Source organism: Dyella sp. A6 (genome assembly GCF_036320485.1).
Taxonomy (GTDB): domain Bacteria; phylum Pseudomonadota; class Gammaproteobacteria; order Xanthomonadales; family Rhodanobacteraceae; genus Rhodanobacter_A; species Rhodanobacter_A aluminiiresistens.
Map to the genome: position 1 here is coordinate 1772691 of NZ_CP132911.1, position 230686 is coordinate 2003376.

Sequence of the window (230686 nt, forward strand, 5' to 3'; positions counted from 1 at the left end):
CCGAGCCCGACGAGCGGGTTTTCAAGCCGGGCCAGCCGGTAGCGGGTGGCCAGCAGTGGGGCGTCGTAGCACTTGCCGTTGTAGCTGACGAGTACGGTGTCCGGCGCAAGCCATGTGGCGAAGGTGCGCAGCATGGCCGCTTCGGCACCGATCGCCGTGATCGTAAGTTGCCGGATACGAAAGCGCCCGTCAGCCAGCCAGTCTGCGGCGCCGATCATCCATGCGCGCGTGCCGGTACCGCCGGCGAGGCCGGTCGTCTCGGTATCGATGTGCAGCAGCCGGCGATGGGGCACCGGTTCGGTCCAGCGGGCGAAGGCGGTATCGATCAGTGGGGCGGGGCGTCCCCAGTCCATGAGCGCTTCGGTAAGGAACAACCCGGGTTCGATCTCGACCCCTGGCACGAACCGGTCGCATGCCGTGTTCTTCTGCGGGACCGCACCCTGCATGCGCGCACGTCGACGAATCACCTCGAGCACGTCGGGCGCGAGCGTCGGCCTGGCCGGGGTCGGCCGGGATGCCTGGCCCGACTGCGTACGCAGTTGGCGCAAGCGTGCCGCCAGATCGCTCACAGGGCCACCCATAGCGCCAGTACGCGCAAGGCCAGTGCTTTCGGTGTCGTGTCTGCCGTCTCATCCGCCGCCAGTACCGGACCCACGCAGCCCGGGCAGCCGGCGGTGCATTCGCAGCGCTCGATCAAGGTGATGGACTGCGCCACCAGGTCCTCGCGCCGGTGGAACAGCGGCTCGCTCTGGCCGATGCCGCCGGGGAAGGCATCGTAGAGGTAGACGGTCGGGGTGAAGGGCGCATCCGCGGCCAGCGTTGCCGGCTGTCCATCGGTACCGCAGAGCTGACCACGGCCGCTTGCGTCCGTGCTGACAAACCACGCGCCATCGCCACTGCCCACGGCCTTCTGGAGATCACGCGCCTCGGCCATCACGGCCACGGTCGCGACGATGTGCAGCGCATAGGCCGCACCCAGGAAGCCGTCGAGCGCCTGCTGGCGTTGTTCGAACGCGGAGTCCAGCACGGCCTGTGGCAGCTGCCACCACACCGCCGTGGTGTGCAGCTCCTGGTCGGGCAGGTTCACCGGGCCGTAGCCGATGTTTTCGTGCGAGTAGAAGCGGATCTTCTTGTAGCCCGGCACGCGCCGCACCACGTGCACCTCCCCATGGTGGGCCTGGCCGCATCCGGCCGGGGCATCGTCGAAGGCATCGAGCACCTTGAGCTTGGTGTAGTCGATCGCGTCGGTGTAGTAGTCCACGTGGGTACGCGTGACGTAGGCCTTGCGGCCCTCCCAGTCCAGCCGCTCCACCTGGTAGGGCACGGACTGGATCATGTGGATCGCACCCTCGTACAGCGTGACCGCGGCGGCGGTGTAGTCGACCTCGGCGATGATCGTCTGCCGCCCGTTCGTGCGGTCCACCACCACGAAGTTGCCGTCGGCGACCGCGCGCAGCGAGACCGCGATGGCCGGGTAGCTGTCGGCGATCCACTCCCAGCGATCGCCTTCGCGATGGAGCACGCCTTCCTCACCCAGCACCTCGAGCCACGGCGTGGCCAGCTCGGTACCGAACAGCTCGTCGCCGACAAAGGGCAATTCGAAGGCCGCACAACGGATGTGGTCCAGCAGGATCAATGGCTGGTTGGGCTGGATGCGCGCATGCTCCGGCGGCGCACCCTGGAAGAATTCCGGATGCCGCACCAGGTACTGGTCCAGCGGATCGGAACTGGCCACCAGCACGCCGAGGGCCGATTGCTGCCGCCGGCCGGCACGGCCGAAGCGCTGCCAGGTGGCGGCGACGGAGCCGGGGTAGCCGTTGAGCACCACCGCATCGAGGCTGCCGATGTCCACGCCCAGCTCCAGCGCCGAGGTGCTGACGATGCCGTCGACGGTGCCGGCGCGCATCTCGCGTTCCGCCGCACGCCGCTCTCGGGGCAGGTAGCCCCCGCGGTAGGCACGGATCCGTGCGGGCTTGCGCGGATCGCTGTCGAACACGTCCTTCAGGTACTTGGTCAGCACCTCGACCATGGTGCGTGACTGCGCGAACACCAAGGTCTTCAGGCCCGACTTGATCGCCAGTCGCGCGATGCGGTTTGTCTGCGAGCGTGCCGACGCCCGCAGGCCCAGGTCCGGATTGACCACCGGGGGATTCCACAGGAGGACGTGCTTGTCACCGGTGGGGGCGCCGCTCTCGGTGATCGCGGTCACGGCATCCTCGATCAGTGCTTCGGCGTGTTCCTTGGGATTGCCGATGGTGGCCGAGCACAGGATGAATTGCGGCGTCACCCCATAGAACGCACACACACGCTTCAGGCGGCGGATCACGTTGGCTACATGCGAGCCGAACACGCCGCGGTAGGTGTGCACCTCGTCGATCACCACGTAGCGCAGGTTCTCGAAGAACTGCGCCCACTTGGTGTGATGGGGCAGGATGGCCTGGTGCAGCATGTCCGGGTTGCTCACCACCACGTCGCCATGCAGCCGGATCGCCTGACGTGCATCGCCGGGCGTGTCGCCATCGAAGGTGAAGGCCTTCACCCCCAGCGCACCGGCCTGATTGAGCTCCAGCAGCTCGGCCACCTGGTCCTGCGCCAGCGCCTTGGTCGGGAAGAGGTACAGCGCCTTGGCGTGTGCGGTCATCGCGGCGGTGATGACTGGCAGCGTGTAGCAGAGCGACTTGCCCGAGGCCGTGGGCGTGACGATGGCCACGTGCTCGCCCGATTGCGCCGCCGCCCAGGCCTGGGCCTGATGGTTGTAGAGCTGTGCGATGCCCCTCGCGCGCAGGGCCTGCGCGAGGGCAGGCGGCAGGTCGTCGGGCAAGGGCGCAAAGATGCCGCCCTGGCCCGGTACGGTGAACGTGCCGGTGATGCAGCCGGCATAACGTCGGGTCAGCCGCTGGGCCAGGCTGAGGCCATCGCCGCCCCGGCGCAGGACCAGGTCGTCGGAGGCGTAGCGATCGGGCAGGGCGTTCATGCGGTGGTCTCGGCGGGCAGGGGGCGTCAGTGAATCGCGTCGCGATCTCACCCCGTGAGATCGCCGCGGGTGAGGCTGGAGGAGCGGCGGTGTCGACGGCCGCTCAGGACATCCCGGTAACCCCTTGATCCCGTTTGCGTGACGTTTGAGGGGCTGATTTTTCTCTTTCATTTTCACCTAAAAAGGTGAAACTGTGCGAACCATGACCCTGCAACTTACCCACCGTCAGTCCAACATCCTCAGCTTCATCCGCAGCTACCTCGCGCGGCATGGCGAGGCCCCCACGCTGGAGGACATCGGCGAGGCCCTGGCCATCGCCAGCGTCAGTGCGGTGCTCAAGCACGTGCGCTCGCTGGAGGCCAAGGGGCGTCTGGTCATCATCCCGAACCTGGCCCGTGGTATCCGTCTGGTCGAGGAAGACGATCCGCTGGACCGGGACACCCTGGAGCTGCCGCTGATCGGCAAGATCGCCGCCGGCGAGCCGATCGTGTCGACCGACGGCATCGAGCGCACGGTACGGCTCGCTCGAACGCTGTTCCGGATGCGTCCGGACTATCTGCTGCGGGTGGTCGGTCGCTCGATGATCGGCGAGGGTATCGACGATGGCGACCTGGTGGCTGTCCAGGCAACCTCCATCGCGCGGCATGGCCAGGTGGTGGTGGCGCGTGTGGCCGGCGACAGCTTCACCATCAAGAAGCTGTACCGGAAAGACGGCGTGATCCGTCTCTTGCCCAACAGTCCGGGCTACCAGCCGATCGAGGTCGATCCCACCGAGGACTTCGCGATTGAGGGCCTGTACGCCGGCCTGATCCGGGGCGCGTGATGGCGGCCGTCGTTGCCCTGTCGGAGCTTATCGACGCGCGCCGCGTCTGGCGTGCTCGCGCCGAGCCCGTACCCGCCGCTACCGAGTCCACCGGCTGGTCGTCCCTGGACGCGGCACTACCGACGCAGGGCTGGCCCGAGGCGTCGGTGACCGAGATCCTGTTGCCCGCCGATGGGGTGGGCGAGTTGCGCCTGGTGCTTCCGACGCTCGCACGACTGAGTCACGGCACCCGCCCGGTGATGCTCATCGCGCCGCCGTACCTGCCGTGTGCGATGGGTTGGCGACAGCGCGGTGTCGCGCTTGCCACCCTGCATATCGTCCACGCGGCCGAGGCCGAGGTGCTGTGGGCTGCCGAGCAGTGCCTGCGCTCGGGCAGCTGTTCGGCGGTGCTCGCCTGGCCCCGTGAGGCCAACGACCGCGCCCTGCGTCGGTTGCAGGTGGCGGCCGATACCGGCCATGCACTCGCCTTCGTGTTCCGCGACCGCCGCCACGCCGTGCAGGCGTCGCCCGCGCCGTTGCGCCTTGTGGTCGAGACCACGCCGGTCCCGGGCCTGCGGGTCCTGAAGTGCCGCGGCGGTCAGCCACCGGCGACCGTCCTGGCGTGGCCGGATACCCGGCAGTGAGGGGGACGGTCGATGTTGTGGGTTTGCCTTCTACTGCCACACCTGGCGCTGGACGGTGTGCTTCGCCAGCACGCCGACCCGGGGCCGTTGGTGCTGGTCGATGGTCCACCTCACGCGCGGGTGCTGGTCGCGGTCAACGACGCCGCGCATGCAGCGGGACTGCGTGTGGGGCAACGGCTGGCGGCAGCGGAGACGGTGCTGGCCCGTTTCGCCTGCGTGCCGGTCGATGCGCGCGACATCGATCGCCATCATGCGCTCATTGCCGCGGTCGCCTACCGCTACAGCGCCGAGGTCAGCCTGCTGCCCGAGGCGGTGGTCCTGGAGGTCAGCCGTAGCCGATCGCTGTTTGGCGAGGGCCCCGAGATTGCGCGCCGCTTGCAGGCGGAGGTCGAGGCGCTGGGCTTTCGGCACCGGATCGCCGCCGCGCCCACACCGCATGCGGCCTGGCTCCTGGCCGGCGTGAAGGATGGCGCGTGGGCTGACACGCCGAGAGAGGCCCAGTCGCAGCTGGACCGCGTACCGCTCTCCCATGCCCGCCTCGCCGAGGCGGATGCCACCATGCTGGCCAGGATGGGCATGCGCACGCTGGGCCAGGTGCGGCGGCTGCCGCGCGCCGGCCTGCAGCGCCGGTTGGGACGCGGGCTGCTCGATCACCTCGATCGCCTGTCGGGCGCCGCGCCCGCCGGTCTCTCGCTGTACCGTCCGCCCGACCGGGTGGACGGGCGCGTGGATCTGGCTTTCGAGGTGGAGAACACTGCTGCGCTGGTCTTTCCGCTGCGCCGCCTGACGGGCGATCTGGCTGCGTTTCTCGCGATTCGGGACGGTGGCGTGCAGCGCTTCGTGGTGACGCTTGAGCATCGCGAGGGGGCGACGTCGGTGCCGGTGGGGCTCCTCGCCCCGGAGCGCGAGGCCGAGGTACTGTTCGACGCGGCGCGCGGGCGCATGGCGAACGTGATCCTGCCGGCGCCGGTGGTCGCGATCGGCCTGCAGGCCGATCACCTGCCGCCGTTCGAACCGGAAGGGCGGGATCTGTTCGATGCCCGCCCGATCGGCGCGGTGCCTTTTGCCCAACTGCGCGAACGCTTGCGGGCACGGCTGGGTGAGGACGCGGTCGTGCAGCTGCGCAGCACCACCGACCCCCGGCCCGAACGCTCGCAGGATCAGGGCGCCGGTGGCGAGGGACGCATCGAGCAGCTGCCGCGTCCGACCTGGCTGCTGCCACGACCGATGCCGCTGCGTGGACCGGCGCCCGCCATCCTGGCGGGGCCCGAGCGCATCGAAACGGGTTGGTGGGACGGTGAGGTGGTGCGGCGCGACTACTACATCGTGCGCACCAGCCAGGGCCAGCGTGCCTGGGTGTTCTGTCCGCCCGGCGAACCGGGCCGCTGGATGCTGCACGGCTGGTTCGCGTGATGGACTACGCCGAGCTCCACTGCCTCTCGAACTTCTCCTTCCACCGCGGGGCCTCGTCCGCGCGAGAACTGTTCGAGCGCGCGAAGGCGTGCGGTTACCGGGCGCTGGCGATCACCGACGAGTGCACCATGGCCGGCATCGTGCGGGCGCTGGAAGCCTCCCGCGCCACGGGCGTGGCGCTCATCGTCGGCACCGAGATCCAGCTGGCCGACGGACCCAAGCTGGTCCTGCTGGCCGAGACCCAGGCCGGCTACACCGCGCTGTGCCACCTCATCACCCGCGGGCGTCGCGCCTCCGCCAAAGGCGAGTACCGCCTGACCCGGGCCGACTGTGCGGACGGCCTGCCGGGCGTGCTCGCGCTCTGGGTGCCGGACCGGGAGCCCGATGCGGACGAGGGGGCCTGGGTGCGGTCGGTCTTCGGCGATCGCGCATGGCTGGCCGTCGAACTGGTACGCGACCACGACGATGCCGCGCGCCTGGCCATGCTCACCGCCCTGGGCGCCACCCTGGACTTGCCCTGCGTCGCTGCGGGCGATGTGCACATGCATGTGCGTCGACGCCTGCCGTTGCAGCAGACCCTGACCGCGATCCGCCACGGCGTCACCCTGATGGATGCGGGGGAGGTACTTTTCCGTAACGGTGAGCGGCACCTGCGCCGGCGGGACGTGCTGGCCTCGATCTATCCGGCCGCATTGCTTGAGGAGACCGTGCGCATCGCTGCGCGCTGCACCTTCACGCTGGACGAGCTCCAGTATCGCTACCCGACCGAGCTGGTCCCGGCCGGTCACACCGCCGACACCTGGCTGCGTCACCTCACCGAGACAGGTGCACAATGGCGCTGGCCGGGCGGCATGCCCGATCCGGTCCGTCGGCAGATCGAGCACGAGCTCGCGCTGATCGAGGAACTGCAGTACGCGTCCTATTTCCTCACCGTGCACGACATCGTCCGGTTTGCCCGCGAGCGGGGCATCCTCTGCCAGGGGCGTGGCTCGGCGGCCAACAGCGCGGTGTGCTTTGCGCTGGGTGTGACCGAGGTCGATCCGGCACGGATGAACCTCCTGGTGGAACGCTTCATCAGCAAGGAGCGCAACGAACCGCCGGACATCGACATCGACTTCGAGCACGAGCGGCGCGAAGAGGTCATCCAGTACATCTACCGCAAGTACGGTCGCGAGCGCGCCGCATTGGCCGCCACGGTGATCTGCTACCGCGGCAAGAGCGCGGTGCGCGATGTGGCCAAGGCGCTGGGCCTGCCGCCCGAGTCAGTCGACCGGCTGAGTCGGGTACTGGCGTGGTGGGAGGGCGAGACCTCGCTCGATGAACGCCTCCAGGAGCAGGGCTTCGATCCGGCCAGCCCACGCATCCAGCGCGTCCTACGGCTGACCCGCGAGCTTCTGGACATGCCGCGTCACCTGTCCCAGCACGTCGGCGGTTTCGTGATCGCCGACGCGCCCCTGCATGAACTGGTACCGGTCGAGAACGCGGCGATGCCCGAGCGCACGATCATCCAGTGGGACAAGGATGACCTCGACACCCTGGGTCTGCTCAAGGTCGACTGCCTCGCGCTCGGCATGCTGACCTGCATCCGCAAGTGCCTGGCGCTTCTCGAGGCGCATGATGGCCTGGACCTCACCATGGCGACGCTGCCGGCGGAGGACCCGGCGACGTACCGGATGATCCAGCGCGCCGACACGGTCGGGGTGTTCCAGATCGAGTCGCGGGCGCAGATGGCGATGCTGCCGCGCCATCGGCCGGCGAACTTCTACGACCTGGTGATCCAGGTGGCGATCGTGCGTCCCGGCCCGATCCAGGGTGACATGGTGCATCCGTACCTGCGCCGGCGTCGCGGGGAGGAGCCCATCGATTACCCGTCCGAGGATCTCAAAAGCGTGTTCGAGCGCACCCTCGGCGTGCCGCTCTTCCAGGAGCAGGTGATGAAGCTCGCCATCGTTGCGGCGGGCTACACCGCGGGCGAAGCGGATCAGCTTCGCCGTTCCATGGCCGCGTGGAAGCGCCATGGCGGAATGGAGCCGCACCGGGTGCGCATCACCCAGGGCATGCTCGAACGCGGCTACACCGCCACTTTCGCCGCCCAGCTCTTCGAGCAGATCAAGGGCTTCGGCAGCTATGGGTTCCCCGAAAGTCATGCGGCCAGCTTCGCCGGCATCGTCTACGCCAGCTGCTGGCTGAAGTGCCACCACCCGGCGGCGTACGCCTGTGCACTCCTCAACAGCCAGCCCATGGGCTTCTATGCACCAAGCCAGATCGTGCAGGACGTGCAACGTCACCGCGTCGACGTGCGGCCGGTCGACGTGCGCTTCAGTCACTGGGACAGCACGCTGGAGGCCGACGGGACCGGGGCCTGGGCGCTGCGGCTTGGACTGCGCCAGGTGCGCGGCCTGAAGGACACTGCGGCACGTCGCCTAGTCGCGGCGCGAAGGGCAGGGGCATTCCGCGACGTGGCGGATCTGTGCGGCCGGGCCGGTCTGGATACACGCGACCGGGAGGCCCTGGCCGATGCCGGCGCCCTGAAAGGCCTGGCCGGTCATCGCCACCGTGCGCAGTGGGCGGTGACCGGGGTCGAGGCGCAGCTGCCGCTCTTCGGGCACACGAGTCCGGCCGAGGCCGCCGTGGTGCTGCCCCTGCCGAGTGTCATCGACGATACCGAGGCCGACTATGCGCGCGTGGGTGTCAGCCTCGGGCCGCATCCACTGCGCCAGCTCAGGCCGCGCCTACGTGCGATGCGCTGCCTGGACAGTCAGGCGTTGCAGCGGTTGCCCGACGGTCGCTGGGTTCGTGTCGCCGGGCTGGTCGTACTGCGGCAGCGTCCGTCCACGGCAAGCGGTGTCACCTTCGTCTCGATGGAGGACGAGCATGGCCTGGTCAACGTGATCGTCTGGCGCCAGGTCGCCGAGGCCTACCGCCAGGTGTTCCTGACCTCGAACCTCCTGGCGGTGGAGGGCGTGTGGCAGCAGGTCGACGGCAGTGCGCATGTCATTGCACGGCGGATCCATGATCTCTCGGGGCTATGGACTTCGCTGGAGACGAGGTCGCGGGATTTTCGGTAGCGCCGGGATGGGGCATGGGCAACCAGTTATGAGTTCTTGGGGGTAGGCCTGATGCAGGCTGCGGCGGCGATCCTCGATCATCCTTCTCGTAAGTGACCTTGATATCGGGGGTGAACCCGTTTCACTTGATGGCCGAAGGCGGTGAGTTGGCGGCTCAGATGGTGAGCCCCGGCGCAGGCTTCCATTACCAGCGTACAAGCCTGAAAGTTCGCCAAGAAGTCAATCATCGACTTGCGGCTAAGCTTCTTCCGGAACACCGCTTTGCCGTGACGATCCTGACCATGCAGGTGGAACGTATGCTTGCCCAGGTCAATGCCGATCAACGTGACGTTTTGCATGAGCGTGGCCTCCTTGGAAAACTTCACCCTACCGCGGAGCCCAGGATAGGGTGGGGAGGGGCCATCTCATTAATTCTGCATACGCTCTGATCAAGATCAAGGCGACCGGGCGATGACTTCGGCAGACTGTCTGCCATGGCTACTTCTCTCATCGCTCCTGAGTTCGATCCGGCGCTGGTAGCGCGCTACGACGTGGCGGGACCGCGTTACACCAGCTATCCGACGAGTCCGCATTTTCGTGCGGACTTTGATGTGATGGCGCTGCGCCGGGTGATCCGTACCTCGAATGAGGAGCCCATTCCGCGCCCGTTGTCGCTGTACGTGCATGTGCCCTTTTGCATGAGCCCATGCTTCTACTGCGGCTGCAACAGGGTGATCACCAGGGACGTTGCGCAAGCCAGCCGCTACCTTGAGCGGCTGTATCGCGAGATCGAATTGATGGCGTCGCTGTTCGACCGCGACCGTACGGTGGAGCAAATGCACTTCGGCGGTGGTACACCCAACTTCCTTGATGCCGCGCAGATGAGCGAGCTGCTTGAATCGTTGTCGAGGCACTTCAGTTTCAGTCGCGAACCCGAGCGTGAATACGGCATTGAGATCGACCCGCGCTTCGCCGATGGTGACTATGTGGCCAACTTGGGTCGGCTGGGCTTCAATCGGATCTCGGTCGGCATCCAGGATTTTGATCCGGTAGTGCAGAAGGCGGTGAACCGGATCCAGAGCATGGAGCAGACGCGCGAGATACTGGATGCGGCTCGCGACGCATCGTTCCGCTCGGCCAGCGTCGACCTAATCTACGGCCTGCCTTTCCAGAGCGTGGCGGGGTTCGGCCGAACCTTGGAGCAGATCGTGGCGCTGAACCCCGATCGGGTGGCGGTGTACGGCTATGCGCATCTTCCTGAGACGTTCAAAGCGCAGCGGCAGATCGATGAGAACACACTGCCGGACGCCGCCACCCGGCTGGCACTGTTTGGCTGCGCGCTGGAGAAGTTGTCCGAAGCAGGCTATGTCTACGTTGGCATGGATCATTTTGCGAAGGCCGACGACGAACTGGTCCAGGCGCAGCGCGCGGGGACGCTGCAGCGCAATTTCCAGGGTTACTCGACCCATGGGGATTGCGACATCGTCGGCTTGGGCGTCAGTGCGATCGGCCGCATCGGCAATACCTACAGCCAGAATGCGCGCGACCTGATCGGTTACTACGCCGCATTGGATGCAGGAAGGATGCCGGTGATGCGGGGGCTGGAGCTGGATGAGGACGACGTGATCCGGCGCGAGTTGATCGGCGAATTGATGTGCCACGGCATGATCAGCAAGCCGGGCTTCGGCATGCGTCACCGGCTGCTGTTCGACGAATACTTCGCGAACGAAAGGCAGCGCCTGCGGGTGCTGATCGACGACGGTCTGGTGAGCGAGAGCGAGCAGGAGATTCGAGTTACCTCGCGAGGGCGTCTGCTATTGCGTATCATCGCCATGTGCTTTGACGCCTATCTGGGCGACACGGCACAGTCGGCGCGCTATTCGCGCGTCATCTGACTATGTCGTTCTCCCAGGCAACACCACAATAATGCAATTCAAGCACCCGGCAGGACGCCTGCCAGAGCCGCCCAACCCCATCGCCGACGACGGCGACGAGACCAGATTTTGTGGTACGTGTGCATTCTCGAGCGCGTGTGTAGCCGCGGGCTACCAGAAGCCTGATCTGGCCGAGCTGCAATGTCTGGTCGAGCATGTCGGCCCCTTTCGTACCGGCGACCATGTGTTCCGGACGAGGGACCCGTTCCGGGCGATCTTTGCGGTTCGAAGCGGCACGGTGAAAACCCGCATATTCGATCAGGACGGCCACGAGCAGGTACTCGGTTTCTATCTGCCTGGCGAGGTGATCGGACTGAATGCGATCTACCCGGAACATTTCCCTTGCGATGCGGTGGCGTTGGACACCGCGTTTTTCTGCCGCTTCTCGTTTCCCGCGATGAGCGCGCTGGCCGCGCGCCTGCCGGCGTTGCAGCAGCACCTGTTTCGCATGCTGAGCAAGGAGCTGGGCAGTGCGAGTCTGCTGGCCGGCGACCACAGTGCGGACGAGCGCGTCAGCGCGTTCTTGGTGGATCTCGCAAACCGCTATGCAGCATGCGGTTTTTCGGGCAGCCGTTTTCACCTGAGCATGTCGCGTGGCGATATCGCCAACTATCTTCGCCTGGCCGCGGAGACGGTTAGCCGGGTGCTGAGCCGACTGCGCAACCAGCAACTGATCCGGATCCAGGGGCGTGAGATCGAGTTGCTTGATCCCGTGCGTCTGCGTCAGATTGGGCGGGCGCTGCTGGACGGTTGAGTTCGACCGTCGCGAGTCGTCGCGGCAGGGGCCGCTGGCTGGTTTTGGTCCGGGCGGGTGGTGTTAGCCGCCGCCGGCTTGATTTGGATCATGGCCGCCCAGAGGGTGGCATGCCAGCATGGCGAATCATTCTTATTCAGATCAGACATGTGACATGTCTAAGCTGCCGCCGCCCTCCCAGAAAGTAGCGACCTTCGCCGAGCTGCCACGCCTGCTCACCTCCGCGCCCCATCGCCTGTTGTTTCTCGCCGGCGCTGTCACCGTGCTGTTGAGCATATCGTGGTGGGCGGCGGAGCTGGTCTGGATGCGCTTTGGTCTGGCGGGCTGGCCGCAGCCGTCGATTCCCCCGGTCTATGCACACGGCATTCTGATCCAGTACGGCATGTTTCCCTTATTCATTTTCGGCTTTCTGCTGACGGTGTTTCCGCGCTGGCTCAATCAGCCGGCGTTGCCCCGTTCACGCTATGTGCCAGTGGCAGCGTGCGTGTTCTCCGGCTACGTGTTGTCCAACGTCGGGCTGCTTGATCTGCCTTGGCTGCTGATCCTGGGGCAGCTGCTGATGCTGTCGGGTTACCTGATCGGCTGGGGCACGCTGGCGTCGGTGCTGCACGCTTCGCCAAGCCGCGACAACCACGCGCGCTCCGCCCTGCTGTCGCTGTCGCTGGGGGTGCTCGGCCTGGGTCTGTTCCTGGCGTATCTGTTCGGGGCGCCGCCGGCATGCGCGGACCTAGCGATCCGGCTGGGTACGTTCGGCCTGTTGCTGCCGATCTTCTTCACGGTGACGCACCGAATGCTGCCCTTCTTCAGTGGAAATGTGGCGAAGGACTACGTGCTGCGACGGCCGCGCTGGAGTCTGCCGATGGTGTGGCTGTTGTTGCTGGCGCACCTGATGCTGGACTGGAGCGGGGTGATGGGTTGGTTGTGGCTGGTCGACATTCCGCTGGCGTTGATCTTTGCCTGGCACGCCCTGGCCTGGCAGCCGTGGAAGGCGATGCGGCCGGGGCTGTTGGCGGTGCTACACCTGGCATATGCCTGGTTGCCGCTGGCCTTTATCTTGTATTCGGTGCAGGACGTGATTTATGCCGAAACCGGGCACCTGATGTTTTTCCGGGCACCACTGCATGCGCTGGGCATCGGCTATTTCGGCTCGATGCTGGTGGCGATGGTGACGCGCGTGACTCAGGGACATTCGGGGCGCCCGCTGCAGATGGGCGGCGTGGCTTGGCTTTGCTTCGGGATGTTGCAGCTGGTCTGCGTCGTGCGCATTCGCGCCGAATTCGGGGGTGATGTCTACCTGTGGCTGGTGGTTGCCGCTTTCGGCTGGCTACTCGCGTTCCTACCATGGGTTCTGCGTTCGGCATGCGTCTACCTGACGCCGCGTGTTGACGGCAAACCAGGTTGACAGGGATGAGAGCTGTCAACGTGGCTGCACCGATTCGCCATCTGAACCCGTGGATGCGATTTGCGGTGGTGGCGGGGCCGGGCCTGGTGGTGATGCTCGCCGACACAGATGCGGGAAGCGTCATTACCGCGGCGCAGAGTGGTGCGCAGTCGGGTTATCGGCTTCTGCTGTTGCAGGTGGTGCTGATACCAATCCTGTTTGTCGTGCAGGAGCTTACGGTACGGCTCGGTGTGGTGACCGGCCATGGGCATGGTCATGCCATCCGCAAGTACTTTGGCGCGCGCTGGGCGTGGGTATCCGTGTTGACGCTGCTGGTGGCTTGTGTCGGTGCGCTAATTACCGAGTTGAGCGGCATCGCGGGGGTGGGGGCGCTGATCGGGATTCCGGGCTGGCTCAGCATGGTAATCGTGGTCGTCGGCCTCACCATCATGGCGGTGCGGGGTTCGTTCCTGAGCGTCGAGCGCATTGCGCTGGCGGTGGGCCTATTCGAATGCGTGTTCCTGTACGTGGCATACAAGGCCGGGCCGGACCTGCATCTGGCGATGACCCAAGCATTCGACGTTCCAGTCAGGGACTCAGCATACCTCTACTTGGTTGCTGCGAATATCGGTGCGGTGATCATGCCGTGGATGGTCTTTTATCAGCAGTCGGCGGTGGTCGAGAAAGGGCTGACCGTTGCCGACCTGCGCGCGGCGCGTTGGGACACGGCCATCGGTTCGGTGGTCACCCAGGTCATCATGGGTGCCGTGTTGGTCGCGGCAGCGGCCACCATCGGGCGCACTGCCACGGGGCAGTCGCTGGACACGGTGCAGCAGATTGCACAAGCCGTCACGCCGTTCCTTGGCGAGATAAACGGCACCCTAATGTTTGCGCTGGGCATGATTGGCGCGTCGCTGGTGGCCACCATCGTGTTGACGCTTACCGCTGCGCGCACCCTCGGTGAGCTGATGGGTTTCAATCATCAGCTTGCGCAGAGTCCGCGGCAGGCGCCTTGGTTCTACGGCGTTTACGTGTTGACCCTGGTTCTCGGTGGGTTGCTGGTGGCTTCGGGCGTCGATCTGGTCAGGTTGAGTGTGGGTGTCCAGGTGATGAATGCCTTGCTGCTCCCGATCGTTCTCGGCCTTCTGTTCATGCTGGCGCGACGTGCATTGCCTGAGCCTTATCGACTCAAGGGTGTCTATGCTGTGGTTGTCGCCATCACCATCGTGCTGACCGCCGGGCTGGGACTCTGTGCGGGAATAGCCGGCATTCTCAGCTGACCCTGCCTGACGGTACGCCGTGGCGAAGGCGCTCGAAGCGGCCCGTCTGACCTGTATCAGCAGATCGTCGGTGCGCCTTTGGCAAAGTGGCCCGCTGTCAAAGCGCGAAATCACGTGACCAGATCGCGATCCAGAGGTGGAATGTCATGACACATGTCGTTACCGAGAACTGCATCAACTGCAAGCACACCGATTGCGTGGAGGTGTGCCCGGTTGACTGCTTTCATGCCGGTCCGAATTTTCTGGTGATCGATCCGATGGAATGCATCGACTGCACGCTATGCGTACAGGAGTGCCCGGTCGATGCGATCTTCCCCGAGCTGGACGTCCCGTCGGGGCATGAGAAGTTCCTGGCCATAAATGCCGAGCTCGCGCCGCTGTGGCCGTCGCTGACCAGCAAGATCCCCGCGCTGGAGGACGCCGATCGCTGGGACGGCGTGGCGGACAAATTGCCTCTGCTCAAACGCTGAATGCAGCTAAAAGAGCCGCGCGGTCCGGACACTTTCAGCGAGATCAGCTGATCTGGGTCAGAGGTTCGAACGGGATAACAGCCTATCGTGGAGTGGTTATCCACTTTCAGGAATGATCATGATCCAGATGCAACCTGTCGCTGAACAACACATCCATGTATTTGACGCACGTGGCGTAGCGCGCCGGTTTCGCCATTCGGCCATCTTCGGCGCGATGGATGCATTGCGCTCAGGTGAAACCATGCGCTTCGTGAACGACCACGATCCGATACCGCTGATCGCGCAATTGCGGAATCGCTTCGGCGACAACCTGACCGTCACCTATCGCGAGCGTGGCCCCGAAACCGTAGTCATCGATTTCGGGATTACCGAACTGCCCCCGCAATAGGGAGTGGTCTGAATAAAATATCCGACTTTCCATGATCAAACGCCACGAATCAGCATGCGCGATACGCTGGCAGCCGTGCTCGGGGTGGTTGCGGACGGCTTGCTGGAATATAGCTATCTCGATACCAGTTCGACTGGCGGGCTACTCCTGTCCCACCATGGTCGGAGCCTACCTGCAGGTGCGCATGGTGGTGATGGCTCTGTTTCCGGATGGCACGGCGACGCGCGGCGAGATCGACATGCGCATGCCGGAGACGGAAGGGGCCAACGGCATGATCGCGCAGGTCCCGATCCTGGTTACCGGCGTCGCCGCCGCGGACGGTTTTCACGGGATTGGAGGGCATTATGTCCGCCAGCATCCGTTGCAATTCGCGGATGTCGGTGATGCCAGTGTGATCGGCTTCCGCCGCCACGGCGTAAGGCAGACCGTGTCGGTCGAGCTCGACTTGCGTTCTGTCTCCGCGCCGCCGATGCGCGCACTGCTTGCCACGGCGATCGAGCCAGAGACCACGCCGTCGTAACACGAGATGCTGGCGCAGACGTGGCAGGGGCGCGTACAAGTGTTGCTGCTGGATCATGCCGGCGATCCTGCGGCGCTGCTAGTGATCCGCATTCAGTGAGCCGGCTGACGTAGCCCGTTGTCGTGCGTCAGCGGACGATGGTGATGGTGGCAGCTGCTGTCGCCGTGACCGGCGCTGGCTTCTTGATGTTCAGGTTGACCTTAATCAATGCGCGCACGCCCGGCGCCAACGAGCATAGGCGCCCCGCAGGAGGATGCTGAAATGAGCGATCGATGGCCCGCAGTGTTCGCTGATGCGAGAAGGATTCACTCGATCCCGTCGCGTGCGATCGCCGCGCCTTGTCCAGTACCTCACGCCGTGGCTGACCGGAGGTGGCCCGTATGAGCGCGGCCACGCCGCTGTCGTGGCATGGTTCGAGGGACCACACGCTGGATGCCTGCTTTCTCGGCCCGTATGGAGAGAACGACAGCTTGCTGGAAAAGTTGCTGGTGGAGTTCCTGCGCGACCATGTCTACTGGCGCCGGAATTTTCATCCTGAGGATCCACCGGCCATCGCCACGTCGGCGGCACGGGACCCGGGTTATCTGGCCTTCGAGTCACGCATGCGTCGCGAACTGCACCAGCTTTCCGCGGCGCTGAAGAAATCGGTGCCGTTCCACAGCCCGCGTTACATCGGACACATGGCATCGGACCTGCTGCTACCGGGGCTGGCGGCACAGATCCTGACCCTGCCTTACAACCCCAACAATGTCAGCGAGGATGCCGCGCCAGTCACGGTGGACATGGAGGTGCAGGTTGGCCTGCAGCTGGCCCGCATGGTTGGCTATCCGCATGACCCGGTACAGCCGGCGTGTGCGTTCGGACATCTCACCTCAGGCGGCACGTTGGCGAATTACCAGGCGTTGCGGCTGGCGCTGGCGCTGAAGGCCTTTCCGGTCGCGTTGCGCGCCGCAGGTGTGTCGGACATCGCACTGCCTTCCGACGACTGGGAAGCTTTCAATCTTTCGCCGGCGGCCGGCGTCGCCTTGCTGGACACCTGGCAGCAATGGCTGGCGACACTACCGACGTCGCAACGCAGTCGCTGGCATGCACGAGTCGAGGCGCAGCGCATCGAGCAGCTCGGACTGGCGGGCTTCTTCGCGGCCCACCCCGACCTGCGGGTTCCGCTGGTGCTGGCACCGGTCACCGCCCACTACTCGTGGAGCAAGGGCCTCAAACTGCTGGGTCTGGGGCGCGCACAACTGGAACTGTTGCCGACGCATGGCATGCGGCTCGACACGGATGAGCTGGAAGCCACCCTGGCGCGTTGCGCCCGTGAGCGCCAGCCCATCCTGATGTGCGTGGCAGTGCTGGGCGGAACCGAGTACGGCACCATCGATCCGATTGACGGTGTGCTGGCGGCACGCACTCGCTCGCGCGTGCTGGGCCTGGACTTTTCGGTCCACGTGGACGGTGCCTGGGGCGGTTATCTGGCCACCATTTTTCGCGCGGAGGATGGCAGCTTGCGGCCACGCGAAGAGGTCGCCAACGAGTTTACCGGGTTCCCTTCGCCCGCGGTCTACGCCGCGTTTGCGGCACTCGCCGATACGGACTCGGTCACAGTGGATCCGCACAAGCTCGGCTACCTGCCCTATGGCGCGGGTGCCTTTGTCTGTCGCGACCACCGGGCGGTGGCGTTGCTGGCCGAGCGCGCCGATTACGTCTTTCATGCCAGCATACCGATGGACTATCTCGCACGCTATCGCAGCCTGGGTCAGTTCGTGCCCGAAGGGTCCAAATCAGGCGCGGCCGCGGCGGCGGTCTACGTCACCCACAAGGTATTGCCGCTGGATCACCGGCATTTCGGTCGACTGCCTGCACAGACCGTTCGTTGTGCCGAGTCCTTCTACGCCCATGCACAACGGTTTGCGCTGAACATGGCCGATCAGTTTCTTGCCATCGTGCCGGTGGCACCCGACAGCAATCTGGTGTGCCTGGCCATCAACCCGCGTGGCAACACGTCGCTGGCGAAGGCCAATACCTTCCTGCGTACGCTGCATGACACCTTGCGCTGCGATCCGGGCCAGCCGCTGCAGACCAAGGAGTATTTCGGTTCGGTTACCAGCTTACGCCCGGAGATGCTAGGCAAGGCGGAGACCCTGCGGATCTTCCACGCGCTCGGGCTGGAAGAGTCCACGCTAGGTGAGGAGGAGGACAGCGACTGCCTGATGATCCTGCGCCACACGCTAATGAATCCGTACCTGATCGACCATGAGAACGGCGTCAGCTACATCGAGGGCTATTTCGAGTTCCTGACCCGTCGCCTGCGCATGCTGGCAAGCCATGATGGAGTGGCCGCAGTCGCGTCGTCCTGATACGCTGCCCAGGTCGGTCCATGTCCGGGGCATCGCTTGGCGCGACGGATTGATCGGCGTCAGGGCATGCCGGCGCGCAACGCGCGAAAGTCGGCATACTCTCCCGATCATTCGGCCATGCCCCATCACGACCTGCGATCATTCATCAGCCAGCTGGAGCGCGAGCGACAGTTGATCCGGGTGCCCGACCCGGTCGATTGCGAGCTGGAGTCGACAGCGTTATGCCTGCGTGCGCTGCGCGAGCACGGGCCGGCACTGCTGATCGAGCACCCGCGATCGTCGCCGCACGCGATGCTAGGCAACCTGTTTGGCGAGCGCCGACGGATCGAAGCGGCGCTGGCCGGCCGCCCCCTGACCAGCCTGCGCGAACTGGGTCAGTTGCTGGCCTCGATCAAGGAGCCGCGCTGGCCATCGAGCCTGCGCGATGCACTGACCTGCTGGCCGGAGCTAGCGCAACTCGCGCATGTGGCACCGCAACGTGTACGCGAGGCGGCGTTCGAATACGAGACCCTGCGCGGTGACGAGATCGACCTGTCGCGCCTGCCGATCCAGCGTTGCTGGCCGCAGGATGCCGGCAAGCTGATCACCTTCGGCCTGGTGATCACCCGCGGCACGCGCCAATCGCGCCAGAACGTGGCGATCTACCGGCAGCAGGTGATCGGGCCGAACCGGGTGATCATGCGCTGGCTGCCGCATCGCGGTGGCGCGCTGGATTTTGCAGACTGGCAGGCGGTGCATCCGGAGACACCCTTTCCCATGCTGGTTGCGATCGGTGCCGATCCTGCCACCATGCTGGCAGCGGTAGCTCCCCTCCCGGACACGTTGTCGGAGTACGAGTTTGCCGGTCTGCTGCGCGGCCAGCGAACGCGGGTATGGCGCAGCGAGCTGACTGGGCTGGATGCGCCGGCCGGCGCGGAGATCCTGCTCGAGGGATTCATCCATCCGCGCGATACAGCGCTGGAAGGTCCGTTCGGCGATCACACCGGCTACTACAACGCACAGGACCACTTTCCGGTGCTCACCATCGAGCGGGTGCGTCTTCGCCGTGACGCGATCTACCACGGCAGCTATATGGGTCGTGCACCGCACGATGAACCCTCGGTGTTGTCGATGGCATTGAACGATGTGTTCGTGCCGATCCTGCAGAAGGTGTTTCCGGAAATCGTCGATTTCCATCTGCCGCCCGAGGCGTGCTCGTACCGCATCGCCGTGGTCAGCATTCGCAAGCAGTATCCCGGCCATGCGCGGCGGGTGATGATGGGGATCTGGTCGTACCTGCGCCAGTTTACCTACACCAAGTTCGTCATCATTACCGACGACGACATCGATGTGCGCGACTGGTCGCAGGTGATCTGGGCGCTGGCCACGCGCGTCGACCCTGCACGGGATTCGATGCTGGTCGAGAAAACGCCGATCGACTATCTGGACTTCTCCAGTCCGACGCCGAGCCTAGGCTCCAAGCTGGGTATCGATGCCACCAACAAATGGCCGGCCGAAACTTCGCGCACTTGGAGCAAACCGATTCAGCCCGATCCCGCGGTGGAGCGTCGGGTAGACGCGCTGTGGGCGACCCTGGCCGGCTCAATCGCCGTCTGAGGCGCTGTCCGCCGCGTGCTCCGGTTGCGGATTCGCGATCCACTGGCGTGCGCGTTCCTGCAGGGCTCGCCAGTTCTGCTCCCACTGGCCATGGCGTGGCTCCGACCATGCCAGTTGCAGCAATACCGCCTGCAGACCCTTCAGATGCTGCTGCGCCAGGGTCAGCTCGGCGATCGCAGCGTCGTGGTCATCCTTGCCGACCATCAGAATCTTCCTGTCACGGCATACGCCAATGCACGTCTGCGGTGCTTCGATCTTGCCGCAGCCAATGCACTGCCAGGCCTGGATATAGTCGGTCACGAGTTAGCCTCCGGTTCATGGGGCGTCCGTCGTGCGGTGGGCGCCGTTCGTGGAACGATCTAGAACATGGCTTATCGTAGGTCGCGGCATGGAGACAAGACCATGACCTTCATCAAACCGTCGTGACAGCGTGCTGCCGCTGAAACATGCGGCGCGCGCGAGTAGACCGGTTTGCATGAGCGCGGCACACCAGCGGGCATGGCCGGAGACACGCCCATCGATATTGTGGCGAAGGCGCGCCTGCGCACCAGGACTCAGTGGCCGTCCAGGGGAAACCGCTTCAACCGGAGCAGCCGCCGCAGCAGATGGTAGGCAACGACACCACCTATTCCGGTGCCACGGTTCAGTCAGCTTGCTGTAGGACGTCGATCAGGTCCGTCACCGTCACGCAGAACGATATCCGCATCGACAGGCAACTCATGTCCAGATCCTCCACGCTTTTTGGATCGATCTCGACCATTGCTTCCTGGATGACCTCGGGGCCGGGGCACGCTTCGGTGAGAACCGTATGATATTCCATCGTGCGGCCTCGTTTCATGCAAATGATGGGGAAGCTGTGCGATGACATCGTCCGCGTGCTGTGCGACGGATGCATTGAATCCCGGCCATAGGTACGAAACAATGCCGGACAGTTTTGACGCATGTCAGGGCGGGGCAACTCCTCGCCGTTCAAGCTGCGCGCCTCAATAGTCTTCCGAGGTGCTCGCCCATGCAACTGGTTTGTCCTGCCGGCAACCTGCCGGCCTTGCAGGCAGCGGTCGACGCCGGAGCAGATGCGGTTTACGCCGGTTTCCGCGACCAGACCAACGCTCGTGCTTTCCCCGGACTCAACTTCAGTGATGACGATCTGCGCAGTGGTATCGCCTACGCGCATGCACGCGGATGCAAGGTTTATCTCGCTCTCAACACCTACCCGGACAGTGCGAGGCTTGGCCAGTGGTTCGATGCCGTGGACCGGGCTGCCGAGTTTGGCTGCGACGCGATCATTGCCGCGGAGATGGCCGTGCTGGACTACGCCACGCGCAAGTATCCGGAACTGGCGCGCCATCTTTCCGTGCAGGGTTCGGCGACCACCGCGCCCGCGCTCAAGTATATGCACGAACGATTCGGTATCAGTCGCGCGGTATTGCCGCGCGTGCTGTCGATCCAGCAGGTGCAGCGACTGTGTCAGCACTCGCCGGTACCGCTGGAAGTGTTTGCCTTTGGCAGCCTGTGCATCATGGTGGAGGGGCGCTGCCAGCTCTCGTCCTATGTCACCGGCGCATCGCCCAATCGCCATGGCGTGTGTTCGCCGGCGAAGTTCGTGCGCTGGGAAGAACAGGGTGACGGCGGTCGTAGCGTTCGACTCAACAATGTCTTGATCGACCTATTCAAGCCGCAGGAGCCGGCGGGTTACCCGACCGTCTGCAAGGGGCGCTTCGATGTTGCCGGCGAGGTCTTTCACGCGCTGGAGGAGCCGACCAGCCTCAATACCCTGGAGCTGTTGCCGACGCTGGCCCGATCCGGCGTGGTCGCGTTGAAGATAGAGGGCCGTCAACGCGGTGCTGCCTATGTGAAGTCGGTGACGCGTACCTGGCGCGATGCGCTGGATCGCTACCAGGCCGCGCCACAGGATTGGCTGCTGCGGGATGACTGGCAGCGTGCGCTTTCGGCGCATGCCGAAGGCCACCAGACCACGCTTGGTCCCTACCACCGTCGTTGGCATTGAACAGATGGAGGTGAATCCGATGATCAAGCTCAGCCTAGGCGCATTGCAGTATTTCTGGCCGCGCGAGCGCACTCTGGCGTTCTATCGCGAAGCGGCCCGTTGGCCGGTCGATATCGTCTATCTGGGCGAGACGGTGTGCAGCAAGCGAAGAGAACTCGGCACGCGCGACTGGATTGATCTGGCTGCGGAGCTGGCGGGCAGCGGCAAGCAGATCGTGTTGTCATCACTGGCGCTGGTCGAGGCCGAGTCGGAACTGGGCGTGTTGCGCCGATTGATCGAGGACGGCGGATGCTGGATCGAGGCTAACGATCTTTCGGCGGTGCAGTTGTGCCGGGAACGGAGCGTGCCCTTCGTCGCCGGGCCCACCCTCAACGTCTACAACCATGTCGCGTTGTCGATGCTGATCGAGGATGGGCTGCGTCGCTGGGTGCCCGGCGTGGAGCAGGGGGAAACTCTGGTACGCGAACTGCGGGCGGCGATGATAGCCGAGGATCGAGCCATGCCGGAGCTGGAGGTGATTGCGTTTGGTCGCCTGCCGCTGTCGTTTTCAGCGCGCTGTTTCACCGCGCGTGCACTGGACGTGGCCAAGGACCAGTGTGACTTTCGCTGCATCGAATACCCCGATGGCCTGCCACTTGCCACTCGTGATGGAAGGCCGTTCCTTCGCATCAATGGCATCCAGATCCAGGGTGAGGAAATTACCGATCTCGGTCCGCAGCTTCCGGTGCTGCGTGAGCTCGGGGTGGATGTGCTGCGGCTGTACCCGCAGGTTCTCGGCATGGCCGAGGTGGTGGCGCACTTCGATCTCGCCCGGCGTTCAGCGCAGGCACCGCCTCGCATCGGCAGTCGCAACGGTTACTGGCATGGCGAGCCGGGCATGAGGCCGGGGTCTTCTTGACGGAACCGGCGCCACTGGCGTCAAGTTAGCGCTGCGGCTAACCAGCCCGATGAGGAGGCCCGGTCAGCTACGCGGTAGGAGGGCGGATGCGGTGCGTCTGCAGTCAGATGCGCGCGAATACCAGGCTCGCATTAGTTCCGCCGAAGCCAAAGCTGTTCGACATCACGGTGTCCAGCTTTGCATTGCGTGATTCGTGCAGAATGGGAGAGCCTTCTACGCGCGGATCGAGTTGGTTGATGTGGGCTGAGCCGACCATGAACCCGCTCAGCAGCATCAATAGGCTTAAGATGGCCTAATACACGCTCGCGGCACCCAGCGAGTGACCGCTGAGCACCATGGTCGAGGACAGCGGCGGTATCGCCGTGTCGAAGACTTCCCGGATCGCCTCCAGCTCCACGATGTCACACTACCGGTGTGGCGGTGCCGTGGGTGTTGAGGTAACCCACCGGTGAACGCAGTTCGCGCATCGCCATTTCCATGCAGCGCACTGCACCCTCGTTGGGCGGTGCCACCATGTCGGCACCGTCCGAGCTGACGCCATAGCCGATCAGCTCGGCATGGATACGCGCGTCACGTGCCCTGGCGTGCTCGTTTTCCTCGAGCACCAACATGCCGCCACCGCCGGCAATGACAAAGCCGGTGCGTCCGGCGTCATAAGGGCGCGGGGCCACTTGCGGGGTGTCGTTGTAGCCGCTGGACAAGGCACCCATGGCGTCGAATTCGGCAGTCATCCCCAGTGCTCTTCCTCGCCGCCACCGGCAAACATCACGTCCTGCGCGCCATGACGGATCAGGTCCGCAGCTGCACCGATGGAATGCGTGGGAGTGGCGCAGGCGGCCGAGATCGAATAGCTGGCCCCTGGATGCCAAAGGTGGTAGCCGAGTGGCAGACACCGTCGAGTAGATCGTGCGCGGCACCATGTATGGACCGACCTTGCGCGCATGTCTCTGGCAACATAGATCAGGCGGTCATCCACAAAGGTCTTTCCGTCGACGATCATTAGCGCAAGCCTGCCTCGCTTCACTCAACAGATGTCGATCTCGTAGCGCCGCAGCTTTGCTGTGGCTTGTTGTGTGCGCAAAGGCGTCAGGTAGCCTCATGATGGTGGGCGGCCCGTGCCGTACGGGCAAATCGTGCGCCCCGGTTCATCACGATGCGAAGTGCCAGTGGAATCGATTCCCACGGCAACCGATCGAGCATGTTTCGTGCGGTCAGGCCGAGTTCGGTATCACCGGTCAAACGCAGTCGTCGCTGAAAGAAGAGCGTGTCGGCATCTTCGAGACGTCCTACCAGCAGTAGCAGGTCGGTGGCGCTGCCGCAGACACTGACGTCGGCGTCGCCGGCAGAAATGGACAGTTGCCCTTCATGCACTTCAAACACCCAGCGCAGACCGAGGTCTTCTACCTCGACGGCCAGTCGCCGGTCTTGCATGAATTCCAGTTCGCCTTCGCGCAGCGGGGCAGCCAGGACGTGGGACATCCCCTTCTGGATCAGCATGCGCTGCCAGCGTATCGGCAGGGCCTGGAGCAGCGGAGCCACGCGACGCGGTTGCGGCAACAGTTGCAGCAAGCGTCTAGTGAAGCGGAAATCTGAAGCTGACGTGACCATGGTCGGGAAGCTTGCCGAAGCGGCGCTTGCTTCGCACTGATCCCGGTCAAATGACAGGCCCTGCTGACGGCAACCATCGGCAATGATGAGATCAAGCAGTGCGTGCACCGTGGTTGCGGGCAGATTCATCCGCACGGCCAGGCGCTCGGCGCGAGCACGAACGCTGCGTTCGCGCTCGGGATCGCGAGGTGGCACGCCGGCGCGTGGCTTGAGCGACGCTACCATGCGCACCAGGCGGCGGCGTGCCGCCAACAACAGCAGAAGGCCGTCATCGACGTGATCGATGGCGGCGCGAACCTGCGCAAGTGCGAGCCGTTCAGGCAGATGCGGGTTCATCGGTGAGCGCTTCGGTACCGGAGGATGGCCGGTGCAGGGCAACCGCGGCAGGAAGCACCTGGTCGGTGTAGACCTGCTGCGCGTGGTTGTTGTCGAAATCGGTATGCTGACGCTTCTTTACGCCGTAGTCCGAGAGCACGAGTTGGGTGTCGGCGGTGACGCCAGCACTGGCTAGGCAGGCGGCGACACATTTCAGGACGCAGCCATCCAGGGCCAGGATGCGGCGCCCGCTTTGTGCCGTGCGAATCAGACCGGGCACGGCACCCCCGACCCCGGCGATGCATGACATTTCGGCCATGCCAGCACGATCTAGCTGCAGTGCGAGGTGATTGGCCATCTGCGCGGCGCTGGAACAACCCGAACAGGAATAGACGAGGGGGGGCTTGTTGCTCATGGGTGTCCCTTGATGCCAAGTACAAAGCGTTCGCTGCGACGGTTCACGCCATTCAGTGCCCGCCAGACGGCGAGCCATGCCAGCAGCATCGCCAGGCCGGTCAGGCGCGACAGCCAGGAGCGCGGATACAGCACGGCCGCAGGCAGCAGCAGACTCACGGGAAGCTGCGCGAATAGAACCCGGAGCTTGTCTTTCTCCGGAAGCAGGCGCTGCACTCCCGGAAGCTGCACGCCTCGCCCGATGCGCCGGTGCAGTTCGATCCAGCCGAGGAAGGCGATGATCTCCAGCGCCATTCCGTTCAGAAGCAAGGGCAAGGCGATGGCCAGACCCAGGGCACCAGCAAGCAGACCGTTGCGAGCCCCGGACAGCAGGGCCATCGCAGCAGCCAACAGCAACATGAGCCCCAGTTGCCAGCTGCGCCGCAATGGCCCGGCGTGACCGCGTGGTCCACGCCCCAGCAGCCACAGGGCGGTGCCAGCGAAGGCCGTGATCAGAACCACCAGCGTCAGTCCAAGCCATGACACGTCATCGCGGGCGAAGGCCCGCCATGTCCCGGCACACAACCCCAGCAGCAAGGCGACGGTCCATGCCACCTGAGCAGTGCCCGGCATCTTCGCGCTACCCTGGAACATCGGCATCACCACGCGCGCCACGCCGGCAAGCAGCAGCACGATCCAGCCCAGCGTACCCCAGGCTGCGTGCACATCGACCAGCGCTAACAGGGGCATGTTCAGATGGCCGTTCAGCAGCAGTGCGAGGCAACCGCCAAGTACTCCGGTGATCACGGCCGAGAGCAGAGCCAGTCCGATGCCTGCACGCAACAGCCGCTGTCCCCGGGCGACAAGTACACCGGGCAGTGTCATGCCGCCGAGGAGAATGAAGGCGGCAGGAAGCAGTACGCCGGCGAGCGTGATGCCGGTCCGCCAGCCGGTCAGAAACCCAGTCATCAGTAGCACCGTGCCGACGTTGAGCAAGCCGTGCAAGACGTGGCCGAGTCGGTTGCCACCGTGCACTCGAACGCCTGCGGCGGCGGGCAGAAATTGCAGGAGGCTGCCGAACATCGTGTTGCCGAGCACGCCCAAGGTGAACGCATGTACCAGCGCTAGGGTGGCCGGTTGCCAGCGAGTCACCAGCAGTGATCCATCGTCGCTCAGCAACAACAGCGCAGCAAACATGCCCCAAGGCGGTGCGCTGAGCAGAAACCGGCGTGGCAGCGAACTCGCTGGCGACGCCTCAATGTTCAGCCTGGCCATCACGTCCCGGTCGATGGATCTGCACGCAGACATCGTCGTCGGGCAAGCTGAGTACCCGGCATTCCAGGCCCTGTTCAGCCAGCAACGTGAGCAGCGGGGTTGGGTATTGCGGAGTCAGCAGGCGAATCGTCTGCCAGGGTGCCAGGGCATCGGCCAGAGCCCGGGCCATCTCCAGCGGTTGAGGATACGGCAGCTTGTCAGGTACCTGCGGGCTATTCGCCGTTGGAAGTTCAGGCAGACGGGCTGGTGATGAGTCCTGCATGCTTGGATTGAAGCACGCGTGGCCAAAGTCATGCACTGATGTGGGTCAAATGCTGCGGCAGACCACTCAACCCGACCCAGGGCGAGTCGAAGCACTACAGCGGACGCACGCCGTTCCATTCGATCTGGAGCCAGATCCGCGTGTCATCGTGACCAAATCCGTCGGCGTGGTAACTGGCGACTGTCAGTAGTGCCTGAACGCCATCGGCCAGCGGCATGCCCAGTGAGGCATCTCCTTCATTACCGTATTCGCCGCCGGTGACGGCATGATAATCGTGATACCCGGTGACCCACGTGAGTTGCCTGGAGATTTCATATGGGGTGAATTTTCCCGTGATCGCGAAATAACGGTCTTGAAGACCACCGACTGGCGTGGTGGCGAACTGGTCGTCCCAGCCATTGAATGCGTGCAACGCGGCGAGCGGGGTTTGCAGCGCATGCACACCATTGCCACCCAGCTGCTCCTGCCCGGCCTTTACCGTGATGCCCTGTACCGTCCAGCGGGGTTCAATCAGCCAGTAGTTGACGTCATAGCTGTAAGGATTGTTGGCATAGCCTGACTGCCTGGCGTATTCGATAGTCCAGCCCGGCCCCGTACCCTGCTGCAGCGCGCTGCCGAACCAGCGTACACCGTAAGTCGCCGTCGATGCCGTCGGTACGTCCTTATCCTCATGAAGATAGGCGTAGCCCACCCAGGTCTGGGCACCCTGGCTGAAGGATACGTTGAGCAGATGGGTATTCAGCTTGCGCTCGCTGGCCAGGGGATTGATCGCATCCGGGCCGAAGACACGATGAACGCGATCGAGCCAGTCGTAGCGGACGACCCAGTTGTCGGATGGCCGCCACTGCAGTGCGACGGCGTCATAGGTCTGTGCGAACTGGCGCCAACTACCGTCGTCAATCCAGCGCTTGTTGTCCAGCACCAGTGCCTGACGCCCCACCGTGGCCGTGAACTGGCCGTGCTTCCAACGTAGCCACACCTGATTTAATTCGCTGCCGCGCGGGTCGGCAATGGGAGGGTAGGAGGTTTGACCGTTTGTCCCGCTGTTGTAGTGGTTGTCGGGACTCGCCACGCCAGCCCCTTCCAGCAAACCGCTCCAGCCGCCGCCGAATGTTGCCAGCATGCCCAAACGCAGGCGCAACGTCGTGGCATTGGCCTTGTTGACGAATGCCCCATCATCAATCTGCTCGTTGCGAAGGCGTGCATTCCAGGTGAGCTGGAGTGGTGCCTCGGGTGTCGCGTCGGGTTCGCTCGGAATATCAGCCCGCGCGGGCAGGGCCATGACAATGGCCAGGATTGAGGCGAGAAGTCCAGTCTCGAGCCGTACCATTTCGTTCTCCGTTGTTGATGGCTGCGCAGTTTCAGACGGCTCGCCTGTCACCGCACTGACAGGCGTCAGATCGGTCGGAAAGATTTCCCGGACGCGACAACCTGCCACGCACGACAACACATCACCGCATAACTACCGATTCGGCTCCGGAGGAAAAGAAAAGGGGCTAGCCGATGCGAGCCCCTTTCCAGTTTGCCGGGTGTTGCCGTGGAATTACCGCTGACCACTCCGGCCGGTGGAGACCGTTTTCGGCGAACTGGTTCGCTGTGCCCAAAGCTTGGCGATGAAATCCCATGCCATCAGCAGGGCGCCAGCGGCAAACACGATGTCGCCAGGCATGCGCATCCATTGCCAGAACGTCGTGGTGTTGTAGAACTGCAGGCTTCGCGCATAGGCATAGCCATGGGTGTATACCGCTTCCAGTTGCGGCCATCCGATCGGATAGAAGTTCAGCACGATCCACATCACCATGCCGATGTTGTAGAGCCAGAACGCCCACACGCCGGAGCGATCGCTCCACGGGCGGTCGCCATTGAGATAGCGCAGCACCATGTACAGCAGGCCGATCGCCAGCAGGCCGAAGGCGCCGAACATCGAGGTGTGTGCATGGTTGAGGGTGAGGAAGGTACCGTGCTCGTAGTAGTTGACCAGCGGCGCGTTCAGGGTGCCGCCACCGAATACGCCGGCACCGACGAAGTTCCAGAATGCCGCACCCAGGATGTAGAGGTAGGCGAGACTGTACGGGAAGTTCTTTTTCCCGCGGATATGCAGTTGTTGGTCGATCGCCTCCAGCACCAACAGTACCAGCGGAAGTACTTCGATGAAGGAGAACATGCTGCCCACGCCGACCCACAGGCCCGGCTCACCCGCCCAGTACAGGTGATGGCCGGTACCCAGCACGCCACCGATGAAGATCAGTATCCATTCGAAGATGACGGCTCGCTCGACCATCTGTCGCGAGACCAGACCCAGTGCCATCAGGAAGTAGCCGGTGACCGCGGCGGTGAACAGCTCGAACGCCAGCTCTACCCACAGGTGCACTACCCACCAGCGCCAGAAGTCGGTGATTGAGAAGGATGGGTTGGGCGAGGCCAGCGGAATCATGCCAAACACGTAGAACAGCGTCACCGTCAGCGTGCTGATCCACAGCAGATGTTCGATCCGGAAGAGTCCGTACAGCGAGCCGCCACCCTGTTTGAACAGCGACTTCAGAGTTGGCCAGAACGCGCGAAGCAGGACCAAGCACCACACGGCCAGGCCGATGAAGAAGGCGATCTGCCAGAAGCGACCCAGCTCCAAGTATGACAGCCCCTGATTGCCGAACCAGAACCAGTTCTTGTCGATCAGACCCATCAGGCCCAGATAGTCTCCGATCAGCGCGCCGGCCACGATTGTCACCAGCACCCAGAAGATCAGGTTGACCAGCAGCTTTTGTCCCGCCGGCTCGCGACCACCGATCAGCGGGGCCAGAAACAGGCCCGCGCCGATCCAGCTCACGCCGATCCAGATGATCGGTGCCTGCAGATGCACGTTGCGCAGAAAGGCAAACGGAAGCCATTTGCCCACATCGATGCCGTAGAAGCTGACCCGGTCGGTGTAGTAGTGCGCCATGATCGAGCCGGCGAGAATCTGTATCAGCAGCACGCCGGCGACCACCAGGAAGTATTTCCACAGCGCCTTCTGGCTCGGTGTCGGTGTCATGAACTTGTTCAGCACCGGCTCGAAAGTTTCGTTGACTGCCTTCGGTTCGATCCACAGGCGGAAGACCACCAGCACCGCACCGATCGCGAAGAACACCATGGTGAACGAAGCCCATGTCCAGACGAACGTCGCCTTGGTGGGTGCGTTGCCAACCAGCGGTTCGGACGGCCAATTGCTGGTCCACGAATAGTCCTTTCCGGGGCGATGCGCCACCGTGGTCAAGGACGAATAGATCAGGAAGTTTGCGGTCTGGGTGGCGCTGGTAGGATCCAGTGCGTGTGCGCCCGTATAGCCCTTACTGAAGTCATTGGTGAGCAGTGACGAGGCAATGCGCGGACGCAGTGTTTCAATCGCCTTGGCGACCGCGTCCGGCAGTACGACGCGAGACTGACTCAGGTCGATACCGTGCAGCTCCTTGCGCATCCTGCTTGTGATGCCGAATTGCTGATCGGCATCAAGTGCAGCGAACGGCTTGCCGTAACGTGCCTGCGCCAGATCGTTCTGTATCTCCCGGGCCAGCTGGACGAGGTACTCGGCGGTATAGTCCTCGCCGAAGGCGGAGCCCATGCCGTACAGGCTGCCGTAGTCCATCAGATCGGCTTTCTGGAAACCGGACTTTCCATCAACGATATCGGCGTAGCTCATCACGGCAGAGCCGCTGTTCGAAACCATCTGCTGGGGTAGGGGCGCTGCCTGCTGGTACGTGCTGCGGGTGGCCGCAGCCATGCCGAGCCAGCAGCCGACAACGGCGAACAGCAAGACCCAGATCAGGACCTTGCTGGTGCGATCCTGGGGACCGGCAATAAGAGTATTTTTACTCATGACATTCCTGTTTTCGGAAAGTGAACGCGCCGAATGCTAAGCAAACGCGGCGCAAACCGGCTGATCTGGATCAGCGTTTCCCGGAACAGGAGTGGGCAAATTGTCGCGGCAGGTATCGCGAGCCTGTTCGGCGGCCTCGCCGTGGCGAGATCGTCGCGGCGTCACGGGGCCGTGGATGCATCACGTGCCTTGCCGGATCAGCGTTACGGAGGGCGGATCGATGCGACCCGCCCTCGTGCCGGGCGAGATACTCCGGATGGTGACAGTCAGTAGTTCAGCAGCGCCAGCGTCTGGCCATAATCGAACCATTTCCAATCGACCTGTTCATGCGGTTTCTCATGCGTCATTTGGCATTCGGCAGACCAGCATGACCTTGCCGAAGTCATGCATGCTTGCCGGGATGCCTGCCTCCCGCGGCAAGACTGGAAAAGCGGCTAGCGGTGGCAACCACCGGCGCCGTGCACATGGTCTCGCCATCGTCCAGCGTCACCTTCGAAACATCGCGATGGTTCGCCACCCAGACAACACCGTTGCCGGTGATGCGGCACACATCGTTCATCACGGCCATCTCAGCGTAGGTGGCGCGTCGAATAGCATGATTCGGGACAAGCAATCCCAATCGGGAGCTGCCGGCCGTGTTATGCAGGAACATTGGGCACGAACGCGCGTTCGATCGACGAAGTTGATGTGGGTCAGGTCGGTGCCGATTTGCCGCTTGAGGCGAAATGGAAGGTCCGCATGTGTTCGCGAGGCTGGTCTTGCTGCGGTGAGCTCAGTTCGGCAACAAACCCTGTCCGATCCCGCGCAACCGGTTCGCGTCTAGGATAGTCAGCTCACGTCCATCGATGTCAATGAGCCCGGCGCTGCGAAAGCGGGTCAGTACGCGGCTTACGGTCTCGGAGGCGAGGCGGAGATAATTGGCAATGTCGGTGCGCGACATACTGAAATGGAAACTTTGCGAGGAACGTCCTCGCGCAGCGTATCTCTCACTGAGATCCGTGAGGAAGGCGGCCACTCGCTCGTCGGAACGGTGATCGCCGGCCAGCAGACTGACCGCGCCAATTTCCTTGCTGAGCATCTGGAACAGGTGTTTCTGCACCGCAGGCCTCTGCGATGCCAGTGCACTCATGGCAGGGAACGAGAGTCGGCAGAGTCTGGCTTCTTCCAGTGCCACCGCATTGCACGGGAAGCGATCGGCATAAATCGCGTTGAGGCCGATCACTTCGCCCGGAAGGTGGAAGCCAAGCACGTGCTCGCGTCCATCGTGGTCGACCATGAAGGTCTTCACCGTGCCGGCGCGTACTGCAAAGATCGCCCGAAACGGATGGCCGTCGCGGAACACGAACTCGCCCGCGCGAAACGGTCCCACGTGTTCGACGAGGCAATGCAGGGTGCTGAGTTCCGAGTTTCCGTATCCCACTACCCGACAGACATTGGCGAAGGCACAGGTTCGACAGAAATTGGCCACCTCATGATCATCGGCACCCAGCTGCACGTACTCGGGGAAATCCATGTTGGAATCGAATGGAGGAGTCAGCCAATGCTCGCGGGAAGGGTTTGTCGCCATTGTTCTGTGTATCCATGGTGCTCTGCGGGGCGTGCCTGCCAGCGGAGTTCAAGAAATGCCTGGTGTGAACGAAGCCGGGCGAGCCCGCAGATCATGCGAAAGCCCTCTGTCGGGCCCAACCCGGGTCTTCGTCCATCCGTTCCGGTCGTGGAGAAGACTGCGCCAGCAGGCTGGGTGCGGAGCAGCGACAAGTGATCGGGTGACGCGATGATCGCGACCTTCGATGGGTGCACGAGCGTTCGCCTGTCCCGGCTGTGATATCGAACAGCTCTCCTTGAATGCGTCACGAACGAGTCGAGCAAGCAATGCAATGTGCTGGGCGTGACGAGCGCCGGCTCCGCGGAGCGAGCTCATCTTTTCAGACCATGCACGAGTGCCCGGATGCCCTCGGCCAAACGAGTCGGTCGGCGGGACGTGAGCCCCCGCTTGCACGAATCTTTACACGCTCCGGCGCCGCCCGCCTTGATCCATGTCAGGCCATTCGTGCGAAGCGCCTGAGCGGGAAACGGCGCTGCGCCGAGACGTGGATCGATTGCCTCAGAAGGCCCGGTGTCATGGATGTCGTGCATCGGGCTGGCGTGGTTGTCAAAAGCAAAACTCAGGACCATCATTTCGAGCGATATGCGGCACAACCTTCAGCCACGGGCCATTGAATGCGTCATGAGTGATCTCCTCAGCGTTACCGACGCGGAGCAGCGTATCCGCACGCAGATGCCTTCTTTCGGCAGTGAGCGTTTACCGCTGGATGCGGTCATGGGCCGGGTGTTGCGACAGGGCGTGCGAGCTGAACGCGATCAACCGCCGTTTGATCGGGTCATGATGGATGGCATCGCCATTATCCTGGGCGATGGCGCAATCAGGTCGTTTCGACGCGAGGGCATACAGCTGGCTGGGATGTGCGGCCAGGTGTTGCGTGCTCCCGATGGCTGCATCGAGGTGACCACCGGTGCGACCTTGCCGGTGGGTTGCGATTGCGTCATTCCGGTTGAGCAGATACGGCGCGAGGGTGATCGGTTCGCTCTGGTCGAGGACTGCCTGCCGACGCGTCGCCAATTCGTTCACCCTCAGAGTTCCGATTGCCACGAGGGTGCGCAGCTGCTGGTGCCGGGCGTACGCATCCGCGCGCCGGAGATGGCCGTGCTTGCCGCTAACGGTGTGGCCGAGGTGGAAGTGGCCAAGCTGCCCTCGGTGGCGATCATTGCCACTGGCGACGAGCTGGCAAATGTCGATCAGTCGCTGGCCCCAGGCCAGGTCCGTCGTTCCAACGATCGCGCCCTGGCGACTGCGCTGGCGGCACGCGGTTTCAATGACGTGGTGTTGACCCACGTGCCCGATGATCTGGCGGCGACGAAACAGAAGCTCGCCGATCTGCTTGCGACGCGCCAGGTGCTGGTACTTTCCGGTGGCGTATCGATGGGACAGCGCGACTACGTGCCCGAGGCGCTGCGTTCGCTCGGGGTGAGGGAAGTGCTGCATCGCGTGGCGCAACGGCCGGGCAAACCGCTCTGGTTTGGCATTGGGCCGCAGCAGCAGGTAGTCTTTGCCTTGCCCGGCAACCCCTTATCTGCCTTGGTATGTGCGGTGCGCTACCTGTTGCCCGCGCTGGAACAGGCCGTCGGCCTGACTGCGTCGGAGCCGATGCGGGTTGCGCTGGCTGCGGCAGCCATCACGCATCCGAGCCTGACTTGCTTTGTGCCGGTGTATCTGCATCATGATGCCACCGGCCGTGCCTTGGCACAGCCGGTACCGTCACCCACGTCGGGCGATTTTTCCTCGCTACCGAAGACCCACGGCGTGGTCGAACTGCCACCTGCCGAGATAGCCGCCTGCGCTGGCACCGCCGTTGTTTTCCATGGTTGGTGACATGACCGAACCGACTGCTATCACCAGGAACCATGGTCTGGCCACGCCGCCGCTGGATCGGCATGGACGTCCGCTGCACGATCTGCGGATTTCGGTCATGGACCGCTGCAATTTCCGTTGTCCGTATTGCATGCCGGAATCGGTTTACGGAGAACATTTCAAATTCCTCGGCAACGAGCAGCGACTCAGCTTCGACGAGATCGAGAGGCTGTGCCGTATCGCGGCGCAGCTCGGCGTGAGCAAGTTGCGCCTGACCGGCGGGGAACCGCTGCTGCGTCCCCGTCTGCACGAGCTGGTCGCTCGCCTGCGGAAAATCGACGGCATCGACGATCTGGCCATGACCACAAATGGCGTGCTGCTGCGACGTCATGCGCGGGCATTGCGCGAGGCGGGCTTGGATCGTGTCACGGTGAGCCTAGACACGCTCGACCCGGCCCTGTTCCACCGTATGAGTGGCGGCCGTGGCGCGCTTGAGAATGTGCTTGATGGCATCGAGGCGGCGCAGGCTGCCGGCTTTCCGCAGGGCATCAAGCTCAATGCCGTGGTGCAGCGTGGGCTCAACGAACACACCGTGATCGAGCTGGTGCAACGCTTCCGCGGCACCAGCATCATTCCGCGCCTGATCGAGTACATGGATGTCGGCAACCGCAATGACTGGAATCGCGAGGCGGTGGTGCCTTCGCGCGAGTTGATTGCCGCCATCGATGCGCGCTGGCCACTGGAGGCGCTGCCGCCTCGATACGGAGGCGAGGTTGCCACGCGTTTCCGCTTCCGCGACAGGCAGGGCGAAATCGGCGTGATTTCGTCGGTCAGCGAACCGTTCTGTGGCAACTGTTCACGCGCAAGGCTGTCTTCGGAAGGCATGCTCTACACCTGCCTCTTCGCGGTTCAGGGCACCGATCTGCGCACGGTGCTGCGCGATGGCAGCGGCAATCATGCCTTGCGCGAGATATTGCGTCAGGTCTGGCTTCGCCGCGGCGATCGCTATAGCGAGGAACGCGCGCAACGTCGCCAGCAATCACGACAGAAGATCGAGATGCATTACATCGGCGGCTGATCGCCGCACAACGGAATTCCAGAACCACTCATGACGACCGTATCGAACAAACTGAGCCACCTCGACGACTCTGATCTGCCGCAGATGGTCGACGTCGGCAGCAAGGCCGCCACCCGGCGCACCGCGCAGGCGCAGGCACGGGTGACGTTTCCCGCCGACGTCGCTGCGCAACTTCATGGTGCGGGTTATGTGACGCCCAAGGGCGGAGTGTTCACGGTGGCGCATATCGCCGGCGTCATGGGCGCCAAGGCCACTTCACAGCTGATCCCGCTGTGCCATCCACTGGTGCTGGACAAGTGCGACATCGATATCAGCATGCCGGGCGACACCGCACTGATCACCTGTACCGTATCCTGCCAAGGGCGTACCGGGGTGGAGATGGAAGCGCTCACCGGTGCCAGTGTCGCCGCACTCACCATCTACGACATGTGCAAGGCGATGTCGCACGACATCGTGATCAGCGAGGTGCGGCTGCTGACCAAGACCGGCGGCAAGAGCGATCTCGACTACACCGCACAGGTGCAGGCATGAGTGCCTCGCCGATCTACGGCCTGCTGCTTTCCGGTGGTGCCAGCCGTCGCATGCGGCGCGACAAGGCGCAACTGAGTTACGCCGGTAAGCCGCAGTTGCTGCGTGCGTGGCGATTGCTGAGCGCGGTCACAGAGCGTGCCTTTGTCTCGATGCGCGAGAGCCAGCGTGATGATCCGCTGCGCGCCGGCCTGCCGCAGCTGGTGGACAGCTACGACGCGATCGGTCCCGCCGCCGGCATCCTTTCGGCACAGGACGCCTGGCCCAAGGCCGCCTGGCTGGTGATTGCCTGCGACCTGCCGCTGCTGGACGAGGCGACCCTGCGCACGCTGATCGCCGCACGCGATCCGTCGAAGGACGCCACCGCATTCACCAGCCGTTTCGATGGCTTGCCCGAGCCGCTTTGCGCGCTGTGGGAGCCCTCCAGCCATGCCATGCTCAAGCAGCGCTACCAGGCCGGGAGTTTCTGCCCGCGCAAGGCGCTAATCCAGGCGAATATCGCACTGCTACCTGCCGCGGGCGATGCTCTGGACAACATCAACACTCCCGAGGAATTCGAACAGATGCAACGTCAGTTGGAGTCGCAGTCATGACCCAGGTCACCCTGCAGTACTACGCGCAGCTGCGCGAACAGGCCGGAACTAGCTCCGAACAGTTCAGCACCAACGCATGCAACCTGCGCGAGCTGTACGACGAGCTGTGCAACCGCCATGAATTTTCGCTGCCGCTCGACGCGTTGAAGGTGGCGGTAAACGCGCAGTTCAGCGACTGGAAGCGCACGCTGGTCGAAGGCGACACGGTCGTCTTCATTCCACCGGTAGCCGGCGGATGAACCGCTTCACCATTACTGCCGACTCTGTCGATCTCGCGCAACTGCGCGGGGATCTCATGCACTCCGGCAGTGGCGGCTTCTGCTCGTTCGAGGGCTGGGTGCGCAACAACAACGAAGGGCGTGAAGTCAGTGGCCTAGAGTACGAGGCATATACCGAGCTGGCGCTCGCCGAAGGCGAGCGTATCGTGGCCGAGGCGATGGAACGCTACGGGGTGCTGGCCGCGCACTGCCTACATCGCGTGGGCGACCTGAAGATCGGCGACGTCGCGGTGTGGATCGGCGCCTCCGCCGCGCATCGCGACGAAGCCTTCCGTGCCTGCCGCTACATCATCGACGAGATCAAGCACCGCCTGCCGATCTGGAAGAAGGAGCACTATCTCGAAGGTGACACCGCTTGGGTCGCTTGCTCGCATACCGAGCGTGCGCACGAGATGGAACCACCGCACCGGCATCATCATGCAGCTCAGGTGTCGGCCCATGAGTATGAGCATGGCCATGACCACAGCGCGCCGCCGGTTTTCGCGCCCGACTACTCGCGACAGACGCGTCTGCGCGATGTCGGCGACGTCGGACAGGCGAAACTCGCCGCGGCGCGGGTGCTGGTAATCGGCGCAGGTGGACTCGGTTGTCCGGTGCTCAGCTATCTTGCCGGCTCGGGCGTTGGTACGTTGGGTATCGTCGACGGCGACGTGCTCGACGCCAGCAACCTGCATCGCCAGGTGATGTTCGACGCGCGCGACGTAGGTCAGCGCAAGGTGGATCTCGCGGCTCGCCGGATCGCCGCGCTGAACCCCACCATCACGGTGGAAACCCACGCCGAGCCGCTGCATGCCGGCAATATCGTGGACGTTTTTGCGCACTATGACCTGGTGGTCGAATGCACAGACGATCTGGCCAGCCGCTATCTCGCCAACGATGCCGCAGTACTCACTGGCACACCCCTGATCCTGGCCAGTGTCTATCAATACGAGGGCCAGCTGCAGGTTGTCAGCGCGATCCCGGGCGAACCGTGTTTGCGCTGCCTGTGGCCGGTGCAGCCCGCACCCGGGTTGGCGGGCAGTTGTGTTGAATCGGGTGTGCTCGGTCCAGTGCCGGGTGTACTGGGCACCATGCAGGCGATGGAGGCGCTGAAGCTGCTTCTGGACTTGCCGCGCGCCGATGATCACGCGCTGCAACTGATCAACCTACTTGACGGCAGCAGCCAGCGCTTGCCGATCGATGCGGCCGCTGGCTGCGCACTACATGGCGGTTGCGTGGAGGTGGCTCGTCAGGCGCTCGAGTCCGCGTTTGGCGATCAGGATGTCGAACGCCGGTTTGATCGTCTGTGTGACGCCATGGCCGCCGGCTACACGATCATCGACGTGCGCGATGCAGAGGAGGTTGCCTCGCGGCCATTGTCCGTGGATTCACGCAACGTGCCTACCGCCGTGCTGGCGGACGCTGAGCTCGGGGTCGCTGGGGAGCGGGTGCTGCTGGTGTGCGTCAGCGGCAAGCGCAGCAATCATGCAGCGCGGCTTCTGCGCAAGCGTGGCGTCGATGCGTATTCACTGGCCGGTGGACTGTCGGCCTTGGTGACGGCGGCTGAAACCTGATGGTCGCCTTGTCCACAACAGGTGCATGGCAATGATTGCCTATCATGCAGCCATTGATCGAATACTCGCATCGCTGACGGTGTTGCCATCGCACCCGTGCGCCGTGGCCGACGCATGCGGCCGTGTGCTGGCCGAGCCGGTCATCAGCCCGCTCGCACTGCCCTCGTTCGACCATGCAGCGATGGACGGTTACGCGCTGCATGCGTCCATACCCCTTGCAGAGGGTTCCGAACACCGTGTGTGCGGTTCGCAGGCGGCCGGCGATGCAGGTAGCGCCGCTGACGGTTGCGCCTGGGAGATCATGACCGGGGCGCGGATTCCCAGCGGGCTGGATACGGTTGTGCCGGTGGAGCGGACCGAATTGATCGAGGCACTGCCCGATGGCAAGCCTGGCCGCATTCGCCTGTGCGGTGAAGTAAGTGCAGGGCAGAATATCCGTTATGCCGGTACGGACATGGCGCTCGGTGCCCGCGTGCTGGCGGCTGGTGAATGCATCGGGGCGCCGCAGATCATGATGTTGTCGGCGCTCGGCGTGGCTCGTGTCGAGGTGATTCGCCGCCCGCGCGTCGCGCTCATCTGCACCGGAAAGGAGTTGCAGGCCGACCCGTCGCAGCCGCTGGGTGATGGGCAAATCTACAGTTCGAATGGACCCTATCTGGTCGCGGCGCTAGGGCGCGCCGGCGCCGACGTGTTTTCCTGCGAAACGGTGGACGACACCGCCATTACCTACGTGCAGGCACTGCAGCGCGCGGTTTCGGCCGGCGCCGACCTGGTCGTCAGCACCGGCGCGGTGTCGATGGGGCGCTACGATTTCGTGCCCGATGCGCTGCGTCGATTCGGCGCCGCATTGCTGTGCCACAAGGTAGCGATGCGTCCCGGAAAACCGCTGCTGGCAGCTCGCGTGCCCGATGGGCCGATGATTCTGGCTTTGCCGGGTACTCCCATGGCGGTGGCGGCGGGCGCCCGTTTCTTCGCTGCGCCAATGTTGCGTGCGATGACCGGGCAGGGGCGCGAGCCAGTGCTACATGCAGCGCTGGCTACGGCACAAAGTCCGAAGGCCGGATTCCGCCATTTCCTGCGCGCGAACCTGCAGATCGATGATGGCGGCCGTTTGCAGGCGTACGTGAATCAGCAGCAGCAACCCTTTCGCATCCAGCCTTTCGTGGCCGCCGATGTCTGGGTCGTGCTGGGCGAAGATGCGGGCGACTGCGCTGTCGGCAGTATGGTCGAGATTGCCAGTCTGGAATTGTCATCACCGCTTCAAATCGGCGTTCATTCGCCAGGGAGTGCTCCGTGAAATTGCAGATCGAGAAGCAGCACCTGCGGGTGCGCATCGATGAAGACGAACTTGCCCAACTGCTGGCTAGCGCGCCGGTGACCGTGCGTACGCAGTTCGCGAATGCATTTGCACTGCAGTGTGAACTTGCCCTCGGAACGTCTGACGTTGCAGCCGTGTCCGGACAGCCCGAGGCCTGGCAGATCGTGCTTCCCGGCGATGCGGTGCGCGAGCTGGCCAGCCGCCTGCCGAGCCGCGAGGGCCTGCGTTTCGAGCTTGCTGGTTCCGCTGAAGCTGTGCCCTTGACGCTGCTGTTCGATATCGACGTCCGCGACAGCGCACGCCGTCTCAAGGCCTCCCGTGAGGCCTGACGGCGTGAAGACGCAGCGGTGCAGGCAGTACTCGCCAGATTCGATCAGGTCGCGCCTGGCCACATCGAGCCGTTGCGCTGGTGTTTGAACTCAAGGGCACACTGTCGCTGCACGCCGGCCAGCGGCTTCTGGGCGGACTGGATCGCATCGAACTGCTTGCCAGCATCAGCGAGACCGGCAGCATCAGTGCCGCCGCGCGTGCCGTGGGCATGAGCTACAAGGGCGCGTGGGACGCGATTGACGCGATGAACAACCTCTCCGACGAGCCGCTGGTGATCCGCGCCGCAGGCGGCAAGCATGGCGGTGGAACGCAGCTCACGGCGCGTGGGCGGCGATTGGTGGACGTGTTCCGTGCAGTCGATGCCGAACATCAGCGCTTCCTAAGTCAGCTCGGCACCATGGGCGAGGCGTCCATGCAGGATCTTCAACTGTTGAGGCGATTCATGCTCAAGACCAGTGCGCGCAATCATCTCTCCGGTAGAGTCGTGGCGGTGCACCACGGCACCGTGAATGACACGATCGAACTCGACTTGTCAGGCGGTCAGCGCATCGTCGCCAGCATCACCTGCGAGAGCACACGCCACCTGGGGCTTGCTCCCGGGCGCGCGGCAATCGCCTTGATCAAGGCTTCATCGGTGCTAGTGGCCGCAGCGGGCACGGCGATGAAACTCTCTGCGCGTAACCAGCTCGCCGGCACGGTGATCGTCGTGCAGCACGGCGCGGTGAATGCGGAGGTGGGCATCGAGCTGGCCGGAGGCGGTGTGGTCGTCGCGATTGTCACCGAGGACAGCGCCGATACACTCGGCCTGCAAAAGGGGCAGCCGGTAGTCGCGATCATCAAGGCGTCGAGCGTCATCCTGGGCACCACCGACTGAGGCGCTCATGCTGGTGCGCAGGGTGCCGCCGAGTCTGCATGAATGCGGCCGTCGCGGATTTCCAGCACATGTTCAGCCAGTGCTTCCACATCGTCCGGATCATGCGTGATCATCAGCATCTGCAGCTCCAGTTGCGATTGAAGCGCCAGCAGCTCTTCGCGCAAGCGGGCACGCAGTGGCGGGTCCAATGCGGCGAACGGTTCGTCCAGCAGCAGCAGGCGCGGTTCCGGCGCGAGTGCCCGAGCCAGTGCCACACGCTGCTGCTGACCACCGGAAAGCTGCGCGGGGTAGCGATTAACCAAACCATCCAGCTCCAGTGCCTCGACCCAGCGTTGCGCCATCTCGGGAAGCTTCCGCCGGGATGGATTGCGGCAACCCGAGCCCAGCCCGAATGCCACGTTCTGCGCTACGGTCAGGTGCGGAAACAGCGCATAGTTCTGGAACAAATAACCTACCTTGCGAGCCTGTGGCGGCAGACAAACGTGTTGCTTAGCGTCATACCAGGTCTGCCCATGCACGACGATATGGCCTTGTTCCGGCGTGACCAGCCCGGCGATTGCGCGTAAGGTGAGGCTCTTGCCTGCACCGGACGGCCCGTAGAGAACGATTCGCGAGCGCTCGGACCGAAAGCATATGTCCAGCGAAAAGGGCCGTTGCGGGTCAGCCAGGGTACGACGAATGGCGACGTCGATCGTCATCGCTCAGGTCACTCGCAATTGCTGCTGGCCGCGGGTGAGTCGCCTGGCCAGCAGCAACACCGCAATGCAAGTCGCCGAGGCGACCATCACTAGCATGTTCGCGCCGGCGTTGTTGCCGGCTTCGATCGCTGAATAGATCGCCAAAGACAGGGTCTGTGTCCGCCCCGGCAAGTTGCCTGCGATCATCAGCGTGGCTCCGAATTCCCCTAGCGCGCGTGCAAACGCCAGCAGGGCGCCGGCGCTGATACCCTTGACCGCCAGCGGCAGAGATACGCGAAAGAACACGCCGGCGGATGACAGGCCCAGTACCCGGGCGGCGTCTTCCAGTTGGGAGTCGATTTCCTCGAACGCCGCTCGTGCAGCCTTCTGCACCAGTGGAAATGCTGCCAAGGTGGAGGCAATCACCGCACCCTGCCAGGTGAATACCGGATTGAGCCCCCAGTGTTCGAGCCTGGCACCCAGCAGCCCGCGTCGGCCCAGCAGCACCAGCAGGTAGTAACCGAGCACGGTGGGCGGCAGTACCAGTGGCAGAGTCAGCAGGGTATCCAGTAGATTGCACAGTCGCGAACGCCAACGCGACAGGCCAAAGGCAACGGCCACGCCGAGTCCAAGATTGATCCCGGTGGCCCATAGCGCGACCTTCAGAGACAACAGCAGCGGCTGCCAGATGTCCAACGACACCAATCAGGGCTCCAGGAAGCCGAAGCTGGCCAGCAGCGAGCGGCCATTGGGCGAGAGCACGAACTGCTGGAATGATTGTGCCGCGGCACGGTGGGCCGTTCCGGCCACGATCGCGATGGGGTAGGTGATCGGCAGGGGCGATGGCAGCTTCAGGGCGACCTTCACGTGGCCGTGGGCGATCGCCGTGTCGGTGGCATATACGAAGCCTGCATCGACTTCATCGCGACTCACGTAGTCCAGGCACTGGCGCACGTTGTCAGCCAGCACAGCCTTCGGTGCCAGTGCCTTGGTCAGGCCCGCGTCCGCGAGCACGCGCGCGGTATAGCGCCCTACCGGCACGGAGGCCGGGTTGCCCCAGGCGATGCGCTTGAAGGCGGGGCCGCGAAGATCCTGCAGCGTGGTAATTTTTGCATGGCTGAGCGATGGCACGATCAGCACCAGTTGGTTGCCTGCAAAGTTTGTTCGGGTACCGGCGATGATCAGGCCGTGGGCCTGCGCACGATTCATGGCGACCTGATCGGCCGACGCGAAGACATCGGCCGGCGCGCCGTTCGCGATCTGTCGCATCAGTGTGTCGGAGGAGGCGAAGTTCAGTACGACGTGAGTTTTCGGGTGGCTGGCCTCATAGCTTCGGGCTACCGCCTGGAACGCGTTGGTCAGACTGGAGGCGGCGGATACCACTAGGTCCGTGGCTGAGGCCGCCGGACTGAGCAGCAGCATGACCGAAAAACACAAGACCGATAGGTGGCGGAAATAGGAGCGTTTCATAATTGATCATGGCCTTCGTTATATAGTCGGATATATTACGCATGTGGAGAATGACTGTCATTGACGCAAGTCATTTCGGCAGTCCAGCGAGCCGAAAGAAGGAGGAGGCCATTTAAGGTACGCGATGTCGGGCGGAAATCACGGTACGAAAACAGCTGCCTCGATTGTTGCTCGCCGATGGCTCCATGCAAGGCGCATGGCTGGGCATCGCTTACAGAAACTGCAGGACATTTCCCTCGCGATCGAAGGCGACGAACTCGGATACGCGGCCGTTGTTTATTGCATTGACCATGAAGCGCAGCGGTTGTGCCGCTTCGTCCGCCGAGGGTGCGACTCCAGCGCGACCAGACATGCTGCTCACAAACACGATTTCCCATCTCAGGCCGGTAGAGTTCGATTCTTCCACCAGCGCTGAAAAGCTGGCGACTTCGTCTGGGGCCTTGTCGACGCAGAGAGTGGGAGACAGGTTGCCGCCCGTTTTCCGCGCAGCCTGCACGCGCTGCGCTTCCGTCGCGGCCTCGGGCAAATCAATGGTCACGAACACGAAAAGCAGCCGTTGCGGCTGCGGCTGTTGCAGGCTTGCGTCGAGTAGATCCTGAAAACTGGTGAGTGTCATAGTGGCGGGCGTTATCGTGATAGAGGCGAACAAGTTATCACTTGATTCTCCACATCACACATCCAAAGTTGCGAGCCGATAGCTGAGCGGCGGCATGCACGTAGCGGGGGCGATGAGTCGGGGCACCAAGGCCGCCCGATCGAAGCGGTAGCAGAACACGGACAGGTAACGTTGCAGGTGCGTTGGGCACAACGCACGGTAGGTACCAAGGAGCGCGTTCTTGACGTTGCCCAGCAGGGTGTTGACCCACCAGAATATCGGGTGACCGAGATCGGGCAGGCCGTTGCCGGTGGGAATGACTGGGCGGGTTCAATCGGCATCTGGGACACCGGGGAAGCAGTTTAGCTCGTCCGATACGGTGCCGCGCACCAAGTGGCGTTGCGCCCATGTCGCCAAGAACTTTTTGCGAAAGGCACCGACTGCATCCATCCGCATGGCGATCGAATGCCCCTCGGACGTGCACTGCACCGTTGCCACAAACGGGGTATTGCCTGGGCTGCCGCGACCCGTGACGCCGCCGCGGCGTTCACCGCCTCAGTACGCATCGTCCATTTTCACGATGCCACGGGGCGCGAAGTCGCCATCGCGCTCGATCATCGGCTGCATCAGTTTGTGTTTGAGCCTCCACACCGTGTTGTACGACACGCCCAACTGGCTTCGCGGGGAGTGCTACCGCCCGAACGAATGCGCTGTAGGAGCGTGCAATTCGTGCGACGCGTTGCCGTGAATAAAGTGATGGCGGCGTTTTCCGTCTCGTTGTCCGCATGCCGAGAGCAAGTCGCTCCGGGGGTTTCGAGCAGATCAGCATGGGCGCCGCAAAAAAAACGGGAACCCGGGCCTCAATGGTCTTGATTTGAGCGCTTGACCGATGTCAATTCGCTTCGCTCATTGTTCCCCTAGCCTATGAGCATCAGGGGGGCTAGGATGCGGCGGAGGCACGCCTTGCTTATCCTGTCTACGGAACACCCATCCGAGTGGATCTAAGTAATGAGCAAGTCATCAACCGAACAACGATTCAAGCCGGGTGCCGTCATCGGCGAATGGCATCCTGAGGACCCAGCTTTCTGGACGACAGTCGGGAGCCGGGTCGCGAATCGAAATCTGGCCATATCGATACCGTCCTTGCTGCTGGCGTTTGCGATCTGGATGATGTTTTCCGCGGTGACGGTGAGCCTTCCGCAGATTGGTTTCAAATTCACCACAAACGAGCTTTTCTGGCTGGCAGCACTTCCCGGATTTCTCGGCGCGACGCTGCGCATCTTCTATTCGTTCGTCGTTCCGCTGGTAGGCGGCCGCCGCTGGACTGCGATCTCGACCGCCTCGTTGCTGATTCCGGCGGTCTGGATCGGCTTCGCGGTGCAGGACCCGGCCACGCCCTACTGGCACTTCATTGCGATTGCTGTCCTGTGCGGTCTGGGCGGCGGCAACTTTGCTTCGTCGATGTCGAACATCTCGTTCTTCTTTCCGCGGGCCAAGCAGGGCTACGCGCTGGGCATGAATGCCGGACTCGGCAACGTCGGCGTATCCGTGACCCAGTTCGTGATACCGCTGGTGGTTTCGGTCGGTGTGTTCGGTCCGTTGCTCGGTGGGCCCCAGTTCACCGCCAGCGGCCAGCAAGTGTATCTGCAGAACGGCGGGTTCGTGTGGGTGCCTTTCATCATCCTGTGCAGCTTGGCGGCGTGGTTCGGCATGAACGACCTTACAGCCGCACGCTCGTCCTTCACCGAGCAGGCGACAATTTTCTACTGCAAGCACAATTGGCTGATGTGCTGGCTGTACACGGGGACGTTCGGTTCCTTCATCGGTTTCTCGGCCGGTTTCCCTCTATTGATCAAGACCCAGTTTCCGGGGATCGACGCGATGGCCTATGCGTTTCTCGGTCCGCTGGTCGGTGCCCTGGCGCGTTCGGCTGGCGGTTGGCTGGCGGACAAGCTGGGGGGCGCGGCGATCACTTTCTGGGTATTCGTGCTGATGGTCGTCGCGGTGTTCGGTGTACTGCATTTCCTTCCTGGACATGGCGCGTCAGGCAACTTCTACGGCTTCCTTGGCTGCTTCATGGCGCTGTTTGTGCTGACTGGCATAGGCAATGCCTCCACGTTCCGGATGATTCCGGTGATCTTTCGCACCCTGCATGAACGGCTTTCGGCCCGTCTTGATGACGCAGCCAAGGAAAGTGCGCTGCGGCGGGCGCGTGTCGAGTCGGCCGCGGTGATCGGATTCAGTTCGGCGGTTGCTGCCTACGGCGCATTCTTTGTGCCGAAAAGCTACGGCTCGTCAATTGCAATCACTGGCGGGCCCCAAGCAGCGTTGTATGGCTTCATGACTTTTTACCTTACCTGCCTGGCAATCACCTGGTGGTGGTATTCCCGGCGCGGCGCAGAGATGCCTTGCTAATCGCGCGTTACGAAGCGTTGATGGACTCAACTTACACAGGTTATTCCCATGAGTTATTTTCTCGACCGGTTGCAGTTTTTCAAACGCCATGACGAAACTTTTTCGGATGGCCATGGCATCACCAGGGGTGACAATCGTGACTGGGAAAATAGTTATCGATCGCGCTGGCAGTACGACAAGATCGTGCGCTCCACCCATGGCGTGAACTGCACTGGCTCATGCAGCTGGAAGATATACGTCAAGAACGGCCTAGTAACCTGGGAAACCCAGCAGACCGACTATCCGCGCACACGGCCGGATCTGCCCAACCATGAACCACGCGGTTGTCCACGTGGTGCCAGCTACTCCTGGTATCTGTACAGCGCCAATCGCCTGAAGTACCCGCTGGTGCGTGGTGCCTTGTTGCGCCTGTGGCGGGAGGCACGCAAAACGATGGCGCCGGTCGACGCATGGGCCAGCATCGTCAGTGACCCGGTCAAGGCGAAATCCTACAAGAGCAAGCGGGGCATGGGTGGTTTCGTACGCGTTCACTGGGATGAGGCCAACGAAATTGTCGCCGCGTCCAATCTTTACACGGCAAAGAAATTCGGACCGGACCGGGTGGTCGGCTTTTCGCCGATCCCTGCCATGTCGATGATCTCCTATGCGTCAGGCGCGCGGTATCTGTCATTGCTTGGTGGCGCAAACCTGTCGTTCTACGACTGGTACTGCGATTTGCCGCCGGCCTCACCGCAGGTATGGGGCGAGCAGACCGATGTGCCCGAATCAGCCGACTGGTACAACAGTCGATACATCATTGCGTGGGGCTCCAATGTCCCGCAGACGCGTACACCCGATGCGCACTTTTTTACCGAAGCACGCTACAACGGTACCAAGACGGTGGCGATCACGCCGGATTACGCCGAAGTCGCCAAGCTGACCGATCATTGGCTGCATCCCAAACAGGGTACGGACGCGGCGCTCGCCTTCGCCTTCGGCCACGTGATCCTGAAAGAATTCCACGTCGAACAATCGATTCCGTACTTCAATGACTACTGTCGCAAATACAGTGACATGCCCCTGCTGGTGCAGCTGGAGAAACGCGCCGATGGCCGCTTGGTACCAGGCCGCTTCCTGCGCGCAAGCGACCTGGGCGGGCTGGGCGAGGCGAATCATCCCGAGTGGAAGACCCTAGCCTGGGACGAGAACACCGGGCAGATCACGGTGCCGAATGGTTCGGTCGGTTTCCGCTGGGGCGAGAAAGGCAAGTGGAACATCGAGGAAAAGGACAGTGCCGGTCGTGCCACCCGCTTGCGTCTGAGTCTGGCGGATTTCAACGAGGGGATTGAAGCGGTCAGCTTCCCCTACTTCGGTGGCATCGAGCACGATCGATGGACTGAGTCGAAATTCGAGGACGTGCTTGAACGCAACATTCCGATCCGCAAGCTGCAGCTGGCCGATGGCAAGGAGTGGGCGGTGGCGACCGTCTACGACCTGCTTTTGGCACAGTACGGCGTGGATCGCGGCTTTGGTGGCGGCAGCGTTGCCAGCAGCTTTGATGATGACTTGCCCGGCACACCGGCATGGCAGGAGAAGATCACCGGCGTGCCGCGCGCCCAGGTGATCGAGATCGCCCGCGAATTCGCTAGGACGGCCGCCAAGACCAACGGTCGCAGCATGATCATCGTGGGTGCCGGCCTGAATCACTGGTTTCACAATGACATGAACTATCGCGGCCTGATCAACATGTTGATCATGTGCGGGTGCATCGGTCAGACCGGCGGCGGCTGGGCGCACTACGTGGGGCAGGAAAAGCTGCGACCGCAGACTGGCTGGATCCCGCTCACTTTCGCACTGGACTGGTACCGCCCCTCGCGGCAGATGAACGGCACCTCGTTCTTCTACTTCATGTCCGACCAGTGGCGTTACGAGAAGCTGGAGATGAAGGAGATCCTGTCGCCGTTGGCTGACCCCGAGAAATACAGCGGAAGCCAGGCGGACTTCAACCTACGCGCGATCCGCATGGGCTGGTTGCCGAGTGCGCCACAGCTCGATCGCAATCCATTGCAGATCGTGGCCGCCGCCGAGAAGGCCGGACAGACACCGGCCGACTACGTGGTCGAACAGTTGAAACAGCGCAAGATGGACTTTGCCTATGCCGATCCCGATGCGCCGGAAAACTTCCCGCGTGCAATGTTCATCTGGCGCTCGAACCTGCTCGGTTCGTCGGGCAAAGGGCATGAGTACATGTTGCGGCATCTGCTCGGCACGCGTCATGGCGTGCAGGGCAAGGATCTGGGCGAGCTCGGTGCGATCAGGCCGGAGGAAGTGAAGTGGCGCGACGAGGCAGCCGAGGGCAAACTCGACCTGCTGGTCACGCTGGACTTCCGCATGTGCACCACGGCGCTGTATTCCGACGTCGTGCTGCCGACGGCCACTTGGTACGAGAAAAACGATCTCAATACCTCCGACATGCATCCTTTCATCCATCCACTGTCCAAGGCTGTGGATCCAGCCTGGGAGTCACGCAGCGATTGGGACATCTTCAAGGGCATCGCTCGCACCGTGAGCGATATGGCACCAGGTGTGCTCGGGGTCGAGCAGGACGTGGTACTGGTACCGACCCTGCACGACACGCCCGGAGAGCTGGCGATGCCGCTAGGTGTGAAAGACTGGAGTAAGGGCGAGTGCGAACCGATCCCGGGCAAGACCATGCCCTCGATCACGGTGGTCGAGCGTGACTATCCGAACCTGTACAAGAAGTTCACCTCGCTAGGCCCCCTGCTCGACAAGCTCGGCAACGGTGGCAAGGGCATGAACTGGGATACACGCGACGAGATCGAATTCCTCGGCAAGCTCAACCACACCATAACGGAGGAGGGCGTCAGCCACGGCCGTCCACGGATCGACAGCGCGATCGATGCCTGCGAAGTGGTATTGCATCTGGCACCAGAGACCAACGGCCACGTGGCAGTTAAGGCATGGCAGTCGCTGGGTGAGTTCACTGGCCGCGAACACACCCATCTGGCGCGCGGCAAGGAACACGAGGCGATCCGCTTCCGTGACATCCAGGCACAACCGCGCAAGATCATTTCTTCGCCGATATGGTCAGGCCTGGAGGACGAGCACGTCAGCTACAATGCCTGCTACACCAATGTGCATGAGCTGATTCCCTGGCGCACGATCAGCGGTCGCCAGCAGTTCTATCAGGATCACGAATGGATGATCGCATTTGGCGAGGGCTTCATGAGCTACCGCCCGCCGGTGGATACGAAGACGGTGAAGCCGTTGCACAACAAGCGCAGCAACGGCAATCGCGAGATTCTGCTCAACTGGATCACGCCGCATCAGAAGTGGGGTATCCACAGCACCTACAGCGATAACCTGCTGATGCAGACGCTGTCGCGCGGCGGGCCGATCGTGTGGCTCAGCGAGGATGACGCACGCGAGGCGGGCATCGAGGACAACGACTGGATCGAACTGTTCAACGTCAACGGAGCGATCACCGCTCGCGCGGTGGTCAGCCAGCGCGTGATGCCAGGCATGGCGATGATGTATCACGCACAGGAACGCATCATCAACATTCCGGGATCGGAAATCACCGGCAGCCGCGGCGGCATTCACAACTCGGTGACCCGCGTCGTGCTCAAGCCGACCCATATGATCGGTGGCTATGCGCAATTGGCCTATGGCTTTAACTACTACGGCACCTGCGGAACCAACCGGGATGAATTCGTGATCGTTCGTAAGATGGACAAGGTCGACTGGCTGGACGGCGAAGCGGTACCTGCCATCGCCAAGGAGGTGGTTTGATGAAAGTTCGTGCCCAGATCGCCATGGTGTTGAACTTGGATAAGTGCATCGGCTGCCACACCTGTTCGGTCACCTGCAAGAATGTATGGACCTCGCGCGAAGGCGTTGAGTATGCCTGGTTCAATAACGTCGAAACCAAGCCTGGTATTGGCTATCCGAAGGAGTGGGAGAACCAGAACAAGTGGAATGGTGGCTGGGTGCGTACCCGCACCGGCAAGCTCATCCCGCGCGCGGGTGGGCGCTTGAGGTTGCTAGCGAAGATTTTCGCCAATCCCGATCTGCCGCAGATCGATGATTACTACGAACCGTTCGACTTCGATTACCAGCATCTGCACGAGGCGCCTGAAGGCCAGCACCAGCCCACCGCGCGTCCGCGTTCGCTGATCAGCGGTGAGCGCATGCAGAAGATCGAATGGGGTCCCAACTGGGAGGAGATCCTAGGTACCGAATTCGCCAAGCGCGCTATGGACCGCAACTTCGACTCGATCCAGAAGGAAATCTACGGCGCCTTCGAGAAGACCTTCATGATGTACTTGCCGCGGCTGTGCGAGCACTGCCTCAATCCGGCCTGTGTGTCGGCGTGTCCGGCAGGCGCAATCTACAAGCGCGAGGAAGACGGCATCGTGCTGATCGACCAAGACAAGTGCCGCGGCTGGCGCATGTGCGTCTCGGCCTGTCCTTATAAGAAGATCTATTACAACTGGAAGAGCGGCAAATCCGAGAAATGCATCTTCTGCTACCCGCGCATCGAGATGGGCGAGCCCACCGTGTGCTCAGAGACCTGCGTCGGGCGTATCCGCTATCTGGGCGTACTGCTGTATGACGCAGACCGCATTCAGGAGGCGGCCTCGGTGCAGGCAGAGAAAGATCTGTACCATGCACATCTGGACATCTTCCTCAATCCGTTTGATCCGAAGGTGATCGAGGCGGCGCGTGCGGAAGGCATTCCCGACAACTGGCTAGTAGCCGCGAAGAATTCGCCGACCTACAAGCTGGCCATCGAATGGAAACTGGCACTGCCACTGCATCCGGAATACCGCACGCTGCCGATGGTCTGGTACGTGCCGCCACTGTCGCCGATCCAGTCTGCCGCCGAACGGGGACGCGTCGGCATGAACGGTGAGTTGCCTGATGTGGCTTCGTTGCGTATTCCGGTGCGCTACCTCGCCAATATGCTCACCGCCGGTGACGAGGCCCCGGTGGTGCGAGCGCTGGAGCGGATGATGGCGATGCGTGCCTGGCGTCGTGCACGCAATGTCGATGGCGTTGAGGATCTGGCTGTGCTCAAGCAGGCAGGCCTCACCGTCAGTCAGGCTGAGGAGATGTATCGCTACCTTGCCATCGCCAACTACGAGGATCGTTTCGTGGTGCCCACGGCACATCGGGAATATGCCAACGATGCGTTCGGTGAACGTGGCGGCTGTGGCTTCACCTTCGGCAACGGTTGCAGCGGGAACAGTCCTGCCGATTTGTTCAGCCAGCGCAAGACGACGACCTATGCCGTGCACCCGAACCGGCAGGCAAAGAACGAGGTGAGCTCATGAGTGTGCTCAAACTGGTCAGTGTGTTGCTGGACTATCCACAGGACGAACTGTGGCAGCACCGCGGAGAACTGCTCGATGCGGCGAATGAGGCGAGCTTGCCTGCGGCATGCCGGGTAGAGCTGACGACGTTCGTGCAGGGCCTGCTGGATACCGATCCGCTTGTCGCCCAGGATGCTTGGTTGCAGACCTTCGACCGTGGGCGTTCGATGAGCCTGCTGCTGTTCGAGCATATCCATGGCGAATCGCGTGACCGTGGTCAGGCGATGGTCGATCTGATCGATGCCTATCGGAAGCAGGGTTTCGATCTCGCCGCCAAGGAGCTGCCCGACTACTTGCCGCTGTTGCTGGAATTCTTGGCACAGCGGCCGCAGAACGAGGTGCAGGACTGGCTTGGCCACATCAGCCACATTGTCGGCATGCTCGCGGCGCGCGCCGGCAAGCGGGGTAGCTCCTACCGGGTCCTGTTCGAGCTGCTGCTGGAGTTAGCCGATGGCCAGCTCGATTTGACCGCAATGCGCCAACGTGCAGGCGAGGAACCGCGCGACGACACTCCCGAAGCCATGGACAGGGTATGGCAGGAGGAGATGGTTCGATTCGGTGCCGAGGCTCCTGACGACAACTGCAAGCCGGCGACGCGCCGGGCGCCCCCTTCAACGGTTACCCCGCAGGTTCAGCCATGAATTACGTCAATCAATTTGCCTTCCAGTTCTACCCCTACATTGCCATGGCAGTGTTTTTCATCGGTAGCTGGGCTCGTTACGACCGGTCCATGTACACATGGCGTACCGGCTCCAGCCAGCTGCTGTCCAGCCGTGGCATGCGTCTGGGCAGCAATTTGTTCCACATCGGTATCCTGATCATCCTCGGTGGGCATCTGGTGGGGTTGCTGACCCCGCATGAGGTCTACACGCTGGTGATCACGGCCCAGCACAAGCAACTGCTCGCGATGGGCGTGGGCGGTGCCGCCGCCGTGCTCTGCTTCATCGGCATCAGCATCCTGCTAGTGCGCCGCCTGACCAATCCGCGTGTGCTCGCCACCGGTACGATAGGCGACACGTTTATCCTGATCCTTTTGTTCGTCCAGCTGTTGCTCGGCATGGGCACGATCTTCGTGTCGTCCCATCATCTGGATGGCGGCGAGATGATCTTACTGGGAGACTGGGCGCAGCACATCGTCACGTTTCGTCCCGGCGCTGCCGACTTCATCGCTGGCGTATCGTGGATCTACAAGGTGCACGTGTTTCTCGGCATGACACTGTTCCTGGTCGCGCCATTCACCCGGCTGGTGCACGTATGGAGTATCCCGGTCAGCTATCTGTGGCGGCCGTACCAGGTGGTACGCAAGCGTCAGGCGACCTTGCGCTACGGGCCGAGGGCATGAGCATGGCCGAGACCCATCCAGACGCGCGACGTATTCCGCTGACCATCATCGGTTCGGCCAGATCGGTGACACAGGAAGCCCGTGAACACCAGCACGACGACAAGGGCGAGGGCCTACGCTCGCTCGGTCAGCCCGCGCCGTGCTACCTGTTTGTCGGCGAGACGCCGATCAGCGAAGCGGCGATTGCGCAGGAGATGCAGTATCACCGCGCGATCACGCCGGAACGCTCGCGCGCCGATGCCGCCCGTGCCTTGGTGGTGCGCGAGCTGTTGCGACTGGAAGTGTTGCGGCTCGGCCTGAGCGATGAGGTACAGGTTGCTGGCGATGAGACGCATGAGGAGGCTAGCATCAGGCTTTTGCTGGAGCGCGAGATCGAAGATCGCGTCCCCAGCGAGGAGGATTGCCGGCGCTACTACGCGCAGAATCGGGAGCGCTTCCGCGCGCCGGATCGCATCCGCGTACGCCACATCTTGCTGGGTGCTGCTGCCGATGATGTCACCGGGCGCATCCGCGCCAGTGCCGAGGGTGAGCGACTGATTGACGAACTGAAGAGTAATCCCGTGCTATTTGCCGATTTCGCTTCTCGCTACTCCGATTGTCCGTCGAAAGAGCAGGGCGGCGACTTGGGATGGTTGCAGCGCGGTCAGACCACGCCCGAGTTTGATCGGCAGATCTTTCGTCTTCATCCGGGCATCCCGGCGTTTCCGGTGGAATCGCGTTGGGGCTACCACGTGGTTAGCATTGACGAAGTCGATCCGGGGCAGGCACTGGAGTTCGAACAGGTCTGGGGACAGATCTCCGATTATCTCGAGCTACAGGTGCGCCAGCGCGAACTGCAGCATTATCTACTCGAGTTGAAAGATAAACATGACGTGCGCGGCCTGGACGAGATCGAGGCGCTCGCAGAGGTCTGACCGACTGACCAGCGGTGCGGCTGTACGGGCTCATCTTCTCGGTCAGCACGCATGCGATATCACAGGCACTGGAGCTGGGCTTTCTCGACTGGCTAGCACCGTTCTTCCTGTGCATCACGTTCGTAACATGGGCCATGGCATTCATCAGTCCGCTTCGTCGTGTACTGAATCATCTTGCATGACGTTCGCCGCAACGGCATGCACCGGTCATCTGGAACTCTGGCGGATTTACCGTCGCCAGCGTCGTGTTCATCCTCCAATCGAGGCCAGGTGCGGGGTGATGCCGGTCAATCCCTGATGCAGACCATGGCCGGCCGCCTTCAGGCCGAGCTGAGTTGCGATGCGCGAAACCAGAGGGTCCTGGTCGGCGTCGGATTGCAGCAGCTGCCGCAGCGGGATGCCGAAATCGCCGAACAGGCACAGCCGCAGGTCACCGCGTGCAGTCACGCGCAGACGGTTGCATCCGGCGCAGAAGTCTTTCGCATACGGCGCGATGATGCCGATACGTCCGTGGTAGTCCTGGTGCGCATATTCGCACGCCGGGCCGGCGTCGGCGGCCCGTGGTAGCAGCGACCAGCCACCCTCGTGCAGCTGCTGTTCGATCAAGTTGGCGCGCAGATGATGGCGTTCGAAGTAGGCGCGATTCTCACCGGTGCGCATCAGTTCGATGAAGCGCACCGAAACCTCGCGCTCGCGCACGTATTCGAGCCATGCCGGCAGCTCGTCATCGTTCCTGTCGCGCAGCAGCACCACATTGATCTTCACGGCGTCGAATCCCAGCGTCAGGGCCTTGTCGATGCCAGCGACCACCTCGGCAAAGCGATTATGCCCGGTAATGGCTAAGAAGCGTGTTCCATTCAGACTGTCGAGACTGACGCTCAGTGCGGTCAGTCCCGATTCGCGCCAGGACTCCACCAGATGCGGCAGGCGGCAGCCGTTGGTGGTCAGGGCGATCTTCTTGATGCCCGGTACAGCGGCCACTGTCTGGATGATTCCGGGGAGATCCTTGCGCAGGCTGGGTTCGCCGCCAGTCAGGCGAATCTTGCTCATGCCGAGTGTGGAAAATGCCAGTACCAGCCGGCGGATTTCGTCCAGCGCAAGGAACTTCGGCTTGCCGTCGGCCACGTATCCATCAGGCAGGCAATAGCTGCAGCGGTAGTTGCATGCCTCCGTCAAGGAGAGGCGTAGGTAGAGAAACGACCGTCCCTGAGGGTCCGTCAGCGTCTGCATTGTCACTCCGTTCCGAGTCGGGAGACCGAGCCGTTTCCAGATCGATCCTGGTAGCCTGGTAGGCCACGGTCCGGGCGCCGTATTCCTTGCGAAACGTAGGTGGCTGGACTGGGAGCGGGTGGAGACATCACACCGCTTGTCGATCGGAAGTCTAATCCAGTCCGGGACGATGACACCTGATCGACATCAGAAAAGAAAGGGGTTCACGCAATGATGACTGCCGCTGTTTGCGCGAAGACGACTGACTGGCCGAGCGCCATCAGCGCATGCCCAATGTGACCTTCAAGGATCGTGTCGCTGAAGCTGCCGCGCTCAATCGCCTTGGCAGGCTACGCCGGTCCGGACGTCTCACTCAGCGCAGCAGTTGCGGTTGCAGTTGCAGGAAAAACACCAGCAGCACTGTATTGATACCCCAAGCGACCGTCAGCGCTCTGGCGACCGTACTGTAACGGTGATCCACTGCGTTGGGCGCCGCAAGCCACACGGCGCGGACGATCCATGCAGTGAAGATGAGCAGGAAAGCCAGCAGGATGCGGACGAGAGTGGTGTGGGACCCGGCAGACATCATTGCCAGCGTGATTGCCCACAGCAGGTTGCTGGGGATCACGCCGTAAAGCCAGAAAACCCGCCACAGCGGGGCACGTTCCGACCAGCCCATCATGCGCGTTGTCATCGTCATTCCCCGTCAGATTTCCATTGAAAGACTAGCAGTAATCTTGAATATGCGATCAGTCGGGCGAACGACCCGTCGAGCATAGGCCTGGCCCGGCTCGCCAGGTCTCGGACGTGCTCGGTGGCGAGGCGCGTGATTGCCTGGCAACTCAATGAGCATCGTGTTTATGCTGCATGGCGTCCAGCGCCAACGCAGAATGCGCATAGGCACCTCTGGCGCGCATCTCGGCGGCTACCCAGATCGCTTCCATGATCTGCTCCTCGAGGCACCGAGCTTCAGCGCCGCGCGGGTGTGTCCCTTGATGCAATATGGACATTGGCTGACATGCGCCACCGCCACGGCAATCAGCTGCTTGGTGACGACGGGCAGTGCGCCTTAGGCAAATACGGCGGCACTGAATGCCTTGAGTGGTTCAGGCGCCAGTTCACAATGCTTGCGCGCCAGCTCGGGTGTGGCATGCGAAAATATTGGATGGTCCATGACGAGGCTCACGAAAAAGGTTCAGGATCGGGCTCGGGAATGTTGTTTCACAAGCCAAGATTATTGTGCTCCAGTACGCGTTCTGCGCGATAGCTGGAGCGCACCAGCGGCCCGGCCACGACTTCCAGGAAGCCCTTGTCCAGTGCGAGTTCGCGGTAGCGGAGGAATTGCTCGGGGGTGACGAATCTCCGTATCGGCAGGTGATGCGGGGTAGGTCGCATGTACTGTCCTAGCGTGATCACGTCGACCTGGGCGTCACGCAGATCGTCCAGTGTGCGATCGATTTCTGCATCCGTCTCGCCCAAGCCCAGCATCAGGCCGCTCTTGGTCAGTGTGGCGGGTGCGTGACGCTTGGCAAATGCCAGTACTGCCAAGGTCTGTGCGTAGCCTGCGCGCGGATCGCGCACGGGATGAGTGAGCCGCTCAACCGTTTCCATGTTTTGCGCGTAGGTAACCAGACCGGCGTCCAGCACCGTCGCCACGGCATCCAGCCTGCCGGAAAAATCGGGTGTCAGTGCCTCCACCTCCGTTTGCGGCGAACGTTGATGGATTGCCCTGATGCAGGCCGCGTAATGCGCGGCTCCGCCGTCGGCAAGGTCATCGCGATCAACCGATGTCAACACCACGTACTGCAGTTTCATCAGCGCCACCGCATCGGCTACCTGCATCGGTTCCAGCGGATCGAGCCAGCCATGGGGATTACCGGTGCTGACGGCGCAGAACCTGCACGCGCGGGTGCAGACCGAACCCATCAGCATCAGTGTGGCGGTACCGCGGCCCCAGCACTCGGCGATGTTCGGGCATTTTGACTCCGCGCACACCGTGTTCAACTGGTGCGTGGCAACAATCTGACGGATCTCCTCGTACCCTGCGCCAGACGGCAGCCTGACCCTCAGCCAGGAGGGTCTGCGCGCTGCATTCGGCGTGCTGCTTGCAGCATTGGGACGGATCCCGCCCTTGATCGCCCGGGTTCCCTGTGGGCTGATAAATTTGCTGCCATCGGGGAATCGGGTGCCGGAATCGTTGTTCGACATAACCTGCATGCATTTGTCAGGAGTTCGCACATTGCGTGCTCACCTGCGGCCGTGCACTGACTTGCGTCAGGTTTCGGTGGATGACTCGCCAATGATCGGTTGATTCGCCGTGTAGGTACTCGCGCAAGCGTGACGAGATTGCTGTCACGGCCGGAAGTTATCGCGTGGTGCGTACCCGGAGTCACCGTGGTCCGCATTGCACCAGGCCGTGGCGGGCGGATAGCTCCCACCGGTTTAATGCGTCGCTGACAGGGAGCCATCGTCCCTCCGGAGCAGGGCTTGCGGATCTCATTTGCCTCACATAAGATAGTGATTAATTACTAACTTATGGTTGATTGTCACGATGAACACCCCACGCAAACATATGCCCGCCGAGGAACGCCGAGCCGTCACCGTCGAGACCGTCGTGAAGCTGGCCGCCGAACAGAATCCAACTGATATCACCACTGCCGAGATTGCCACGTCGATGAACCTGACCCAGGGCGCATTGTTCCGGCATTTCCCGAACAAGGAGGCGATCTGGCAGGCGGTGATGGAATGGGTGGCCGAGCAGCTGATGGCACGGATCGAACGCGCCGCTCGTGGTGCGGCCAGCCCGCTGGCGGCCCTCGAGGCGATGTTCATGGCGCACATTGTTTTTGTGACCGAGCACCCGGGCGTGCCACGCATGTTGTTCGGCGAGCTGCAGCGGGCCGAAGACACTGCCGCCAAACGCATGGCGCAGACCATGATCCGTCGCTACGGCGAGCGTCTGAGCGTGTTGATCGAGGAGGGCAAGCGCGTTGGCGCGCTGGATCTGCAACTGGATTCGGCGGCGGCAGTCACGCTGTTCATTGGCAGCATCCAGGGTCTGGTGATGCAGGCCCTGCTGGCCGGTGACACCGGGCGCATGCGTAAGGATGCCTCGGGCACGTTTGCAATCTATCGACGTGGTATCGGGAGTGCACGTTGATGAAACGTCTGCATGTGCAACGCCGCACACTGACCCTGCTGGCTGTAGTGCTGCCGATCGGGCTGCTGTTCGTTTATGTGATCCTGCGCTCGGGGCCGCTGGCGCCGGTAGCGGTGACTACCACCACGATCCGTGCACGTGCACTCACCCCGGCGCTATTCGGCATTGGTACGGTCGAGGCGCGTTATACCTACCGGGTCGGCCCGACCTTTGCCGGCCGCGTGCAGCAGGTCGATGTGCAGGTGGGCGAGCACGTCAAGGCCGGGCAATTGCTGGGTCTGATGGACCCGGTCGACCTGGACGCCAGGATTGACGCGCAGGACGCCGCCATCCGCCGTGCCATCGCACAGTTGCGCGATGCCGAGGCGCGCCAGCGCTACGCGCAAACCCAGTCGCAGCGATACGAGAAGCTGCTGGCGGTGCACGCAATCAGCGTCGAGATGATGGACAGCAAGCGCCAGGAGCTGCAGGTAGCAGTCGCCACGCGCAGTGCCGCGAGCGAAGCGCTGGCGCAGATGCGTGCCGATCGCGCGGCGTTGCAAGCACAGCGCGCGAACCTGCGTCTGACGGCACCAGTGAATGCACTGGTCACACGCCGCGATGCCGACCCCGGCACCACCATCGTGGCGGGCCAGCCCGTGATCGAGCTGATCGATCCGCGCAGCTTGTGGGTCAATACGCGCTTCGATCAGCTCGCTGCGCAGGGCCTGGCCGCCGGGCTGCCGGCACAGGTGACACTGCGCTCGCGCAGCGGCCAGACATGGCCGGCGCACGTGTTGTGGGTTGATCCACTGGCAGACGCGGTGACGGAGGAGACTCTGGCCAAGGTGGTGTTCAAGACCGTGCCGAAACCGCTGCCGCCACTTGGAGAATTGGCCCAAGTGACCGTGTCGCTGCCGCCGACGACGGCGTTGCCGGTCGTGCCGAATGCCGCGATCCGGCAGGTGAATGGCGTGCGCGGCGTATGGAAGCTGGTAGGTGGCGACCTGCATTTTTCCGCCGTCGAGCTGGGTGCCTCCGATCTGGAGGGCAACGTGCAGGTGCGCAAGGGCGTCAGGTCCGGTGACCGCATCGTGGTCTACAGTGAAGACGCCCTCAGCGCGCACAGTAATATCCACGTGGTTGATCACATTGTCGGGGTAGCGCCGTGATCAGCCTGGCCGGCCGCGACATCCTGCATGCCTGGGGCAAGTTCGTGTTCACCGGTGTCGGCCTGGGCCTGTTGATTGGGGTGACGCTGACCATGGCCGGCGTGTACCGCGGCATGGTCGCCGATGGCAAGGCGTTGCTCGACAATAGTGGCGCCGATCTGTGGGTGGTACAGAAAAACACGCTCGGCCCGTATGCCGAATCCTCCAGCGTGTACGACGACCTGTGGCGCGGTATCCGGGCGATGCCCGGCGTGGCACAGGCGGCAAACATCACCTACCTCACGATGCAGGTGGCTCAGGGCAATCGGGATGTACGCGCGATGATCGTGGGCATTGCCCCAGGTGAACCGGGTACGCCGGGCTGGCCGCCATATCTGGTCGCCGGACGGCAGATCACCCGCAGCCATTACGAGGCGGTGGCCGACATCGCCAGCGGCTTCAAGCTGGGCGAGGTGCTGCAGATTCGCCGCAATCGTTACACGGTAGTCGGACTGACCCGGCGCATGGTTTCCTCAAGCGGCGACCCGATGGTGTTCATCCCGCTCAAGGATGCGCAGGAGGCACAGTTCCTCAAGGACAACGACGCGATCCTGATGCAGCGCCGCCGTACCGCTGCCAATCCGGCCTTCAACCAGCCAAGCGTGTCAGGGCTACTCGACGACGTGATCGCCACGCAAAGCAGCAACAACTACGTGAACGCCATCCTGGTGCGGATCAAGCCCGGCTATACCCCGGAGGAAGTGGCTGCGCCCATCCGGCAGTGGAAACGTCTGCAGGTCTACGACCGCTCGCAGATGAAAGGGATCCTGATCGGCAAGTTGATCGCCACCTCGGCTAAGCAAATCGGCATGTTCCTGGCGATCTTGGCGGTCGTCAGTGCGGCCATCGTCGCGTTCATCATCTACACGCTGACGATGGACAAGATCCGTGAAATCGCCGTACTGAAACTGATCGGCACCAAGAACCGCACGATCGCCGCGATGATCATGCAGCAGGCGCTCGTGCTCGGCCTGAGCGGTTTCGTGGTGGGCAAGATCACTGCCACCTTCGCCGCGCCGCTGTTTCCCAAGTACGTCCTGCTGATTCCGCGCGACGCGGGCATGGGCCTGCTCGGGGTGATGGTGATCTGTGTGCTAGCCAGCCTAGTGGCCATCCGCGCTGCGCTCAAGGTCGATCCGGCCGACGCGGTGGGAGGCTGAGATGGCCAGCAACGGTATCCGAATCGAAGGCCTGAGCAAGCGCTACGGCAGTGGCAGCACCGCGGTGGATGCGCTGAAGGAGGTGACCATGCTGGTGGCGCCGGGCGAAGTGGTTGGCCTGATCGGCCCCTCCGGCTCGGGCAAAAGCACCTTGCTCAAGTGCCTTGGTGCGGTGATCGACCCCAGCGCCGGGCGCATGACCCTGGGTGACGAGGTGATCTACGACAACGGCTGGAAAATGCCGGACCTGCGCGCCTTGCGCCGGGACAAGATCGGCTTCGTGTTCCAGGCACCCTACCTGATTCCGTTTCTCGACGTCACCGACAACGTCGCCCTGCTGCCTATGCTGGCCGGCGTGGCCAATCCCGAGTCACGCCGTCGCGCACTGGAACTGCTCAAGGCGTTGGATGTTGCCCATCGCGCCAAGGCGATGCCGTCGCAGTTGTCCGGTGGTGAACAGCAGCGCGTGGCGATCGCCCGCGGCCTGGTCAACCGCCCGCCGGTGATTCTGGCTGACGAACCGACCGCGCCACTGGACAGCGAACGCGCACTGGCAGTGATCCGCATCCTCAACGAGATGGCGCAGCAATTTGAAACCGCGATCATCGTGGTCACCCATGACGAAAAGATCATTCCCACCTTCAAGCGCATCTACCACATCCGTGACGGTGTCACTCATGAGGAAGCGGGCGAAGGGCGGGGGGGCGCATGACGGTCGCAGTCTGTCTGCTCCACAGCATGCCCGCCAACAACTGGACGATCCTGGATGTATTGCCATGACCACACGCAAGCGGAGAGGAATCGTGGCATGGATGATTCCCCTGGTTGCTGTGGTTTTCGGCCTGCTGACCATCAGGGAGGGTGGAATGGTTCTGTTCGGTGAAGAGGTGGCGTGGCGCGTTGCCGGCCATCATGTGCCTTTTGTCCTCTAGAAGGCTGTTGAGAAACCTCCGCGCGCCGCCGCGATCATAGACGCTCTTAAATACTGACCGCTTGAAGCGATGTGTAGCCCTGACGCCCAGCAGCTTGGCATGTTTTCGCCGAAATTGTGACCGATGGATAGGCAATGAATAACCTACGAGTTGGCACACGGTGTGATGGTCTTACGCTTGACCTACGTCAGTGCCAGAACACGAATACTGGTGCTTCAATGCTGACATGGCTTCTAACGAACTCGACATGCGCCACCTGGAGGCTCCTGAACCGATGGTTCGTGCACTCGATGCTGCCAGCCGGTTGGCACCGAATGAAGTCGTGGTCATCGTAGCGCCGCGTTTTCCACGAACGTTACTGATTGAGCTTGCATACCTCGGTTTTGAGGCGGAGCCGGAAGCTCCGCAGGCTGATGGCAGCGTACGCGTAACCATCCGGTGCCCCGACGATGCGGAAGCTCAGGATTGAAGAATCTCCGTCGGCGGCGGTGCCATTACGTTTCCTAGTCACCACGCCATGTTGGAGCATAGTCGGCGGCCTGGAGTCCATGTCTTTGGGCTCGCGCATCGCGACGAACCGTAGCACTCGCTCTGCTCGTGCCGCACGAGAAGCGCATCACACGCACTGATTTTACTCTTCGACTATCTCCATACGTGCGCGTTGAACTGACGCGGGTCAAGGGCCTCGGCGGATCAATCACGCAAACTGTAGAACTCCACAATGGCGAGCTTTCCATGACCCAGCCTTCCTCCTTTGATTTTCAGGCCTTGCTCGCTTGCAGCCGAGGCGAGCTGTTCGGCGAAGATAACGCGCGATTGCCTGCACCACCAATGTTGATGTTCGATCGTATTACCAGGATCGCGGAGGACGGTGGCGCCTATGGCAAGGGTATGGTTCAAGCCGAGCTCGATATCACGCCGAGGCTATGGTTTTTCGATTGTCATTTTCACGGTGATCCGGTAATGCCGGGGTGCCTGGGTCTCGACGCGATGTGGCAGCTCTCTGGCTTCTTCCTGCCGTGGCTAGGTGAGCCTGGCCGTGGACGCGCGTTGGGCGTGGGTCAAGTGAAGTTCACAGGTCAAGTACTTCCGAGCGCGAAGTTAGTACGCTACGAAATCGACATCCGCCGAGTGATCCGAGGTCGGCTCGCGTTAGTTATCGCCGATGGAAGGACCCTCGTCGACGATCGACTCATCTATACCGCCAGGGACATGCGTGTGGGCCTGTTCCAGTCCACGGAGGGTTTCTGACATGCGCCGCGTAGTGGTGACAGGTATGGGCATCGTGTCGTGCTTAGGTGATATGGCGGACACGGTATCGCATGCATTGCAGGACCTGAGAAGCGGCATCCGAACGATTTCTGACTACGCCGTACGTGGGCTGCGCAGCCAAGTGGCGGGCATTCCGCAAGTAAACCTTGATGTCGTGATTGACCGCAAGCTGCGCCGTTTCATGGGGGATGCCGCGGCTTACGCCTACCTCGCGATGCGCTCCGCGATCGCCGATGCCGGCCTCGGGGGAGACATAGTGAGCCATCCGCGCACCGGCGTGGTGGCCGGTTCCGGCGGCGGCTCGGCGCAATGGCAGATCGAAACAGCTGACCTTCTGCGCGGGAGGGGAGTACGCAAGGTAGGTCCGTTCATGGTGCCTCGCACGATGTGCTCGACGGTATCGGCCACGCTTGCCACTGCGTTCGGCATACTCGGCCTAAGCTATTCGATCTCCGCAGCATGCGCCACATCAGCGCACTGTATCGGTGCAGCGGCTGATCTGATTCGGCACGGTGCGCAAGATGTGGTGTTCGCTGGTGGTGGCGAAGAGGTGCATTGGGGGATGACCGCGCAGTTCGATGCGATGGGTGCGCTGTCCAGCGCTCACAACGATACGCCGGCGATGGCTTCACGGCCATACGATATCACCCGTGATGGCTTTGTCATTGCGGGTGGTGGCGGCATGCTGGTACTGGAGGACTACGAGCATGCGAGAGCACGTGGCGCGCGCATCCATGCAGAACTAGTCGGTTACGGCGTTACCTCCGACGGTTCCGACATGGTTGTGCCCTCCGGCGAAGGCGCAGCACGCTGCATGAAGATGGCGCTGGCAAATGTTACGCATCCGGTTGACTACCTAAACACCCATGGCACTGCCACCCCACTGGGCGACATAGTGGAGCTGGCAGCTGTTCGTGAGGTTTTTAGCGACGCCGTACCGTTGCTGTCCTCGACAAAGTCGCTGACTGGCCACTCGCTCGGGGCCGCCAGTGTGCATGAGGCGATCTACAGTCTGTTGATGCTCGGTGGCGACTTCGTCGCCGGCTCCGCCAACATCGATGAACTCGACCCAAGAGCCGCGGGCTTCCCGATCCTATACGAAAGCCGTCCGGCACGATTGACGACCGTGATGTCGAACAGCTTCGGCTTTGGAGGTACCAACGCTAGCCTAGTATTTGCCCGTGTATGAAGGCCTGTTCATAGCTGTAATGCAAACGCATGTTGTCACGATGGAATAGCCATCGGATGTAGATGCTGTGCAGTGGCCATATCAATCGGAAGCATTGGCTAAGGTGCAGATACAGCAGTAGTCCGCTCGTCTCCGTCAAAGGCTAGGTTTAATGTTTGATGGATGCTAAATCGTACTGACGCCTGATTCAGATCAGGGCTCTTTTCCGTCGCGACGCGATAATCAATGGCAGGCGGACAAATAGTATGCGGATGAGCGAGAACTGACATTCCTGTCCCGAAGTGACTGCGTTCGATGGACTGGTGTCATGGGCCCAACTGTCCACTTGCGGACATGACGCCAAACTGTCCAATGCATCCGAGGCATACATCAAGATCAAATACGACCAAGGGTAATCATGATGAAAAGCGAGACACATGCTGTTTCTCTCGATGCATCCCGCAGAAGTTTTCTGGGTCATGCTGGCGCAGGACTGTTACTACTGGGCGCAAGTGGCCTGACACTTGCCGGTCAGCCATCCGCGGCTGTTTTAACTCATGCCAGCGCACCTGGTCATGATGCAATGAGTGCCCCTGCGCTGGCAGCCCATAACACGATCATGGTGGCTGCTGACCCTGCTCAAATCCCTGCTCCAATTTCGCGTAGGCATGTGGTCCATCACGACATTACCTTAGAAGCTAAGGAAGTCCGAGCTCATCTCGCCGATGGTAGTGAGTTTGACTTCATGACCTGGAACGGCCAGATACCCGGACCGATGATCCGCGTTCGCCAAGGCGATACCCTTACGTTAACCGTGCGTAGCGCCGAATCCAACTCGCGTCCGCACAGCGTGGACATGCATGCGATATTCGGAACCGGCGGTGGTTCGACCGCCACTCTTCTGGCACCGGGCGGTAGCCGTCAGGAGTTCTTCAAATGCATGTATCCGGGAGCCTTCATTTATCACTGTGCCGTACCCAACATGGACGAGCACATCAGTCGTGGCATGTTCGGCATGATTTTGGTCGAACCCGAAACTGGCTTGCCTCCTGTGGATCGCGAATTCTACCTCGGCCAACACGAGCTCTACACGCGCGAACCCTTCGGAGCCACCGGCCTACTGAACTTCGACTATACCTCCATGATCCGCGAGGATCCCAACTTCGTACTGTTTAACGGGAGCGTCGGTGCCCTTGTCGGAGCGAACGCTATGAAGGCGAAGGTTGGCGAAACGATCCGCGTGTTCATGGTCAGCGGCGGGCCAAATCTGGCTTCTAGCTTCCATCCGATCGGTAACGTGTGGAAGCGCTGCTGGCCGGAAGGCGCCCTGGCCAACGCACCACTGAAATATATCCAGACCCAGACTGTGCCACCCGGCAGTTGCTTCGTAGGGGACATGGAGCTTCCGATCCCAGAGACGATTAAGCTAGTTGACCATGCCCTCTCGCGTGTGGCGCGCAAAGGCCTGCTCGCTGAGATTGTGGTAGATGGGCCAGCCAACCCAGCGGTCTACCATCCGATAAGTTGAGGGCTACCAATAGCTGTAAAGAAATCTCCGCCGGCTCCGGCGCTGCTTTTGATGGCACATCTACCACTGGCGGTTCGAGCATGACCGTGAGGCAATGACATTGGAGGTCGAAAGTGCCATTACTCTGGACGAGCCTCATCTGCTGCGCAAAGCAGCGCTGGCTGGGCTCGGATTGGTCTACCTGAGCGAATACGACGTCGAGGCTGATCTTGCGGCGGGTCGGCTGGAGCGCGTGCTGGAAGACTGGACACCACCCTTTGATCGGCTTGCGCTCTACTATCCCGGGCGCCGCCATGTTCCAGCACCTCTCCGAGCGTTGATCGACATGATCAAACAAGTGGACCGGAAGACGTAGAGTCACTCGCCGATACATGCACGGCGATGGGATCAGCGCGGGTTGTCATGGGTGGGCTGATCTCGGGGGTGCAAATTCATATGCGCCGATCTCCAAGTTGGGTTGAAGCATTTACTTTCGATCGAGGCCAGACTGTCGCAATCGGCGTTCGTGGGCGTTGAGCAGATCGGCCTTGGTAAGAATGCCTTCCATATGGGATGGTTGATCCGAAGCCACAACGATGAGGACGTCGGCGCCTGTATCTACCATGTGATCGGCTGCCTCGCGAAGTGAGTGGCTCTCGTCAACCACGATGAGTGGTCCGTGCAGCAGATCGATCAATCGCGCATCCGCTGGCTGCAACGGATCCAGCAGTGTTCTTCGCATCAGCACACCCAACGGAGCGCCCTGATCATTAAGCACGGGGAAGCCCCCATAGCGTGCGGCAGGATCGGTGCTGATCAGCCAGCGTGCGACATCACCCACCGTCTGGCTGGCATGCAGACTTGATACGTTCCGCGTACTCACTTCACCGACCGGGATGCGATCGAGATAATCGTCGCTATATTCCGACGGTACACGCACACCGCGCCGCTCGATCTTCTCCGTCATGATCGTTCGCCGCATCAGCAGTCCGGATACCAGATAGGCTGCCGCGCAGCCCCCCAGGAGCGGCAGCAGACTATGGGGCTGCTGCGTGGTCTCGAATGCGAATACGACCGAAGTCATGAACGCTCGGGAGGCGCCTGCGAACATCGCCGCCATGCCGATGAGCGCGGCCAAACCTGGATTCACACCAAGTCCAGGCCAATGTGTCGCTATGCAGATGCCCAGCACGCCGCCCAGCGCACCACCGATGGTGAAAAGCGGCGCCAGCGTGCCTCCGGAGGTGCCACTACCCAGTGCGATCGACCACGAGGCCAACTTGAGCAGGCATAACGAAAACAGCACCCACAACCCCAGCCGGCCTCCGATGATGGCGTCGATGTTGGTGTAGCCCACACCCAATGTGGCCGGCATGACATAGCCAATGACGCCAACGGCGAGTCCACCGATCGCAGGCCACCACATCCAATGAACCGGAAGCTTCTCGAACCCGTCTTCGATGGCATAGGTCAGACGCGTGACACCAATACTGGCAAACCCGACCAGACAACCGACAAGTACATAAATGCAAAGTGCCGGCAGGGTGACCAACGCCACATTGGGCATCGGGAACACCGGGGCGGACCCCAGCAGAACGTAGCGCATGCCCGTGGCCGCCACTGCGGCCAGTGCCACCGGAATGAGCGAGCGTGCACGACGCTCGAACAGAAGAAGCTCGATCGCAAGCAGCACCGAGGAGACGGGGGCAGAGAAAATCGCCGCCATACCGCCGGCCGCGCCGGCCGCCAGCAGCACTTTGCGTTCGTCTGCGCTGACGCGAAGCACCTGGCCCATCAGCGAACCCAATGCCCCACCTGTCGCAATGATGGGCCCTTCCGCGCCAAACGGTCCGCCTGTGCCGATGGCGATGGCGGAGGAAAGCGGTTTGAGCCATGTGATGCGGGGCGGGATGCGGCTCTCGTTGAGCAGGATTTGCTCCATCGCCTCGGGTATGCCGTGACCACGGATGGCCGTTGATCCCCAACGCGCCATAATCCCAATGACCAAGCCACCCAAGACGGGCATCACGATGACCCAGTGACCGAGGTAAGTGGTGACCGGGGCCGCGAACGTCAGGCTGAAACGACCATAGAACACCAGGTTGGTGATCAGTCCGATGAGCGTCACCAGTGCCCAGGCCACGCCGCTGGCGATCACACCGAGGACCAGGGCGAGAAGCGTGATGCGAAGTACACGTCGATCCAGCGCGCGTATCCGCCGAGGCATGCGTGCAGCGCGCAGCGAGACGTCGAGCGATGGAGCGATCGAAATGACGTCTTCCGAACGAGGGTCTCGGTGGTTCATGCGCGCTGTCCCCAAAATAGCTGCGCAAGGCTACGCAAATCACTGGCCAGTAGCTTGCTGAAACCTGAATGGCATCTTGGGGCTTCCATGTCAGTCACTAGCTTTGCAGTTTCAGTGACGTGCAGGGCGCTGCTGTCTTGCTCTCGATCGAGAGACGCGTCGGCAGAAAGAATCGACCTGCCAGCTCTCGATGTATTTGGGCCGTTGTTGCCAGAACTCGAGATGCACAGGTATTGCATCTATTGCTCCTGCTTGTCCGATAACAGGCTGTCGAGAAACCTCCGCGCATCGCCGCGGTCATAGACGCTCTCAATCACTGACCGCTTGATCCGATGCGCAGCCCCGACGTCCAGCAGCTTGGCATGTTTTCGTATGTATCGGTCGAGGATCGCGTGCCGCCGGATCATCCGATCCGCAAACTGCGGGTGCTGGTGGACGCGATCCTGGGCGAGCTCGATACGTTGCTGGCTGCACGCTATGCCGCGGGCGGCCGCCCGTCGATACCACCCGAGCGCAACCTGCGTGCCTCGCTGCTGCAGGTGGTCTACAGCGTGCGCAGCGAGCGGCTGCTGATGGAGCAGCTCAACTACAACCTGCTGTTCCGCTGGTTCGTGGGCCTGAACATTGACGACTCGGTGTGGGACCACTCGACGTTCTCTTTCAACCGCCAACGGCTGTTCGACGAGGCGATCGCCCAGCACTTCTTCGAGCACACCGTGCTGTTGGCGCGGCTGCGTGATCTGGTCAGCGACGAGCACTTTTCGGTGGACGGCACGTTGCTGGAGGCGTGGGCTTCGCACAAGAGTTTCCGTCCCAAGGACGATCAGGACGGAGGCGATGGCGACAATTTTCGCGGCCAGTCGCGCAGCAACGAGACGCACGCGTCCACCACCGATCCGGATGCCCGCTTGATCCGCAAGGGCAAAGGCAAGGAGGCCAAGCTGAGCTACCTGGCCAACAGCCTGATGGAGAACCGCCACGGCCTGGTCATCGGCGTGGATGTCCGCCATGCCAGCGGCACCGGCGAACGCGACGGTGCCTTGGATCTGCTCACCGCGGCTGGCGTGTTGCGAGGGGCTACGCTCGGGGCCGACAAGGGCTATGACACGCAGGACTTCGTCGCAGCACTGATGGCACGGGGAGTCGTGCCGCACATCGCACGCAACACGGGTAACGGTCGACGCAGCGCCGTACCGAGCGCAGTGGCACGCACGGGTGACTACGCGATCAGCCAGAAGGTGCGTAAACGGATCGAACAGGGCTTTGGCTGGATCAAGACCATCGGCGGGCTGCGCAAGCTGCCGATGGTCGGCCTCGCCGCGGTGCGCGGCTGGGTGACCTGGACGTTTGCCGCCTATAACCTGATCCGCCTCGGCGGCATCGGCGAATGGTGGGAGCCTTCACCAACGTGAGCGACGACAGGAGACGTGCGCCCGCAGGGCGGAAATCGCACTCCACCGCTATCGCAGTGGCCACCATGCCATAGATCGTGTCTATCAAAAGCAGTGCGGAACCCTGCTTCTCAACAGCCTGTTAGGTGTCCTTGACTGCCGCACTTCGCGCAGGGGCACGCAAATCTGCCATGGCGTTCGCTCCTGCCAACGACCGGCGGGTGTAGTAGGTGACCATACGATCCGTCTTCCAGCCGCCCGCCTGCTGGATCTGCGTCCCAGTCGCTCCATGCTCAGCCAGATCGTTGGCCGAGCCGATCCGCGCCGAATGCCCGCTGATGGTCCCGGCGTGCTCCAGGCCCGCCGCCTTCGCCCGCCGCCGGAAGATCCGTGCCACCTCCTGCGGCAGCATCGCCTCGGCCGGACCGCCCGTCACCTTCGGCCGCCCACCGAGCGGGCGGAAGAGGGCGCCGTCGGTGATGTTGGCCGCCGCCTGCCAGGCACGGACCCGGGCAATCGTCTCCAGGCTGACGAACCGATAGTCCGGCGCCGCGCCGTCCTGGTTCGTCTTGGAGAAAGGCACGTGCAGCGACCAGGTGTTGCGCCGACGGTTGTGGTGCAGGTGTTCGACACAAATGGCCACCAGTTCCGATTCGCGGCACAGCGTGTCCGAAGCGATCGCCAGTAGGGCCGCGTCGCGCAGGTCCCGCGGACTGTCGCTGAGTGTGGCCAGGATGGTCTCGACACCGGCGCTGTCGAGTTCGCCCGCCTGCTTGCGCGCATGGCCGCCGGTGCTTTTCAGGCGCCGGATCAGCTTCTTCCATTTGACCGGCCAGTCCGGATCCTTGGACGGACTCGGCAGGCCGGCGGCGATATGAACCAGACCGACCGTGTACAGATAACGATCCACGGTGGCGCGCTTGCGGCCCTTGTCGATGGCCGCCGTCAGAAACGCCTCGAGTTGGTCGACGGAGGCGGGCAGGGGCGTCGCACCGGTGGCTTCGCACCAAGCCAGGTACTGGGTCCAGTCCGAGCGCACCGCCTTGACCGTCGACGGCGCGCTGCCGGCGGCAAAGTCCGAGGACCAGCTGGCCAGCCGCGCGAGCACCGCCTCGACCGAGGCGGCCAGCGCAGGACGCGGCGCGTGGATGTCCGGGGCTACCGGCGGTACCGCGGCGAGCTCCTGCAGCGCATCGACGACACGCAGGGGCAGGGCGCTGGGTTGGGGTTTGGGGAGCAATGGAACGGAAAACCGGAATAAGGATGATTTATCCTTATAAAACATATAGATAGTCGATCATTGACCCGGCCTTCTCAATCGCCTTCCTTGTCGTTAGGGTCTCGTAGCGGGCGCAGTTCCCCGCGAGCGACTACCTCGGGCACCGCAAAGGAATATCGGCCGTGCATGTTGATGTGGTCGTGGATGAGCGGCGAGAGCCGCGCGACATCCTCGTTATGCACGGGAAAACCTTCCTGACGTAGTTGGTCCAATGCTGCCTCCATGTAGATGGTGTTCCAGAGAACCACAATGTTGAGTACCAGGCCGAGGGCTCCCAACTGGTCCTCCTGCCCCTCCTGGTAGCGCTGTCGGAGCTCGCCGCGCTTTCCATGGAAAATGACACGGGCGACGCTATGTCGCCCCTCACCGCGGTTGAGTTGGGTCAACGTGCTACGCCGTTTCGCCTCATCGTCAATATAGGTCAGCGTGTGCAGCGTCTTTTCAATTCTTCCGAACTCAGCCAAGGCCTGGGCCAGACGGGTTGGCCGGTCACCGATCTGCAAGGTTCGCATGATGCCGTTGGCCGGGACACGCCCCAGTTTCAGCGAGCCCACCAGCCGCAGGATGTCGTCCCATTGCTCCTGGATCAATGACAGTTTCACCCGCTGCCGCGCAACGGCATTGAGGTCGCCGTAATCGGCCTCGGGATCGATGCGCCAGAATCGCGTGCCGCCGACGTCAGCCAATCGGGGGCAGAACCGGTACCCCAGCAGCCGAAACAACCCGAACACCACGTCGCTGTAGGCGCCGGTGTCGGTCATGATCTGGGTCGGCTGCAATTCGGTGGGCTGTTCGAGCACCACACCGAGCAAGATCAAGCTGTCGCGCAGTGTGCCCGGCACGGCGATGTGATTGAGGCCGCTGAACTGATCGGAGATCAGGTTGTACCACGTCACACCGCGTTCTTGACCGAAGTACTTCGGATTGGCGGCCGCATGCACGGTGCGCACGGGCACGACGAAACGCATGCCGTCGGCTGACGCCACGTCGCCTCCGCCCCACTGATGGGCCAACGCCGACCGATTCTGGGCCGCCACGAGGATGGCATTGGCCGAAACAAGGGTGTCGTTGCGGATGTAGTTTTGGTCGACCCACGACAGACGCGATCGTTTGAGGGCAGCGATGTCCGCCCGCACGAGGGGTTCGAAGCCCGTGTTGCTTGCCTCGGCCAGCAGCACGGCACAGAGACTTATCGGAAGATCAGCGGCACGAGCAGACCGCTCGGTGAGATGGGTGAATGCATCGGTGAACCCAGTACGCGCCCCAATCTCCAGCAATACTTCTTCGATGTCCACGCGCGGTAGACGCTCATTGACCGCGTTGCGCAAGGCCAGCAAGGACGCCGGTTCTTCCAGCTTGTCGAGGGAGCTGATAACCAAGTCGCTCTCGCCTTCGAAGCGTACCGCGGGATTGTCCGGGAGTCGGGACGCTACCGCGCGATAGGTTTCATCCAGTTCCTTGCCGATCGCATCGAGCGTCGACGAGGGGGCGTGCGACAAGCCGAGAGTGCGGCAGATGATTGGGCGAGCAGTCTCCCATTCGTTGCCGTCCAATAACCCTGCACGCGGATCGGCGTACTTCCAGCTGGGAGCTATGAATACGTCACGCCGGCGCAGTGATGTATGCAATTCATCGAGCACGCAAAAGGTATAGGCCCGGTGATCGATACTGTCGTCATCGCGAATCGCGTAGCGTTGCCAGCGTTTACGGATAACGTCACGCGGGACGACATCGTCGGCCTTGAATCGCCCTGGATGTGATCGAAGCCATTCATAGGCGGCGACCACCGCCTCGCCTGCCGGACTTGCCCCGAAGTGCAGGTTCTCCAGGACAAAGGGAAGAAAACGACGGATGCGCCGATAGCGTTCACTCAGCTCGCTGTAGAAGACATCGTCGGGCGGTCGCACCAGGTTGCGCACCTCTTGGAGTGCCTGAGCAAGGATGTCGCGAGGTACCTTGGCGAACAATGCTTTGCGTAGCTTCTTGTCGGGGTGCGAGGTATCCAGCACGACTTGGCAAGCCTCAGCCAGAAGCGTGGCCGCACGATCCAGATCCTTCAGCGTGCGCAAGCGTGTTTTCCGATCTTCCTTTCGTGCAGTGGCAAAGACATCTCGCAGCAGCATTTCAAGGACTTCGACGGCGTCATCATGCGCTGTGGCTTCCAAGCAGTGCACAAACGCCACGAGGGTGGCGAGGCGACGAACCTCGGGCAAGCGGCTCACCGCGCTGGCCTTGGCCGCCCCCGCAAAGCGAGCCAGCGCCGTGATCCGGCTGGCCGGAAGATGGGACACGGTGGGCAGGTCGATGCCGAGCTCCCGAACCTCCCGAAGTCGAATCAGCGTTTGAATGAGCGACGGACCGCTGACCCGAGTGGGGCCCGAGCGCAATCGATCGAGAAGCGAATAGCGGCTGCCGGTCGGCACCATCAGCAACTGCTCCAGTCGCTGATGCTGTGCAACTGAGAGCCTAGCGCCCAGTCGGCGCCAGAGACGCTCTTCGACTCGACTTTTCACACTGGCGACAAATCGTTCGAGTGTGCTCCGCCCTGGGAGCAATACTTTGTGCGTCAGGAGCCAGGCTGTGGCTCGCTCGAACAGAACGCTGGGTCGTTCCGTTCCCGTCCAGCACAGCGCGTACAGCCAGCGCCCTAATCGAAAGCCGATGGGCGTTGCGGTGATCTCGACGAATCCATACTGCCGACAGATGTCGCGCTGATGATCCCATCGCAGCTCGCCGTTTCGATAGCCGCCGAGCGCGGGGTTGGCGTCCGTGATGCCCAACTGCCTGGCGACGGTAGACAGCACCAGCGGTGGCAGATCCAGTGGATCGTCAAGGAATGTCCCCAGGTAGCGCAGCGTCGTCAGCTGCAGCGCTATGCCCAGGCGGTTTGAGTGGCCTCGCTTGCGTGCGATGTACGCACGATCAGCATCGTCGAGATGGAAGTAGCGAGCGAGTTCGTCGTTGGATGGATCACCGTTGTATCGACCGTAGCTGTCGCGCTGTTCCTCGGTGACATAGCTGACCGGCATCGGAGATTCCTTTCGCAGAAAGGTGGTTCGGATATCCTGTTATTGAATCCCATGTCCAAACAGACCGTCACATCTTCTCCGCTCTGTTCGCTCGCAATACCCCGGGGACAGGGTGCGAGATGGCCATCTCGCTGCGTGGCGGTGAGCATGTCGCCGGCCCGCATCGTTTTCAACGGGTTTCGAACAGCCCCATGAAACCGAAGTCCATGTGCGATTGCATGTGACAGTGGAATAGCGTCAGGCCCGGCTGGTTGGCGGTGAAATCGGCCTCGACAGTCTGGAATGGCGCGACCATCACCACATCCTTGAGTACCCCAGCCGTCCTGTGTCCTGCGATGCGCGTCAGCTCGAAGCTGTGGCGATGCAAGTGCAGAGGATGCAGATCGTCGCTGGCGTTCCGCATGCGCAGCCGGTAGCGGCGCCCAAGCCTAAGATGCTGCGTCACCGGCATGGTCGTCGAGTCGTAAGGCACGCCATTGACCGACCACAGATTGAAACCCTGCGCGGCGCTGTGGCGGGCCGTGAAAACCAGGTCAATGACCGCATCGGGTGTCTGCACCGGACGGCTCGCGTCGGCAAAGCGGCGGTAATCCCACAGAAACGGTGCGGGCTTTTGCCACACCGGCTTGCCGGTCGCGCCGGCATACTCCACCACGATGCCCATGCCAGCCTGACGGTCGTGATCGTTCACGTCGCCCAGCACCCACACGCCGGGCTGGTCCATTTCCACAATCGCCGAGACGCGTTCGGCATTGCCCAGCCACAGCACCGGTACCTCGGCCGGATGCGGCACCGGGTTGCCATCCAGCGCCACCACCTTGAAGACGTGCCCTGGCAGCGCAAGGCTGCGCACCTCGGTCGCGCTGCCATTGACGACGTGCAGCAGCACGCGCTCGCCGCGCTTGACGCGGATCGGTTCGGCATGCCCCAACATCCTGCCGTTGATGGCAAAGGAGTGGTAGGCCAGTTCATAGCCCGGCGGCACGCGGCCGGCATCGGGATCGGCTCCGGCGGCGATGGCGATCAGCACATCATCCATGCCCGCCGGCGCCATGAAGGGCGTGTCGGTATCGCTGCGGGTCAAATAAGGCTCGAACTCCTTGAGCGTCAGAAACACCTCGCGGTCATAGCTGCCAGGATCGTGTTTCGGCTCGATGAAGACGGGGCCGACCTGGCCCGTATACAGGCCGCGATGAAGGTCGACGCCCGCCCGAACGTGGCTATGGTAGAAGCGCAGGCCGGCGGGGCCCGGCACGAAGACTTCGCGGCGGCGACCATGCGGTGGAATGAACGGCGTGCGCTCTTCGGCGGCACCATCAACCGCATCGGGCAGGTACTGGCCATGCCAGTGCAACTGCTCCGGCGTGTCCGTGTCATTGACAATATCCACCATCACCCGCCGGCCTTCCTTCAGCCGCAACAGCGGGCCGGGGAACTGGCCGTTGTAGAGCGTGGTGGCAATGGTTCGGCCCGGTGCCAGTTCGAGCAAGCCGGTTTCGATGCGAATCGCATAGTCCGCGGGAACGGACTCGGCCGGCGTGCCGATGGCCGATGCCATGGTGGAGTCCGCCGCGCGTACCTGAGGCAACAAGCCCGTGGCCAAGGCCGACAGTCCGGCGGTTTTGAGAAAGCCACGCCGATTCATCACATGGCGCCCACAAAAAAACCCGTCATGGACGAGGTCGCAGCCTGGTTCCGCGTAAACACCCCCGTGTCTGGACACCAGGGACGGGGCGCCGCCGGGGGCCAGGTGCCACATGCGTCACCATCATCGGTAACGACAGCCGACGCGTCCGCACTTAGCGAGACATTGGACCGATGGATTCGATTCACTGGCTGAATTCCTCTCAAGCAAGCCGTTCGAAAGCGGGCGGTGGCAAACGCGCGCGCGAAAATCGCGCATGATGCCAAGGACAGTTTGCCGGGTGCTGCGGGTTCACGTAGATGTGGGGGATGCGGAGGCACCGGCTCCTGTGGCGGGGGGATTCGCGGTCAGACGCCGCGCCCAGCGTATGCCGGCCAGCAACAGCAGCAGGGTGGCCAGGTAGAACAACAACTGGATACCACTCGGGCGGGCGTCGTAGCCGACCAGCACGTGCAGCGCCTGGCCGAGCAGCGAGCCGTTGTCGAGCAGGCCGGAGCTGTTCCAAAGCTGGGCGCCCAGCGCCGGTAGCCAGTCCGCCTGCAGCAGGAAGCGCGCGGCGGTGGCGGCCAGGCCCGCGGCTAGCAGCACCAGCATGCCGTTGGTCGCGCTGAAGAAGTGCCGCATGGGGATGCGCAACAAACCGGCATAGAGGGCATAGCCCACCGCGGTGCCACCAGCCAGACCCAATGGCACGCCGGCCAGCAGGTCCTGCAGGTTCGCACCGCCGGCGACCATGCCGTACAAGAACAGCACGATCTCCGAGCCTTCGCGTAGCACAGCCAGCGCCACTACGGCCAACAGCATCGCCAGCGAGCTGGAGCCGGTTTTCACCGCATGGCCTACGGACTGCATCTGTTGTACCAGTTCGCGACCATGGCTGGACATCCAGACCACGTGCCAGCCGATCATCAACACCGCTGCCAACAGCACCCCGGCGTCGAACAGCGACTGTCCGGTGCCGTGCACCGCCTCCTCCAGTGCTCCGGCAAATCCCGCCACTATGGTCGCGCCGATCACGCCCAAGGCAATGCCGCCGCCGATGTACAGGCCGCGCCGCAGCACACCGCGGGTGGCCGCCGCGACGATGGTGACGATCAATGCGGCTTCCAGTACTTCGCGGAACACCAGCAAGGCGATAGCAAGCATGATTCGGCTCCATGGTTATTGAACGATCAGCACACCGTGACCGCTGCCGCGATGGAAATCGTCGAAGAAGGTGTAGCGCCCCTTGTCCAGCGGACCGATGTAGACCGTGGCGGTGGTGCCCGGCAGCACGATCTGCTCGCGGTTGAAGTCGTTGCTTTCGAACTCGGACGGGACCGTATCTTCGTTGCGTACGTGCAGTTTGAACTGGGTGTTGGCCGGCACCCGCAAGGTAGCGGGCAGGTAGGCGTGGTCGTGGATGACCAAGGTGTACTCGGGCAGATTGTCGGCGGCGGCACTTAAGGGGGCGAGGCCCAGTCCCAGCGCCAGGAGCAGTAGCGGTTTCATGGAAGGCTCCTCGAATCGAACGAATAAATGATAATTGTTCTTGTTTGAACGTCAACCCGTCACATGGCCCTGAGCCTATTTCCAAGCATTCCACGAGCTTTGGGTGTTCGGCTGGCTCTGGGGACGCCACATCATCTGGGGATGGAAGGCCAAGCGGCACAGACTGACGGGCGGGCTGCTGTTCGTCCTTCTTTTCATACTGGTGCTTTCGGGCTACTTCCTGTACTACCCCCCGAGCGATGGTGCCTTTCCGGTCATCGCGGTGCTGCATTGGACGTTCGGCCTCGCGCTCCTGATCCCTTTCTTTCTCCATCGCTATTGGCGGCCGTCGAAGAAACGATAAACCTCGGGTCAATCAGGTGGATCGAGGCAGTCATCATGTGGGTGATTCAAGCATCTACCCGGCGAGATGACGCCGTCTCGGTGCGGGCACTTGGCGGTGCTGGCATGCCACGCAATGTAGGTGATCGACGTGGTGACGATCAAACTGCGCCAGAATTTGTGTTGAATATGACGTATCTGTGCGGGTCTGACGACCGAACGTCGGAATATTCTGGATAGTCTGTTGGCCACCGACTTCACCCTGCGGCAATAGGCTTGCCGCAGTCCTTCACGACGCAAACTTAGGTGCAGCAGCCAGGTTCAGTCTGCGTCGAGGCTTGACCACTGACGAAATCCTTGTACGCCTTGTAAGCTTTCAGCGCCCACATTTCGCCCACGCAGCCGCCCATGGTCGAGGCCACAGCCAGCGCTTCTCCGAGCTCATCTTCAGTCGTGCCGAGGGTTACGGCCTGCTGCACATAAAACACGATGCACGGCTCGCAGCGCGCCGAAATCGACCACAGCATCGCTGCGAGTGCCTTTTGACGGGCGGGCAAGGCGCCGTCCGTAAAAATCGCGGCCTGCCGCATCTGCTGGATATGCCGGGTGACGCCGTTGGTTACCTTGGCGAAATCCCCCATAAGGTCGAGCGCGGGATCGATGCTTTTCAACGACATGAGCAGGTCCTTCAGTGCTGCACGGTGGAGGGATAGCCGGCGTCCGCCGTCGCCCGCGTCAGAGCGGTCGGTTGAGTTTTGGCGTCGTCGTAAGTGATGGTCACGGTCTTCTTCGATATGTCAGAGGTGATGGTGTCGACGCCGTTCACTTTTTCCAGGGATCTCTTGACGGTGATCGGACAGATCGGACACGTCATGCCTGGCACATCGAGCGTGACCGTGCGGGTGGCTGCCAGACCGGCGGTGGAGGTACCAGTCAGCATCAGCGCAAACACGAGCGTGTTTTTTTTCATGCGGGATTCCTCAGTAGAACCAGGGGGCGACATAGGGGAAGCCGAAGGCGATCAACACCAGCGCGGCGACGATCCAGAACAACCAGTGATAGGCACGACGGACCGAGGGGACTGCACAGACTTTGCCCGGCTCGCAGGCTGCTGCCGGATGGAAGAGCTGGCGGTACGCGACCACCAAGGCGATCGTGGAGATGGCCAGAAGCCACGGTCGGAACGGCTCCAGCCGGGTCAGTTGGCCGATCCAGGCGCCACTTAGCCCGACGCTGATCAGGATCAACGGCCCCAGGCAGCAGGCAGAGGCCAGCACGGCGGCTAGCCCGCCTATCGCTAGGGTGCTTTTTTCGCTGGTTCGGGCCACGAGAAGTCCTCTAGGGATGGATGGGCGATTCGGCGTAACCTTACTTCCGTAGTCAACTACGGAGTCAACCATCCATGAGCTACACGATCGGCCGCCTGGCCAAGGCTACCGAGGTCCATGTCGAAACGATTCGCTACTACCAGCGGCGTGGCTTGGTGCCTGAGCCGGCCAAGCCATTGGGCGGGATCCGTCGCTATGAAGAGGTTCACGCCCGCCGTCTACGCTTTATCAAGCATGCGCAGACACTTGGCTTCAGCTTGGATGAGGTGAGCGATCTACTGACGTTGGAGGACGGGCGTCATTGTCGGGAGGCCGAAGAGCTTGGCGCGAACAAGCTTGCCATGGTGCGGGAGCGCATCGTGCAACTGCAGCGCGTCGAGCAAGCGCTGGCCTCCCTGGTCGATCAATGCCACTGCAATACCGGTCAGGTGCGTTGCCCGCTGATTGCCGCGCTGGAGCAGGCCACGTAGGCCGAGTCAGTCCTTCAAGTACCCATCGCATTCGGTGATCAGGCGCTGCACTTCGGGATCATCGGCGTCCGACCGTGCCAGCAGGATGGCGCGTAACTCGGCGATCTGGGTATTGTTCGGAATCAGCTCGGACGGGCTTTCCCACATCCATTCGACCACGATCGGATACAGCACCGCGGCCGGCAGAGAGGCCACTTCGCCTCGCGTCGGGACATATATGCCCATGCGCAGCACGGGATTGTCCAGACCATGGCTTTCCCTAGCCGCCACGAACGCGCTGTCCGGCATACCAAAACGATCATCGGGGGATGGCTTCACGGTCGCTCCTTGGATGAAGTGATCACGGTGCGCGCCTGCGTCGTGCTGGCATGTCTCGCATCTTCTTCGGCGTGCAAGTAGATGGACGTGGTGGCGATCGAGCTGTGCCGGAGATTGTGCTGGATGTGATGCACCGGATTGCCGGCCTCGGCCTGATGGGTCGCGGCCGAATGCCGTAGCCAATGCGTGGAAGCCCGCCGCAATCGGGCGGCCCGCATGGGATCGGTGGGCGTCAGGACGTCGGCGACGCGCCTGAGGGCATCTTTCACCACCAAGTACACCGCCGTCGCGGTGAGGGGTGCTTCGCGTCCTGCAATGCCGAGAATCAACGGGCGCGAACTGTCGCTGGCTGGGACGACGGGCATACCGTGGAAGGCCCGGTAACGCGCAAAGTCGGCCATCAAGGCGTCGCTGATCGGCACCTCGCCCTCCACGCCGCCTTTGCCGGTCACGCGCAACCACCAGCAGCCGCGACGATGAAGTAGATCGCTCTCACGGGCATGGGCACCTTCGGAGGCCCGTAAGGCGGTTTCGTAGAGCAACCGAAGGGTCCAGCGGGCACGTTCGTAACGCTGCCGGTCCCGTCCGCTCGCCTGCGGCCAGCGTTCCACGTGAACGAGTACATCCTCCCACAGCGCGCGATCCAGGTAGCGCTCGATGGTCCGTCGCCCCTGCCGCGCACGCCGTCGACGAGGCTGCAGCGCGAACGGCGTGCCGGCGAGATACCCGGCACGGACCAGGTAATTGAATAGCCCCGACAGAATACCGAGCGCCTGGCGTTGGCTCCGCTCAGACAGGGCGCCGGCAAACAACCGACGATGATCACCGCGGCGCGCAAGGCCTTCATCGCACCAGGTTGGCAACGGGTGAGCCAGGAACGCCTCGTAGGCCAACACATCCTCGCGCGTCAGGCTGGAGACCGCTTTGCCACGGATCTGAGTCGCCCATAGCAACAGGCGCTCCGCCTCCTTGCGATAGCTACGAAAGGTGTGCGGTGAGCCGCGGTATTCGGCCAGCCACAACCCGATCGCCGCCACGTCGTCGTTGGCAGCGATTTGCCGTGAAGTGCCGGCAGGCGTCCGGTTGGTACCTGTCATCCCGGATAAGTGGGCTGGAAGCGCCGCGGGGACGACGGTGCTGAGGGCCAGATCGCTCACGGGCTTTCCGATGTCGGGAGGGGTATGGACTGCGAGCGTACACCGGAAAGACTTTTGATTATGGGAGTTATCGTAAATTTCTTGGACTTATCATTACATATATAACGTAATACTGTGATATACATACCAAGCATTCCACGAGATTGACCCACCGAGCGACGGGAGCTTCCATGAGCCGTGTCAGTGATACCCGCCAACGGACCCGCGAAGCCGCTGCTGTCTTGGTCGCGGACGGTAAACGCCCCCACGAACTCACCGTCGACCTGATCTATGCCGCCATCCAGCAAGGCAGCCGAACCACCATCAACGACGAACTGAAGCTGTGGAAGGATGAGCGGGCCAAGGCCGATGCACTCGGCGCCGATCTCCCGCCAGCGATCGCCGATGCCATGCGCTCACTTTGGGTGGCGGCCGTGGAACAAGGGGAGCACGTCTTCAACGAACATCGCCAAGCGCTGGAGTCCGATCTGGAAACGCAGAAGCGTGCGCTCGATGACATAGTTGTCGAACGAGACGCGGCGCAGGCAGCGGTTCACCAGCTGCAGCACGAGGTCAGTCAGCTTCGCGAGCAAGGCATCGAGGTGCGGCAGCAGCTCATCCAGGAAACCGAGGCCAAGCGTGATGCCCTTGGCCAGGCTCAAGCGTTGCAGCACGAGGTGGCGGCCGTTCGTACCGACATGGCTCAGCAACTAGAGGCCGCACGGCAGGCCCACGACCGATTGACCGCCGAATTCCAGGCGACCATTGCCGCCCGCGACGCGGCGTTTCAAGTGGAACGGGACAAAGCCAACGAGCGCGTGGAGGCCGCTCAAGCCCGCATGCTGCAAGAAACCGATGCCGCGCGGGAAGGACAGCGGCATGCAGAGCAGCAATTGGCCAAGCTGCGGCAACGTAGCGAAGACCAGCAGACCAGCCTCACGGAATTGCGACTGGACATGGCGCGTCTTCGCCGGGAATTCGCGGAGGGCGAAGCGCGCTTGGCGGCGGTGGTCACCATCACGGGCGAGCGCGATCAGCTTGCTTTGGAGCTGGCTGGCGCGCGGGGACAGGTCAGCGGCTTGAAGGCGGCACTTCAGTCAGCGGAAGCCCGCGCAGTGGTCGCAGAGAACCAGTTGACTGTGGCCCACAAACGCCGTCTATCCAAGCAAAAATGAGAGCGGACTCGATACGAAATACTATGATCCGTAACGACTTTTCGCTCTTATCCCGGTTTTCCGTTCCATTGCTCCCCAAACCCCGGGTTCGGGCATGGCGAGGCATCCAAGGGGCGACCCAAACGCCGCCGATGTGCCATGATAGCGAATAAGTGCCATTATTCGCTATATAATGTAGCCAAGAATCTGTATTGTTTTCAGAAACTTACTCTTTCAGCCTTGTGGATGGCGCAGATAAATAACAACACACCGCGGCTTGTCTAAGCCTGCAGCCCGATCGGAACGGGCTGTCGCGAAATATGAGATGGCTAGTCACGACAATCCCGGCGAAATTGCAGGGAGGAAGCTTCGATGTCGTATGTCTCGCGAATGTGCGCTCGGCTATTGGTGCCAAGCGTGGTGCCGCTGCTGGCTTCGCTGCTCGCCGCGGTGGTGGCCAAGACCTTGTTGGACATTCCGGTCTCCATGGGTGGTGCACCCGTGTGGCCCGAACTTCCGGGCACCCTTGTGGCGTTGGGGTTAGGTGGCAGCGCGTTGTATTACCTCGTTCAATTCGCACGGCTGCTGCTGTGGCAGCGAGGTCACGCGGACTCATGCTATGTCTGTGGTTGCCTGTTAGGCCGTGAACGTCAGGGGCGCTGGGGTGCGTATCGGCGCTGCCTGGGATGTAGCAAAAACCACTCAATCTAAGGAGCGATGTATGGCGACCAAGCTACCGCGTGGACTGGATGGGCGGACCCGCGACCAAAACCCGCCGAAGGCCGGCGAGATCCGTCAGAAGCGAGGCGATACCTTGGTATCCACCTTGCGCCGAGAGTACGGCGATGACTTTGCCGCCGGCATTCGGTCCGACGCCAAGCTCGAAACCGTGCGCGAGCGCACCGGCAAAAGTCTGCACCAGCTCGTGCGGGACATGCCCAAGAAGAAGTGACTTTTCGGAGCATGGCTCACCGCCAGCGGCCAGTCGCGCAAGGCTAGGCTGCCGCTGCAACTGAGAACCAGCGGCGCATCAGCACGTCGCAGCCTCATGGCGCCCCAAAAGCGTCGAAAAATAGCGACACGGTTAACTGGGTGACATGGTTAAGTGGTCAGCTCTCGGCGCCATCGCACGGCGCATCTCGATTCTGTCGTTTCTCAAACCAGACATCGGGCATGCCGAAGATCCCATTTGATCGCGTGACGAGTGCAATCCTGTAAGAAGGTGACACGGTTACGCGGAGTGACATGGTTAAGTGGGTAGGTGACACGGTTAACTGGGTGACGACATGACTCCAGCCTTTTTAGCCACCTTCGTAATTTTACATAATAGACATTATGCGCAGTCACGGACGGACCCCACGGGCCCGCCCTCGGCGTGTCTGGCGACTGGCCCCTGAGGGCTTCTTGGAGCTTCGGCGCAGCTGCTTCCTCAGCCGGACCGCCTGTGCCGAGTACCTCGGCGTCAGCGTCCGGACCATTCGGTACTGGGATGCTGGCCGCAGCCGCGTCCCGTGGTCCGCCGTCCGTCTGCTGCGTTTCGTGCGTATGGGCGACCTGGGCGCGCTCGATGACGCGTGGTCCGGCTGGACCCTCAACCGCAATGGCCTGTGGTCGCCTGAGGGCAAGCGCTACACGCCTGTTTGAGGACAACGAACTGCCACCGCTGCACCGAAGAAACTGCCCCCTGGCCGCCAACAAGTTGCCACCAAGTCGAACATCGACCAACAAAGAACCCCATTCTCGCCGTCGACGCTGACAAGTTGCCGCGAAATTGCTTACTCAAGCGTCCCGTGTCGATGCCGGCATGCGAACAAGGTGCCCCACATTCGGGCCAACAAGCTGCTACGTATTAGATTGAGTGGTGCAATCGGCACTTATCCTTCGTCAGCAGCGGCAGCAACGCTGTGCAACCGGTGCCCTACCCCCGAAAGCCCACACTAGTCGCCCAACCTCGACTCAACCGGGATCAAGATCGAGGAACGTCGAGGTGTTCCGTACGAAGCGCTGGGGATACTGGTACTGGGAGCCGTGATTGGCGTCGGGATAGAGGATCAGCTGCGCGTTGGGAATGTGCTTCTGCAGGATCAGCGAGTTGACGGTGTAGATGATGACGTCGTTGTCGCCATTGACGACCAGGGTGGGCTGCTTCAGTTCACGCAGGTAGTCGTAGGGGTTCTCGCGCGGGGCACCCCACTTGCCCAAGGCTTCGAGCTGGGCCGGCGCCACCTTGTCGTTGGCCTCCGGGTCACGGTCGGCCTGGCGCTGGCGGAAGCGTTCCAGGAACGCATGCCCCGCTGCCTGGCTGGCAGGCGAGTCGGTGAAGAAGACTTTCAGCCAGAGATGGTCAGCCGGTTCATAGCTGGCGCCGAAAATGCGCTGGGCCTCGGGGGTGAGCGTGGCCATGCCTTCGCCGCTGCGCGGTCCGGTGCCCACCAGGACTAGCTTGCGGACCAGAACAGGTTCGGCAATCGCCAGGGTCTGCGCGACCAGTCCGCCGAGGGAGAAACCCAGGGCATCGACCTGGCCCAGACCCAGGGCGCGGATGAACGCGGCCGAGTCGGCGGCCATGCCCTCGATGGTCGTGGGCACCTCACCGGAGCTGCCGCCGATGCCGGCATTGTCGAAGAGGATGACTTCGCGATCCTGGGCAAAGCCATCAGTGATAGCGGGGTCCCAATGGTCGAGGGTGCCGGTGAAGTGCATATGCAGGACCAGAGGAATGGTCCCGGGCTTGCCGAAGCGGCGGTAGGCGAAGCGGATGCCGTTGGCTTCGACGTACTGCGTCGGGGCCGTCTGGTGGGTTTTCATGAGGGCTTCCTTTAAGTAACGGGATGTCGAGTTGCATCGTTGAACCGCGACAGGGATCAGAGCGCCCCTTCCACGAACTGCGCACTCCCTAAGCCAAAGCTCCAGTCATCGTCGTCATTGGTCGAGATGTTCACCAGGACATCCGATGACTCCACCCCGGATGCACTGCGAAGTTCGTCGCAGACAGTGCGATAGAAGTGGAGCTTCGAACGCACGCCTCTGGGACGACTCACGATGCTGATCACGACAACGGCATCGGTTCTCGGGATGTTCAACCCGGTGTCTTCGACCACCAGAGTATGTGCGTCATGCTCGTGCACGATCTGATACCGGTCGCGAACCGGCACCAGGAACGACTGGACGACAGCCCGATGCACGGCGTCGCACAGAATCTTCAGCTCTTCCGGGGTCCGGCCACGTCGGACGTCGATGCGGACCAATGGCATATCGGGCTCCCAGGTATCGTTGGCGAGCCTGGCCGCACTCGCGGCGTGCCGGCTCGATTCGTTGGAACCCTATAGGGCAACCGGAAGGATGGCTTTGACGAAATGAGCGTTGTTGTTCGCCCTCGTCTCCCGAAGGCCAGGGCGGATGAAAAATCACACTTTTGAGTGATTCGAACAAATGCGCTCGCATGCACCATGGACCGTATGTCGCGTCGAGACCCTGAGGTCTCTCGCTTTCAGCCGGAGCCAGAACCATGCTGCAGGCCGCCATCCGAGAATGGTTCGATCGAACCTTCCATATCACCAGCCCCCCTACCCTGTCTTTCCAGTCCTTGACTGGGTGGACATTGGCCGCCGTTGAACTGAGGTGCGATACCTCACATCGAGGCTGGACCGATGCGCTTGTTGACGAGCATGCCTACCTGGTCGGCTTGCAGATGGAAACATTCGGGCGTCACGAACTCTGGATCCAGGGACAGTCCGTTTCCACGGACCCTGTTCAGAACGGCATGGCATACGTCCTCGACTTGTCACAGAGCCCGGTGCTTTACCTTGAGCCGCCCTTTCACCATCTCATGTTCTATATCCCGAAAATGGCCCTGGCAGAGGCTGGCCGGGAACTCGGTGGCATCGATACGCATGACTTGTTGATCGAGCCTGGCCGATCGGTCAACGACCATGTGATACGCGATCTGGGGCGGTTGCTTCTGCCATACGTGCAGCAACCCATGACACACCATCGGCTGCTGGCGGATTCGCTGCTGCTCGCGTTGCGCGGACACCTGGCAGCCACCTACGGCGGGTTGAGGCCGAATCCACTGTTGCGAATCACGGGGCTTGCGCCGTGGCAACAGCGCAAGGCCAGGGAACTGATGCGGGAACATCTTGCCGAAGGCATCTCGTTGCCCGAGCTCGCCATGTCGTGCCGGCTTTCGCCTAGCGCGTTCGTGAAATCGTTCAAGAAGACGTTCGGTGTCACGCCGCACCAGTGGCTGCTGCAGAAAAGAATCGATTATGCGATCAGCATGATGTCCGACAGCCGCTACTCGCTGGCCGACATCGCATTGTCATCGGGGTTTTCGGACCAGAGCCATTTCACGCGTATATTCACGCGCCGCATGGGCGCGAGCCCCGGGGTCTACCGGCGTGCGAACCGGGCCGCCATTGCTTGATCCATTGCGTGGCCACGGCTGACCCGGTCGCCACGGCCTGATCATGGATCGATAAAACCCCTGCGTATGGCGATGGCGACGGCCTGGGTGCGCTGGGATGCCCCGAGCTTGCCGACAATGTTCTTCACATGCGACTTGATAGTGTCCTCGGAAACGAAAAGCATCTCGGCGATGGCCTTGTTGGTCATGCCGTTCTTGATACGCGCCAGCACGTCGCGTTCGCGACGCGTCAGGGGTTCCGACCCCTCGTGGGTATCCATGTTCCGCTTCACCTCCGAATCGATGACACGGATGCCCCGCGACGCGGCCCGGATGGCATCGACAATCTCCTGCCGACTGGACGACTTCAGTAAGTAGGAAATGGCACCCAGTTTCAGTGCATGCGAAACACGCGCGTCACCCGGGTACATCGTGAAAATCACAATGCGCGCATCAGCGTCTATCGCCCTGATGGCCGAAACTGCCTTGAGTCCATCCATGTTGGGCATCTGCAGATCAAGCAATACGACATCCGGCGTGCGGGCCAGATACTCCGTAACGGCCTGTTCGCCGTCCAGCGCCTCACCGACCACCTCGAGGTCCTGCTCGATATCAATCGCTGCATGCAGGCCACGCCGCATGATCGGATGGTCGTCGACGATCAGTACTGAAACAGTTTTCCTTGGGTTATCCATGGGGACCTCGATATCAGACTCGGTGTGGCTATTCCACCGTTTCGCTGATGTCCTTCAGGGGGTGGGCAACCATCGATCCATCCGCGTATCGGGGTATCGTGCGGGCAGCATTCGCACCCGCCGCGGAGCTATCAGCGTCGGCTGTCCGATGCATGCCAAGTCCTACGGGGCGGATCGATACCTGCATCGGCGAACAGCTACGGTTGATGGGTAAGCGTGCCTGCACGTGCGTACCGCCGCCTTCTGCACGGGCAATGTGAAGTCGCGCACCAATCACACGTGCCCGTTCACGCATACCGATCAAACCCCAGTGCCCGGCTCTGTGACCTTGCTGCAGCACTTCGTACGGCATGCCGACACCGTTGTCGTGGATCACGATGTCCAGATACCTTCTGGTGTATGTCACGATCACCACGATGCGCGCTGCGCGAGCGTGTAGCGTGGCGTTTCTAATCGCCTCGAGGCAGATGCCGACAAGCTGTTCTGCCATGTCGGGGCGCACGCAACGGGGTCGTCCCCGCTGATGGACATAGAACTCGGTATCACCGAATGCGAGGCACTCCTCGGCCGTGCTCTTGATGCAATCAGAAATGCCCGCGTCCGTGCATATCGGAGCCCTGAGCGCCAGAATGCGGTTACGTCCCTCTATAACCATGTCACCGGCGACATCCGCAGCCCGCGACATTTCGCTTTTCAAATCCGCTGTGTCGCGTCGATCGTCAGCCCATGACCGTATCTGTAGCACCAGCCCGTGCGCACTCTGCATGAGAGTGTCATGCAGCTCACGCGCGATGCGCTCACGCTCGTTGTGAACGGCCTCCAGCTGAAGCTGGAGATGTGTCTGCGCCAGACTCAGTCGCCAGGCATAAAGCAGCCAGGCCAGAAGAAGGACAAAGAGCACGCTGGCCGCTCGAAACCACCAAGTCTGGTAAAGCGCAGGTGCGATCGAAAACGCTACCGTCGCGGGCGAAGTGCTCCAGACACCATTGGCATTCTCGGCTTCGACTTCGAATACGTAGGCGCCGGGCGCGAGGTTGGTATAAGTCGTGGCCATGCGGTCGCCGACCGTGATCCAGCCGCGGTCGAAACCGACGACGCGAAAGCGGAAGTTCAAGCTGTCGGGACGGCTCGTCGACGCGGCGGTATAGACAAAGCGCACGGCATGGGTCAACGGCGGCAACTTCAGTGGCGATTGCGGGCCATGCAGCACGCCATCAGCCGCGACAGACATCACCTCGACCACTGGCGCCATCGTGTTGCGGTGGATGCGTCTTGGATTGATCCAGGACATGCCCTGTGGCCGGACCACCCAGAGTCGCCCGCCGCTCAGCACCAATGAAGGTCCTCGGCGGTCGTCCATGGTGTGCTCTTGTTGTTGGCCTGCGCTTTCATCAAAGAAAGTGGCCTTGACCTTGTATCGTGGTTGATCCAGAAATTCGGCAAGCTGGTTCTTGTCGATCCTGAATAAACCGGCCAACGCATTGACCCATAGATTTCCGGATCGATCCAGGACGAGTCCGTCCGCATCTCGAAAAGACATGGAATTAGCCGCATGCAGTGTCGTGAAACGGCCATTCCTCAAGCATGCAACGCCCCGTGTCCCAGCGACCCATGTGCAGCGCTGTCCGAAGCTCATCGCGAGTGCCGCGCCGATATCCAGTCCCTCATGCGACGTGTAGTTTTTGATATGACCGCTTGGTCTGACGACGGACAGGCGATTGTCGGCAAACATAAGCCATGTGCTCCCATCCGGTCGTGGGAATATCCGTATGGGCGGTTCCTTCGGCAGCCCCCGCGTGAAAGTGTCCGGCAGCCAGTGATCGCCTTTCATCACAGACACGTCCCGATGCAGCATGCGCAATCCATGATGACCGTTGCTTGTCGACGGCTGTACTTCCGGCGAAATGCGGCCCTCGGCATGTAGCGGAGACACGACGAAGAGGACGCACAGCAGGCAGCTGGCTAGCATGTGCGACACCCATCGCCATACGTTGAATGTCGTCATCTCTGCTCCGTGCCATGACCTTCTACCAGCCATATGTCCGCGATGACGGTGCTCGACCGCAGGTTCGCGGAACAGGCAGCATCCATGTGTCGATGCGACCGGAGACAGTCGCGAAGCGGCGCCTTATGCTCTAGTTCGGAAAATAAATCCAAGTCCAAGCTAGCACGCGGTCCTGCGGGCGACTTGGACGAAATTGCGCTTCTGCGATGCGTTGGAGCCACTCGGACTGGAACCGGCGTGTCTTCCGGATTACCTGCTCCGATCAAGGACCAAAGATGCCTCGCTTCATGGCGATGGTGACGGCATGGGTCCGGTCTTTCGCTTCCAGCTTGGCCAGAATGCTCTTCATGTGGGCCTTGACGGTTTCCTCGGAAATGCCCAGCTGCACAGCGGCAGCTCGGTTGGAATTGCCACCGGCGATGCAGCCGAGCACGGCGACTTCGCGTGCGGTGAGCGCATCGTCCAGCGTGTGACCGGCAATCTCGATGGCCACTTCGGGCGGAATACATCGTTTTCCCGCGTGCAGCTGCCTGATGGTCTCGATCAGGTCCTTGCGCAAGGTGCTCTTGAGTAGATAACCCTGGGCGCCGGCCTTGAGCGCGCGTAGGGCCTGCGCGTCGCCCCGGTAGGTAGTCAGCACCAGAATACGCGCATCGGCAAACTCGCGACGGATGGCGACGATCGCCTCGACACCATTCATGCGCGGCATCTGAAGATCCATCAGAACAACGTCGGGCCGATGTGCCCGATACTTTTCGATGGCCTCGTATCCATCACCGGCTTCGGCCACCAGTTTCATGTCGGACTGTCCTTCGATTACCGCCGCAATACCCTCGCGCAACATCGGATGGTCGTCGGCAATCAACAGGCGGATCGAAGATTCGATGGTGCTCATGCGTATCGTCCTCCACTCACCAGTCGACGCAACCAGCTCATCCACGACGGCTTGCCGCCTCGGTAGGCGACTGCGCCAGGCACGCGCAGGTCTACTTCGGTGCCCGAATGGGGGCCGCTCCAGATATCCAGGATCGCACCGACCCGCTTGGCCCGCTCACGCATGCCAGCGAGCCCCCAATGACCGGGGCATCCGCCGGCTTCAAGCGTCACGGGATCGACACCTTTGCCGTTGTCTCGAACACGCAGTCGCAGGCCATCGGCGTTATAGTCCAGCTCGACTTCGATCTGGCTGGCATTGGCGTGCCTGACGGCGTTGACCAAGGCTTCGTGACCGATCCGGTAGAGCTCCTCGCGGACCATCGGATCAAGCGGACGACGGTCGCCCTCCACGATGACCTCGAAACCTTCGTCTTCCTCGCCCAGCAGTTCCCACCCAAGCATCGCCAGCGCATGCGGAAGATCTCGAATGCTTTTGGCCGAGACACGCAGTCCGCGCACACGATCGCGCCCTTCCACGATCACGTCATCGGCTCGATCAAGCGCCTGATCGATCATTCGGCGGGCCGGGTCATCCGGAGAGATGCGCTCGGCCACGGCCTGGAACTTGAGTATCAGTCCCTGCACAGCCTGCAGCAGCGTGTCATGCAATTCCCGCGCGATGCGTTCGCGCTCGGCATGTCGTTCCTCGAGTTGCAGGTGGACCCTGCGCGCCACTTGTCGGAGCCGAATCAGGAAAAGGCCGACGATCAGTGCCAGTCCCGCGAGGATACACGCGACCTCGAACCACCGGGTCTGGTAGAACAGCGGTGGAATCACGAAAGCGAAGCTTGCGCCCTTCCGGTTCCAGACACCATCGTTGTTGGCTGCGATGACCTGGAACTGGTAGCGACCCGGTCCAAGATTGGTATAGAACGCCTCGCGCCGATTGCCGGCATCCTGCCATCGGGAGTCCACCCCGTCGAGGCGATACCGGAAATGAACATGGCTTGGTATCGCAAGGCTTGTTGCGGTGTACCTGATGTGGACGTTGCTGGTCCGCTTGGGCAGGCGCAGACCGTCTGTTGCGGGATACGCATGCCCGTCGGCATCCAGTCCAAGCACCCACACCGGGGGGGGACGGAGTTGTGCGTGAGGTGCCCTGGATCGATGGACTCGATATTGGTACTGGTCTCAAACCACAGCCGGCCGTCAGCAGCTCGGAACGCAGTCGTGGTGTCGGGTGACTGCATTGCGACGCCTTTAAGGCCTTCCTGATAGTCGAACAAACGATATTTGGCAGTGGCATCCGCATGGTTCAATGCGTGGCGTAGATTGCTGCCGGCAAAGCGAACGATACCGGCACTGGTGTTGAGCCAGACGGTGCCTTCTGGCGTTGTCACGATTCCCGAGATGCCGCGCAGTGCGGGCACGCGGCGTGTGGTCAGCGTCGTGACACGCCCGGCCTGGATGTCCGCCATACCGGTATCGCCGCCGACCAGCGCACCACCACGAATCGGGGTGATCGCTGTGATGTCGCCAATATCCAGCCCATCAGAAGCGGCGAAGACGCGTGAACCGTCGTCCATGACATGAAGCAGCCGATTGCTCGTGTAGCCCAGCCAGACACCGCCGTCGCGCCCGGCGGCCATGATGACCGGAGTGTCATCGAAGCCTTTTCGATCGGACTTCCAGGCGCTCCATGATCCGTTCCGGTAGTGGTAGACGCCATGCTTCTGGACGGCGAGCCACAACGTTCCAGACCGATCGACCGCCAGGGTGGATACATCGTCCGGATCCACATGCGCCGGCAGTGCGACCGGGGCGGCCTGCCCGTGTGTCATGCGCATGAAGGTATGGTCTCCGACCATCCAAACTGTACCGTCATCCGTGGCGTAGGTCGTGAATATCTCGCCCAGTCCCGTGAGCACGCGCGACGGCTGGCCATGCTCGATCCGGTAGAGTGATCCGCCGTTGCTGACCCACAGCTGCCCGGATGGCGACATCGACATCGTGAAGTTCACGGTCGACAACGTATTCAAATCCGGCAAGGGCAGAACATCATCCCTACGAAAACTGTTCAGCCCAAGATTGGTGCCTACCCAGACATCGCCTTCATGGTCCTGCAGCAACGGCACGGCTCGATCCGACGTCAGCCCATTGGTCTGACGAAACCGGCAGTTCACGTCCGCGGAGACCAGCGAATGTCCGTCCTCCAGCCGGTTCGGGTGGTTGACCAGGAAGGCGCCGCCATCGACGGCATCCGTAGCCCACAGGCGCCCCTCGTGGTCGAACAACAATCGCTCGGACCAGGCGAATCGGGTTATAGGCAAACTCGTCGATTGCCTTGCCACCGGATGCGATGCATTGAGCCCGGGCAAGGCACGTGTGCCGTGCAGTCCATCAGACAGCCACAACGTGCCATCCGGAGACTGCGCAATAACGGCGAACAGGCTTACGGCGATGCCGGTATCCAGGAAGTGATGGCTCCCCTTGCGCAGGAACAGCAGTCGCTGCCCAGTGGAAACCCACAGCGCGCCGCTATGCCCCGCCAGGACCCAGTCGGCCCGGGTCGTGGGGTAATTCCAGCCCTTGCCGACAACCTGCCAGTGATGGTCGACGAACCGGGCCAGACCTCCCTGTGTAGCAACCCAGAGAACGCCTTCACCATCAACCGCAAACGTCTCCACCGGCCCCTCGGGGAATCCGCTCACGGTGCCGTAATAGTGAGCAACGCCATGCCTGACCACGCTGACGCCGCCGTGATAGAAGCCTATCCACAGGTTGCCGTCGGGCAGCAATTTGAGCGCGCTGATATCGCTGGATGCAAAGGCCGTATCACCGGTGGGCACGATGTGCTGGAAATGCATGCCGTCAAAGCGGTACAGCCCGGTTCCGGTACCGAGCCAGAGAAACCCGTCCTTGCCCTGGACCATGGACCAGATGTCGGCGGGTGCGCCGTCCTGCAGTGCCCACGATGAGCGATGCAGCGCAGAACAGCCGGCCGTTGCGGTCTTTCCACACGCCACGACGAGCACGGCGGCCAGGCCGACAAGGACGATCAATAACCTTCTCAGACGTGCACAGCTTGGCACCTTCGCCCCCTACGACAACGTTCCTTGATATCCGTATTTCAGGACGTCCGCATCCCCCAGACGAGGGATGCTACACCTCCCCCATTCCGGATTTACGCACCTAGTGCGCGGGCTCTAGCGTGTAGCCCATGCAACGACTCTATTCCATGTTTCCCGCCGCAAGCCCCGGCCTCGGGCTGGGCCTGCTTCGATGCAGCCTCGCGCTCGCACTTGCCACCACGTGGCCATCGACATCCTTGCCACTACCCATGATGTGCTGTCTCGCAGCCGTGGTCATCATCGATCTGGCGCTGCTGCTCGGTGTGCTTACCCCGGTGGTCAGCATGGCCACCGGGGCGCTTGCCGTGACCGCATTCTTCGATGGAGGCCATGGCAGGTGGCCGCAGGAACTTCTGATCCTGCTGTTGGCGGTGTCGTTGCTGCTGGTCGGTCCGGGAGCTTTCTCCCTTGACGCACTGATGTACGGACGCCGTCGACTGGTGCCACATCGGCATGACGATTGACCGGCTTGCTGCCCTACCCGATCAAGGGAGGCATGGATAGCGCGATCAGGGGTACCGGCCTTCAGGACGGACAAGCAACATCGTTTCGATACTCGACCGATCCGGAGCAATCGCATCCGGATGCTCATGCGGCATGGAGGACATTGGCAATGGCCCGACCCTGCTCGTCAACATCATCGATGCGCCAGACGTCCACCTGCAAGGTAACGGATGGAATCATGGGCATGCCCGATCAACAGCACTGCCGCCGGGGCCTCAGTCAGCAGACCCTGCACCGCATCGACGACTTCATCGAGCAGGCCCTTGCCGGAAAAATTGCTCTTGACGATCTGGCGAAGCTGGCCCGTCTGAGCCGTTTTCATTTTGTGCGGACGTTCCGGAAGACCATGGGCATCAGTCCGATGGAATACGTTCTCAGGGCACGGATCAGACGCTCCCAACCCATGCTGCTGAGTTGCCGGCATACCGTCGCGGACGTCGCCGTGAGCTTGGGGTTTTGCGACCAGAGCCACTTCACCCGGTCCTTCCGCCGCGTGACCGGATATCCCCCGAGACGATTCATTGCCGAATGCCGGTCTGCTGAATCGGCAAACGCCTGAAAACGGGACTAGTAAGCCATCCCATCGACGAGATCGGGCGAAACCCGTTTTCGCGAGGCAGAGAGCTGGTTCCAGATCGCGTCGGCCTCACCTTCGGCCAGCATTTCGTAGGCCGAAAGACCGCCAAAGGCACGCCGGTGGGCGGACATCCAGCGTGCCGCATGCGTTCGTTCCCCAAGCTGTTGAAGCACGAGCGTGGCAAGTTCCGGATTGCGCGCTTCGACTTCAGAGAAAGCATCAAGCAGGACCGCATCCCTCGCGCGCTGCAGCCGGCTTAGTTCAACCACGATACGACGGAAGCGATGATGATCGTTCATCGTGGAAAGTCCTTGTCAGGCTAGATGGTCGCGCTCGCCGCGACTGACGGATTGCAGAAACTCAATGACGACTGAGGCCCGCCCCATACTCACCAGTTGCTCGGCAGTCAAATAGCCAAGCTCGGCAATTGGTGTGTAGAGGTACCACTCCAGCACGCGTTCCGAGGAAGGCTCGATCTGGACGGCGACATAAAGCACCGCCAGGGCGGTCGGTATGATCCGCAGCAGCGTCTCATGGCTCGCGCGGTCCAGTGGTCCGATGGGCATATCGCAGGGATCAACCGCACAGGCATCGCGAATAAGCTCACGTAATGCACCGGGGTCCTTGGAACGCGGGGAATGTATGGCTGACATGGTCGCGGTCTTCCGATAGATACATGTCTACCGTACCGACCGCGCCATGTGTGTTCTTGTCCAATCCTGCTTGATTGGAACGTTCACGTCATGAGCAATAGCGACGCCTGCTCACTCCTTCCTGCTGATCACCAGCATGACGGATAGCGAGGCCGCCTCGAAAGCTGCCGCGACCCAACCGAGGTTCGCCACCTTGCCGTAGACAATCACCAGCGAGCCCACCGCGGCGCCCAGCGAAAAGCCGAGATACATGAAGGATGCATTCAACGACAGGGCAATGGGTGCAAGCCGTAGACCGGCAATACCCATAAGCCGTGCCTGCTGCCCAGGATAGAAACCCCAGTGCGTCACACCCCAGGCGATGACCGCCACCACCACGGGAATCAGCGCCAATGCCTGCGGCACATAATGCGCAGTCAGTGACAGGCTTACGAACGACAGGCCACCCACAAGCAGGCACGGAATGATGATGTGGCGAGGACCGAAGCGGTCGGCCATGCGACCGCCGAACAGCACGCCCACGCCTGCAGCGACGCCCCAGGTAAACAGTACGTAGCCGACGCGAGCGCCCTGAATGCCCGTGACCTGATGCAGGAAGAGTGCGAGGTAGGTGTACATCGTGTAGGCGCCGGTGGCCCACAGTGTCGTTACCAGTAGTGTGACCAGAATCGCTGGTTGCTTGGCGACTTTGACCCGTTCGCCAAGGCTCGCCACTGGCAGATGGGCACCGATGTTCTTCGGCAGGCCGACCAGCAGTCCACCCACCGCGATGACCGAGAGTATGGCGACGCCCACGAAGGTCATGCGCCAACTCAGGGTGGCAGCCACCCATGTACCCAGCGGAACGCCGAGTGCAATGGCCACGGTCAGGCCGACATTGATGATGGCGATAGCGAAGCCACGACGCTCTTGCGGTACCAGAGCGCCAGCGAGCGCATTCGCACCCGGTACGTACAGCCCGGCCGCAAAGGCCAGCAGGATACGCGCACCCATCAACCAGCCATAGCTGGGCGCCAGCGAAGCGATGACGTTGGCCACCGTGAAGATGGCCATCGAGCCGATCAACACCGTGCTGCGCTTCATGTGTCCGCTCAGCGCCGTGAATATGGGAGAACTCAGTGCATAGGCGAACGCGAAGACGGTCACCAGCTGACCGACCGCAGCCGGCGTGACGCCCAGGCTGCCGGCAATTTTCGGCAGGATGCCGGCGATCATGAAGCCCTCCGTACCCACAGCGAAGGTGCCGAGAGCCAACAGATATAACGACGCACTGTGACTGCTCGTTACGGGTTGGAGCGTGTTTGTCGTGGAGCCGTCCATAGGATCACCTGCTGTAGTCGTGACGTGGATTTCGACGCATGAACCCGATGTCCTGAACGAACATCCGCATGCTTCCGGGGCAGTAAAGTACGAGCCTTGTCACTCGGGGTGAAAGACTTTGTTGGCAGGGTGGGATGCCCGCAAAGCATGGCCAGATCCAGCGTGGCCATGCTTTGCGGTTGTAGTGGTGATGCCGAAGCCCTGCATTCGAGGCAGTGCGCTGTGGAGCTATCGTTGCAGGTCTCCGGCCAGTCGTCGGCTCGAGCTCAGCCGACCGACGCCAGGGCCTCGGTCATGGCCGTATTCAGCTCAGTCACGAAGGCATGTTCTTTGGGCCCCGGATTGTTGCGATAGATGCGTGCTTCTTCGACCAGCACTTCCTCGGCATCGCTTTCCAGTGCAGCCATGGTGCCCTCGACAAAACGGTCCAGCGGCATGGCGCGTTCGTCATTCGCATCGCCGACCAGCCCCGTACCCACCCAGGGCGGCGCGATTTCCTGCACACGCACCGAGGTCTGACGCAGCATGAATCGCTGCGACATCACGTAGGAATGCAGCGCAGCCTTGGTGGCCGAATACACCGCGAAAGGCGCCAGCGGCGTGAAGGCCAGCGACGAGGTGTTGTAGAGAACCGTCGCCGACGACTGCTGCTTGAGGTGCTCGATCAAGGCCGAGGTCATGCGGATCGAACCCAGCAGATTGGTGTCGATATGGGTCTGCATGACTGTGTCGTCGATGACACCGGCGGCGTTGTCCGGAATCATCACGCCGGCATTGTTGAACAACACGTTGAGCTTTGGATAGTCCGCAACGAGCTTCTGCGCGACCGACGTGATGCTGGCCGGATCGGAGACATCCAGCTCGACCGTGTCGATGCCCGGATTTGCCGCAGCCACCGCCTCCAGTTGCGCACGCCGGCGACCGGCGATGATGACCTTGTTGCCGCGTCGATGAAATGCCTCGGCGATGGCGCGCCCGATGCCCGAACCGCCGCCGGTGATGAAGATCGTATTGCCTGTCAGTTTCATGGTGAATACTCCTTTTTCATGCAGGGAAGCGGTCGCCGAACATTGGCAGTCCGCTGGCGGATTCGGATTGAGTGGCCTCGTCCTGAAGAACATCCCAGTGTTCGGCAAGCCGGCCGTTCTCGATACGCACGACATCGGCCGCGATCCAGGCCGCGGGCCGGCCGTTGCCGGAAAAGCGGCCATGCACGATGACGTAATCACCTTCCGCAAGGATCAGTCCGTGCTCGTAGCGCAAGGTGGCAGGCACGCTGCGGATAAGCTCGAACAGACCTTCGCGTCCGGGCGCTATATGCGCGCTGTGCTGGATGTATGTGTCGGACCAGTACCGGGCAGCCTTCGTGTAATCACGCTGGTTGAACAGCGTGTCGAAGGCCTCGAGGACCAGAGCCTTGTTTTGTTCGGGAGTCGTGGTAGTCATGAAATCAACCTCGTTGTCGTGAAGGGTCAAATCCCGGCAGGCGCGAGCGGGGCGTAATCGACATAGCCCCTGGCGCCCGATGCGTACACGGTGGGCCAGTCGATCTCGTTGAGTGGCGCGCCCAGGGCGAGGCGTTCGGCCAGATCGGGATTGGCGATGTACGGCCGGCCGAAGGCGACCAGGTCGACCAGGTCGCCGGCGATCAGGCGATTTGCCCGCTGCGCATCCATGTCGACATTGGCGACAAGCAGGCCCTGGTAGAGCCGGCGGAAATGACGAAACATGTTGTCGCCGGCGAGATGCTCGATGGGACTTCCATCGACATCGGTGTTGGTGCCCATCAGCAGCAGGTGCGACAAGCTGTAGTCGTTGAGGCCTCTGATCACGTATTCGGCCGTGGGCAGCGTTTCCTCGGTCGCTGCAAGGGGACCGGCCAGATGCATCGGGCCGAATTTGATCCCCACCTGGTCCTCCGCGACTTCATCGAGAATGCTGTCCAGTGCCTCGAACAGGAACCGCGAGCGGTTTTCGATGGAACCGCCGTATGCATCCGTGCGTTTGTTGGTTCCGCTGCTGAGAAACTGTGCGATCAGATAGAGATAGTTGGCTTGCAGCTGCACCCCGTCGAAGCCCGCCTCCATGGCGTTTTTCGCGGCACGGCCATAAGCACGCACGGTGTCGTGGATTTCATGCACGCTCATGGGTCGCGGTGCCACCGTCGGTACGCGTCCACTGGGTGTCACGCTGATCTGCTCGAGATCCACGTTGGATGCAGAGACAGGCAAGGCGCCATCGAAGAAATCGGGGTGCGACATGGCGCCGGTGTGCCACAACTGGGCGATGATGCGTCCGCCAGCCGCGTGGACCGCATCGGTCACCAAGCGCCAGCCTCGCACCTGCTCGTCACTCCATAGCCCCGGCGTGTCGGCCCAGCCGAATCCCTCCGGACTGATCGCGGTGCATTCACCGATGATCAGCCCGGCCGACGCGCGCTGCGCGTAATAACGGGCATGCAGTTCAGTCGGAGCATGGTCCGGATTGTCGGCACGCATGCGCGTCAGCGGAGCCATCACGATGCGATTAGGCAGCGACAATGCACCCATTTGTACGGGTGTCAGCAACGGTGTATCTACATGAATGTTCATAGCGGTAAACCTCGGCTCCAGGCCAGATAGATCAGACAGTGACGACGACCTTTCCGACCTGCCCGCCGGCTTCCACATAGCGATGGGCTGCGGCTATGTCGTCGAACTTGAAGGTTTTTGCGATCGTGGTCTTGAACAATCCGCGCGCGAATCCATCCGTGACGTAGCGAATCAGTTCGGCACGCTGTTGGTCGTTGCGGGTCATGCGGGTGAGCGACAGCCCCCTTATGGTCAAAGCGCGCCCCAGTACCGCGAATGGCGACAGCGTCGCGGGGCCTTGGCCGAGCGCACCGTACAGAACCAGCGTGCCGCCGGCCGCGGTGAGTTCAGTCAGTGCGGAAAAATCCGCACCGCCTACGGGATCAAACACCAGATCCACACCCGCACCGCCGGTAAGTTCCGACACGGTCTTATCGAGGCGTTGCTGTTCCAGCACAACCACCTCATTGGCACCGTGCTCGCGCAGGGCCCGTGCTTTGCCGGGCGACCGGGTCACCGCGATCACCCGTGCGCCCTCGTGTCTGGCGATCTGGATCGCGGCCAGGCCGACGCTGCTCGAGGCGGCGGTGATCAACACCTGCTGACCACTTGCGATCCGGCCGTGCTGGATCAAACCGGCCCAGGCCGTACCGAATGGCACCCACATGGCGGCAGCGGTAGTGAATTCGACGCTACCGGGAATAGCGACCACCGAACGCTGCGGCGCCAGCGCATAGTCGCCATAGAACCCATAGTCAGCGGCACCGTAGGTCGGCAGCACCGCAACCCGATCGCCAATGGTCAGGCCATCGACGCCCGGTCCCAATGCATCCACTTCGCCGGCGGCTTCGAAACCGATTTTCGTGGGCAGCGTCGGTTTGTTCGGGCTGCGCCCCGAACGCAACGTGATCTCGGTGCGGTTGATACCGATGGCCCGCACGCGCAGGCGTATTTCGCCCGGGCCCGGTACCTCTTTCGGCATGTCGCGCAATTGAAGAACTTCGGGTCCGCCCCATGCCTCGATTCGTACACTGCGCATCGCCCTTCTCCTCGTCTGGTTACGTCAGGCGCAAGGCGTCTGGCTGGATTCACTAGACAATGGTGATCACCATCGTAAGTTCAGCATCGCACCTGAAGTTCTGATTGTCAATGGTGATCACCATTGTTTATAGTGGCATCGAGTCGTTCCAGCACAGAGGCCGGTTCCATGGGCGTATCCAAACAACAAGCCATTGAAAACAGGCGTGCCATCGTCACGGCGGCCGAAGCACTGTTCCGTGAGCGCGGGGTCGACGCCGTGGGGCTTACCGAACTGACCAAGGCCGCCGGCTTTACCCAGGGCGGCTTCTACAACCATTTCAAGTCCAAGGCGGACCTGGTTGCGGCAGTGATCGAGCAAGCCACCGAGCGTGGTTGCAGCGAGCTCGGCGCCGCGATCGAAAACTCGAAGGCGCAGGCCGCCGAACCGATGGAACGCCAGGTGGACTGGTATCTATCGAGCGGCCATCGTGCCGATATTGCGTTGGGATGCCCGCTGGCAGTGTTCGCCGGCGATGTACGACGACTCGACGCCCAAGCGCAGAAAGCCTACGCGAAGGGCCTCGAAAACAACTTCGAGCAACTCGCCAGGATTGTTGCCAGAAGCAGTGCGCGTGCGAAGCGAAAAAAGGCCATCGCGCTGTTCAGCCAGATGGTCGGAGCGATGGTGCTGTCGCGTGCTGTCCTGGATGTCGATCCGGCCCTGGCGGACGAGATCCTGAAGGACGGGCGCGATGCCCTGCACCAGTCCATCGGGGACTGATCCCTGGCGCGTCATGCATCACGGTGCATGACGCACACGTTCCATCAGCTCGTCCAGATGCGACAGGAACATCTTTAGTACGGGCGAGTGGTTCGAGCGCTTGTGGCCGACGACAAGTGCGATGTTCGGTGCATCGCCTGCCAGCGGCCGGCTCGTCACCGACCATGGCATCAGGTTCTGCGCATACGCAGGGATCAACGTGACGCCACGCGTCGACGCCACCAGAGACATCACCATGGCCGGGTTGTCCACCACCTGCTCCGGTGCCAGCTCGACCTTGACGCGCCGAAGGTAATCGTCGATCACCGAGCGCAGCACCGTGGCCCGGTTGCCCATGCCGATAAAGGGTTCGCCGGCCAGCTCCCTCGGACGAACCTTCTCGTGCGCAGCCAGTGGGTGGTCACTGGGCATGAGCACGACCAGTGGCTCGCTTGAAACCTGGTTATAGGCCAGATCGTAATCGGGCTCGGCCCGCATGAAGGCCACATCGAGTTTGCCGCGGGCGACCGCTTCGGCGAGATCCGGTGAGTAGTCGCTGGACACGGTCACGTCCAGATTGGGCAACTCGGCCCGGAGGATATGCATGGCATGGGGAAGCCAGGTCATTTCCTGACCGGTCAGGAAGCCCATGGCGAAACGCTGCTTGCTCGGTTGCGATGCCTTGCGTGCAGCCTCGACACCCGCCTCGACCTGGTTGAGTGCGAGTCGCGCGTGATCGAAGAACACCTTGCCTGCGTCCGTCAGGGTGACGCCGCGTGCGCTGCGGATCAGCAGCTCGGTACCCACCTGATCCTCGAGGTCCTTGATCTGTCGGCTCAATGAAGGCTGCGAGGTATGCAGGCGGCGTTCGGCGGCAACCGTCAGGCTGCCGGTTTCCACGACGGCAATGAAGTAGCGCAAATGGCGAAGCTCCATACCTCTCTCCAAGCATGCCTCAAAAGCATGGCAGCCTATTTATAAAGTCTTTTCCATTCTCCATCAACGGCCATAAATTGCGCTCCAGATAAAGACTCATCACCAGGAAGTCATGCACTGAATACTTTCAAAGCATGCACTCCCTGCCCTCCCCGTGAACTTGATCCTCTGGAGTTTCGCCATGACACAGCACACCCACCAGACGGCCCCGACGCAGTACGTCGAAGCCAACGGCATCCGCTTCGCCTACCGCCGCTTCGGCAAGCCCGGGACCATTCCTCTGGTCCTGCATATGCACTTCACCGGCACCCTCGACCATTGGGACCCCGCTATCACTGATGGCTTTGCCCAGGATCGCGAAGTCATCCTCTTCGACAATGCCGGCATCGGCGGCAGCTCCGGTGAGGTGCCCACGACCATCGAGGGCATGGCCGCCGACTCGGCCGCGTTCATCCGCGCCCTGGGTCTGGGCCAGGTCGATGCCCTGGGTTTCTCCCTCGGCGGACTGGTCGCGCAGACCCTGGCGATTGCCGAACCTGTTCTGGTCCGCAAGCTAGTCCTGGTGGGCACCGGACCGCGCAGCGGCGAAGGCATGGCCACGCTCACCCCCGAGGCCCAGCGCATTTTCGGCGCCAGCTATGAACCGGCTGACCATCTCTGGCTGAAAGTCTTCTTCACCGACTCGCCTGCCAGCCAGGCAGCGGGGCATGCGTTCCTGGAACGCTTCCGCCAGCGCCAGGCCGACCGTGACCCGGAGGCCAACGACAAGGTGGCGCCGGCCCAGCTCGAAGCCTTGGGCAAGTGGGGTGCCCCGCGCGAGAACCCCTACGACTACCTGCGTGAACTGAAGCAGCCCACCCTGGTCGTCAATGGCGACAACGACGTCATCATCTACACCGTCAACTCGCTGATCCTGCAGAAGCACATTCCCAACGCGCAGCTGATCCTCTATCCCGACGCCAATCACGGCTCCCAGTACCAGTATCCCCAGCGCTTCGTACGGAACACCTCGACGTTCCTCGATAGCTGATGACACGACCGGCCTGCAATGCTTTTTTTATACAAGGCCTGCATGCCGCGGTCGGCCATGCTTTCCCCAGGAGAACACCATGACCCAGACACCCTCATCCACCAGGTCGGTCAAAGTTCCCGGACCGGACCATCCCATCTCGATCGTGAGACAGCCCAGGCGGGTGCTGGTGAAGCTCGCCGGCAAGATCATCGCCGACACACGCGATGCACTCACGCTGAGCGAAGCCAGCTACGCACCGGTCCACTACATCCCGCGCAAGGACGTCGACATGACGCTCCTGCAGCGAAGCGAACACGCGACCTACTGTCCGTACAAGGGCGAATGCGCGTACTACAGCATGCCCTCCGGTGGCGAACGCTCCACTGATGCCGCCTGGACCTACGAATCACCATTTGATGCTGTCGCGATCATCAAGGATCACATCGCGTTCTACCCCGACCGTGTCGACAGCATCGACGTACTCGACTGATCACTGCCCTCATCTTCTCACTTCAAGGAATCGCAACCATGACTACGCTAACTGGCAAGACCGCGCTTGTGACCGGCGCCTCCCGCGGCATCGGCCGTGCCATCGCCTTCGCACTCGCCAAGCAGGGCGCGCAGGTACTCGTGCACTACGGCAGTGCACAAAAAGAAGCTGACGAAGTCGTCAACGGCATCCGGTCTGCAGGCGGCCGGGCTGAAAAGGTCGGTGCCGACCTCAGTGTGCCGAACGGTGCGCATGAGCTGGCCCGGCAAGTCCGCCAGATCGTCGGCGACCGGCTGGACATTCTCGTCGCCAACGCGGGTGTTTCCAAGGCCGCTCCGATCGAGGAGATGACGACCGAGGACTTCGACAAACTGTTTGCGGTGAATGTCCGTGCGCCGTACTTCCTCGTCCAGCAGCTGCTGCCTGCGCTGACCCAGGGAAGCAGCATCATCTTTACCTCTTCGCTGGCGGCCCGGGCGGCCGTGGGAAATATCTCCGCATACGCCGCCACCAAGGGGGCCATCTCGACCCTGGTGAAGCAGTTTGCATCGCTGCTGGGGGGGCGCGGTATTCGCGTCAATGCCATCGCTCCGGGCGTGGTCGAAACGGACATGTCCAACTTCGCCAAGACCGATGCCGGTCGTGACTTCACGCTCGGCATGCAGGCGCTCAAGCGCGTGGCCCAGCCCGAGGACATCGCCGGGGCTGCGGTATTTCTTGCATCGGACAGCGCACGCTGGGTCACCGGCGACGTGCTCAGCGTCGATGGCGGTTCGAAACTTTGACCGCTCCTGTTTGAACGGTCGTGGCTGACACGCGTCAGCCACGACCCTTTCCGTGAAACGCATTGCCCCCAGGAAACGATGAAACTCTTTTCCCCATTCAAGCTGGGTCCCTACGAACTCGTGCACCGTGTCGTCCATGCGCCCATGACCCGTCTGCGGTCAGACGACGACGACAGCCCGAGCACCATGATGAGGACCTATTACGCGCAGCGTGCTTCCCGATGCGGGCTACTGATTACCGAGAGCGCGCATCCTTCCTATGATAGCCGCGGTTATGTCGGCGCCCCCGGCATCTACACGCAGCAGCACGTTGCAGCATGGCGGAGAGTGACCGACGCGGTGCACGCCAAAGGTGCGCGCATCTTCATGCAGATCGCTCACGACGGACGCCAATCGCATTCAGACCTTAGCTGGGGCAACGCCCCGGTCGCGCCATCGGTGGTGCCTTTCGATACCCAGGTATTCACCAGGGCCGGCTGGGTACCCAACTCGCCGCATCGCGAACTCGACATCACCGAGATTCCCCTGTTGGTACGCTCCTTCAAAGATGCGGCCCGTCGCGCGCGCGATGCCGGGTTCGACGGAGTCGAACTGCACAACGCGAATGGCTACCTGGCCGATACATTCCTGCAGGACGGCACCAATAAGCGCACGGACGCCTACGGCGGGACCATCGAGCGACGTGCACGTTTCTCACTGGAACTGATCGAGGCTTTTGCCTCGGTATGGGAACCGCATCAAGTCGGTGTACGCGTGTCACCCAGTGGCCAGTGGGGCAGCATTTCCGACAGCGATCCGGAGGCCACCTTCGGCTACTTCGCCGAACGGCTAAACGATTACGGTCTTGCCTACCTTCATGTGATCGAGCCGAGGGTGAAAGGAACGGAAACCCTGCAAGAGGGACAATCACCCGTCGCGTCAGGGTTCCTGCGCACAATATTCAGGGGGCCGATCATCGCGGCCGGCGGTTTCGACCGGACAGGCGCGGAGGCCATCCTACAGCGGGGCGACGCCGACTTGGTCGCGTTCGGCCGGCTGTTTTCATCGAATCCCGACCTTCCCTATCGCCTCGAACACGACCTGCCTCTCGCGCCGTATCAGCGTGAAGCATTCTGGGGCGGCGACGAACGCCACTACATAGACTTCCCGGTCCATGCACCGATCGATGCGGTCGTTGCCGATTAGATGCCGGCGTTGAACCAGGTTCCGATGACACGGACACGTCATGGACAACGCTCACGCTGCCGTCGGGTCCACCACGAAGAAGGATAACGCCATGTCCACGCCGCTTGCCCGTTCGCGGGTATCACATAACAGGACAAGCGAAAGCCCGCTTTCAGTGGTGGGAGCGAGTCCAGACACGCCGGCAGGAACCAGCATTCTCAAGCGCCTCCTGACCACCCGCATGCACACTGAAGCGCTGGTCGCACCGCTGGGCGTGGAGGACATGGTGGTGCAGTCGATGCCCGATGCCAGCCCGGCCAAATGGCATCTGGCCCACACCACATGGTTCTGGGAAACCTTCCTTCTGGCGCCACACAAGCCCGGTTATGTGGTGTTCGAGACCGCGTACGGTTACCTGTTCAACTCGTATTACAACGGCGTGGGGCCGAGGCACCCAAGGCCCAGCCGCGGGCTTCTGACCCGACCCAACAGCGAGGACGTACTTGCCTACCGGCGCTATGTGGACCACCAGATGCGTGACTGGCTTTTGCATGCGGACCTGCCGGGGCTCAAGCCACTTTTCGAGCTGGGCATCGCACACGAAGAGCAACACCAGGAGCTCCTGCTGATGGACATAAAGCATCTGTTTTCTTCGTCACCCCTGAAGCCGGCCTACGATGAATCGCTGTCTATGCCATCGTATCCACAACCGGCAAGCTACGACTTCCTGCCTATCGACGGCGGGCTGGTCCAGATAGGAGCTTCCGGCGACTCGTTTGCTTTCGACAACGAACGCCCCCTGCACAGGGTCTGGCTCGACAGCTATGAAATCGGCGAGCGGCTGGTCACCAATGCCGAATGGATGCGGTTCATCGAATCGGGTGGTTATGAGCGACCGGAATTCTGGCTCGCTGATGGCTGGGACGCAGCCCGGTCACAAGCGTGGTGTGCACCGATGTACTGGGAAATGGGCGATGACGGCTGGCTGCAGATGACCTTGGCGGGCCTGCTGCCCGTGGATCCGCATGCCCCCGTTGTCCATGTCAGCTATTACGAGGCTGATGCCTACGCCCGTTGGAAAGGTGTCCGGCTCCCGAGCGAACAGGAGTGGGAGCATGCGGCCATCAACGCCCCGATCAGGCAGCTCCATGATTCGACATGGCAATGGACCCGGAGTGCTTACCTGCCCTACCCGGGCTATGCAGCCCCCGACGGAGCCATCGGCGAATACAACGGCAAATTCATGTCGGGACAGATGGTGCTGCGTGGCGGTGCGGAGATCACGCCGGCACAGCACAGTCGTCCCACCTACCGGAATTTCTATCGTCCTGACCAGCGCTGGATGTTCTCTGGTGTCCGTCTCGCACGTGATGTCGGGCCGGTCGAGACAAGAGAAAACCAGAAGTCGGAGTTCGCACGGGATGTCATCACGGGCTTCGGCAAGCCGCAGAAAACCCTGTCGCCCAAATACTTCTACGATGCAATGGGTTCAGCTCTGTTCGAGCAGATCTGCGAAACCCCGGAGTACTACCCGACACGCACGGAACTGAAGCTGCTGGGCAATATCGCCCACACGCTCACTAAGGCATTGCCGGAAGATACCGTTCTAGTCGAGCTGGGCAGTGGTGCGAGCGAAAAAACCCGTGCCCTTCTCGACGCAACGACGCACATCAGCACCTATGTTCCCATTGACATAAGTCCCGATGCCCTGTGCCAGGCCAGGCGTCGTCTGAAGACACGCTATCCGGCATTGCGTATCGATCCACTCGTCGCCGACTTCACCACCGGCATCCATCTACCGGACGACCTGAAGCGGAAGCATCGGGTCGGCTTTTTCCCGGGCTCCACCATCGGAAATTTCGATCGTCCGCAGGCTATCTTGCTACTTCAGCTCATGCTCTGGGATCTTGGAAGGTCGTCGGAACTGATCATCGGCGTGGATCTTCTCAAAGACCGCAAGACGCTGATTGCTGCGTATAACGACGCGCAAGGCATCACCGCCAGGTTCAACAAGAATCTGCTGGTCCGCATGAACCTCGAACTCGATGGCGGTATCGATCTCGATGCCTTCGAACACCGCGCCATCTGGAACGAAGCCATGAGCCGTATCGAGATGCACCTCGTCAGTCTTCATGATCAGACATTTTCCGTCGCCGGCCACGCCTTTTTCATGCGCAAGGGCGAGTCCATTCATACCGAGAATTCGCACAAATTCACCGTCGAATCGTTCTCGAACCTGGCCGTCGAATCAGGCTGGACCGTCGCCGACGTCTGGGTCGATGAGCACCGTCCATTCGGTATTTTTCGGCTCACGGCATCGGCTGGTGAAGAGGAACGGGCCACCTGAAATGGCTGGCGACAGCAGGAGATCGCGATCCAGGCACGTCCAAGTGCTTATTCCCTACCCCCGATAACCAGCCCTAATCACCTCCGCCGACTACCATACGAGGCCATAACGCGCTAAGAATCGCTTCGCGCTTCGAACGAACGACGGCAGCGCTCGACCTCCTCTTGGTGCCGCTCAGCCCAGTGCCAGACGTCGCAGAAGGCAGCGCTAAGACTTCTGCCAAGAGCAGTCAACTCGTACTCGACCCGCGGTGGAATCACCGGATATACAGTGCGTGTCACCAGGCCGTCGCGCTCCATCTGACGTAGCGTCTTGGTGAGCATCTTTTGGCTGATGTCGCCGACCAGGGTCCCCACCTGGGTAAAGCGCACTCGACCGTGCTCTTCGAGCACCTCAAGGGTCAGCATCGTCCACTTGTCGGCCACGCGTCCGATGATCTCGTGCACCAACGTGTTGATACCAGGATCGATAGCCCTGGCATCGGTCGCCGATATGGGACCGCGACGGCTTCGCTGCGGATTGGAGCTGTCATCAATGCCCATAAGATTTTGAACTATCCAATAGTTTCCAAGAGGTTTGTATAGCACTTTCAGGTGCCTACTTTACGTTGGATCGTGCCGTTCCTACCTTTTACTCCGCATCTCGCAATCCCCACAATGCAGGAGTACCCGATGAACCCCACCGACAACACCATTCTCATCACGGGCGGCGGCTCGGGCATTGGCCGCGCACTCGCCGATGCCTTTCAGGCCCGCGGCAATACCGTCATCGTCACCGGACGTCGGCTAGACCTTCTGCAGGCGGTGGTCGCAGGCAAACCGGACATGCATGCGATGTCTCTGGACATTAGCCAAGCAGATGCCGTCGCCGTCTTTGCGCGCCGCGTCGTGATGGACTTCCCCCGCCTGAACGTCGTCATCAACAATGCCGGCATCATGCGTGCCGAGAACCTGCTCGCCGATACCGTCGACCAGACTGACGCCGAGACCACGGTGGCAACCAATCTGCTCGGCCCCATGCGCCTGAACGCGGCGCTCTTGCCGCATCTGCGCGCGCAGCCTCGCGCTGCAATCCTCAACGTCTCCTCCGGCCTAGCCTTCGTGCCGCGTGCAGACACGCCGACCTACAACGCCACGAAGGCAGCGATCCATTCCTATTCGCAATCGCTTCGGTTCCAGCTGCGTCACAGTAAGGTGCAGGTCCACGAACTGGTTCCACCGTATGTGCAGACCGAGCTGATGAGTGCCGAGCAGGCCAACGATCCGCTGGCCATGCCGCTTGCCGATTTCATCGAGGAAACCATGTCCATTCTCGACACTGCTCCGGATGTCGAGGAAGTACTTGTTGAGCGCGTCCTACCGCTGCGTCATGCCGAACGCGGCGATTACTCCACGTTCTTCCGAACCTTCAACGAGCGGCTTGCAACGCACTGAGTGCCACCGACGAAACCGCGCCGATAAAGCCCTATGATGAGGATCGATTCCATGCGCATGAGCACACTCGAATTGCATCGCCATGCCCTCCGGGATGGCGAGAGCGACCAGCAGGCGCGCATCTTCCAGCGCAATGCACTACTAGACGCACTGTATCCAGCGAATCGACGCTTGATGTACGCCGCGATGTCTGCCCAGGCTCCGTTGGCGGACGGTGTCTCTATCGAGCCGGTCCATACTCCAGAGGTCCGCGGCTGGTGGGTGCGCCCGGAAAATCCTCTGCCTAGAAAAACCATCTTCTATGTCCACGGCGGCGGCTATCACTTGGGTGACGCCCGCTCATATCTGAACTTTGTCAGTCACATCGCCGTAAAGACACGGTGCGCAGTGTTCTGTGTCGACTACGCCCTCGCACCTGAACATCGCTTTCCCGCGGCATACGACGACGTGCGGCGGGCATTGAGCTGGTTCGTCGACCAGGACGCAGCCGAATACGTAGCGATGGGAGATTCGGCAGGCGGCGGGCTGGTGCTGGCCACGATCGATCAACAGCCTGTGTCAGGCGCAGCCCTCACATCCGTGGTGGTGTACTCGCCGTGGACGGATCTCAGTAACTCTGGCGCCTCGTTCATCGATCCGGGCACTCACGACCCGGTGTTTGTGCCGGCTGTTCTGAAGGGGCTGGCTAGTTCCTACCTGGACGGTGCCAATGCGCTCGATCCCCGAGCATCACCGCTGTTCGGCATTCCCAGCCAGCTGCCACCGCTCTACATCCAAGTAGGCTCCGACGAACTACTCCTGGATGATTCTTTGCGCTATGCCGATGGCGCAGCCGCCAAGGGGCACGCGGTACGTTTGGACATCTTCGATGGCATGTACCACGTGTTCCAGCGTGATGTGGGCGTGTTGGACACCGCAAGCGTCGCCCTGGCCCAGGCCGCGGCGTTCATTACGGCATCGTGGTCAGACGGAGAGCCCCGTGATCGGTTGCCCCACTCCGATAACACCGTGTAATCGCCCTTTGCAGACGCCATTTCATGAGCAAAACCTGACGACGCCCACCGCTCCGTGGAGCGTCCAAGGCATCTTTCGTCCAAGGCATCTTTGAAGTGTCTATGGTGACAGGGTAGAACCCGTCTTTGGCCTGGATGGAGGCCTACCTGAAGCCCAGGCCATCATCGGTGACTGACAGCAACTCACCGTGATCGAAGCAACACGCCAAACAAGTTCCACTCGGGCTTGTTTGGCGTGTGTCACGACAGACCCTGCATGAAGCGCCAGCTCAGGGCACGCAGAGTCGCGTCAAAGCTGAAGCGACCTTACTCCCACTCAGTCAGGCTAAAGCCACGCTCTGAGATATCCAGACGATAGTCGAGTGCTACCTTGTCGAGGAATACAGAATCGTGGGACACAACAATCAACGCGCCTCGAAATCCCAGCAGCATCTTCTCCAGGGCATCGAGCGATTGCAGGTCGAGGTGGTTCGTCGGCTCGTCCAGCAACAACAGTTCTGCGGGTTGATCGCGGTATAAGGCAAAAGCAAGCGCTGCCTTTAAACGTTCACCACCACTAAGTTCAGCCGTGGGCTTGACGGCCAGATCGCCCGCCAGCCCGAGCAAAGCGAGCCGGGTTCGGAGGTCAGCTTGTGTCGCCGAGATGCTCTCCGCCAAGAGCTGATGGAGCACCGACTGCGAGGGATCAAGCAGGTCCAGTTGTTGGTCGATGTACGCCGCGGGCACGTGAACGCGGCAACTGCCCGCCCTTGGCGGTAGCTTGCCAGTGAGCACCCTGAGCAAGGTGGATTTTCCGCTGCCATTGGGACCCGTCACACCGATCCGCTGGCTCCCTCCGACGATCAGGTCGAGCGGATGCACGGCTCCCATGCCAAAGGGCAAAAGGAGATCTTCCAAGGTCGCAGCCTTGCGCTGCGCAGCCGGCGCGGCGATCGGGGCAAACAGGGCGACGCCGTCATCGTCCCGGATCTTCCGGGACGCCTCTTGAACTCGCCGCTCGCGTTCATCTCGGAGATCATCCTGGCCTTTCTGCAGCTTGGCCGCGGTCGTCTGCCCCTGGTCCTTCCGCCGCCCGAGAAGAATCGCGGCCTGATTGGCTTCACGTCCGGCGCGGTCACCACGTGAACGACGCCGGCTCATGTTTTCCTGGGCCTTGATTCGCTCCGCTTCCCCGCGGCGGAGCTCAGCCTTGCCGTGTTCCAGCTCAGCGCGGGCTCGACTTTGTTCTTCTGCCCTCAGTTGCAGATAGAAGTCGTAGCCTCCGCCATAGTCACGCAGACCCGATGGCGAGAGCTCGACGATGCGCTGCGCAACCTGCAGCAACTCGCGATCATGGCTCACCAAAAGTAGACCATTCGGCCACGCGTGCAGGCGATCAAACAGCGCCTGGCGTTGCAGGCGATCCATATGATTCGTTGGCTCGTCAAGCACGAGCATGTCGGGATCGGTCAGCCAGGCACCCGCCAGGGCAACCCGCGTCAACTCTCCCCCGCTGAGCTCGGAGGCAGGCTGGTCCAATCGCAGATGGCCCAGGCTCATGGCCTCGAGCCAACCCGCCAGGCGCAGACGAATGTCCCAGCGGTCAGCCACGAGCTCGAAATCTTCGGCGAGGATGCCCCCCGCCTCGATTCGGCCAAGGGCATCGAGCACCTGATCCACTCCCGCGACGGACGCCACCGTGGCGCCGGTCGGGCAAGCGATCTGCTGTGCCACGTAGACAATCCTCCCGTTGCGCCGGCAGCTCCCACTGGACGGGGCAAGCTGACCAGCAAGCAGGCGCGCGAGCACGCTCTTGCCCACGCCGTTACGACCGACCAGACCGGTCGGCTCGTGGCCGAGTTCAAGATCAAGGTTGGAAAAAAGCTGCCGGCCGTCGGGCCAGGCGAACGTCACGTCCTGCAAGAACAGGCGGAATTCCGTCATGGGATTCTCCAGGGATGCCGGATAGCGTTCCACCGCGATGGATGGAGGCGAACGGGCCGTCGAACAGACGGCGGCATCACTGGCGCATCGGACGGACTCCTCTTCAGGTGAATGGATATGGGGCGGAACTATAGCGAGGCCGGGGTTGATCGACAAACCGTCCATTCCTTCGCTAAAAGCATCTAACAGCAAATATCAGGTGACTCGGGCTTTCGGCTACGCAGACTTCTTATCGCATCCAGCGACAAATGGACGGAAGGCGCGATGGCAAACTGGACTGCCCCCGCATCTTGGAGGCTTTTCCCAAGGGAGCCAGATCGCCGGTTCAAGCGATGACAACACGCATCAACGACCACGGCGGCTGCCCCCGATACCCCGCCCTATTAGCGATGAGGCCAATCCTGGAGCGTCTTTGGCTATTGATCTGACCGTTACCCTGATCGACATCGGAAGGCACCAGTTCAAACAGATCCTTTGCCAGGCTCATCGCGACAGTCGTACATTCCGCCATTCAAGGGAACTTCGCCACAACCCAACTTCGTTGCTGCACCATACAAGGTCGCTCAACATGCCCACGTCAAGACAATTGCTCGCACCCAGGAGTTTTAAGGCACACAGTGCTCCTCGGCAGGCGTCTCTCGAAGGTCGTCGTCTTGCGTCGTTTCAGCGCCGTGCGATAGCTATGGCGGTAGATCTCATCATCTTCAATCTTGTCGCGATCGCGGTAACCAGCCTTTGGCGAATGGGTCACTCGAATTCAGCGGAAGCTGCGGGTACCGGCGTACGGGTGGTCGGTCTGGATACCTGGTGGGCGCTGGCGATCGTCGTGCTGTATTTCGGCACACTTACCTACTTTGGTCATGGTCAGACACCCGGCAAGCGCCTTCTGAGAATTCGCGTCGTGTCGCTCGTGCATGACCACATCACTCTCTGGCAAAGCATCGAACGCGCGCTTGGCTACGGCGCGTCGGCCCTCGAACTTGGTTTCGGCTTCTTGCAGTACTTCATCCATCCGAATGCGCAGACGGTTCACGACCGAATTGCTGAAACCATCGTCATTTCAGAGAACCCTTCACCTTGAGGCTGCTTGCCAGGAGCGAGCCAAGGCCGCTGCACGGGCCCCATCGCTGCAGTCCTGCTGTAAAAAGTACGAAGCGTTCGAAGGCGCGGCCGCATTGTTCGTTGACGGCAGCGCCGGTGCTGACACGCTTCTTGCACGTGATCTGGGGCACCGTGCTCGGTGCCACCTTCGGCGGCCTCAGTCGCTCCGCCACCTCGGCGTGAACGGATGGCGCCCCTTCGAAGGGGCGCCGCAGGGGCCACGATGCCTCCGCAATGATGCCGGCAGGACACCCGAAACCGGATGCCCTGCCCCGTGCCGGAACCCCCACGGTTCCGGCACCGCACGGTCAGAAGGTCGCGCGCAAGGTCAGTGCATAACGGGTGTCGTTCACGTACCAGGACGTGATGTGGTTGCCGGATGCGTTCTGATCCATGATCGTGCGCTGCACGGCGTTGTTGAGGTTGTTCATCTGCAGGCCGATCTTCAGGTGGCGATTGAGCGAGTAGAAGATCGAACCGTCCAGTTGTCCGTAGGCATCGGCGAACACCGGCAGCTTCCACGGGATGTTGTTGTCGGTGCCGTTGTAGCCGTTCGGACCGATCGACAGCAGGTATTCGCTACGCCAGTTGTAGGCCAGCCGGATCTGCCATGGACCGTGCTCGTAGTAACCGGCGATATTGTAGGAATCGCGCGACAGGCCGTCCGCCGGCAGGCTGCCGTAACCCGAGCCATCCGTGTCCAGCGGCACCGTATTGGTGCCATTCGGCACGTGGGTCCTGCTGCGGATGTAGGTGAAGTTCGCCGACATGCCGAAGCCCTTGACCGGCAGGAAATCGAAGAACTGATTCCAGCCGATTTCCGCACCATCGATGGTCGCCTTGCCGACATTCACCGGACGTGTGATCAGGTACTGATAGGTATTGCCGTCGAGTCCCTGGTACGAAACGAATCGCGACTCGTTGCGGAAGTAGTTGCTCAGCCCCTTGTGGAACACGTCGATCCAGGCCATGCCGCCGCGCTGCTGGTTGAAGTACCACTCCAGCGACAGGTCGAACTGGTTGGCCTTCATCGGCGTCAGGTACGGGTTGCTGTTCGACGTACCCGTCAAGGTCAGCTTGTCGATCGGCAGAGTGCTGGTGCCAGCCGGAGGGGTATAGCCCGACACCACGGCGGCATTGAGGATCTCGTAGGCCTGCATCTGGCTGAAGTCCGGCCGCGCAATCGCCTTGGAGAACGCAAAGCGCGTGAGCAGGTTCGGAGCGAACTCCCAACGCAGGTTGAAGCTCGGCAGGACATTGGTATACGAGTTGCGGGCATTGATCGGCGTGGTTTCGCCGTTGCCCAGGTAGGGCGCCAGGGTCTGGTTGGGGTACACCAGGAAGCCGTTGGCGGCATTGGTGGTCCGCACCGCCCGCACGCCGATGTTGCCGCTCAGGTTGATGTCGTCCACCCCGAAGTCGAGCATCGCGTATGCCGCATAGGTCTTCTCATGCTGCAGGTTGGTGTGCTGGGCATCGAGCAGCGTGGGTGTGTACGCTGCCGCGTAGCAGCAGGAGTAATACGGGTTGGCAGCGTTGTGGATGGCTGCGTAGCTACCCGGGTAGCCCAGCGCGGTCGACAGTACCGGTGCATAGAACGCACCCGGTATGCCGGCACCGCCACGATAGAAGTTCTTGAACGTGTCCAGGTGCACCAGGCTGGAATTGACCGTGCTGTTGAGATCCAGGCCGGGCAAGGCGCCACTAGGCAGCGCCCAGCCCTGCATCCAGGTCTGGAACACCGGCAGCCAGTTGTAGCCGGTGTCGATGTTGTGGGCATAGCGGTTGGTCAACCGTATGCCCCCCTTGAGCGAATGCACGAACCCGTCCAGGAAGCTGTACTTGATGTCGGCACGCCAGGCCAGTTCCTTCGCGTAGTTCTCGTCCTGGTGGTCCATGGTGAACCCCCAGTAGTAATTGGCGGGGTTCGTGGTGAAATTCGGATCGACCCCGATGGTCGGCGGGTTATGGCCATTCAGCGAGACATCGATATAGGGCACGTTGGTGCCCAGGGATACGGTGGAATCGAGCCGATGGGTCGTGGCCTGGACGAAGTGCAGCGTGCTCTTGATTTCGGTGCTGGAGTCCAGCTGCCACTTCATACCGGTGGAGAAGTCCGTGGTCCTGGAATGACTGTCCGATGCGCGGATATCGGTACCCATCGGCATGCCGCCACTCTGCGTCAGGCGACCGGACTGGAACACACCGTTGTTGATCGTGCTCGGCTGACTGGAGTCCACCATCACCTGGGTCGGATCGTTGCTCACGAAGATCGCATCTTCGTCCCAGACCTCGTGGTATCGGCTCTGGAATGCCGTGGCGAAGAAGTCGAGATTGTCCGTGGGCCGCCACTGGAAGGCGACGTAGGCACCATCGCGCTTGCGGTTGTAGATCAGGGTGCGCCAGTCGGCACCACGCGGCACCCATATGCCATCGGCGTTCTTGAAGAAGGGACGCACGAACAGGCCGTCGGTACGCGTGGCCAGGCGCGAGTCGGCCACATCGACCAGCAGGCCCATCTCGCCAATACTGGTGTTCCAGCGATTGCTGTAGAGCACCGAGGCGGACGGCTTGTACTTCTTGATGAAGTTGCCGTAGTTCTCGCTTACCGAAGCGGCGATCTTCTGACCCTTGAAGTCGAAGGGCATGAAGGTGCGCAGGTCCACGGTGCCACCCAGACCACCCTCGATCATCTCGGCGGTCTGGTTCTTGTAGACGTCGATGCCGGACATCAGCTCGGATGGCACGTCCTCGAAGCTGAGCGCGCGTCCACCGTTGGCGGAAAACGTGTCGCGGCCATTCAGCTCGGAACGCACCTGGGTGAGGCCGCGGATCTGCACGCCACTGCCTTCGGCCGAGAAGTGCTCCGGATCGCCCTGTGACAGGAAGTGATCGATGGTGACACCGGGAATACGCGACAGCGCTTCAGTCACGCTGCGGTCCGGCAAGGCACCGATATCCGTCGCGGACAGTGCATCGACGAAGGTGGGAGCGTAGAACTTGATGTCCTGCGCCTTCTCGACTGCAGCCCGGATGCCGGTCACGACGACGGCAGAGAGGTTCTTGGTCTGCTTCCTGTCGGGAGTCGCGGCTTTCTGCTTCGCCGATTTCGCGGATGATGTCGATCCGGCCTGCGTCTGGGACTGACCCTGGACAGCGCCGGCAAAAGGCTGCGCATGCAGATCCAGCGATCCGCAGAAGAACAACCCCAAGGTAATTGCCACGGACAACCGCCCCAGCGGTAATCCGGTCATCGAACGGCGACGTCCTGCGTCAGACGTAAACTTGCCATGCATAGTGAGCCCTCCCTCAAAAATTGACATGGCCGACTTGTTCGATTCCCCGTCGGCCTCACCCCTGACCAGCACAAGCGTCCAGGTCCCCCACGGCCCCGGCAATTGCTGGTATGTGCGGATGCTGTCGTGTTGCGCTTAAACCGCACAATTACGAAATCAAAAGCGACGATTAACGTTTCTCTGTGTGCGGCCGCAGCATGTACGTCGGAGAGCCTGTTCAGATAACCATGCGAGCAGGCATGCGATGCAAGATCCGCACTGCCGCCCAGTGGGAAACCGAAACGCCAGGCAAAAGTGCCATGCCAGTGCAGAACGGGCGGGATCCACCGATTGACCGCATGCAGATCGGACAACGCGCTCGAACGACATGCATGCCTGCATCCCGAGCCCGGAACGCTTGGTGCGAGCCTTCCTTTCGATGCACCGTTGCGACGTGCATCAGATCAGGCAGCTTTGCACTTCCGGTCATGACCGGCACGAGCTCACCGTCTCGACTCTCTGCCTCGCATGCGCATCGAGCTGGTCTTGTCCGGCCACACGCACGCGAAGATCGCGCATGCGTTCCGCCCCTTGAAAAACGGGCCGAGACGGCAGCCCTTGTGCACCAGCCATATATCCATCACAGCGCCATGCATTCGTCTTGCTGGCGCCTACCTCACCCAATGCGAACCAGGAGCAGCCATGACCGGCACCACCGACATCATCATCAGCGCCCAGCCACTGGATCGGCGCCTTCCCGGGATCGACCCCTTCATCTTCGGGGCCTATCACCTTGACCTTTATCCGCGTGGCAACGGCCAGCTCGGCCCCGATCCGTCCTTGCTCAAGGGGCGCGACATCGGCATGGATTTCAGCGGCAAGGACGGCTTCAGCATGTACCACGGCGACAAGGTGCCGGGTTTCCCCGCACACCCGCACCGTGGTTTCGAGACCGTGACCATCGTCCGCAAGGGGCTGGTCGATCATGCCGATTCGCTGGGTGCCACTGCGCGCTACGGAGAAGGTGACGTGCAATGGCTGACCACCGGCAGCGGCGTGCAGCATGGCGAGATGTTCCCGATGGTGCACGAGGGCAGGGACAACCCGCTCGACCTGTTCCAGATCTGGCTGAACCTGCCCGCCAGGCGGAAGATGGCGGCGCCGGACTTCACCATGTTCTGGGCGCATGACATCCCGCATGCAGTGCAGGTCGATGCGCAGGGTCGCCGCAGCGAGGTGGAAGTCATCGCCGGCGACTATGCACCGGTCGATGCGGCGGCAGCCGGCGGCCAGCCGTTGTTCAAGGCACTGATGCCGCCTCCGGCCTCGTGGGCCAGCGAGCCGGAAGCGGATCTCGCCATCTGGATCATCCGCCTGGAACCCGGCGCCAGCCTGGTGCTGCCCGCGGCCAGCCGTGAAGCACGTCGCGCGCTGTACCTGACCACGGGCAAGACCCTGACGGTGGACGGCCGCGTTTTCAACGAAAGCGTGATGGTGGAAGTGCGTGCCGATGCAACCGCACCGCTGTTCAACCACGGCACCGACGTGGTCGAGGTATTGTTGCTGCAAGGCAAGCCGATCGGCGAGCCACTCGTGACGCACGGCCCGTTCGTGGCCAATTCGCAGCAGGAGCTGATGCAGGCGATGCAGGATTACCGGCGCACCGAGTTCGGCGGCTGGCCCTGGCCGTCGCATGCACATACGCACGGCACGTCGGAACGCTTCGCCCAGCATCCGGATGGACGGGTGGAAAAACCTTCTGCCTGACGAGACAGGCCGCTTGCCGCGAGGGATCTCGAAGACGTACTTCGACATCCCTGGTTGGTACGTGTCGGCCACTCAAACCAATATCTAGACGACCGGTCTATTTTTTCTTACACTTGCCTGCCATGAGCGCAGCCGCTGCCACAGATATCCGCCAGCACATCCTGGACACGGCCCAGGTCCTGATTTCGGGACGCGGGTTCACGGCTGTGGGTTTGAGCGAGATCCTGCATGCGTCCAACGTACCCAAGGGCTCGTTCTATCACTACTTTCCGTCCAAGGAAGCGTTCGGCGAGTCGCTGCTACAGGGCTATTTCGATGGCTACCTGGCCGACCTGGAACGCGTGCTGACACGGCCGGGGCTTTCTGCCGCCGAGCGCTTGATGAACTACTGGCAGAACTGGCTGGAAACACAGACCCACTGCGACCCGAAGGGCAAGTGTCTTGCGGTGAAACTGGCCGCCGAGGTCAGTGACCTTTCCGAGGCCATGCGTGGCGTGCTCGAGCAAGGCACCGACAAGATCATCGCGCGCCTGGCGCAGGCCATCGACGATGGCTTCGGAGACGGCTCGTTGCCGGTCCATGAAGACGCGCCCGCATTGGCGACGACGCTTTACCAGTTATGGCTCGGCGCCAGTCTGCGCGCCAAGATCACCCGCGACCGCATGCCACTTGCAGCCGCTCTTGCCGCGACGCAGCGCCTGCTGGGCCTGCCTGTGCAGCCGACGCATTGACGTCCAATGCCCCTTTTTTTGCTTGACCTATAGACGACCGGTCTAATCGGAGAAACGCCATGAACAATTTCGACTTCTACAACCCGACCCGCATCGTGTTCGGTGCCGAAACCGTAGGACGCCTGGCTGACCTGGTGCCCGCCGATGCACGCGTGCTGTTGCTGTATGGCGGCGAAAGCGCGCGCAAGAACGGGACGCTGGACGAAGTGCGCGCGGCGCTAGGCACACGCGAAGTCCAGGAGTTCGGCGGCATCGAGCCCAACCCCAGCTACGAAACCCTGATGCGTGCGGTCGAGCAGATCCGCGATCAGCAACTCGACTACCTGCTCGCCGTCGGCGGCGGATCGGTAATCGATGGCACCAAGTTCGTGGCCGCGGCCGTGGGCTATGAAGGCGACCCGTGGCAGATCCTGGAAACCCGCGGCAGGCATATCAAGCAGGCGTTGCCGTTCGGCAGCGTGCTGACCCTGCCGGCCACCGGTTCGGAGATGAACGCAGCCTCGGTGGTCACGCGCCGCGCCACCAAGGCCAAGCTCGCCTTCTCCAGCCCGCATGTCTATCCGCAGTTCTCGATACTCGACCCGACCAAGACCTACACCCTGCCCCTGCGCCAGGTCGCGAACGGCGTGGTCGATGCCTTCACGCACATCATGGAACAGTATCTGACCTACCCCGCGGATGGCATGGTGCAGGATCGTTTTGCCGAAGGACTGCTGCAGACGCTGGTGGAGATCGGCCCGAAGGTACTGGCCAAGCCCGATGACTATGACCTGCGTGCGAACCTGATGTGGACGGCGACCCTGGCACTCAACGGGCTGATCGGCGCCGGTGTGCCGCAGGACTGGTCCACCCACATGATCGGCCACGAGCTGACCGCGCTGTACGGCATCGATCATGCCCGTACACTGGCCATCGTGCTGCCGGCCAATCTCGAGATTCGGCGCGAGGCCAAGCGCGGCAAGCTGCTGCAGTACGCCGAGCGCGTGTGGCACATCACCGAGGGTACGGAAGACCAGCGCATCGATGCGGCGATCGCGAAGACCCGCAGCTTTTTCGAAAGCCTGGATATCCCGACGCGGCTTCCGGGCTACAACGTGGGGGCCGATGCGATCGACGACATCGTGAAACAGCTTGAGCGCCACGCCATGACCCAGCTCGGCGAGCACCGCGACGTCACGCTAGAGGTGAGCCGCCGGATTCTCGAAGCCAGCGTCTGAAGTCCAACCGAGGCCACTCGTATGTCACCAGCCATCAACCGCCAGATCGTCCTGAACTCACGTCCCCGGGGCGAACCCACGCTGCACGACTTCCGTCTGGAAGAACAGGCGATACCGGAACCGGGTGACGGACAGGTGCTGTCGCGCACAATCTACCTGTCGCTCGACCCGTACATGCGCGGCCGCATGAACGAAGGGCCGTCGTATGTGCCGCCGATCGCCCTGGGCGGCGTGATGGGTGGCGGCACCGTCAGTCGCGTGGTGGCCTCGCGCCACCCATCCTTCAAGGTCGGCGACCTGGTATCCAGCTTCAATGGCTGGCAGGACTACGCCCTGTCCGACGGCAGCGACCTCAACCTGATCGACAGCCGCCTGGCGCAGCCATCGCTCGCCCTCAGCCTGCTGGGCATGACCGGGTTCACCGCCTATCACGGCCTTCTCAACATCGGTAAACCGCAAGCGGGCGAAACCGTGGTGGTCGCCTCGGCCACTGGCGCGGTCGGCTCGGTGGTCGGACAGATCGCCAAGCTCAAGGGCACTCGCGCCGTAGGCATTGCCGGCGGCGCCGAGAAATGCCGCTATGCGGTCGACGTGCTGGGCTTCGATGTCTGCATCGACCACCGCGCGCCCGACTTCGCCGCGCAGCTTGCGGCAGCCACACCCGATGGCATCGACGTGTATTTCGAGAACGTGGGCGGGGCAGTGTTCGAGGCCGTACTGCCCCTGCTCAACATCAACGCACGTGTTCCGGTCTGCGGCCTGATCGCCCATTACAACGCCACCGAGCTGCCCGCCGGCCCGAACCTGGTACCGCAACTGATGTCGCGGGTACTGACCCGGCGCATCCTGATCCAGGGCTTCATCATCGCGGACCATTTCGCCACCGGCTTCGCCGCATTCCAGCGCGACATGAGCCCCTGGGTCGCCGAGGGCAAGGTGCAGATGCGCGAGGCGTTCGTGGACGGGCTGGAGCAAGCACCGCAGGCGCTGATCGACCTGCTGGCCGGCCGGCACTTCGGCAAAGTAGTCGTCAACGTCAACCCGCTCTGACCCCTGCTCCGCACTGTCCCGATGCCGTACTGGCGTCCATGCACGCCGATCGACAGCATGACCTACTGAAAGGATCACCCATGAAAATTCTTGTTGTTCTTACTTCGCACGACCAGCTGGGCGACACCGGCGAAAAGACCGGCTTCTGGCTCGAGGAGCTGGCCGCGCCCTATTACGCATTCATCGATGCCGGCGCAGAGCTGACCCTGGCTTCGCCCAAGGGTGGCCAGCCGCCGCTTGACCCGCGCAGCGACGACCCGGCATTCCAGACGGACAGCACACGCCGTTTCAAGGCCGACGCCGTCGCCACCCAGGCCCTGGCCCATACCCGCAAGCTGGCTGACGTCTCGATGCAGGACTTCGACGCGGTGTTCTATCCCGGCGGCCACGGTCCGCTGTGGGATCTCGCCGAAGACAAGGTTTCCATCGCGCTCATCGAAAACGCCATGGCGGCCGGCAAGCCGGTCGGTGCCGTGTGTCATGCCCCTGGCGTGTTGCGCCACGTGAAGGCCGCGGACGGTTCACCGCTGGTCAGCGGCAAGACCGTTACCGGTTTCAGCAATACCGAGGAAGATGCAGTCGGCCTGACCAAGGTGGTGCCGTTCCTGGTCGAGGACATGCTGAAGGCCAACGGCGGCAACTACAGCAAGGCGGCCGACTGGCAGTCCTATGTGCAGACCGACGGCCTGCTGGTCACCGGACAGAACCCCTCCTCGTCCGAGGCAGCGGCCAAGGCGCTGCTGAAGCTGCTGGCCTGAGTTGATCCCAGCGCGTGGCGATAGCCGTCGGTCCCGGCCAGGCCGGTCGCTATCGCCACCATGCCAACTGCGAAACACCCTCAGATGCGATGAGCGCGTTCCAGCGCAGCCAGCAGCATCACGACCGGGTCAGGCCCAAGGTCGCCCGCAGGGCGTCGGCAGACCCACCGCTCTGATGGAATGTCATCGTCTGGGCTATACCCTGTTCGCCCGCAGCCTGATCCTGTGCTCGCCGTACGCGGGGCACGCCCTGTCCCCATGCGCCATGGAGTTATGCCCCGGCGGTGGCTCGGTTCGAAGCATTGCCGGCATCGGCCTGCACGGCTGCGCTATCCACTTCGCGCCACCAGAGGGTGGCTGCGCGCGGTGCCGACAGATCCACCCGCTCGCCCATGCGTGGTGTGGCCAGGGCGATACCCTTCGTCTGGCTCAGTGCAAGCACCCGCTCGAACGGTTCCTGCCAGGGGTGGAAGGCCAGGTCGAAGGTGCCGTTGTGCACCGGCAGCAGCCACTGCCCGCGCAGGTCCAGGTGCGCCTGCACCGTCTGTTCGGGCTGCATGTGCACGTACGGCCACTGCGCGTCGTAAGCCCCGGTTTCGATCATGGTGACGTCGAACGGTCCGAAACGCTGGCCAATCGCTTCGAAGCCGTCGAAATAGCCGCTGTCGCCACTGAAGAACAGCTTCAGTGGACGCTGGTTCTGCGCGCGTACGCCGTCGACCGGGTCAACGATGACCCAGGACGCCCACAGCGTCCTGTTGCCATCGAACATGCCGCGTCCGGAAAAATGCTGCGCCGGCGTGGCGGTGAACTCGATGCCGTCGATGCGGGTGCCCTGCCACCAGTCGAACTGCTGCACCTTGGCCGGGTCCACGCCCCAGGCGATCAGCCGGTCGCCCACGCCCAACGGCGTGAGGAACACCTCGGCTGTCCTGGCCAGCTTGAGCACAGTGGTACGGTCGAGATGGTCGTAGTGGTCGTGCGAAAGGATCACGCCACGCAGCGGCGGCAATGCGTCCAGCCCGATCGGCGGCGCGTGGAAGCGTTTGGGCCCCATCCATTGCAGTGGCGACGCGCGCTCGGCGAATACCGGGTCGGTGATCCAGAAGCCGCCGCGCAGCTTCAGCAGCATGGTCGAATGTCCAAGACGGAACAGGCTGCGATCGGGGGCGGCCTCCAGCTGCGCGCGGCTCAACACATCCACCGGGATCGAACCGGCGGGCACGCTGCTGGCCGGTTTGTTGAACATCGCGTTCCAGATGATCCGCAGGGTCTTGGAGAGGCCCTGTGCGGGCTTCGGCGCGGCATTTCGATAGCGGCCTTCGGAGGTCTGCAGCGAGGGTGGAAAAGCCACGACCGGGGCACGACGTGTGGTGGCGCTCATGATGCAGGACTCCTGGCGAGCCCGCCGTGGATCTAGCCTTGCCGGCGCGGATCCGACGCGGGTCTGCCGATGACTGGGGACAGGGAAACTACACGGAGCAGTGTAGTTTTGGCATGACGAAAAGTAAACCGTCCGGTGTAAACTTTCCCGTATGCCTGAACCCCATGCACCGGACCGACTGACCGACCGCAAGCGCGCCGCCATTCTGGAGGCCGCCGCCGCCGAATTCCGCCAATCCGGCTACGCGGCAACCAGCATGGACCGCATCGCCGCCAGCGCGGGTGTGTCCAAGCGCACCGTCTACAACCACTTTCCCAGCAAGGAAAGCCTGTTCGCGCAGATTCTGCAGGCGCTGTGGGAAAGCAGCATGGACGCCCTCGACCTGGCCTACCGCGACGATCGTCCGCTGCGCGCGCAGTTGCTGGACCTGTTGTCGCAGAAGATGCGACTACTGAACGACCCGCACTTCACCGAGCTGGCGCGTGTCGCGATCGTCGCCGGTATTCATTCGCCGCAGCTCGCGCAGGACGTCGTCGCACGCATGAGCGACCGCGAGGAAGGCCTCAGCCTGTGGGTGCGTGCCGCCGTGCGTGCCGGCCGGCTGAAGACCCGCGACCCGCAATTCGCCACCATGCAGTTGCAGGCCCTGATCAAGGGCTTCGCGTTCTGGCCACAGATCGCCCTGGGCCAGCCGCCATTGAGCGCCGCGCAGCAGAAGCAGCTCGTGGAAGCCTCGGCTGACATGTTCCTTGCCCGCTACGCCTGACGCCCACATTCTCCCCTGACCGCTACCGGACGCCTGCATGCCTGCGCCATCGACCTGTCCTGTGTGCACCTGCAAGCATCCCCGGCTGTTCATGCAGGTCGACGGGCGCAGCTACTGGCGTTGCGAGAACTGCATGGCCACTTTTCTCGACCCGTCGCAGTTGCCGGACCTGACCGCCGAACGGGCCGAGTACCAGCTGCATCGCAACGAGGTCGACGACCCCGGCTATCGCCGTTTCCTGTCACGCGTGACTGCCCCGCTGCTGGCGCGCCTGGAACCGGGACAAAGCGGTCTCGACTACGGTTGCGGTCCGGGACCGGCACTGGCGGCCATGCTGGAAGAAGCTGGGCATGGCATGACACTGTACGACCCGCTGTTCCGCAACGACCCGGCGGCGCTCGCACGCAGCTACGACTTCGTTACCTGCACCGAAGTGGCCGAGCACTTCCATCGTCCGGCCGAGGAGTTCGCGCGTCTCGATGGTCTGCTCAAGCCTGACGGCTGGCTGGCGCTGATGACGATCTTCCAGACCGACGACCAGGCTTTCGCCGGCTGGCACTATCGCCGCGACCCGACCCACGTGGTGTTCTACCGCGAACAGACCCTGCGCCATATCGCCGCACGGATGGGCTGGCACTGCGAGATTCCCTGCGCCAACGTTGCTCTGTTCCAGAAGGCAGGCTGAGCGTCCGACCCGCTGCCGGGTGGAGCGCGTGCACGCTGCGCGTCTGCGGCGCACGCATGCGCGAAATGGTGCCCCCGATACGATTCGAACGTACGACCTTCCCCTTAGGAGGGGGACGCTCTATCCAACTGAGCTACGGGGGCTGACGCGAAGATTGTTGCATGGATTGCGGCACGCTGCGAAGCGTGGACATGACCTGCCCTGCTAGAATTGCGGTTTTAAAACAGGACGCTTTCCGGCGTCCGGTCCAAGGAGTACGCATGTCCCACAGCATTCTCAGCGCGCTCGGCCTGGCCGAGACCAATTCCGGCACCTACCTCGGCAAGGGCGAGTGGTCCACGACCACCGACGCTGGCACGCTGCAGCCGGTGAACCCGGCTACCGGCGAAGTGATTGCCACTGTGCACGCCTCCAGCGCCGCCGATTACGAAACCATCGTCAAGCGCGCGCAGGCTGCCTTCAAGGTATGGCGTACCACCCCGGCGCCGCAGCGTGGCGAGGCCGTGCGGCTGTGCGGCGAAGCCCTGCGCAAGCACAAGGACGCGCTGGGCTCGCTGGTCGCGCTGGAGATGGGCAAGATCAAGCCCGAGGGTGACGGCGAAGTGCAGGAGATGATCGACATCGCCGACTTCGCGCTGGGCCAGAGCCGCATGCTCTACGGCTACACCATGCATTCGGAGCGCCCCGGTCACCGCATGTACGAGCAGTACCATCCGCTGGGCGTAGTCGGCATCATCTCGGCGTTCAACTTCCCGGTTGCCGTGTGGGCATGGAATGCCATGCTGGCCGCCATCGCAGGTGACATCTGCATCTGGAAGCCGTCGCCGAAGACTCCGCTGACCGCCATCGCCACGATGAAGATCTGCAACGAGGCGCTGAAGGACGCGGGCTACCCCGACCTGTTCTTCCTGTTCAACGACGGCGGCACCGAGCTGGCGCAGCAGTTCGTCGACGACAAGCGCGTCGCGCTGATCAGCTTCACTGGTTCGACCAAGGTGGGCCGCATGGTCGGCGAGCGCGTGGCCAAGCGCATGGGCCGCTCGCTGCTGGAGCTGGGCGGCAACAACGCGATCATCCTGGACCAGAGCGCCGACCTGAAGCTGGCGATTCCCGGCATCGTGTTCGGTTCGGTCGGCACCGCCGGTCAGCGCTGCACCACCACCCGCCGCCTGATCGTGCACCGCTCGATCCACGACGACGTGGTGCAGACCCTGGTCAAGGCCTATAAGCAGGTCGAAGGCAAGATCGGCGATCCCACCCTGCCGACCACGCTGATGGGCCCGCTGAACAGCCCCGAGGGCGTGCAGGCCTACCTCGCCGCTATCGAGAAGGCCAAGGCCGCGGGCGGCACCGTCGCCACCGGCGGCTCCGCGCTGACCGACCGCAAGGGCAACTTCGTGCTGCCGACCATCATCACCGGCTTGAAGAACACGGACGAGGTAGTGCAGTCGGAAACCTTCGCGCCGATCCTCTACGTGATGCCGTTCGACAGCATCGACGAAGCGATCGACATGCAGAACGACGTGCCGCAGGGCCTGTCCTCGGCGATCTTCACGCAGAACCTGAAGGTGGCCGAGCAGTTCCTGTCGGCGGCCGGCAGCGATTGCGGCATCGCCAACGTCAACATCGGCACCTCCGGCGCCGAGATCGGCGGCGCCTTCGGTGGCGAGAAGGAAACCGGCGGTGGCCGCGAGTCCGGCTCGGACGCGTGGAAGGTCTACATGCGTCGCCAGACCAACACCATCAACTATTCGGACGCACTGCCACTGGCCCAGGGCATCAAGTTCGACCTGTAAGCCGTTCGACGGCGGCGGCTGCCACCAGGCATCCGCCGCCCCGGTCCGTCGCCCCGGTGTTGACGGGGCAATCGACAACACCATGTCCTCGCCTCGTTCCGGAGTCCCCGATGGCAGATGCACTCCCCACTCCGTTCCGGTTGCCGGGTTACCGCGTGCTCGTCGCCGGTGGCAGCAAGGGCATCGGTCGCAGTATCGCGCTGGCCTTCGCCGAAGCGGGTGCGGCCGTGTCGGTATGCGCGCGCGGCCAGGCGGCACTGGATGAAGTCGCCCGCGAAATTTCCGGACTCGGCGCCATCGCCCATGTGCAACGTTGCGACCTGGCCGACCCGAATGCCATCCATGCCTGGGTGCAGGCCGGCGCCAAAGCACTCGGCGGTATCGACGTACTGGTCAACAATGCCAGCGGCTACGGATTCAACGACGACGATGAAGGCTGGAACGCCGGTTTCCAGGTCGACCTGATGGCCGCAGTGCGCGCCTCGCGCGAGGCGCTGCCCTATCTCGGCCAGTCGGCAAACCCGAGCATCCTGCATACCAGCTCGATCGCGGCCTTTCATCCACGGCGCAACGGCGCGCCGTATGCCGCGGTGAAAGCGGCACTCAGCCAGTACACCACCTCGCAGGCACTGGCACTCGCCGAGCAGCGCATCCGGGTCAACGCGATTGCACCCGGCTCTATCAGTTTCCCCGACGGCTTGTGGGAGCGGCGGCGTGTGGAAGAACCCGCGCTCTACGCCGCCACCCTGGCGAAAATTCCGTTCGGCCGCTTCGGCACACCCGAGGAAATCGCCCATGCTGCGCTATTCCTCGCCTCGCCGTGGGCCGGCTGGATCACCGGCCAGACCTTGTGCGTCGACGGCGGCCAGCAACTGAACGGATGAGCCGATGAACAGCCTGCACAGCACCGAGCGCTTCAGTGATCGTGTCGCCGACTACGTGCGCTACCGCCCCGATTACCCGCAAGCCCTGATCGACTGGCTGCGCAACGAACATGGCATGACGGCGGACTGGCAGGTCGCCGACGTCGGCGCCGGCACCGGTATTTCCAGCAAGTTGCTGCTCGATGCCGGCCTGACGGTGACTGCGGTGGAGCCGAATGCCGCGATGCGCGCCGCCGCCGCCGCGTGGCTGGACGACAACCCGCGCTTTGCCGCCGTCGACGGTCGTGCCGATGCCACCGGCCTGACCGATGCCAGTGTCGATCTGGTGACCGTCGCGCAGGCCTTCCACTGGTTCGATCCGGAAACCACTCGCCGCGAATTCCGCCGTATCCTGCGCCCGGGCCGTCCGGCAGCCATCTTCTGGAATTCGCGCCGGCTCGCCGGCACACCCTTCCTTGAAGGCTACGAGGCACTGCTGCAGCGCTACGGTACCGACTACACCAGCGTGGCCGAACGTTATGCCGACGACGCGACCATGCAAGCATGGTTCGGTACCGGCTGGCGCAGCACGGCGCGCTTCGAGCACAAGCAACGGCTCGACTTCGATGGCCTGCGTGGCCGCCTGATGTCATCGTCCTACGCACCGCAACCCGGACACCCGCAGCACGAGCCGATGATCACCGCCCTGCACGCCCTGTTCGAGCGTTGCCAGCAGGACGGACGGATCAGTTTCGACTACGACACCCGCATCATCGTGGGCACCTTCCACTGAGGTCACGACCATGTACGACCTGCTCCGCCCGCTGCTGTTCGCGTTCGATGCCGAAACCGCGCACCGGCTCACCCTGTACGGACTGGGCGTAGCCCACCGCAGCAACCTGGGGCGCTTCGTGGCAACGCCGCCGGAACCGCTGCCGGTGGAAGCGTTCGGCATCCGTTTTCCGAACCCGGTCGGCCTGGCCGCCGGTCTGGACAAGAACGCCGAGCATCTGGACGAACTGGGTGCGCTGGGTTTCGGTTTCGTCGAAGTCGGCACGGTGACGCCGCGCCCGCAGCAAGGTAATCCGCGCCCGCGCCTGTTCCGCCTGCCGCAGCACGAAGCCATCATCAACCGCATGGGCTTCAATAACGCCGGTGTGGATGCACTGGTCCGCAACGTGCAGAAATCCGAATATCGCGGCGTGCTCGGGATCAACATCGGCAAGAACAAGGACACACCGAACGAGCAGGCCGTCGACGACTACCTGTTCTGCCTGGAGCGCGTCCACGCGCATGCCGCCTACATCACGGTGAACATCTCGTCGCCCAACACCCAGGGCCTGCGCGACCTGCAGCAGGAAGAATCGCTGCGTCGCTTCATCGGCACCCTGCGCGAGGCACAGGAGCGGCTGGGCGCACAGGCCGGCGCACGCAAGCCGATGCTGCTGAAGATCGCCCCTGACCTCACCGAAGCCGAACTCGACGCCATCGCCGAAGTGCTGCTGGGCAGCGGTATCGACGGCGTCATCTGCACCAATACCACGACCGAGCGCAGCGCGGTCGCCAGCGATCCGCACGGCAACGAAACCGGCGGACTGTCCGGCAAACCGCTGTTCCGGCGTTCCACCGAAGTGCTGCGTGGCATGCGCCAACGCCTGGGTGAAGGTGTGCCACTGATCGGCGTGGGCGGGATCCTCGACGGCAGCGATGCCGTGGAGAAGCTGCAGGCCGGCGCCACCCTGCTGCAGATCTATTCGGGCCTGATCTACCGGGGCCCGCATCTTGTCACTGAATGCGTCGATGAAATCCGCCGCCAGACCCAAGGAACGACACATGCGGACTGAAGCCGTGGACATGGGCGGTTACACCCTCAGCGACCATGCCCCGCTGGTCCACCGGAACACCTTGCGCGTGGCCGCCAGGACACAGCTGCTGGCCGAAGTGCGTGATGCGGCCAAACTGCCGGAACTGCTCGCCTACCCGGCCGTGCGCAACGGCCAAGTGCTGGTGCTGGGTGAAGGCAGCAATGTGCTGTTCGTCAGCGACTATCCGGGCACGGTCGTCGCCATGGCCACCCAGGGCGTGCAGGTCGAGGCCGATGGCGAACAGGCCCGCATCGCCGTCGCCGCCGGTGAGCGCTGGGACGACTTCGTGCGCTGGACCCTGGGCCAGGGCTATGCCGGGCTCGAAAACCTGATCCTGATTCCCGGCACGGTCGGCGCGGCGCCGATCCAGAACATCGGCGCCTACGGCACCGAGGTGGCCGAGTTCATCGAGAGCGTGGAAGCCTGGGACACCCGTGAGCAGCGCGTTGCCGTGCTGGACAGCGCCGCCTGCGCCTTTGCCTACCGCGACTCGGTATTCAAGCGCGAACCGGGACGCTACATCGTCACGGCAGTGCGTTTCGTGCTGCCGCGCCAGCGCGAGCTGCGGCTGGACTATGCCGGCATCGGCGACGAACTGGCCCGCATGGGCGTGGCCAAGCCGGCACCGTTCCACGTCGCGGAGGCGGTGGTGCGTCTGCGCAGCCGCAAGCTACCCGACCCGGCCGTGATCGGCAATGCCGGCAGCTTCTTCAAGAACCCGGTAATCCCGGCGGCGCAGGCCGAGGCCCTCAAGCGCAAACACCCGGCGCTGCCGCTATGGCCGCAATCCGGCGATGTCGGCAAAGTGTCGGCGGCATGGTTGATCGAGACCGCCGGTTTCAAGGGACTGCGCGAAGGCGATGCCGGTATTTCCAACCGCCATGCGCTGGTACTGGTCAACCATGGCAAGGCCAGCGGCGCCGAGCTGTGGGCACTGGCGCAAAAGGTCATTGCCGGGGTGGATGCTGCCTTCGGCATCCGGCTGGAACCCGAGCCGCGCATCATCGGCGGTTGAGCATACGCGGGGCCGTTTCAGGCCCCGTGTTCCGGCCATGTTTTGATGTAGTGTCGGCTGCCGTCGGCGGGGTCGTGGTAAACCGCAACCAGGGCACCGCTTTCCGGATCGACGAAACGCTCGCCGGTATCCAGCCAGCGCGGATCCGGACGCCCGGCCTGCAGCGGCTTGTAGCGCCAGCGCTCGATGGCGAGGCCCACCAGCAACAACAGGCCGCCTATCAGCAGCTGCGGCAGCACCACCCAACCACCGGTGACGGCAGCGACCAGGCCAAGCAGCAACAGCACCCCGCCGGTCACATAGAGCGCGACCGTCAGCATGTCAGTGCGCCGCCGGCTCCAGCACCACGGCCGTGCCGTAGGCCACGATCTCGCTCATGGTCTGGCCGATCTCGGCCGAGTCGAAGCGCATCATCACTACCGCATTGGCCCCCATTGCCGTGGCGTTCTGCACCAGCCGGTCCAGCGCGTGCCGGCGGGCCTCCTCGAGCATCTGGGTGTACTCGTGGATCTCACCACCCACGATGGAACGCAGGCCCGCCATCAGGTTGCCGCCAATGCCCCGGCTGCGCACCACCACGCCGAACACCTGGCCTTTCACTTCGCGCACCTGGCGTCCGTGCACGTTTTCCGTCGTCACCACGATCATGCTGCGTCCCTCCGCATCGAAAATGCCGCGATCAGAAATTCCTCAGTCAGCGCCGGGCCTTCGACAGCAGGCGCAGGATCTCCATGTAAAGCCACACCAGCGTCACCATCAGCGCGAACGCGCCATACCACTCCATGTACTTCGGTGCACCCTGCTCGGTAGCGCGCTCGATCATGTCGAAGTCCAGCACCAGGTTCAGTGCGGCCAGCCCCACCACCAGCAGGCTGAAGCCGATACCCAGCGCACCGCTTTCGTGGATGAAGGGAATCTGGATGCTGGTGAAGGCGCGCAGGCCGATGTCCACCAGATACAACAACGCGATGCCGCCGGTAGCCGCGACCACGCCCATGCGGAAGCGGTCGGTGACCTTGATGATGCGCGAGCGGTACAGCAGCAACATGGCTGCAAGCACACCGGCGGTGAGCATTACCGCCTGCAGCACGATGCCCGGATAACGCAGGTTGATGACCACCGAGATGCCGCCGAGCACGCAACCTTCGGCCATCGCATACATCGGTGCCGTCACGCCCGACCAGCGGCTGGCGAAGGTGGTCACCATGGCCAGCACGAAGCCCACGATCAGGCCGCCCCAGAGGTACGGAGTGATGGCAGCCATGCCCGCCTGCAGCCCGCTTTCGCCGGCCACCTGGATGAAGTGCTGCCAGGTCCAGCCGCCGGTGATCAGCGCCAGCACCAGCAACAGGCCGGTGCGGGCGATGGTGCCGTTCATGGTCATCCGTTCACCGGTGACCGGCAGATCGCGGAAAGCCTTTTCCTGAAGTACGGGGTTGCGGGAACGCATGGATTTCCACTCCTAGTTTGAACGACCACGGGTTGAACGGTCAGAGGTTGAACGAGCTCGGCCGGATGGCGACCAGCCATGCATGCTACGCCGTGGGCGAAGTTACGTCACATGGCAAGTGCTACCGCGGCGTCCGCTCCAAGCAATGAAACGGGCTGCTGCGTCTTGTCGGTCGAATGATCCCGGTCAGGCCTGCAGTTGCCTGTGCACCCAGGCCACATAACGGTCCACGAACCCCTGCAGGAACTGGCGTGTGCTGTCGCTGGCAATATGGCCGTCGGTATCGATCGGGGCGTCCTGCTTGAAGTGGATGAAGACCTCGGGCTGCGGCAGCACGGCCACGTCCAGATACGACAACACGTTGCGCAGGTGCTGTTGCGCCAGTGCGCTGCCGATGACGCCGATGGATGCGCCGATCACCGCGCCCGGCTTGCCGGCGAACGAATTGGTGCCCCACGGCCGCGACCCGAGGTCCAGCGCGTTCTTCAGCACACCGGGAATCGAACGGTTGTACTCCGGCGTGACGAACAGCAGCGCGTCGGCTTTCTCGATCTGTTCTTTTAGATGGCGGGCAGCGGGCGGATAATCGCCGTCGAAATCCTGGTCGTACAGCGGAAGATTGCCGATAGACACCTGTTCGAACACGAAATGCGGGGGCGCCAGCGACTCGACCGCACACGCCAGGCGTCGATTGATCGATTCCCGGCGCAGGCTGCCGACGAACGAAGCCACTCTGATGGTGTCCATGAAATTATCCCCCACAGGATCAAAAAATGGGCATTTCTTGCCCACACACCCCATCCTGACCCCGGAATAGCGTAGCCTACGTGAAGGGGGTGGGCGGCCGGAGTGGCTTGCCGGCGTTCTGCACACCACGCGACGACACGGACGAGCACGAGGGTGACCATGACTGGGTGGCTCCGACCATCCAAACGCATGCACTGGACATTGGCCTGGCTCGGGCTGATGACGCTGCTGCTGTGTCCGCATCTGCATGCCGAGACCGCACTCAACGGCGCATGGCGCTCGGTGCATCCACAGGACACGCCGCAACTCGTGCTGCAGGAATATCGCCACGGTGAACTGCACAGCTTCGACCCGTCCGAGCTGCAGCGCTTCCAGTTGCGCGACCGGGGCGTGTGGGTGGTGCTGCAGGCGCAGCCACCGGGCACGCTTGCCGGACAGATCCTGGCGATCAACCCGCCGCCGCCGGGCCGGGTGGCGATCTACATGCCGGACGGACACTCGACTTCGCAGGCGCTGGACGACTTCAGCGCAACCAGTCACGCGCATGGCTGGCTGGCCTGGTCACTCGGTAACCACGCGAAGCAGAACGGCCTTGTGCTACTGCGCTTCGAACCCGGCGCGGCCGCTGTGGCACCGGTCAGCTTCACCCTGCTTGCCCCCGACGAATTCCTGTTGCGCGATGCGCGCTGGCTGGTTTTCGCCAGCGCGTGTCTGGCGGTCATGCTGGCCATGGCACTGATGGCGCTCTGCATCGCGCCGATGCTGCGCGACGTCACGTTCGCGTGGTACGCCGGCTTCGTGCTCTGTTACGCCTTCATCCAGGGCATGCGCAGTGGGCTGCTGTTCCACCCGCTGGGCATGGCATGGCTTGCAGCCATCTCCCCTTCCGCCACCGCAGCGGCGATAGGATTGTCGGTGTCGTTCGCCGCCCTGTTTGCCGTCCGCTTCTGCGAAATGCGGCGCTTTGCGCCGCTGCTGCGTCCGCCCGCGATTGGCCTGGCCGTGGGCATGCTGCTAGTGGTGGGCATGCGCCTCTGTCCGCTGCACCAGGTGCAGGAAGCGGGTCAGCTGCTGGTCGATCCGCTGCTTATCCTCGGCTCGATCCTGCTGGGTATCGCCGCGTTGAGTGCGGCGGTCCAGGGATCACGTCCGGCCTGGTTCTTCTTGCTGGGCTGGATGCCCCTGCTGCTGCTGACCGCCTGGTGGAATGGAGAGATCAACGGCACCGTCAGCGGCTTCCGCTGGCTGGGCGATGCCAGCCTGGCGGCGGGTGCACTCGAAGCGCTGGTGCTGTCGCTGGGACTAGCCGATCACGCATTGAACATGCGGCGGACGCACGCGTCGGTGCAGGTGCTGGCCGATCACGATGCGCTGACCAACGTGTTCAATCGCCGCGCCTGGCGTGAATCGGTCGAGGCGGCGCTGCGCGAAGGTGGCTCCCGGCCGATGGCCCTGCTCTTTCTGGACCTGGACCACTTCAAGGTACTCAATGACCAGCAGGGACACAGCGCCGGCGACCGCGCGCTGGTCGCTGTCGCCAATGCGCTGCGCCATGAATTGCGCCCGCTCGACCGGCTCGGCCGCTACGGCGGCGAAGAATTCGTGGCGCTGCTGCACAACACGCCGCAGGAACAGGCGCTGCAGGTGGCCATCCGCCTGTGCCGACGCGTGCACCGACTGGAAATTCCGCTCGACAGCAGCGGTGGACGACTCAGCGTGAGCATCGGACTGGCGATGTACCAGCCGCCCAACGACACCCTGGACGCCTGGGTCGAGCGTGCCGATCAGGCCATGTATACCGCCAAGCTGGGCGGTCGCAACCGGGTCCACGCCAGCACCGCGAAGTGTGCAGCCACCCGCACGCGACAGAATCTTAAGATCGTCGAATAGCCCGCGTGGCGGGCACCGTCGCACCCGCCACGTCGAAGCCCCAGGGGCTCAGGCCAGGCCGCGGGCCGCGGCCACCACGTCGGCATCACCGGGCAGTACCAGGAAGGCCGCACCGGCCAGCGGCGTGAAGGTGTCGGCGCCGACCACCCGCGTCAGTGGCGTGGCGCCCAGACCCGCCTCGACAATCGCGGTGATCACGCCCTCGCCCACGCCCGCGCTCTTCCGGCCTTCGTCCAGCACGATGATGCGTCTGGCATTCTTCGCCTGCGCCGCGATGAAGGCATCGTTGAGCGGCGCCAGCCAGCGCAGGTCGACCACCCGGACCTTCCAGCCCAGTTCCGCCTCGATGCTGCGCACCGCACGCAGCGCCATCGGCACGCCATTGCCGAAGGTGAACACCACCAGATCGTCGGCGTCCTGGTGGTAGACCCGTCCCTCGCCCAGGGTCATTGCCTCGCCCGGTGCCGGATAGTCGAACTGCCACTGACCATCACCGGCTTCGTACAGGTCCTTGGTCATGTACAGCGCGATCGGTTCGAGGAAGGCACAGACGCGCCCATCCACCTTGGCCAACGCGGTCAGCGTGCGCAGCATGGTCGCCGCGTCGTCGCCACGGCTGGGACAACCCACCACCAGCCCTGGAATGTCGCGCAACGCGGTGATCGAATTGTCGTTGTGGAAGTGGCCGCCGAAGCCGCGCTGGTAGCCCAGTGAGGCTACGCGCATCACCAGCGGATTGCGGTACTGGTCGTTGGAGAAAAACTGCAGGCTGGCCGCTTCGCCGCGGATCTGGTCGCCGGCGTTGTGGAAATAGGCCAGGTACTGGATCTCCGGAATCGGCAGCATGCCCATGTTGGCGTAGCCCTGAGCCAGGCCGAGGATCACCGTTTCGTCGAGCAGCGTGTTGAAGACGCGGGTGTTCCTGAATGCCTTGTGCAGGCCCTTGGTCACCGTGTACACGCCCCCCTTCTGCGCCACGTCCTCGCCGAACAGCAGCGACTCGGGGTATTTCGCCATGATGTCGTGCAAAGCCTGGCCGATCTGGATCGCCAGATGCCGCGGCGGCAGGTTCTCCGGCAACTTCGCCTCGCCGCCGAATGCCTTGAGGCGCGCGTCGGCGTAGTCGGTACGCTCGGCTTCGGCCTTCACCTTGGCCGGGCTGTACGGCGCAAGCGGCTTCATCACGTCGTCCAGGCGTTCCAGCTTGGGCCGGCGGTCAGCCTCTTCGGCCGCCGCGAAGCAGCGCTTGCGGGTGGCTTCGTACAGATTCAGCACATCGTCCTTCGAATATAGCCCGGACTCGAGCGCGATCGCCGCAGAGCGCAGCAGCGGGTCGGTGGACTCCACCGCGAACAACTCCTCGATGCTGCGCCATTCGATCTCGAAGTCGGTACCGGCATGGCCCATCACACGGGTGGTCTTCAGATGCAGAAAGGTCGGCCGGCGGGTCGTGCGGCAATGCTCCACCGCGCGCTGCACCTGGGCGTAGCCCTCGGCGAGATCCAGCCCGTCGGCGAAGAAATAGTCGAGATTCGAACGCGACTGGTAATTGCTGGCGACCCAGCCGCTGGGCGTCTTCACCGAGATGCCGATGCCGTTGTCCTCGCACACGAACAGCACCGGTGCGGGCAGCTTCTGGTAAGCGGTCCAGCCAGCCGCGTTGAACGCGGTCTGCGCCGTCGCGTGGTTGCTGGAGGCATCGCCGAACGAGCAGATCGCAATGGAGTCTTCGGGAATCGGCAGCGTGTGGCCGATGCGACGCGCATGATCGATGGCGACCGCCGTACCCAGCGCCTTGGGCAGGTGCGAAGCGATGGTCGAGGTCTGCGGCAACACCCACAACGGCTTGGAACCCCACACCTTGTGGCGTCCGCCCGAGGCCGGATCGTCCTTGCTGGCGGCAAACGACAGTGCCGAATCCATCACCGGGTCCATCCCCGGCAGCTTGCGGAAGCGCTCGGCCATGAAGCCGCCGGAGCGGTAGTGCAGGAAGGCCGGGTCGGTATACCGCGTGAGCCGCGCCACCATCGCGTTGCCTTCGTGACCGGACGAACCGATGGTGTAGAAGACCTTGTTCTGCACCCGCAGCACGCGCGCCATCAGGTCCAGGTGGCGGCTGATCAGCTGCGATTCGAACAGCTCTCGGAAGCCGCGCGCGTCGAGCGCACTGCCCGGCAGCACCGGCTTGTCGTCGCGCGGCGCGGCGCGCACGTCGCCCTGCCACAACTGCACGAACTCGGTGAAGTTCTGGTCGACGATCTCGGCGCGGTTGAAACCTTTGTGACGGGCACTGATGGCAAATGGAATGGCGGTCATGGAATGAACTTCGTGTCGATGCGGAGGGTGGCCGCCATGCGGCCGTCAGGGAGAGGGAACAATCGGCAACACGGACGGCGGACGACGCAGCCTGCGCAGGGCAGCCGCTCGTGCAAGGTCCTTGTCACGACCGAAGGATTCGAAGATGCGGATCTGGTCGTCCAGCGAGGGCACCGGCACCGCTACGCCCTGCAGGCCAACCAGCATCAGGCGCCCCGGCTGCACCGGCTGCCAGGCGTCGCCGGCATGCAGCTGCAACCCGCCCATCACGTCCACCGGCAGCCCGGCAAAGCGGAAACGTGCGTAGTTCGAGCGGAAGCGGTCACCGTCGGCCGGCACATGCGCGCTGTCGCGGCGCTCGGCCCAGTGGGTCATCAGCGTGTCGGCATCATCGCGCGAGACCAGCACGTCGATATCGGCCACGCTGACCTCGGCGCCCAGCATTCGCGCTGCCGCGCTGCCGATCAGGCACCACGGTTCGACACAGTGCACATACAGCTCGGGAACCAGTTCAGCCAGCGTGACAAACAGAGCGGGCGGTATATGGCTCACGGTCGGCGCCTCTGCCAGGCCTCACGGCTCTGGCCCCATACGTCTACGGTTTCGCCCGCGAACGGTTCGGGCATGTCGATACGGCGCAATACCGCCGCGCCCAACCGCCGCGCCACGGCCTGCGAGGCCTGGTTGTCCGGCGTGATCAGATGGATCACCTGGTCCCAGCTAAGGTGCTCGAACACCCAGTCGAGCACGGCGGTAGCAGCCTCGGTGGCATAGCCCTGCCCCCACGCGCTGCGCGCCAGGCACCAGCCGACCTCGGTACCCGGCCAGCCGACCGGATGCCATGGGCCGGTCCAGCCCAGCCATTGTCCGCTGTGCTTGTCGACCAGCGAGAATGCCGAGCCGGCTTCGATGCTCCACGCGCCGACCATCATCAGGAAGTGCCGCCAGGCCAGCGGCTCGCTGCGCGGCCCGCCCATGTGGCGGGTCGCGTCAGGGTCGGCGAAGAAGGCCGACCAGCCGGCGAAATCGTCTGCCTGCGGCGGACGCAGGATCAGACGCTCGGTTTCGATGCGGATGTCTTGCCAGCTCATGCTAGGGACACTCTGACCAGGGGAATCTGTTCATCCTCTCCGTCATTCCGGTTCGCACCGGGACGACGGTCGTGGATACGATCACCGCGGCAATCGTCAGAATGCGTTGATCCCGGTCAGTTCGCGGCCCACCACCAGCTGGTGCACGGTCTCGGTACCCTCGTAGGTGATCACCGATTCCAGGTTCAGCGCATGCCGGATCGCACTGTGTTCGGTCGTGATACCTGCGCCGCCGAGGATGTCACGGCACTCGCGCGCGATGTCGATCGCCATGCGGCAGTTGTTCCACTTGGCCAGCGACACCTGGGTCGGCTGCAGCTTGCCGGCGTCCTTCAGGCGGCCGAGCTGCAGCGACAGCAGCTGTGCCGAGGTGATGCGGCGGGCCATGTCAGCCATCTTGAGCTGCACCGCCTGATTGGCGGCCAGCGGACGGCCGAACAGCACGCGCTCGGCAGTGTAGTCCAGCACTTCCTGCAGGCACGCCTGGGCAGCGCCGATCGGGCCCCAAGTGATGCCGTAGCGGGCCTGGGTCAGGCAGCCCAGCGGCCCCTTCAGACCCTTCACGTTGGGCAGGCGGTTGGCGTCCGGCACGTGAACGTTGTCGAAGAACAGCGCGCTGGTGACCGAGGCGCGCAGGCTCATCTTCTTGTGCACTTCCTGCGCGGCGAAGCCCTTGCTGTCGGTCGGCACAATGAAGCCCTGGATGCCGTCCTCGGTCTGCGCCCAGACGATCGCGATTTGCGCCAGGTTGCCGTTGGTGATCCACATCTTGGCACCGTTGATGACCCAGTCGGCGCCGTCCTTCTTCGCATTCGTCTTCATGTTCGCCGGATCGGAGCCACCATGCGGCTCGGTCAGGCCGAAGCAGCCGATGATCTCGCCCGCCGCCATCTTCGGCAGGTACTGCATCTTCTGCTCTTCAGTGCCGTAGGCGTAGATCGGGTACATGCACAGCGAGCTCTGCACCGAAGCGAAGCTGCGCAGGCCGGAATCGCCGCGCTCCAGCTCCTGGCAGATCAGGCCGTAGCTGACGCCGTTCATGCCGGCACAGCCGTACTGTTCCGGAATGGTCGCGCCGAGCAGTCCCAGGCCAGCGATCTCGGGAATCAGTTCCTTCGGGAAGCGGCCCTGGTCGAAGCAGTCGCCGATGATCGGCAGCACTTTCTCGTCGACGAAGCGGCCCACCGTGTCCTGCACCATGCGCTCCTCATCGGTGAGCAGCGAGCGGACGTCATACAGGTCGAGGGGATTGAGGCGGGCGGCCATGCACAGGGCTCCGAAGCGTGGGGAATCCTCCCATTCTAGCCGGGCCTTCAGGCATGGTCATGACGGACCGCCGCATGGAAGCATGCCTGCCCTGCGGACAGGGATGGCGCACGCTGCGATCACCGCATGATGCGATGCAACACGAATCGTGCGAACATCGCATCTGGCGAACCGCCACACCCGCCCATCCCCGCACCATCTCCCATCGCACCCATGATCAAAGGCATTCTGCTGGGCTTCGCCTGTTTCGCCGCATATGCGATCAGCGATGCCTTCGCCAAAGCATTGCACGGCACTATCCCTCCGTACGAGTCGGTCTTCTTCGGCGGCGTGCTGGGTCTGGCGGCCCTGCCGTTCATCATGGGACCGGGCGACCGCTGGCATCAGGTGTTCTCGGCCAAGCGGCCTCACCTGTGGTGGATCCGCGCGATCACCGGCGGTGTCGGCAATATCTGTTCGGTCACCGCGTTCACCCTGCTGCCGATGGCCGAGGTGTTCTCGATGATCTTCCTGATGCCGATCTTCGTGACCATCCTGTCCGTGGTGTTCCTGAAGGAACAGGTGGGCTGGCGGCGCTGGACCGCGGTGTTCGTCGGCTTCGCCGGTGTGCTGGTGGTGTTGCGCCCCGGCTTCCGCGCGCTGGGACTGGGGCATCTTGCGGCGACCCTGTGCGGTCTCACGGCAGCCTTGTCGATGGTCGCCATGCGCATGGCCGGGGCGGACGAAAAGCGCATCAGCCTGTATGGCGCTGGCACGATCGGGCCGATCGTGTTCGGTGGCCTGGCCATGTTGCCGCACTTCGTCGTTCCCGACCTGCACCAGGTACTGCTGCTGGCGGGCTACGGTCTGCTGGCGGCGCTGGCCGGCGTACTGCTGATGTATGCCACTCTGCTCGCCCCCGCCAACCGCGTGGCACCAACCCAGTACAGCCAGATGCTGTGGGCGATCGGCTTCGGCTACTTCCTGTTCGGCAATTCGCTGGACTGGCCGATGCTGGTCGGCATCGTGATGATCCTCGGTGCCGGGCTGTTCACGCTGGTCCGCGAGGAGAAGGTCACCCGCTGGTGGAAACGCACCAAGGTGCTCTGACCATCGCGCCTTGCGGCGTAACCCGCACCACCGCACACTGCCGGCTCCACTGTCCTGGATGCCGCCGTGCCGACTCAAGCCCCACCCGATCACGCGTTCGAAATGTCGCCCGTCGTCGCCGGACTGTGGCGCATCGCGGACTGGGAGCTGGACGTGCCAGCACGTGTCCGCTGGATCGAACAGGCGCTGGAACTGGGCATCACCAGCTTCGACCATGCGGATATCTACGGCGACTACCGCGCCGAGTCGCTGTTCGGCGAAGCACTGCAGCATGCACCTGCGCTACGCCGGCGCATGCAACTGGTGACCAAGTGCGGCATTCGCCTGCGCTCGGCCCAGCGCCCCTACCGGCTCAATCATTACGACGCGTCGGCCGACTATGTCCGTGCACAGGTGGAGCAGTCGCTGCGCAACCTGCGTACCGAGCAACTGGACCTGGTGCTGATCCATCGCCCCGACTACCTGATGGATGCCACGGTTCTGGCCGACACCTTCGCCAGCCTCACCCGCGAGGGCAAGGTGGCGCGCTGGGGCGTATCCAATCACACAACCGGCCAGTTCGCCCTGCTGCACGCACATCACCCGCTGGTGACCAACCAGCTCGAACTGTCGCCGCTGCACATGCAGGCGCTGGACGACGGCACACTGGACCAGGCACAGCAACTGGGACTGCGCCCGATGATCTGGTCGCCGCTGGGTGGCGGTCGCCTGTTCGCCGGCGACGACCCGCAGGCCCTGCGGGTGCGCGGCGAAATGGAGGCGATCGCCGCACGCCTCGGCATCAGTCTCACCACCCTGGCTTTTGCCTGGATCCTGCGCCACCCCTCGCGCCCCCACCCGATCACCGGCAGTGGACGTATCGAGCGACTGCGCGAAGCCGTCGCCGCATTGGACGTGACGCTCGAGGCCGAGGACTGGTACGCGATCTGGACTGCCAGCAAGGGGCATCCGGTGCCTTGATTTCCATGTCATCGGCCGACGCTGGCCCAGCAACCGCGCCGACTATTCGTCCAGCAGCACGTAGTCGCCGGCCTTGTCGTAACGCTTCGGGTGCTTGCCGACGCGTGCGCAAAGCGCGTCACCGCAACGGGTGATCGCACCGCTGCGGGTAGCGCGCAGGATATCGTCGCTGAAATGCGCCTGGGCGACGTCCTGCATGCTCCGGTGCGCCACCCATGCGGCACCAGCGACTGCCAGCAATACGCCGACCAGCAGCGCCAGCGTTCCGCTCCATACCAGCGCGCGCCGTGCCGCACTCAAGCCCTTGCGCTGTTCGAGCATGGCCTTGGCAGCCAACTGGGCGCTGTGCGCACTCTGCTGCAACTGGCACTGCAAGCGACCCGCGGCCTGATCAACTCCCTGTGCGATCGACTGCTGCACATCGGCGCTGACGCGTTGCAGCGCCTGCTGCGCGAACTGATCGCCGCTCCGGTCCAGCCGCTCGACACCCTGTCGCATGGCGCTCACTGCGGCCTCGATGTCCTGCGCGGCTTGGCGGTTGCGGGCATCGAGCCGGTCGGCAATGGCCAGAAGCCGCACCAGTGCCTGTTGTGCCGCCTCAATCGTAATGTCGTTCATGGCCTCATCGTCCGTGAGTATCTGTGGTGAATGGTCCGTCGATGTACATGCGTTCGGTCCACCGGTAATCCGGCGAAGGTGGAGGATCCGATGGTTTGTCGCCAAAGAAACGAGTGAACTCGCCACCTTCCGGGGCATCTGATGGTGTGGACATGACCGGCTGGCATCCCGTGGTCAGCAAGAAAATGAAAACGCCTGGCAGCGCGACGCGAGAAAACGGGGTTCGATGTGGCATGGCTCCCTCCATCCCGTGGCCATTACCCCCTGGACTCTGCCCGGCTTGGCGACAGAGGCATCCATGCACTTCGACAGGCTGGCTCCAACCGGCTTACTCCGGATCAAGGGACGCGTGAAAATCCACTTCGTCCAGATCGATCACCAACATGTTGTGCATGCCCCGGCCGGGTAGCGTGCCTTTCCTCAAAACGCCGCGGAAGCGCCCGTTGAAGAGTGGCGAATCGCCCATCTGCCATCCCGCCGCCGGCTTGAAAACCGTCGCCTTGGTCAGGCGCCCGATGACCGCCTCCGATTCATCCATATCGGACGCGCTGGCGCCACATGGAAAAACCAGAATCAGATTTTTCTGGCTGGGCGCATCGCTCAAGGGGACCCCCGCGCACGCCACGACATCGATCCTGTGGCCGATGAGTCCGGGATTGCCCAGCACATCCTCGAGGCTACGGGGCCTGTGGACCGCCGCCGACGCGGACAAGGCGAACAAGGAGAAGATCGCAGCTGACAGAAGTCGTTTCATGCCGATCCCTAGCGAGTGCATTCAACCGCACATGGAAACCATCCAATGATTTCGTTCAGCCGATGCACATGCTTTGCATCGGCGGCATGACCATACACCTCGGGAAGCGGCCTTGAAAAGTTGCCGCGTCACGCCCTCGCTCAGCCGTTGCTGACCCCGTGCGGCACGTGCCCGGTGGCCACATGTCGCCGTGCGGACTCCACATTGGCCGGCGAATCGTCGAAGAAGATGTCGGCGCCGAACGCATCCAGGAACGGCCCCTTGTCGCGACCGCCGAGGAACAGGGCTTCGTCGATGCGAACGCCCCAGCGACGAAGGGTGAGGATTACGCGTTTGTGCGCGGGCGCCGACCGCGCGGTGACCAAGGCCGTGCGGATCGGCGAGTTCTCCGCGGGAAACGCCGCCTGCAGACGATGAAGGGCTGTCAGGAAGCCACGGAACGGACCGACCGACAGCGGCTCCTCGGCATGCTCGCTCTCGTTGCGATGAAAGGCTTCCAGACCCTCTTCACGCGAGACGCGCTCGCCTTCGTCGCCAAAGATCACCGCATCGCCGTCGAAGGCAATCCGCAACTGCTCGGTAGCGCGCGGCGGCGCGGTGCTCGGCAGGATGGTCGCCGCCGCCACGCCAGCCTTGAGTGCTCGCCCCACGTCCTCGGCATTCGCCGAAAGAAACAGGTCCGCCCGGAACGGTGCGATGTAGTCCGAGGTGGGCGCGCCACTGGTGAAGGCCGCCCGGCTGATCTCCAGCCCGTAATGCTGGATCGCGTTGAAGATGCGCAGGCCAGTGTCACCCGAATTGCGCGAAAGCAGGATCACTTCCACCGGCGGCACGTCACCGGCCAGCCGGTTGAGGTCGAGCAACTTCTGCACCAGCGGGAAGGCCACGCCCGGCTTGAGTATCTCGTTCTCGTGCTCGATCTGGAAGCTGCGGTAGGCGTCCAGCCCGTCGCGCTCGAACAGCGCATGACTGTCGCCCAGATCGAACAGGGCACGCGACGAAATCGCCACCACCAGGCGGTTGTCGGTGGAGGACGCGGGATCGTGAGCGGTCGGCAGGGTCATGGCACGAATCTACCGCATGCAGCCGGTTGTGGGTGAGCGGCGGGAAGGCGTCCGCAGACACGCCGTCCGATCCGGTGCATCAGGGGTGGGCTGCCAGATATGCGGCTATCGCCTGCACCTGTCGGGCGGTCAGCGCGCGCGCAATACCGTGCATCACTGCAGTCGGCCGGGTGCCGTTGGCAAAGGCACGCAATTGAGCCTGGATGTAGGCCGCATGCTGGCCGTACAACACTGGTCCGGGCGTGCCCATCATCATGCCCATTCCTCCCATCGACCCCATCCGGCCGGCACCCGGCAGGTGGCAGTCAGCACAGGCCGGAATCTCTTCATGGCTGGCACCGAGACGGAACAGCTGACGGCCTTCCGCCATCAGGTCAGCCGGGCCCGCTGCATCCCGCGCACGGCTCTGGCCCGCGAAGAACGCAGACACATCGAGTTCGTCCTGGTTGGACAGGCCATGCACTATCGAGGCCATCACCGCAGAGGGTCGCTCACCGTTCCGGAAGGAAACCAGCTGCCCGTACAGGTAGCTGGCGCGCATACCGGCCAGCCGTGGGTACATGGCGATGGAGCTGTTGCCGTCGGGGCCGTGACAAGCCGCGCAACGCGCCTTCGCCACGACTTCCCCATGAACCGCGTGGCCGGTCGCCGGAGTGCCCTGCGAAGAGCAGCCGCCGGCAAAAAAAGCAGCGACCACAATGATGGCCAGGCGCACGAAATGTCGCATCGAGCAGGTACCTTACAGTGCGATTGCCGCCGTGATCTGTCGGGCGTGCCGCGGCAAATTTCAAGGGAAGAATAAACCCTTCGACACCTTCCGTGGCTGCCTGGGCTACAGCGATCGCGTTGGCTGAACTCGATGCAACCGTGTACGACACGCAGCCCGCACCGGCCGAACTGCGGTAATCCCACGCTAGACCCAGGCGGGCGCTCCGGCATCCCGCATGGGCCCCGCCTGCGGTTTGCGATCCTGTTGTACCGATGCACCCAGATCCGCTGGCTGCGTCCGGAAGAACGCCACCAGCCGTTGCAGTTCGTCGGCGCGCTCGTGCATGGCCCGCGAGGCTGCCGTCGCCTGCTCGACCAGCGCCGCATTCTGCTGGGTCGCATCGTCGATCTGGGTGACGACCCGACTGATCTGGGCAATGCCCGACGACTGCTCGCCGCTGGCCGCCGCGATATCGGCAACCGTGTCGGTGACCCGGGCGATGCTGGTCACGATGGCGCCCAGGCTGCTCCCGCTCGCTTCGGTCAGTTCGCTGCCGACGCGAACTTTTTCGGCACTGTTCACGATCAGCGCGCGGATGTCCCTGGCCGCCGCGGCAGAGCGCTGGGCAAGCTGGCGTACCTCGGCCGCGACCACGGCAAAGCCACGCCCCTGTTCGCCAGCCCGCGCGGCCTCGACGGCGGCGTTGAGCGACAACAGGTTGGTCTGGAAGGCGATTTCGTCGATCAACCCGACGATATCCGCCATCTGGTTGCTGGCGGTATCGATATCGCGCATCGCCGCAGCGACCTGGCCGGCCACGACACGGCCCTGTTCCGCATGCTGTCGAGCCTCACGCGCCTGCTGGTCGGCCGAAGCCGCATTGAGCGCGTTCTGCTTCACCGTCGCGGTCATTTCTTCCAGCGACGCAGCGGTTTCTTCCAGGCTCGCGGCCTGGGACTGCGTACGCTGGCTGAGGTCGTCGTTGCCGCGCGAGATCTCTCCGGCACTCAGGCCGACCGCCAGGGCGCCCTCGCGCACCTGGCCGACGATGCCCTGCAGCTGTCCATCCATACGCCGGAAAGCACGCAGCAGCGCACCGATTTCGTCGCCCCGCGCGCTATCGATGTCGTTGCCGAGTCGCCCCGCGGCAATCGCCTCAGCCGTCACTACTGCTTCGCGCACGCCGCGCAGGATCGAGCGAAGCGTCAGCCAGCCGACCAGCAAGGTCATCAGCATGCCGGCCCCGATGGCAGTCACGATCAGCAGGCGTAGCCGCCGGTACGTGGCCGAAGCCTGCTGGTGCAGCGTCGTTGCCGCCGTCTCGCGCAGGCTGATGAAATGATCCAGCGCGTCGTACATCATGGTCATATTCGGCAGCAGGAAGTCGTATAGCACATCGGCGCTTCCGGTATCGCCCTTCAGCATCGATGCCGAAACATTGCCGATGATCCGGTTCACACGCTTGAACGAGGCGACGAACTGCTTCCACGTCCTGGCGGCATCGGCCGACATCGGCTGTGCCGAAATCTGCCTGATCAGCTTTTCGTTCTGGGCATCGAAATGGCGGACCACCTCGACCTGCTGGCTCACAATGGAAATGTTGCCGACCTGCCGGGCCGCCTCACCGAGGGCAATGAATTCGCCCTGCTGGTTGCGCGCGATGCGATTGGCCGCCAACAACGGCGTCAGGTCGCCCCGGTACATCGACAGCAGACTGTCGTTGGACCGGGAGATGCCAGCCAGCCCGAGATAGGCAATCGCCACGAGCAAGACGTAAAGCAGCGCGGCAACGCCGATCAGCCGCAGCTTGATGGTCGGTGCGGGGCGTTTGAACAGGCGCCTGGCGGCGGCGCGAAAACGGGTGATCATGGTCATGTCCTGCGGCGCGCGGCGACGTCCCGGCCGCTTCTCTGAAGCCGGTAGTCGTCGACGCATTTACGGTGCACTGTGCGTCATTGCCGTAACGGCAATGACGCGCCTGCGGATATGGTGCACGCCGCTGATGTCAGCTTTCTTGCAGTCCGTCCAGGCTGTGATCACGGCTTCCGGGCTGGCGCTTCGGACATGCCCCGCCGTTAGCGGTCAGGGCCAATGGCAGGGGCCGATGGCTGGTGGAGCGGATATTCGTTCAGCGCTTGCGGGGCGGCTTGGCCGAGGATGCCTCGATCAACTGCTGCAGGTAGCCGATGCCTTCCTCTTCGGGAAAGAACGCCACCACATCGGCAATGGTCAGGTCGAAGCGACGCTGCAGGTCCAGAAACTCCGTTCTGGCCACTACCAATTGCTGCTCGCGTGTCAGCGGCTTCTGTGTCTTTTCGAGGGCGGCCAATTCTTCCTGAAAGCGGCGGAACGCGTCGTTTGGGACCGGCATGGCTGTCGCTGGGCTTCTGTGAACTGCGCCTATTGTCGCATGCCTGACGGTCTGACTGCCCGTATCGCCAGTCGATGGGCCCGTGTGCTCCGGTCTGGCTGTCACGGTCCGGGCCGACACGATGTCACCCGGCCGTGGCACCATGCGCACCATGCTGGATATCCCGACAACACCGGCGCCCCAGGCCGGCGCCACTGCACTGGCGGCATTCGTCGATGCCCATCCGCGCCTGTTCGTGCTGACCGGTGCGGGCTGCAGCACCGGCTCGGGCATTCCCGACTATCGCGATGCACTTGGCCGCTGGAAGCGTCCGCAACCGGTGACCTACCAGGCCTTCACTGGCGACGTGGCCACCCGCAAGCGCTACTGGGCCCGCAGTCTGGTCGGCTGGCGCCGGTTCGGACAGGCCACGCCGAATGCCGTACACCATGCCCTGGTCCGGCTCGAACAACAGGCAAGGCTGACGCTGCTGCTTACCCAGAACGTCGATCGCCTGCACCAGGCGGCAGGCCAGCTGAACGTGATCGACCTGCATGGCCGGCTGGACCGCGTGCGCTGCCTGGACTGTGGGCTGTCCATGCCGCGCACCGACCTGCAGGACGAACTGCTGCGACTGAATCCCGACTGGGCCACCGTCGAAGCCAGCGACGCCCCCGATGGCGATGCCGACCTGGAGGCCGACTTCGCCCATTTCGAGGTACCCGCCTGCCCGCGCTGTGCCGGCATGCTCAAGCCGGACGTGGTGTTCTTCGGCGAAGGCGTGCCGCGCAAACGTGTCGACGCGGGCATGCAGGCGCTGGATGACGCCGACGCCATGCTGGTGGTGGGCTCGTCGCTGATGGTGTATTCGGGCTTCCGCTTCGCCCGGGCAGCCGCCCGCACCGGCAAGCCGCTGGCGGCCGTGAACCTGGGGCGGACCCGTGCCGATGACCTGCTTCAACTGAAGATCGAGTTGCCCTGCGACGAGGCGTTTTCGTTTCTCGCCTGAGCAAGCGTGGCGCTGACGTCCGGCTCAGGAACGGCGGGCGCGGAAGAACTCGCGCAGCATCGTCGACGCCTCGTCGGCCAGCAGTCCGCCCTGCACGGTCAGCCGATGGTTGTGGCGCGGGTCGATCAAGGTGTCGAACACGCTGCCGGCGGCACCGGTCTTGGGATCGGTGGCGGCGTATACCACGCGACCAATGCGGGCATGGATCAGCGCCATCGCGCACATCGAGCACGGCTCCAGCGTGACATACAGCGTGGCGCCCACGAGCCGGTGATTGGTCGTTTTTTCGCCGCCCGCGCGCAGCGCCATGATCTCGGCATGCGCGGTCGGGTCGTGCAGGGTGATGTTGCGGTTCCAGCCCAGACCGACAATCTCGTCGTCCATCACCAGTACCGCGCCCACCGGCACTTCGCCTTCGGCATCGCGGGCATGTGCGGCCAGCTGCAACGCGCGCTGCATGAAACGGGTATCCGCAGCCGAAAATGGCGTCGACGGCACGCTCGACATGTGTTCTCTCACCAGCAAAGTCATGATCGGCAGTCGCCAGGGACGGATGGATCGCCATGGCGATCCCGGCTGGCCGTGACCGCCATGCAGATCGGTCCCGGCTCCCCTGGACTGAGATACGCGACCGACCGAGGTGGCCACGAAGGGCCGCATTATCTCAAAATTCCCGCCGACGTTCCGCCGAATCGCTGTGCCGGTCACGGACAAGTGCAGCGCCGCCGCGCCCTGCCCCGCGCTAGCTATACGGGACAGGGGGCGGTGGCGTGAGGCCCGGCTTACAGGGTCACTGGCTCGATCTGCTCGGGGGCACCGGTCATCACGGTAGGTGCGCCAGCCGCATACGCGGCACGGTTGTAGGTCACCACCTGGCCTGCCAGCAACGCATTGAAGCGCTGGATGAAGGCGTTGGCCTGGACGTTGATCTCACGCTGCAAGGTGAGCAGTGCCGGCGGCGGCATCTGATTCTGCAGCCCTTCGTAGCCGCCCCCGATGATGCTGGAGACGCTGCCTTGCAGGTCGGTCAGCTGCTTGAGGTCATCCTCTTCCACGTTGTGCTGGACAGTCGGCGAGAATGCACTGTTCTTCAACGTGGTGAGCTGCTTGTCGAGCTGGCGCGCCTGGGTCAGTGCCGCGGCGTAGCGTGGCTCGCTGGCGGCACTGGCCTCGAACTGCTTCAGTGTCGCCTGCATCGCGGTGATCCGGTTCAGCGCGCTGTCGATGGCACTGAGCACGTTGCGCTCGGCAAGCTCGCCCTTCAGCGTGGCAAGGTTGGCCGCAGGAGCCGGCGCCTGGTTGGGGTCGGCCTTCACCAGTACGGTCTCGGTGGCGCTGTGGCCGCCCGCGCTGACGGTGAGCTGGTAGCTGCCCGGCACCACCAGCGGTCCGTTGGCGTTGTTGCCGTCCTTGTCCTTGTGGTCATGCTTGACGAAGTCGAGCTTGGTGGCGCCGTCGTAGCGCATGTTCCACACATAACGGTTCACGCCGGGCTTGGCATTGGTGTAGCGCGTGGCGATGAGGTGACCGGCCGCATCGCGCACGGTGATCTCGACCGCCCCGTGTTTGGCGCCCTTGGCCGCATGCAGCTTGTGCGGCACGGCGTAGTCGACGATCACGCCGTCAGGCGCATTGGGCACGGTGTAGAGCGGCTCGGCACCCTCGCCACGTGTCCAGCGCACGAACTCGATGCCGGCACGCGGCGTGAACAGGTGCAGCGGCTGGCTGGCGATCGCCTTGCTGTACTCGGCGATCGGCGCGAAGTGGTCGAGCACGAACAGGCCTCGGCCATGGGTGGCCAGCACCAGGTCGCCCTGCACGAACTTCACGTCGACCACCGGCACGGTCGGCAGCCCGCCCACCTTGAGCTGGCTCCAGTGCGCACCGTTGTCGCGCGACAGCCAGGCACCGATGTCGGTGCCGGCGACCAGCACGCCGGGGTGATTCGGGTCCTCGCGCACCACGTCGACCGGCGCATCCGGCAGGCCGTGGTCGATGCGCTGCCAGGCATGACCGTAGTCGCTGGTGCGGTAGACGTACGGGTGACGGTTGTCCATCTCGTGCGCATCGAAGGCCACGTAGGCCGCGCCCGGATCGGTCGCCGAAACGCCGACCTGGTAGACGCGGGCCCACTTCGGGGCACCCGAGGGTGTGACATTCGACCAGTGCGCACCGCCGTCGCGGGTCACCTGCACCAGACCGTCATCGGTACCCACCCACAGCACCTTCGAATCGCTCGGTGCGATCTGCACCGCGAGAATGGTGTCGTAGGTTTCGGCGCCGGAAAGATCGAGGTTGACCGGGCCGCCGGACAATGCCTGCTTGGCCTTGTCGTTGCGGGTCAGGTCGCCGCTGATCGGCGCCCAGTTCTGGCCACCGTCGGTGGACTTCAGCACGACGTTGGCGCCCATGTAGACAGTCTTGGGCGCATGCGGATCGACCGCGATCGGGCTGGTCCAGTTGAAGCGGTACTTCTGCTGCGTGGTAGGCAGGTCGTTGTCGAAGCCCGGACCATGCAGGTACGGCATGGTGAAGTCGGTTCGCTTGGTGTCGCGATGGAACAGCACCATCGCACCGTCCTCGGCATCGCCGTAGATAAGGTTCGGATCGCTGGGCGCCGGCACCACGTATTCGCCGTCGCCGCCGATCACGTTGAACCAGTCGTTGCCACTACCGACGGTATCGGCCAGCGAACTGGACGGACCGCACCAGCCGCTGTTGTCCTGCAGGCCCGCACACAGCGTGTACGGCGTCTTGTTGTCGGTGGCGACCATGTAGTCCTGCTCGATCGGCATGCCGTCGAGGAAACGCCAGCTCTTGCCGCCATCGAGGCTGAGGTAGGCGCCACCATCATTGCCCTGGATGATGCGCTTGGGATTGCTGGGATCGATCCACAACGCGTGATGGTCGACATGCACGCTCTTGTCGATCGGATGCGCGGTCTTGCCGCCGTTGTCCGACTCCATCAGGTAGAACGACATGAAGTACAGCTTGTCGGCGTCGTTCGGAGCGACCTCGAAGCGCGAGAAATAGAACGGCCTCACGTCCAGCGCATGGTTGTCGCTGACCTCGGTCCAGCTATCGCCGAGATTGTGCGAGACGAACAGCAGGCCCTTCCCGGGCTTGGTCTCGATCAGAGCATAGACGCGCTGCGGATCGCTGGGCGCGGTGGCTACCGCAATGCGGCCAAGCGGGCCCTTCGGCAGGCCGGCGGTGAGACGCGTCCAGGTGGCGCCGCCGTCGGTGGAACGCCACAGGCCACTGCCGGGGCCACCATCGACCAGGTTCCACGGATGACGCACAACCTGCCAGGTGGCAGCGAACAACACCTCCGGATTGCCTGGCGCCATCGCCAGATCGATCGCGCCGGTGCTGTTGTCGACGAACAGCGTCTTGTGCCAGGTCTTGCCGCCGTCGGTCGTCTCGAACACGCCACGCTGCGCGTTCGGGCCCCAGGCATGACCCAGCGCCGCGACCAGCACATGGTTGGGATTCTGCGGGTCGACGACGATCTTGCCGATCTGGCCGGCATCGGCCAGACCCATCCGCTTGAAAGTCTTGCCGGCATCGGTGGAGAGATACACGCCCGCGCCATCGACAATGTCGTTGCGGATGTTCGACTCGCCGGTACCGACCCAGACCAGGTTCGGGTTGGACTTCGAAAGCGCGATCGCACCGATCGACGCCGAGGCTTCGTGCTCGAAAATTGGCTTCCAGTGCTGGCCGCCATCGACGGTCTTCCAGACCCCGCCTGCGGCTGCGCCGACGTAGTAGACCAGCGGATTGCCCGGAATGCCCGCCACAGCGGCGACACGTCCGCCCGCAAGCGCCGGGCCCAGATCGCGGATCTTCAGCTGGGCGAAGGGCCCATGCTGCGTAGACGAAGACGGTGCCGGCGTCGGCGCGGCAAATGCGGACGACACGGCGAGAGCGGAAAGAACGGCCAACGAAAGCAGACGACGGCGACAGTACATGCGGGTGGACTCCCCTGGAAGGCTGGGACGGAAGGACAGCAATCCGCCCACCATGGAATCTTCCGAGAGCCGCGACAAGTGACGAAGGTACTGGGTGCGACCCGATGACCACATGCCCTGCCCCGGGCGCGCGGACAGCCGTCATGGCGACGACGCAAGTATCTGCGACACCGGCAGGAAAATGCGAAACCGGCACAGTCATGCCGCCGCCGGACGTGGCTCAGCGGTAATTCTGGTAGGACTTCTCTTCGATCAGCTGCGAGCCGAGCTTGAGGTTGATCTCGCGCTTCACGGCTGCCCGCTCGTCGTTGCGGAAGTACACCGACCGCGCCAGCTCGACGAACTCGGCGTCGAAGGCCTGTGCCTTTTCCTTCAGGCGGATGCGGTCCTCGATGTCCCACAGGGCCTCGTTCACCGCAAGTAGACGCGCACGCTCATTGGCGATGTCGACCTGCGAAGCCTCGTTGTGCGACCAGGTTTCATTGAGCAGTTCGAGCTCGTTGCGCACGTTCGCCAGCTTGGCGGCGTCGGCGATGTGCTTCGACTTGATCTCGAGAATGGTGATTTTGTCGATCAATTCACCGTAGGACACCGGGACCTGAATCAGGCTCATGAGAAATCTCGCAAACAGTCAAAAAGTAATGAGGAGCGGCCGGTTTAGCCGTGCCAGACGATCATGATACCCGCGATGCGCCGGTTCGCTGCGATTTCTGCTGCAGCATGCCTTCGACACGCTGGCACAACACATCCAGGAAGGATGCCGGCAACACGGCACTCACCGGCACGTTCCACCAGCCCGGGCGCGCGAAGCGGCGGCATTTCACCGCGTCCTTGGCGGTCATCAGCAGTGGCAGGTTGTCGCCGAAATCGAGATCGTCGGGAGTGAATGCGTGGTGATCGGGGAACGGGTGCTCGATGATGCGGATTCCCCGCGTACGCAGGCTGTCGAAGAAGCGACCGGGATTGCCAATACCGGCCAGCGCATGGACGTGGGTATCGCGAAACGCCGTTAGAGCCTGCTGGCCGGAACCGTCGACGGCACGGGCCAGCTCGCCTTCCAGTCGCATCGGAATCTCGCCCGCATGCGCATCGCCACCGTTGCATACGCAGAAATCCACGGCGCGCAGGCGCGACAGCGGCTCGCGCAACGGCCCCCATGGCAGCAACCGCCGGTTGCCGAAGCGGCGCGCGCCATCGATCACGCAGATCTCGATGTCCCGCGCCAGACGGTAATGCTGCAGGCCATCGTCGGCCACGACCACATTGCAGCCAGCGTCGATCAGCAGCCGCGCGGCGGCGGGCCGATCCCGGCCGACTGCTACCGGCACGCCGCTGGCCCGGATCAGGCAGGGCTCGTCGCCGACCTGCGCAGGGTCCGGCGTCTCGTCGAGCAGTACCGGTTCCTGCGTGTGCCCGCCGTGACCGCGACTGACCACGCCCGGCCGCAAACCATGCGACTGCAGGGCCTCGACCAGCGCGATAGTCAACGGAGTCTTGCCGGTGCCGCCGGCCGTAAGATTGCCCACCACCACCACAGGCACCGGCAACGATTCGCTACGCAGCACGCCATGGCGGTACAGCCCACGCCGCAGCGCACTGAGCACGCCGTAGAGTCCGGCCAGCGGACGACACCACCACGGCACCCGGCCCGACCCGTACCAGCCTGCCGCGAGCGTATCGGCCAGCGTCATCCACCGCGACTCAGTCGGCACCCGGCTGCGGTGCCTCGTTGAACTGCATGCGGTGCAGCACGGCATAGCGGCCGTCCAGCGCCAGCAGTTCGGCGTGCGTACCGCGCTCGACGATATGGCCCTGCTCCATCACCGCGATCTGGTCCGCATGCTCGATGGTGGACAGGCGATGCGCGATGACCAGGGTCGTGCGGCTTTCCATCAGCTTCTGCAAGGCCTGCTGGATCAGGCGCTCGGATTCGGTGTCCAGGGCGCTGGTCGCCTCGTCCAGAATCAGGATCGGCGCGTTCTTGAGAATCGCGCGGGCGATCGCGATGCGCTGGCGCTGGCCACCGGAAAGGCTGTTGCCGTTCTCGCCGACCTGGGCATGGATGCCCTTTGGCAGCTGACGGATGAACTCCATCGCATTCGCGGCCTCGGCGGCAGCGACGATGTCGGCCTCCGAGGCACCCGCCAGTTCGCCGTAGGCGATGTTCTCGGCAATGGTCCCGTCGAACAGCACCACGCTCTGCCCGACCCAGGCGATCTGCCGGCGCAGCGACGCGCGGGTGAAGTGCTGGTAGTCCTCGCCATCCAGCAGGATGCGTCCGGCGGAAGGGTCGTAGAACCGGGGCAGCAGCGAGACCAGGCTGGATTTGCCGCTGCCCGAGCGTCCCACCAGTGCGGTGACCTTGCCCGGCTCGCAGTGCAGGTCCACACCACGCAGGGCCACGTGATCGCCCTTCGGATAGACCAGCGACACGTCCTGGAAACGGATATCCCCGCTGGCGCGCCCCAGGGCCATCGTACCGCGGTCTTCCTCGGGCGGCATGTCGATGATGCGGAACAGATCTTCCGCTGCGGACACGCCACGCTGGATATGCGACTGCACGTTGGTCAGCCGCTTCAGCGGCGGCAGCATGGCTGCCATCGCGGTGAACACCGTGATGAATACGCCCGACGAAATGTGGTTGATGGTCGACGGCCGCGTGCCGATGTAGATCAGCAGGGCCATCGTGACCGCCGCGGCCATCTGTACGGTGGCGCTGGACATGGCCGTGGTGGCCGCCACCTTGAGGTTCAGCCGGCGCGAGCGGTTGGTGATGTTCTCGAAGCTGTTCTCGGCATCCTTCTGTCCGCCGTACACACGCACTTCGCGATACGCGCTGACCGACTCGTCCACTACGCCGACCACCGAACCCATCATGTCCTGCAGACGCCGGGTGATCTGCCGGTAGCGCCGGCTGACCACGCCGACGATCAGCACCACTGCGGGCACCATCACGAACAGCACCACGGTCAGGTAGGCGCTGTTGCGCAGCATGGTGATGAACATGCCCACCACCAGCACGCTCTGCGTGACTGTCGTTCTTATCGCCTCGGTCGACGCTGCGGCCACCTGCTCGCTGGTGTAGGTGATGCGGGAAATCTGGTGGCCCGACTGCTCGGCACCGAAGAATGCCGCTGGCAGGCGCTGGTAGGCGGCGAACACGTCGCGCTGCATCGACTGCACTACGTTGCGACCGATGTAGTCGATGCCGTAGTTGCTTACGAACACGCCAATCGCGCGGACCATGAAGATCAGCACGATCCAGATCGGCATCCAGAAGATCAGGTAGGGATCGCGCTGCGCGAACAGCTTGTCGATGATCGGACGCAGGAAGTTGGTGAACACCACCAGGCTGCCGCTGTCCGCCACCATGCCTAGGAGGGTCAGTACGCCCACCGGCCAATAGCGTTGGGTATAGCCGAGCAGGCGCCGGTAGGTGCGCCAGGTCTCAGTGCCCCAGACCGAGGCCGTACCCTCACTCATGGAGTCTCACCCGAGCGGTCCGGCGTGGTGGCGATGGCCAGATGCGTGAAGCCCAGTTGGCCCAGCGCGTCCATCGCGTTGACCACGCTCTGGTGGGTGCTCAACGCGTCGGCACGAATCGTCACCTGACGGCTGCGGTCGTCCCCGGCCACCCGTGCAATGGCCTGCTTCAGCTCGGCCACGCTGGTGCCGGCCACTTCGTCGCTGCCCACGTAGAAATGCCCTTCGCGGTCGACCATCACGGTGAGTGCGGGTGGCTGCATGTCGCGGTCGACGGCACTGGCCTGCGGCAGGTTCACCTGCAGCCGCGAGTGCTGCACGAAGGTCGTGGTCAGCACGAAGAACATCAACAGGGTCAGCAACACATCGATCAACGGAATCACGTTGATCTCGAAATCGTCGCCACGGCGGTCGCTACTGATGCGCATGGCGTCAGGCCGATGCCGGTCCGGATGCCACCGGTGCGCGGCGCGTCCGCACCGTCGCGGACGGAGCAACCGGGGTGAGGTCGTCGAGCAGTGCGATCGCCTGCTTTTCCATCTGCACGCAGTACCCGGCCACCTTGGAACGGAAGTAGCGGTGCAGCACGTAGGCCGGGATCGCCACGGTCAGGCCACTGGCCGTGCAGACCAGCGCCTCGCCGATGCCGCCGGCCATCTTGGTCGGATCGGCCATGCCGCCGCCCATGACCTCCATGAACATGCGGATAAGGCCGATCACGGTGCCGAACAGACCCAGCAGCGGACCGATCAGCGCAATCGTGCCCAGCGTGTTCAGGTAACGCTCCATGCGGTGGACGATATGCCGGCCTGTGTCTTCCAGGCGCTCCTTGATCTGATCACGTGGACGGTTGCGCACGGCCAGTGCCGAGGCCAGCAGTTCGCCCAGCGGCGAGCCGGCCGACAGCTGCTCGAGATGCGAGGCGTCGAGCTTGTCGGAGCGCGCCCATTCACGTACTTCCTGGCCCAGGCCAGGCGGCAGCACGGAGCTGCGCCGCAAGGTCCAGCAGCGCTCCAGCACGATCGCCAGTGCGATCGCCGAGCAGATCAGGATGGGCAACATGGCCCAGCCGCCCGCCATCAGGATGTCCAGCACACCAACCCCCGTCATCTCACGCGTCGGAAACGCGCATCATAGCAGTGTCGCCAGCGGTGACCGTGCGGCCGGTGGCACTTGTGAAGATCCCGCTTTGCCGCTCACTCGCGCCAGTAACGCTTTTGCCGCTGCCGCCAGCGCGTGGCCTCGCGCGGCGGCGCGTCAGCCGGAAAATCCACCTCGACCGCGCCCATCGTCGCCGTGTTCAGCACCTGCACGCCCGCTGCCGCATAGCGCCGCAGCACATCGGGACGCGGGTGGCCGAAACGGTTGCGCCAACCGGCCGAGACAATCGCCAACCGCGGATGCAGGGCGGTGATGAAGCCGGCACTGGACGAACTGCTGCTGCCATGATGCGGCACCAGCAACACCGGTGCCGCTCCTGGCCCTACCGCAGCCGCTACCCGCGGCTCGATACGTCTGCTGATATCGCCGGGCAACAGCAACCTTCCGCCTTCGCCGGTGACCAGCAGCACGCAGGAACGGTCGTTGTCGCGCCGTCCGGGACGGGTCGAACGCGGATTCAGCACGCGGAAACGGACGCCGTCCCACAACCAGGCCTGCCCGGCCTTGCACGGTGCCATCGGCAGGCGTATCCGTTCCGTCTCACCGGCATAACGACGTGCCTGCGGGAATGCCGCGGCCACGGCGGCGGCACCGCCGGCATGATCGTTGTCGGCATGACTGATCATCAGCATGTCCAGCCGATCGATGCCGAGGGCGTGCAGTGAGGGCGTGACGACGGCCTCGCCCAGGTCGAACCCCGAGGGATATCGCGCACCGGCGTCATAGACCAGTGCGTGATGCCGGGTCTGCACCACCACCGACAGCCCCTGCCCCACGTCCAGCACCCACAGCCGGAAGCCGCCTTCGGCCGGGCGCGACAACGGTGGCCACAGCAACGGCAGGAACAGCGCCAGCCCGAACCCGCGCCATGGCACACCACGCGGCATGAACAGCCAGACGGCACCGGTCATCGCCAGCAGCAAGGCCCATAGCCGCACTTCCGGCAGATACCAGTGCGCGCCCGGCCATGTCGCCATCCGCTCCAGCAGCCACCACTGCGCATGGGTCAACCATGCAGCCAGCTGCCATACCGGGGCCGCCAGCGGCGGACACAACAGCAACAGCAGCAGGCCGAACAAGGCACATGGCACGATCACGAAACTCACGAACGGCACCGCGACCAGGTTGGACAAAGCACCCACCAGCGACGCCTGGCCGAAAAACCAGAGACCCAGCGGCAGCAGCGACACGGTCATCACCATCTGCCCGCTCGACAGCTCGCGCAGGAACACGCGCCAGCCCCGGCCACGCACGTCCAGACAAAGGATGAGAAAGGCGACACCGACGAAGGAGAGCCAGAATCCCGCCGACAGCACTGCCAGCGGGTCGAACACAAGCAGCGCCAGCAGAGCCAGTGCCAGGGTATGCAGGCTGTCGGTGCGACGCCGGCTGCAACGCGCCAGCACGACCACGCCGATCATCAACAGTGTGCGCACGGTCGGCAGGCCGAACCCGGCCAGCGCGCCATAGCCCGACGCAGTGACCAGCGCGGCGACCGCCTGTGCCTGCGGTCGCGGGACACGCAGCGCCATGCGCGGCATCCATGCATACAGCAGCCACATCAGCACGACCCCGAACACCGCCGCCACACCGACATGGAAGCCCGAGATCGCGATCAGGTGCGAAACGCCATTGGCCCGCGCCACGTCCCAGTCGTGCGGGTCCAGACCGCGCGTGTCCGCCACCGTGAAGGCACGCAGCAGCGCGGCGTCATGCGCGTCCGGCACACGGGCAGCGATATCGGCAGCCAGCCGCTCACGCAGCCGGTCGACACAGAAGCCGGGCGCGCCGAATGAACGGGCCGGCGGTGCATTGCGCACATAACCGACCGCCACGATGCCGCGCTCCAGCGCCGTTCGCTCGCTGTCGGCCCCACCCGGGTCGATCATGCCGCGGGGGCGCTTGAGCCGCAGCGTCAGCTGCCAACGCGAACACGCATGCACGGCCAGCGGCTTGCCATACCAGACCAATCGCAGCAGTCCGTGCAGCGGCACCGCTCGGTCATCCAGCAGCACATGTGCGGGACGCAGCATGAAGGCGGTGGCATGCGGGCGCGCCTTGGGCAAATCGACCACCTGACCGGTCACCTTGAAGTCCCGCCCTTCCAGCTGCTGCGGCAGGCGCGCCTGCATCGCCAGGCTGCCGCGGCAGGCGGCCCAGGCCACGCCAAGCAGCACCAGCATCAGCCAGCGCAGCCGTGGCCAGCGCCAGCACCCGGCCAGCCCGACCAGCCCCAGCAACAGGATGCTCCAACGCGGAGGCAGCACCGGCAGCCACTGCACCACCACCACGCCGGCCAGCAGTGACACGCCCGCCACGACCGCTCCTGGCCACTCCGCTCGCACCATGCCTGTGCATCCCCGGACCCGATGGATCCAAGAGCCTAGCGGCATGATGCCCGCACGCCTGTAGGGTCAAGCCATCGATGCATGTAGCCCGCGCCAGCGTCCGTCGATGCCTGGCGGAGCGGCTACAAGGATGGATCGGGTCAGTGGTTGATCAGGCGCTGGCGTGCTCGCGCAGCTGGCCGTTGTGCAGCTCAAGGGTGCGGTCCATGCGCGCGGCCAGGTGCGAATCGTGCGTGACCAGGATGAAGCTGGTACCGATTTCGCGGTTGAGCTCGAGCATCAACTCGTACACCTGGGTGGCATTGCCTTCGTCGAGGTTGCCGGTGGGCTCGTCGCCCAGCACGCAGGCGGGACGCGTGACCAGGGCGCGTGCCACCGCGCAGCGCTGGCGCTCGCCGCCGGACAGTTCGGCCGGTTTGTGGTGCGTGCGCTGGCCCAATCCCACGCGCTCCAGCAAGGCCTTCGCCTGACGCTCGGCCTCGGCAATCGCCTCGCCGCGGATCAGCAGCGGCATGCAGACATTCTCCAGCGCGGTGAACTCGGGCAGCAGGTGATGGAACTGGTAGATGAAGCCCATCGAACGGTTGCGCACGCGTCCCCGCTCGGCATCGGACAGCGTCGACAGCAACCGCCCGTCCACCTCCACTTCGCCGCGGGTCAGCGTATCCAGGCCGCCGAGGATATGCAGCAACGTACTTTTGCCCGAACCGGAAGCACCAACGATCGCGAGCGTCTGGCCACGCTTCAGTTCGAAGCTCACGTCGTTCAGCACCTCGGTCCTGAGCCCGTCCTCGTCGTAGACCTTGGCGATGTGGCTGGCGCGCAGCACGACGTCGGAAGCGTTGTTCGTCATCGGCTTATTCATAGCGCAGTGCCTGTGCCGGCTGCGTGCGCGAGGCGCGCCACGCGGGATAGAGGGTCGCCAGCAGAGAGAAGGCGAAAGTGATCAGGGTGACCCACAGCACATCGGTACCCTCCAGCCGACTGGGTACCTGGCTGATGTAGTAGACGTCGGGCGACAGGAACTGCACGTGGAACACGTTCTGGATCCAGTCCACGATGTTGGGCAGCTGCCACGACAGCAGCGAACCCAGCGACACGCCGAAACCGATACCGACCAGCCCCACCAGCACGCCCTGCACCATGAAGGTGCCCATGATGCTGCGCGGGGTCAGGCCCAGGGTGCGCAGGATCGCGATGTCCGCCTGCTTGTCGGTCACCAGCATCATCAGCATCGAGATCAGGTTGATCACCGCGACCAGCACGATCAGCGACAGGATGATGCCCATCACCTTCTTCTCCATCGAGATCGCCGAGAAGAAGTTGGCGTTGTCCTGCATCCAGGTGCGCACCTGGTAGACATGACCCAGCCGGCTGGCAAGCTGGTCGGCCACCGGCCCCGCATTCCACAGGCTGTCGAGCTTGAGCCTGATGCCGGTCGGACCGGCCAGGCTCTTGAGCCTCTCGGCGTCCTGAATGTTGATCAGCGCGAGTCCGGCATCGTAGTCGTGCATGCCCAGCGAATAGATGCCGGTGACGTGGAAACTGCGCACCAGCGGTACCGAGCCGAACGGGGTCGCGCGCAGTTTCGGCACGATGGCGATGACCTTGTCGCCCACGGCGACGCCCAACTGCATGGCCAGCTCGTTGCCGAGCACGATGTTCCAGCTATCCGGCTTGAGCGAGTCGAAGCTACCCGAGACCATGTGCTTGTTGAACGTGGATACCTGCGGTTCGAGCGCCGGGTCAATACCGCGCACCAGGGTGCCTGACGAACCGCGGCCCTGCAGGAAGGTTTCCGCATCCACGTAGGGCGCCGCACCCTTCACATGCGGATTGTCGTGCGCGACCCGCAATGCGCGCTGCCAGTCCTGCATGCCGGACTGGTCGATGCTGGACACGGTGGCGTCCGACACCGCACCGAGAATGCGCGAGCGCAGCTGGAAGTCGAAGCCGTTCATGACCGACATCACCGTGATCAGTGCCATCACGCTGATCGTGATGCAGACGATCGACACGGCTGAAATGAACGAGATGAACTGGTTACGTCGTTTGGCGCGGACGTAGCGCAAACCGATGAACAGTTCGAGCGGTCGGAACATGGGCGGGTCGCCTGTGTGAAGTCGCTGGGCGGGTCGCCCGGATGTCCATTATCTGGTAATCGCTAGGACCGTGCCTGCCGGACAAAGTTGCCTCGGTTCAGACATGCCGTGGTGTTGTCTCCGGACGGACCATGGCCAGACGCATACGCAGGCGACGACGGATATCGGCATCGCTGTTGTCCGGTGCCAGCCAAAGCACGACGACAGCATCATCGGCATCGCGCAGGCGCAACAGCACCGCACTGCCGAACACGCGGAACGAGAGAAGGCGTGCAGGCAGGTCCGTGCCGTCCTGCCGATGCAGGCGCCAAGTAGCCCCGCTGCCGCCGGCCCAGCCGGCCGCCGTCACGCCGGCATCGGATGGATGTCGCAAGGTCCGGTACCAGGCCCCCAGCAGTGCAACGAACGACAAGCCCTTTACCCACACCGCAAGACCACACGACAGAACCGCAACCAGGGCCAGCAGCAATACGACCGTCAGCAGGCGCAGCGGCCAGTGCGACGGACGGTACTCAAAGCCGATGGCGGGTGCGGATGTCATCGATGATCGCCTGCCAGTCGGCACGTGGCGCCTGGGCATGCCCCATCACCCAGTCCCACAGGTCGGGATCCTGCACATCCAGCAGTTCGTCGAAGGCCTGCTGCTGCGCCTCGTCGGCGGATGCAAAGCACTGGTCGAGCCAGCCACCGAACAAGGCGTCCAGCTCGCGGGTACCACGGCGGGTGCGCCAACGCAGACGCTTGATGCGGGCTTCGTCCATGCTCATGCGGTGAGCTCCACCGTGAGACCGCGTCCCGGCTTGCCGGGACGCGGTGCCGGTCAGGAGCGGCGCTCCACGATCAGCTTCTTGATCTCCGCGATCGCCTTGGCCGGGTTGAGACCCTTCGGGCAGGTGCGGGCGCAGTTCATGATGGTGTGGCAGCGATACAGCTTGAACGGATCTTCCAGATCGTCCAGGCGGGCACCGGTGTCCTCGTCGCGGCTGTCCACGATCCAGCGGTAAGCCTGCAGCAGGATCGCCGGACCGAGGTAGCGGTCGCCGTTCCACCAGTAACTTGGGCAACTGGTCGAGCAGCAGGCGCACAGGATGCACTCGTACAGACCGTCGAGCTTCTTGCGGTCTTCAGGTGACTGCAGGCGCTCGCGATCCGGCGCCGCGCTCTGCGTGCGCATCCACGGCTTGATCGAGGCGAACTGGGCGTAGAAGTGCGTCAGGTCCGGCACCAGATCCTTTACCACCGGCATGTGCGGCAGCGGATAGATCTTCACGTCGCCCGAGCCGACCTTGTCGATCGCGCAGATGCAGGCCAGCGTGTTGGTGCCGTCGATGTTCATCGCGCACGAACCGCAGATGCCCTCGCGGCACGAACGGCGCAGGGTCAGCGTGGGATCGATCTCGTTCTTGATCTTCAGCAGTGCGTCGAGAACCATCGGACCGCAGGAGGCCAGATCGACCTCGTAGGTGTCGATGCGCGGATTCTCACCATCGTCCGGCGACCACCGGTAGATGCGGAAGGTACGCGGCTTCTTGGCATTTTTCGCCGGAAAGTGCTTGCCCGGCTGGATCTTGGAATTCTTCGGTAGCGTGAACTCGGCCACGATTGCCTCTCCAGTCGGTATCTCAGTAAACGCGCTTCTTCGGCGGAACCACCTCGACCTCGTCGGTCAGGGTGAACATGTGTACCGGGCGGTAATCGAAGCTGACCTTGCCGGCCTCGTCTACCTTGACCAGCGTGTGCTTCATCCAGTCGTGGTCGTTGCGGTCCGGGAAGTCCTCGCGAGCGTGCGCACCGCGGCTTTCCGGACGCTGCTCGGCCGAGTGCATGGTGCCCACGGCCTGGTCGAGCAGGTTGGCGAGTTCCAGCGTTTCGATCAGGTCGGAATTCCAGACCATCGAACGATCGCTGACACGCACGTGCTTGAACGATGCATGCACCGCGTCGATCTTGGTGCAGCCTTCCTTCAGCGTCTCGCCGGTGCGGAACACCGCGGCGTCGGACTGCATGGTGCGCTGCATGTCGAGGCGGATCTTCGCCGTCGGCAGCTCGCCGTCGGCATGACGCAGGCTGTCGAAACGGGCCAGCGCCTTGTCCAGCGCGCTGGCCGGAAGATCCTTGTGAGCCATGCCCGGCTTGATGATCTCGGCACAACGGTGGGAGACGGCGCGGCCGAACACCACCAGATCGAGCAGCGAGTTGGAACCCAGACGGTTGGCGCCATGCACCGAGACGCAGGCCGCTTCGCCGATGGCGAACAGGCCGGGCACCACGGCATCGACATCGTCGCCCCGCTTCTGCACCACCTCGCCATGGTAGTTGGTGGGGATGCCGCCCATGTTGTAGTGCACGGTGGGCAGCACCGGGATCGGCTCCTTGGTGACGTCCACGCCAGCGAAGATACGCGCCGACTCGGCAATACCGGGCAGCCGCTCGTGGATGACCTCGGGACCGAGGTGCATCAGGTTGAGGAACACATGGTCGTTGTGCTCGCCGACGCCGCGACCCTCGCGGATCTCGACCGTCATCGCACGGCTGACCACGTCACGCGACGCCAGGTCCTTCGCGCTGGGCGCATAACGCTCCATGAAGCGCTCACCCTTGGAGTTGGTGAGGTAACCACCCTCGCCGCGCACGCCTTCGGTGATCAGGCAACCGGCGCCGTAGATGCCGGTGGGATGGAACTGCACGAACTCCAGGTCCTGCAGCGCCAGGCCGGCACGCAGCACCATGCCGCCACCGTCGCCGGTGCAGGTATGCGCCGAGGTGGCGCTGAAGTAGGCGCGTCCGTAACCGCCCGTCGCCAGCACCACGGCCTGGCCACGGAACAGGTGCAGGGTGCCCTCGTTCAGGTCAAGCGCGAGCACGCCACGGCAGACGCCCTCTTCGTCGAAGATCAGGTCGATCGCGAAGTATTCGATGAAGAACGTGGCGTCATGTGCCAGCGCCTGCTGGTACAGCGTGTGCAGGATGGCGTGACCGGTGCGGTCCGCCGCGGCGCAGGTGCGCTGCGCGGTGCCCTTGCCATAATGCGTGGTCATGCCACCGAACGGACGCTGGTAGATGCGGCCTTCTTCGGTACGCGAGAACGGCACGCCGTAGTGTTCCAGCTCGTAGATCGAGGGAATCGCCTCGCGGCACATGTACTCGATGGCGTCTTGGTCGCCCAGCCAGTCCGACCCCTTGATGGTGTCGTAGAAGTGGAAGCGCCAGTCATCTTCGCCCATATTGCCCAGCGCGGCGGCAATGCCACCCTGCGCGGCCACGGTATGCGAGCGGGTCGGAAACACCTTGGTGATGCACGCGGCCTTGAGCCCCTTCTCGGCCAGGCCGAAGGTGGCGCGCAGACCCGCGCCGCCCGCACCCACCACGATCACGTCGAACTTGTGTTGCTGAATCTTGTAGGCTTCCATCGGCCTCAGGCTCCCAGTGCGATGCGCAGAACGGCCAGCACGCCCGCGAGCGCACCGAGCACCGCGAGGAACTTGATCGCCACCAGCAGGACGACTTCCTTCCAGCGGGTATGCACGTAATCTTCGATCACCACCTGCAGGCCGAGCACGGCATGCCAGAACATGGTGATCACGAACAGGATCAGCAGCAGCGCGTTCCAAGGCTTGGCAACGGCGGCTTTCGCCGTGGCGAAGTCGGCGTGCAGCAGCGACAGCACGGTGATCACGAACCACAGCGCCAGCACCAGCAGCGCCGCGGCGGTCACCCGCTGCGTCCACCAATGGCCTACGCCTGACTGGGCCGAACCGAGCCCGCGCGCACGCTTCAACGGATTGCGCAGATCCTTGGCGTTAGTGCTCATGCGGCACCTCCGGTGGTCATCACGTAGGCCCAGACGACGACGACCAGCACCAGGCTGACGATGACCGACAACCAGCTGGAACGCACGAACTGCGGAATGGCAAAGCCCATGCCCGAATCCTGCAGCAGATGCCGGATGCCGTTGCACAAGTGATAGAAAAGCGCCCAGCTCCAGCCAACCAGAAGAATGATGCCGAGCGGACTGCCCATGCAGATCTTGAACTGATCGAAGGCAGCTTCGCCCGAGGCCAGTGCCAGCAGCGCCCAGACCACAAGTAGGCTGCCCACGGCCAGCGCAATGCCGGTGGCGCGATGCAGGATGGAGGTCACCATCTGCACTTGCCACTTATATATCTGTAGGTGGGGTGAAAGCGGTCGTCGCGTGTCTGCCATGGCGGCTATCCTGGGGTGGAATCGCTGGATGTCCTCGCCGCTCCATCCGCTCCATCGCCGGTCGGCGCACGCGCCGGGGCGCGTGGATCAGAAGTCGATGCAGCGTCCGTTCTTTTCCCAGTCGCCATAGCGCGTGGGATCGAGTGCGGGCCGCTCGACCTCGCCCTTGCCAGACCCGTCGACGGCTGGAACGTCACGACGTTCCGGCTTGGCCGGCTGGGGCATGGTATCGGTTTGAGTGGGCGTCTTGGACATGGTTTTTTCGAGCCGGCAAAGCGTAATACTTGCGGCAATGCGGCACAACCATTGACATCTGTGAACCCTTGCGCAAAGCGCCACCCGCCCCTACATCGAACCACCTATGACATCACCGCATTCCGCCCAGACGATCTCCATTGAAGGGATCGATGCCATTGCCTTCGCGCAATCGCAATTCAGCAGCAACGTTCTCGCCCTGCGGGACGGGCAATGGCAGTTCAGTGCATGGCTCGACGCACAAGGACGCGTGCGCGCGCTGTTCCATCTGGCACGCATCCATGAGCATCGGCTGGTCGCTCTATTGCGCGGGGGCGATGCCACCCGATTCGCAACGGAATTGCAGCGCTTCGTCTTTCGATCCAGGGTGAAGCTGTTGCCATCGCAACAACTGCCATTGGGCAGCGCATCTTCGATGCCGATGTTCGATGCGCATGAAGACGAAAGCATCCTGCATGTCGGATGCGGCGATCACAGCTTGATCTGCGGCAAGCAGGCGCCCACTGACGACAGTTGGCGCGAAAAACAGTTGCGTGAAGGCTGGGCATGGCTTCCGGATACGCTTACAGGTTGTCTGCTGCCACCGGCACTTTCGCTGTACAGATTATCGGCCGTCGCGTTGGACAAGGGATGCTACCCGGGCCAGGAAATCGTCTCGCGTCTGCATTACCGCAGTGGTCACAAGCGCCATCTTCATCGCGTCAAGCTGTCGCAGGTCATGCAGGAAGGCTCGACCCTGCATGCGGCGGGACATGAAGCCGTATGGTTGCTGCAGACACTGCCTCGCGAACCGGGCAGCGAGGCACTCGCAGTGATCTCCGACGCTGTTGCTGAGCAGGTTTCCAGCGATGCAGAGCATCACCTCGACGAAAGTACGAATATCATCATCCAGGCCTCGTGGGGCGATTGAAATCAACGTGTTGAGCCCAACTCGACACTGTCACAAGCATGAAGAAAATGTGAACATTTCGACCCAGGCACTTGCGCAGGGCTCCAGCCACCACTAGGCTCCGCCCAACTTTTGGGGTGCCCCTACGCATGGGGTACTGATGTGCGCGACGAACCGGAGGGGTCCGGATCGGCGCGACCCGGCAGCAATATCGCCGGATGAGAGGACCGCCAGACGGCGGAAGCAGTTGCAGGCTACGAGGTCATGAACCTCACCAACGCCCAGGCAGCATTACCTCGATTGGCACCGGATCAGCCGATCGACCGCCACAATCCCGTGGCAAATCCATCCGGCCACAAGTTTCGGCCCGGAGCGATCAATCCAGGTGGAACGGCCTGCCCGCCCGTCCACCGCAACGGCGCGCGAGACGAGGTTAGTCGAACGCGTACAGCACGTTGGAGGCAGAATGAAACTTGCAATGCTGTTGTGGCTGGCGTCCGTGCTACCTCAACACCTCGCCGATCAGACTTGTCTGGCGACCACGGTTTACCTCGAGGCACGCAGCCAGCCGACCATCGGCCAGAAAGCTGTCGCCGAGGTTGCGATGCGTCGTCGTGACCAGGGTCGCTGGGGCAATACCGTTTGTGACGTGGTGACCGCACCGCACCAGTTCGCTACCACTACCACGTCAAAGTCCTATGACATTGCGAACCTGGCAGCATTCCAGAAGGCATGGAACATTGCCGGCGAGTCGATCCAGAACTGGAGCCTTCCGGCCGATGAACGGCACTTCGTGGTTCCTCACGCAAACCATTTCGCGACAGCCGCAGTCTCTCCGGCCTGGGAGCGCAACCACACCGGCATCACCATCGGCGCACACACGTTCTATGCCGTGAACTAAGCACGCACAGAAATTGCCGTGCAACAAAAAAGGCCCTCCAATGGAGGGCCTTTTTCATGGACGTCCATACGTCCAAACCAACAACCCATGTCAACGAGGATAGACGCGACCGCCGCTCACCTGGACATAGTCGCCACGACGCACACCAGGGTTTTCGCGCTGGGTGACGGTAGCGTAGCGACCATCATCCAGCCGCACCACGATCCGCCACGCGGTCTCGGTGCCCGCCGAACGCTTGGCCACTTGATCGCCGACCACGCCACCCGCGACAGCACCGGCAACGGTCGCAGCCTTGCGACCATCGCCCTTGCCGATGGTATTGCCGAGCAGCCCGCCGGCCACCGCACCGATCACGGCACCGAGGACACCATTGCCGTTCCGCTGGACATAGACCTGCTCGACACGCTGCACCACGCCGCAAGCCTGACAACGAGGCGCTTGGCGGTAATACCCCTGCCGCACATTGCCTCCATCGCGCATGCCGTAAGGCTGTTGCGTCACGCACCCGGCCAAACCGAGGCAAGTCGCCAGCGCGAAGATCACCACTATTTTTCCAGCACGGGTGTTCATGCATATCCTCCCTGGACGCAGGTCAAATCACACGGATCAGTGTGCGCTGGACACCGCAATGACGCCCTGTTGCACCTCTACCCGATCACCCGGATCATGATCCATGCGCGTCGTGCGGGTTACACCATCGTAGACGTACTTGACGTTGTAGCCGACCGTTGTGGTCTTGGTGTTGTTGACCGTGCTGCACTGGCGCTCGACCGTCGAAGTGACCGTGCCGTGCTGATGCGCAGCTTCGATGCGATTGCCCGCATAGCCACCAGCGGCCGCACCCGCCACCGTCGCCAGGGTCTTGCCCCTGCCGCCACCGATGAAATGGCCCAGCAGACCACCAGCCACCGCACCGATCGCCGTACCGGCGATGTGATGCTGGTCCTTCGGTGGCTGGGTATGGTTCACCACCACGTCCTTGCAAACCTGGCCCGGGGTGGTCACCGTCTTGTTGATCGGCGTCACACTGACCACCTTCGCATACTGCGGCCCACTGCTCTGGGGCGCTGCGGCAGGAGCCGCTGCCGTTGGACCAGGGGCTGCCGCCGGCGCTGCCGCGCCCGCACCTGCATCTGCGCTCGCGCTGCGGTTGCAGGCGGCCAGGCCCAGCGCCAGTGACGCGGCAATCCCTACATGAAGCGCATTGACTACCAACCTATTCATCGCGAGTCTCCTTTTGCTCTGGCTGACGGCCACACGGCGATTTCGCACGTATGCGCGTCAGCCTGTCTATATTGATAAACGTGACAGACTGAATCCGACCTTAGAGTGGATCGTCACGAGGCATTCACACCCCGAACTCCCCTGCGTGCAGGGTATCTCCAACGCTCTCAACGCGAAAGAATCCACGTCACCAAAAATGCCTATCGTCATCGACAGCCACGTACACCTGGACGACGCACGTTTCGACGACGATAGGGATACCGTTCTGGATCACGCACGCAACGCAGGCGTTTCCACCTGGATCGTCCCCGGCGTGGACGCGGCAAGCTGGCCGCGCATCCGCGCCCTCAGGAATGCCAGAGCAGGCATTCATGCCGCCTACGGCCTCCACCCCATATTCCTGTCGCGACATCGGCCGGATCATCTGGACGCCCTGGCGGAATGGCTGATAAATGAGCAACCCATCGCCGTCGGCGAAATCGGACTCGACTTCCACGCAGTGGATGCCCACCCCGGCCTGCAACGCGATTACTTCGTGCGACAGCTCGACATGGCCAGCAAACGTGGGCTGCCCGTGATCGTGCATGCACGCAAGGCACTGGACGAGGTGATTCACACCCTGCGCGGCTTTCCCGGTCTGCGCGGCGTGGTCCACAGCTTTTCCGGCAGCGAGCAACAGGCAGAGCAGCTATGGAAAATCGGATTCCATGTGGGCATCGGCGGCCCCGTCACCTACCCGCGCGCGCAACGCCTGAGACGCATCGTGGCGCAGATGCCGATCGAGTTCCTGTTGCTGGAGAGTGACGCCCCCGACCAGCCCGACGTCCTGCACCGCGGGCAGCGCAATGAGCCCGCATACGTGATCGACACCCTTCAATGTATTGCCATGCTGCGCGACATGCCGGCCGACGAACTGGCGCAGGCAACCACCCGCAATGCCCAGCAGCTATTCAGCCTGGACCGTATCTAGTTATCCGCCTGGTCACCTCATCCCACGGGACACTTGTCGGCCCGGCACATGCTTGCTAGCATTTCATTTCATCGGTGAAATATGATTTGATGAAATGAAGTGCCTCGGCAAATGCATCGACATGATGGACCTGGGGGTCGACCGCATGACTCAGGTCCTGCCCGACTTGCCGTCGCTCGACGTCAAGTTGAGCCGACTGCTGATGATGGTGGGCGCCAGCATGCAGGACGGGCTCGAAGAGAAACTGCAACCGCACAAGCTCAACCACAGCGAGTTCCTGACCCTGGTCGTGCTGCACACTCATCCCGAAGGTCAGCTGACCCCCGGCGAACTCTGCGATATGGCCAGCCAGGGTGCCACCAACATGACGCGCATCGGCAACACGCTGGTCAAGCGCGGTCTCATCAGCCGTGGGAGCAGTGCCGAGGATCGTCGTCGCGTGTTGTTCCGGATCACCCCGGCAGGCCGGCGCTTTGTCCAGCAGATCCTGCCGCCCATGTTTCCTCACGTCGATGCCATGTTCGCCGGCTTCAGTGACAGCGATAAGCGCAACCTCGGCCGCTTGCTGCGCAAGCTGTCCCATAACCTCGATCAACTGGATGCGGATGCCGCGCCATGAATATGCCTAACTCCAAGCGCGCCCTGCCCGGCCGCCTGATCCTGTCGGTCGCACTGGCCTCGCTGCTTGCCGGCTGCGCCATCGCACCGGCGAAACTCAAGCACCCGGTATTGCGCGACGACGTTCCGCTGGCCGGTCTGCAGCTTCCCACCCGGGCCGGCTGGCCCACCGCCGAGTGGTGGCGCAGCTATCACGACACGCAACTGGACAGCCTGATGGCACAGGCACTCCGACAGTCGCCCAGCCTGTCGCAGGCGCATGCCCGGGTACGTACCGCCGAACAGTCCGTCCGGCTGGCGGCGGCACAGGCGGGACTGACCGTCAACGGCAATGCCCAGGTCAGTCGCCAGCGAATCAGCGAGCACGGCCTGATGCCGCCAAAACTGCTCGGCTTCACCTGGTACAACCAGGCCGATCTCGGCGTGCAGTTCCAGTACGAGTTCGACTGGTGGGGCAAGAAACGCGACGCCATCGACGCCGCGCTGGATCAGGCACATGCCGCTGAAGCGCAGCGTAGTGCCGCGGCCCTGGCCATCGAGAATGCCGTGGCGGACACCTACTTCGGCTGGCTCGCCGACGAGGCAAGACTGGCCCTGGCGAACAAGGCCGTCGCCACCCAGCAACAACTGCTAAGGATTGCCCGGCTGCGTGTCGCTCGTGGCGTGGACCTGTCGGATACCGTACAGCAGGCCACCTCCAACCTGGCGGCCGCACGCCAACTCGCCTTGACGATCGACAGCTCGGCACGCATTCGCAAGGTGGCCCTGGCCGCCCTGCTGGGCGTGGACACCGATCACCTGCCAGCCCTGCACCCGCGCCAGCTGCCGGCCGTCAGCGGTGCACTTCCGGCCAATGCACGCATCGACCTTATCGCCCGACGTCCCGACATCGCAGCCAGTCGCTGGGAGGTGGAGGCGGCGCTGAAACAGACCGACGAGGCGCGCGCCCAGTTCTTCCCCGACATCAGCATCAGCGCCATGGCTGGCCTGTCCAGCACCGACCAGGCCACCCCGGCCCTGTTCGGCGGAGGCGGCAGCGGCAGTCTAGGCAATCTCTTCAGCGCCGGCAGCCGGGTCTTCAACCTGACCCCGGCCATCCACCTCCCGATCTTCGAGGGCGGTCGATTGAGGGCCGCCTATGGCGTCAGCCGCGCCCAGTTGGATGCCGCCGTGTCGCAATACAACGCCGTGGTGACCGACGCCGCACGTGACGTCGCCACCCAGGCACTGAGCGCCGAACAGATTGCCTCACGCCGGCGCCAACAGGCCACGCAACTGCAGGCCGACCGCGAGTTGCTGGCCGCTGCACAGGCCCGTGTACGCCAGGGCGTGCTCGATGCCAGGACCAGCCTCGCCGCCACGGCTCGACTGCTGCAGCAGCAGGACACCTCCATCAGCCTGCATGCGCAGGCGCTGAGCACGGACCTTGCCTTGATCAAGGCGCTCGGCGGTGGCTATGACATGCCCACACCTGGCCAGCAGCGACCGACAACCCATTCGACAAAGACATCCACTTCCGGAGCCCCTACCCCATGAGCGCGAACGCCTCCGCCGTATCCAGCGGCGACAACGACAGCGGCATGGCCGCGAAGGATCCCGCCAAGCGCCGACGCGCCCTGCTGATCGTCGTCAGCATCTTTCTCCTGGCGGCTCTGGCCTGGTTCCTGCTGTGGCTGTTTGTATTCTCCATCCGCGAGAGCACCGACAACGCCTATGTCGGCGGCAACCAGGTCGCCATCTCCTCGCAGGTGCCGGGCACGGTGGTGGCGATCATGGCCGACGACACCGAGCACGTGAAGGCCGGACAGGCGCTGGTGAAGCTGGACCCCACCGATGCGAACGTGCGCCTGCGCCAGGCCAGCAGCGCCCTTGCCATGGCTGTGCGGCAGGTTCGCGAACAGACCGATTCCGCCGATGCCGCAGACGCCGCCGTGGCCGCACGCAAGGTCCAGCTGGCACAGGCGCAATCCGACCTCCGACGCCACCAGCCACTGCTCGCCGCGCACGCCGAGTCGCCCGAGATCGTGCAGCACCTGCGTGATGCCGTCGCCCAGGCACAGGCCGCACTCGATACGGCGACGGCGCAGGCCCGCGCCGCGCATGCGGCCATCACCGGCACCGATATCGCCGACAACCCCGCCGTGCAGCAGGCCCGTGCGAACTTCCGCGCGGCCTGGATCGCCGCGCAGCGCGATACCATCGTGGCCCCGGTTTCCGGCTACGTGGCCCAGCGCAGCGTGCAACTGGGCAACAGCGTACAGCCCGGCCAGCAACTGATGACCGTGGTGCCGCTGCACCATCTTTGGGTGGATGCGAATTTCAAGGAAGGCCAGCTGCGCCACATACGTATCGGCCAGCCGGTGAAGATGACTACCGACCTCTACGGCAGCGACGTCGTCTATCACGGCAAGGTGATCGGTCTCGGTGCCGGTACCGGCAGCGTGTTCTCGCTGCTGCCAGCACAAAATGCCACCGGCAACTGGATCAAGGTGGTCCAGCGCGTACCGGTGCGCATTTCGCTGGAGGACAAGGAACTGGATCGGCACCCGCTGCGTATCGGCCTGTCGGCCGATGCCGTGGTCGACATCCGCAATGACAACGGCCCCGTGCTGGCACAGGGCGAAGCCCAGCCTGCCGCGGTGACCGATGTCTACGACAAGGTCGCCAGCCAGGCCGATGCGGAGGCCGACAAGATCATCCGCGCCAACCTCAACCCAAGCGCGACCCCGAGCGCGCCCTGACGACCGTCAAGCCACGGACTCCCCCAGACCATGTCCGCAACGCCAGATAACGCCGCCCCGCCCAAGCCGTTGCAAGGCCTGCCGCTGGTGCTGCTTACCATCGCAGTCGGTTTCAGCACCTTCATGGAGGTGCTGGACATGACCATCGTCAATGTGTCCGTGCCCCACATCTCAGGCAGCCTTGGCGTCAGCCCGAACGAGGGCACTTGGGCCATCAGTTCGTACGCGCTGGCCAGCGCGATCATGCAGCCCTTGACCGGCTGGCTGGCACGACGGTTCGGCGAAGTACGCACCTTCACTGTTTCGGTGCTGCTGTTTGTCACCTTCTCCATGCTGTGCGGTCTGGCCACGTCCATGCCGATGCTGGTGGTCTGCCGGCTGATGCAGGGCGCCGGCTCCGGCCCGATGGTCGCGCTGTCGCTGACCCTGCTGCTGTCGAGCTACCCCAAGGAGCGCCAGGGCATCGCACTGGCACTGTGGGCCATGACGGTGGTGGTGGCGCCGATCTTCGGCCCTATCCTGGGCGGCTGGATTACCGACAACATGTCCTGGCCATGGATCTTCTACATCAACCTGCCGGTAGGCCTGCTCGCGGCGGCCATCACCTGGACAGTCCTGCACAAGCGCGAAACACGGACCGCCAAGGTCCCGATCGATATGATCGGGCTGATGCTGCTGGTCGCGGGCGTCGGCTGTCTGCAGTTCATGCTGGACAACGGCAACGACCACGATTGGTTCGCCTCCCCGCTGATCCTCACGCTGGGCATCATCGCCGCCGTCAGCCTGACCTTTCTCGTGGTCTGGGAGATCCACGCCAAGCACCCGATCGTCGACCTGTCACTGTTCAAACAGCGCAATTTTACGGTCGGCGTGATCGCACTGACGCTCGGCATGTTCGCGTTCTTCGGCATCAATGTGGTGTTTCCGCTGTGGCTGCAGGTGGACCTGGGTTACACCGCGACCTGGGCCGGCCTTGCCTCGGCCCCGGTCGGCGTACTGGCCTTCCTGTTGTCGCCGATACTTGGGCGCAACATGCACAAGCTGGAACTGCGCGCAGTCGTGACGTTCTCGTTCGTGGTATTCGCCCTTACCTCGTACTGGTTCTCACGCTTCGACAGCTCCGCGTCGTTCGGCGCCTTGGCGTTGCCACGCTTTGTGATGGGCCTGGCGATTCCCTGCTTTTTCATCCCGCTGAACCAGATCTACCTGTCCGGCCTGCCGGTGACGGAAATCGCCAGCGCTTCCGGGCTGTCAAATTTTTGCCGCACGATGGGGTCGAGCATGTCGACCGCGATCACAGTCACGCTCTGGCAGCATCGTGGCGAACTGCACCACGCAACGCTCACCGAGTACGTCAACAAGGCCGAACCTGCGACGACCCACTTCATGGACATGTTGTCGCATACCGGACTTTCGCATGTGCAGATACTGGGCGTGATGGACCGCCTGGTGACACGGGAATCGCTGACCTTGGCCGTGAACGACGTCTTCTTCGCCTGTGCGGTCCTGTTCGTGCTGCTGATTCCGCTGCTGTGGTTCGCCAGACCCCCGTTCGGCAGCGCCGGCGCAGCGGGACATTGAGGCCATGGAGCATTGATTCGACTGGTTTTGCTGCACTCTCCAGTGCAGCAAAACCATGCCTTTCGTGACTGGTGCGGCGCAATAACTTCTGTTAGGTTGCCCGCATGGCACAAGCAACCCGCATCATCAAGAAGTATCCGAACCGTCGGCTCTACGATACGGAGATCTCCAGCTACATCACGCTGGAAGAAGTTCGTCAGCTGGTGCTGGACGGCGAAACCTTCGAAGTCCGCGACGCCAAGAGCGGCGAGGACCTGACCCGCGCCGTGCTGCTGCAGATCATCTCCGAGCACGAGGAGAAGGGGCAGCCGATGCTGTCGCCGCAGCTGTTGCGGCAGATCATCCGCTTCTACGGCGACTCGCTGCAGGGCTTCATGGGGCCTTACCTGGAGCGCAGCCTGCAGGTCTTCCTGGACCAGCAGCAGCAGTTCCGCAACCAGCTCAACAACCTGATGGGCCAGACTCCGTGGTCGATGCTCAATGACCTGACCGAGCGCAACATGGACGCATGGAAGTCGATGCAGCGCGGCCTGCTCGATGCCGCAACCCAGGTTCAATCGGCCGCCACCGGCCAGCCGCCCCGCGGCTCCAAGAAGTAATAACCGCCCCGCCGGCGTCCCCGCCCCACGCGTTGCAGCACAGCATGTGCTGCTGCGCGCCATGAGCGTGAGTGATCGACACATGAACAAACCTACCCCCGACTCCCGTCTCGCCGTCGTCACGGGAGGCCTTGGCGGACTCGGCATCGAGATATGCCGGCAACTGGCACAGGCCGGCCGCCGCGTGGTGGCACTGGACCTGACCAGCCGGGCGGAACGCATCGATGCATTCCGGCAGACACTGGCCGAGTTCGGCGATGCCGTTGCGTTCGAACCGGTCGACGTTTCCGACTACGAGGCCTGCGCGGCGACCGTCGCGCGCATTGAGTCCAGCCATGGCGGTATCGATGTACTGGTCAACGCTGCCGGCATCACCCGCGACGCCAGCCTGCGCAAGATGACGCCACAGCAATGGCAAGACCTGCTGCGGGTGAACCTGGACGGCGTGTTCAACATGAGCCGTCCGGTGGTCGAAGGCATGTGTGCCCGGGGCTTCGGCCGCATCGTCAACATCAGTTCGGTAAACGGCCAGACCGGACAGTTCGGCCAGACCAACTACTCCGCCGCGAAAGCCGGCGTACACGGTTTCAGCATGGCGCTGGCCCGGGAAACCGCGCGCAAGGGCGTCACGGTCAACACGGTATCGCCGGGCTACTGCGATACACCAATGGTGGCCGCTGTGCCTGAAGATGTCCGCGCACAGATCGTGGCTGGCATTCCGGTTGGACGGCTCGGCGCACCTGCCGACATCGCACGTGCGGTCGTCTTCCTTGCCGCCGACGATGCCGGCTATATCACCGGTGCCAATCTGCCGGTCAACGGCGGCTACTTCATGAGCTTCTGAGCTGCCGCGCAACCGGGCAGTAGCCGGCACTGATGGCCTGCGCGCCGTCATCACGGGCAACCTGGACCCGGTTCCGGTATTGCGGGAAATCACCGCTTGCGGAACAGTGGAGCACTGACCTTCACGGAACCCGACATGACGCAACAGCCTCCCATCACTCTCATCGGCGGCGGTCTGGTCGGTGCGCTGCTCGGCATGTTGCTGGCACGCCGGGGATTCCGGGTCGAGCTGTTCGAGAAACGTCCCGATCCCCGCACGGCCGGCTTCATGGGTGGCCGTTCGATCAACCTTGCGCTGGCCGAACGAGGCCTGCATGCGCTGCGCCAGGCGGAACTGGCCGACGACGTGCTCGCCCATGCGGTGATGATGCGCGGCCGCATGGTGCATGCGCGCGACGGTGGCGCCGATCTGCAGCGCTACGGCGTGGACGACAGCGAGGTGATCTGGTCGGTTTCGCGGGGTGCCCTCAACGTGCTGCTGCTGGATGCGGCCGAAGCGGCCGGGGTCAGCATGCATTTCGGCCAGGCACTTACCGATGTGGACTTCGAAGCGCGCCGCATGCGCGTGGTCGACGCCGACGGACACGCACGCGAACATGACGCCAGCATCCTTATCGGGGCCGACGGCGCCGGCTCTACCCTGCGTGCGGCCATGGAAGTACGGCAGCCGCTGGGCATCCGGGTCGAGCCGCTCGGACATGGCTACAAGGAACTGGAGATTCCGCCCGCCGCCGGCGACGGTCGTGCGCGCTTCACGCTGGAGCCGAATGCGCTGCACATCTGGCCCCGCGGCGGTTACATGTGTATCGCCCTGCCGAACACCGAGGGCAGCTTCACTGTCACCCTGTTCCTGCCCGCCCAGGGTGCCCACCCCAGCTTTGCAGGCATGCCGGACGCCGCGGCCGCCATGCCGTTCTTCCGCGATGACTTTCCCGACCTGCTGCCGTTGATACCGCGCTTTGCCGAGGACTACGACGGCCACCCCGTTGGAACGCTTTCCACGCTCTACCTCGACCACTGGCATCTCGATGGTCGCGCGCTGCTGATCGGCGATGCCGCCCATGCGATCGTTCCATTCCACGGACAGGGCATGAACTGCGGTTTCGAGGACACCGTGGTGCTGGCCGACCTGCTCGCCGGGAATGGGCGCGACAGCGCCGACGCCTTTGCCGAATTCCAGCGCATTCGCCAACCCAACGCGGATGCGATTGCCGAAATGGCGCTGGAAAACTACGTGGAAATGCGCGACTCGGTCGCGGATCCGCATTACCTCGCCCGGCGCCAGCTTGGCTCGTTGCTGGCCGCCCGCATCCCCGAGCACTACATGGCGCGCTACCGCATGGTGACCTTCACTCACCTGCCCTATGCCTACGCGCTGGAGCGAGGGCGTCAGCAGGATGCCCTGCTACGCCGACTGCTCGACGGCAGCACCGACGCGCATGCCGTCGACCTGGACGCGGCCGTCGCCGCGTTCCGCTCGGAACTGCCGACGCTGCCCCGTGGATGAAACCCTGCTCGCCGCCTACCGTGCCACCGCCTATCGGGTGCGGCTGGCTCGCGGCGGCTGTGCGACGCTACGGGTCGACTTTGTTCCGCCCACAGCGTTGCGGTCATGCATCGGCCATCGGACATGGAGTTTCATCACCGCATGCAACCCGGGTTCGCGTCCGCAGCCTGCCGCGGTCAATCGTCGCGCCCAGCGCAGCCTGCTCGATGCCGTGCGGCAATTGCCGGAAACCGTATCGGTCCATGCCGCCTGCGGCAGCGGCAACGACGGCTGGCGCGAACCCAGCCTGTTCGTCGTCGGACCGGAACGATCGACTATGGACACATTGGCCAGACGATATGGGCAGAACGCCTACCTGCATGGCCACGGCACGCTGCCGGCACAGCTTCGCCTGCTGCATGGGTGACCCGGCGGCAGTCCACCGCATGGACAAGCCCACGGCTGCTTGCTAACAATGACGGGAATGACAGCCCCCGCTTCCGTCACGCCGCTGCTCGAGGCCCGCGCCTTGCGCTTCCACCGTCAGGACGAACCTGTGTTCGGCCCGCTGGATTTCTGCCTGCACCCGGGCGAGCTGACCCTGATCGAGGGCGACAACGGCAGCGGCAAGACCACCTTGATGCGCATTCTCACCGGCCTGCTGCACGCCGAGGAAGGCGAGTTGCTGTGGCTTGGACAACCGCTGCGACGCGAGCATTGCGTGGGCGAAATCGCGTTCCTTGGCCACCAACTGGGTCTGAAGACCGAGCTGACCGTGCAGGAGAACCTGCACGTAGCGATCGGCCTCTACGGTCGGCGTGACGGCGCGGATATCGCGCAGGTGCTGGACGATGTGGGCCTGACCGGCTATGCCGACGAGCCGGTACGCCGGCTTTCAGCGGGCCAGAAGAAGCGCGCTGCACTGGCGCGGCTGCTGCTGATTCCCGCCACCCTGTGGCTACTCGACGAGCCCTACGCCAACCTCGACCGCACTGGCATCGAACTGGTCAACCGGCTGCTGGCCGAACACATCGCACGCGGAGGCTCGGCACTGGTCACCAGCCACGGCGCGGTGAGTTTCCACGGCGGCGAGCCGAAGCGCATCCGGATGCAGGCATGATCCAGGCGCCTCTTCCGCAAGCCTGTGCCGCTCTGCTGCGACGCGACCTGACCCTGGCCTGGCGGCAACGCGGCGACATGGCCCTGCCGGTGCTGTATGCGCTGATCGTGGCCACCCTGTTCCCGTTCGCCCTGGGGCCGGATCTTGTGCTGCTGCGACGCATCGCCAGCGGCGTCGTGCTGGTGACCGTACTGCTAGCCATGTTGCTGGCGCTGGATGCGATGTTCCGCGGCGACCTGGAAGACGGCTCGCTGGAGCAACTGATGCTGTCACCGCAACCGTTGGCGCTGATGCTGGGCATGAAGATCCTCGCGCACTGGCTCACCACCGCGCTGCCGTTGATCGTCATCGCACCACTGCTGGCCAGCCTGCTGCATCTGCCGTGGGCCGTGATGCCCGTACTGCTGCTGGCGCTGCTGCTGGCAACGCCGTTGATCAGTCTGCTCGGCGCCGTGCTCGTAGCGCTGACGGCCGGCAGTCGACGCTCTGGTATGCTGCTCGCGCTGATGCTTCTGCCGCTGTGCGTACCGGTGGTTATCTTCGCCGCTGGCACTCTTGCAGCTGCCCAACAGGGGCTGCCATGGATCGCCCCCATCGCCTGGCTGGGCGCTGCACTGGTGCTCGCCGTGTTGCTTGCCCCCATGGCCTGCGCCGCCGCCCTCCGTATCGCCCTGGATACCTGACGACATGGCCAAGTGGATTCCGCTCTGGTTGCACAAGCTCAGCTCGCCACCGATTTTCTACGGCGTCGCCGGCAAGATCCGGCCCTGGGCCATCGCGCTGGCCCTGCTGCTTGGCATCGTCGCGCTGTACGGCGGCCTGTGGCTGGCCCCGCCTGACTATCAGCAGGGCAACGATTACCGCATCATTTTCATCCACGTACCCAGCGCGTGGATGAGCCTGTTCATCTATGCGGTGATGGGCATCTCGGCCTTCATCGCGGTGATCTGGCGGATCAAGCTGGCCGAGGTGGTGGCGATGGAATCGGCCCCGATCGGCGCGGCCTTCACCTTCATCACCCTGGTCACTGGTTCGCTCTGGGGCGAACGCATGTGGGGCACCTGGTGGACCTGGGACGCACGGCTCACCTCCGAACTGGTGCTGCTGTTCCTCTATCTCGGCGTGATCGGCCTGTACCACGCTTTCGAGGACCGTCGACAGGGCGCACGTGCCGCCGGTTTCCTGGCCCTGGTGGGCATCATCAACGTGCCGATCGTGCATTTCTCGGTCGACTGGTGGAATACCCTGCACCAGGGCAGCACGGTGAACCTGTTCGGCAAGTCGCACATCGCCGCATCGATGCTGTGGCCGCTGCTGACCATGATGGTGGCGACCAAGTGCTATTACGTGGCCAGCCTGTGCGGCCGCGCACGCACCGACCTGCTGGCGCTGGAAAGCGGCAAGGAATGGGTCCGTCGCATCGCCACCGGAGAGCAGCACACGTGAGCTTCACTTCGTTGCACGGTTTTCTCGAAATGGGTGGCTATGCCGCCTATGTCTGGCCCGCATACGGCGTGTTCTTCGTGGTGCTGATCGCCGACTGGCTGGCCCCCGCGCTGCGACGACGACGGCTGCTGCGCGAACTTCGTGGCCGCATGGCACGTCAAAGCGCACGCGAGCGCGGCAAGGGACACGCCGCTCCGCCCTTCCCGCCCGCTTCCTGAGCAAGCCAACGCACGGTCACTCCCATGAACCCCACGCGCCAACGCAGACTCATCCTGGTCGTCTCGATCCTTGCCGCGGTGGCGGTGGCGGTGGGACTGACCGTATTCGCCCTCTCGCGCAACATGAACTACCTGTTCACCCCCAGCCAGGTCGAGGCCGGCAAGGCACACGACTACCGCACGTTCCGCCTCGGCGGCATGGTCAAAGCCGGCACGATCCGGCACGACGAGCACTCGCTGATGGTGCACTTCACAGTGGTCGACGCCGATGGTGCCATGCCAGTGGACTACGACGGAATCCTGCCCGACCTATTCCGCGCCAACCAGTCGGTCATTGCCACCGGGCACATGGACGGCAACCACTTCGTCGCCACCCAGGTTCTGGCCAAGCACGACGCCACCTATATGCCGCGTGAGCTGAAGGAAGCGATGGCGAAGGCGCATGCCGGGCGGCATATCGCCCAGGACACGACCGCGGAGAAAACCCCATGACACCGGAACTCGGTCAACTTGCGCTGATCCTCGCCCTGCTGCTGGCGCTGGCCCAGGGCATCCTGCCGATCATCGGCGCATGGCGCGACAACCGAGCCATGATGGCGATCGCGCGGCCTGCCGCCGCCGGACAGGCGGTGTTCGTAGCACTGGCCTTTCTGATCCTGGTGTGGTCGTTCCTGCACTTCGACTTCTCGGTGCGTTATGTCGCCGAGAACTCGAACCTGGAACTGCCCTGGTACTACCGCATCGCCGCGACTTGGGGCGCGCACGAAGGCTCGCTACTGCTGTGGATCCTGATCCTCAATGTCTGGACTGTGGCGCTGGCGATCTTCGGACGCAACCTGCCGGAAGCCTTTGCCGCGCGCGTACTAGCCGTGATGGGCCTGGTCTCGGTGGGCTTCCTTTCATTCACCCTGTTCACCTCCGACCCGTTCACCCGGCTGCTGCCCGCCCCGATGAACGGCGCCGACCTGAATCCGGTGCTGCAGGACCCAGGCATGACCTTCCACCCGCCGATGCTCTACATGGGCTACGTCGGGTTTTCGGTGGCGTTCGCCTTCGCCATCGCCGCGTTGCTCGGCGGTTCGATGGAACAGTCATGGGTGCGCCAGGCGCGTCCGTGGACCAATGCCGCCTGGGGCTTTCTCAGCTGCGGCATCGTGGCCGGCAGTTGGTGGGCCTATGCCGAGCTGGGCTGGGGCGGCTGGTGGTTCTGGGACCCGGTGGAGAACGCCAGCTTCATGCCGTGGCTGGTGGGCGCGGCCCTGATCCACGCACAGGCAGTCACCGAAAAGCGCGGCTCGCTGCGTGCCTGGACCATCCTGCTCTCGATCTTCGCCTTCTCGCTGTCGCTGCTGGGTACCTTCCTGGTCCGCTCGGGTCTGCTGACCAGCGTCCACGCCTTCGCTTCCGACCCGCGTCGCGGCCTATACATCCTCTGCTACCTGGCGGTGGTCGTGGGCGGCTCGCTGCTGCTTTACGCGCTGCGAGCACCCAAGGTCTTGGGTGGCAAGCCGTTTGCCGTGGTGTCGCGCGAAACCGCCCTACTGGTCGGCAACCTGATGTTCACCGTGGCCGCGGCGATGGTGATGCTGGGCACGCTGTTCCCGCTGATCGGCGACGCCCTGCACATGGGCCGCATCTCGGTGGGACCGCCCTATTTCGGGCTGCTGTTCCCGCTGCTGATGACGCCAGTCGTGCTGCTGCTGCCGCTGGGCCCCTACCTGCGCTGGGGCAAGGGCGAAGGCAAACTGCTGAAGGGCGTACTGGTCCGCTGCGGCATCGCCGCCGTGGCCTGTGCGCTGATCGCGGCGTTCTTCGTACACGGCAGGCCCAAGGCGATCATGGGCGTGGCCGCGGCGGTGTGGGTCGCCACCGGCGTGGTGCTTTACGTGGTCAAGCGCTGGCGCGAGATGCCGCGCGGACGCCGCTACCCAGCCGAGATGGCCGGCATGCTGCTGGCCCACTTCGGCGTGGCGGTGTTTCTGATTGGCGTATTGCTGTCCGAGTCGCTGAGCGTGACCCAGGACGTACGCATGTCCCCCGGCGACGTGCAGACCATCGGTGGTTACCAGTTCCGCTTCGACGGCATCAAGCAGACACTGGGGCCCAACTGGCATGCCGAGCAGGCCACGGTGGTGGTGAGCCACGACGGCAAACCGTTCACCATCATGCACCCGCAGAAGCGCACCTACCCGCATGACCAGGTGCAGACCGAGTCGGCGGTGGACCCCGGCGTTACCCGCGACCTTTACGTGGCGCTGGGCGAACCGATGGATGCCGGCAACATACACGGCGCGTGGGGTCTGCGCCTGTACTACAAGCCGTTCATCCGCTGGATATGGGGCGGCGGCCTGTTCATGATGCTGGGCGGCTTCGTCACCGCCTTCGACCGTCGCTTCCGCAGCCGTCGCGCACCTGCCACTGAGTCGGCTGCCACGGAACCGGCTGGCGATGGCGCGCCGCTGGCCCGGCCAGGCGAGGCTGGCGCATGAACCGACTGATCCCCTTTCTTGCCTTCGTGCTGCTGGCCGGACTGCTCGGCTTCGGCATCTGGTGGAACAGTTCGCACGACCCCACCGCGGTGCCCTCGCCGTTGATCAACAAACCGGCACCGGCTTTCGCCCTGCCGGAACTGGACGACCCGGCCAGGGTCGTGACCAAGGCCTCGCTGCTGGGCAAACCCTATCTGCTGAACGTGTTCGCCAGCTGGTGCTACGTCTGTGGCGAGGAACACCCGATACTGATGGCCGAAGCCAGCCACTTCGGTGTGCCGCTGATCGGCTACAACTACAAGGATGCGCCGGCCGATGCCAAGGCCTGGCTGTCCCGCCACGGCGACCCGTACACGATGGTGCTGGCCGACCGCAGCGGTCAGACCGCGATGAATTTCGGCGTCTACGGCGCGCCGGAAACCTATCTGATCGACGCCAGCGGCGTCATCCGCTACAAGCGCATCGGCCCACTGACGCCCGAGGTCATCCGCACCCAGCTGGAACCGGCCATCGCCGCATTGAAGAAGGAGGCACCATGACGCGTCGCTGGCTGCATGCGTTGCTGGTCTCACTCGCTCTGATGTTCGCAACCGGTGCGGCCGCGCAGGCGATCGACCCGCTGCCGTTCAAGGATCACGCCCAGGAAGTGCGCTTCCAGAAACTGACCGGGCAATTGCGCTGCATGGTCTGCCAGAACGAGACCCTGGCCGACTCCAACGCCAGCCTGGCGCGCGACATGCGCCACAAGGTGTTCCAGTTGATGCAGCAGGGCAAGAGCAACGCCCAGATCAAGCAATACCTGGTCGACCGCTACTCCGATTTCGTGCTGTATGACCCGCCGGTGCAACCCAATACCTGGCTGCTCTGGTTCGGTCCGTTATTGATTCTTATCGCTGGAGGCATCGCCGTTGCCATGGTGGTGCGCAAGCGCAGCCGCGTGCGCGCCGGGACCGATGCTGATCCGGCAGTGACAAGTACCGCGGAAGCGGCCGACAACGGGGATGACTGGTGAAAATCGCCTTTTTCATTGCGGCCGCACTGATGGTGGCGCTGGCGCTGGCCCTGCTCCTGCTGCCGCTGCTGCGTCACGGCCGTCGCCAGGGTCACTCGCGCCATATTTTCGTGCTTGCGCTGGTGATCGCCTTCGTACTGCCACTGTCGGCCGCCGGCCTGTACCTGCTGGTAGGTACGCCGGTAGCGCTTGATGGCGTGCCCTCGCAACAGAAGATGACCGCCGACATCGACCAGGCGATCCACAAGCTGCGTGCACACCTGACGACGCATCCCGATGACGTACAGGGCTGGATGTTGCTGGCGCAGGCCGCCACCGACATGCAGCAGCCCGACGAGGCGCATGAGGCTTACGACCGGGTACTCGCGCTCACGCCCAACAACGCCACCGCCATGGTGGGTTGGGCCGAGACCGACGCCATGGTGCGCGAGGACCACCGCATCCAGGGCCGCGCCCGCGTGCTGCTGCAACAGGCCGTGAAGCTCGAGCCCAACAATCAGCGCGGCCTGTGGCTGCTCGGCATCAGCCAGTTCCAGGCGGACCAATATGCGCAGGCCGCGGCGACCTGGCGACTGCTGCAGCCATTGCTGACACCTGGCTCGAAGGTGGCGCAGGCAGTGGCCACGCAGATTGCCATGGCCGATGCGCGCGCGGGCCATGTGCCTGCAGATGCCGCCTCGCCCTCCTCCGCGACAACAGTATCGACACCCGCATCCACAGCGGCGAGCACCGCGCTGACCGTGCAGGTATCGCTGGCACCGGCCCTGAAAAACAAACTGAAACCTGGCGATACCCTGTTCGTCTACGCGCGGGCGGAGCATGGTCCGCCGATGCCGCTGGCCGTGGCGAAACTGCCTGCCAGCCGGCTGCCGGCCACGGTCCGGCTGACCGACGCGATGGGCATGCTGCCGCAGATGAAGCTGTCGTCGGCCAGGCAGGTCTATGTCGGCGCCCGCGTCAGCCATAGCGGCCAGGCCATCGCGCAGTCCGGCGACCTCGAAGGCGATGCCGGTGTGGTGGCCGTGGACAGCAACGCCCCAGTCAAGATCGTCATCGACCATATCCATGGATAAGCCCGCTGCATGAGCCACGACGCACGCCGCTATTTCGACCTGCCCTCGCCGTTCCGCATGAAACGCGGCGGTGAGCTGCACGCTGCGCGCGTGGCCTACGAGACCTGGGGCGTACTGAACGACGCCCGCGACAACGCGGTGCTGATCCTCACCGGCCTCTCGCCCAGCGCACATGCCGCGTCCGGCACCGCCGACCCGTCGCCCGGCTGGTGGGAAGGCATGCTCGGACCGGGCAAGGCCATCGACAGCCAGCGCTGGTTCGTGATCTGCGTGAACTCGCTGGGCAGCGACAAGGGCTCGACCTGCCCAGCCTCCATCGACCCGGCCACCGGCGAACCGTACCGGCTGACGTTCCCGGAACTGTCACTGGAAGACGTGGCCGATGCCGCGCATGCCGTCGTCGCCAGCTTGGGCATCGAACGACTGGCCTGCCTGATCGGCTGTTCGATGGGTGGCATGAGCGCGCTGGCCTACATGGTGTCGCATCCCGGCAGCGCACGTGCCCACATCAGCGTGGACACCGCGCCGCAGGCGCAGCCGTTCGCCATTGCCATCCGCTCGCTGCAGCGCGAGGCGATCCGGCTCGATCCTGCTTGGGACGAAGGCCAGTACGACATTCACGCCGGCCCGGATGACCGCCGCTATCCCGACATCGGTATGAGCATCGCGCGCAAGCTGGGCGTGATCACCTACCGCTCGGCGATGGAATGGAATGGACGCTTCGCGCGCATCCGGCTCGACCCCGAACAGCGCGACGACGACCCGTTCGGGCTGGAGTTCCAGGTGGAGTCCTATCTCGAAGGACACGCCCGCCGCTTCGTCCGCACCTTCGATCCCAACAGTTACCTCTATCTGTCGCGCGCCAGCGACTGGTTCGACATCGCCGAATACGGCCACGGCAGCGTGCTCGAAGGGCTCAAGCGCATCTGTATCGAACAGGCACTGGTGATCGGCGTCAGCACCGACATCCTGTTTCCGCTGGAACAGCAGGAGCAGATTGCCGCCGGCCTGCAGGCGGCCGGGGCCCGGGTGGAGTTCGTGGCGCTGGACTCGCCGCAGGGGCACGACGCCTTTCTGGTCGACATCGAAAACTACAGTCGCGCCATCGGCGGCTTTCTCGCCCGCCTGTAACCAAAATCCGGCGCTGCTAAGATAGGCCCGTCAACGCCTTAGATCCGAGAACACCATGCTTACCACGGAATTCCCCGGCTGCCGCAAGCTGATCGACGCCATCGACACGGCAGTGGCCCAGGGCTCCACCCCGGCCATTACCGACAGCCTGCGCAACAGCTTGTGCAAGCTGATCCGCGGCAACGAAGTACAACTGCCCGACTGCGTGTTCGAGACAGCCGAAGGCCGCTATGCGCGCCGCGAGCTGTACCGCAGCGACGAACACGGCTACTGCGTCGTCGCGATGACCTGGGGGCCCGGCCAGGGCACACCCATCCATGACCACTGCGGCATGTGGTGCGTGGAAGGCGTGTGGAGCGGTGCGCTCGAGGTCGTGCAATACGAGCGCCTGAAGGACGAAGGCGAGCACTGCCGCTTCCAGCCGGTCGGCTCGATCCAGGCAGGGCCAGGCTCCGCCGGCAGCCTGATCCCCCCGCACGAGTATCACACCATCCGCAACCCCAGCGACGATGCGGTGGCTGTGAGCCTGCACATCTACTCGGGCAACATGACCCACTGCGCCATCTTCCAGCCCCCCGCCGGCGAGCACGGCGAACACGGCTACCTGCGCCATGACCGCAAGCTGGGGCTCGACCCGGTGCACTGAAGTCGGCATAATCCACCGCCTGCATGCCGGTGTGGCGGAATGGTAGACGCGGCGGACTCAAAATCCGCTTCTGGCGACAGAGTGTAGGTTCAAGTCCTATCACCGGTACCACTGATAATTCAGTTATTTGCAGACCATAAGGGCGCCACAGTGCGCCCTTTATTTTGGTCCGCAATTCATGGATTGGTCCGCAATGGCATCCATGAGATATGGCAGACGTAGCCTCGGACTCATGCCTGGGCGTATTAACTCGCTCTTGAAACCCATCACGACCATTGCGCCTCGATCACGTCGGCCGCGCGGGCCGCCCCGTCCTGCGCGCGCAGGGTCGATGCGATCGCTGCCGCACGCTCATGCACTGCTCCCGCCGACAACGCCTCGAGCAGGCTCGCCGCGCGATCCGCCCGATAGCGGGCCGCAGGTAATGTCTCGGCCACGCCCAGCCTCCGCATGCGGGCGGCGTTGTCGTGCTGGTCGAAGCCGTGCGGCACGACCAGCGAAGGTACCCCTGCATGCAGCGCCTCTGCGCTGGTGCCGACACCGCCGTGATGCACCACGACCGCCGCATGCGGGAATACGGCCGCATGCGGCGCATAGTCGACCGCGACTACGCCTGGCGGCAGCGTCGTCGGCAAGCGCTCGCGCATCGCCGGCGAACCGGTGAACAACACCGCCCGCTGGCCAAGGGCTGTGGCCGCGGCAAGACTCTCGCGCAGGAACGACGCATTGGCGTGCACCGCGGTCGAGCCCAGCGAAAAGACCAGCGGCGGTGTTCCGTCTCGCAGAAACCCGGCCAGCGACGGGTCGATCACGGTGGGCTGTGTGTAGCGGGCAAATCCGCACTGCTGGGTAAGTGGCGGCCAGTCGGACTGGGGCTTGCCGAGCAGTTCCGGGAACAGCGCCAGCACACCGGCCGGTGCGAACTGTCCTTGATGGAACGGGTCGCCACGCGGCGATTCGGGTGACAGCCCCAGCTCGCGACGAAAGCGTCGTACCGGTGCGGTCCAGCCATGGGTCATCCGGCACGATAGCCGCTGCAGCAGACGCCCGCGAGCAGGCGTAGCGCCAAAGAAGCGATCGAGCGTGGTCAGGCCGGTTGCCGGCATGTCGGTGGCCGAGAGCAGACTGGCCGGAGCCAGCACCGCCGACAACCAGTGCAGACGCCCAGCCGCCGCCAGCGTCTCGCCCAGGATCTGTCCGGCGAAGGCCAGCGTGCTGGTGAGCAGCACATCGGCATCGGCACACAGCGGCGCCAGCCTGGCATAGCTGGCGCTTACATCCGCCGCGGCGAAATCGCGCACCACGAACGCCGGCCCGCGCCATGGATGAAAGGCCTTGATCGTGAAGGCCTCGCGATCATCGGGTTCGGGCATGCCGCTGGCATCGGCGAACGCCAGACCGGCCTGCATGACCGCCTCGCGATGAACCGCATGGGTCGCGATCGTGACACGGTGTCCGCGTTCCGCCAGGCGGCAACCGATGGCCAGGAATGGAAACAGATCGCCCAGCGAACCGACTGTGGCAACAACGATATGCCGTCCCATGCGTGCACGCAGCCTTTCGTCACCAGACCGCCGGTGAGCATAACGCCTGCCGGCGTGTTGACCGCCATCGCAGCAGCCCGCATGCTCGCCGGACCTTTTCGACGTATGCGCCCTCGCCCATGAGCAGCCTGCCGCCGTTCCACCTGGCCTTTCCCGTGACCTCGCTGGACAAGGCGCGAGCCTTCTACGGAGAACTGCTTGGCTGTCCGGAGGGGCGCAGCAGCGCGGACTGGGTCGACTTCGACTTCCACGGGCATCAGATCGTGGCCCATCTGGCACCCGAGGAGACACGGCCGGCTGCCGCGCATGACGTGGACGGCGATGCGGTGCCGGTGCGTCATTTTGGCCTGGTTCTGCCGATGGATGCCTGGCACGCATTGGCCGAGCGCCTGCGCGCGGCCGGGGTCCGTTTCGTGATCGAGCCCCACGTCCGCTTCGCCGGTCAACCCGGTGAGCAGGCCACGATGTTCCTGCTCGATCCCTGCGGCAACGCGCTGGAGTTCAAGGCCTTCGCCGACCCTGCGCGGCTGTTCGCCAAATAGGCGGACGCGGGATCACACGCTCCGGGTAATGGCTGACCGGATGGCGCGCACGGGCGTGCCTACTCCGAGGCGAACTGCTCGTCCAGGATGCGCTGCTCCAGGTTGTGCTCGGGGTCGAACAGCAGTCGCACGCCCTGCGCTGCCGCCTGCTCGACGTCGACCGCACGCACGTCGCGCACCTCGAGGAAATCCGCCGTGGCACTGACCGGGCGCTTGCCCGGATCGAGCACGCGCAGGCTGACCCGCGTGCGGTGCGGCAGGATCGCCCCGCGCCAGCGTCGTGGGCGGAACGGGCTGATCGGAGTCAGGGCCAGCACATTGGCATCCAGCGGCAGAATCGGGCCGTGAGCGGACAGGTTGTAGGCCGTGGAACCGGCCGGGGTCGCCACCATCACGCCGTCGCAGATCAGGTTGGGCAGTTTCACGGCCTCGTTGAGCTTCACTTCGAGGTGAGCCGCCTGGTTGCTCTGCCGCAGCAACGAGACCTCGTTGAATGCCAGGGCCTGGTGCACTTCGCCACGCGCATCGGTCACGCGCATCTGCAACGGATACAGCACGGCCTCGTGGGCACGGCCGATACGCTCGGGGAGGCCGTCCAGCCGGTGCTTGTTCATCAGAAAGCCGACGCGCCCCAGCTTCATGCCATAGACAGGAATCTCCAGCTCGCGATGCGCATGCAGGGTGCGCAGCATGAAGCCGTCGCCGCCCAGCGCCACGATCACCTCGGCATCGGTGGCCGGGACATCGCCATAGCGTTCGACGAGCTTGCGCCGCGCCTGCTGGGCGACGCTGGTATCACTGGCGACAAAGGCGAATCGCATGGGCAGTCCGGCTCCCTGAATGACGACCGGAGCTTAACGCATGCATGTCGCGATAGCCCGCCCACGCGCCCTGCATGCGCGCCATCAACGACATGGCCCCGGCATGCCGGGGCCATGTACGTGGTGCACCCAACCGCGAAGGCCGCATGCCGCGCCCTGACGGAACGTGGCGACGGGGACGCGGATCAGTTCACCGGCACCTGCGCCAGCTGCGCCAGACGACGCACCGCCACGGAGGCGATCGGGTAGTCCGCGTTCTGGGTCAGGATCTCGGCGAGCATGTTGCGGGTGTACTGCAGGGTGGCGTCGTCTCGCTGCAGCCAGGCCTGCACTGGCGAAACGTCGGTACGGTCGCCCACAAGCGCGAGCACCTGCGATGCCAGCGCACGGTGCTGGTGGTTCAGCTCGTCCAGCAGCGAACCGCGTGCCTGCGCATGCCAGTGGCCTTCCACCGGCAGCGCCTCGATCTGGTCGCGCAGCCATTCCAGGTCCAGCGACTCGCCCAGCTCGTAGAAGACGCCGGCCACCTTCTCGAACGGCTGGCCACTCTGCTGTGCCACTTCGACCATGTCCAGCGCGGCGCGCAGTTCGGAAACCCGGGCCAGACGCACGGCCAGGTCGGCCGGCAGGCCGAGGCCCTCCCACTTCTCCTGGCTGGACTCGAAATCGCCCTTGCCGGTCGGCGTGAGTGCTTCGGGCAACGCCTTGCGCAACGCCGACACGCCGCTCTTGTAGCGCTCGACGTTGGCGGCGATGTCCAGCGTGCCACCGGGACGGTTGAGCAGCCAGCGGGTCATGTGGCGCAGCAGCGACCAGATCTGCATGACGGCGTCGATCTGCGTGTTCTCGGCCACCTTGCTGTCCAACGCCTCGATCTGCGCCCACAGTTCGCGCGCGTCCAGGATCTCGCGGGCCGCAGTATAGGCCTTGGCGATCGCCGCCGGTCCCTGTCCCGTGTCTTCCTGCATGCGCATCATGAAGGTCGCGCCCATGCGGTTGATCGTGGAATTGGTGACCGCGGTGGCGATGATCTCGCGCTTCAGGCGATGACGCTGCATGTGCTCGGCGTACTTGTCGTGCAGCGGTGCGGGGAAGTAGCGCACCAGCTCCTTCGACAGATACGGGTCTTCCGGCACATCGGAATCGAGCAGCTGCTGGAACAGGCGGATCTTGTCGTACGACAGCAGCACCGACAGCTCCGGCCGGGTCAGGCCCTGGCTCCGGGTCTTGCGCTCGGTCAGCTCGGCCTCGCTGGGCAAGTTCTCCACCTGGCGGTCGAGCGAACCTTCGGCCTCCAGCGTGCGGATGAAGTGGGCCAGCGAACCGATGCGGCGCACCGACTGGTGCTCCATCAGGGTGATCGCCTGGTTCTGGCGGTAGTTGTCCCACAGCACCAGCTGACCGACCTCGTCGGTCATCGCCGCGAGCTGGGTGTTGCGGCCGTCGAAGCTCAGCTCGCCGCGCTGCACGGCATCGTTGAGCAGGATCTTGATGTTCACCTCGTGGTCGGAAGTGTCCACACCGGCCGAGTTGTCGATGAAGTCGGTGTTCAGCAGCACGCCGTGCTGCGCCGCCTCGATGCGTCCCTTCTGGGTCAGGCCCAGGTTGCCGCCCTCGCCCACCACCTTGCAGCGCAGCTCGGCACCGTTGACGCGGATGGCGTTGTTGGCGCGGTCACCGACGTCGGCATGGGTCTCGCTGGATGCCTTCACGTAGGTACCGATGCCACCGTTCCACAGCAGGTCGACCGGGGCCTTCAGGATAGCCGTCAGCAGGTCGTTGGGCGACAGGCTTTCCACATCGGCCTTCAGGCCCAGCACCGTGCGCACTTCGGGCGACAGCGGAATCGACTTCACGCTGCGCGGCCACACGCCACCGCCGGCCGAGATCAGCGACTTGTCGTAGTCCTCCCAGGTGGAACGCGGCAGCTTGAACATGCGCTCGCGCTCGACGAAGGACTTCTCCGCATCCGGGTTCGGGTCGAGGAAGATGTGGCGGTGATCGAACGCGGCCACCAGCCGGATGTGCCTGGACAGCAGCATGCCGTTGCCGAACACGTCGCCGGACATGTCGCCGATGCCGGCGCAGCTGAAGTCCTGCGACTGGCTGTCCCGGCCCAGCGCGCGGAAGTGGCGCTTGACCGACTCCCAGGCGCCCTTGGCGGTGATGCCCATGCCCTTGTGGTCGTAGCCGTTGGAGCCGCCGGAAGCGAAGGCGTCGTCCAGCCAGAAACCATGTTCGGTGGAGATCGCGTTGGCGATATCGGAGAACGTCGCCGTGCCCTTGTCGGCCGCGACCACCAGGTACGGGTCGTCCTGATCGTGGCGCACCACTGCGTGCGGTGGCACCACCTTGCCCTCGACCAGGTTGTCGGTGATGTCGAGCAGGCCGTTGATGAACAGCTTGTAGCAGGCGATACCCTCGGCCAGCTGAGCGTCGCGGTCGCCGCCCACTGGCGGCTTCTTGACGAAGAAACCGCCCTTCGAGCCAACCGGCACGATCACGGTGTTCTTCACCATCTGGGCCTTCACCAGACCCAGCACCTCGGTGCGGAAGTCCTCGCGTCGGTCGGACCAGCGCAGGCCACCGCGCGCCACCGCGCCGAAGCGCAGATGGATGCCTTCCACCCGCGGCGAGTACACCCAGATCTCGCGGTACGGCACCGGCTTGGGTGCGTCCGGCACCATGTGCGAATCGAACTTGAAGCTGATGTACGGCCGGTGCTGGCCGTCCCACTGCTGGAAGAAGCTGGTGCGCAGGGTAGCGCGGATCACGTCCATGTAGCTCTTGATGATGCGCTCGTCGTCGAGGCTGGCGACGTTGTCGAGCAGCACCTTGAGCGTCTCCCACAGCAGCTCCACCTGCTGCTCGCGCGGCAGCGCCAGCGCGGCGACCATGTCGCCGATCAGCTCGGGCCTGGCCTTCTGCGTCGACTCGGGAATCAGCGCGGTCATCTCGCGACGCAGGGCCTCGCCGGCTTCGGCGCGCGTCGCGTCGTCGAGCTGTTCGCGCTGCGGGTCGAACTTGGCGTAGAAAAGCTCGATCAGCACGCCGGCAATCGCCGGATAGCGATTGAGCGTTTCTTCCATATAGGTCTGCGAGAAGGCGATGCCGACCTGCTGCAGGTATTTGCAATAGGACCGCAGTACCGCCACCTGGCGCCAGTCGGCCTGGGCCGAGAGCACCAGGTTGTTGAAACCGTCGCTTTCGGCAAGACCGCGCCAGAGCGCCTCGAAGCCGCGCTCGAAACGTTCACGCACATGAGCCAGCTCGAATGCCAGCTCGGCCCGCGGCTTCAGTTCGAAGTCGTGGATGGTGAGCTGCTGCCCATCGCTTTCCAGCGTGTAGACATGTTCGGCCAGCATCTGCACGCCCATGTTCTCCAGCATGGGCAGCGCGTCGGACAGCGGAATCGGCGCGCCGTGGTGGATGACCTTGAAACGCAGCCCGTCATTGCGCGCATCCTGATACAGGCGCACATGCAGGGCATCGCTGCCCGTCAGGGCGGCCAGCGCGCGCACGTCGACGGCGGCGGCTTCCGGTGAAACATCCTCGACATAACCCGCCGGCAGCACCTTGCCGAAGCGGTTGAGCAGCGCGACACCCTGCGCCTCGCCCATGTCGCGCACCAGGTTCTCGCGCAGGCCGTCGTGCCAGTTGCGCACGATGTGCTGCAGGCGATGTTCGAGGTCCGCCAGTTCATAGCTCGGGTGATTGCCCGGCTTCGGCCGCACGGTCACGTGCAGGCGGGCCAGCGCGGACTCGCCCATCAACACGCTGGAATCCACGCTCTCACCCTGGAAGGCCTCGCGCAGCATGCTTTCGATGCGCTCGCGTACCGTGGTGTTGAAGCGCTCGCGCGGCACGAATACCAGACAGGTGAAGAAGCGGCCGAAGCGGTCGCGGCGCACGAACATGCGCGAATGCGCGCGCTGACGCAGTTCGAGAATGCCGGAGGCCACCGCGAACAGCTCTTCCTCGCTGCTCTGGAACAGCTCGTCGTGCGGCAGCGTCTCAAGGATGTGCCGCAGGGATTTGCCCGAGTGCGAGTCGCGCTTGAGTCCGGAGCGGGCAAGCACCGCCTCCACTTTGTGGCGCACCAGCGGCACGTCCTGCGGCCGTGCCATATAGGCGCTGGACGTGAACAGGCCGAGGAAGCGCTGCTCGGATACCGGCAGGCCGGCATCGTCGAACTGCAGCACGCCGACGTAATCCATGTTGCCGGCACGGTGCACATGCGAGCGCGCATTGGTCTTGGTCAGGATGATCGCATCGATCGCGCCCGACTGCGGCAGTGCGGTGGCCGCCAGGCTGCTCAGCGAGCGTGGCGCCACCGAACGCTCGCGGCCACGCAGGATGCCCATGCCCGAGGCGTCGCGCGCGCGCAGCACGCGGTCGCTGCTCTCGCCCAGCACTTCGTATTCGCGATAGCCGAGGAAGGTGAAATTGTCTTCGGTCAGCCAGCGCAGGAACCCGGCGGCTTCCTGTGTCGATTCGGCATCCAGGGCCGGTTCGCGCTGCGGCAATTCGTCGGCGATCGACAGCATCTTGCTGCGCATCGCGGCCCAGTCGGCCACGGCTAGGCGCACGTCGTCGAGCGCGGCCTGCACTTCCGTACACAGTCGGGCACGGGCGTCATCGTCGGCCAGCGTGTCGATCTCGAAATGCATCACCGACTCGGCGTGACCCGCCGCATCGCCCATGGCCTTGAGCTGGCCAGAGGCATCACGAACCACCTTCACCACCGGATGGATCACCACGTGGATCGGCGAGCTGTCGGATACTGCCATGCTCACCGTGTCCACTAGGAACGGCATGTCGTCGGTCACCACCTGCAGCAGATCGGAACCACCGACCATCGAAGGCACTACCCGCACGGTACTGTGCCCGGGCTCGCGCGTGGCGACGAAATCCAGCAGGCCGGCAATCAGCGACGCCCATGCGGCTGGCTCGTGCAGCGCTTGGTCACCCGCGGACACGCGCGAGAAGAAGGCTCTGATAAAAAATTGCGCCTCATCAAGGCGCTGGGTCGGTAAGCCGCTTTTCTTCAGTTCTTCGAGCACGACGGCGGGGAGATCAACGTCGTTGGCTGCACGGATTGCATTCATGGCACTCAACTTGTCTGTGGGAACGGAACGAACGGGTGCAAAAAACCGTTAAAGGATACGCCTCGTCATTCCGCTTATCCATAAGCGAATCCATGTGCGAACGCACACAGCAGCGACTGCACAACACTGCAGCAAACCGTCATGCGCCGTATCATCGAGCCTATGAGCGAAGCATGCCGCTCGCGGGATTCATGGGCACGCACGAAGCCTGTTCATCTGCTGTTGCGGCTGCGGCCCCGAAGCATCGCGTCACACGAAACAAAATGCGCCCGGCATGGCGTCATGGCGTGAACGATCCCTTCGGAATGCTGCGCAGAATTTTTCGACCCGCCATGCGTTACTCACAGACAGCCAGACCTTGCAAGTGCCTAAAAAGAGACTGGATTCGGGTCACGCATAAATTGTAAACTGACCGGTATACCCAATTAACGACAACTCGCATTGCGCACGCGGGTGTCGCCTTGGCGACAGTCGACAGGACGAACAGCACGTGACCCATGCAGACCGCATGCGGATCATCCACAACAACAAGCTGCCCAAGCCGCGACTGACGACACACCAGCACCCTCTTCCCCTCGATCATGCACCACGCCTCAACTGGAGCTCTCATGAAGTCATCGACATTGCGCCTGCCTGCGCTGTGCCTCGGCCTGCTGACGCTGGCGGCCTGCAGCAAGGGCAAGCCCCAGGGAATGCCGCAGATGCCTCCGCCCCAGGTCGGCGTGATCACGGCCCAGCCGCAGAATGCGCCGCTGACCAAAGGCCTGGTGGGCCGGCTGTCTGCCTACCGCAGCGCGGATGTGCGCGCCCGTGTGTCCGGCGTGCTGCTGAAGCGCGTGTACAAGGAAGGCAGCGAGGTCAAGAAGGGGCAGCTGCTGTTCCAGATCGACCCGGCTCCGCTCAAGGCTGCACTGAATGCCGCATTGGCATCGCTGGCCGAGACCCGGGCGACCTATCTCAACGACAAGATCGCCGCCGACCGCGCACGGGCGCTGGCACCCAAGGGTTACATCGCCAAGTCCAGCCTCGACGACGCCGAGGCCGCAGAGCGCACTGCCGCCGCAGCGGTGAAGGCCGCTGAGGCCAATGTGCAGACCGCGCGCATCAATCTGGGCTACGCCGACGTCACCTCGCCGATCACCGGCCGTGCCGAACAGCAGCAGGTCACCGAGGGCGCCCTGGTCGGCGGCAGCTCGCAGACCCTGCTCACCACGGTCGACCAGATCGACCCGCTGTACGTCAATTTCACCCTGAGCGTCACCGACCTCGAGCAGATGCAGCGTGCCGAGGGCAACGGCGACCTCACCCTTAGCAAGCCCGATGCGGCCAGCGTCGACATCACCCTGCCCGACGGCTCGTCGTACGGCGAAGCAGGAACCCTGGACTTCTCCAGCACTGCAGTGGACCCGTCCACCGGTGCGGTGACAATGCGCGCGGTCGTTCCCAATCCCAAGCACACCTTGCTGCCGGGCATGTACGTGACGCTCAAGGCCAAGCTCGGCGAACAGCACAAGGTCTACCTGATTCCGCAGGCGGCCATCCAGCGCGACACGGTCGGCGCTTATGTGATGGTGGTCGGCGCGGGTGGCAAGGTGATCCGGCGCGACATCACCCTCGGCACCATGAGCGGCGGCGACTGGATCGTCACCACCGGCATACAGCCGGGCGACAAGGTGATCGTGTCGGGCGTGCAGAACGTCAAGGAAGGCATCGAGGCCAAGGCTTCGCCCTGGCACCCGCAGGCCACCCAGGCCAGTCATGCCGGCGCCAAGGCACCGGCCGGCCACGCCAGCGGCAAGTAACGGAGCGACGACATGCCGAGTTTTTTCATCGACCGCCCGATTTTCGCGTGGGTGGTAGCCATCCTGATCTCGCTGGGAGGCGTGCTGGCCATCCTCAACCTGGGTGTCGAGTCGTACCCGAACATCGCCCCGCCCCAGGTGACCGTGACGGCCAGCTATCCGGGTGCGAGTGCCCAGACCACCGAGAAGACCGTCACCCAGGTCATCGAACAGCAGCTCACCGGCATCGACCACCTGCTGTACTTCAGCTCAACCTCCAGTTCGACCGGCCAGGCGCAGATCACGCTGACCTTCCAGACCGGCACCGATCCGGACATCGCCCAGGTGCAGGTGCAGAACAAGGTCTCGCTGGCCACGCCTCACCTGCCCAGCGAGGTGACCGCCCAGGGCGTGGTGGTGGCCAAGGCCAATGCCGGCTTCCTGATGGTGGCGGCGCTGCGCTCCGACAACCCGAGCATCGGCCGCAACCGCCTCAACGACATCGTGGCGTCGGAAGTGCTTGACCAGATCTCGCGCATTCCCGGCGTCGGCAGCACCAACCAGTTCGGCTCCGAATACGCCATGCGCATCTGGCTGAACCCGGACAAGCTGCACGGCTACGGCCTGTCGGCGACCGACGTGCTGAATGCGGTCGAGGCGCAGAACGTGCAGTTCGCAGCCGGCTCGATCGGTGCCGACCCCGCCGTTCCCGGCCAGGGTTTCACCGCCAGCGTAAGTGCCGAGGGGCGCTTCACCACGCCGCAGCAGTTCGCCAACATCATCCTGCGCACCAATACCGACGGCACCACGGTGACGCTGGGCGACGTCGCCAGGATCGGCTTCGGGCCGCAGAACTACGGCTTCAACACCGTATACAACGGCAAGCCCATCGGTGCCTTCGGCATCCAGTTGCTGCCCGGCGCCAACGCGCTCAACGTGGCGACCGCGGTACGCGCCAAGCTGGCGCAGTTGTCCAATTCGTTCCCGCCGGGCGTCAGCTGGTTCGTTCCCTACGACAGCACCTCCTTCGTGAAGATTTCGATCCACGAAGTGGTGCAGACCTTGTTCGAGGCGATCGCGCTGGTGTTCCTGGTGATGTGGCTGTTCCTGCAGAACATCCGCGCCACCATCATTCCCACCCTGGTGATTCCGGTGGCCCTGCTGGGCACCTTCCTGGGCATGCTCGCGATCGGCTTCACCATCAACCAGCTGACCCTTTTCGGCATGGTGCTAGCCATCGGCATCGTGGTCGACGACGCGATCGTGGTGATCGAGAACGTCGAGCGCATCATGACCGAGGAAAACCTGTCGCCCAAGGAGGCCACCCGCAAGGCCATGGGGCAGATCACCGGTGCGGTGGTGGCGATCACCGTGGTGCTGGCGGCGGTGTTCGTGCCATCGGCACTGCAGCCTGGCGCCTCGGGCATCATCTACAAGCAGTTCGCGCTGACGATCGCGCTGTCGATGGGCTTTTCGGCTTTCCTGGCACTGTCGTTCACGCCGGCTCTGTGCGCCAGCTTCCTGCAGCCGGAACACCACAAGAAGAAGAATTTCATCTTCCGCAAGTTCAACGACCTATTTGCCTGGTCCACCCATCGGTATACCGGTCACGTCGGCCATGCGGTGAAGCATGCGCCGCGCTGGATGCTGGCGTTCGTGGTGATCTCGGTGCTGGCTGGCTATCTATACACCCGCCTGCCCGGCAGCTTCCTGCCCGAGGAAGACCAGGGCTACGCCTTGTCGGTGATCCAGCTGCCACCGGGCGCAACCAAGGAACGCACGACCCAGGTCATGACGCAGATGCTGGGCATCCTGCGCAAGGACCCCGCGGTCGAGGGCGTGCTGCAGGTTACCGGCTTCAGCTTCATCGGCAAGGGCGAAAATGCCGGCATGGCCTTCATCAGGCTCAAGGACTGGAGCAAGCGCAACGTCACCGCCGAACAGTTCATACAACGGGCGAACCGGGAACTGCACCAGATCAATGGCGCAAGGATCTTCGTAGCCAACATCCCCACGGTGCAGGGTCTCGGCCAGTTCGGTGGCTTCGACATGTACCTGCAGGACCGTAGCGGTGCCGGGCGAGCGGCGTTGACCAACGCGCGCAACCTGCTGCTGGCCAAGGCCGCCCAGGACAAGATGCTGACCGGGGTGCGGCCCAACTCGCTCAACGATGCCCCACAGCTGCACCTGCAGGTGGATCGTGTGCAGGCTCAGTCGATGGGTCTGTCGGTCAGCGATGTCTACAACGCCATCCGGCTGATGCTGGCACCGACCTATGTGAACGACTTCACCTACGGCGGCCGCGTCAAGAAGGTGATGCTGCAGGCCGATGCGCCGTATCGCATGGGCCCGGACGCGTTGCAGCACTTCTATACCCCGAGCACTACCGAGACGAACAGCGACGGCACGCCGGCCATGATTCCGATATCCAACGTGGTGCATACCAGTTGGACCATGGCCTCACCCTCGCTGACCCGCTACAACGGCTACCCGGCCGTGGAGATCGTTGGCTCGCCGGCACCCGGTTTTGCCTCGGGCCAGGCCATGACCGAGATGGAAAAGATCGTCAACAACGATCTACCGCACGGTTATGGCTACGACTGGACCGGTCAGTCCTACCAGGAAATCATTTCCGGCAACGCTGCCACGCTTCTGATGGTGCTGTCGGTAGTGATCGTGTTCCTGGCCCTGGCCGCGCTCTACGAGAGCTGGTCGATCCCGGTATCGGTGTTGCTGGTAGTGCCGCTGGGCCTGCTTGGTACGGTGGTGTTTACCCTGCTGCGCGGTCTGTCCGACGACATCTACTTCAAGATCGGCCTGATCACGGTGATCGGCCTGGCGGCCAAGAACGCGATCCTGATCGTGGAGTTCGCGGTCGAACAGCAGCAGCACGGACGGACCCTGCGGGAAGGCGTCATCGAGGCCGCGCGCCTGCGACTGCGTCCGATCTTGATGACCTCGCTAGCGTTCATCCTGGGCGTGTTCCCGCTGTTCATCTCCACCGGTGCCGGCGCCAATGCGCGCCATGCCATCGGCACCGGCGTGATCGGCGGCATGCTGTTCGCCACCGTGTTCGGCCTGCTGCTGATTCCGGTGTTCTACGTGGTGGTGCGCCGCCTGTTGGGCGACAAGCTGGACGGCGACGAACAGGTACCGCCGGCATCGGGCACGAACATGCAGTCGTTCGATTCCGATCCACGACACGGGCATTGAAATGCAGGCGTGAGTCGAGAGGAGTGAAAGTGGTTGCCCGCAGGTTCGTGGAGTCGGCGTGGTGACCTGGTACCCCGTGATTCAGCTGTCCATACAGAAAAGGCCCCGGCTTGTGCCGGGGCCTTTTTTTGAAATCTGCGCGCGGTGAGCGCTCGACCACTCCTCTCCGCTCACTTCCCGCGCCCAGCTCCTAGCTCACCTGAGTCCGGTTTCGTTACGCGCGATCACGATGCGCTGGATTTCGCTGGTGCCTTCGTAGATCTCGGTGATCTTGGCGTCGCGGAAGTAGCGTTCCAGCGGCATTTCCTTCGAATAGCCCATGCCGCCGTGAATCTGCACCGCCTGATGAGCAATCCACATCGCCGCTTCCGACGCGGTGAGCTTGGCCACCGATGCCTCGGTACCGAAGCGGCCGCCGTTCTTTTCTGCCTCGCCCTTGGCCCAGGCCGCGCGCAAGGTGAGCAGGGTCGCCGCATCGAGCTTGCACTTCATGTCGGCGATCTTGGCCTGGGTCATCTGGAAGGTGCCGATCGGGTGACCGAACGCCTTGCGGTCGCGTGACCACTGCAGCGTCGCCTCATAGGCGGCGCGCGCGATGCCCACGGCCTGCGAAGCGATGCCGATGCGACCGGCGTCGAGCACGCCCATCGCGATGGAGAAGCCCTTGCCCTCCTCGCCCAGCAGGTCGTCCTTCGAGCAAACATATTCGTTGAGCTCGATCTCGCAGGTAGCCGAGGCACGGATGCCCAGCTTGGGCTCGGTCTTGCCCGCATGGAAGCCCGGCTTCTGTGTGTCGATGATGAAGGCCGACACGCCTTTGGCACCGATCCCAGGCGTGGTGATCGCGAATAGCACGATGTAGCGGCACACCGGGCCGGAGGTGATCCAGCTCTTCTTGCCGTTGATCACCCAGTCACCGTTTTCGTTCCTGGCAGCGCGGGTATGCATGGCCGACGCATCCGAACCGGACTGCGGCTCGGTCAGCGCATAGGCGCCAATCGCCTCACCCTGGGCGATGGCGCGCACGTACTTCTGCTTCTGCTCTTCGGTGCCGTGCTTGAGGATGCCGTTGCAGAACAGCGAATTGTTCACCGACATCACGGTGGAGGTGGCCGCATCGGCCGCGGCAATTTCGATCATAGCCAGCACATAGGCCACCGGGTCCATGCCCGCACCGCCGTACTCGTGCGGCACCTCGATGCCCATCAGTCCGAGCTGACCCATCTCGCGGATGTTGTCCAGCGGGAACTCGCCCCTGGCGTCCAGCTCGGCCGCCACGGGCGCAATGCGTCGCTGCGCAAAATCGCGCGCAATGGCCTGGATCGACAACTGGTCTTCGGTAAAGCTGAAATCCATGGAAAGCTCCAATGGGGGTAAGAAAGCCCGCCATTTTAGCGTCCCTGCCCGTCCGACCCATGTGCGGATGCAGCAGAAAGCAGGGGCGCGCGTGGACAGAAATCCGGAGCCTCATAGGCTTACAAAGTCACCTCTCACCCATCGCGCCCACATAACTTGGCTCTTGACGTGGAGCCAACCACCGCCTAGCCTTATTGATCTCTCTATCGAGATAAAAGGATGCAATGTGGATCTGGCCACCGCCTCCAGCGTGTTGCGCCTGCTGGCCGACCCCACTCGCGTACGCCTGCTCGCCCTGCTTGAACGCGAGGAATTGACCGTGGCCGAGCTGGCCTCGGTGCTGCACCTGGCCCAACCGCGCGTGTCCACGCACCTGGCCAAGCTGAAGGAAGCGAACCTGGTGCGCGACCGTCGCGCCGGCGTGTCCGCCTATTACCGCGCGAACAACGAAGGCGACAACCACCAGCACGCTCTGCTGCACTCGCTGCGCGAGAGTATCGACGACGCCCTGCTGCGCGAGGACGCAGCCCGACTGCCCTCGGTGCTGGCCAGCCGGGCGCGCGAAGCGGGCTGGGCCGACACCGTGGCCGGCGACATGGAACGCCACTACTCACCCGGCCGCACCTGGGAAACCCTGGCCCGCTCGCTGCTGCAGCTGCTGGAAACCGGCGACGTGCTGGACATCGCCTCCGGCGACGGCATCACCGCCGAGCTGCTGGCCCCGCATGCGCGCTCCATTGTATGCGTCGACTCCAGCGAACGCGTGGTCGCCGCGGCCAGCCAGCGCCTGAAGCCGTTTTCCAACGTGAAGGTGATACAGGGCGACATGCATGCGCTGGAGCTGGGCCGCCAGCGTTTCGACCTGGTGCTGATGCTGCATGCGCTGACCTACGCCGAGCAACCGGCCCGGGCCGTCGCCGAAGCCGCAGGCGTCCTGCGCAGCGGCGGACGCCTGCTGGCCGTTACCTTGGGCAAACACGACCACCGCGCTGCCGTGGAACCATTCGACCACCGCAACCTGGGCTTTACCCAGGCCGAGCTGGAAGCTTACGCACGTGCCGCCGACCTCGACGTGTTCAGCGTCACCCGGCTCAGTCGCGAGCGCAAGGCGCCGCATTTCGAAGTCATCAGCCTGCTGGCCCAGAAGAAGTGAGAACACCACGATGAGTACCCTGCCCTGGCTGCATCCCGAACGTGTCGCCCTGCTGGAAAAGGCGCTGCGCGAACGCATCCTGGTGCTCGACGGCGGCATGGGCACCATGCTGCAGGGCCACCGGCTGGACGAGTCCGGCTACCGCGGCGAACGCTTCGAGCACGGCCGCGACGGTGAGCATGCGGCCCACCACGACCACCCGGGCTGTGACCTCAAGGGCAACAACGACCTGCTCAGCCTGACCCAGCCCGAGATCATCCGCGGCGTGCACGAGGCCTACCTGGATGCCGGCGCCGACCTGGTCGAGACCAACACCTTCAACAGCACGCGGATCAGCCAGGCCGACTACCAGCTCGAACACCTGGTGCCCGAGCTGAACCGGGAAGGCGCCCGGCTGGCCCGCGCCGCCGCCGACGCCTTCAGCGCCAGGACGCCGGACCGGCCGCGCTTCGTGATCGGCGTGCTCGGCCCGACCAGCCGCACCGCCTCGCTGTCGCCGGACGTCAACGATCCCGGCTTCCGCAATGTCAGCTTCGAGGAACTGGCCGCCAACTACACCGAGGCTGCCGCCGGACTGATCGATGGCGGTGCGGACACGATCATGGTCGAAACCATCTTCGACACGCTGAACGCCAAGGCCGCGCTGTTCGCCCTGGCCGGGCTGTTCCGCGAACGCGGCGCACGCCTGCCGGTGATGATCTCCGGCACCATCACCGACCGCTCGGGGCGCACCCTGTCCGGGCAGACCGCCGAAGCCTTCTGGTACTCGGTGAGTCATGCGCGCCCGCTGTCGGTGGGCTTCAACTGCGCACTGGGTGCGTCCGACCTGCGTCCGCACGTGCAGACCCTGGCGCAGAACGCCGAATGCCACGTCAGCACCCACCCCAACGCCGGCCTGCCGAACGCCTTCGGCGAATACGACGAGACGCCCGAGCAGATGGCCGAAGTGATCGCCGGCTTCGCCCGCGACGGCCTGCTGAACCTGGTCGGCGGCTGCTGCGGCACCACGCCCGCGCACATCCGCGCGATTGCCGAGGCGGTCCGTTCGCTGCCGCCACGCCCGCTTTCCTCCACCCAAGCCGAAGCCGCCTGAATCGATGACCACCCGCTACACCCGCCTGTCCGGCCTCGAACCGCTGGTCATCACGCCCGACCTCAACTTCGTCAATGTCGGTGAGCGCACCAACGTCACCGGTTCGGCCAAGTTCCGCAAACTGATCAAGGAAAACCGCTACGAGGAAGCCGTGGAGGTGGCGCGGCACCAGGTCGAGAACGGCGCGCAGATCATCGACGTCAACATGGACGAGGGCCTGATCGACTCCGAGGCGGCGATGACGCGCTTCCTCAACCTGATCGCCGCCGAGCCCGACATCGCCCGCGTGCCGGTCATGGTGGACTCGTCCAAGTGGAGCGTGATCGAGGCCGGCCTGCGCTGCCTGCAAGGCAAAGGCATCGTCAACTCCATTTCGCTCAAGGAAGGCGAGGAAGCCTTCCTTCAGCACGCGCGGATGGTGCGCCAGTACGGCGCCGCCGCGGTGGTGATGGCCTTCGACGAAAAGGGCCAGGCCGACACCTGCGAGCGCAAGGTGGCGATCTGCACGCGCGCCTACGAGCTGCTCACCGGCACGCTGGACTTCCCGCCCGAGGACATCGTCTTCGACCCCAACATCTTCGCCATCGCCACCGGCATCGAGGAGCACGACAACTATGCGGTGGACTTCATCGAAGCCACCCGCGAGCTGAAGCGACGCTTCCCGTACAGCCATGTCTCCGGCGGCGTGTCCAACGTGTCGTTCTCGTTCCGCGGCAACGACACCGTGCGCGAGGCGATCCATTCGGTATTCCTGTACCACGCCATCGCCGCCGGCATGGACATGGGTATCGTCAACGCCGGCGCGCTGGCGATCTACGACGACCTGGACGCCGAACTGCGCGAACGCGTTGAGGACGTGGTGCTGAACCGACGCCCCGACGCCACCGAGCGCCTGCTGGCGATCGCCGACAACTTCCGCGCGAAAAAGGGCGAGGTGACCGTCGAGACCCTGGCATGGCGCGAAAAGCCCGTGCAGGAACGGCTGGCCCACGCCCTCGTCCACGGCATCGACCAGTACGTGGAAGAAGACACCGAGGCCGCACGCCAGGCATCGACACGTCCGCTGGACGTGATCGAAGGCCCGCTGATGGCCGGCATGAATATCGTTGGCGACCTGTTCGGTGCCGGCAAGATGTTCCTGCCGCAGGTGGTGAAATCGGCCCGCGTGATGAAGAAGGCGGTGGCCTACCTGCTGCCCTACATCGAGGCCGAGAAGGCGCGCACCGGCGACAGCGGCAGGAGCAACGGCAAGATCGTCATGGCCACGGTCAAGGGTGACGTGCACGACATCGGCAAGAACATCGTCGGCGTGGTACTCCGCTGCAACAACTTCGAGGTGATCGATCTTGGCGTAATGGTGCCCGCGCAGAAGATCCTCGACACCGCCCGCGACGAAGGCGCCGACATGATCGGCCTGTCCGGCCTGATCACGCCGTCGCTGGAGGAAATGAGCCAGGTGGCGCGCGAGATGCAGCGCCAGGATTTCCGCATTCCGCTGCTGATCGGAGGTGCCACCACCTCACGCGCGCACACCGCGCTGAAGATCGAGCCGCACTACCAATCGCCCACGGTCTGGGTGAAGGACGCCTCGCGCGCCGTCGGTGTGGCGCAGTCGCTGGTCAGCAAAGACCTGGTCGATGCGTTCATGGCGAAGATCCGCAGCGACTACGCCGAGATCCGCGAACGCCATCGCCAGCGCGGTCCCGGCAAGCAGCTGGTGACGCTCGCAAAGGCCCGTGCCCAGCGCTTCAGCTGCGACTGGGCCGACTATCAGCCACCGCAGCCGGCCAGGCCGGGGCTCACCGTTTTCGACGACTACGACCTGTCCGAACTGCGCAGGTACATCGACTGGACTCCGTTCTTCCAGGCCTGGGAACTGGCCGGCCGCTACCCGGCGATCCTCGACGACGACATCGTCGGACCGCAGGCGACCGAACTGTTCGACGATGCGCAGAAGATGCTCGACCGCATCATCGCGGAACGTTGGCTGCGCGCCCGCGCGGTCATCGGCTTCTGGCCCGCCTCCGGCAACGGCGACGACGTCGAGATTTATGCCGACCCGTCACGCTCGCAGCATCTGGCCACCCTGCATCACCTGCGCCAGCAGGCCGACAAGCCGGTCGAACGGCCGGACTTCTGCCTCAGCGACTTCATCGCCCCCGGCGACAGCGGCAGGCCCGACTGGATCGGCGGTTTCGCCGTCACTGCCGGCATCGGCATCGAGGAACACGTGGCGCGCCTCGAGGCCGCCCACGACGACTATTCGGCGATCCTGCTGAAGGCACTGGCCGACCGCCTGGCCGAAGCCTTCGCCGAGCGCATGCACGAGCGCGTGCGCCGCGAATTCTGGGGCTACGCCCCGGACGAGGCACTGGACAACGACGCCCTGATCGACGAGAGCTACCGTGGCATCCGTCCCGCACCCGGCTACCCGGCCTGCCCCGACCACACCGAGAAAGCCACCCTGTTCCAGCTGCTCGACGCCACCGCGAACGCCGGCATCACGCTGACCGAAGGGTTCTCGATGTATCCCGCCGCCGCGGTTTCCGGCTGGTACTTCGCGCACCCCGGCAGCCAGTACTTCGTGGTGGGCCGGCTCAGCCGCGAGCAGGTCGAGGACTACGCGCGCCGCAAGGGCTGGAGCCGCGAACAGGCCGAGCGCTGGCTGGCATCCAACCTCGACTACGACCCGGACTGACGCCGATACCGGCGTCGCGGCCGGCCAGCATCAGCTCGACAGGTCGCCGGTGATGCTGTTCTTCTTGTGGCGCAGGTGCACGACCAGGTTGTAGACCGACACGAACACCGGGAAGAAATTGGACAGGATGCCCACCGAGTCGTTCTTGCCGAAAATGAAGTAGGTCAGCAGCAGCGCGCTGCCGATCACCGACAGCACCCAGAATGCCAGCGGCATCACCACCCGCTTGTGCTTGCGCGTGTAGTAAAGCTGCACGAACCAGCGGCTGGTGAACATCAGCGTGCCGGCAAAGCCGACCACCTTCCAGGACGTCAGCTGGAACTGCTCCAGCGATTGCAGTAGGTGTGCGAGGTCGAGGTGCATGATAAGTTTGACAGGTTCGGCCGCAGGCAAAGCGGCATTCTAGCAACCCGGCACCGGATACAGATCATCCGGCACATCTTCCTGTTGACCTGTGCCCCGCCACCCCGTATATTTGCGCGCTCTCGGCGGGCGGTTAGCTCAGCGGTAGAGCACTGCCTTCACACGGCAGGTGTCACAAGTTCGATCCTTGTACCGCCCACCACTTGTTTCAAGAAACAAGCAGTTACGGAAGAGCCCGATTCCCGCCGAGTCGGGCTTTTTTGTGCGTCAAGCGCGCGATGTGCGGCTCACCCCACAGACAAGGCAAAGCGGCAATGGCCGGCGCATCGGATCAGCACACCTGCGCCGTAACAGGCGTACTGCTTGCAGAACGCATGCGGCACGACTGTCGTGCTGTCCTGCTGTCCTGCTCCGTGATGCACCCGCATGCCATCCGCTCGCTATTTTTTGGACGACCGCAGCGTCCATCGAGGGCAAGCAATCGGTCATAGGCGACCCGTGAATGGGTCAGCTTGTGCAAGTGCGCCGCAACCCATTGCGATGGCCCCCACACCTGCTTGAGGAAGTCCCTGCCGGGCGCAAGTGCGCACTCCACCTGGGTGGTGTTACCGGTGTGACGCGGGTGGTCTATCGCGAAGCGCAGTGCAACTCACACCTTTGCGCTGAGCCAGAGTGCCGCGCCATACAACCCCAGCGCGTAGACTGAATGAGCCACGATCAGGTACGCAATCATCGCGCCCTGATTGGGCAGTCTGGCGCCCATCAGGCCTGCCCCCAGCCCCGGCATCAGGATCATCAGCCCGGCCAGTGTGCTGACCACCACACCGATGAAGACCACTGGCCACACGGTCGGCGCGCCCACGAAGCCGATGCCCCAGATCAGCAGAATCAATACCGCGTAAGCGATGCCAATGACGTAGTGAAAGGCCCAGCCCAGTGCAAGTTCACCGCCGGTCGGCGGCGAGGGGCTGCTGCCATCGAGAACCAGATGGCCGGTCGGGATGCCGCGAAGCCAGCGGCCCACCATGCCCCAATCGGTTGGTTCAATACCGGTGGCCAGGCGCGCTATGCGTACCCAGATATCCAGAACCAGGGTGGATATCACGCCCGTGAACAGGCAGAACAGGATCGCATCTTTCATGGGGAAACTCGGCGGATGGGGTCAACGGGAAGGATCAGGTGCTCGGGGCACAAGGACCCCACAGGCGCATGAGCAGCTCCGCCCCCTTGTGCAGAGTGTCGGCGGTTGCGCCATCGCGACTCTGGATCGCCACGCCCTTGAGGAAGCTATCGATGGTCAATGCCAGCGCGGCGCAATCGGTGCCCGTCGGCAGTTCGCCGGTTTCCATGCCGGCCATGACACATTCGACGATGGCTGCGCCGGTGATGCGCCGTGCCTGGGCAACTTCCTGCTCGACGCGACTGTTGTCGCCAAAGCAATTGAAGCCAGAGAGCACCGCCATGCACCCGCTTGGCGTGTCCTTGGAGGTCTGGGTGTCGATGGCCTGATGCAGCATGGCGCGCATGGCCTCGCGCGGTCCGTCGGGCCGGACATGCAGACGTTCGGCCAGCTCACCGCAGGTCCGCATGTAAAGCGCCAGACATTCGCTGAAGAGGTTTTCCTTGCAGCCGAATGCTGCGTAGAAGCTTGCTGCCGAGAGATCCCCCAAGGCTGACCGCAGCTCCGACAGCGTGGTCGCTTCGAAGCCGCGCTCCCAGAACAGCAGCATCGCCTTTTCCACCGCGGCATCGCGGTCGAATGTGCGTGGGCGTCCTGTGCGAGCCATGCGGAGATCCAGCGGAATGAACGACTTATAGAATATTTGATCCAGAAGTCATTGACAACGCGCCGATCGCAGGTAATTTATGGATCGCTCATTCCATAAATAACGTTCCCATGACCACTGCACTACCCGGGCAGGCGCCCACTCCTCGTATCCCCCTTGGCTTGTTGGCCTTGGCCATGGCTGCACTGGCCATCGGCATGGCGGAGTTCATCGTGGTGGGCATTCTTCCGGCCATTGCCACCGACATGCAGGTGTCTTTGCCCAGGGCCGGCATGATCGTGAGCGTGTATGCGGTGGCTGTCGCCGTGGCGGCACCACTGTTGACCGCGCTGACCGGACGGATGGACCGCCGCTGGCTCGCCGCGGGTCTGATGGGCGTCTTCGTGGTGGGCAACCTGGTGGCCTACTTCGCCCCCGACTTCGCAACGCTGCTGGTTTCACGCGCACTCGCCGGTGCGGTGCAAGGTGTGTTCTATTCAATGGCCACCGTGGTCGCCGCCAGCCTGGTCCCCAAGGCGCGAGCCGGTGAAGCGATCGCCATCATGTTCTCCGGCCTGACCATCGCACTGGTATCCGGCGTGCCGCTGGGCGCCTTCATCACCGAGGCGATGGGCTGGCGCGCAGCATTTCTGATGGTGTCGGTGGTCGGTGCGCTGGCCGCACTCGTGATCATGCTGTTCCTGCCCAAGAATATCGAGCGCCCGGCGCCGGCCCATATCCGTGACCAGTTCAAGGTGGTGCTGGTGCCGCGCCTGGTGCTGGTGTTCGCGATTACATGCATCGGTTATGGCGGTGCGTTCATTGCCTTCACCTTCCTCTCCGACATCCTGCAGCGCGTGACCGGCTTCAGCCAGAACCAGGTCGGCGCGGTGCTGGTGGCCTACGGCGCGGCGGTGACGGTGGGCAACATGTGGTGTGCCAAGCTGGCTGATCGCAAGGGCGCCGTGCCGACCATCTTCGGCATTCTGGCCGTGCTCACCCTGATGCTGAGCCTGCTGTCGTTGGTGGCACCGCATCCCTACGCGATGGTGCCCGTGGTGATGGTGTGGGGGGCGGTGGCCTTCGGTTCGATCCCGGTGCTTCAGCTCTATGTCGTGCAGCAGGCGAAGCGCCTGGCGCCGACCTCGCTGGATGCGTCTTCCAGCATGAACATCTCCGCCTTCAATGCCGGCATCGCCTTGGGTGCCTGGGCCGGCGGCATCGTCGTGGCGCGCTCGGGTGTCATGGCCACAGGCCCTGCGGCCGCTGCCGTGGTGGCGGTAAGCGTGTTGCTGGTCCTGGTCAGTGGCTGGCTGGACCGGCGCGACTGCGCGGCGGAACGCGCGCGCCATGGCGGCCGCTGTGCCGACGAAGTCGCCAGTGCGGCCTAACTGCCCCCTTCCCCAACAAGGACTCCGAATGACTACCTCGCTCACCGAAGACAATTTCGACACCGCCATCGCCAAGGCACCCGGTACCCACGTGATCCGCTTCTGGGCCGGCTGGTGCAGGCCATGCTCGATGATCCTGCCGATCTTCACGGACGTCGCCAATCAGTTGAAGTCGGTGGCGCACTTCGCCGAGGTCGACATCGATGCGCAACCCAGGCTGGCGGCACGGTTCGGAATCCGCTCGATCCCCACCATCGTGGTGGTCAAGGACGGTCAGGTCGTCGACAGCCACACCGGTCTGGCGGACAAGAGCCGACTCAGCCAACTGGTGATGAGGCACCTGGTCTGATGGACGCCGTCCATCATCGCCTGATCATCCTGGGCTCCGGCCCGGCCGGATGGACTGCTGCTGTCTATGCCGCGCGCGCCAACCTCAAGCCCGTGGTGATCACCGGCCTGCAACAGGGTGGCCAGCTGATGACCACCACCGAAGTGGACAACTGGCCGGGCGACGCCGATGGCTTGATGGGGCCGGACCTGATGGCGCGCATGCAAGCCCACGCCGAGCGCTTCCAGACCGAGGTCGTGTTCGACCACATCCACACCGCCGATGTCTCCCGGCGACCCTTCAAGCTGTGCGGCGACTCGAGCGAGTACACCTGCGATGCGCTGATCATCGCCACCGGCGCCACGGCCAGGTATCTGGGGCTGGCGTCGGAAGAAGCGTTCAAGGGACGGGGCGTGTCGGCCTGCGCGACCTGCGACGGCTTCTTCTACCGCGACCAGGATGTGGCCGTGGTCGGCGGCGGCAACACCGCCGTGGAAGAAGCGTTGTACCTCGCCAACATCGCCAACAAGGTCTACCTGATCCACCGCCGCGACACCCTGCACGCCGAGAAGATCATGCAGGACAAGCTGCAGGCCAGGATCGACACCGGCAAGATCGTACCGGTGTGGCACCACGTGGTGGACGACGTGCTGGGCACCGAGGCCGGCGTGACCGGCCTTCGGGTCAAGTCGGTATTGGACGGCAGTGCCCAGGATCTGAAGGTCCACGGCTTCTTCGTGGCTATCGGACACACCCCCAACACCCGCCTGTTCGAAGACCAACTGGCCATGAACAACGGCTACCTGACCATCCAGTCAGGCTTGGACGGCAATGCCACTCAGACCACGGTGCCGGGCGTGTTCGCCGCTGGCGATGTGGCCGACCAGCATTACCGCCAGGCCATCACATCAGCAGGCTTCGGCTGCATGGCCGCGCTCGACGCCGAGCGTTTCCTGAGCAAGGCCGCCTGAATCAATCGTGGAGCGGTACCCCGCTGCCCCGCCATCGACCATTTCAAACCACGTGAGGATCTCTCCATGGCAACAAGTGAATTCAATCTGGACCTGGGCTGGCAGAACGGCTTCAAGGGCCTCGGGCTGATCAAGGGCAACGGCTTTGACGTGCCGATCAGCATCCCCGCCGCGCTGGGTGGCAGCGGTACCGGAGCGGGTCCGAAGGAACTGCTGGCTTCATCAGCGGCGGCCTGCTTCATCGCCACACTGACTGCCATCCTGGAAAGCCGCAAGGTGCCCGTGGCGGACCTGGCGGTGGCCACGCATGCGGTGGAGAGTGACGACACCATCCGCCTGAAGCACACGGCCAAGGTCACGGTTACCGACAGTGCTACCGAGGAGCAGATCGCTGGAGTGGAAGCGCTGGTTGCCCGCGCAGACAAGGCCTGCGCCGTCGGGAACATCCTGCGGAAGTCCGGTGTGGAAATCGAGTCGCATCTTGGCTCGGTGAGCAAAGCCGGCTGATCATCTGAAAATCGGCAACCTGCTGAAAATGACGCGCCGGGCCAGCTTGCGAAACCAACGCTGGCGGGCAACGGATACACCCCTACCGTCGTGCAGGTTCAACCTGGCCCGGCGTGATGACACTCAATGAACAGCCGCTTCGGGTCAGCGACCTTTGCTCTGCGCCCCGCACACCGTGTCGTGCGGGGCGCGGTCAAAGCCCGTCGATATACCTCTGGGATGTGGGTAACTTGCCGGCTTTGGCGATGGCAATGCAGCGCTCGAAATCAGTCCATGCCCTCGCCATTACCACCGTGGCGCAGGGTATGGTGCGCCATATCAACGCCCCTTCCGACGCAGGGTCGAACTCGCACGGTCTGATCCACATGCAAACCCGTTGACGGCCGCCATTGGCGTGGCAATCCGCAAGGGAGTGCTCTGCGATAAGCCGGTGGCCCCGGTTCAGACACCATCGTGCATCCTCGCCTTCGCCTCTCCCGCCAGACGCGAGGCACACGGCCTACCCGTCGCACCGACAAACGTCCATATCGCATGGATGGATTTTCATACCTTCGATGAACATGACATTGCGCCACCTGATCAGACGTGTCGAAAAAGTGTGGCCTCACGGCGCCGCGGCACGAATCCCGGCCATCATCCTGCTCCTCGCCAGCTCATCGACGGCACAATCAGCGTCTCCTGCCAGCTCCCAGCCGCTGGTCGAACATGAAATCAGCGTTTCCGTCGTCGACCCCGCGGCCCACCAACCCCCCAACAAGATCACGGGCAACGTCGACAGCAACATCTCGGTCGTCACGGATGCACCCGGCCAGCGCAAGGGTCGCTTGTTTCTCTTCATCGACGGGACGGGCACCTCCCCTGAAATGACGAAAGACATCGTGCTTTTTGCTGCAGGGCGCGGATACAACGCGGTTTCGATCGCCTATCCCAATAACACGGCAATTGCACAGATCTGCAAGACGTCGCCGGATCCGGATTGCACCGGGAAGGTACGGGAGGAAATGCTGACCGGCCGGGATACCTCGCCGCTCATCTCGGTTGCCAAGGCGGATGCTATTGAGCCCAGGCTGAAAGGTTTGCTGAATTACCTGCACAGACGATATCCGACCGAAGGCTGGGGACGATTTCTCTCGGGCCCGGGCATCGACTGGTCGCTCGTGAGCGTTGCCGGGCACTCTCAAGGTGCGGGCTATGCCGCAATGATCGCCAAAAGGCACGCGGTCTATCGGCTTCTGATGATCTCGGGCGTTGCAGACGTGACCGCTGACGGCGCCCCTGCTCCATGGCTTTTCAAGCCTGGCAAGACACCCCTGGACCGTGAATACGGCCTGACAAATCTCTTCGACCCCATCGTGCGATTCCGCAGGGCCAAGGACAGTTGGCATGCCATGGGACTCGATCGTTTTGGGCAGATCCGTTCCATTGATCGTCAGCCACCGCCCTATAAAGGCTCACATGAACTCGTCACGACCATGCGTACCGGACGCGGGATGGAAATCCATCTCAGCATGGCATTTGATAGGTTCCTGCCTGTAAGGGCAGATGGCATGCCCTACTATGCTCCGGCCTGGGCCTATACAGCCCTCCCCTGAAATCGGGAAATCACGAAACCGTTCCGATCGTCGATGAGCACTGCCTCACACGGCAGATGTCACAAGTTCGATCCTTGTACCGCCCACCAACTCAATACCTGCGAAGGGCCCGACACTGTCGGGCCCTTCGTCGTTGAAGGCAGCGGTAATGCATGGGCCACGTGCCGAAAGCCTAGCGGTCGATCGGCGACGGCGTGAAGACCGCGGAGTCCGGCTGGGGCAAGGGTTCGTCGCTGGGCGAAACCTGTTTACCGGACCAGAGGCCTGCGCGTGGCTCTGTATCCGATCAGCACCTGGTGCGCGTGCCCGCTGGCGCTCACCGCGCACCTCCCCTGCTTCCCAGACTCGATGGAAGTTCAATCCTGAATGGCGTCGGCGCCTTGCCCGTGGGATGGTCCCGCTCGGACATCAGGTCGTACTGTCCCTTGACGACCAGCTTGCCTCCCGCCAGAGCGAAGTTCCCGCCACCCTCGTCGACCCATGCCGTATAGGCAGCGGCAACGCCTGGCACATCAAGATCCTTCGAAGCCACGGTGGCACCGCACTTTCTCCTCAACTGCACCGCACGGAGCACGGTCTGCGAGGTGGACTGCTCCGAGTCCGTATCCATCTGGACCAGCACGTAGAGCATGCGGCGCGACGCCACGCAATGGGTGGCCCTGCCCTGGTAATAGTCCTTCGGTATAGGCAACTGCCGGTGCCAGACGAGCCGGCTGCCGGCGCCGATCAGATAAACGACAGGCCGCTCGTCCATGCCGTCCCGATCGGACTTGGCGCCTACCAGGCACCACTCTCCATCGCCAAGCCTGGCACGCGCATAGATATCCACGTCCGCCGGTAACTTCACCCCGGCCACGGCGGGTTCCTTGCCTGCATGCGGCACCGTCGAACCGGCACGTGCCCGCAAGGGTACGACCGTCGCGAACAGGACCAGAAACGCCAGTGCGCAGCAAACCTGCAGTCTCTTCATCGCCGCACGCCTCCATGCCGCACACTCCCATGCATCACACCCCATGCATCGCGGAAAGGGCTGAACAGGTGCATGGCGAGGAAACCCAGGCACAAGCCTGTGACACCGCCCCGGCGGGCGATGAGCAAACAAGTCGACTGGCAAGGCAAGCAGCTAGCGGCATGGGAACTCCGCCCAAGTAAAGCGTTTCGTGTCATTCGCAGGCAGCCCTCGCCCATTGAAATTGCACTCAATTAATTTGTATGGGCTTCAATCGCAGAAAGAGACAATCGGCGCCCATGGAGCTCCACGAATTGCGCCTGCGTCCAATGCTCCGAATTCAAGCCGCGACACTTCACGGTGTAAGCGAGGCGGGATGCTGCTCGTGCCAGGCAGGCCAACTGCGCATGGCGGTGCTGGCCATCTCCGATCGCAACATGCCAGCCTCGTTATCGTACCTGCCGAGGGGGTAAGTATCTCCCGGCAATGCCGGGGATACTTACTTAGCGCCCGCCGCTGCCTTCCCCGAAGACGCGTGTGATGCGGACACCGCACCCAAGCGGCGCAGCAGTTGTTGCTGTTTGGCGACGGCATCGGGAATATCGCCATAGCGCAAGGAGGTGTTGCAATCGGCGAGAGCGGCTCTGAACAAGCCGAGCTGCATCTTGTTGTAGCAAAGATTGTTGTAATACGGTGCCAGGTCTTCAGAAGTGATGCCGAAATGTTGCGGAGTGAACAGGGACGCGAACCCGTTCAATGTGTCCAGGGCATCCTTGATCCTGTGCCGCTTGTCGTAGATCACTGAAATGGCGATGGCCGCGTAGGTTCTGAATTGCATGGCCGCCGACGAATCGGCCACAGCCTGATAGTCGTCGATCGCCAGCTTGTCGCGATTCAGTGCGTCATAAACCTGCGCACGGAAGAAACGGGCCTGCCAGTCCTCACTGGCATCGATGATGGCAGTACACACACGTAACGCACGGTTGTACTGCTTCAGACGGAGCTGTGCCGCGCAGACCACGCGTTCGAATGCGGGCGCGGCGCCGTAGCCACCCATAAGTCGCGCGAGCTTTTCACCATCGGCAGCCACTTCGGCGTAGTTTCTCGACCGGTTCATGATCGAGAGCATGTCACGGTAAATCGAAGCCTTGGCCGCTCGGGCCTGCAACGGATCGGCAAAGTGGGTGTTGCTCAGATCCGCGAGAGCCCGCTTGTCCCATGTCAATGCATTGGCGACGTTGCCCTGGCGGTACCAGATCAGCGACACCACCTTGTCCACGGCATAGTTGTTACCCGTGGTCTTGCCGGAGAGAAGCTCAGTACTGCTATGAAGCGCATCGGCCGCCGCCTGCAGGAATCGGACAGCAAACTTCTCGCCACCCGGCGTCATCACCATCCTGTTGAGGTTCGCTTCGATTTCCACAACGCCATCGACATCCTTGCGTCGTGCAAACGTGTGGATCGCCCTGAGCGCGGACTGCGCAAGCGCCTCATCGGCGATGCTCGCCATGGCCTGGTCGAAACAAGTGCGTCCATCGATGCCGGCTGTGGCATCGCATTGAAGCTGCGTGGCGAAACTCATGAGGCGGGCATAAAGCGCCAGGTTCAGCATCTTCAACGACGAGCCGGCAGGCGCGGCCCCAGCGTAGCGATGCACGAACGCTTTCATGGCTTCGACCGAGCCGCCCCATTTGGGCTGCAGGCTGTCCAGGCGAACCAGATACAGCGGGTAGTAGTTCGGAAACCGCGCAATAGCCTGCCTGAAGACACGCAGCTGGACCTGGTTGTCCCCGGTGGCTTTTAGAATCAACAACGCCAGATAGCGGGCGTAGGGATTGTCCGGAGCACGCTGGATGACGCGATCGATATCCTGCTGGGCCAGATCGAGCTCCTGCTGGAAGGCCACTGAATGGGCCTTGCCGACCTCGCCGGCAAATCGGTATCCACGAATCCACCAGCCGCGGTTGTAATGGTAATTGGCGCGGACCAGGCGTGGCAGCGCATCGGCGGGGTCCTGTTCGACCCAGGCATCCAGGCGATCTTCAAATGTCTTGTCGTATGGGGCCGCGACATAGTCGATGAACGCCGCGAAAGGCGCGAAGTGCCAGCGCCCCACTCGACTTTGCGCAAGTGCGGCATGCAGCGCCCGTTCCGCCTTGCCGTATTGACCCGCGCGAATAGCCTGGCGAACACCTTGAGCGCGCTCAAACACGCTGGGCGCATGATGGCCGAACTGGCATCCTGACATGGCGATTACCAGCCATGTCATGGTTACACCAGCGAGCAGTGAAAAGAGCCGCGATCGTCTATCCATGAATCCCCCGCGTGGATGCGGTGCACAGTCACTTGGGGCGCACACTGCTCGCCACCAAATACCCATCCGTGCCAGGCACTGGCCTGTATCAACCATGCAAAGAGTACCCCAAGTGCGTCCACGAACCACCTCGAGGTGACTTCCCGAACCGTTGCGGTTTCATGCCGGTGAGCCGGCGCCCTCACTGTCGGCATGGCCAGACCGCCGGCATGCGTCGCTTGGCCGGCCATACCGTCAGTTCAGTCGGTTACCGTAAGCATGGTCCCGATCCGGGCGCTCCACGTCCCGTTCGAGCCAGGTCACGCCGTACCCAACGCGTGCCGGAGCCGGTCACGGCTCCGGGCAAGGCCAGGGACCAATCGTTCGCCGTGCGGTGACATCGACACAGGCCCTGAAACGGGCCGCCCGCCATCAACTTTTCATGCAGCCGCTTGTTCGCTCCGGACAAACCTCGCCGCGAGCGCGTGCCCGTCCATCAGCATGAGAGTGCGCTTGTCCGGCAGGTCCGCGACCTCGGCAACATCATGCTGCAGCGTATGCCCGGTCTGGTCGTGCAGGATGCGCGGCACCGGCATGCGATCGGCTGCTTCGATGGCGACGATGCTCTCCACGGCATCGACCGTCAGCCCGATGCACTCGCCATCGTGCTCGACCACCATGACTTTCTGGCCGGCCACGTCGCCATGCGGCGGCATGCCATACAGGGAGCGCAGATCGATGATCGGAATCATGCGGCGGCGAAGGTTGAGCATGCAGGCCACGTGTTCGGGCGCGCCCGGTGGGCGTACGCCATCGGCCGGAAAATCCATGACTTCCCGCAATTGGGAAATCGGCAAGCCGACCAGATGCTGCAGGCGGAAGGTGACATAGGTCTGCCGCGCCCCGGCATGCTTCTGGGATGCGGACGTCTCCTCGCTGGCCGTATACAGCGCGCGGTGCCCGTCCGTGATGTCCACGATCACATCCATCCGGCTGAGCGCGTCGTTGTCGACCAGGATCAGGCTGTCCACGCCGTCCCGCGGAATGCAGCCCATGAAAAGCCCCGCACTCGTGCCCTGGAACAGCGGCATGCGCAGTACGTCGTCCGGCCAGTAGTTGTGGATGCTCTCCACCGCGTCGACCAGCAGCCCGAAGTACATGCTGCCGCGCTGGATGACGATGATGCGCTGGTCATCCTGCGACTGCGCGGGTGCCTGGGCGGATGGCCCGCATGCCAGCAACCGGGAAAAGTCGATCACCGGCACGGTCTGCCCCCGAAGATTCACCAGGCCGAGGCAGAACTCGCTGCCCAGCACCGACGGCTGCAGTTCCGGAACCCGGATGATCTCGTGAATGGCCATCATCGGCAGCGCCAGATGCGTATCCCTGACCCGGAACGTCACGACCTGACGACGCTGCCCCTGCCGGCTGGACTGGCGATGCGCCATCGCCGTGCGATCGCTGGTCAGGCGCGGCAAGCCCGGCAAGACCGCGATGGCATCCAGCGACAGTATCTGCAGGAGCCGATCGCCGCCGTCGAGCTTGACCACGCCCGACACCGTGCGGGATGCCGAATCGCTGCGCTCGAACGACACGCGATGGCCGTCGAAGACGCGCAGGATCTCGCTGGTATCGTCGAAAACCAGCCCGAACTTGCAATCACCGCTGTCGACGATCGCCACCTTGGCCTCGGTGTGCGGAACCGCTCCGGTCAGGCCCAGTACCCCCCCCAGGTCGATGATCGGGATGAGCTCGCCGCGGAGGTTGAACAAACCCAGCGCATAGCTGGGTGCCAGCGGGACATGGGTGATGTCCTGCGGAAAATTCACCACTTCCTGCAGCGACGACACCGCCATCGCCAGCTCCATGCCGCCAAGGCGGAAGGACCCGTAGAGCTCGAACGAGCCCTTCGCCGTGTGTTCTTCGTGCAAGCCCGTCATGGCATCGTCCCCTCAGGTAGGCCGGTCAATGAATCGAACTGATGATGTGTAGTTGGCGCAATCGATCGTGATCTGGCGCCCGTGTTTGCCGCCGGTGTCATCGGCGACCAGGCGAATGCCCAGGCGCGCCAGCCCGTCACGGGCTGCCTTGGCGTTGGCGTCGCCGATGGCCTCGTGGAACGGCGCGCTGATCCGCTCGACCATCGAGGCGCCGCCCGCGATGACGGCATCCACCGCCCGGTAATGCCGGGGCTGGAGCCGCATCAAGGTGAGCAACGAAGGCAAAGCCTCCGTGACGTATTTGGCACCGATGTGCAGCGGGCTTGCCGACGTCGACGGCAGCAGGCAATGGGCCAGCCCGCACATGCCGCCGTCGCGCCAGAGAAACCCGATACCGACGCACGACCCGAGGGTAGCGCGCAGGACGTCGCCCGGCCGACCGACCGCCACCTTGCACATGTGTACCTGGATCTCATCCGTGCCGGGCATGATCTCCCCCATTCCGGTAGATCAGCGGCTCATGGAAGACGAACCCCGTGGCAAGCCGACCCAGCGATTCGGACTCGCCGATGATGAGCGTGCCCTCCGCGGCCATGCGGCTTCGCGCCAGCTCCAGCACGCGCTGCTGGTCCGCCTCGTCGAAATAGATGAGCACGTTGCGTAACAGGACGAGGTCGAAGCGGTCGGGCTCGATCAACGCGCGAAACAGATTGTGCTGGCGGAACGAAATGCCGGCCCGCAGTGATGCCCGCGCGCAGAGCTTGTCGTCGACGCTTTCGAAGTACCGCGCTGCCATGTCCGGATGCAGCCGCTGGAAGGCGTCGGCGTTGCGACCCGAATACTGGCCCGACTGTGCCGCCTGCACCATCGCCTGGGAGATGTCCGTGGCCACGATCCGCCAGCGGAAGACGGGATGGGTCCGCCGGAATTCCTCGAACGTCATCGCGAGCGAATAGACCTCCTCACCGCTCGAGGAAGCCGCCGACCAGACCCGCAGCGGCGCGGCGCCATGCTGCGCCACCCACGCCGGCAGGAAGCTCCGCTGCAGGTACTCCCAGATGCGTGGCGTGCGGAAGAACGACGTCTCGTTCGTGGTGACGAGATCGACAAAACGCGCCACTTCGTCGTCACTGGACTCGAGCAGCGACAGGTAATCGCGATAGTCTCCGATCGACAGTGCCTGCAGGCGCCGCCGCAACCGCCCGTGCAGCAGCGCCCATTTCCGGTCCGGCATGGCGATACCGGTGTGCTGGCGCACCCGGGCGAACAAGGCACGCCGGGTGCCTTGATCGACCTCGGCATCGATGAGGGCGGCCACGTCCATGTCAGACCACGAAGCGGCTGACGGTCGTGTTCAGTTCGCCCGCGCCCTTTTGCAGCAAGGTGGTGGAACGGGCGATCGCATCGCATGCTGCCGCCGACTTCTCGGATTCCTCGGCCACCTGCTGAATCGCCGTGCTGACTTCGCGCGCAGCCACCAGCTGTTCGTCCGCGCCGAGCGAAATTTCGGAAATCGCCTGCGTGGTCCGGCTGACGCCCTGCACGATTTTCTGGAACGCCTCGCCGGCCTGCTTGGACGTCTCGCTGCCCTGGGCGACCCGCTTCACCGACTCGTTGATGAGCTTGGAGATTTCCTTGGTGGCCTGGGAGGAACGTTCGGCCAGCTTGCGCACTTCGTCGGCCACCACCGAAAAGCCGAGCCCATGTTCGCCGGCCCGCGCCGCTTCGATCGCCGCGTTGAAGGCCAGCAGGTTCGTCTGGCTGGCGATCTCGCTGATGACCTTGACGATCTCGCTGATGTCTTCGGACGACTTGTTGATGAGATCCATCGCCTCGACCGAGCGGTCGATGGCCTGCACCCCGCGCCCGGCTTCCTGCTGGGTGTCCTTCGCCAGCTGATCGGCACTGCGGGAATTCTCGGCGATGGAGGCGATCGATGCGGTCAGCTCCTCGATCGAGGCATTCATCTCCTCCACCGTGGCGCCGAGCAACTGCGTGCCGCTCGCAACACTGTTGGCGCGGGTCGAGATATCGCTCGACGTCGTGCTGAAGGACCCGACGGATTCCACGACCTGGCCCAGTACGCCGCGCAGATCCGTCATCATGCCCTTGATGCCGGCAGCGAGCTGGTCGATGGGCTGATCCCCGGCGACCACGATCTCGCCGGTCAGATCACCGGCCGCGGCCCGCCGCACGGTCTCGAGCAGTTGCGTCACCTTCGCCTGGTCTTCTTCGGCGCGCCGGCGGACACTCTCCTCGAGTTCCACCTGCGCGGTGACGTCGGTGGCGAACTTGACGACCTTGGACACCTGTCCGTTCAGATCGAAGATCGGGTTATAGGTCGCCTGGATCCAGACGTCGTGGCCATCCTTGGCGAGTCGGCGGAAACGTCCGCTTTCGTATTCGCCACGATTGAGCTTGGCCCAGAACTCGGCGTAGTCGGGGCTCTCGACGTAGTGGGCGTCGCAGAACATCCGGTGATGCTTGCCCTGGATTTCGTCCAGTCGATAGCCCAATGCCTTGAGGAAATTGTCGTTGGCTACAAGCACAGTACCGTCGAGGGCGAACTCGATCACCGCCTGCGCCCTGTCCATGGCCTCGACCTTGCCCTTGAACTCGGCCGTCTGCTTGCGCGAGCCGGTGATATCGGTGGCGAACTTCACCACCTTCATCGGCTTGCCGTCCTCGTCCATGACCGGGTTGTACGAAGCGTTGATCCATACCTCGCGTCCGCCTTTGCCCAGACGTTTGTACTCACCGCTGACGAACTCGCCGCTGCGGAGTTTTTTCCAGAACGCCTTGTAGTCGCTGCTGGCGGCATAGGCCGGCTCGCAGAACATGCGATGGTGCTGGCCCTTCAACTCGTCCAGGGTGTAACCCATCGCATCAAGAAAATTGTCGTTCGCGTGAAGGATCTTTCCTTCCAGGTCGAACTCGATGACCGCCTGTACCCGATGAAGGGCGGCAGTAATCGCTTGAAGCTCCTGATAATCCATGACGTCGGCTGGCTTGTTACCCATGTTCTTCTCCAAGCGTGGTGAATGCGCGCGATGGCGCATGAACTGGATACCAAACGTGGTGCCGCTCGACCGACTCCGGTCGATTAACCGCATTCGTCCGATCTGAATCGCGAATCCCCTGCCTTGGACGAGCACGGCCACCCTCTGGCGGCAATGCGATTGGTCTACTTAGGTCCTACTTGCTTGGTGTCGGCACACGGAAGACATTCTTGAGGACACAGCGCTTCGTCCGTGTCCACCCCTGATTTCGGGGGTACTCAAACCCCTGTCGCCTGACTACGGTGGCGGGTAGACGAAGGCAAGCAGTGCCGCAACGTATCTATGCCCGCTCGGGTTGCCCGAATCCGGCAGCCGGTGCGGATGTGCCGTTGCCGCGCATGCTCGACGCGCGGCAGGGCCTGGACCTGTAGACGCAACACGTTCGCACGCCTCCTACCTACACCCGGTACCCGTCCAGAAGGTCGCGCATCGCTCGATCTGTCGTCACCGCAGGTCCCGCCGCCAGTTAGCTGCAACGCAATACCAGGGGAATCCAGCATGAACCGCACCTACCGCCTGATATGGAACCGCGCGCTGCGCGTGCTGCAGGTCGCCTCCGAACTTGCTCGCCACACGTGTGGCACCGCTAGCGGCCTGGCCGGCGCACGGCCGACCCGGCACCGGCCGCTGCGCCTGCGATACCTCCCGCTCGGCTGCGCGCTGGGGCTGGGCCTGCTGTCGCCGGCCGCCTTCGCCACCACCTACACCGTTACCGACGCGACCTCGCTGAGTTCGGCCATCGCCAGCGCCGGTGCTGGAGACACCATCAGTTTCGCCAACAACATCACGCTCAGCAGCAACCTGCCACCGGTCACCCAGAACGTGACCATCCAGGGCAACGGCTACACGCTGGACGGAAACGCCGCCAATCGCGGCTTCTTCATCCAGCAGGGCAACGTGAGCATCAGCAACCTCACCATCCAGAACGCCGTCGCCCAGGGCGGTAATGGTGTGAACAGCGGCGGTGGAGGCATGGGGGCCGGCGGCGGCCTGTTCGTCAACAACGGTGCCGCGGTCACCATCACGAATGTGCAGTTCAACAACGACAAGGCTGCGGGTGGCGACGGAGGCACTCGTTCCATCAATTCCTACGGCGGTGGCGGTGGCGGCGGCATGGCGGGAACAGGCGGCGGCACCTTCGGATCGGACGGCGGCCTCGGCCTCGGGGGTGGCGGCGGCGGCGGCGGCGGCGCTTACAGCGACAGCGCCGGCGGCAGCCTTGACGCCCTGGGTGGCAGCGCTGGTTCCACGGGCAGTGAGGAAGGTCAGAATGGACCTAGCGTCTTCGCCGGCGGCGGCGGCGGCGGCGGCCCCGGCGACGGCGGCGGCGGCGGTGCTGACTTCGGCGGTGGCGGCGGTGGTGCCACTAGTTTTGTTGGTGGTGGAGGCGGCGGTGGCGGTGGCTTCGGCGCTGGCGGTGGCGGTGGCGGTAGCGACGAGGGCAACACAAGTGGTGTATCCGGCAGATTCGATGCGGGCGGCGACGGCGGTGTCTCCGGCTACGGTGGATCGGGCGGCGGCACATCACCCTCTTCTACGATCAGCGGCCTTAGTTCCCAAGGCGGGGGCGGCGGCGGCGGCGGCGGCGGCGGCTTCGGCGGCGGCGGGGGCGGCGGTGGCGCCAGCACTTATATCATCGGCGGGGGCGGCGGGGGCGGCTTCGGCGGTGGCAACGGCGGCACCGCCAGCAGTAGCTACAGCGGCGGAGGTGGCGGTGGCGCGGGCTTCGGCGGCGCTGTGTTCGTGCGCGACGGTGGCAGCCTGACCATCGTCGGCAATTCGGGCTTCCAGGGCAATACCGTCGAGGCCGGTGTTGGCGCCCCCGGATCCCTCGGCGGCAACGCCGGCAGCGGCGGCAACGGCGAGACAGCAGGCACAAACCTTTTCCTGCAGGGCAACGGCAACCTGGTCTTTGCACCGGCAAACGGCCAGAGCGTGGCCTTCGATACGTCCACCCTGAACGACGAAAACGGTTCCGGCATTGCCGGTGGCAGCGGCATGTGGGGACTGGTCCAGAATGGCGCCGGCACCCTGCAGCTCAGCGGTGTGGCCGGGTTCTCCGGTACGGTGCAGATTTCGCAGGGCACGCTGGCCACCGCCAGCGACGCCAGCCTGGGGCATAGCAACACGCTGCTGTTCAACGGCGGCACCCTGCAGTACCAGGCGGCTTTCGACTCCAGCCGCAATATCACCCTCGACGCTGGCGGCGGCACCATCGACACCCAGGCTTTCGACACGACCCTACAAGGCAACATCGGCGGCGGCGGCTCGCTGACCAAGCGGGGCACCGGCACGCTCACGCTCACCGGCGCCAACAACTATACCGGCGGCACCACCATCGATGGTGGCACCCTTCAGCTCGGCAATGGCGGCAGCACCGGCTCGATCACCGGCAATGTCGTCAACAACGGTATCCTGGCCTTCGATCGCAGCGACAGCGTGAGCTTCGGCGGCACGATCTCCGGCAACGGCGCGCTGTTGCAGCAGGGCACCGGCAGCACGATCCTCACCGGCGCCAACACGTACACCGGCGGCACCACCATCAGTGCGGGCACCCTGCAGATCGGCAATGGCGGCAGCACCGGCTCGATTGTCGGCAACGTCGTCAACAACGGCGAACTGATCTTCAACCGCATCGATACCGTGAACTTCGGCGGCGCAGTTTCCGGTACCGGCGCCCTGCTGCTGCCCCTCGGCGGAACGCTCATTCTTACCGGCACCAACACCTACAGCGGCATCACCTCCATCAGCGGTGGCTCCCTGCTGCAGATCGGCAACGGCGGTACCAGCGGCTCGATTACCGGAAATGTCGACAACTTCGGCACCCTGGTCTTCGACCGCAGCAATGCCGTGAACTTCGCCGGATCAATCGCCCGCAACGGTACGCTGATCCAGCAAGGCACCGGCACCCTGGTATTGAGCGGCACCAACAGCTATGCCGGCGGCACGACCATCAGCGCCGGCACCCTGCAGATCGGCAATGGCGGCAGCACCGGCTCAATCGTCGGTAGCGTCACCAACAACGGTACCCTGACCTTCGATCGCAACGACACCGTGAGCTTCGGCGGCACGATCTCGGGCAGTGGCGCGCTGGTGCAGCAGGGCACCGGTACCCTGGTATTGAGCGGCACCAACAGCTATGCCGGCGGCACGACCATCAATGGCGGCACATTGTCCGTCGCCAGCAACGCCAACCTGGGCGCCGCCGCAGGCAAGCTCACTCTCAGCGGCGGCACGCTGCAGACCACTAGCGCTTTCACCACCTCGCGCAGCATTGACCTGAGCGGCAACGGCACGCTGCAGACCGATGCCGATCTCACCGCTGCGGGTACGATCGCCGGCACCGGCGCCCTGGCCAAGACCGGTACTGGCATCCTGACTCTCACCGGCGCCAACAGCTACACCGGCAGCACCACCATCAGCGCCGGCACACTGACCCTATCCGGCCATGGCAGCGTGGCGAACTCCAGCGACGTGATCGTCAACGGCACGTTCGATATTTCGGGCACTTCCACGGGCGCGTCGGTCACTTCGCTTGACGGCAACGGTTCGGTCAACCTCGGCAACCAGACGCTGGCATTGACGGGGGCGGCCGGCTCCTTCGGCGGCGTAATCGGCGGCACCGGCACCCTTACCCTCGCCGGCGGCACCGAAATCCTCTCGGGTGCCAACACCTACACCGGTGGCACCACGATCAGCGGCGGCACCCTGCAGATCGGCAACGGTGGCACCACGGGTGCGATCACCGGCGACGTCACCGACAACGGCACGCTGGCCTTCAACCGCAGTGACGCGGCGAGCTTCGCCGGCATCGTCAGCGGCAGCGGCGCACTGACACAGTCGGGCAGCGGCACGCTTACGCTCAGCAGCGCTAACACCTACACCGGCAGCACCACGATCGGCGCCGGCATACTGGCCCTATCCGGCCATGGCAGCGTGGCGAACTCCAGCGACGTGATCGTCAACGGTACGTTCGATATTTCGGGCACTTCCACGGGCGCGTCGGTCACTTCGCTTGACGGCAACGGTTCGGTCAACCTTGGCAACAAGACGCTTGCGTTGACGGGGGCAGCCGGCTCCTTCGGCGGTGTAATCGGCGGCACCGGCGCCCTTACCCTCGCCGGCGGCACCGAAATCCTCTCGGGCGCCAACACGTACACCGGCGGCACCACCATCAGCGGCGGCACCCTGCAGATCGGCAACGGTGGCACCACGGGTGCGATCACCGGCGACGTCACCGACAACGGCACGCTGACCTTCGACCGCAGCGACACGGCGAGCTTCGCCGGCATCGTCAGCGGCAGCGGCGCACTGACGCAGTCGGGCAGCGGCACGCTTACCCTGACGGGCGCCAACACCTACACCGGTGGCACCACGATCAGTGCCGGCACGCTGCAAGGCGATACGACAAGCCTACAGGGCGCCATCACCGACAACGCCGCACTCGTCTTCGCGCAGGCCAGCGACGGCAGCTTCGGCGGGGCCATCAGCGGCAGCGGTCGTATCGCCAAGACTGGCACCGGCATGCTGGTCCTGAATGGCAACAGCAACGCATTCACTGGCTCCACCACGGTCAGCGCCGGCACACTGGAAGTGGGCGATGCGGGCACGCCATCCGCCGTACTCGGTGGCAATGTCTCGGTGGCCAGCGGCGGCGTGCTGCGCGGCCACGGCACGATCATCGGCAACGTGAGCAACAGCGGCATCCTCTGGGCGGGCGGATCGATCGGCACACTCACGGTCCAGGGCAACTACACCCAGGCCGCCGACGGCGTGTTCGAGGTGGAGGCCACGCCGAGCGGACAGGCCAGCCTGCTGAGTGTCGACGGCACAGCAACCCTGGCTGGTACGGCCCTGGTATTGGCCGACACCGGTACCTGGGCGCCGCGCACGGACTACACCGTGCTCACCGCCACCGATGGGATCAATGGCCAGTTCGCCTCGACCAGTGTCAACCTGGCCTTCCTCACGCCCATGCTTAGCTATGCCACGAACGCGGTGACACTGTCGCTGCAGCGCAACGACATTGCCTTCAACAGCGTGGCGCAGACGCCCAACCAGCGTGCCGTGGCCACGGCTGTGAATCCGCTGGGCTTCGGCAACCCGGTCTACGATGCGATGGTGATGCTGGACGCCGCATCGGCACGACGCGCCTTCGACCAGCTTTCCGGCGAAATCCACGCCTCCACCCGTACCGCCATCGCCGACGACGACCATGATGTGCGCGATGCCATCAACCAGCACCTGGCCGGCCAGGACAACAATGCGAATGGTCAGCACATGACCGATGCCAGCGGCATCACTGCGTGGACAGCCGCTTGGGGCCAGGGGGGCCGTCATGACGGCAACGGCAATGCCGCCAGGCTCAGCGTCGATGGCAGCGGCCTGCTGGTCGGCGCCGATCTCCCGGTGGGTGATGCCGCCCGGTTCGGTGCGGTGATCGGTACAGGACAAGGCTCGGCCCGCATTGCGACACTGGGCTCGTCCTCGCACATTGTCGACCGACACCTGGGCATCTACGGCAGCCTGCAGACCGGCGCACTGCGTTGGCAGGGTGGTGCGATCTATGGCTGGCAGCGGGTGGACACAAACCGCTTCATCGGCTTTGGCAGCTTCACAGGCACCGCAACAAGCAGCTACCACGCCCATACCGCGCAGGCGTATGTCGACGGCAGCCTGCCCTTCGTGCTCGGCACGGTGGCGCTGGCACCGTTCGCGAACCTGGCGATGGAGCGACTGAACACGCCCGCGATCCAGGAGCACGGCACGCCGGCGGCGCTGAACGTGGCGGCGCAGGACAACACCCTCGGCTTCGGCACGCTGGGCCTGCGCACCACGGTCGACCTCGGCGGACCGATGCACAACCTGCATGCCCACGCCAGCCTCGGCTGGCAGCATGCCTGGGGCGATACCCTGCCCGTCGACACAATGCGTCTGGAGAATGGCAGCGACAGCTTTGCCATCGCCGGTCTGCCGGTGGCGACCAATGCCGGCGTAATCACCGCTGGCATCACCGTGACCATCACACCCGGCCTCTCGGTGGACGGCAGCTACCAAGGGCAGTTCGGCCGGCACACCGTCGACCAGGCTGCGCGACTTCAGCTCGACTGGCGCTTCTGAACAACGGCTCAGTGGTGCACCTGCACGGCGGCTCTAACGGGCCGCCGTGCAGTCGGACGGCACCGACTATGATGATGGCTCTTTATCCACGCCCCGATCGCGTCATGTCTGATTCCCCCACGCCGTTGCGCGTAGCCTTGGTCGGTTACGGCTACGCCGGCAAAACGTTCCACGCGCCACTGATCCGCAGCGTGCCCGGCCTGGTGCTGGACACCGTGGTTTCACGTGATGCCGGCAAAGTGCATGTGGACCTTCCGGATGTCTCGGTGCTTGCCGACGCGGGGGCGGCGTTTGCCGACCCGCAACTGGACGTGGTGGTGATCGCCTCGCCCAATGAGACGCATGCACCGCTGGCACGCGCCGCGCTGGAAGCCGGCAAGCACGTGGTGGTCGACAAGCCCTTTGCGCTCGATCTGGCCGAGGCACGTGAACTCGCCGCCCTTGCCGAGCGCGAACACCGCGTGCTGTCGGTGTTCCAGAACCGCCGCTGGGATAGCGACTTCCTGGGTGTGCGACAGTTGATTCACGCCGGCCGCCTGGGCAAGGTCACGCATTTCGAATCGCATATCGACCGCTTTCGCCCGCAGGTACGTGCACGTTGGCGCGAACAGGCCGGTGCCGGTAGCGGGCTCTGGTACGACCTGGGACCGCACCTGGTCGACCAGGCCCTGTGCCTGTTTGGCGTTCCTGATCGCGTCCTGGCCAACCTTGCCATCCAGCGTGACGGCGGCGAAGCCTGCGACTGGGCACATGTAGTGCTGGAATACGGCGAGCGACGGGTGATCCTGCATGCCGGCATGCTGGTAGCCGGGCATAGTCCCCGCTTCATCGTGCATGGCACGCAAGGCAGTCTGGTGAAGCCGAACGGCGACCCGCAGGAAGCCCAGTTGCTGGCCGGCATGCAACCGGGTGATTCCGGCTGGGGTGAGGACACGGACGAACTGCGGCTATACGACAGCCACGGTGAACTCGAACGAATGGTTGCGCCACACGGCGATCAGCGCCGCTACTACGCCGCCCTGCGCGATGCTGTGCATGGCCTCGGTCCCAACCCGGTCACGCCGCCACAGGCTGTCAGCGTGATGGCGGTGATCGAAGCGGCGATGCTGTCGGCTTCGCAGGGGCGGGCCATCGTCCCTATGCTCCGCACCACCGAACGCGAGGCCTGGCCGGGCCTCTGAACCCGTAAGAAAGCGGGCCTATCATTTTTGCATCAGGCAAGTCGACGCTGCCTCGGGAGTCGTGTCCGACTTCCGACCGTGCTTACGCTATCGCCCATACCCTTCCACCGTTCGCAACAGCATCAATGCCCCAGCAGCGATTCCAGCTTGCTGGTGGTGCTGGTCGACGATGACGATGTTCCGGCCGCGCCACCAAGGAACGATTTGCCCTGCTTCAGGACCACGCCGCAGGCCTTGGTGACCAGCTTCGACTTGAGGTCGCTGTTGCCGCCACCGATGCTGTTGAGGTTGGTGCTCTGCCCATTCTTGCCGTGCAGGATGCCCTGGATGCCGGAGGCAAAGGCGTTATTGCTTGCGCCACCCTGGGTCTTGCCGAGCAACTTGCCGGCGATGGACGAAGCGCCCGAACTGCCGCCGAGATAATTGTTCTTGACGCAGTATTCGAGTAAGCCCGCCACATTGCCCATGCTGCTGGAGCCGCCGCTTCCGGGTAGCAGGTTGCCGAGGCTGCTGCCGCCAAGCTTGCTGGTGAGACTTCCCAGGTTCTGGGCCTGGGCCACACCTCCGGCAAGGGCCAGGATCACGATGGCTGCACAGGCCGCCGAAACGGCATCGACTCGCATACGCATGGGGGTGCACCTCCTTGATGTCAGTTCCACTATTCAAGCGCAAGATGCGTTAGCTGTGCGTCATTTTCACCCGGCAAGCGGTACCCGTTTCGGAAACGTCTGCAGGATGAGCTGCGCGAGCGCTTCACGCCGGAAAGATGATCGAGATCGGTGACGATCGCAGGTGGCGACCTACGACCATCAGCACAGCTCAATCCGAGCTGGGCGCCTCGGGAATGCTCAAGCCGGTGTCGTCGTCCTGCCGTTCGAGCTGTTCGTGGATACGTGTCAGCTCGGCCAGCAACCGTGCGCGCGCCTCGGCGGCGAAGGGGTTTTCACGCTGGATGGCAGCGAACAGGTGGCCGGCGTCGCCGCGCACTGCCGCCAGCATGTTCTTCATCCCCTGGAACGATGGCGGCGCTGCGGGCAGACCGTCATCGGCGCCGATGTCGACCAGTCCCTTGGCGATAAAAAAGGCCAGCGCATGGGTCTGCGCCATCACCCGGTCATGGGCCTCGGCGGTCTGTTCCAGCACCTCGCAGCCCAGTGTCTCGAACAGGGCGTGCGCCCGCGCGGCGGCCTCCGGGTGGCGGGCACTGGCGCAGATGACCGTCCGCAATGGCCGCTCGCCGCGGGCCAGGCTGAGCGGCCCGAACAACGGGTGGGTGCCGACATGCGCGATCGCATCGCCGAGCACTTCGTCGAGCAGGCCGCACGGTTCCATTTTCACACTGCCCACGTCGATCACCGTCTGCCCGGTGTGCAGGTGCGGTCGCAACTGCATCAGGGCCTGGCGCATGTACGGTACCGGCATCGCCAGCACGATCCATGATGCTTCGACCACGGCCTCGACGGCCGTGCTACAGGCCCATGCAGGCGGCACCGCAGCCGCGGGGTCGTATACGCGCACCGAATGACCCGCCTTGACCAGCAGGTCGGCAAAGGCTTTGCCGAAGCGGCCGAAGCCGAGTATCGCGAACGTCATGCAGGTGGTTCCTTGAAGCGCTTGAGGCCACGCGCCGCGTGCCAGTCAAACGTCGATCATCGATGCATGGCCGCGGGCATTCAAGCCTGCAGGAACAACTGGCGGAGCGCATCATTGGGGGAGTAGGCTTCGCGCGGACCGATGATCGCAACCGGCCCCGAGCGAGGTATCTCGCAAAGCGAATGGCGTCCCTGGACACCGCACGCCGACGACACTCACGATCACCCGCAGTTTGTCCAAGCATTTGCGGCGGCAGGCAAAGATGCTGAGCGAAGGCCTGTCGCCCGAACGACGTAGTTCCGATGTAGTTCCCTTTCGAACAAGGAGGCGTTTGTGGCACTGACACGACAAGTCGTATCGACCCTGCAGGACGATGGCACCGATGTAATGGGGCCGGACACACTGGCCTGGCATTACCCGGAGCAGAACCTGGTCTCGGGCAGCCTGCTCACGGTGGAAGCCAACCATTTCGCCGTGTTGAAATCGCGCGGCGCGGTACTGGGCACCTATGACACCGGCCAGTATCCGATCCAGACTCCGGACAAACCGCTGATCGGCGGCTTCGTCACGGGCTTCTTCGGCGGCAATTCGCCCTGGCAGTACGAGGTGCTGTACGTCAACCGCGCCAAGCTGCTGATCCGCAACACCGGCATCGCCAGTTCGGCCGAAATGGCCGAGATGTCCTACCAGGTGGAGTACTACATCCACGTCGACACCAAGGACGATGCGCTCAAGCTGACCACGCACATGCCCTTCTCCGGGCACGTCATCGGTTCGGAAGAAGTGGCCCGCTATGCCGGCCCGGTGGTCGAGCAGGCGATCAACCAGGTCATCCAGGTGACGCCGATGGAACAGATCAACGAGCACATCCACGACATCGTGGAGCTGGTGAAGGAGCACCTGGCCTCGTTCCTTGGCGTCTACGGCATCACCCTGAACGATGCCAAGGTACTGATCCTGCCCAAGGACGAACGCATGCGCGAACTGATCTCGCTGCGTGCCTTTGGCCTGTCCGAGCTCGACGCCGTGCGTTACTACGTGGCGCTGAAAATGGCCGAGAAAGGCCTGGTGTCTGCGCCGAACATGGCCGTGGGGCAACCTTTCAGCATCGGTGGCCAGACGATGGGCACCTTCCCGGTGCCAGGCGCCGGCTGACCGGACCGGCGGGTCGCGCCCGCACGCGACCCGCCTCCCTATGGAGGATGACCGATGGAACTGAAACACGTCGCCAACCCGATCGAAGAGGCGGGCGCCACCGAACAGGTGCTGTCCAATCTTTTCTATGGATGGGGCTACAACTTTTACCGGCGCGAGAACCAGCTGCGTGCAGACGACCTGCTGATACGCGGCAAGCTGAGCGATCTGCTCGGCGAGAGCCGGGCCCACCTCGCCGCCTTGGAAGCGACATTCCGGCGCGAGCACCTGCCGCCGCCATCGCGCGAACACCCGTTTCCGAACCCGTCGGCAGTCACGCAGGCGCAGGCACTGCATCGCCTGCAGCAGGATATCGAGCAGTTCGAAACGACCGTCCGCACCGCTGCGGTACCGGAGATGGACCGCATTCATCAGCGGCATCGCGACGAAGCCGGCACCCTGCAGGCTTTGGTCAGCATCGACGGCGCCATGGTCCAGGCAGTGCTCAGCCTGCGTAGCGCCATCAGCGGAATCGCCGATGCTGCCGCGGCAACTGCCGAGGTTCCCGAGCTGCTGCGGCAGAGCGGCTTCAAGGACCTGTGGGAACGACGGCAGGCAGCGCTTTCAGCGATCGGGGAATAAGCCGTCAGGCCGGCCAAGCAAGCAGACTAGGGTTCTTCACCCGGCAGAGCCTGGGCCGGGTGAAGAACCAATAAAAAGCCCCGCCGGAGCGGGGCCGAGCGAATCCAGGGGGGCTGAAATCGCTCTGGGGCGCCCAGGGTGCCGGCTAGGGTCCGGACGCTTGGGGCAGACTCAGTCTGCGTCGGTCGCATAAAAGGGTCTGTCGGATTACTCCTACTTTGTTGTCAGGAGTACGCGCCCGTTGCGTAGTCCCCGGAAAGTAGTCGTCACAGCCTTTGAGACCGCCCACAGGCATCCTGCCGCGACTTTCATCGCCACGTCGTGGACAATCACATGCCTGCGCCGCACCCACGAGCCCGCGTGAACCCTGTTTCCGACGCCCGATCGACCGCCCCCATCCAGCCCGGCCTGATGGTCGTCCATGGCAACCGGCTGGAGGACCTGCGTGACCTGCTGCTGACATGGTTGGCACGGACCCCGCTGGCACCGCTCGAGAACGAACAGGTGCTGGTGCAGAGCAACGGCATCGCACAATGGTTGAAGCTGGCCCTCGCGCGTCCACCGGACGCGGGCGGCCTGGGCATCAGCGCGGCGGTCGACATGCAGTTGCCCGGCCGCTTCCTGTGGCAGGCGTACCGCGCCGTGCTCGGACCGGACGAAGTACCGGCGGCATCGCCGTTCGACAAGTCGCGCCTGGCCTGGCGGCTGATGCGCCTGCTTCCAGCGCACCTCGACGAGGAAACCTTCAGCCCGCTACGCCACTTTCTGGATGCCGATGACGGCACCGATGTCACGCGGCAGTTCCAGTTGGCGAACCAGATCGCTGACCTGTTCGACCAGTACCAGGTCTATCGCGCCGACTGGCTGGACGATTGGGCCCATGGGCACGACGTGATGCGCGACGACCTGCGCCAGCGGCGCGAACCGCTGCCCATGTCGCAACGCTGGCAGGCCAAGCTATGGCGCCTGCTGCTGGCCGACCTGGCACCGGCCCAGCGGCACAGCCACCGCGCAGCGGTCCACCAGGCCTTTCTGGAACGCATGGGCACGCTGCACCGACGTCCGGCCACCCTGCCCCGCCGCATCGTCGTGTTCGGCATCTCGTCGCTACCGCAGCAGACGCTGGAAGTCCTGACCGGGCTGGGGCGCATCTGCCAGGTGCTGCTGCTGGTCACCAACCCGTGCCGGCATTACTGGGCCGACATCATCGAGGACCGCGAGCTGCTCATGGCCAGCCAGCGGCGCCAGGCCGGCAAGCCGGGGTTACCGACCGAGCCGGACTACGCCGAACTGCATCTGCATGCCAATCCGCTGCTGGCGGCATGGGGCAAGCAGGGGCGCGACTACATCCGCTTGCTGGACAGCTTCGACCGCCCGGACGCCTACCGCCCGCAGTTCGCCGCGCTGGGCCGCGACATCGACCTGTTCGACGACCCCGGTAGCGACA

212 protein-coding genes, 3 tRNA genes, 4 pseudogenes and 1 riboswitch (2 of these 220 only partly in view) are annotated in these 230686 nt (G+C 63.6%); of the genes and pseudogenes, 116 read left to right on the forward strand and 103 right to left on the reverse strand.

Features of this window, described 5'->3' with window-relative positions; translation table 11 throughout:
• Both RA164_RS07765 and RA164_RS07770 read right to left on the reverse strand, forming a co-directional pair.
• A protein-coding gene (locus RA164_RS07765) for a ribonuclease H-like domain-containing protein (protein ID WP_329743371.1) crosses the window boundary here: on the reverse strand, positions 1-569 show its 5' portion. Its footprint begins 271 nt before the window's first position; 569 of the gene's 840 nt are visible here — the first part of the coding sequence; its start codon is at positions 567-569; its stop codon lies beyond the left edge, outside the window.
• Complete coding sequence (locus RA164_RS07770) at positions 566-2974, reverse strand: DEAD/DEAH box helicase (protein ID WP_329743372.1); 2409 nt, start codon at positions 2972-2974, stop codon at positions 566-568. The genes RA164_RS07765 and RA164_RS07770 overlap by 4 nt, the downstream gene beginning before the upstream one ends.
• 202 nt (positions 2975-3176) lie before the next feature.
• Here RA164_RS07770 and lexA point away from each other — a divergent pair, with 202 nt between their 5' ends.
• Genes lexA through RA164_RS07790 form a run of 4 tightly spaced genes read left to right on the forward strand, consistent with a single transcriptional unit; the run spans position 3177 to position 8901 of the window.
• Positions 3177-3797 (forward strand): transcriptional repressor LexA, encoded by a 621-nt coding sequence (gene lexA / locus RA164_RS07775; protein WP_329743373.1) that lies wholly within the window; start codon positions 3177-3179, stop codon positions 3795-3797.
• Entirely contained in the window at positions 3797-4420 is a 624-nt protein-coding gene (gene imuA / locus RA164_RS07780; RefSeq protein WP_329743374.1) for a translesion DNA synthesis-associated protein ImuA, read from the forward strand. The genes lexA and imuA overlap by 1 nt, the downstream gene beginning before the upstream one ends.
• A gap of 12 nt (positions 4421-4432) precedes the next feature.
• Positions 4433-5833 carry a Y-family DNA polymerase gene (locus RA164_RS07785; RefSeq protein ID WP_329743375.1) on the forward strand — a complete coding sequence of 467 codons (1401 nt, stop codon included), beginning with the start codon at positions 4433-4435 and terminating at the stop codon, positions 5831-5833.
• Positions 5830-8901: an error-prone DNA polymerase gene (locus tag RA164_RS07790; RefSeq protein ID WP_412731078.1), complete on the forward strand. Its 3072-nt coding sequence runs from the start codon at positions 5830-5832 to the stop codon at positions 8899-8901. Before RA164_RS07785 ends, RA164_RS07790 begins: the two co-directional genes overlap by 4 nt.
• Positions 8902-9002: 101 nt before the next feature.
• Here the strand turns inward: RA164_RS07790 and RA164_RS07795 are convergent.
• Positions 9003-9239: pseudogene (locus tag RA164_RS07795) on the reverse strand (IS110 family transposase); the annotation flags it as partial.
• A 135-nt stretch (positions 9240-9374) separates the two neighbouring features.
• Between RA164_RS07795 and hemN the strand changes: the two are divergent.
• From hemN to RA164_RS07840, 9 genes are all read left to right on the forward strand, one after another.
• A complete protein-coding gene (gene hemN, locus RA164_RS07800; protein WP_329743377.1) occupies positions 9375-10775 on the forward strand; it encodes an oxygen-independent coproporphyrinogen III oxidase in 1401 nt (466 codons plus the stop codon).
• Between the two features lie 31 nt (positions 10776-10806).
• The gene (locus RA164_RS07805; protein ID WP_329743378.1) at positions 10807-11568 is read left to right on the forward strand and encodes a helix-turn-helix domain-containing protein; all 762 of its coding nucleotides are present in this window, start codon (positions 10807-10809) and stop codon (positions 11566-11568) included.
• Positions 11569-11722: 154 nt separating this feature from the next.
• Positions 11723-12970: an NnrS family protein gene (locus RA164_RS07810; protein ID WP_329743379.1), complete on the forward strand. Its 1248-nt coding sequence runs from the start codon at positions 11723-11725 to the stop codon at positions 12968-12970.
• A 20-nt stretch (positions 12971-12990) separates the two neighbouring features.
• Positions 12991-14229, forward strand: coding sequence for an NRAMP family divalent metal transporter (locus RA164_RS07815; RefSeq protein ID WP_329743380.1), 1239 nt, complete (start codon positions 12991-12993; stop codon positions 14227-14229).
• Positions 14230-14375: 146 nt separating this feature from the next.
• On the forward strand, positions 14376-14699 hold the full coding sequence (gene fdxA / locus RA164_RS07820) for a ferredoxin FdxA (protein WP_329743381.1): 324 nt from the start codon (positions 14376-14378) through the stop codon (positions 14697-14699).
• A gap of 118 nt (positions 14700-14817) precedes the next feature.
• Entirely contained in the window at positions 14818-15087 is a 270-nt protein-coding gene (locus RA164_RS07825; protein ID WP_329743382.1) for a DUF2249 domain-containing protein, read from the forward strand.
• Positions 15088-15244: 157 nt separating this feature from the next.
• Positions 15245-15607 carry a hypothetical protein gene (locus tag RA164_RS07830; protein ID WP_329743383.1) on the forward strand — a complete coding sequence of 121 codons (363 nt, stop codon included), beginning with the start codon at positions 15245-15247 and terminating at the stop codon, positions 15605-15607.
• A gap of 380 nt (positions 15608-15987) precedes the next feature.
• A complete protein-coding gene (locus RA164_RS07835) occupies positions 15988-17961 on the forward strand; it encodes a pyridoxal phosphate-dependent decarboxylase family protein (RefSeq protein WP_329743384.1) in 1974 nt (657 codons plus the stop codon).
• A 117-nt stretch (positions 17962-18078) separates the two neighbouring features.
• Positions 18079-19557: a UbiD family decarboxylase gene (locus tag RA164_RS07840; protein WP_329743385.1), complete on the forward strand. Its 1479-nt coding sequence runs from the start codon at positions 18079-18081 to the stop codon at positions 19555-19557.
• On the opposite strand, the gene RA164_RS07845 is transcribed toward RA164_RS07840, so the two are convergent.
• Both RA164_RS07845 and RA164_RS07850 read right to left on the reverse strand, forming a co-directional pair.
• Positions 19543-19857 (reverse strand): hypothetical protein, encoded by a 315-nt coding sequence (locus RA164_RS07845; RefSeq protein WP_329743386.1) that lies wholly within the window; start codon positions 19855-19857, stop codon positions 19543-19545. The two genes, RA164_RS07840 and RA164_RS07845, sit on opposite strands and share 15 nt — an antisense overlap.
• A 343-nt stretch (positions 19858-20200) precedes the next feature.
• Entirely contained in the window at positions 20201-20530 is a 330-nt protein-coding gene (locus RA164_RS07850; RefSeq protein WP_329743387.1) for a hypothetical protein, read from the reverse strand.
• 36 nt (positions 20531-20566) lie between these two features.
• On the opposite strand from RA164_RS07850, the gene ubiU reads away from it, so the two are divergent.
• Positions 20567-21565: a ubiquinone anaerobic biosynthesis protein UbiU gene (ubiU, locus tag RA164_RS07855; protein ID WP_329743388.1), complete on the forward strand. Its 999-nt coding sequence runs from the start codon at positions 20567-20569 to the stop codon at positions 21563-21565.
• A 19-nt stretch (positions 21566-21584) separates the two neighbouring features.
• Positions 21585-22463 carry a U32 family peptidase gene (locus RA164_RS07860; RefSeq protein ID WP_329743389.1) on the forward strand — a complete coding sequence of 293 codons (879 nt, stop codon included), beginning with the start codon at positions 21585-21587 and terminating at the stop codon, positions 22461-22463.
• A gap of 103 nt (positions 22464-22566) precedes the next feature.
• Here the strand turns inward: RA164_RS07860 and RA164_RS07865 are convergent.
• The 9 genes and pseudogenes from RA164_RS07865 to RA164_RS07905 form a co-directional block, all read right to left on the reverse strand.
• A pseudogene (locus RA164_RS07865) lies at positions 22567-23425 on the reverse strand (beta-ketoacyl synthase N-terminal-like domain-containing protein); the annotation flags it as partial.
• Between the two features lie 124 nt (positions 23426-23549).
• Positions 23550-24407 (reverse strand): ubiquinone anaerobic biosynthesis accessory factor UbiT, encoded by an 858-nt coding sequence (gene ubiT, locus RA164_RS07870; protein WP_329743390.1) that lies wholly within the window; start codon positions 24405-24407, stop codon positions 23550-23552.
• Entirely contained in the window at positions 24388-24801 is a 414-nt protein-coding gene (locus RA164_RS07875) for a putative zinc-binding protein (protein ID WP_329743391.1), read from the reverse strand. The genes ubiT and RA164_RS07875 overlap by 20 nt, the downstream gene beginning before the upstream one ends.
• Entirely contained in the window at positions 24798-26054 is a 1257-nt protein-coding gene (locus RA164_RS07880; protein WP_329743392.1) for a hypothetical protein, read from the reverse strand. Before RA164_RS07880 ends, RA164_RS07875 begins: the two co-directional genes overlap by 4 nt.
• The gene (locus tag RA164_RS07885) at positions 26035-26223 is read right to left on the reverse strand and encodes a hypothetical protein (protein ID WP_329743393.1); all 189 of its coding nucleotides are present in this window, start codon (positions 26221-26223) and stop codon (positions 26035-26037) included. The genes RA164_RS07880 and RA164_RS07885 overlap by 20 nt, the downstream gene beginning before the upstream one ends.
• 187 nt (positions 26224-26410) lie before the next feature.
• Positions 26411-27646: an alginate export family protein gene (locus RA164_RS07890; RefSeq protein ID WP_329743394.1), complete on the reverse strand. Its 1236-nt coding sequence runs from the start codon at positions 27644-27646 to the stop codon at positions 26411-26413.
• 213 nt (positions 27647-27859) lie between these two features.
• The gene (locus RA164_RS07895; RefSeq protein ID WP_329743395.1) at positions 27860-30169 is read right to left on the reverse strand and encodes a nitric-oxide reductase large subunit; all 2310 of its coding nucleotides are present in this window, start codon (positions 30167-30169) and stop codon (positions 27860-27862) included.
• A gap of 382 nt (positions 30170-30551) precedes the next feature.
• On the reverse strand, positions 30552-30821 hold the full coding sequence (locus RA164_RS07900; protein ID WP_329743396.1) for a hypothetical protein: 270 nt from the start codon (positions 30819-30821) through the stop codon (positions 30552-30554).
• A gap of 120 nt (positions 30822-30941) precedes the next feature.
• On the reverse strand, positions 30942-31682 hold the full coding sequence (locus tag RA164_RS07905) for a helix-turn-helix domain-containing protein (protein ID WP_329743397.1): 741 nt from the start codon (positions 31680-31682) through the stop codon (positions 30942-30944).
• A gap of 612 nt (positions 31683-32294) precedes the next feature.
• Here RA164_RS07905 and RA164_RS07910 point away from each other — a divergent pair.
• The 9 genes from RA164_RS07910 (at position 32295) to RA164_RS07955 (ending at position 40130) form a co-directional block, all read left to right on the forward strand.
• Complete coding sequence (locus RA164_RS07910; RefSeq protein ID WP_329743398.1) at positions 32295-33599, forward strand: molybdopterin molybdotransferase MoeA; 1305 nt, start codon at positions 32295-32297, stop codon at positions 33597-33599.
• Position 33600: 1 nt separating this feature from the next.
• A complete protein-coding gene (gene moaA, locus RA164_RS07915; RefSeq protein ID WP_329743399.1) occupies positions 33601-34656 on the forward strand; it encodes a GTP 3',8-cyclase MoaA in 1056 nt (351 codons plus the stop codon).
• Positions 34657-34686: 30 nt separating this feature from the next.
• Entirely contained in the window at positions 34687-35187 is a 501-nt protein-coding gene (gene moaC / locus RA164_RS07920) for a cyclic pyranopterin monophosphate synthase MoaC (protein ID WP_329743400.1), read from the forward strand.
• Positions 35184-35777 carry an NTP transferase domain-containing protein gene (locus RA164_RS07925; RefSeq protein WP_329743401.1) on the forward strand — a complete coding sequence of 198 codons (594 nt, stop codon included), beginning with the start codon at positions 35184-35186 and terminating at the stop codon, positions 35775-35777. Before moaC ends, RA164_RS07925 begins: the two co-directional genes overlap by 4 nt.
• A complete protein-coding gene (locus RA164_RS07930; RefSeq protein WP_329743402.1) occupies positions 35774-36016 on the forward strand; it encodes a MoaD/ThiS family protein in 243 nt (80 codons plus the stop codon). The genes RA164_RS07925 and RA164_RS07930 overlap by 4 nt, the downstream gene beginning before the upstream one ends.
• A complete protein-coding gene (locus RA164_RS16585; RefSeq protein ID WP_412731079.1) occupies positions 36013-37608 on the forward strand; it encodes a ThiF family adenylyltransferase in 1596 nt (531 codons plus the stop codon). Before RA164_RS07930 ends, RA164_RS16585 begins: the two co-directional genes overlap by 4 nt.
• 31 nt (positions 37609-37639) lie before the next feature.
• A complete protein-coding gene (locus tag RA164_RS07945; protein WP_329743403.1) occupies positions 37640-38905 on the forward strand; it encodes a molybdopterin molybdotransferase MoeA in 1266 nt (421 codons plus the stop codon).
• Positions 38902-39255, forward strand: a complete 354-nt coding sequence (locus RA164_RS07950; protein WP_329743404.1) for a hypothetical protein — start codon at positions 38902-38904, stop codon at positions 39253-39255. Before RA164_RS07945 ends, RA164_RS07950 begins: the two co-directional genes overlap by 4 nt.
• 80 nt (positions 39256-39335) lie before the next feature.
• The gene (locus RA164_RS07955) at positions 39336-40130 is read left to right on the forward strand and encodes a TOBE domain-containing protein (protein ID WP_329743405.1); all 795 of its coding nucleotides are present in this window, start codon (positions 39336-39338) and stop codon (positions 40128-40130) included.
• A gap of 5 nt (positions 40131-40135) precedes the next feature.
• Here the strand turns inward: RA164_RS07955 and RA164_RS07960 are convergent, their stop codons facing one another.
• The 5 genes from RA164_RS07960 to RA164_RS16590 all read right to left on the reverse strand — a co-directional run bounded on the left by RA164_RS07960 (position 40136) and on the right by RA164_RS16590 (position 43190).
• Positions 40136-40828 (reverse strand): sulfate/molybdate ABC transporter ATP-binding protein, encoded by a 693-nt coding sequence (locus RA164_RS07960; protein ID WP_329743406.1) that lies wholly within the window; start codon positions 40826-40828, stop codon positions 40136-40138.
• A gap of 3 nt (positions 40829-40831) precedes the next feature.
• Complete coding sequence (modB, locus tag RA164_RS07965; protein WP_412731094.1) at positions 40832-41503, reverse strand: molybdate ABC transporter permease subunit; 672 nt, start codon at positions 41501-41503, stop codon at positions 40832-40834.
• Positions 41504-41512: 9 nt separating this feature from the next.
• Complete coding sequence (gene modA, locus RA164_RS07970; protein WP_329743408.1) at positions 41513-42277, reverse strand: molybdate ABC transporter substrate-binding protein; 765 nt, start codon at positions 42275-42277, stop codon at positions 41513-41515.
• Positions 42278-42488: 211 nt separating this feature from the next.
• Positions 42489-42893: a ribonucleotide reductase subunit alpha gene (locus RA164_RS07975; RefSeq protein WP_329743409.1), complete on the reverse strand. Its 405-nt coding sequence runs from the start codon at positions 42891-42893 to the stop codon at positions 42489-42491.
• A 54-nt stretch (positions 42894-42947) separates the two neighbouring features.
• Positions 42948-43190 carry a transposase gene (locus RA164_RS16590; protein ID WP_412731095.1) on the reverse strand — a complete coding sequence of 81 codons (243 nt, stop codon included), beginning with the start codon at positions 43188-43190 and terminating at the stop codon, positions 42948-42950.
• A gap of 690 nt (positions 43191-43880) precedes the next feature.
• Here RA164_RS16590 and RA164_RS07980 point away from each other — a divergent pair.
• From RA164_RS07980 to RA164_RS08005, 6 genes are read left to right on the forward strand one after another with little or no spacing between them, the layout of a single operon-like run.
• Positions 43881-45287, forward strand: a complete 1407-nt coding sequence (locus tag RA164_RS07980; RefSeq protein ID WP_329743410.1) for a NarK family nitrate/nitrite MFS transporter — start codon at positions 43881-43883, stop codon at positions 45285-45287.
• Between the two features lie 48 nt (positions 45288-45335).
• Entirely contained in the window at positions 45336-49079 is a 3744-nt protein-coding gene (locus tag RA164_RS07985; protein WP_329743411.1) for a nitrate reductase subunit alpha, read from the forward strand.
• On the forward strand, positions 49079-50623 hold the full coding sequence (gene narH, locus RA164_RS07990; RefSeq protein ID WP_329743412.1) for a nitrate reductase subunit beta: 1545 nt from the start codon (positions 49079-49081) through the stop codon (positions 50621-50623). The genes RA164_RS07985 and narH overlap by 1 nt, the downstream gene beginning before the upstream one ends.
• Positions 50620-51303 (forward strand): nitrate reductase molybdenum cofactor assembly chaperone, encoded by a 684-nt coding sequence (gene narJ, locus RA164_RS07995; RefSeq protein ID WP_329743413.1) that lies wholly within the window; start codon positions 50620-50622, stop codon positions 51301-51303. The genes narH and narJ overlap by 4 nt, the downstream gene beginning before the upstream one ends.
• A complete protein-coding gene (gene narI, locus RA164_RS08000) occupies positions 51300-52004 on the forward strand; it encodes a respiratory nitrate reductase subunit gamma (protein WP_329743414.1) in 705 nt (234 codons plus the stop codon). The genes narJ and narI overlap by 4 nt, the downstream gene beginning before the upstream one ends.
• A 2-nt stretch (positions 52005-52006) precedes the next feature.
• Positions 52007-52918 (forward strand): peptidylprolyl isomerase, encoded by a 912-nt coding sequence (locus tag RA164_RS08005; RefSeq protein WP_329743415.1) that lies wholly within the window; start codon positions 52007-52009, stop codon positions 52916-52918.
• Between the two features lie 249 nt (positions 52919-53167).
• Here the strand turns inward: RA164_RS08005 and moaA (RA164_RS08010) are convergent, their stop codons facing one another.
• The 4 genes from moaA (RA164_RS08010) to lipA form a co-directional block, all read right to left on the reverse strand.
• On the reverse strand, positions 53168-54148 hold the full coding sequence (gene moaA, locus RA164_RS08010) for a GTP 3',8-cyclase MoaA (protein ID WP_329743416.1): 981 nt from the start codon (positions 54146-54148) through the stop codon (positions 53168-53170).
• Positions 54138-54275, reverse strand: a riboswitch (molybdenum cofactor riboswitch). Its footprint overlaps the gene before it by 11 nt.
• A 225-nt stretch (positions 54276-54500) precedes the next feature.
• Positions 54501-54821, reverse strand: a complete 321-nt coding sequence (locus RA164_RS08015; RefSeq protein ID WP_329743417.1) for a hypothetical protein — start codon at positions 54819-54821, stop codon at positions 54501-54503.
• A gap of 231 nt (positions 54822-55052) precedes the next feature.
• Complete coding sequence (locus RA164_RS08020) at positions 55053-55160, reverse strand: carboxymuconolactone decarboxylase family protein (RefSeq protein ID WP_329743418.1); 108 nt, start codon at positions 55158-55160, stop codon at positions 55053-55055.
• Between the two features lie 188 nt (positions 55161-55348).
• Positions 55349-56335 carry a lipoyl synthase gene (gene lipA, locus RA164_RS08025; protein ID WP_329743419.1) on the reverse strand — a complete coding sequence of 329 codons (987 nt, stop codon included), beginning with the start codon at positions 56333-56335 and terminating at the stop codon, positions 55349-55351.
• A 343-nt stretch (positions 56336-56678) separates the two neighbouring features.
• Between lipA and RA164_RS08030 the strand changes: the two genes are divergently transcribed.
• The 10 genes from RA164_RS08030 (at position 56679) to RA164_RS08075 (ending at position 64892) form a co-directional block, all read left to right on the forward strand.
• On the forward strand, positions 56679-57287 hold the full coding sequence (locus RA164_RS08030; protein WP_329743420.1) for a TetR/AcrR family transcriptional regulator: 609 nt from the start codon (positions 56679-56681) through the stop codon (positions 57285-57287).
• The gene (locus RA164_RS08035) at positions 57287-58438 is read left to right on the forward strand and encodes an efflux RND transporter periplasmic adaptor subunit (RefSeq protein WP_329743421.1); all 1152 of its coding nucleotides are present in this window, start codon (positions 57287-57289) and stop codon (positions 58436-58438) included. Before RA164_RS08030 ends, RA164_RS08035 begins: the two co-directional genes overlap by 1 nt.
• A complete protein-coding gene (locus RA164_RS08040; protein WP_329743422.1) occupies positions 58435-59637 on the forward strand; it encodes an ABC transporter permease in 1203 nt (400 codons plus the stop codon). Before RA164_RS08035 ends, RA164_RS08040 begins: the two co-directional genes overlap by 4 nt.
• A gap of 1 nt (position 59638) precedes the next feature.
• Complete coding sequence (locus RA164_RS08045; RefSeq protein ID WP_329743423.1) at positions 59639-60349, forward strand: ABC transporter ATP-binding protein; 711 nt, start codon at positions 59639-59641, stop codon at positions 60347-60349.
• A 64-nt stretch (positions 60350-60413) separates the two neighbouring features.
• Positions 60414-60569, forward strand: a complete 156-nt coding sequence (locus tag RA164_RS08050) for a hypothetical protein (RefSeq protein WP_329743424.1) — start codon at positions 60414-60416, stop codon at positions 60567-60569.
• A gap of 226 nt (positions 60570-60795) precedes the next feature.
• Positions 60796-61038: a DUF2249 domain-containing protein gene (locus RA164_RS08055; protein ID WP_329743425.1), complete on the forward strand. Its 243-nt coding sequence runs from the start codon at positions 60796-60798 to the stop codon at positions 61036-61038.
• A gap of 266 nt (positions 61039-61304) precedes the next feature.
• Positions 61305-61820 (forward strand): 3-hydroxyacyl-[acyl-carrier-protein] dehydratase FabA, encoded by a 516-nt coding sequence (gene fabA, locus RA164_RS08060; protein ID WP_329743511.1) that lies wholly within the window; start codon positions 61305-61307, stop codon positions 61818-61820.
• 1 nt (position 61821) lies between these two features.
• Positions 61822-63030 (forward strand): beta-ketoacyl synthase N-terminal-like domain-containing protein, encoded by a 1209-nt coding sequence (locus tag RA164_RS08065; protein WP_329743426.1) that lies wholly within the window; start codon positions 61822-61824, stop codon positions 63028-63030.
• Between the two features lie 397 nt (positions 63031-63427).
• Entirely contained in the window at positions 63428-64537 is a 1110-nt protein-coding gene (nirK, locus tag RA164_RS08070) for a copper-containing nitrite reductase (RefSeq protein ID WP_329743427.1), read from the forward strand.
• A 94-nt stretch (positions 64538-64631) separates the two neighbouring features.
• Positions 64632-64892: a LysR substrate-binding domain-containing protein gene (locus RA164_RS08075; RefSeq protein ID WP_412731080.1), complete on the forward strand. Its 261-nt coding sequence runs from the start codon at positions 64632-64634 to the stop codon at positions 64890-64892.
• Positions 64893-65003: 111 nt separating this feature from the next.
• Here the strand turns inward: RA164_RS08075 and RA164_RS08080 are convergent, their stop codons facing one another.
• Positions 65004-66821: a chloride channel protein gene (locus RA164_RS08080; RefSeq protein WP_412731081.1), complete on the reverse strand. Its 1818-nt coding sequence runs from the start codon at positions 66819-66821 to the stop codon at positions 65004-65006.
• Positions 66822-67153: 332 nt separating this feature from the next.
• Here RA164_RS08080 and RA164_RS08085 point away from each other — a divergent pair, with 332 nt between their 5' ends.
• On the forward strand, positions 67154-68233 hold the full coding sequence (locus RA164_RS08085; RefSeq protein ID WP_329743428.1) for an IS5 family transposase: 1080 nt from the start codon (positions 67154-67156) through the stop codon (positions 68231-68233).
• 121 nt (positions 68234-68354) lie between these two features.
• Here the strand turns inward: RA164_RS08085 and RA164_RS08090 are convergent, their stop codons facing one another.
• The 5 genes from RA164_RS08090 to RA164_RS08110 all read right to left on the reverse strand — a co-directional run bounded on the left by RA164_RS08090 (position 68355) and on the right by RA164_RS08110 (position 75656).
• A complete protein-coding gene (locus RA164_RS08090; RefSeq protein ID WP_329743429.1) occupies positions 68355-69497 on the reverse strand; it encodes a tyrosine-type recombinase/integrase in 1143 nt (380 codons plus the stop codon).
• A 29-nt stretch (positions 69498-69526) separates the two neighbouring features.
• Positions 69527-72520, reverse strand: a complete 2994-nt coding sequence (locus RA164_RS08095) for a Tn3 family transposase (protein WP_329743430.1) — start codon at positions 72518-72520, stop codon at positions 69527-69529.
• A 169-nt stretch (positions 72521-72689) separates the two neighbouring features.
• Complete coding sequence (locus RA164_RS08100) at positions 72690-74279, reverse strand: multicopper oxidase family protein (RefSeq protein WP_329743431.1); 1590 nt, start codon at positions 74277-74279, stop codon at positions 72690-72692.
• A 177-nt stretch (positions 74280-74456) separates the two neighbouring features.
• On the reverse strand, positions 74457-75311 hold the full coding sequence (locus RA164_RS08105) for an FTR1 family iron permease (RefSeq protein ID WP_329743432.1): 855 nt from the start codon (positions 75309-75311) through the stop codon (positions 74457-74459).
• Positions 75312-75326: 15 nt separating this feature from the next.
• Positions 75327-75656, reverse strand: coding sequence for a cupredoxin domain-containing protein (locus RA164_RS08110; RefSeq protein WP_329743433.1), 330 nt, complete (start codon positions 75654-75656; stop codon positions 75327-75329).
• 103 nt (positions 75657-75759) lie between these two features.
• Here RA164_RS08110 and RA164_RS08115 point away from each other — a divergent pair, with 103 nt between their 5' ends.
• A complete protein-coding gene (locus RA164_RS08115; protein ID WP_329743434.1) occupies positions 75760-75999 on the forward strand; it encodes a hypothetical protein in 240 nt (79 codons plus the stop codon).
• Positions 76000-76279: 280 nt separating this feature from the next.
• Here the strand turns inward: RA164_RS08115 and RA164_RS08120 are convergent, their stop codons facing one another.
• Genes RA164_RS08120 through merT form a run of 3 tightly spaced genes read right to left on the reverse strand, consistent with a single transcriptional unit; the run spans position 76280 to position 77305 of the window.
• A complete protein-coding gene (locus RA164_RS08120) occupies positions 76280-76654 on the reverse strand; it encodes a carboxymuconolactone decarboxylase family protein (protein WP_329743435.1) in 375 nt (124 codons plus the stop codon).
• Positions 76655-76665: 11 nt separating this feature from the next.
• A complete protein-coding gene (merP, locus tag RA164_RS08125) occupies positions 76666-76947 on the reverse strand; it encodes a mercury resistance system periplasmic binding protein MerP (RefSeq protein ID WP_329743436.1) in 282 nt (93 codons plus the stop codon).
• A 10-nt stretch (positions 76948-76957) separates the two neighbouring features.
• Complete coding sequence (gene merT / locus RA164_RS08130; protein ID WP_329743437.1) at positions 76958-77305, reverse strand: mercuric ion transporter MerT; 348 nt, start codon at positions 77303-77305, stop codon at positions 76958-76960.
• Between the two features lie 74 nt (positions 77306-77379).
• On the opposite strand from merT, the gene merR reads away from it, so the two are divergent.
• Positions 77380-77775, forward strand: coding sequence for an Hg(II)-responsive transcriptional regulator (gene merR, locus RA164_RS08135; protein ID WP_329743438.1), 396 nt, complete (start codon positions 77380-77382; stop codon positions 77773-77775).
• 6 nt (positions 77776-77781) lie between these two features.
• Here merR and RA164_RS08140 read toward each other — a convergent pair whose 3' ends face one another.
• Entirely contained in the window at positions 77782-78093 is a 312-nt protein-coding gene (locus RA164_RS08140) for a hypothetical protein (protein ID WP_329743439.1), read from the reverse strand.
• The gene (locus tag RA164_RS08145; protein WP_329743440.1) at positions 78090-79250 is read right to left on the reverse strand and encodes a tyrosine-type recombinase/integrase; all 1161 of its coding nucleotides are present in this window, start codon (positions 79248-79250) and stop codon (positions 78090-78092) included. Before RA164_RS08145 ends, RA164_RS08140 begins: the two co-directional genes overlap by 4 nt.
• Positions 79251-79420: 170 nt before the next feature.
• On the opposite strand from RA164_RS08145, the gene RA164_RS08150 reads away from it, so the two are divergent.
• Entirely contained in the window at positions 79421-80404 is a 984-nt protein-coding gene (locus RA164_RS08150; RefSeq protein WP_329743441.1) for a DNA-binding protein, read from the forward strand.
• A 308-nt stretch (positions 80405-80712) separates the two neighbouring features.
• On the opposite strand, the gene RA164_RS08155 is transcribed toward RA164_RS08150, so the two are convergent.
• Positions 80713-80859, reverse strand: coding sequence for a hypothetical protein (locus tag RA164_RS08155; RefSeq protein ID WP_329743442.1), 147 nt, complete (start codon positions 80857-80859; stop codon positions 80713-80715).
• A gap of 245 nt (positions 80860-81104) precedes the next feature.
• Between RA164_RS08155 and RA164_RS08160 the strand changes: the two genes are divergently transcribed.
• A complete protein-coding gene (locus RA164_RS08160) occupies positions 81105-81335 on the forward strand; it encodes a hypothetical protein (protein ID WP_253567405.1) in 231 nt (76 codons plus the stop codon).
• A gap of 587 nt (positions 81336-81922) precedes the next feature.
• Positions 81923-82027, forward strand: coding sequence for a DUF3653 domain-containing protein (locus RA164_RS08165; RefSeq protein WP_329743443.1), 105 nt, complete (start codon positions 81923-81925; stop codon positions 82025-82027).
• Between the two features lie 312 nt (positions 82028-82339).
• Here RA164_RS08165 and RA164_RS08170 read toward each other — a convergent pair whose 3' ends face one another.
• Complete coding sequence (locus tag RA164_RS08170) at positions 82340-83191, reverse strand: alpha/beta fold hydrolase (protein ID WP_329743444.1); 852 nt, start codon at positions 83189-83191, stop codon at positions 82340-82342.
• 56 nt (positions 83192-83247) lie between these two features.
• Positions 83248-83637 carry a tautomerase family protein gene (locus RA164_RS08175; protein WP_329743445.1) on the reverse strand — a complete coding sequence of 130 codons (390 nt, stop codon included), beginning with the start codon at positions 83635-83637 and terminating at the stop codon, positions 83248-83250.
• A 254-nt stretch (positions 83638-83891) separates the two neighbouring features.
• On the opposite strand from RA164_RS08175, the gene RA164_RS08180 reads away from it, so the two are divergent.
• Positions 83892-84809, forward strand: a complete 918-nt coding sequence (locus RA164_RS08180; RefSeq protein ID WP_329743446.1) for an AraC family transcriptional regulator — start codon at positions 83892-83894, stop codon at positions 84807-84809.
• A 41-nt stretch (positions 84810-84850) separates the two neighbouring features.
• Here RA164_RS08180 and RA164_RS08185 read toward each other — a convergent pair whose 3' ends face one another.
• The 5 genes and pseudogenes from RA164_RS08185 to RA164_RS16595 form a co-directional block, all read right to left on the reverse strand.
• Complete coding sequence (locus RA164_RS08185; protein WP_329743447.1) at positions 84851-85483, reverse strand: response regulator transcription factor; 633 nt, start codon at positions 85481-85483, stop codon at positions 84851-84853.
• 28 nt (positions 85484-85511) lie between these two features.
• Positions 85512-87488, reverse strand: coding sequence for a sensor histidine kinase (locus RA164_RS08190; RefSeq protein ID WP_329743448.1), 1977 nt, complete (start codon positions 87486-87488; stop codon positions 85512-85514).
• Positions 87489-87750: 262 nt separating this feature from the next.
• The gene (locus RA164_RS08195) at positions 87751-88383 is read right to left on the reverse strand and encodes a response regulator transcription factor (RefSeq protein ID WP_329740384.1); all 633 of its coding nucleotides are present in this window, start codon (positions 88381-88383) and stop codon (positions 87751-87753) included.
• Entirely contained in the window at positions 88380-89201 is an 822-nt protein-coding gene (locus RA164_RS08200) for a sensor histidine kinase (RefSeq protein ID WP_329740385.1), read from the reverse strand. Before RA164_RS08200 ends, RA164_RS08195 begins: the two co-directional genes overlap by 4 nt.
• Positions 89202-89255: 54 nt before the next feature.
• A pseudogene (locus tag RA164_RS16595) lies at positions 89256-89492 on the reverse strand (triple tyrosine motif-containing protein); the annotation flags it as partial.
• Between the two features lie 2233 nt (positions 89493-91725).
• Between RA164_RS16595 and RA164_RS08210 the strand changes: the two are divergent.
• Positions 91726-91959, forward strand: coding sequence for a hypothetical protein (locus RA164_RS08210; RefSeq protein ID WP_329740387.1), 234 nt, complete (start codon positions 91726-91728; stop codon positions 91957-91959).
• 218 nt (positions 91960-92177) lie between these two features.
• Positions 92178-92558, forward strand: a complete 381-nt coding sequence (locus RA164_RS08215) for an AraC family transcriptional regulator (protein ID WP_329740388.1) — start codon at positions 92178-92180, stop codon at positions 92556-92558.
• 8 nt (positions 92559-92566) lie between these two features.
• Here RA164_RS08215 and RA164_RS08220 read toward each other — a convergent pair whose 3' ends face one another.
• The 7 genes from RA164_RS08220 to RA164_RS08250 all read right to left on the reverse strand — a co-directional run bounded on the left by RA164_RS08220 (position 92567) and on the right by RA164_RS08250 (position 98101).
• Positions 92567-92875, reverse strand: a complete 309-nt coding sequence (locus RA164_RS08220) for a DUF2384 domain-containing protein (RefSeq protein ID WP_329740389.1) — start codon at positions 92873-92875, stop codon at positions 92567-92569.
• A gap of 15 nt (positions 92876-92890) precedes the next feature.
• Positions 92891-93229, reverse strand: a complete 339-nt coding sequence (locus RA164_RS08225; protein WP_329740390.1) for a hypothetical protein — start codon at positions 93227-93229, stop codon at positions 92891-92893.
• Positions 93230-93340: 111 nt separating this feature from the next.
• Entirely contained in the window at positions 93341-94444 is a 1104-nt protein-coding gene (locus RA164_RS08230; protein WP_412731013.1) for an MFS transporter, read from the reverse strand.
• 371 nt (positions 94445-94815) lie between these two features.
• Positions 94816-95577 (reverse strand): SDR family oxidoreductase, encoded by a 762-nt coding sequence (locus RA164_RS08235; RefSeq protein WP_329740392.1) that lies wholly within the window; start codon positions 95575-95577, stop codon positions 94816-94818.
• A 16-nt stretch (positions 95578-95593) separates the two neighbouring features.
• On the reverse strand, positions 95594-96025 hold the full coding sequence (locus tag RA164_RS08240) for a nuclear transport factor 2 family protein (RefSeq protein WP_329740393.1): 432 nt from the start codon (positions 96023-96025) through the stop codon (positions 95594-95596).
• The gene (locus RA164_RS08245; RefSeq protein ID WP_329740394.1) at positions 96022-97218 is read right to left on the reverse strand and encodes an alkene reductase; all 1197 of its coding nucleotides are present in this window, start codon (positions 97216-97218) and stop codon (positions 96022-96024) included. The genes RA164_RS08240 and RA164_RS08245 overlap by 4 nt, the downstream gene beginning before the upstream one ends.
• Positions 97172-98101 carry a zinc-dependent alcohol dehydrogenase family protein gene (locus RA164_RS08250; protein WP_329743514.1) on the reverse strand — a complete coding sequence of 310 codons (930 nt, stop codon included), beginning with the start codon at positions 98099-98101 and terminating at the stop codon, positions 97172-97174. Before RA164_RS08250 ends, RA164_RS08245 begins: the two co-directional genes overlap by 47 nt.
• Positions 98102-98326: 225 nt before the next feature.
• Here RA164_RS08250 and RA164_RS08255 point away from each other — a divergent pair, with 225 nt between their 5' ends.
• Complete coding sequence (locus tag RA164_RS08255; RefSeq protein ID WP_329740395.1) at positions 98327-98920, forward strand: TetR/AcrR family transcriptional regulator; 594 nt, start codon at positions 98327-98329, stop codon at positions 98918-98920.
• Positions 98921-98938: 18 nt separating this feature from the next.
• Here the strand turns inward: RA164_RS08255 and RA164_RS08260 are convergent, their stop codons facing one another.
• The gene (locus RA164_RS08260) at positions 98939-99835 is read right to left on the reverse strand and encodes a LysR family transcriptional regulator (protein WP_329740396.1); all 897 of its coding nucleotides are present in this window, start codon (positions 99833-99835) and stop codon (positions 98939-98941) included.
• 181 nt (positions 99836-100016) lie between these two features.
• Between RA164_RS08260 and RA164_RS08265 the strand changes: the two genes are divergently transcribed.
• The 6 genes and pseudogenes from RA164_RS08265 to egtD all read left to right on the forward strand — a co-directional run bounded on the left by RA164_RS08265 (position 100017) and on the right by egtD (position 105633).
• Positions 100017-100865, forward strand: a complete 849-nt coding sequence (locus RA164_RS08265) for an alpha/beta fold hydrolase (RefSeq protein ID WP_329740397.1) — start codon at positions 100017-100019, stop codon at positions 100863-100865.
• 79 nt (positions 100866-100944) lie between these two features.
• Positions 100945-101337 carry a DUF427 domain-containing protein gene (locus RA164_RS08270; RefSeq protein WP_329740398.1) on the forward strand — a complete coding sequence of 131 codons (393 nt, stop codon included), beginning with the start codon at positions 100945-100947 and terminating at the stop codon, positions 101335-101337.
• 38 nt (positions 101338-101375) lie between these two features.
• The gene (locus RA164_RS08275; RefSeq protein ID WP_329740399.1) at positions 101376-102122 is read left to right on the forward strand and encodes an SDR family NAD(P)-dependent oxidoreductase; all 747 of its coding nucleotides are present in this window, start codon (positions 101376-101378) and stop codon (positions 102120-102122) included.
• A gap of 78 nt (positions 102123-102200) precedes the next feature.
• Positions 102201-103307 (forward strand): alkene reductase, encoded by a 1107-nt coding sequence (locus RA164_RS08280; protein ID WP_329740400.1) that lies wholly within the window; start codon positions 102201-102203, stop codon positions 103305-103307.
• A 220-nt stretch (positions 103308-103527) separates the two neighbouring features.
• Positions 103528-104661 (forward strand): annotated as a pseudogene (egtB, locus tag RA164_RS08285) (ergothioneine biosynthesis protein EgtB); the annotation flags it as partial.
• Between the two features lie 81 nt (positions 104662-104742).
• Complete coding sequence (gene egtD / locus RA164_RS08290) at positions 104743-105633, forward strand: L-histidine N(alpha)-methyltransferase (protein ID WP_412731096.1); 891 nt, start codon at positions 104743-104745, stop codon at positions 105631-105633.
• Between the two features lie 113 nt (positions 105634-105746).
• Here the strand turns inward: egtD and RA164_RS08295 are convergent, their stop codons facing one another.
• Entirely contained in the window at positions 105747-106175 is a 429-nt protein-coding gene (locus tag RA164_RS08295; RefSeq protein ID WP_329740401.1) for a winged helix-turn-helix transcriptional regulator, read from the reverse strand.
• 129 nt (positions 106176-106304) lie between these two features.
• On the opposite strand from RA164_RS08295, the gene RA164_RS08300 reads away from it, so the two are divergent.
• Together RA164_RS08300 and RA164_RS08305 are read left to right on the forward strand one after the other, a co-directional pair.
• Positions 106305-107066 carry an SDR family oxidoreductase gene (locus tag RA164_RS08300; RefSeq protein WP_329740402.1) on the forward strand — a complete coding sequence of 254 codons (762 nt, stop codon included), beginning with the start codon at positions 106305-106307 and terminating at the stop codon, positions 107064-107066.
• A gap of 57 nt (positions 107067-107123) precedes the next feature.
• Positions 107124-108080, forward strand: coding sequence for an alpha/beta hydrolase (locus tag RA164_RS08305; RefSeq protein WP_329740403.1), 957 nt, complete (start codon positions 107124-107126; stop codon positions 108078-108080).
• 305 nt (positions 108081-108385) lie between these two features.
• On the opposite strand, the gene RA164_RS08310 is transcribed toward RA164_RS08305, so the two are convergent.
• Positions 108386-110002, reverse strand: a complete 1617-nt coding sequence (locus RA164_RS08310) for an ABC-F family ATP-binding cassette domain-containing protein (RefSeq protein ID WP_329740404.1) — start codon at positions 110000-110002, stop codon at positions 108386-108388.
• A gap of 412 nt (positions 110003-110414) precedes the next feature.
• Between RA164_RS08310 and RA164_RS08315 the strand changes: the two genes are divergently transcribed.
• On the forward strand, positions 110415-111083 hold the full coding sequence (locus RA164_RS08315) for an RDD family protein (RefSeq protein ID WP_329740405.1): 669 nt from the start codon (positions 110415-110417) through the stop codon (positions 111081-111083).
• A 328-nt stretch (positions 111084-111411) separates the two neighbouring features.
• Here the strand turns inward: RA164_RS08315 and RA164_RS08320 are convergent, their stop codons facing one another.
• Positions 111412-114327 (reverse strand): TonB-dependent receptor, encoded by a 2916-nt coding sequence (locus RA164_RS08320; RefSeq protein WP_329740406.1) that lies wholly within the window; start codon positions 114325-114327, stop codon positions 111412-111414.
• 753 nt (positions 114328-115080) lie between these two features.
• On the opposite strand from RA164_RS08320, the gene RA164_RS08325 reads away from it, so the two are divergent.
• From RA164_RS08325 to RA164_RS08345, 5 genes are all read left to right on the forward strand, one after another.
• A complete protein-coding gene (locus tag RA164_RS08325; RefSeq protein ID WP_329740407.1) occupies positions 115081-116145 on the forward strand; it encodes a pirin family protein in 1065 nt (354 codons plus the stop codon).
• 122 nt (positions 116146-116267) lie between these two features.
• Entirely contained in the window at positions 116268-116876 is a 609-nt protein-coding gene (locus RA164_RS08330) for a TetR/AcrR family transcriptional regulator (RefSeq protein WP_329740408.1), read from the forward strand.
• Positions 116877-116935: 59 nt separating this feature from the next.
• Positions 116936-118093 (forward strand): iron-containing alcohol dehydrogenase, encoded by a 1158-nt coding sequence (locus RA164_RS08335; RefSeq protein WP_329740409.1) that lies wholly within the window; start codon positions 116936-116938, stop codon positions 118091-118093.
• 21 nt (positions 118094-118114) lie between these two features.
• Positions 118115-119143, forward strand: a complete 1029-nt coding sequence (locus tag RA164_RS08340) for an NADP-dependent oxidoreductase (protein ID WP_329740410.1) — start codon at positions 118115-118117, stop codon at positions 119141-119143.
• Between the two features lie 80 nt (positions 119144-119223).
• Complete coding sequence (locus tag RA164_RS08345; RefSeq protein WP_329740411.1) at positions 119224-119901, forward strand: type 1 glutamine amidotransferase domain-containing protein; 678 nt, start codon at positions 119224-119226, stop codon at positions 119899-119901.
• A gap of 271 nt (positions 119902-120172) precedes the next feature.
• On the opposite strand, the gene RA164_RS08350 is transcribed toward RA164_RS08345, so the two are convergent.
• The gene (locus RA164_RS08350) at positions 120173-121285 is read right to left on the reverse strand and encodes an MBL fold metallo-hydrolase (protein WP_329740412.1); all 1113 of its coding nucleotides are present in this window, start codon (positions 121283-121285) and stop codon (positions 120173-120175) included.
• Between the two features lie 151 nt (positions 121286-121436).
• Here RA164_RS08350 and RA164_RS08355 point away from each other — a divergent pair, with 151 nt between their 5' ends.
• Together RA164_RS08355 and RA164_RS08360 are read left to right on the forward strand one after the other, a co-directional pair.
• Positions 121437-122051, forward strand: a complete 615-nt coding sequence (locus RA164_RS08355; RefSeq protein WP_329740413.1) for a TetR/AcrR family transcriptional regulator — start codon at positions 121437-121439, stop codon at positions 122049-122051.
• A 37-nt stretch (positions 122052-122088) separates the two neighbouring features.
• Positions 122089-122736 (forward strand): class I SAM-dependent methyltransferase, encoded by a 648-nt coding sequence (locus tag RA164_RS08360; protein WP_329740414.1) that lies wholly within the window; start codon positions 122089-122091, stop codon positions 122734-122736.
• Positions 122737-122802: 66 nt separating this feature from the next.
• Here RA164_RS08360 and RA164_RS08365 read toward each other — a convergent pair.
• Positions 122803-122879, reverse strand: a tRNA-Arg gene (locus RA164_RS08365).
• Between the two features lie 117 nt (positions 122880-122996).
• Between RA164_RS08365 and amaB the strand changes: the two genes are divergently transcribed.
• From amaB to murB, 5 genes are all read left to right on the forward strand, one after another.
• Entirely contained in the window at positions 122997-124532 is a 1536-nt protein-coding gene (gene amaB, locus RA164_RS08370) for an L-piperidine-6-carboxylate dehydrogenase (protein WP_329740415.1), read from the forward strand.
• Between the two features lie 110 nt (positions 124533-124642).
• Complete coding sequence (locus RA164_RS08375) at positions 124643-125416, forward strand: SDR family NAD(P)-dependent oxidoreductase (RefSeq protein ID WP_329740416.1); 774 nt, start codon at positions 124643-124645, stop codon at positions 125414-125416.
• A gap of 4 nt (positions 125417-125420) precedes the next feature.
• Positions 125421-126188 carry a class I SAM-dependent methyltransferase gene (locus RA164_RS08380; protein WP_329740417.1) on the forward strand — a complete coding sequence of 256 codons (768 nt, stop codon included), beginning with the start codon at positions 125421-125423 and terminating at the stop codon, positions 126186-126188.
• Between the two features lie 10 nt (positions 126189-126198).
• Entirely contained in the window at positions 126199-127239 is a 1041-nt protein-coding gene (locus tag RA164_RS08385) for a quinone-dependent dihydroorotate dehydrogenase (RefSeq protein WP_329740418.1), read from the forward strand.
• Between the two features lie 10 nt (positions 127240-127249).
• Positions 127250-128275: a UDP-N-acetylmuramate dehydrogenase gene (murB, locus tag RA164_RS08390; protein ID WP_329743515.1), complete on the forward strand. Its 1026-nt coding sequence runs from the start codon at positions 127250-127252 to the stop codon at positions 128273-128275.
• Between the two features lie 17 nt (positions 128276-128292).
• On the opposite strand, the gene RA164_RS08395 is transcribed toward murB, so the two are convergent.
• From RA164_RS08395 to RA164_RS08410, 4 genes are all read right to left on the reverse strand, one after another.
• Complete coding sequence (locus RA164_RS08395; RefSeq protein WP_329740419.1) at positions 128293-128595, reverse strand: hypothetical protein; 303 nt, start codon at positions 128593-128595, stop codon at positions 128293-128295.
• Between the two features lies 1 nt (position 128596).
• The gene (locus tag RA164_RS08400; RefSeq protein ID WP_329740420.1) at positions 128597-128923 is read right to left on the reverse strand and encodes a YbjQ family protein; all 327 of its coding nucleotides are present in this window, start codon (positions 128921-128923) and stop codon (positions 128597-128599) included.
• Between the two features lie 46 nt (positions 128924-128969).
• Entirely contained in the window at positions 128970-129725 is a 756-nt protein-coding gene (locus RA164_RS08405; protein ID WP_329740421.1) for a Bax inhibitor-1/YccA family protein, read from the reverse strand.
• Positions 129726-129911: 186 nt separating this feature from the next.
• Positions 129912-130472: an NADPH-dependent FMN reductase gene (locus RA164_RS08410; protein ID WP_329740422.1), complete on the reverse strand. Its 561-nt coding sequence runs from the start codon at positions 130470-130472 to the stop codon at positions 129912-129914.
• Between the two features lie 189 nt (positions 130473-130661).
• Here RA164_RS08410 and RA164_RS08415 point away from each other — a divergent pair, with 189 nt between their 5' ends.
• Positions 130662-132362: a sensor domain-containing diguanylate cyclase gene (locus RA164_RS08415; protein WP_329740423.1), complete on the forward strand. Its 1701-nt coding sequence runs from the start codon at positions 130662-130664 to the stop codon at positions 132360-132362.
• A gap of 48 nt (positions 132363-132410) precedes the next feature.
• On the opposite strand, the gene RA164_RS08420 is transcribed toward RA164_RS08415, so the two are convergent.
• The 4 genes from RA164_RS08420 to RA164_RS08435 all read right to left on the reverse strand — a co-directional run bounded on the left by RA164_RS08420 (position 132411) and on the right by RA164_RS08435 (position 137035).
• On the reverse strand, positions 132411-134678 hold the full coding sequence (locus RA164_RS08420) for a thiamine pyrophosphate-dependent enzyme (protein ID WP_329740424.1): 2268 nt from the start codon (positions 134676-134678) through the stop codon (positions 132411-132413).
• Between the two features lie 45 nt (positions 134679-134723).
• A complete protein-coding gene (locus RA164_RS08425) occupies positions 134724-135230 on the reverse strand; it encodes a nucleotidyltransferase family protein (protein ID WP_329740425.1) in 507 nt (168 codons plus the stop codon).
• A complete protein-coding gene (locus RA164_RS08430) occupies positions 135227-135769 on the reverse strand; it encodes a GNAT family N-acetyltransferase (RefSeq protein ID WP_329740426.1) in 543 nt (180 codons plus the stop codon). The genes RA164_RS08425 and RA164_RS08430 overlap by 4 nt, the downstream gene beginning before the upstream one ends.
• Before the next feature lie 96 nt (positions 135770-135865).
• A complete protein-coding gene (locus tag RA164_RS08435) occupies positions 135866-137035 on the reverse strand; it encodes an acyl-CoA dehydrogenase family protein (protein ID WP_329740427.1) in 1170 nt (389 codons plus the stop codon).
• A gap of 213 nt (positions 137036-137248) precedes the next feature.
• On the opposite strand from RA164_RS08435, the gene RA164_RS08440 reads away from it, so the two are divergent.
• Both RA164_RS08440 and RA164_RS08445 read left to right on the forward strand, forming a co-directional pair.
• Positions 137249-138124 carry a DMT family transporter gene (locus tag RA164_RS08440; RefSeq protein ID WP_329740428.1) on the forward strand — a complete coding sequence of 292 codons (876 nt, stop codon included), beginning with the start codon at positions 137249-137251 and terminating at the stop codon, positions 138122-138124.
• A gap of 66 nt (positions 138125-138190) precedes the next feature.
• Positions 138191-139084 (forward strand): aldo/keto reductase, encoded by an 894-nt coding sequence (locus RA164_RS08445; protein ID WP_329740429.1) that lies wholly within the window; start codon positions 138191-138193, stop codon positions 139082-139084.
• 42 nt (positions 139085-139126) lie between these two features.
• Here the strand turns inward: RA164_RS08445 and RA164_RS08450 are convergent, their stop codons facing one another.
• The 6 genes from RA164_RS08450 to RA164_RS08475 all read right to left on the reverse strand — a co-directional run bounded on the left by RA164_RS08450 (position 139127) and on the right by RA164_RS08475 (position 144558).
• On the reverse strand, positions 139127-139702 hold the full coding sequence (locus RA164_RS08450) for a hypothetical protein (RefSeq protein ID WP_329740430.1): 576 nt from the start codon (positions 139700-139702) through the stop codon (positions 139127-139129).
• 328 nt (positions 139703-140030) lie between these two features.
• Positions 140031-140456: a hypothetical protein gene (locus tag RA164_RS08455; protein ID WP_329740431.1), complete on the reverse strand. Its 426-nt coding sequence runs from the start codon at positions 140454-140456 to the stop codon at positions 140031-140033.
• 140 nt (positions 140457-140596) lie between these two features.
• A complete protein-coding gene (locus RA164_RS08460) occupies positions 140597-141520 on the reverse strand; it encodes a 5'-nucleotidase (RefSeq protein ID WP_329740432.1) in 924 nt (307 codons plus the stop codon).
• Positions 141521-141599: 79 nt separating this feature from the next.
• Positions 141600-142235 carry a c-type cytochrome gene (locus tag RA164_RS08465; protein WP_329740433.1) on the reverse strand — a complete coding sequence of 212 codons (636 nt, stop codon included), beginning with the start codon at positions 142233-142235 and terminating at the stop codon, positions 141600-141602.
• A 198-nt stretch (positions 142236-142433) separates the two neighbouring features.
• The gene (locus RA164_RS08470; RefSeq protein WP_329740434.1) at positions 142434-144098 is read right to left on the reverse strand and encodes a methyl-accepting chemotaxis protein; all 1665 of its coding nucleotides are present in this window, start codon (positions 144096-144098) and stop codon (positions 142434-142436) included.
• Between the two features lie 259 nt (positions 144099-144357).
• Positions 144358-144558: a 2-hydroxyacyl-CoA dehydratase gene (locus RA164_RS08475; protein WP_329740435.1), complete on the reverse strand. Its 201-nt coding sequence runs from the start codon at positions 144556-144558 to the stop codon at positions 144358-144360.
• Between the two features lie 193 nt (positions 144559-144751).
• On the opposite strand from RA164_RS08475, the gene RA164_RS08480 reads away from it, so the two are divergent.
• Positions 144752-145588 carry an NAD-dependent protein deacetylase gene (locus tag RA164_RS08480; protein ID WP_329743516.1) on the forward strand — a complete coding sequence of 279 codons (837 nt, stop codon included), beginning with the start codon at positions 144752-144754 and terminating at the stop codon, positions 145586-145588.
• Between the two features lie 24 nt (positions 145589-145612).
• On the opposite strand, the gene tadA is transcribed toward RA164_RS08480, so the two are convergent.
• A complete protein-coding gene (gene tadA / locus RA164_RS08485) occupies positions 145613-146047 on the reverse strand; it encodes a tRNA adenosine(34) deaminase TadA (RefSeq protein WP_329740436.1) in 435 nt (144 codons plus the stop codon).
• On the opposite strand from tadA, the gene RA164_RS08490 reads away from it, so the two are divergent.
• Positions 146046-146174 (forward strand): hypothetical protein, encoded by a 129-nt coding sequence (locus RA164_RS08490; RefSeq protein ID WP_329740437.1) that lies wholly within the window; start codon positions 146046-146048, stop codon positions 146172-146174. The genes tadA and RA164_RS08490 overlap by 2 nt on opposite strands.
• A gap of 196 nt (positions 146175-146370) precedes the next feature.
• On the opposite strand, the gene RA164_RS08495 is transcribed toward RA164_RS08490, so the two are convergent.
• The 16 genes from RA164_RS08495 to RA164_RS08570 form a co-directional block, all read right to left on the reverse strand.
• The gene (locus RA164_RS08495; protein WP_329740438.1) at positions 146371-149562 is read right to left on the reverse strand and encodes a WD40/YVTN/BNR-like repeat-containing protein; all 3192 of its coding nucleotides are present in this window, start codon (positions 149560-149562) and stop codon (positions 146371-146373) included.
• A gap of 220 nt (positions 149563-149782) precedes the next feature.
• Positions 149783-150175, reverse strand: coding sequence for a DUF6165 family protein (locus RA164_RS08500; protein ID WP_329740439.1), 393 nt, complete (start codon positions 150173-150175; stop codon positions 149783-149785).
• A 61-nt stretch (positions 150176-150236) separates the two neighbouring features.
• Positions 150237-151253: a tetraacyldisaccharide 4'-kinase gene (gene lpxK / locus RA164_RS08505; RefSeq protein ID WP_329740440.1), complete on the reverse strand. Its 1017-nt coding sequence runs from the start codon at positions 151251-151253 to the stop codon at positions 150237-150239.
• Between the two features lie 10 nt (positions 151254-151263).
• Complete coding sequence (gene msbA, locus RA164_RS08510) at positions 151264-153045, reverse strand: lipid A export permease/ATP-binding protein MsbA (protein ID WP_329740441.1); 1782 nt, start codon at positions 153043-153045, stop codon at positions 151264-151266.
• Positions 153042-153473 carry an ExbD/TolR family protein gene (locus RA164_RS08515; protein WP_329740442.1) on the reverse strand — a complete coding sequence of 144 codons (432 nt, stop codon included), beginning with the start codon at positions 153471-153473 and terminating at the stop codon, positions 153042-153044. The genes msbA and RA164_RS08515 overlap by 4 nt, the downstream gene beginning before the upstream one ends.
• Positions 153474-153477: 4 nt before the next feature.
• Positions 153478-154140 carry a MotA/TolQ/ExbB proton channel family protein gene (locus RA164_RS08520; protein WP_329743517.1) on the reverse strand — a complete coding sequence of 221 codons (663 nt, stop codon included), beginning with the start codon at positions 154138-154140 and terminating at the stop codon, positions 153478-153480.
• A gap of 101 nt (positions 154141-154241) precedes the next feature.
• Positions 154242-156554 carry a DNA internalization-related competence protein ComEC/Rec2 gene (locus tag RA164_RS08525; RefSeq protein WP_329740443.1) on the reverse strand — a complete coding sequence of 771 codons (2313 nt, stop codon included), beginning with the start codon at positions 156552-156554 and terminating at the stop codon, positions 154242-154244.
• A gap of 151 nt (positions 156555-156705) precedes the next feature.
• Positions 156706-157407 carry a lipoprotein-releasing ABC transporter ATP-binding protein LolD gene (gene lolD, locus RA164_RS08530; RefSeq protein WP_329740444.1) on the reverse strand — a complete coding sequence of 234 codons (702 nt, stop codon included), beginning with the start codon at positions 157405-157407 and terminating at the stop codon, positions 156706-156708.
• Between the two features lie 4 nt (positions 157408-157411).
• Positions 157412-158656: a lipoprotein-releasing ABC transporter permease subunit gene (locus tag RA164_RS08535; RefSeq protein WP_329740445.1), complete on the reverse strand. Its 1245-nt coding sequence runs from the start codon at positions 158654-158656 to the stop codon at positions 157412-157414.
• A 97-nt stretch (positions 158657-158753) separates the two neighbouring features.
• Positions 158754-159197: a protein YgfX gene (locus RA164_RS08540; protein ID WP_329740446.1), complete on the reverse strand. Its 444-nt coding sequence runs from the start codon at positions 159195-159197 to the stop codon at positions 158754-158756.
• On the reverse strand, positions 159169-159417 hold the full coding sequence (locus RA164_RS08545) for an FAD assembly factor SdhE (RefSeq protein ID WP_329743518.1): 249 nt from the start codon (positions 159415-159417) through the stop codon (positions 159169-159171). Before RA164_RS08545 ends, RA164_RS08540 begins: the two co-directional genes overlap by 29 nt.
• A 59-nt stretch (positions 159418-159476) precedes the next feature.
• Complete coding sequence (locus RA164_RS08550) at positions 159477-160256, reverse strand: succinate dehydrogenase iron-sulfur subunit (protein ID WP_329740447.1); 780 nt, start codon at positions 160254-160256, stop codon at positions 159477-159479.
• A gap of 22 nt (positions 160257-160278) precedes the next feature.
• Positions 160279-162066 (reverse strand): succinate dehydrogenase flavoprotein subunit, encoded by a 1788-nt coding sequence (gene sdhA / locus RA164_RS08555; protein WP_329740448.1) that lies wholly within the window; start codon positions 162064-162066, stop codon positions 160279-160281.
• A 5-nt stretch (positions 162067-162071) separates the two neighbouring features.
• Positions 162072-162467: a succinate dehydrogenase, hydrophobic membrane anchor protein gene (sdhD, locus tag RA164_RS08560; protein WP_329740449.1), complete on the reverse strand. Its 396-nt coding sequence runs from the start codon at positions 162465-162467 to the stop codon at positions 162072-162074.
• Entirely contained in the window at positions 162464-162859 is a 396-nt protein-coding gene (sdhC, locus tag RA164_RS08565) for a succinate dehydrogenase, cytochrome b556 subunit (RefSeq protein WP_329740450.1), read from the reverse strand. The genes sdhD and sdhC overlap by 4 nt, the downstream gene beginning before the upstream one ends.
• Before the next feature lie 87 nt (positions 162860-162946).
• The gene (locus RA164_RS08570) at positions 162947-163114 is read right to left on the reverse strand and encodes a DUF1674 domain-containing protein (protein WP_329740451.1); all 168 of its coding nucleotides are present in this window, start codon (positions 163112-163114) and stop codon (positions 162947-162949) included.
• 106 nt (positions 163115-163220) lie between these two features.
• Between RA164_RS08570 and ygfZ the strand changes: the two genes are divergently transcribed.
• Positions 163221-164024, forward strand: coding sequence for a CAF17-like 4Fe-4S cluster assembly/insertion protein YgfZ (gene ygfZ, locus RA164_RS08575; RefSeq protein WP_329740452.1), 804 nt, complete (start codon positions 163221-163223; stop codon positions 164022-164024).
• Positions 164025-164469: 445 nt separating this feature from the next.
• Positions 164470-164904 (forward strand): cell wall hydrolase, encoded by a 435-nt coding sequence (locus tag RA164_RS08580; RefSeq protein ID WP_329740453.1) that lies wholly within the window; start codon positions 164470-164472, stop codon positions 164902-164904.
• 90 nt (positions 164905-164994) lie between these two features.
• Here RA164_RS08580 and RA164_RS08585 read toward each other — a convergent pair whose 3' ends face one another.
• Together RA164_RS08585 and RA164_RS08590 are read right to left on the reverse strand one after the other, a co-directional pair.
• Complete coding sequence (locus tag RA164_RS08585) at positions 164995-165474, reverse strand: outer membrane lipoprotein (protein ID WP_329740454.1); 480 nt, start codon at positions 165472-165474, stop codon at positions 164995-164997.
• Between the two features lie 36 nt (positions 165475-165510).
• Positions 165511-166128 carry a glycine zipper 2TM domain-containing protein gene (locus RA164_RS08590; protein WP_329740455.1) on the reverse strand — a complete coding sequence of 206 codons (618 nt, stop codon included), beginning with the start codon at positions 166126-166128 and terminating at the stop codon, positions 165511-165513.
• 196 nt (positions 166129-166324) lie between these two features.
• Here RA164_RS08590 and RA164_RS08595 point away from each other — a divergent pair, with 196 nt between their 5' ends.
• The 21 genes from RA164_RS08595 to RA164_RS08695 all read left to right on the forward strand — a co-directional run bounded on the left by RA164_RS08595 (position 166325) and on the right by RA164_RS08695 (position 184212).
• Complete coding sequence (locus tag RA164_RS08595; protein WP_329743519.1) at positions 166325-167098, forward strand: TatD family hydrolase; 774 nt, start codon at positions 166325-166327, stop codon at positions 167096-167098.
• 145 nt (positions 167099-167243) lie between these two features.
• Complete coding sequence (locus RA164_RS08600; protein ID WP_329740456.1) at positions 167244-167717, forward strand: MarR family winged helix-turn-helix transcriptional regulator; 474 nt, start codon at positions 167244-167246, stop codon at positions 167715-167717.
• A complete protein-coding gene (locus tag RA164_RS08605; protein ID WP_329740457.1) occupies positions 167714-169252 on the forward strand; it encodes an efflux transporter outer membrane subunit in 1539 nt (512 codons plus the stop codon). The genes RA164_RS08600 and RA164_RS08605 overlap by 4 nt, the downstream gene beginning before the upstream one ends.
• Complete coding sequence (locus RA164_RS08610) at positions 169249-170457, forward strand: HlyD family secretion protein (RefSeq protein ID WP_329740458.1); 1209 nt, start codon at positions 169249-169251, stop codon at positions 170455-170457. The genes RA164_RS08605 and RA164_RS08610 overlap by 4 nt, the downstream gene beginning before the upstream one ends.
• Positions 170458-170487: 30 nt before the next feature.
• Positions 170488-172038, forward strand: a complete 1551-nt coding sequence (locus tag RA164_RS08615) for a DHA2 family efflux MFS transporter permease subunit (protein ID WP_329740459.1) — start codon at positions 170488-170490, stop codon at positions 172036-172038.
• Between the two features lie 104 nt (positions 172039-172142).
• The gene (phaR, locus tag RA164_RS08620) at positions 172143-172637 is read left to right on the forward strand and encodes a polyhydroxyalkanoate synthesis repressor PhaR (protein WP_329740460.1); all 495 of its coding nucleotides are present in this window, start codon (positions 172143-172145) and stop codon (positions 172635-172637) included.
• Between the two features lie 82 nt (positions 172638-172719).
• The gene (gene phbB / locus RA164_RS08625; RefSeq protein WP_329740461.1) at positions 172720-173481 is read left to right on the forward strand and encodes an acetoacetyl-CoA reductase; all 762 of its coding nucleotides are present in this window, start codon (positions 172720-172722) and stop codon (positions 173479-173481) included.
• Between the two features lie 135 nt (positions 173482-173616).
• Entirely contained in the window at positions 173617-174987 is a 1371-nt protein-coding gene (locus tag RA164_RS08630; protein WP_329740462.1) for an FAD-dependent oxidoreductase, read from the forward strand.
• Positions 174980-175393, forward strand: a complete 414-nt coding sequence (locus RA164_RS08635) for a DUF3293 domain-containing protein (protein ID WP_329740463.1) — start codon at positions 174980-174982, stop codon at positions 175391-175393. The genes RA164_RS08630 and RA164_RS08635 overlap by 8 nt, the downstream gene beginning before the upstream one ends.
• 57 nt (positions 175394-175450) lie before the next feature.
• The gene (gene ccmA, locus RA164_RS08640; RefSeq protein ID WP_329740464.1) at positions 175451-176086 is read left to right on the forward strand and encodes a cytochrome c biogenesis heme-transporting ATPase CcmA; all 636 of its coding nucleotides are present in this window, start codon (positions 175451-175453) and stop codon (positions 176084-176086) included.
• The gene (ccmB, locus tag RA164_RS08645; protein WP_329740465.1) at positions 176083-176769 is read left to right on the forward strand and encodes a heme exporter protein CcmB; all 687 of its coding nucleotides are present in this window, start codon (positions 176083-176085) and stop codon (positions 176767-176769) included. Before ccmA ends, ccmB begins: the two co-directional genes overlap by 4 nt.
• Before the next feature lie 4 nt (positions 176770-176773).
• A complete protein-coding gene (locus RA164_RS08650; RefSeq protein WP_329740466.1) occupies positions 176774-177532 on the forward strand; it encodes a heme ABC transporter permease in 759 nt (252 codons plus the stop codon).
• Positions 177533-177561: 29 nt separating this feature from the next.
• The gene (gene ccmD, locus RA164_RS08655) at positions 177562-177750 is read left to right on the forward strand and encodes a heme exporter protein CcmD (protein WP_412731097.1); all 189 of its coding nucleotides are present in this window, start codon (positions 177562-177564) and stop codon (positions 177748-177750) included.
• 24 nt (positions 177751-177774) lie between these two features.
• Positions 177775-178242, forward strand: coding sequence for a cytochrome c maturation protein CcmE (gene ccmE, locus RA164_RS08660; RefSeq protein WP_329740467.1), 468 nt, complete (start codon positions 177775-177777; stop codon positions 178240-178242).
• Positions 178239-180239: a heme lyase CcmF/NrfE family subunit gene (locus tag RA164_RS08665; protein WP_329740468.1), complete on the forward strand. Its 2001-nt coding sequence runs from the start codon at positions 178239-178241 to the stop codon at positions 180237-180239. The genes ccmE and RA164_RS08665 overlap by 4 nt, the downstream gene beginning before the upstream one ends.
• Positions 180236-180778 carry a DsbE family thiol:disulfide interchange protein gene (locus RA164_RS08670; protein ID WP_329740469.1) on the forward strand — a complete coding sequence of 181 codons (543 nt, stop codon included), beginning with the start codon at positions 180236-180238 and terminating at the stop codon, positions 180776-180778. Before RA164_RS08665 ends, RA164_RS08670 begins: the two co-directional genes overlap by 4 nt.
• Positions 180775-181251 (forward strand): cytochrome c-type biogenesis protein, encoded by a 477-nt coding sequence (locus tag RA164_RS08675; protein WP_329740470.1) that lies wholly within the window; start codon positions 180775-180777, stop codon positions 181249-181251. The genes RA164_RS08670 and RA164_RS08675 overlap by 4 nt, the downstream gene beginning before the upstream one ends.
• Positions 181248-182324 carry a tetratricopeptide repeat protein gene (locus RA164_RS08680; RefSeq protein WP_329740471.1) on the forward strand — a complete coding sequence of 359 codons (1077 nt, stop codon included), beginning with the start codon at positions 181248-181250 and terminating at the stop codon, positions 182322-182324. The genes RA164_RS08675 and RA164_RS08680 overlap by 4 nt, the downstream gene beginning before the upstream one ends.
• 9 nt (positions 182325-182333) lie before the next feature.
• Complete coding sequence (metX, locus tag RA164_RS08685) at positions 182334-183455, forward strand: homoserine O-acetyltransferase MetX (protein WP_329740472.1); 1122 nt, start codon at positions 182334-182336, stop codon at positions 183453-183455.
• Between the two features lie 55 nt (positions 183456-183510).
• Positions 183511-184101, forward strand: coding sequence for a cysteine dioxygenase family protein (locus RA164_RS08690; RefSeq protein ID WP_329740473.1), 591 nt, complete (start codon positions 183511-183513; stop codon positions 184099-184101).
• 25 nt (positions 184102-184126) lie between these two features.
• A tRNA-Leu gene (locus tag RA164_RS08695) sits at positions 184127-184212 on the forward strand.
• A gap of 155 nt (positions 184213-184367) precedes the next feature.
• On the opposite strand, the gene RA164_RS08700 is transcribed toward RA164_RS08695, so the two are convergent.
• Positions 184368-185645: a glycosyltransferase gene (locus tag RA164_RS08700; RefSeq protein WP_329740474.1), complete on the reverse strand. Its 1278-nt coding sequence runs from the start codon at positions 185643-185645 to the stop codon at positions 184368-184370.
• A gap of 119 nt (positions 185646-185764) precedes the next feature.
• Here RA164_RS08700 and RA164_RS08705 point away from each other — a divergent pair, with 119 nt between their 5' ends.
• Positions 185765-186187 carry a VOC family protein gene (locus RA164_RS08705; RefSeq protein ID WP_329740475.1) on the forward strand — a complete coding sequence of 141 codons (423 nt, stop codon included), beginning with the start codon at positions 185765-185767 and terminating at the stop codon, positions 186185-186187.
• A gap of 59 nt (positions 186188-186246) precedes the next feature.
• Here RA164_RS08705 and RA164_RS08710 read toward each other — a convergent pair whose 3' ends face one another.
• Together RA164_RS08710 and RA164_RS08715 are read right to left on the reverse strand one after the other, a co-directional pair.
• Positions 186247-187008 carry an NAD kinase gene (locus RA164_RS08710; RefSeq protein WP_329740476.1) on the reverse strand — a complete coding sequence of 254 codons (762 nt, stop codon included), beginning with the start codon at positions 187006-187008 and terminating at the stop codon, positions 186247-186249.
• A gap of 185 nt (positions 187009-187193) precedes the next feature.
• The gene (locus RA164_RS08715; protein WP_329740477.1) at positions 187194-192116 is read right to left on the reverse strand and encodes an NAD-glutamate dehydrogenase; all 4923 of its coding nucleotides are present in this window, start codon (positions 192114-192116) and stop codon (positions 187194-187196) included.
• Between the two features lie 608 nt (positions 192117-192724).
• Between RA164_RS08715 and RA164_RS08720 the strand changes: the two genes are divergently transcribed.
• A complete protein-coding gene (locus RA164_RS08720; protein ID WP_329740478.1) occupies positions 192725-193918 on the forward strand; it encodes an efflux RND transporter periplasmic adaptor subunit in 1194 nt (397 codons plus the stop codon).
• A 12-nt stretch (positions 193919-193930) separates the two neighbouring features.
• Positions 193931-197110: an efflux RND transporter permease subunit gene (locus tag RA164_RS08725; protein ID WP_329740479.1), complete on the forward strand. Its 3180-nt coding sequence runs from the start codon at positions 193931-193933 to the stop codon at positions 197108-197110.
• 195 nt (positions 197111-197305) lie between these two features.
• Here the strand turns inward: RA164_RS08725 and RA164_RS08730 are convergent, their stop codons facing one another.
• A complete protein-coding gene (locus tag RA164_RS08730; protein WP_329740480.1) occupies positions 197306-198466 on the reverse strand; it encodes an acyl-CoA dehydrogenase family protein in 1161 nt (386 codons plus the stop codon).
• A 226-nt stretch (positions 198467-198692) separates the two neighbouring features.
• On the opposite strand from RA164_RS08730, the gene RA164_RS08735 reads away from it, so the two are divergent.
• The 3 genes from RA164_RS08735 to metH are packed head-to-tail and all read left to right on the forward strand — an operon-like array spanning position 198693 to position 203410.
• Positions 198693-199619, forward strand: a complete 927-nt coding sequence (locus RA164_RS08735; protein ID WP_329740481.1) for an ArsR/SmtB family transcription factor — start codon at positions 198693-198695, stop codon at positions 199617-199619.
• Between the two features lie 10 nt (positions 199620-199629).
• Positions 199630-200712: a homocysteine S-methyltransferase family protein gene (locus tag RA164_RS08740; RefSeq protein WP_329740482.1), complete on the forward strand. Its 1083-nt coding sequence runs from the start codon at positions 199630-199632 to the stop codon at positions 200710-200712.
• A gap of 4 nt (positions 200713-200716) precedes the next feature.
• Positions 200717-203410, forward strand: coding sequence for a methionine synthase (gene metH, locus RA164_RS08745; protein WP_329740483.1), 2694 nt, complete (start codon positions 200717-200719; stop codon positions 203408-203410).
• A 30-nt stretch (positions 203411-203440) separates the two neighbouring features.
• Here metH and RA164_RS08750 read toward each other — a convergent pair whose 3' ends face one another.
• Positions 203441-203773 carry a lipid-A-disaccharide synthase N-terminal domain-containing protein gene (locus RA164_RS08750; RefSeq protein WP_329740484.1) on the reverse strand — a complete coding sequence of 111 codons (333 nt, stop codon included), beginning with the start codon at positions 203771-203773 and terminating at the stop codon, positions 203441-203443.
• A 127-nt stretch (positions 203774-203900) separates the two neighbouring features.
• Here RA164_RS08750 and RA164_RS08755 point away from each other — a divergent pair.
• Positions 203901-203975: transfer RNA gene (locus RA164_RS08755), tRNA-Val, on the forward strand.
• Between the two features lie 447 nt (positions 203976-204422).
• Here RA164_RS08755 and RA164_RS08760 read toward each other — a convergent pair.
• Together RA164_RS08760 and RA164_RS08765 are read right to left on the reverse strand one after the other, a co-directional pair.
• A complete protein-coding gene (locus tag RA164_RS08760) occupies positions 204423-204914 on the reverse strand; it encodes a DUF2938 family protein (protein ID WP_329740485.1) in 492 nt (163 codons plus the stop codon).
• A 34-nt stretch (positions 204915-204948) separates the two neighbouring features.
• Positions 204949-205503: a TetR/AcrR family transcriptional regulator gene (locus tag RA164_RS08765; protein ID WP_329740486.1), complete on the reverse strand. Its 555-nt coding sequence runs from the start codon at positions 205501-205503 to the stop codon at positions 204949-204951.
• Between the two features lie 233 nt (positions 205504-205736).
• On the opposite strand from RA164_RS08765, the gene RA164_RS08770 reads away from it, so the two are divergent.
• The 5 genes from RA164_RS08770 to RA164_RS08790 all read left to right on the forward strand — a co-directional run bounded on the left by RA164_RS08770 (position 205737) and on the right by RA164_RS08790 (position 210328).
• A complete protein-coding gene (locus RA164_RS08770) occupies positions 205737-206930 on the forward strand; it encodes an MFS transporter (RefSeq protein WP_329740487.1) in 1194 nt (397 codons plus the stop codon).
• A gap of 28 nt (positions 206931-206958) precedes the next feature.
• Positions 206959-207279, forward strand: coding sequence for a thioredoxin (gene trxA, locus RA164_RS08775; RefSeq protein ID WP_329740488.1), 321 nt, complete (start codon positions 206959-206961; stop codon positions 207277-207279).
• On the forward strand, positions 207279-208229 hold the full coding sequence (gene trxB / locus RA164_RS08780) for a thioredoxin-disulfide reductase (RefSeq protein WP_329740489.1): 951 nt from the start codon (positions 207279-207281) through the stop codon (positions 208227-208229). The genes trxA and trxB overlap by 1 nt, the downstream gene beginning before the upstream one ends.
• A 66-nt stretch (positions 208230-208295) precedes the next feature.
• Positions 208296-208736, forward strand: a complete 441-nt coding sequence (locus tag RA164_RS08785; RefSeq protein ID WP_329740490.1) for an OsmC family protein — start codon at positions 208296-208298, stop codon at positions 208734-208736.
• A gap of 554 nt (positions 208737-209290) precedes the next feature.
• Positions 209291-210328 carry a BPSS1187 family protein gene (locus RA164_RS08790; protein WP_329740491.1) on the forward strand — a complete coding sequence of 346 codons (1038 nt, stop codon included), beginning with the start codon at positions 209291-209293 and terminating at the stop codon, positions 210326-210328.
• Positions 210329-210644: 316 nt separating this feature from the next.
• Here the strand turns inward: RA164_RS08790 and RA164_RS08795 are convergent, their stop codons facing one another.
• The 6 genes from RA164_RS08795 to RA164_RS08820 all read right to left on the reverse strand — a co-directional run bounded on the left by RA164_RS08795 (position 210645) and on the right by RA164_RS08820 (position 218530).
• Positions 210645-211298: a hypothetical protein gene (locus RA164_RS08795; protein WP_329740492.1), complete on the reverse strand. Its 654-nt coding sequence runs from the start codon at positions 211296-211298 to the stop codon at positions 210645-210647.
• Positions 211299-211776: 478 nt separating this feature from the next.
• The gene (locus RA164_RS08800) at positions 211777-213546 is read right to left on the reverse strand and encodes a tetratricopeptide repeat protein (protein ID WP_329740493.1); all 1770 of its coding nucleotides are present in this window, start codon (positions 213544-213546) and stop codon (positions 211777-211779) included.
• A 464-nt stretch (positions 213547-214010) separates the two neighbouring features.
• Entirely contained in the window at positions 214011-215510 is a 1500-nt protein-coding gene (locus RA164_RS08805) for a chemotaxis protein CheW (RefSeq protein WP_329740494.1), read from the reverse strand.
• 12 nt (positions 215511-215522) lie between these two features.
• Complete coding sequence (locus RA164_RS08810; protein ID WP_329740495.1) at positions 215523-215999, reverse strand: chemotaxis protein CheD; 477 nt, start codon at positions 215997-215999, stop codon at positions 215523-215525.
• A complete protein-coding gene (locus RA164_RS08815; protein WP_329740496.1) occupies positions 215983-216834 on the reverse strand; it encodes a CheR family methyltransferase in 852 nt (283 codons plus the stop codon). Before RA164_RS08815 ends, RA164_RS08810 begins: the two co-directional genes overlap by 17 nt.
• Before the next feature lies 1 nt (position 216835).
• Positions 216836-218530: a methyl-accepting chemotaxis protein gene (locus RA164_RS08820; protein WP_459553954.1), complete on the reverse strand. Its 1695-nt coding sequence runs from the start codon at positions 218528-218530 to the stop codon at positions 216836-216838.
• Positions 218531-219067: 537 nt separating this feature from the next.
• On the opposite strand from RA164_RS08820, the gene RA164_RS08825 reads away from it, so the two are divergent.
• Positions 219068-224689, forward strand: coding sequence for an autotransporter-associated beta strand repeat-containing protein (locus tag RA164_RS08825; protein WP_329740498.1), 5622 nt, complete (start codon positions 219068-219070; stop codon positions 224687-224689).
• 104 nt (positions 224690-224793) lie between these two features.
• Positions 224794-225870 (forward strand): oxidoreductase, encoded by a 1077-nt coding sequence (locus RA164_RS08830; RefSeq protein WP_329740499.1) that lies wholly within the window; start codon positions 224794-224796, stop codon positions 225868-225870.
• Positions 225871-225992: 122 nt separating this feature from the next.
• Here the strand turns inward: RA164_RS08830 and RA164_RS08835 are convergent, their stop codons facing one another.
• Positions 225993-226499 (reverse strand): DUF2501 domain-containing protein, encoded by a 507-nt coding sequence (locus RA164_RS08835; RefSeq protein WP_329740500.1) that lies wholly within the window; start codon positions 226497-226499, stop codon positions 225993-225995.
• A gap of 190 nt (positions 226500-226689) precedes the next feature.
• Positions 226690-227463 (reverse strand): prephenate dehydrogenase/arogenate dehydrogenase family protein, encoded by a 774-nt coding sequence (locus RA164_RS08840; protein WP_329740501.1) that lies wholly within the window; start codon positions 227461-227463, stop codon positions 226690-226692.
• A 333-nt stretch (positions 227464-227796) separates the two neighbouring features.
• Between RA164_RS08840 and RA164_RS08845 the strand changes: the two genes are divergently transcribed.
• The 3 genes from RA164_RS08845 to recC form a co-directional block, all read left to right on the forward strand.
• A complete protein-coding gene (locus RA164_RS08845; protein ID WP_329740502.1) occupies positions 227797-228618 on the forward strand; it encodes an SPFH domain-containing protein in 822 nt (273 codons plus the stop codon).
• 54 nt (positions 228619-228672) lie between these two features.
• Entirely contained in the window at positions 228673-229239 is a 567-nt protein-coding gene (locus RA164_RS08850; protein ID WP_329740503.1) for a hypothetical protein, read from the forward strand.
• 360 nt (positions 229240-229599) lie between these two features.
• Positions 229600-230686, forward strand: partial view of an exodeoxyribonuclease V subunit gamma gene (gene recC / locus RA164_RS08855; RefSeq protein WP_329740504.1) — the start only. It continues 2402 nt past the right edge of the window; 1087 of the gene's 3489 nt are visible here — the first part of the coding sequence; its start codon is at positions 229600-229602; the stop codon falls past the right edge of the window.

What these genes read in the sequence shown, in the direction of transcription:
- RA164_RS07770 (WP_329743372.1), bottom strand. Translation starts at nt 2,974, where the DNA reads ATGAACGCCCTGCCCGATCGCTACGCCTCCGACGACCTGGTCCTGCGC.
- lexA (WP_329743373.1), top strand. Translation starts at nt 3,177, where the DNA reads ATGACCCTGCAACTTACCCACCGTCAGTCCAACATCCTCAGCTTCATC.
- imuA (WP_329743374.1), top strand. Translation starts at nt 3,797, where the DNA reads ATGGCGGCCGTCGTTGCCCTGTCGGAGCTTATCGACGCGCGCCGCGTC.
- RA164_RS07785 (WP_329743375.1), top strand. Translation starts at nt 4,433, where the DNA reads ATGTTGTGGGTTTGCCTTCTACTGCCACACCTGGCGCTGGACGGTGTG.
- hemN (WP_329743377.1), top strand. Translation starts at nt 9,375, where the DNA reads ATGGCTACTTCTCTCATCGCTCCTGAGTTCGATCCGGCGCTGGTAGCG.
- RA164_RS07805 (WP_329743378.1), top strand. Translation starts at nt 10,807, where the DNA reads ATGCAATTCAAGCACCCGGCAGGACGCCTGCCAGAGCCGCCCAACCCC.
- RA164_RS07810 (WP_329743379.1), top strand. Translation starts at nt 11,723, where the DNA reads ATGTCTAAGCTGCCGCCGCCCTCCCAGAAAGTAGCGACCTTCGCCGAG.
- fdxA (WP_329743381.1), top strand. Translation starts at nt 14,376, where the DNA reads ATGACACATGTCGTTACCGAGAACTGCATCAACTGCAAGCACACCGAT.
- RA164_RS07825 (WP_329743382.1), top strand. Translation starts at nt 14,818, where the DNA reads ATGATCCAGATGCAACCTGTCGCTGAACAACACATCCATGTATTTGAC.
- RA164_RS07830 (WP_329743383.1), top strand. Translation starts at nt 15,245, where the DNA reads ATGGTCGGAGCCTACCTGCAGGTGCGCATGGTGGTGATGGCTCTGTTT.
- RA164_RS07835 (WP_329743384.1), top strand. Translation starts at nt 15,988, where the DNA reads ATGAGCGCGGCCACGCCGCTGTCGTGGCATGGTTCGAGGGACCACACG.
- RA164_RS07840 (WP_329743385.1), top strand. Translation starts at nt 18,079, where the DNA reads ATGCCCCATCACGACCTGCGATCATTCATCAGCCAGCTGGAGCGCGAG.
- ubiU (WP_329743388.1), top strand. Translation starts at nt 20,567, where the DNA reads ATGCAACTGGTTTGTCCTGCCGGCAACCTGCCGGCCTTGCAGGCAGCG.
- RA164_RS07860 (WP_329743389.1), top strand. Translation starts at nt 21,585, where the DNA reads ATGATCAAGCTCAGCCTAGGCGCATTGCAGTATTTCTGGCCGCGCGAG.
- ubiT (WP_329743390.1), bottom strand. Translation starts at nt 24,407, where the DNA reads ATGAACCCGCATCTGCCTGAACGGCTCGCACTTGCGCAGGTTCGCGCC.
- RA164_RS07875 (WP_329743391.1), bottom strand. Translation starts at nt 24,801, where the DNA reads ATGAGCAACAAGCCCCCCCTCGTCTATTCCTGTTCGGGTTGTTCCAGC.
- RA164_RS07880 (WP_329743392.1), bottom strand. Translation starts at nt 26,054, where the DNA reads ATGGCCAGGCTGAACATTGAGGCGTCGCCAGCGAGTTCGCTGCCACGC.
- RA164_RS07885 (WP_329743393.1), bottom strand. Translation starts at nt 26,223, where the DNA reads ATGGCCCGGGCTCTGGCCGATGCCCTGGCACCCTGGCAGACGATTCGC.
- RA164_RS07890 (WP_329743394.1), bottom strand. Translation starts at nt 27,646, where the DNA reads ATGGTACGGCTCGAGACTGGACTTCTCGCCTCAATCCTGGCCATTGTC.
- RA164_RS07895 (WP_329743395.1), bottom strand. Translation starts at nt 30,169, where the DNA reads ATGAGTAAAAATACTCTTATTGCCGGTCCCCAGGATCGCACCAGCAAG.
- RA164_RS07900 (WP_329743396.1), bottom strand. Translation starts at nt 30,821, where the DNA reads ATGTTCCTGCATAACACGGCCGGCAGCTCCCGATTGGGATTGCTTGTC.
- RA164_RS07905 (WP_329743397.1), bottom strand. Translation starts at nt 31,682, where the DNA reads ATGGATTTCCCCGAGTACGTGCAGCTGGGTGCCGATGATCATGAGGTG.
- RA164_RS07910 (WP_329743398.1), top strand. Translation starts at nt 32,295, where the DNA reads ATGTCGTGCATCGGGCTGGCGTGGTTGTCAAAAGCAAAACTCAGGACC.
- moaA (WP_329743399.1), top strand. Translation starts at nt 33,601, where the DNA reads ATGACCGAACCGACTGCTATCACCAGGAACCATGGTCTGGCCACGCCG.
- moaC (WP_329743400.1), top strand. Translation starts at nt 34,687, where the DNA reads ATGACGACCGTATCGAACAAACTGAGCCACCTCGACGACTCTGATCTG.
- RA164_RS07925 (WP_329743401.1), top strand. Translation starts at nt 35,184, where the DNA reads ATGAGTGCCTCGCCGATCTACGGCCTGCTGCTTTCCGGTGGTGCCAGC.
- RA164_RS07930 (WP_329743402.1), top strand. Translation starts at nt 35,774, where the DNA reads ATGACCCAGGTCACCCTGCAGTACTACGCGCAGCTGCGCGAACAGGCC.
- RA164_RS16585 (WP_412731079.1), top strand. Translation starts at nt 36,013, where the DNA reads ATGAACCGCTTCACCATTACTGCCGACTCTGTCGATCTCGCGCAACTG.
- RA164_RS07945 (WP_329743403.1), top strand. Translation starts at nt 37,640, where the DNA reads ATGATTGCCTATCATGCAGCCATTGATCGAATACTCGCATCGCTGACG.
- RA164_RS07960 (WP_329743406.1), bottom strand. Translation starts at nt 40,828, where the DNA reads ATGACGATCGACGTCGCCATTCGTCGTACCCTGGCTGACCCGCAACGG.
- modA (WP_329743408.1), bottom strand. Translation starts at nt 42,277, where the DNA reads ATGAAACGCTCCTATTTCCGCCACCTATCGGTCTTGTGTTTTTCGGTC.
- RA164_RS07975 (WP_329743409.1), bottom strand. Translation starts at nt 42,893, where the DNA reads ATGACACTCACCAGTTTTCAGGATCTACTCGACGCAAGCCTGCAACAG.
- RA164_RS07980 (WP_329743410.1), top strand. Translation starts at nt 43,881, where the DNA reads ATGAGCAAGTCATCAACCGAACAACGATTCAAGCCGGGTGCCGTCATC.
- RA164_RS07985 (WP_329743411.1), top strand. Translation starts at nt 45,336, where the DNA reads ATGAGTTATTTTCTCGACCGGTTGCAGTTTTTCAAACGCCATGACGAA.
- narH (WP_329743412.1), top strand. Translation starts at nt 49,079, where the DNA reads ATGAAAGTTCGTGCCCAGATCGCCATGGTGTTGAACTTGGATAAGTGC.
- narJ (WP_329743413.1), top strand. Translation starts at nt 50,620, where the DNA reads ATGAGTGTGCTCAAACTGGTCAGTGTGTTGCTGGACTATCCACAGGAC.
- narI (WP_329743414.1), top strand. Translation starts at nt 51,300, where the DNA reads ATGAATTACGTCAATCAATTTGCCTTCCAGTTCTACCCCTACATTGCC.
- RA164_RS08005 (WP_329743415.1), top strand. Translation starts at nt 52,007, where the DNA reads ATGGCCGAGACCCATCCAGACGCGCGACGTATTCCGCTGACCATCATC.
- moaA (WP_329743416.1), bottom strand. Translation starts at nt 54,148, where the DNA reads ATGCAGACGCTGACGGACCCTCAGGGACGGTCGTTTCTCTACCTACGC.
- RA164_RS08015 (WP_329743417.1), bottom strand. Translation starts at nt 54,821, where the DNA reads ATGACAACGCGCATGATGGGCTGGTCGGAACGTGCCCCGCTGTGGCGG.
- lipA (WP_329743419.1), bottom strand. Translation starts at nt 56,335, where the DNA reads ATGTCGAACAACGATTCCGGCACCCGATTCCCCGATGGCAGCAAATTT.
- RA164_RS08030 (WP_329743420.1), top strand. Translation starts at nt 56,679, where the DNA reads ATGAACACCCCACGCAAACATATGCCCGCCGAGGAACGCCGAGCCGTC.
- RA164_RS08035 (WP_329743421.1), top strand. Translation starts at nt 57,287, where the DNA reads ATGAAACGTCTGCATGTGCAACGCCGCACACTGACCCTGCTGGCTGTA.
- RA164_RS08045 (WP_329743423.1), top strand. Translation starts at nt 59,639, where the DNA reads ATGGCCAGCAACGGTATCCGAATCGAAGGCCTGAGCAAGCGCTACGGC.
- RA164_RS08050 (WP_329743424.1), top strand. Translation starts at nt 60,414, where the DNA reads ATGACCACACGCAAGCGGAGAGGAATCGTGGCATGGATGATTCCCCTG.
- RA164_RS08055 (WP_329743425.1), top strand. Translation starts at nt 60,796, where the DNA reads ATGGCTTCTAACGAACTCGACATGCGCCACCTGGAGGCTCCTGAACCG.
- fabA (WP_329743511.1), top strand. Translation starts at nt 61,305, where the DNA reads ATGACCCAGCCTTCCTCCTTTGATTTTCAGGCCTTGCTCGCTTGCAGC.
- RA164_RS08065 (WP_329743426.1), top strand. Translation starts at nt 61,822, where the DNA reads ATGCGCCGCGTAGTGGTGACAGGTATGGGCATCGTGTCGTGCTTAGGT.
- nirK (WP_329743427.1), top strand. Translation starts at nt 63,428, where the DNA reads ATGATGAAAAGCGAGACACATGCTGTTTCTCTCGATGCATCCCGCAGA.
- RA164_RS08075 (WP_412731080.1), top strand. Translation starts at nt 64,632, where the DNA reads ATGACATTGGAGGTCGAAAGTGCCATTACTCTGGACGAGCCTCATCTG.
- RA164_RS08080 (WP_412731081.1), bottom strand. Translation starts at nt 66,821, where the DNA reads ATGAACCACCGAGACCCTCGTTCGGAAGACGTCATTTCGATCGCTCCA.
- RA164_RS08085 (WP_329743428.1), top strand. Translation starts at nt 67,154, where the DNA reads ATGCGCAGCCCCGACGTCCAGCAGCTTGGCATGTTTTCGTATGTATCG.
- RA164_RS08090 (WP_329743429.1), bottom strand. Translation starts at nt 69,497, where the DNA reads ATGTTTTATAAGGATAAATCATCCTTATTCCGGTTTTCCGTTCCATTG.
- RA164_RS08095 (WP_329743430.1), bottom strand. Translation starts at nt 72,520, where the DNA reads ATGCCGGTCAGCTATGTCACCGAGGAACAGCGCGACAGCTACGGTCGA.
- RA164_RS08100 (WP_329743431.1), bottom strand. Translation starts at nt 74,279, where the DNA reads ATGTGGCACCTGGCCCCCGGCGGCGCCCCGTCCCTGGTGTCCAGACAC.
- RA164_RS08105 (WP_329743432.1), bottom strand. Translation starts at nt 75,311, where the DNA reads ATGCTTGCTATCGCCTTGCTGGTGTTCCGCGAAGTACTGGAAGCCGCA.
- RA164_RS08110 (WP_329743433.1), bottom strand. Translation starts at nt 75,656, where the DNA reads ATGAAACCGCTACTGCTCCTGGCGCTGGGACTGGGCCTCGCCCCCTTA.
- RA164_RS08120 (WP_329743435.1), bottom strand. Translation starts at nt 76,654, where the DNA reads ATGTCGTTGAAAAGCATCGATCCCGCGCTCGACCTTATGGGGGATTTC.
- merP (WP_329743436.1), bottom strand. Translation starts at nt 76,947, where the DNA reads ATGAAAAAAAACACGCTCGTGTTTGCGCTGATGCTGACTGGTACCTCC.
- merR (WP_329743438.1), top strand. Translation starts at nt 77,380, where the DNA reads ATGAGCTACACGATCGGCCGCCTGGCCAAGGCTACCGAGGTCCATGTC.
- RA164_RS08150 (WP_329743441.1), top strand. Translation starts at nt 79,421, where the DNA reads ATGAGCCGTGTCAGTGATACCCGCCAACGGACCCGCGAAGCCGCTGCT.
- RA164_RS08155 (WP_329743442.1), bottom strand. Translation starts at nt 80,859, where the DNA reads ATGTCCAACAAGGTCTTGGCCACCACCGCGGCGAGCAGCGAAGCCAGC.
- RA164_RS08160 (WP_253567405.1), top strand. Translation starts at nt 81,105, where the DNA reads ATGGCGACCAAGCTACCGCGTGGACTGGATGGGCGGACCCGCGACCAA.
- RA164_RS08170 (WP_329743444.1), bottom strand. Translation starts at nt 83,191, where the DNA reads ATGAAAACCCACCAGACGGCCCCGACGCAGTACGTCGAAGCCAACGGC.
- RA164_RS08175 (WP_329743445.1), bottom strand. Translation starts at nt 83,637, where the DNA reads ATGCCATTGGTCCGCATCGACGTCCGACGTGGCCGGACCCCGGAAGAG.
- RA164_RS08180 (WP_329743446.1), top strand. Translation starts at nt 83,892, where the DNA reads ATGCTGCAGGCCGCCATCCGAGAATGGTTCGATCGAACCTTCCATATC.
- RA164_RS08185 (WP_329743447.1), bottom strand. Translation starts at nt 85,483, where the DNA reads ATGGATAACCCAAGGAAAACTGTTTCAGTACTGATCGTCGACGACCAT.
- RA164_RS08190 (WP_329743448.1), bottom strand. Translation starts at nt 87,488, where the DNA reads ATGACGACATTCAACGTATGGCGATGGGTGTCGCACATGCTAGCCAGC.
- RA164_RS08195 (WP_329740384.1), bottom strand. Translation starts at nt 88,383, where the DNA reads ATGAGCACCATCGAATCTTCGATCCGCCTGTTGATTGCCGACGACCAT.
- RA164_RS08215 (WP_329740388.1), top strand. Translation starts at nt 92,178, where the DNA reads ATGGGCATGCCCGATCAACAGCACTGCCGCCGGGGCCTCAGTCAGCAG.
- RA164_RS08220 (WP_329740389.1), bottom strand. Translation starts at nt 92,875, where the DNA reads ATGAACGATCATCATCGCTTCCGTCGTATCGTGGTTGAACTAAGCCGG.
- RA164_RS08225 (WP_329740390.1), bottom strand. Translation starts at nt 93,229, where the DNA reads ATGTCAGCCATACATTCCCCGCGTTCCAAGGACCCCGGTGCATTACGT.
- RA164_RS08230 (WP_412731013.1), bottom strand. Translation starts at nt 94,444, where the DNA reads ATGATCGCCGGCATCCTGCCGAAAATTGCCGGCAGCCTGGGCGTCACG.
- RA164_RS08235 (WP_329740392.1), bottom strand. Translation starts at nt 95,577, where the DNA reads ATGAAACTGACAGGCAATACGATCTTCATCACCGGCGGCGGTTCGGGC.
- RA164_RS08245 (WP_329740394.1), bottom strand. Translation starts at nt 97,218, where the DNA reads ATGTGGAAGCCGGCGGGCAGGTCGGAAAGGTCGTCGTCACTGTCTGAT.
- RA164_RS08250 (WP_329743514.1), bottom strand. Translation starts at nt 98,101, where the DNA reads ATGCCGAAAGAGGTACCGGGCCCGGGCGAAATACGCCTGCGCGTGCGG.
- RA164_RS08255 (WP_329740395.1), top strand. Translation starts at nt 98,327, where the DNA reads ATGGGCGTATCCAAACAACAAGCCATTGAAAACAGGCGTGCCATCGTC.
- RA164_RS08260 (WP_329740396.1), bottom strand. Translation starts at nt 99,835, where the DNA reads ATGGAGCTTCGCCATTTGCGCTACTTCATTGCCGTCGTGGAAACCGGC.
- RA164_RS08265 (WP_329740397.1), top strand. Translation starts at nt 100,017, where the DNA reads ATGACACAGCACACCCACCAGACGGCCCCGACGCAGTACGTCGAAGCC.
- RA164_RS08270 (WP_329740398.1), top strand. Translation starts at nt 100,945, where the DNA reads ATGACCCAGACACCCTCATCCACCAGGTCGGTCAAAGTTCCCGGACCG.
- RA164_RS08275 (WP_329740399.1), top strand. Translation starts at nt 101,376, where the DNA reads ATGACTACGCTAACTGGCAAGACCGCGCTTGTGACCGGCGCCTCCCGC.
- RA164_RS08280 (WP_329740400.1), top strand. Translation starts at nt 102,201, where the DNA reads ATGAAACTCTTTTCCCCATTCAAGCTGGGTCCCTACGAACTCGTGCAC.
- RA164_RS08295 (WP_329740401.1), bottom strand. Translation starts at nt 106,175, where the DNA reads ATGGGCATTGATGACAGCTCCAATCCGCAGCGAAGCCGTCGCGGTCCC.
- RA164_RS08300 (WP_329740402.1), top strand. Translation starts at nt 106,305, where the DNA reads ATGAACCCCACCGACAACACCATTCTCATCACGGGCGGCGGCTCGGGC.
- RA164_RS08305 (WP_329740403.1), top strand. Translation starts at nt 107,124, where the DNA reads ATGAGCACACTCGAATTGCATCGCCATGCCCTCCGGGATGGCGAGAGC.
- RA164_RS08310 (WP_329740404.1), bottom strand. Translation starts at nt 110,002, where the DNA reads ATGACGGAATTCCGCCTGTTCTTGCAGGACGTGACGTTCGCCTGGCCC.
- RA164_RS08325 (WP_329740407.1), top strand. Translation starts at nt 115,081, where the DNA reads ATGACCGGCACCACCGACATCATCATCAGCGCCCAGCCACTGGATCGG.
- RA164_RS08330 (WP_329740408.1), top strand. Translation starts at nt 116,268, where the DNA reads ATGAGCGCAGCCGCTGCCACAGATATCCGCCAGCACATCCTGGACACG.
- RA164_RS08335 (WP_329740409.1), top strand. Translation starts at nt 116,936, where the DNA reads ATGAACAATTTCGACTTCTACAACCCGACCCGCATCGTGTTCGGTGCC.
- RA164_RS08340 (WP_329740410.1), top strand. Translation starts at nt 118,115, where the DNA reads ATGTCACCAGCCATCAACCGCCAGATCGTCCTGAACTCACGTCCCCGG.
- RA164_RS08345 (WP_329740411.1), top strand. Translation starts at nt 119,224, where the DNA reads ATGAAAATTCTTGTTGTTCTTACTTCGCACGACCAGCTGGGCGACACC.
- RA164_RS08350 (WP_329740412.1), bottom strand. Translation starts at nt 121,285, where the DNA reads ATGAGCGCCACCACACGTCGTGCCCCGGTCGTGGCTTTTCCACCCTCG.
- RA164_RS08355 (WP_329740413.1), top strand. Translation starts at nt 121,437, where the DNA reads ATGCCTGAACCCCATGCACCGGACCGACTGACCGACCGCAAGCGCGCC.
- RA164_RS08360 (WP_329740414.1), top strand. Translation starts at nt 122,089, where the DNA reads ATGCCTGCGCCATCGACCTGTCCTGTGTGCACCTGCAAGCATCCCCGG.
- amaB (WP_329740415.1), top strand. Translation starts at nt 122,997, where the DNA reads ATGTCCCACAGCATTCTCAGCGCGCTCGGCCTGGCCGAGACCAATTCC.
- RA164_RS08375 (WP_329740416.1), top strand. Translation starts at nt 124,643, where the DNA reads ATGGCAGATGCACTCCCCACTCCGTTCCGGTTGCCGGGTTACCGCGTG.
- RA164_RS08380 (WP_329740417.1), top strand. Translation starts at nt 125,421, where the DNA reads ATGAACAGCCTGCACAGCACCGAGCGCTTCAGTGATCGTGTCGCCGAC.
- RA164_RS08385 (WP_329740418.1), top strand. Translation starts at nt 126,199, where the DNA reads ATGTACGACCTGCTCCGCCCGCTGCTGTTCGCGTTCGATGCCGAAACC.
- murB (WP_329743515.1), top strand. Translation starts at nt 127,250, where the DNA reads ATGGGCGGTTACACCCTCAGCGACCATGCCCCGCTGGTCCACCGGAAC.
- RA164_RS08395 (WP_329740419.1), bottom strand. Translation starts at nt 128,595, where the DNA reads ATGCTGACGGTCGCGCTCTATGTGACCGGCGGGGTGCTGTTGCTGCTT.
- RA164_RS08400 (WP_329740420.1), bottom strand. Translation starts at nt 128,923, where the DNA reads ATGATCGTGGTGACGACGGAAAACGTGCACGGACGCCAGGTGCGCGAA.
- RA164_RS08405 (WP_329740421.1), bottom strand. Translation starts at nt 129,725, where the DNA reads ATGCGTTCCCGCAACCCCGTACTTCAGGAAAAGGCTTTCCGCGATCTG.
- RA164_RS08410 (WP_329740422.1), bottom strand. Translation starts at nt 130,472, where the DNA reads ATGGACACCATCAGAGTGGCTTCGTTCGTCGGCAGCCTGCGCCGGGAA.
- RA164_RS08415 (WP_329740423.1), top strand. Translation starts at nt 130,662, where the DNA reads ATGCACTGGACATTGGCCTGGCTCGGGCTGATGACGCTGCTGCTGTGT.
- RA164_RS08420 (WP_329740424.1), bottom strand. Translation starts at nt 134,678, where the DNA reads ATGACCGCCATTCCATTTGCCATCAGTGCCCGTCACAAAGGTTTCAAC.
- RA164_RS08430 (WP_329740426.1), bottom strand. Translation starts at nt 135,769, where the DNA reads ATGAGCTGGCAAGACATCCGCATCGAAACCGAGCGTCTGATCCTGCGT.
- RA164_RS08435 (WP_329740427.1), bottom strand. Translation starts at nt 137,035, where the DNA reads ATGGCCGCCCGCCTCAATCCCCTCGACCTGTATGACGTCCGCTCGCTG.
- RA164_RS08440 (WP_329740428.1), top strand. Translation starts at nt 137,249, where the DNA reads ATGATCAAAGGCATTCTGCTGGGCTTCGCCTGTTTCGCCGCATATGCG.
- RA164_RS08450 (WP_329740430.1), bottom strand. Translation starts at nt 139,702, where the DNA reads ATGAACGACATTACGATTGAGGCGGCACAACAGGCACTGGTGCGGCTT.
- RA164_RS08455 (WP_329740431.1), bottom strand. Translation starts at nt 140,456, where the DNA reads ATGAAACGACTTCTGTCAGCTGCGATCTTCTCCTTGTTCGCCTTGTCC.
- RA164_RS08460 (WP_329740432.1), bottom strand. Translation starts at nt 141,520, where the DNA reads ATGACCCTGCCGACCGCTCACGATCCCGCGTCCTCCACCGACAACCGC.
- RA164_RS08470 (WP_329740434.1), bottom strand. Translation starts at nt 144,098, where the DNA reads ATGATCACCCGTTTTCGCGCCGCCGCCAGGCGCCTGTTCAAACGCCCC.
- RA164_RS08480 (WP_329743516.1), top strand. Translation starts at nt 144,752, where the DNA reads ATGCTGGATATCCCGACAACACCGGCGCCCCAGGCCGGCGCCACTGCA.
- RA164_RS08490 (WP_329740437.1), top strand. Translation starts at nt 146,046, where the DNA reads ATGAAACGGGTATCCGCAGCCGAAAATGGCGTCGACGGCACGCTCGAC.
- tadA (WP_329740436.1), bottom strand. Translation starts at nt 146,047, where the DNA reads ATGCAGCGCGCGTTGCAGCTGGCCGCACATGCCCGCGATGCCGAAGGC.
- RA164_RS08495 (WP_329740438.1), bottom strand. Translation starts at nt 149,562, where the DNA reads ATGTACTGTCGCCGTCGTCTGCTTTCGTTGGCCGTTCTTTCCGCTCTC.
- RA164_RS08500 (WP_329740439.1), bottom strand. Translation starts at nt 150,175, where the DNA reads ATGAGCCTGATTCAGGTCCCGGTGTCCTACGGTGAATTGATCGACAAA.
- lpxK (WP_329740440.1), bottom strand. Translation starts at nt 151,253, where the DNA reads ATGACGCTGGCCGATACGCTCGCGGCAGGCTGGTACGGGTCGGGCCGG.
- msbA (WP_329740441.1), bottom strand. Translation starts at nt 153,045, where the DNA reads ATGAGTGAGGGTACGGCCTCGGTCTGGGGCACTGAGACCTGGCGCACC.
- RA164_RS08515 (WP_329740442.1), bottom strand. Translation starts at nt 153,473, where the DNA reads ATGCGCATCAGTAGCGACCGCCGTGGCGACGATTTCGAGATCAACGTG.
- RA164_RS08525 (WP_329740443.1), bottom strand. Translation starts at nt 156,554, where the DNA reads ATGGTGCGAGCGGAGTGGCCAGGAGCGGTCGTGGCGGGCGTGTCACTG.
- lolD (WP_329740444.1), bottom strand. Translation starts at nt 157,407, where the DNA reads ATGACGAACAACGCTTCCGACGTCGTGCTGCGCGCCAGCCACATCGCC.
- RA164_RS08535 (WP_329740445.1), bottom strand. Translation starts at nt 158,656, where the DNA reads ATGTTCCGACCGCTCGAACTGTTCATCGGTTTGCGCTACGTCCGCGCC.
- RA164_RS08540 (WP_329740446.1), bottom strand. Translation starts at nt 159,197, where the DNA reads ATGACATCCGCACCCGCCATCGGCTTTGAGTACCGTCCGTCGCACTGG.
- RA164_RS08545 (WP_329743518.1), bottom strand. Translation starts at nt 159,417, where the DNA reads ATGGACGAAGCCCGCATCAAGCGTCTGCGTTGGCGCACCCGCCGTGGT.
- sdhA (WP_329740448.1), bottom strand. Translation starts at nt 162,066, where the DNA reads ATGGAAGCCTACAAGATTCAGCAACACAAGTTCGACGTGATCGTGGTG.
- sdhD (WP_329740449.1), bottom strand. Translation starts at nt 162,467, where the DNA reads ATGAGCACTAACGCCAAGGATCTGCGCAATCCGTTGAAGCGTGCGCGC.
- sdhC (WP_329740450.1), bottom strand. Translation starts at nt 162,859, where the DNA reads ATGGCAGACACGCGACGACCGCTTTCACCCCACCTACAGATATATAAG.
- RA164_RS08570 (WP_329740451.1), bottom strand. Translation starts at nt 163,114, where the DNA reads ATGTCCAAGACGCCCACTCAAACCGATACCATGCCCCAGCCGGCCAAG.
- ygfZ (WP_329740452.1), top strand. Translation starts at nt 163,221, where the DNA reads ATGACATCACCGCATTCCGCCCAGACGATCTCCATTGAAGGGATCGAT.
- RA164_RS08580 (WP_329740453.1), top strand. Translation starts at nt 164,470, where the DNA reads ATGAAACTTGCAATGCTGTTGTGGCTGGCGTCCGTGCTACCTCAACAC.
- RA164_RS08585 (WP_329740454.1), bottom strand. Translation starts at nt 165,474, where the DNA reads ATGAACACCCGTGCTGGAAAAATAGTGGTGATCTTCGCGCTGGCGACT.
- RA164_RS08590 (WP_329740455.1), bottom strand. Translation starts at nt 166,128, where the DNA reads ATGAATAGGTTGGTAGTCAATGCGCTTCATGTAGGGATTGCCGCGTCA.
- RA164_RS08595 (WP_329743519.1), top strand. Translation starts at nt 166,325, where the DNA reads ATGCCTATCGTCATCGACAGCCACGTACACCTGGACGACGCACGTTTC.
- RA164_RS08600 (WP_329740456.1), top strand. Translation starts at nt 167,244, where the DNA reads ATGACTCAGGTCCTGCCCGACTTGCCGTCGCTCGACGTCAAGTTGAGC.
- RA164_RS08605 (WP_329740457.1), top strand. Translation starts at nt 167,714, where the DNA reads ATGAATATGCCTAACTCCAAGCGCGCCCTGCCCGGCCGCCTGATCCTG.
- RA164_RS08610 (WP_329740458.1), top strand. Translation starts at nt 169,249, where the DNA reads ATGAGCGCGAACGCCTCCGCCGTATCCAGCGGCGACAACGACAGCGGC.
- RA164_RS08615 (WP_329740459.1), top strand. Translation starts at nt 170,488, where the DNA reads ATGTCCGCAACGCCAGATAACGCCGCCCCGCCCAAGCCGTTGCAAGGC.
- phaR (WP_329740460.1), top strand. Translation starts at nt 172,143, where the DNA reads ATGGCACAAGCAACCCGCATCATCAAGAAGTATCCGAACCGTCGGCTC.
- phbB (WP_329740461.1), top strand. Translation starts at nt 172,720, where the DNA reads ATGAACAAACCTACCCCCGACTCCCGTCTCGCCGTCGTCACGGGAGGC.
- RA164_RS08630 (WP_329740462.1), top strand. Translation starts at nt 173,617, where the DNA reads ATGACGCAACAGCCTCCCATCACTCTCATCGGCGGCGGTCTGGTCGGT.
- ccmA (WP_329740464.1), top strand. Translation starts at nt 175,451, where the DNA reads ATGACAGCCCCCGCTTCCGTCACGCCGCTGCTCGAGGCCCGCGCCTTG.
- ccmB (WP_329740465.1), top strand. Translation starts at nt 176,083, where the DNA reads ATGATCCAGGCGCCTCTTCCGCAAGCCTGTGCCGCTCTGCTGCGACGC.
- RA164_RS08650 (WP_329740466.1), top strand. Translation starts at nt 176,774, where the DNA reads ATGGCCAAGTGGATTCCGCTCTGGTTGCACAAGCTCAGCTCGCCACCG.
- ccmD (WP_412731097.1), top strand. Translation starts at nt 177,562, where the DNA reads ATGGGTGGCTATGCCGCCTATGTCTGGCCCGCATACGGCGTGTTCTTC.
- ccmE (WP_329740467.1), top strand. Translation starts at nt 177,775, where the DNA reads ATGAACCCCACGCGCCAACGCAGACTCATCCTGGTCGTCTCGATCCTT.
- RA164_RS08665 (WP_329740468.1), top strand. Translation starts at nt 178,239, where the DNA reads ATGACACCGGAACTCGGTCAACTTGCGCTGATCCTCGCCCTGCTGCTG.
- RA164_RS08670 (WP_329740469.1), top strand. Translation starts at nt 180,236, where the DNA reads ATGAACCGACTGATCCCCTTTCTTGCCTTCGTGCTGCTGGCCGGACTG.
- RA164_RS08675 (WP_329740470.1), top strand. Translation starts at nt 180,775, where the DNA reads ATGACGCGTCGCTGGCTGCATGCGTTGCTGGTCTCACTCGCTCTGATG.
- metX (WP_329740472.1), top strand. Translation starts at nt 182,334, where the DNA reads ATGAGCCACGACGCACGCCGCTATTTCGACCTGCCCTCGCCGTTCCGC.
- RA164_RS08690 (WP_329740473.1), top strand. Translation starts at nt 183,511, where the DNA reads ATGCTTACCACGGAATTCCCCGGCTGCCGCAAGCTGATCGACGCCATC.
- RA164_RS08700 (WP_329740474.1), bottom strand. Translation starts at nt 185,645, where the DNA reads ATGGGACGGCATATCGTTGTTGCCACAGTCGGTTCGCTGGGCGATCTG.
- RA164_RS08705 (WP_329740475.1), top strand. Translation starts at nt 185,765, where the DNA reads ATGAGCAGCCTGCCGCCGTTCCACCTGGCCTTTCCCGTGACCTCGCTG.
- RA164_RS08710 (WP_329740476.1), bottom strand. Translation starts at nt 187,008, where the DNA reads ATGCGATTCGCCTTTGTCGCCAGTGATACCAGCGTCGCCCAGCAGGCG.
- RA164_RS08715 (WP_329740477.1), bottom strand. Translation starts at nt 192,116, where the DNA reads ATGAATGCAATCCGTGCAGCCAACGACGTTGATCTCCCCGCCGTCGTG.
- RA164_RS08720 (WP_329740478.1), top strand. Translation starts at nt 192,725, where the DNA reads ATGAAGTCATCGACATTGCGCCTGCCTGCGCTGTGCCTCGGCCTGCTG.
- RA164_RS08725 (WP_329740479.1), top strand. Translation starts at nt 193,931, where the DNA reads ATGCCGAGTTTTTTCATCGACCGCCCGATTTTCGCGTGGGTGGTAGCC.
- RA164_RS08730 (WP_329740480.1), bottom strand. Translation starts at nt 198,466, where the DNA reads ATGGATTTCAGCTTTACCGAAGACCAGTTGTCGATCCAGGCCATTGCG.
- RA164_RS08740 (WP_329740482.1), top strand. Translation starts at nt 199,630, where the DNA reads ATGAGTACCCTGCCCTGGCTGCATCCCGAACGTGTCGCCCTGCTGGAA.
- metH (WP_329740483.1), top strand. Translation starts at nt 200,717, where the DNA reads ATGACCACCCGCTACACCCGCCTGTCCGGCCTCGAACCGCTGGTCATC.
- RA164_RS08750 (WP_329740484.1), bottom strand. Translation starts at nt 203,773, where the DNA reads ATGCACCTCGACCTCGCACACCTACTGCAATCGCTGGAGCAGTTCCAG.
- RA164_RS08760 (WP_329740485.1), bottom strand. Translation starts at nt 204,914, where the DNA reads ATGAAAGATGCGATCCTGTTCTGCCTGTTCACGGGCGTGATATCCACC.
- RA164_RS08765 (WP_329740486.1), bottom strand. Translation starts at nt 205,503, where the DNA reads ATGCTGCTGTTCTGGGAGCGCGGCTTCGAAGCGACCACGCTGTCGGAG.
- RA164_RS08770 (WP_329740487.1), top strand. Translation starts at nt 205,737, where the DNA reads ATGGCTGCACTGGCCATCGGCATGGCGGAGTTCATCGTGGTGGGCATT.
- trxA (WP_329740488.1), top strand. Translation starts at nt 206,959, where the DNA reads ATGACTACCTCGCTCACCGAAGACAATTTCGACACCGCCATCGCCAAG.
- trxB (WP_329740489.1), top strand. Translation starts at nt 207,279, where the DNA reads ATGGACGCCGTCCATCATCGCCTGATCATCCTGGGCTCCGGCCCGGCC.
- RA164_RS08785 (WP_329740490.1), top strand. Translation starts at nt 208,296, where the DNA reads ATGGCAACAAGTGAATTCAATCTGGACCTGGGCTGGCAGAACGGCTTC.
- RA164_RS08790 (WP_329740491.1), top strand. Translation starts at nt 209,291, where the DNA reads ATGAACATGACATTGCGCCACCTGATCAGACGTGTCGAAAAAGTGTGG.
- RA164_RS08795 (WP_329740492.1), bottom strand. Translation starts at nt 211,298, where the DNA reads ATGAAGAGACTGCAGGTTTGCTGCGCACTGGCGTTTCTGGTCCTGTTC.
- RA164_RS08800 (WP_329740493.1), bottom strand. Translation starts at nt 213,546, where the DNA reads ATGACATGGCTGGTAATCGCCATGTCAGGATGCCAGTTCGGCCATCAT.
- RA164_RS08805 (WP_329740494.1), bottom strand. Translation starts at nt 215,510, where the DNA reads ATGACGGGCTTGCACGAAGAACACACGGCGAAGGGCTCGTTCGAGCTC.
- RA164_RS08810 (WP_329740495.1), bottom strand. Translation starts at nt 215,999, where the DNA reads ATGCCCGGCACGGATGAGATCCAGGTACACATGTGCAAGGTGGCGGTC.
- RA164_RS08815 (WP_329740496.1), bottom strand. Translation starts at nt 216,834, where the DNA reads ATGGACGTGGCCGCCCTCATCGATGCCGAGGTCGATCAAGGCACCCGG.
- RA164_RS08820 (WP_459553954.1), bottom strand. Translation starts at nt 218,530, where the DNA reads ATGGGTAACAAGCCAGCCGACGTCATGGATTATCAGGAGCTTCAAGCG.
- RA164_RS08825 (WP_329740498.1), top strand. Translation starts at nt 219,068, where the DNA reads ATGAACCGCACCTACCGCCTGATATGGAACCGCGCGCTGCGCGTGCTG.
- RA164_RS08830 (WP_329740499.1), top strand. Translation starts at nt 224,794, where the DNA reads ATGTCTGATTCCCCCACGCCGTTGCGCGTAGCCTTGGTCGGTTACGGC.
- RA164_RS08835 (WP_329740500.1), bottom strand. Translation starts at nt 226,499, where the DNA reads ATGCGTATGCGAGTCGATGCCGTTTCGGCGGCCTGTGCAGCCATCGTG.
- RA164_RS08840 (WP_329740501.1), bottom strand. Translation starts at nt 227,463, where the DNA reads ATGACGTTCGCGATACTCGGCTTCGGCCGCTTCGGCAAAGCCTTTGCC.
- RA164_RS08850 (WP_329740503.1), top strand. Translation starts at nt 228,673, where the DNA reads ATGGAACTGAAACACGTCGCCAACCCGATCGAAGAGGCGGGCGCCACC.